The sequence below is a fragment of the Streptomyces sp. LHD-70 genome, from assembly GCF_031157275.1.
In the GTDB taxonomy this organism is placed as follows: Bacteria; Actinomycetota; Actinomycetes; order Streptomycetales; family Streptomycetaceae; genus Streptomyces.
Window position 1 is genome coordinate 402,169 of record NZ_JAVIFW010000001.1, and the last position, 225,433, is coordinate 627,601.

A 225,433-nucleotide genomic window follows, 5' to 3' on the forward strand; every position below is an offset into this window, starting at 1 on the left:
CGGGTCCAGGAGCCACTGGAACTGCAGGCCGTCCATCACCGCGACCAGGAGCGGCGCCGCCTGTGCGGGGGTGAGGCCGCTCGGCAGGCACGCGCCGTACTCGGCGCGCAGCACCGTCTCCATCGACGGGCGCACCGCCGCGTACCGCTCCGTGAAGTAGGCGCGCGCCGGGTGGCCCTCCGTGACGCTCTCGCCGAGCAGCGCCGAGAAGGTCTGCACGATGCCCGGCCGCATCGCGTTGTACTCGACCAGGGACTGCAGGAGTTCGAGGCGCCAGGAGCGCGCGGGCACCGCGTCCCACTGGTCGCGCTCCGCGAGGACGGCGACGAGCAGCGCCTCCTTGGTGGAGAAGTAGTGCAGCAGCCCCTGCTGGGTGAGGCCGACGCGCTCCGCGACCGCGCCGAGCGTCGCACCCCGGTAACCGCGCTCCGCGATGACCTCGAGGGCGGCCCGCACGATCTCCGCGCGCCGCTCCTCGCTCCTGGCTCTCGCCGCCATGCCGCCCCACCTCTCGCCGGCCCCGTACGCCTGCCTGCCGGACCGACTTGCCGGACCTGCCAGTTGGACGGTACGGCATGGAAGGTAACGCTCAGGTAACGAAACCTACTGAATTACAGGTTCCGGGTGCAGGATGAGATCCACACGTTGGTGGACGAGGAGGTAGGGCGATGGCGCAGGGTGCTCCCGGGATGCTCGTTCCGCAGGCCGAGCAGGAGCGGGAGGTGGCCGTCGAGGCGGCGCTCGCCCGGCTCGACCTCGACTCCAAGGCCCGGCTGCTCGCCGGTCAGGACATGTGGACGCTGCCCGCGCTCCCGGAGATCGGCCTGGCCTCCCTGGTGCTGTCGGACGGTCCGGTCGGCGTGCGCGGGGTGCGCTGGACCGCCGCCGACCCGTCCGTCGCGCTGCCCTCGCCCACCGCGCTCGCCGCCGCCTGGGACCCGGAGCTCGCCCGCCGCGCCGGACACGTCCTCGCCCAGGAGGCCCGCCGCAAGGGTGTGCACGTCCTCCTCGCGCCGACGGTCAACCTGCACCGCTCCCCGCGCGGCGGCCGCCACTTCGAGGCGTACTCCGAGGATCCGTACCTGACGGGCGAGATCGGCACGGGATACGTGCGCGGCCTGCAGGAGGGCGGCGTCGGTGCGACGGTCAAGCACTTCGTGGCCAACGACGCCGAGACCGACCGCTTCACCGTCAACAACACCGTCGGCCCGCGCCCGCTGCGCGAGCTCTACCTCGCCCCCTTCGAGGCCATCGTCAAGAACGCCCGCCCCTGGGGCATCATGACCGCCTACAACCAGGTCAACGGCACCACGATGACCGAACACGGCCCGCTCGTGAACGACGTCCTGCGCGGCGAGTGGGGCTTCGACGGCGCCAATGTCTCCGACTGGCTGGCCGCCCGCTCCACCCGCGCCGCCATCGAGGGCGGCCTGGACCTCGCGATGCCCGGCCCGCGCACCGTGTACGGCCCGGCGCTCGCCGCCGCCGTCCGCGCGGGCGAGGTCGCGGAGTCCACCGTCGACGGCGCCGTCCGCAACGTCCTGCGGCTCGCCGCCCGCGTCGGCGCCCTCGCCGGGGCCCCGCCCGTCGTCACCGAACCGCCCGCTCCCGTGGACGGCCAGTCCCTGGCCCGCGAGATCGCCCGCCGCGCCTTCGTCCTGGTACGCAACGAGCCACGCGGCGGGAAGGCCGCCCTTCCTCTCCCGTCCGGCCACACCGTCGCCCTGATCGGCGCTGCCGCGCGTGACGCCCGGGTGCTCGGCGGCGGCTCCGCCACCGTCTTCCCCGAGCGCGTCGTCCCGCCCCTCGACGGCCTCCGCGCGGCCCTCCCCGAAGGTGCGCTCACGTACGCCGTCGGCGCCGATCCGAACAGCCAACTCACCGCGGCGGGACCGGGGTTCAGCCTGCGTGCCGTCTGCCGCGACGCCGTCGGCGACGAGCTGGCCACGTTCGATGTGCCCGGCGGGCGGATCCAGTGGTTCGGCGCCGACCTGCCCGCGGGCGTCGCCATGGCCGACGTGCACAGCGTGGAACTCACCGGCACGTTCACCCCGCGCGTCACCGGCACCCACACCTTCGGCACCCGCGGGTTCGGCCGCTTCCGCCTCACCGTCGACGGCGAGCGGCACTCCGACGAGACCCGGCTGCTCGGCCCCGACACCGACCCCTTCGACGCGTTCTTCGGCACGCCCGCCGAGGCCGCCCGCATCGACCTCGCGGCGGGCCGGGACGTGCCGGTCAGCCTCTCCCACGAGGTCAACCGGATCCCCGGCGCCCCGGTCGAGACCATCGGCTTCACCCTCGCGCACCGCGAACCCCAGCGCGACGAGGACGAGTTGATCGCCGAGGCCGTCGCCGCCGCCCGCGCCGCCGACACCGCCGTCGTCGTGGTCGCCACCACCGAACTCGTCGAGTCCGAGGGATTCGACCGCGGCGATCTGCGCCTGCCGGGCCGCCAGGACGACCTTGTCCGCGCCGTCGCCGCGGCCAACCCCCGCACCGTGGTCGTCGTCAACTCCGGCTCCCCGGTGGAGCTCCCGTGGCGGGACGAGGTCGCCGCGATCCTCCTCGGCTGGTTCCCCGGCCAGGAGGGCGGCGCCGCCCTCGCCGACGTCCTCCTCGGCACGGCAGAACCCGGCGGCCGCCTCCCCACCACCTGGGGCGCCCTCGCCGACGCCCCGGTCACCCAAGTCACCCCCACCAACGGCGAACTCCCTTACGCAGAAGGCCTGTTCATCGGCTACCGAGCCTGGGAGCGGACCGGCGCAACCCCCTCGTACCCCTTCGGCCACGGTCTCGGCTACACCGACTGGGAGTACGCATCCCTCAAGGCGAGCCCCGACTCCGCCACGGTCCGCCTGCGCAACACCGGCACCCGCCCCGGCCGCGAGGTCGTCCAGCTCTACCTCGCCCCCACCGCCGACCAGATCGAACGTCCGACCCGCTGGCTCGCCGCTTTCGCGGGAGTCGAGGCCGGACCGGGCGAGAGCGTCGAGATCACGGTCCAACTCCCGCGCCGGGCCTACGAGATATGGGATGAGGAGCAGGGGACGTGGGCCTTGGCGGAGGGCGAGTACGAGATCCAGGCGTCCCGCTCACTCACGGACACCTGCCTGACGGCGAAGGTCGACATCAGCTGATCAATCAGCCCCTCCGGCGTTCGAGGAGCCCGCAGTGACCCGCGTGAACGCCAGCTCCGCCAGCCGAGCCTGCCCACTCTTGCCCGGATGGAAGAAGTCCCAGCGGCTCAACTGCCCCGTACCGAAGCGGTAGTCGAAGACCGCCCCGCCGTCGTACCGGCACAGCTCGTCCTTGGCGCAGACCTCCGCCAGCGCCTCGTTGTACGCCATGACCCGCTCGTACGCAGAGTCCCGGCGCTCCGTCGACCGCGAGTCGACGGCGTCCGGCTCGCCCAGCATCGTCGGGCAGATGCCCAGGCTCCACACCTTCTTGGCCATCGCGCTGCCCCGACCCTGCGACCACAGCCGCTTCAGATCGGGCAAGCTCGCCACGTACACCTGCGCCTTCGGCCGCTCCGCGCGCAACGTACGCAGCGCCTCCGCGAAGTCCGCGCGGAACTCCGCGACCGGCGTCATCGCGTCCACCGAGGCCCGGCACACATCGTTCGCGCCCACCAGTACCGTCACCAGGTCCGGGGACTCGGCGGCCGCCTGCTCCATCTGCGCGGGCAGATCGGCCATCCTGGCGCCGCTGCTCGCGAAGTTCCAACTGCGCTTCGCCGCAGCCTCCTTGCCGAGCAGCCGTACCGCGAGGGAACGCACCTCGGGGTCGGTGCCGGTCGCCCACGACGACTCCGGGCAGTCCGAGAGCACCGAACAGGCGTCGAAGGCCCGCGTGATGGAATCACCCACCGCGGCAAGGGACTTCGGCGAGGTGTCCCAGGCGGGCTCGGGACTCGGGGACGCCTTCGGGCTCGCCTTCGCGGCCTCGGGCGCGGACGCGGCGCCCCCGGAGCCGGAACAGCCGGCCAGCACGGACACACCCAGCACCGCCGCGGCAGCGAACGCGGCCCCGCGACGAAGGGGGCGGATGAAACCGAACTCCCGCATCTGCACGTCCCCGTTCCCGTCCCCTCTGCAACAGCTGTGGCGCCCTGCCGGGTGAATGCTGAACGATTCCCAGCGCTGGGACCGACGGTACGTCACACTCGGGCCGCTGCCGCACGGTAGTTTTGCCACAGTCGAACCCAGAGGCAGGCCGCTGTCTCGGTTCCGGTAAATTACATCACGTCAGATCTGTCCGAATTGGTCATCATTGGCTCCGTTCGGTCAGCATTGCTCGGCACGGGCGCGAGGCCGCTGAGGAAGGCGAACCTCGACCCACACTGGAGGTCCGGTGACGACACGTGGAGTTCTGTACGTGCACTCCGCTCCGCGCGCGCTGTGCCCGCACATCGAATGGGCAGTCGCGGGCGTACTCGGCGGGCGGGTGAACCTCGACTGGATCCGGCAGCCCGCCGCCCCCGGCACGTGGAGATCCGAGTTCTCCTGGCAGGCCGAGCCCGGCACGGCCGCCAAGCTGGCCTCCGCGCTGCGCGGTTGGCAGATGCTGCGCTTCGAGGTCACCGCGGAACCCAGCGCGAGCACGGAGGGCGAGCGGTACAGCGCCACCCCCGACCTCGGCATCTTCCACGCCGTCACCGGCATCCACGGCGACATCCTGATCCCCGAGGACCGGCTGCGCGCCGCCCTCGCCCGCTCGCAGCGCGGCGAGAGCGACCTGGAGTCCGAACTCTCCGGCCTCCTCGGCAAGCCCTGGGACGACGAGTTGGAGCCCTTCCGGTACGCGGGCGAGGGCGCGCCGGTGCGGTGGTTGCACCAGGTGGTGTGACCGACCGCGTAGCGGGTACGCCGAAGCCCCGCCCGGAACTCCCGGGCGGGGCTTCGGCGTACTTACCGAAACTCAGACGGTGCGGAACGCCAGCACGACGTTGTGGCCGCCGAACCCGAACGAGTCGTTCAGGGCAGCGATCGTGCCCTCGGGAAGAGGACGCGACTCGCCGCGGACGATGTCCGCCTCCGCCTCCGGGTCGAGGTTCTCGATGTTGATCGTCGGCGGGGCGACACGGTTCTTCAGCGCGAGGACCGTGGCCACGGTCTCCACGCCGCCCGCGCCACCGAGCAGGTGACCGGTCATCGACTTCGTCGCCGAGACGGCCACGTGGTCCAGGTCGTCGCCGAGGACCTTGCGCAGCGCGCGCAGCTCGCCGATGTCGCCCTGCGGGGTCGACGTGGCGTGCGCGTTGGCGTGCACGATCTCGGCGGGCTTCAGGCCCGTGGAGTCGAGCAGGTTCTGCACCGCCTGCGCGATACCCGTGCCGGACGGCTCGGGCTGCGTGATGTGGTGGGCGTCGGCGGAGATGCCCTGGCCGACGGCCTCGACGTAGATCTTCGCGCCGCGGGCCTTGGCGTGCTCCTCGGACTCCAGGACGACGACGCCGGAGCCCTCGCCGAGCACGAAGCCGTTGCGGTCGACGTCGTAGGGACGGGAGGCGCCCTGCGGGTCGTCGTTGCTCTTGGACATCGCCATCATGTTGCCGAACGCCACCATGGGCAGCGGGTGGATGGCGGCCTCGGTGCCACCGGCGATGACGATGTCGGCACGGCCGGTACGGATCATCTCGATGGCGTAGCCGATGGCCTCGGCGCCGGACGCGCACGCGGAGACCGGGGTGTGCACACCGGCGCGGGCGTTCAGCTCGATACCGACGTTGGCCGCCGGGGAGTTGGGCATCAGCATCGGCACGGTGTGCGGGGAGACGCGGCGTACGCCCTTCTCCTTGAGCACGTCGTACTGGTCGAGCAGCGTCGTGACGCCGCCGATACCGGAGGCGATGACCGCGCCCAGGCGGCTCGGGTCGACGCCGGACTCCTCACCGGCGGCGCCGGTGAGGCCCGCGTCCTGCCAGGCCTCGCGGGCGGCGATCAGCGCGAACTGCGCCGAGCGGTCCAGCTTGCGGGCCTGTGGGCGAGGGATGATCTCGGTCGGTTCCACGGCGATCTGTCCGGCGATCCGGACCGGAAGCTCTGCGGCCCACTCCTGCTCGAGCAGGGAGACACCGGAACGGCCCGCGAGCAGGCCCTCCCAGGTAGAAGCCGCATCGCCACCCAGCGGTGTGGTTGCGCCGATACCGGTGACGACCACGGTGCGATTGGTCGAGTTCACAGGGATTCTTTCTCCACGTAATAGGGATACAACGGCGCCACCGCCGGGTGGCGTTACCGACTGGCAGAGGGTCAGCTCTGGTGGTCGGCGATGTACTTCGCGGCGTCGCCGACCGTCTTGAGGTTCTTGACGTCGTCGTCCGGGATCTTCACGTCGAAGCGCTCTTCGGCGGCGACGACGACCTCGACCATGGACAGCGAGTCGACGTCCAGGTCATCCGTGAAGGACTTGTCCAGCTGGACGTCCTCGGTGGGGATGCCGGCGATCTCGTTCACGATCTCCGCGAGACCGGCAACGATCTCTTCCTGAGTGGCGGCCATGTGGCGCTCCTTCGTATGTATCAGATGGTTTGCGGCATCGACCGGGATCCTTCGCGCAGACGGGAAATCTTCGCGAAGGTCCGTACGGTGCCTAGGGGAGGGTAACGACCGTGGCGGCGTACACGAGACCCGCCCCGAAGCCGATGACCAGCGCGGTGTCGCCGCTCTTCGCTTCGCCGGTCGCCAGGAGCCGCTCCATCGCGAGCGGGATCGAGGCGGCCGAGGTGTTGCCGGTGGTTTCCACGTCACGGGCGACCGTGACGTGCTCCGGCAGTTTCAGAGTCTTCACCATCGAGTCGATGATCCGCATGTTCGCCTGGTGCGGAATGAAGACGTCCAGGTCGTCCGGGCTCAGGCCGGCGGCGTCGAGCGCCTCCTTGGCGACCTTCGCCATCTCGAACACGGCCCAGCGGAACACCGCTTGGCCCTCCTGCGTGATCGCAGGGAACTTGATGTTGCCGTCGCTGTCCAGGGGCAGCTTCGACACGTCGCCGAGGCGGAAGTCCGTCCACGGCACGGTCTGCTTGATCGTCTCGGACTTGTCGCCCTCCGAGCCCCAGACCGTCGGGCCGATCTCCGGCTCGTCGGACGGGCCGACGACGACCGCGCCCGCGCCGTCACCGAACAGGAAGGCCGTCGCCCGGTCGGTCAGGTCGGTCAGGTCGCTGAGCCGCTCCACGCCGATGACCAGCACGTACGTGGCGGAGCCCTCGGTCACCAGGCCCTTGGCGAGGGTCAGTCCGTAGCCGAAGCCGGCGCAGCCCGCGGAGATGTCGAACGCGGCGGCCTTCTCGGTGCCGAGCTTGTCGGCGATCTCCGTGGCCACGGCCGGGGTCTGCTTGAAGTGCGAGACGGTCGAGACGATCACGGCGCCGATCTTGTCGGCGGTGATCCCGGCGTCGGCGATCGCCTTGCCGGACGCCTCGATCGACATGGCGGCGACGGTCTCCTCGTCGCTCGCCCAGTGCCGCGTGGCGATGCCGGAGCGGGAGCGGATCCACTCGTCGGAGGAGTCGATCGTCTCGAGGATCACCTCGTTGGGCACGACCCTGGTCGGACGGTAGCCGCCGACACCGAGGATGCGCGCGTACGGTGAGCCCTTGCTTGGCTTGATCTTCGACATGCTCTCGGGGCTCCTACTCAGGCCGTCTGCGAATGTTCGGCGATCAGGGCGCGGGCCGCGTCGAGGTCGTCGGGGGTCTTCAGGGCGAGCGTCTTCACACCCGGCAGAGCGCGCTTGGCCAGGCCCGTGAGGGTGCCGCCGGGGCAGAGCTCGACGAGCGCGGTCACGCCGAGCTCCTTGAAGGTCTCCATGCACAGGTCCCAGCGGACCGGGTTGGCGACCTGGCCGACCAGGCGCGCGATCACCTCGGCGCCGGAGTCGACGGCCGCGCCGTCCTTGTTCGAGACGTACCGGACCTTCGGGTCGGCCGGGGACAGCTGCTTCGCGGCCTCGTCCAGGACGGCGACCGCGGGCCCCATGTGCTCGGTGTGGAACGCGCCGGCGACCTGCAGCGGGACCACCCGGCGGGTGCCCTCGGGCTTGTCCTCGGCGAGCGCGGCGAGCTGCTCCATGGTGCCGGCGGCGACGATCTGACCGGCGCCGTTGACGTTCGCCGGGGTCAGGCCGAGCTTCTCCAGGTGCGGCAGGACGGCGTCGGGCTCGCCGCCGAGCAGCGCCGACATGCCGGTCTGCGTGATGGCCGCGGCGTCCGCCATGGCCAGACCGCGCTTGCGGACCAGCTGCAGGGCCGCCGTGTCGTCGAGGACACCCGCGAGCGCGGCGGCGGTGATCTCGCCGACGCTGTGACCGGCGACCGCGCCCGGCGCGAGCTCATCGGCCGAGCCGAGAGCCGAGGCGGAGAGCAGCCCGGCGGCCACGAGCAGCGGCTGCGCGACCGCGGTGTCACGGATGGCGTCGGCGTCGGCCTGCGTGCCGTAGTGGGCGAGGTCGAGACCGATGGCGTCGGACCAGGCGGCGAGCCGGTCGGCGGCGCCGGGGAGTTCGAGCCAGGGAGTCAGGAAGCCGGGCGTCTGGGCGCCTTGGCCGGGAGCGACGAGTACGAGCACTCTCACACTCTCTCTTGTGGACGGCGGCAACCGCCCGTGGGGACAGGGACGAAGAACAGTCAGGGGAATTGTGGACCCCCGACAAAAGTCTAGGACTGGGGATCCCCGTCGACCAGACGCCCCAGGATCAGCGCGATCCGCAGGGTGAACGCGGACCGTACATCGGAGGGCGACCAGCCGGTGACGTCAGTCACACGTCGCAGCCGGTAGCGCACGGTGTTGGGGTGAACGAACAACATTCGCGCGGCGCCTTCGAGGCTGCTCGCCTGTTCCAGGTAGACGCTCAGGGTCTCCAGGAGTGCGGAGCCGGCCTCCTCCAGCGGTCTGTAGATCTCCTCCACCAGCTGCTCGCGCGCGGCCGGGTCTCCGGCGATCGCGCGCTCCGGCAGGAGATCGTCCGCGAGAACCGGGCGCGGGGCGTCCTGCCAGGCCGAGCAGGCCTTCAGCCCGGCGGCCGCGTTCTGTGCGGACCGGGTGGCGGCGAGCAGGTCGGGGACCACGGGCCCGGCGACGACGGGGCCCGCGGCGTACGGGCCGATCAGGGCCTTGGCGACGGCGAGCGGGTTGTCGCTGCCGCCCGCGATCACCACGAGCCGGTCGCCGAGCACCCCGGTCAGGACCTGCAGCTTGGCGTGGCGCGAGGCCCGGCGGATCGCCTCGACGGTCAGTTCGCTGTCCCCGTCCGGCGCGGTGCCGAGCACGACGCACACATGCTCCGGGGAGTTCCAGCCGAGGGCGGCGGCCCGGCTGACGGCGCCCTCGTCGGCCTCGCCGGAGAGGACCGCGTTCACGACGAGCGATTCGAGCCGGGCGTCCCAGGCGCCGCGGGCCTCGGCGGCCTGCGCGTACACCTGCGCGGTGGCGAAGGCGATCTCGCGGGCGTAGACGAGGAGCGCCTCGCGCAGGATCGACTCGTCGCCGGGCGCCGCGACCTCGTCGATCGCGGACTCCATCACCTCGATCGTCGTACGCACCATCTCGACGGTCTGGCGCAGCGTGATCGCCCGCGTCAGCTCGCGCGGGGCGGTGCCGAAGACGTCGGTGGAGATGGCCTGCGGGGCGTCGGGGTGCCGGAACCACTCGGTGAACGCGGCGATACCGGCCTGCGCGACAAGACCGATCCAGGACCGGTTCTCCGGCGGCATCGCGCGGTACCACGGCAGCGTCTCGTCCATGCGCGCGATCGCCTGTGCGGCGAGGCTCCCGGAGGACTGCTCAAGTCGCTTGAGGGTCGCGGCATGCGAGTGCGGGGCGGGCGGCTTCGGAGATTCGTCTACGGGTTCGGGCACGGGACAAGACTGCCTTATCGGGGCGGGTCGGCGGAGTGCCGGGTCTACCGTGGGGGGCGTGATGGATGTACGGCGCGCCACTGAGCGCTACCCCGGAGGCGACCCGCAGGCCGGCATCGAGTCGTGGCACGCGTTCTCCTTCGGCCCGCACTACGACCCCGACAACCTGCGCTTCGGCGCGATCATCGCCTGCAACGAGGAGCGGCTCGCGCCCGGCGCGGGCTTCGACGAGCACCCGCACAGCCACACCGAGATCGTCACGTGGGTCGTCGAGGGCGAGCTGACGCACCGGGACACGACGGGCCACGAGTCGGTGGTCCGCCCCGGCGACGTCCAGCGGCTCAGCGCGGGCGGCGGCGTCCGGCACGTGGAGCGGAACGCGGGCCCGGACCCGCTGGTCTTCGTCCAGATGTGGCTGGCCCCGCTGCGGCCCGGCGGCGACCCGTCGTACGAGGTGGTCCACGGCATAGCCGACTCCACGCCGTACGAGGTCGCCGAGGCGGGCGCGATGCTGCATGTACGGCGCCTCGGGGCGGGGGAGCGGACGGCGGTGCCGGATGCCGAGCACGCGTACGTCCATGTCACGCGCGGGGAAGTCGCCCTCGGGGACGCCGAGTTGGGGCCGGGGGACGCGGCGCGGCTGACGGGGGAGTCGGGCCTGGAGATGGTGGGGCGGTCGGGGGCGGAGGTGCTGGTGTGGGAGTTGCCCGCGCCGTGGACTCCGCCCGCGCCCTGAGCCCTGGTCCCTGCCCCCTGAGCCCTGGTCCCTGAGCTACTGCTGCTTCAGGTCGGCGAGCACCGCGTCCGTGAGCGGGGGCCAGGCGTCGATCGCCCACTGGCCGAAGGCGCGGTCGGCGAGGGCGACGCAGGCGGCGCCCGCCTCGGGGTCGATCCACAGGAACGTGCCCGACTGGCCGAAGTGGCCGAACGTACGCGGCGAGGACGAACCGCCCGTCCAGTGCGGGGACTTGGAGTCGCGGATCTCGAAGCCGAGGCCCCAGTCGTTGGGCTTCTGGTGGCCGTACCCGGGCAGGATCCCGGAGAGCCCGGGGTGCACGACGGACATCGCCTCCACGACCGTACGGGCGTCGAGCAGCCGCGGCGCCTGCACCTCGGCGGCGAACCGCACCAGGTCGTCCACCGTGGACACGCCGTCCTTGGCGGGCGAGCCGTCGAGCGTGGTGGCGGTCATGCCGAGCGGTTCGAGCACGGCCTGCCGGGCGTACTCGGCGAACGGCATGTCGGCGGCCTTCGCGATGTGGTCGCCGAGCACCTCGAAGCCGGCGTTGGAGTAGAGGCGCCGGGTGCCCGCGGGGGCCATCACCTTGTGCTCGTCGAAGGCCAGACCGCTGGTGTGCGCGAGCAGATGCCGCACCGTGGACCCCTCGGGCCCGGCGGGCTCGTCCAGCTCGATCGCCCCTTCCTCGTACGCGACGAGCGCCGCGTAGGCCGCGATCGGCTTCGTCACGGAGGCCAGCGGGAAGCGGTGCGATGTGGGGCCGTACGTGCCGACGACGGTCCCGTCCGCGCGGACGACGGCCGCTGCCGCGGTGGTGACCGGCCAGTTCTCGATCTGGGCGAGGGGCTGCATGTGCATGAGCGTACGGGGTGCTTCTTACGTCGACGGATCCGCACCCTTGACTCGGACACCCCGACCGGCCTGGCGCCCTCGTCCTCAAGCGCCGGACGGGCTGGATCACCGGCCTCCGGCCTTGTCCTCAAGCGCCGGACGGGCTGGGGTTTGAGCGGGTCAGTGCCGCAGCACCAGCTTCCGCACCACCTCCACCCGGTCCGCCACGACCAGGCAGTCGACGGTGGAGCGGCCGCCCGCGTCTGCCGTGAAGGCGACCAGTACGCCCGGCCGCTCACCGAACTGCCCGGCCGCCTCGGCCAGTTCAGTGGCCGTCGGGGAGCGGAACACCGGATCCTGGAAGGCCGTCGGGCAGCGTACGAACAGTGGGTCGTGGAAGATCAGCTCCAGGCCATGGTGGTACGTGAGGTCGCTGTCGGCGGCGAGGTGGAACCGGCCCGCGTCCCAGCCGAGCACCTCCCAGTCCCACCAGGAACCCTCCGGCAACCGGAACGCCCCCGTCACGCCCCGCCCCCCTCCGGCAGGAGCAACCGCATAGCGGGTTCCGGGATCCTGCGGAAGCCCAGGGACGCGTAGAGCTGTTCCGCCTCGGGGGACGAGGTCAGGTCGATCTTGCGGATGCCGCGTTCGCGGTACCCGTCGAGGAGGGTCTCCATGCAGGACCGGGAGTGGCCCCTGCGGCGCTGGGACGGGTCGGTGCAGACGTTGAAGACGTAGCCGATCCGGCCGTTGGGGTTCTCCGGGGAGCCGAGGCGGTGTTCGATCTTGCCGGTCGCGCAGGCGGCGAGGCGGCCGGGGAGTGCCGGGTCGTCGACGACCGTGGCCATCAGATCGCCGTCCGGATCCGCGAGGGCCGCGCGCAACCGCCGTACGGACAGCGGTCGCCAGCCCGCGTGGTCGTCGCTCGGGCGCAGCGAGTCCAGCATGATCCTGCGGAGCCTGACCAGCTCCTCCGCGTCCCGCGGGGTGGCACGGCGTGCGTCGCTCATGGGCGGAGGCTAGCGAGGACACCCGGTGCTTCTCCTCCCGGTTTCGCTTGCTTGGAGTGCGCTCCAAGGTTCTAGCGTGGGGGCATGACGGTGATGGAGAGCACTCCCCCCACCCCCGAAGACACGGTCGAGCGGTGTGCCGGCGCGGCCCCTGGGCATCCGCGGCCGGACGGACAGGACCGGTACACGATCAGCGAGGTCGCGGCCCACACCGGGCTCAGCGCGCACACCCTGCGCTGGTACGAGCGGATCGGCCTGATGCCGCACGTGGACCGCTCGCACACGGGCCAACGCCGGTTCACCAACCGGGACTTGGACTGGCTCTCCCTCGTCGGAAAGCTGCGCCTCACCGGCATGCCGGTCGCGGACATGGTCCGCTACGCCGAGCTGGTGCGGCAGGGCGAGCACACCTTCGAGGAGCGGCAGGAACTCCTGGAGCAGACACGGCGCGACGTCCTCGGGCGCATCGCCGAACTCCAGGGCACCCTCGCCGTACTCAACTACAAGATCGACTTTTACGCGGGCGCCAGGCGGGCGTCGGAGAGGGCTTGAGCCTGATGAGCACGGAGCACGGCACGGAGCACGGCACGGAGCACGGCACGGAGAAGATCCCGACCACCCGACTCGGCACCGACGGACCCGAGGTGGGCGTCCAGGGCCTCGGCTGCATGGGCATGAGCTTCGGGTACGGGCCGACGGACGGGGACGAGGCGCGGGCCACCCTGGAGCGGGCCCTGGAGCTCGGCGTCACGCTGTACGACACGGCGGACATGTACGGGTGGGGCGAGAACGAGAAGTTCATCGCGCCGTTCGTGCAGGCGCACCGGGACGAGATCGTCGTCGCCACCAAGTTCGGCATCGTCCTCGACAAGGACGACCCGGCGAAGCGCGGCGTCAACAACGACCCGGCGTACATCCGCAGTTGTGTCGAGGGCAGCCTGCGGCGCCTGGGCGTCGACGTCATCGACCTCTACTACATGCACCGGCGCGACGTGAACGTCCCGATCGAGGAGGCCGTCGGCGCGATGGCCGAGCTGGTCGCCGAGGGCAAGGTCAAGCAGCTGGGCCTCAGCGAGGTCACCGGGCCCGAGCTGCGCGCCGCGCACGCCGTGCACCCGATCGCGGCCGTGCAGTCGGAGTGGTCGGTGTTCAGCCGGGACGTGGAGGCCGGTGTGGTGCCCGCGGTGAAGGAGCTCGGCGTGACGTTCGTGCCGTACTCGCCGCTCGGCCGCGGCTTCCTGACCGGCGCGTTCACCAACGCCACGAACGAGCTCACCGAGGGCGACAACCGCCGCGCGATGCCCCGCTTCACCGGCGAGAACGCCGCCACCAACGCCGCGCTGCTCGAACCCGTGCGCAAGCTCGCCGAGTCCCGCGGCGTGAGCCTCGGCCAGGTCGCGCTCGCGTGGGTGCAGCAGCAGGCCGATGTGCACGGCCTCCCCGTGGTGCCGATCCCGGGCACCCGCAAGCGCAGCCGTATCGAGGAGAACACGGCGGCGACCCGACTCGTCCTGACCGACGGCGAGTTGGAGCTGCTCGACCCGATCGCCGGGCAGGTCGCCGGCGGCCGCTACGCCGACATGAACTTCACGTCGGCCGGCCGGGAGTAACCGCTCCCGTACGGGCCGGCCGGGCGCCGCGACGCCCACCCGGCCCGTACGGACAGGCCCCCCTCACTCCCACCCGTACGGACAGGGCGGCCCCGCACGCCCGCCTGTACGGGCAGGACCCCTCACGCCCAGCCCGTACGGACAGGCCCCTCAAGCCCAGCCGAGCGCGAACGCCGCGAACCCCACCGCGAGCAACCCGGCTGCCGCGCGCCGGAGCCCGGAGGAACGCGCGCCCGTGCCCCAGGGCCGCTCGAAGCGGTGCGCGTACCGGCCGATCGCCACCAGGAGCAGCGCGAACAGCGGCAGCCAGGCCGCCCGCGCGGCGATCCAGGCGAACGAGTCGGGCGCCGTGGTCAGGCCCGCCAGCTCGCCGAACGGCGCGCCGGTCGCGGCCGCGGCGAACATCGCCGTCTGGTGCCAGCACAGGATCGTCATCGCCGACAGGTTGATCACCACCACCGGCGCCCACAGCGCGGGCCTGCGAAGCAGCGCGCCGATCCGGTCCCGGAGCAGGATCGCCGCACCGCTCTGCGCGGCGGCGAGCGCGAGGACGAGCAGCGACGGCGGATGCGAGTTGGTGCGCGCCTCGCCGGGCACGCCCACCATCGACGCCGGGTAGTGGAAGGCCAGGAGCAGCACCGCGAACAGCGCGGTGCCGCCGACGAGCAGCAGCCACGCCCCGCGCCTGCCGAGCCTCTTCTCGCCCCAGGAGACGCCCAGTTGGTACGCGAACATCCACCCCGGCAGGATGTTCAGGACGCTCAGCCAGGACGGCGCGGCCTCCGCGTACGGCCCGTAGCGCAGGAAGTCGACGGCGGCGACGGCCGCGAGGAGCGGTGCCGCGGACCAGGCGCCGAGGCGTTCGGCGGCGCGGACGCAGAGCGGGGTGAGCGCGGTGATCACCGTGTAGACGCCCACGAACCACAGGGGCTGGATCACCAGGGTCGAGCCGGTGCGCAGCGAGTCGCCGGGCACGCCGAGCGCGGAGAGCAGCGGGATCAGCAGGGCCCACACGGCCGTCACGCCGAGCACGGGCCGCCCGAGCCGCGCCACCCGCCCCCGCAGCCAGCCCGCCGTGGACCCGCCGCGCTCGCGGGCCCGCCGGTAGGAGAGCGCCGAGGCGTACCCGCCGACCAGGAAGAAGATCCCGAGCAACTGCAGGAACCAGCTCAGCGGCGCGAGAAAGCCGAGCGCGGACAGCGGGCTGGCGTTGTGCAGCCCGCCGTCCGCGTCGAGCGTGAACCCGCCGAGCAGCCAGTGCCCGGTCGGCACGGCGAGCAGGGCCAGGGCCCGCAGCCCGTCGATGCCACGGTCGCGGTGCGCGGGCGTACGGGCCTCGATGGACGCGACCGTACGGTGCAGGGCTCGCCGCGCGGACTGCGGGGGAGCGGCCGGGCGATGCCGGGAAGGGTTCAAGTGCCGGGGCGGAGGGGCGAGTTCGGCGTAGGTCATGGCTGGTCCTTCGGGGAAGGCCGGGAGGCGGGCTGCCGGGGCAGCCGGAGGCTCAGTGGGAGGTGCCGAGGGCGATGTCGGCGAAGGCGCGCAGGGAGTCCGTGCCGGGCGCGAAGTAGCCGGTGTGGCCGTCGGCCTCGGCGGAGGGCACGGGGCGGGCGCCGAAGGCCGGGTCGGCCGGGTCGGTGCCGTGGCCGAGGCCGAGCACCTGGACGTGCGGGACGTTGTCGATCCAGTCGCCCGGGTCCTTCGCGGCCCAGACGCGGGCCTCGGTGCGCAGGTCGGCGGCGCGCTCCACGCGCATGCCGGGGGAGCCCGCCACGACCAGGTCGGAGGCGGGCGCCTGCGGCGCGGCGAGGCCGCACACCACCGAGCCGTAGCTGTGGCAGAACAGCGCCGGACGCGGGCCGCCCGCCGCGACCACGCCCTGCGCGAGCCGGGCCAGGTGCGGCGCCCCGGCCTCCGCGAGCCGGCCGGTGGCGGCATCGGGGCCGAGCCCGACGGGCGTGGTGTACCCGGCCCAGGCGATCACGGCCGTGCGGTGCCCTGTCGCGGCGTACAGGGAGCGCCCCATGCCGGTCGGGGTGCCGTACCGGTCCTTCGTACGGTCGAAGGTGTCCAGGTCGATGTCCGAGCCCGGCACGATCACGGAGACGTGCTCGGCTGCGTCCAAGTCCCCGTAGACCTCGGCCACTTGGCCCCGGCCGCGCGGGTCGAAGGCGAGGATCTGCCGTCCGGGAGCGAGGAGTTCGGCGTAGCGCTCGGCGCGGGCGCGGGCGGCGGCGCGGTCCTGCGCGGGCAGCTGCGCGTCGGCGGCGCGGTCCAGTTGCTTCGACCGTTCCTCCCGCAGCGCACGGGAGTTGGCCGCGTACCGCAGCTTCGGCGGGGCGCCGTCGAGGTTGCCCACGACCAGGGCGTGCCGTTCGGTGAGGGTCCGGCGCTGCTGCCCGGTCAGCCCGGTGAAGAAGTCGGCGATCCGGGCCGGGGACGCGGTCGCCGGGTCGGGCAGCGGGCGGCCGTGCGGGTCGGCGGTGCGGTCGGCGCGCCAGGAGCTGACGCCGGGCACCGGGCCGGTGACGGCCTGCTGCTCGGAGCCGACGGCCCAGCCGGCGCTGCCCGCCACGACCACCGCCGTGAGCGCGCCCGCGACCAGCGTCCGCAGGCCCCGCCCCTTGCGCTCCTTCGCCCGCCGCTGCTCGGCCATGGCCGTCTCCTCTGCTTCCCGTACGTCCGTCTCGCTGACGGGAGGGAAGGTAGGAAGACGGCCGGGCCCGGCACGTCACACCGGGGAGCCAACTCCTGGGTGCTACTGGGGTCTTGGGGCGTGCTACCCCAGTAGGGGGTGCACGCGGCCGGGCGGCCCTACGGGGCGTCGCCGGGCGACACGAGGCCCGACTCGTACGCGAAGATCACGGCCTGGGCGCGGTCGCGGAGGTCGAGCTTGGCGAGGACGCGGCCGATGTGGGTCTTCACGGTCTGCTCGGCGAGCACGAGCCGTTCGGCGATCTCCTGGTTGGACAGGCCGCGGGCGATCAGTTCGAGCACTTCGGTCTCGCGCGGCGTCAGCCCGTTCAGGCGCAGCGAGGGGTCCTTGGCGCGGCTCGGCTTCTGCCGGGCGAAGTCCGCGATCAGGCGCCGGGTCACGGACGGTGCGAGCAGCGCGTCCCCCGAGGCGACCACGCGGACCGCGGCGATCAGGTCGGCCGGCGGCGCGTCCTTGAGCAGGAACCCTGAGGCGCCGGCGCGCAGCGCCTCGTACACGTAGTCGTCCACGTCGAAGGTGGTCAGCATCAGGACCTTCGGCCGGTGCACCACGCCGGGCGGGGGTTCGAGGAGGGCGCGGGCCGCGGCGAGGCCGTCCATCTCCGGCATCCGCACGTCCATCAGGACCACGTCGGGATGGGCGGAGCGGCTCACCTCCACGCCCTGCCGGCCGTCGCTCGCCTCGCCCACCACGTCGATGTCGCTCTGCGCGGCGAGCAGCGCGGCGAAGCCCGCCCGCACCATGGCCTGGTCGTCGACGATGAGCACACGGATCGTCACGGGCTGTCTGTGCCTTTCGTACGCAGCGGAAGCCGGGCCGCGACGCGGAATCCGCCGTCGGGCAGCGACCCGACGTCGAGCGAGCCGCCGGTCAACCGTACGCGCTCGCGCATGCCGACCAGCCCGTGCCCGGTACCGCTGTGTTCGAGGGGCGTCATCGGCTCGGCGGCGGGGCCGTTGACGACGAGGACCAGCAGATCCTCGCCGTCCCCGCGCACCGCGACCTCCGTACGGGCGCCTGGCGCGTGCCGCACGACATTGGCCAGGGCCTCCTGCACGATCCGGTACGCGGACAGCTGCACGGCCTGCCGCACCTCACCGAGCTCGGCTTCGAGCGCCAACTCGGCGGGCACACCGGCCCGTACGGTCGCCTCGACCAGCTGCTGCAGCCGGTCGAGGCCGGGCTGCGGGGCGCGCTCGCCCGGCGCGTCCTCGCTGCGCAGCACCGCGAGCAGCCGGCGCATCTCGGCGAGCGACTCCCGGGCGCTGCCCGCGATGGTCGCGAACTCCTCCTGCGCCTCGGGCGGCAGGCCCTGGATGCGGTACGGCGCGGAGTCCGCCTGGACCGTGATCACCGACATGTGGTGGGCGACCACATCGTGCAACTCCCGTGCGATCCGCGCCCGTTCCTCAAGCAGCGTCCGCTGCGCCCGCTCGGCCTCGCTGATCGTCTCCTGCACGACGAGCCGCCGCTGCGCCTCACCGCGGGCCCGCAGCGCGTATGTGACGACGAGGATGACGCCGCTGAGCACGAACAGCAGGACGTGCACGCCGTCGCTCTTGTTCTGCGAGACCAGCTCGAAGAGGAACCCGGCGAGACCGGTGGCCAGCCAGACGGCGACCAGGGTGCGCCGCGACTCGCGAAGGCCGAGCAGCGCCATCAGGAGCAGATAGCCGACGACGACCATGGGCGTCCACGGCCAGCTGCGGCCCGGGGTGCCGTCGGCCCCGAGCAGCGCGAGCGCACCGAGCACGTCCGCGGTGCCGACGATCCACCAGGCGGGCAGCGGCCGGGTGATGGCGAGCAGCAGCGGCGCGGTCTGCGCGGTGGCGAGCGCACCGGCGAGGGCACCGCCGAGCTGGTAGTCGCCCACGAGCACGGTGATGGTGACGGGCAGCAGCGAGGCGACGACGCCGAGGACGATGACGTACGGCAGCAACCGCACCCACGCCTTGCCCGCCCGGGCGAGCGGGGCGTCGCCGGACGCGGCGGGCGTGGTGAGCGCGAGCCCGAGCTCCCGCAGCCCGTCGCGAAGGCCGTCGCGCAGGTTGTCCCGCAGCTTGTTGGGTGAGGTTTCCATGACGGCTTCAGCGTAGGCAGGCGCGGGCGCCGATGCCGTCATACCTGGGTCTTCAGGGTGGGGTGCTACTGGAGTATGAGTCCGGGGTCCAGGGGCGGATCCCCCGGAAGGGCCTCACAGCTCCGCCAGCAACTCGGCCTTCTTCGACGTGAATTCCGTATCCGTCAGCAGCCCCGCCTGGTGCAACTCCCCGAGGTGCCGGATCCGGTCCGCGATATCGGCCGGGTCACGCCGGGCCGGTGGGCGCGGGGCCTCGGCCGGAGAGGGCCCGCTACTGCGCACCGCCTCCAGGACCGCCGCCGCGAACGGCAGGGACTCGTGCACCGGCCCGTACCCGAGACCGAAGACCACCGCTGCCGGGTCCTGGTCCGCCTGCGCGGGCTGCGCAGCCGCCGGGCCGCGGTGCAGCAGCCGCAGATGGCCGTCGAACACCTCGGGGGAGCGCCACTCGACGTCCGCGAGGTCACCGACCGCGAAACTCTGGTCGCCCGCCTTCCACTTCGCCGACGAGGCGCCCGTCCAGAACCAGCGGTACGACACGGTCCTGCCGTCGAAGGACGCCTTGCCGTCGTACGCCTTGAACTGCAGGGGGCCTTCCGGCGCCGGTACGAGGAACTCGTCCGCGTCGAACGCGGGGCCGACGAGGGCGCGGAGCTCGTCCGCGTAGTACTCGGCGAGGACCTCGCGCTCGGCGGGCAGCACCAGGCGGTAGGGGTCGCTGCTGTCCTTCAACTGCCCGGCGGCGGCCGCCATCAGCGGATCCGCGCCGGGTCTCGGAACGGCATGCAGCACCACCGTCCCGCGCTTTCCCGGGGTCAGGGTCACCGCCGCCAACGCCTCGTGGGGAATGCGTCGTTCACCGAGCGCCTGGAACAGCTTCGGCGTCCTGATCCCCCGTTCGAAGCGGATGAGCACGGAGTCCGAGTCGAACTCCCAGGCGGCATGAAATCCGGCCAGTACGTCACCCATGCGGCTCATCGTATGCGCCATGGGAGCCTAAGCCCACCCGTCTCCCGAGGGCCGCGGGCCGAACAAGCCGCGGTATCCGGCCCTTTGCCGCTCGCCCCAAGCCCTCCCGCGCTCCGCCAGGTGAACGGATTTCTACGCGCGTCAGGCCGAAGCGGAACCGGAAGGCGTGTTCCGGCACTCCTCGCCGCCGCCCGCACAGCTCACCGAGCCGTACTGGCCGACGCCGATCCGGGCGAAGTTGCGGAGGCTCTCGGTGCCCGGCTGAAAGTAGCCCGTATGGCCGACGGCGCCCTCCGCGGAGACGACGCGTGCGCCGAAACCCTTCGAGACCGGGTCGGCGCCGTGGCCGAGACCGCCGACCTCCATGTGCGGGATGTCCTGGATCCAGTCGTCGGAGTCCCGCATGGCCCAGACCCGGGCGCCGGTGTGCAGACCGCCGACGCTTTCGGCGCGCATCCCGGGGCTGCCCGCCACCGCGATGTCGGTGACCCGCGACGGCAACTCGGACGCGGCGACCCCGCAGACCACCGAGCCGTAGCTGTGGCAGTACAGGGCGACCTTCGACGAGCCGGGCAGCGTACGCACCAGGGAGTTCAGGCGGACCGAGCCGTCCTCGGCGCGCTTCGCGGTGGCCGCGTCCATGCCGAGGCCGACGGGGGCCGTGTAGTCGGCCCAGGCGATGACCGCGCTGCGGGTCTCCGGGCTGCGCTCCTGCTGCTCGCGGTGGAGCGCGTTGGCCATGCCGCGCGGGGCGGTGTAGCGGCCGTGCGTCTTCTGGAACGTGAGCAGGTTGGTGTCGACGCCGGGCACGACGACCGAGACCCGCTGGGCGCGGTTCAGGTCGCCGAGCACCTCGGCGACGCGTCCCGGGCCGATCGGGTCGAAGGCGAGGATCTGCCGCTCGGGCCGCATCAGCGACTCGAAGCGGTTCATCCGGCGCCCCGCCTGGTACCGGCCGGAGTCGGAGAGCCGTTTGTCGTGCATGCGCCGCTGCTCGACCTCGCGCGCCCGGTCGATGGCGACGCGGTTGGCCGCGTACCGGAGGGACACGGGCGCCCCCGTCATGTTGCCGACGGCGAGCGGATGGCTGCGGGCGAGCCGGAGCTTCTGGGACCCGGTGAGGGTGTCGAAGAAGTGCGCTATCCGGGCGGCGGGGGCGTGCGGGTCGGGCAGCCGATGGCCGTCGATGCCGCTGTGCTTCCAGGCGGAGAGTGCCCGGTCGAGCGGGGTCGACGCGCCCTTGTCGTGACGCACGGCGCTCCAGCCGGTGGTCGCCAGCATGACGAAGACGACCGCGAGAGCGAGGAGCGCGCGCCAGACGTTCAAGGTGGGGGACGAGTCGAAGGAAGTCACTCCGGACCACCCTAGGAGAACCGCTGCTCAGACCGGGAAGGGGGTGGGACAGATCACCTTTCACCCGGGGCGATTCCGGCAAATCGGACGTAGGGGGTACGAGATGGCTACGCTCCGTACTCACTTGTGGGGTACGGCAGTTCACCCTCTGCCGATGTGTTCGTACGCTCCGTCGGACTCCGGCGTACGGCAGCGCCAGAAGCGCTCAGCCCGCGCGCCAGTCGCCCGCGAGCGCCGGCACCAGCTGGTCGAGCTGCGCGGCCGTGACCACGCGCATCGACTCGACGCTGAGGTCCTCGCCCGCGCCCCACAGCCGCCCGGTCATCCGCATCACGCCGCTGAACGCGGCCACGGCCACGCGCGGGCGCGGGTCGGCGTCCACGTCGAGGCCCTCGCGCCGGGCGATGATCCGCGCGACCTCCTCCTCCATCTCGATGGAGCGGCGCATCTGCACGGCGAGCAGCGTCGGCGTCGACTCGATCAACTGGAAGGTGCGCATGTGGAGTTCGACCGGCACGACCTGCTCGATGCTGTCGCCGATGGTGTTCCACGCGTCCAGGACGGCCGCCCGCAGCGCCCTGAGCGGCGGCTCGTGCGCGGGCCGGGCGCGCAGCTGCTCCACGAACTGCGCCTCGACCATCTCCTGTACGGCGAAGATCGCCTCCTCCTTCCCGGCGAAGTAGCGGAAGAAGGTGCGCTGCGAGACATCGACGGCGTCCACGATCTCGTCGACGGTGGTCTCGTCGTACCCCTGTGACGTGAAGAGTTCGAGGGCGGCGCGCAGCAGGGCGTCGCGGGTGCGGCGCTTCTTGCGCTCACGCAGGCCCGCGGGCGGCGCTGGGGCAGCGCTCGGCGCCGGCGTGAGCTCTGGCTGCGGCTCGGGCTTGCGCGGGGTCAATCAGAGGCCTCTTTCCGCTGGTTTATGCAGCTCACCCTACCTGTGAGCAACGTGACAGTTACCGACTTGTGAACTCGTTTGTCAACTGTCAGTCGCTGTCATTAGCCTCGAACGCATGACTAGTCAGACCACCGTCGACAAGGCGGACAAGGCGCCGGAGCAGCCTGCGGGCGCTCCCGCTCCGGCCCAGGCCAAGGGCTTGCGGGGCCACCCCTGGCTGACGCTGTTCGCCGTCGCGATCGGCGTGATGATGGTGGCCCTCGACGGCACCATCGTGGCCATTGCCAACCCGGCCATCCAGAAGGACCTGGGCGCCTCCCTCGCGGACGTCCAGTGGATCACCAACGGCTATCTGCTGGCGCTCGCCGTCGCCCTGATCACGGCGGGCAAGCTCGGTGACCGCTTCGGCCACCGCCAGACCTTCCTCATCGGCGTCGTCGGCTTCGCCGCCGCGTCCGGCGCGATCGGCCTGTCCGAGAGCGTCACGTTCGTCGTCGTCTTCCGCGTGCTGCAGGGACTCTTCGGCGCCCTGCTGATGCCGGCGGCGCTCGGCCTGCTGCGCGCCACCTTCCCGGCTGAGAAGCTCAACATGGCCATCGGCATCTGGGGCATGGTCATCGGCGCCTCCACCGCGGGCGGCCCGATCCTCGGCGGCTTCCTCGTCGAGAACGTCAGCTGGCAGTCGGTGTTCTACATCAACGTGCCGGTCGGTGTGATCGCGCTCGTCTTCGGGCTGTGGGTCCTCAAGGACCACCGCGCCGCGAACGCCCCGCGCTCCTTCGACATCCCCGGCATCGCGCTGCTGTCCGGCGCGATGTTCTTCCTGATCTGGGCGATCATCAAGGCCGGTGAGTCCTGGGGCTGGGGCGGCGCCAAGACCTGGATCTTCCTGGGCGCGGCCGTCCTGTGCTTCGTCGTCTTCGCGGTCTGGGAGACCAAGGTCAAGGAGCCGCTCGTCCCGCTCGGGATGTTCCGCTCCATACCGCTCTCCGCGGGCACTGTCCTCATGGTGCTCATGGCCTTCGCCTTCATGGGCGGCCTGTTCTTCGTGACGTTCTACCTCCAGGGCGTGCACCGCATGACCCCGGTCGAGAGCGGCCTGCACCTGCTGCCGCTGACGGCCATGATGATCGTGTCCTCGCCGATCGCGGGCGCCCTCATCACCAAGTTCGGCCCGCGCGTCCCGCTGGTCGGCGGCATGGTGCTCACCGCGGCCGCGATGTTCGGCATGACCACGCTGTCCACCGGGACCGGTACGTGGACGATGTCGCTGTGGTTCGCCCTCCTCGGCCTGGGCCTCGCCCCGGTGATGGTCGGCGCCACCGAGGTCATCGTCGGCAACGCCCCGATGGAGCTCTCCGGCGTCGCGGGCGGTCTGCAGCAGGCCGCCATGCAGGTCGGCGGCGCGCTCGGCACGGCCGTGCTCGGCGCCGTCATGTCCAGCAAGACCGCCTCCGTACTGCCCGAGAAGTGGACGGAGGCCGGGCTGCCCGGCGAGCCCGCGCCCGGCCTGGACGCGGCCGCCGAGGTCGGATACCTGCCGACCGAGGCCCTGGAGAAGGCGCACACCCCGCAGCCGGTCATCGAGCAGATCGGCGGCGTCGTGCAGGACACCTTCATGTCCGGCATGCACCTGGCCTTCCTCACGGCCGGTGTCGTCGCGGCCGTGGCCGCCGTGGTGGCCGTCTTCACCAAGCGCGGCGCCAACGCGGAGGCAGGCGGCGGAGCCGTCCACATCTGACGCCCACGTCATCCGAGGGCTCACACCCTCGCGCACCCGCGCGCGTGCGGGTACGCGCGCCGTCGCCCGCGCCGTACGCATCGGAAAGTCCCGCCGAAGAGCCCTTCGGCGGGACTTTCCCCTATCAGGGTGGCTGACCCCGAACCCCCTTCCGGCGGACGGCAGTTGCGGGCCAGAGTGCGGATCACGGATTCGTACGACACGGGGGTTCACCACCATGCGCACCACCAGCACGCTGCCCGCCCTGACCACCTCACTGCTCGCCCTGGCGCTGCTCGCGGCACCCGCGGCGAGCGCGTCCCCGCCCACCCTCGCCGACTGCGGGCCCGGCGAGCTGTGCCTGTGGAAGGACGCCGAGTTCCAGGGGAAGCGCCAGGTCCACGAGCTGGCCGGAACCGACATCGAGAGCTGCGTCGCCCTCCCCGGGGGCACCTCGGCCCAGTCCCTCGCCAACCGCACCGGCCGCCCGGTGACGGTCTACCAGTCCGCCCACTGCGCGGAGACCGGCGAGTTCCAGACCTACCCGGGCGACGGCACGTACGCGCCCCGATCGCCTTATCGCGTACGGGCGTTCAAGATCTGGGAGCACTGAGCGCACCCACCGGACAGGCCCGCCGCCCCCGACGCCAGGGCGGCGGGCCGCCCGACCTCAGCTCAGCGGGTCGCTTCGGCGCGCCGGGACCGGCGCCGCCGCCGCGGACAGCTCGGCCACCTGCGCCCGCAGCGCGGTGACCTCCTGGGTCAGGGCCTCGATGGCGGCGGTACGGCGCCGCTCCTCGGCGTCGTCCTGGTCGAAGCGGGCGATGAACCAGGCGGCGATGTTCGCGGTCACCACACCGAGCAGCGCGATACCGGACAGCATCAGGCCGACGGCGAGGACCCGGCCGAGGCCCGTCGTCGGCGAGTGGTCGCCGTAGCCGACCGTCGTCATCGTGGTGAACGACCACCACAGGGCGTCGCCCAGGGTCTTGATGTTCCCGTCCGGCGCGTCGCGCTCCACCGCGAGCACCGCGAGCGAGCCGAACATCAGCAGCCCCGCCACCGCCCCGCCCACATACGTCGTCAGCCTGATCTGCGAGGCCATCCGGGCCCGCCGTCCGACCAGCATCAGCGTCGCGACGACCCGCAGCAGCTGGAGCGGCCGCAGCAGCGGCAACAGGACCGCGCACAGGTCGAGCCAGTGCCTGCGCACGAAGCGCTTCCGGTCCTCGCTCAGGACGAGCCGCACCAGATAGTCGACGGCGAACGCGCCCCACACCGCCCACTCCACGACGGAGCAGGCCCGCCGCACCCCGGAGCCCGCGCCGGGCAGCACGATGGGCACCGCGTACGCCACGGCGAAGAGCACCGCGAGCGCGAGCAGGGGGCGCTGGGTGCCGTTCTCCCAGCGGATCTGGGGCGGCTGTTCCTTCATGGTCGTTCCTTCATGCGTGTTCCTTCATGCGCCGCATCGTAAGGAACGCACAAGGCGGCGGGACCAGCCGGTCCCGCCGCCTTGTCAGCCCTGCGTGAAAGCTATGCGTCGCCGCCCGCCGCGCCCGGGTCGGCCGCCGACACGTCGAGCAGCTGGTAGCGGTCCACCGCCTGCTTCAGGACCGAGCGGTCCACCTTGCCGTCCCTGGCGAGCTCGGTGAGCACCGCGAGGACGATCGACTGCGCGTCGATGTGGAAGTACCGGCGGGCCGCGCCCCGGGTGTCCGCGAAGCCGAAGCCGTCCGCGCCGAGCGAGGTGTACTGCCCCGGCACCCAGCGCGAGATCTGGTCCGGCACCGACCGCATCCAGTCCGAGACCGCCACGAACGGCCCCTCGGCGGACTGCAGCTTCTGCGTCACGTACGGCGTGCGCTGCTCCTCCTCCGGGTGCAGCAGGTTGTGCCGGTCCACCTCGACGGCCTCGCGCCGCAGCTCGTTCCAGGACGTCGCCGACCAGACATCGGCCTTGACGTTCCAGTCCTGCGCGAGGATCTGCTGCGCCTCGACCGCCCACGGCACCGCGACACCGGACGCCATGATCTGCGCCGGGATCGTGCCGGACTCGCCGCGCTGGTAGAGGTGGATGCCCTTGAGGATGCCGTCGACGTCCACGTCGTCCGGCTCTGCCGGGTGCTGGATCGGCTCGTTGTAGACCGTCAGGTAGTAGAAGACGTCCTCGGCCTCCGGGCCGTACATCCGGCGCAGGCCGTCCTTCACGATGTGCGCGATCTCGTACCCGAACGCCGGGTCGTACGCGACACAGCCCGGGTTGGTCGAGGCGAGCAACTGCGAGTGCCCGTCCGCGTGTTGGAGGCCCTCGCCGGTCAGCGTCGTACGTCCCGCGGTGGCGCCGAGGACGAAGCCGCGGGCCAGCTGGTCGGCCATCTGCCAGAACTGGTCGCCGGTCCGCTGGAAGCCGAACATCGAGTAGAAGACGTACACCGGGATCAGCGGCTCGCCGTGCGTCGCGTACGCCGAGCCCGCGGCGATCAGCGAGGCCGTGCAGCCCGCCTCCGAGATGCCGTCGTGCAGCATCTGACCGGTCGGCGACTCCTTGTACGCGAGCAGGAGTTCACGGTCGACCGCCTCGTACTGCTGGCCGAGCGGGTTGTAGATCTTCGCGCTCGGGAAGAACGCGTCCATGCCGAACGTGCGGTACTCGTCCGGCGCGATCAGCACGAAGCGCTTGCCGATCTCCTTGTCCCGCATGAGGTCCTTCAGGATGCGGACGAACGCCATGGTGGTGGCGATCGACTGCTGACCCGAGCCCTTCTTCGCGGCCGCGTACGTCTTGTCCTCGGGCAGCTGCAGCGGCTTCGCGCGGACGACACGGGTCGGGACGTACCCGCCCAGGCCGTGCCGCCGGTCGTGCATGTACTGGATCTCCTCGGAGTCCCGGCCCGGGTGGTAGTAGGGCGGAACGCCGTCCTCCAGCTGCTTGTCCGTGATCGGCAGGTGCAGCCGGTCCCGGAAGCCCTTGAGGTCGTCGACCGTCAGCTTCTTCATCTGGTGCGTGGCGTTGCGGCCCTCGAAGTTCGGGCCGAGCGTCCAGCCCTTGACCGTCTGCGCCAGGATCACCGTCGGCTGGCCCTTGTGCGCCTTGGCCGCCGAGAACGCCGCGAAGATCTTCTTGTGGTCGTGACCGCCACGGCCCAGGTGCAGGACCTGGTCGTCGGTCATGTTCTCGACCATGGCGCGCAGCCGGTGGTCACCGCCGAAGAAGTGGTCGCGGATGTACGCACCGGTCTCGGTCGCGTACGTCTGGAACTGTCCGTCGGGCGTGGTGTTGAGCTTGTTGACCAGGATGCCGTCCCGGTCCTGCGCGAGCAGCGGGTCCCAACTCCGGTCCCACACCAGCTTGATGACGTTCCATCCGGCGCCCCGGAACTGCGACTCCAGCTCCTGGATGATCTTCCCGTTGCCGCGCACCGGACCGTCGAGCCGCTGCAGGTTGCAGTTGACGACGAAGGTCAGGTTGTCCAGGCCCTCACGCGCGGCGATCGACAGCTGCCCGAGCGACTCCGGCTCGTCCATCTCACCGTCGCCGAGGAACGCCCACACGTGCGACTTGGAGGTGTCGGCGATGTCACGCGCCTCCATGTACCGGTTCATCCGCGCCTGGAAGATCGCGCCGAGCGGGCCGAGGCCCATCGACACGGTCGGGAACTCCCAGAAGTCCGGCATCAGCCGCGGATGCGGGTACGAGGAAAGGCCGTTGGGCGCCTTGGACTTCTCCTGCCGGAAGCCGTCCAACTGCTGCTCGCTCAGCCGGTCCAGGAGGAACGCGCGGGCGTAGATGCCCGGCGATGCGTGGCCCTGGAAGAAGATCTGGTCGCCGCCGTCGCCCTCGTCCTTGCCGCGGAAGAAGTGGTTGAAGCCCACGTCGTACAGCGAGGCGGAGGACGCGAACGTGGCGATGTGGCCGCCGACGCCGATGCCGGGGCGCTGCGCGCGCGAGACCATGACCGCCGCGTTCCAGCGGGTCGCGTTCAGGACCTTGCGCTCGATCTCCTCGTTGCCGGGGAAGAACGGCTCGTCCTTGGTGGCGATGGTGTTGACGTAGTCCGTGCTGCGCATCTCGGGTACGGCGACGCGCTTCTCACGGGCCCGCTCGATGAGCCGGAGCATCAGGTAGCGGGCGCGCTCGCGGCCGCGCTCGTCGACCGCCGCGTCAAGGGAGGCGAGCCACTCCTGAGTCTCTTCGGGATCGAAGTCCGGGACCTGGCTGGGCAGGCCGCCAATGATGATCGGGTTGCGATCGGATCCGGAAGCCACGCTGTTCCTTCGCTGTCGGTCTTGCTCGATGTCGGGAGCTGTGGGGGCTGTGGGGCTGTCTTTGCACCGTCGATTGTGGTCCCCATCGTCCACCTCGGTCGCGCAAACGTCATCTGTACCGTTAGGTAACCAGTGCGCGGTCACCAGGGCCGCGATTACCACAGGACTGGCAAAACAGGCCAGAATGGCTTGGGGTGAACAACGGATACCCGGCAAAGCGCTGACAGCGCTGCGACGGCGCCGCCAGGAACGTCACCGTTTCGGCGGTCTCGACGGCCGGGTACTTGCGCGATCCGCCCCGCACGTGTGGACTACGGCCAGTGGCCCACGTATGCGTGCGGCCGAGAACAACTTCCAAACATGATCAGGAGGCAATCCGTGAGCGCGACCGCGGACCACGCGGAGACGAGCCTGGCCGAGAGGCTGGGCTTCCAGTCCGGGCAGGTGGTCCAGGAGATCGGCTACGACGATGACGTCGACATGGAGCTCCGCGAGGCCATTGAACAGACCATCGGCGACGATGGCGAACTCGTCGACGAGGACTACGACGATGTGGCCGACGCCGTGGTGCTCTGGTTCCGCGACGACGACGGGGACCTGACGGATTCCCTGGTGGACGCCATCGCGTACATCGAGGAAGGCGGCCCGATCCTGCTGCTGACCCCGAAGACCGGACGCGACGGATATGTCGAGCCGAGCGAGATCAGCGACGCGGCCACCACCGCCGGCCTGACGGCGAGCAAGAGCGTCAGCGTGGGCAAGGACTGGTCGGGCAGCCGACTCGCCACCCCCAAGGCGGCGAAGTCCGGCAAGCGCTGAACCTTTCACGCAGCCTTCGAACCCCCGTCGGCCATCGGTCGGCGGGGGTTCACGCATGCCCTGCCGCCCTCGCTAGGGTGGCACCCACCTGAACAGCTCTACGGAGGGATCCGTCCTCATGGCACTCGCTGGCCTCGCGACCGGCACCAAGGCCCCGGACTTCGAGCTCAAGAACCAGCACGGGGAGACCGTCCGGCTCTCGGACTTCCGCGGTGAGAAGAACGTCGTCCTGCTCTTCTACCCCTTCGCCTTCACCGGCGTCTGCACCGGCGAGCTGTGCGCCCTGCGGGACGAGCTGCCGAAGTTCGTCAACGACGACGTGCAGCTGCTCGCCGTCTCCAACGACTCGCCCTTCACGCTCCGCGTCTTCGCCGAGCAGGAGGGCCTCGAGTACCCGCTGCTCTCCGACTTCTGGCCGCACGGCGAGGCCTCGCGTGCGTACGACGTCTTCGACGAGGAGAAGGGCTGCGCCGTGCGCGGCACCTTCATCATCGACAAGGAGGGCGTGATCCGCTGGAGCGTCGTCAACGCGCTGCCCGACGCACGTGACCTGAACGAGTACGTCACGGCCCTCGGCAGCCTCTGAACAACTCGACGACCTCGTGATCCCGGGACGAATAGCCTGTTGATGCGGGAACCGGTCACTAGGATCCAGTCGTTGATCCGATGCCAACGCACTACGGGGGCGCTGCCCCTGGACACCATTTGGGAGGACTCATGGGAGTCAGCCTCAGCAAGGGCGGCAACGTCTCGCTGTCCAAGGAGGCCCCCGGCCTGACCGACATCACGGTCGGCCTCGGCTGGGACATCCGTACCACCACCGGTACGGACTTCGACCTCGACGCCAGCGCCATCCTGACGCAGGAGGACGGCAAGGTCTCCAGCGACGCCAACTTCGTCTTCTTCAACAACCTCAAGAGCCCCGACGGCTCGGTCGAGCACACCGGTGACAACACCACCGGTGAGGGCGAGGGCGACGACGAGCAGATCAAGGTCAACCTCACGGGCGTCCCCGCCGAGGTCACCAAGATCGTGTTCCCGGTCTCGATCTACGACGCCGAGAACCGCCAGCAGTCCTTCGGCCAGGTCCGCAACGCGTTCATCCGCGTCGTGAACCAGGCCGGCGGAGCCGAGATCGCGCGGTACGACCTCTCCGAGGACGCCTCGACGGAGACCGCGATGGTCTTCGGCGAGCTGTACCGCCACGGCGCGGAGTGGAAGTTCCGCGCCATCGGCCAGGGTTACGCCTCGGGCCTGCGCGGCATCGCGCAGGACTTCGGCGTCAACGTCTGAGCCACGCACCGCCACGCATGACCCGTCCGGCGCCGCACTCTCCGTGCGGCGCCGGACGCGCTGGACAACCGCACCACCACCTCGGGGAGGACCACGAACATGGGCGTCACGCTCGCCAAGGGGGGCAATGTCTCCCTCTCCAAAGCCGCACCGAACCTGACGCAGGTCCTTGTCGGACTCGGCTGGGACGCACGTTCCACCACCGGCGCCCCCTTCGACCTGGACGCCAGCGCGCTGCTCTGCAAGTCCGGGCGGGTGCTTGGCGACGAATGGTTCATCTTCTACAACCAGCTCACGAGCCCCGACGGCTCCGTCGAGCACACCGGCGACAACCTCACCGGTGAGGGTGACGGCGACGACGAGTCCCTGCTCGTGGACCTCTCCAAGGTCCCCACCGAGGTGGACAAGATCGTCTTTCCCGTCTCCATCCACGACGCGGACAACAGAGGCCAGACCTTCGGACAGGTCAGCAACGCGTTCATCCGCGTCGTGAACCAGGCCGACGGTCAGGAGCTCGCGCGGTACGACCTCTCCGAGGACGCGTCCACGGAGACGGCGATGATCTTCGGCGAGGTGTACCGGTACGGCGAGGAATGGAAGTTCCGCGCCGTAGGCCAGGGGTACGCGTCAGGGCTGCGGGGCATCGCTCTAGACTTCGGGGTCAACGTTTCGTAAAGCCGCGCACGGCTCGGGGGAGTCCCCTTCTCGTCGCGGGCGCGGGGACGCCCCGTAAACAACGATTGGGTAGCCAGTGGTATTGAGAACCTTCGGCTGGTCGTTCGCGGTCACCGCGGCCGGCCTGGTCGCAGCGGTGTTCATCGGGGGGTGGCAGGCGTTCGGGATCGTGGCGATCCTGTCGATCCTCGAGATCTCGCTGTCCTTCGACAACGCGGTGGTCAACGCCGGGATCCTGAAGAAGATGAATGCCTTCTGGCAGAAAATCTTCCTCACGGTCGGCATTCTGATCGCCGTCTTCGGCATGCGCCTTGTCTTCCCCGTCGTCATCGTCGCCATCAGCGCCAAGATCGGGCCCATCGAGGCCGTCGACCTGGCGATGACGGACAAGGACATGTACCAGCAGCTGGTGACCGACGCTCACCCGTCGATCGCCGCGTTCGGTGGCATGTTCCTGCTGATGATCTTCCTCGACTTCATCTTCGAGGACCGCGACATCAAGTGGCTCGGCTGGCTGGAGCGTCCGCTCGCCAAGCTGGGCAAGGTCGACATGCTGTCGGTCTGCATCGCGCTCATCATCCTGATGGTCACCGCGATGACCTTCGCGACCCAGGCCCACCAGCACGGCGGCGCCCACGTCGACAAGTCGCAGACGGTGCTGCTCTCCGGCGTCGCCGGTCTGATCACGTACCTCGTGGTCGGCGGTCTCTCCGGCTTCTTCGAGAACAAGCTGGAGGAAGAGGAGGAGCGCGAGCACGAGGAGGAGGAGCGCGCCGCACGCGAGGGCAAGCCCAAGTCGGCCGTCGTCCTCGCCGGCAAGGCCGCGTTCTTCATGTTCCTCTACCTCGAGGTCCTGGACGCGTCCTTCTCCTTCGACGGTGTGATCGGCGCCTTCGCCGTCACCAACGACATCGTCCTGATGGCCCTCGGCCTCGGCATCGGCGCCATGTACGTCCGTTCGCTGACGGTCTACCTGGTCCGCGAGGGCACCCTCGACGACTACGTCTACCTGGAGCACGGCGCGCACTACGCGATCGGTGCCCTCGCCCTGATCCTGCTCGTCACCATCCAGCACGAGATCCCCGAGGTCATCACCGGCTCCATCGGCGTGATCCTGATCGCCTGGTCGTTCTGGTCCTCGGTGCGGCGCAACAAGCGCCTGGCCGCGGCCGGAGGCGGCGGTGGACCGAGTTCGGACGAGAAGACCGAGGTCTCCTCCGGGGTGTGATCCGCGGGTAGTTGAGGGAACGCTCTGAAGCGGGGCGGTCACGAGGGCATGACCCTCTGACCGCCCCGCTGTCACGTATGCAGGCATTTGAGAAGTTGGGGGCGGGATGTCCTTCTGGGAAGGGCTGTGGCGGGGTCGCGCATCGCAGTTCGAGTCGGGGAACGCGGCGACCAACTCCATCGAGCTCACCAAGCGCCGTCCGTCGGTGTCCCTGACCAAGCAGGGCGCGGCCACCGGCAATCTGCGCGTCAACCTGTCCTGGCGGATGCGTACTTCGGACATCGAGGGACAGTCGAAGCGGAGGGGCGGGCTGTTGCGGCAGCCGTGGAAGATGTTCCAGCCCGATGTGGTGCAGGCCCACACCCAGGGTGTGGTCAATGTGGACCTGGACCTGGGCTGCCTGTACGAGATGACCGACGGCGCCAAGGGCGTAGTACAGCCCCTCGGCAGCTTCTTCGGCGATCTGAACGCCCCGCCGTATGTGAAGCTCAGCGGGGACGACCGCTTCGGCTCGGCCTCCGGCGAGACGCTGTATGTGAATCTGGACCACCGCGAAGAGATCAAGCGGCTGCTGTTCTTCGTCTACATCTACGACCAGACCCCGGCCTTCGACCGTACGCACGCGAAGGTCACGCTCTATCCGAGCAACGGCCCGCGGATCGAGATCGAGATCGACGAGCGCGCCCCGCAGGCGCGTTCCTGCGCGGTGATCTCCGTCGAGAACGTCAAGGGCGAGCTGGTCGTGCGCCGCGAGGTGAAGTTCGTGTACGGCTTCCAGGCCGAGCTGGACCGGCTGTACGGCTGGGGCCTGCAGTGGGGCCGGGGCTACAAGGCGAAGGCGGACAAGTAGTGCGGGTCGCGGCCATCCGTATCGCGCCCGTCCGTTCCGGGACCGTCCGTGTCGCGCCCGTCCGTTTCGGGACCCGCTCGCCGGTCAGCGGGCCAGGAACTGCGGTCCCTGCGGCGGCAGTTTGAAGTGCGGGTCGGGGCCCGGGACGGCTGCGGCGGCGGGCTGCGGGTAGCCGTAACCGCCCTGCGGTGCCGAGACGGGCTGCGGGTAGCCGTACCCGGGCGGGGCCGCGGGCGGGGGCTGGCTGGGCGGCTGCGGGTAGCCGTAGCCGGGGGCCGCCGTCGGCGCGGGCGGGGCGACGGTCGGCGGGAGCGCGGTGTGCTGCGTCGCGGCCTCGGAGTCCGGCTCGGGCTGCCGCGGCTCGGGATGCTGGGCCTCGGCCCCGGACTGAGCCTCGGACTCGTCGACGGAGATCCCGAAGTCCGTGGCCAGGCCGACGAGGCCGTTCGAGTAGCCCTCGCCGAGCGCGCGGAACTTCCAGGTGTCGCCGCGGCGGTACAACTCGCCGCAGATCAGAGCGGTTTCGGCGCCCGTCTCGGGCTTCACGTCGAAGTACGCGTACGGGTCGCCCTCCGCTCCGGCCGCCGCGTCGTACAGCGAGATGCGCAGTCCGCGTACGTGCTCGAAGGGGACGCCGTCCGCCGATGCCACCACCAGGATGCGGTCGACTTCGGCGTCCATTCCGGCGAGGTCGGCCTGGACGGAATCGCTCAGTCCGTCGGCGACGCGCTTCTTGCCGAGCCGCCGGACCGTGCCGGAGGGGTGCCGGGGCTGGTTGTAGAAGACGAAGTCCTCGTCGGAGCGGACCCGGCCCTCGGGGGAGAGCAGCAGTGCCGAGACGTCGATGTCCGGGGCTCCCGACCCTGCGGGCCCCGGGGTCCAGCGCAGCACGGCGTGTACGGCCATGGCTTCGAGCGGGACGTTCGACCCCTTCAGCATCGCGTGCGTCATGCCGTCATCCTGCCTTCCCCGCCCAGGCGGGGACAACGCGGGGGGCGTCGGCGGGGCGGGGTCCGCTCGCGGGAGACATGAGGGGGTTACCTGAATTTCATGCGAGCAGGGAACCCCTGACATGCTCGTTTACGTACTATTACCGGCCACATATGGTCGGTCGGTTGTCTACAACGGGGAGTCTCATGCGTCATTTCGGGCACATTGCGCCTGAGATCCGGAATCGCTTGTTCCACAGGGAACCCGGCGAGTTCACCGCGGACTCTCCCGCCTCGCTCCTGTCGGTCGCCCTCGGCGCCACGCTGTACTCCCCGGCGACCCGCCCCCGCCTCGCCGACGACGTCGTCAAGCAGGCGCAGCACGGAGTGGCCTCGATGGTGCTGTGCCTGGAGGACTCCATCGACGACGCGGACGTCGTCGGCGCCGAGGAGAACCTCGTCGCCCAGCTGTCCGCGCTCTCCGCCCGCGAAGAGGGGGCCGCCGCCGGACAGCTGCCGCTGCTCTTCATACGCGTCCGGCACGCCGCCCAGATATCCGACCTCGTACGCCGCCTCGGCCCCGCGGTCCGCATCCTCTCCGGCTTCGTCATGCCGAAGTTCACCGAGGAGCGTGGCGTGCCCTTCCTGGAGGCGCTCACCGCCGCCGAGGCCGCCAGCGGACGCCGCCTCTTCGCCATGCCCGTCCTGGAGTCGCCCGAGCTGCTCCACCTGGAGACCCGCGCCGACACCCTCGCCGGCATCGCCCGCACCGTCGACAAGTACCGCGACCGCGTCCTCGCCCTGCGCCTCGGCGTCACCGACTTCTGCTCCGCGTACGGACTGCGCCGCCAGCCCGACATGACCGCGTACGACGTGCAGATCGTCGCCTCCGTCATCGCCGACGTCGTCAACGTCCTCGGCCGGGCCGACGGCACCGGGTTCACCGTGACCGGGCCCGTGTGGGAGTACTTCCGCGCCCAGGAGCGGATGTTCAAGCCGCAGCTGCGCAACAGCCCCTTCCTCGGCCGCGCCGAGGAGCTGCGTACCGCCCTCATCGAGCACGACATCGACGGACTGCTCCGCGAGATCGGCCTCGACCGGGCCAACGGACTGCTCGGCAAGACCTGCATCCACCCCTCGCACGTCCTGCCCGTGCACGCCCTCTCCGTGGTCAGCCACGAGGAGTTCAGTGACGCCCAGGACATCCTGCGCCCCGAGCGCGGCGGCGGCGGAGTCCTGCGCTCCGCCTACACGAACAAAATGAACGAGGTGAAGCCGCACCGCGCCTGGGCCGAGCGGACCCTCAAACGCGCCCAGGCCTTCGGAGTCGCGGGCGAGGACGTCGGCTTCGTGGAGCTGCTCACCGCGGGCCTGTCCGGCGACAACTGAACGGACAGGCCGACGACATGGGCAGAGAGCAGGGACGGACGAACGTGACGTACGCAAGCGACGAGAGGGACGCGAACAACGTGGTGTGGTCGGGCAAGTGGGTCGCTGAGCGACTCGGGGTCGAACTGGACGGCGACGAGCGGCTGCGAGGACTCCTCGGGCTCGCCCTGCGCCGCAACCCGAAACGGGCCCATCTGCTCGTCTCCCACGTCCTCGGCAAACACGTCCCGCAGTCGCCCGCCCTGGTCTGGCGCTCCGGGCACGACCTGGGCGTCCGGGTCCGCGAGCTGCTCGGCGACGACGAGGCCCGCCGCTCCGTCGTGCTCGGGTACGCGGAGACCGCCACCGGGCTCGGCCACTCCGTCGCGGACGGCCTCGCCCTCGCCCCGTATCTGCACTCCACCCGGCGGCCCGTGCCCGGCGTCGCGCGCGCGGGCGGCTTCGAGGAGTCGCACTCGCACGCCACCTCGCATCTGCTGCTCCCCGAGGACCCCGAACTCCTCGCCGGGGACGGCCCGTTGGTCCTCGTGGACGACGAGTTCTCCACCGGCAACACCGTCCTCAACACCATCCGCGCCCTGCACGAGCGCTACCCGCGCGGGCGGTACGTCATCGTCGCTCTGGTCGACATGCGCTCGGACGCCGACCGGGGCAGGCTCGACGAGTTCGCCCGCGAGATCGACGCCCGCGTCGACCTGATCGCCCTGGCCTCCGGGACCGTACGGCTTCCTGAGGGCGTGCTGGAGCGCGGGCAGGCGCTGGTCGCCGAGCACGAGCAGGCCGCGCACGAGCGGACCGCGCACGAGCAGGCCGCGCACGAGCAGGCCGCGGTGAGTGTTCCCGTCCAGCGGGACGGGCGTCGGCCGGTGCGCGTCGAGCTCGGCTGGCCCGCCGGGGTGCCCGACGGCGGGCGGCACGGATTCACCGCCGCGCACCGCGAGACCCTGGAGGCCGCCGCGCCCGGCCTCGTCGAACGGATCGCAGGGGCGCTGCCCGCTGACGCGCGCCGCGTCCTCGTCCTCGGCTTCGAGGAGCTGATGTACGCGCCGCTGCGGCTCGCGGTCGGCCTGGAGGAGCGAGTGGAGGCCGAGGTCCGCTACTCCACGACCACCCGCTCGCCCGTCCTCGCGGTGGACGACCCGGGTTACGCGATCCGCAGCCGCCTCGTCTTCCCCGCCCACGACGACCCGGCGGACGGGCCCGGCGACCGGTACGCGTACAACGTCGCGGGCGGCGGCTTCGACACCGTCGTCGCCGTCGTCGACTCCACCGCCGACACCCCCGAACTGCACGCCCCCGACGGCCTGTTGGCGCAGCTCGCCCGGCACGCCGAGCATGTCCTGCTCGCGGTCGTCCCGTCCCACGCCCCCGGCGCCGCGCGCACCGGGGACGCTCCCGAAGACACCCCCGAACACGCCTCCGAAGGCGCCTCCCAAGGGGCCTCCGAAGACGCCTCCGAACGGCAGGAAAATCCCAGCATGCTGCCCGAACCCCTGCGCGGCCCCGCCTTCTCCTCGTACGCACCGGACGAGGTCGGCTGGCTGCTCCAGGACCTGTCCGAGGTCGAGCTCGAAGCGCCGACCGAGGAGCGCGAAGAGGCCATCCAGAGCGGCGGGGCGCACTACGCCGAGTCGCTGCCGGTCGAGTACCAGCCGAACGAGCAGTACCAGCAGCTGTTCAAGGCCGCCCTGGAGACCTCCGCCGCCCGGATCGCGCGGGCCGTCGGCGTCGTCACCGAGACCGTGCTCGCCGAGCGGTCGAAGCGGCCCGTCCTGGTGTCGCTCGCGCGCGCCGGTACGCCCGTCGGCGTCCTGATGCGCCGCTGGGCACAGCACCGGCACGGCCTCGACCTGCCGCACTACGCCGTGTCGATCGTGCGCGGCCGCGGCATCGACGCCAACGCGCTGCGCTGGCTCGCCGCCCACCACGACCCGGCCGACGTCGTCTTCGTCGACGGCTGGACCGGCAAGGGCGCCATCACCCGCGAACTCGCCCAGGCCGTACGGGACTTCGAGGACGGTGGCGGAGCCAAGGGCTTCGACCCGGAGATCGCCGTGCTCGCCGATCCCGGCTCCTGCGTACGGACCTACGGCACGCGCGAGGACTTCCTCATCCCGTCCGCCTGCCTCAACTCCACGGTCTCCGGGCTGATATCGCGCACCGTGCTCCGCGCGGACCTGGTCGGCCCGGACGACTTCCACGGCGCGAAGTTCTACCGCGAACTCGCCGGAACGGACGTCTCCGGCCACTTCCTCGACACCGTCGCGGCCCGCTTCGACGAGGTCGGCTTGGCCGTGGACGCCCAGGTCAAGGAGGTGCTCTCGGCGGACCGCGCGCCGACCTGGGAGGGCTGGGCGGCCGTCGAACGGATCAGCACCGAGTACGGCATCAACGACGTGAACCTGGTCAAGCCGGGCGTCGGCGAGACCACCCGGGTGCTGCTTCGCCGGGTCCCGTGGAAGATCCTCGCCCAGCGCGGCGCGGGCGCCGACCTCGACCACGTACGCCTGCTCGCGGAGCAGCGCGGCGTCGACGTCGAGGAGGTGGACGGACTCCCGTACAGCTGCGTCGGGTTGATCCACCCCCAGTACACGCGCGGCGCGACCGGCGCCGACGGCAAGGCGGTGACGGGCAAGTGAGCACCTCCGTGAGCACCTCCATGAGCAGCTCGTCCGGCGCCACCCTCGTCGCCAGCGACCTCGACCGCACGCTGATCTACTCCGCCGCGGCCCTGCAACTGCCGATGCCCGACGCGGAGGCGCCCCGCCTGCTCTGCGTCGAGCTGTACGAGGGCAAGCCGCTGTCGTACGTCACGGAGGACGCCGCCGAGCTCCTGGCCGAGCTGTCCCGGCGCACCGTCTTCGTGCCGACGACCACCCGCACCCGCGAGCAGTACGCGCGCATCCATCTCCCGGGCCGCACCCCGCGGTTCGCGATCTGCGCCAACGGCGGGCATCTGCTCGTCGACGGCGTCTCCGACCAGGACTGGCAGCGGCAGGTCGCCGCCCGCCTGGCCGAGGAGTGCGCCTCGCTCGACGAGGTCCGCGCCCATCTGGTGCGCAGCGCCGACGAGTCCTGGCTGCTCAAGGAGCGGGTCGCCGAGGACCTGTTCGCGTATCTGGTGGTCGAGCGGACGCTGCTGCCCGAGGGCTGGGTCAAGGAGCTGTCCGCCTGGGCGGAGGAGCGCGGCTGGACCGTCTCCCTGCAAGGACGGAAGATCTACGCGGTGCCGAAGCCGCTGACCAAGAGCGCCGCCATGCGCGAGGTCGCCCGCCGCACCGGCGCCGACCTCACCCTCGCCGCGGGCGACTCGCTCCTGGACGCGGATCTGCTGCTCGCCGCCGACCGGGCCTGGCGGCCGGGTCACGGTGAGTTGGCCGATACGGGGCTCAGTGCGTCGCACCTGACCGTTCTTCCGGAGCGTGGGATCGCGGCGGGAGAGCGGATCCTGCGGGAGTTCCTCTACGCCGCCGGGCCGGGCCGGTCCGCCTGACGATCCGTACCGCCACGAAGAGCACCGCGGCAACGGCGGCGGCACCGAGGACCACCGTCGAGTACGTGGAGACGTAATCCGTCACCTGCGTCCAGTTCTCGCCGAGCAGATATCCGGCGAGGACGAACAGGGTGTTCCAGATCGCGCTGCCGAGCGCGGTGAGCCACAGGAACGTCGGCAGCGGCATGCGCTCCACGCCCGCGGGCACGGAGATCAGGCTGCGGAACACCGGGATCATCCGGCCGAAGAACACGGCCTTCGTGCCGTGCCGGGCGAACCACTGCTCGGTCCGCTCGATGTCGGACACCTTGACCAGCGGCAGCCGCGTGGCGATCGCGATCGTACGGTCCCTGCCGAGCAGCGCGCCGACGCCGTACAGCGCGAGCGCGCCGAGCACGGAACCCACGGTCGTCCACACCAGGGCGGCCACGAGGTTCATCTGTCCCGTGCTCGCCGTGAAGCCCGCGAGCGGCAGGATCACCTCGCTCGGCAGCGGCGGGAAGAGGTTCTCCAACGCCACGAGAAGTCCGGCCCCGGGCGCCCCGAGGGTGTCCATGAGGCCGGTGATCCACCCCGGCGCGGTGCTGTCGATCATGCGGCCAGCGTACGGAGGGGACCTGAAGCGGAGCTGAAGTCAGGGCGTCGTGCGGTGTGCGTCAGCCACAGCAATCGCAGCAGCCTCAGCCCCGGCCCAGCTGCCTCAGCCGCAGCAGCCTCCGCCGCAGCAGCCGCCTCCTCCGCCGGACGCGGGGGCGGGGGCGGGGGCGGGCCCGGACGCGGCCGTTCCGCCGACGGCCACCGTCGAGAGCAGCTTCACGGTGTCGTCGTGCCCGGCGGGGCAGGCGGCGGGGTCGGACGACTCGGCCATGGGACGGCTGAGCTCGAAGGTGTCACCGCAGGTCCGGCAGCGGAAGTCATAGCGAGGCATGGGGCCAGGTTAACGGGGGGTGAGTCCGGTGAACACCGGCTCGGCCCCGCCCCTGCCTGTACCGGCACAGCGAACTCCCCGCGGAGGCTCCGGCCGCGGGGAGTTCGACTGTGGCGCCGTGTGCCCGGCGCCGGGCCCGGAGGCGTCGGGGCTCGGGGGCGCCTGGGGGAGGGCCTGCTCAGGTCTTCGTGCTGTCCGGCGAGATGGGCGAGGTGGGCGAGGTGGGAGGGGTGGGCGAGGTGGGCGAAGTGCTGGGAGTCCTTGTGCCCGTGCGCAGCGCCGCACGGTCCGTCGCCCGCTCCTCACGTTCGGCCTGGCCGGGGTGGCGGGCCTTCCAGTACGGGTTGTCGTGCGGCAGCGCACTGCCCACCCGCCCGTACATGCCGAAGACCATCAGCATGATGCCGACCACGAAGCTGAACAGGACGTTCTGGATCCGGAACGCCAGGAAATTCAGGTCCGAGTCGAGGAGCGCGAGGTTCGCGAAGCCGCTGAGGATGAACGCGACGCCCACGATCATGTTGAGCGTCGAGGCGAAGTTGCCGCCGACCACCATGCCCGCGAGGAGCAGCAGCCCCACGCAGATGGACAGCACGCTCAGCGCGCCGTTGGTGCTCAGACCGGCGACTTGGTCGCCCCGGGTGTCGAAGAACCCGACCTTGTCGATCAGGCCGAGAATGCCGAACGCGAGCAGGACGAGCCCGGTGAGGCCCGCGCCGACCCGGTAGACCTTGCTCAGGCGGTGGTCGACGGGGAGGTGTTCGTTCAGCGTGATCCGCCGCCTGGTGGGGTGGAGCGTTGCGTGTGTGGCCATGTCCGCCTCCCTCGGGTGCACGGAGGCCCTCACTCCGGACGGAGGCTCCGCTCCGTTCCGGAGACCTGCGGTCGCGGGCACCGATCAGCACCCGCGTAGTACCAGGATCCGCCTACCTGGCCGCGGATGCCACATCGCGCTGAGTACGCCGGTACGTCGCGTCGACCACGCCGGTGCAGGGCGTCGAGTACGCCGGTACGTCGCGCTTCGCGCCGATCACGCCGATACGGCGCGTCGAGTACGCCCGGTAACAGGGCGCCCGGCTCACACCCCCGCGCCGCCCCGCTCCTGCCGGATCTGGGCGACCACACCGGCCACCGTGTTCCGCACCGCCTCCGTCTCCGTGAGGAAGTGCCAGTAGTCGGGGTGGCGGCCCTCCTCCAGGGCACCGACGGCGCGCTCCAGGCGGGCGACCGCGCCGTCGAGCGGGCGGGCGTGCTGGGGATCGGGCGTGCTGCGGCCGGCCATCGCGAGCCGCTGCGCGTCCCGGATCGCGAAACGGGTCCGCTCGATCTCCTGCTCCGGGTTCTTCGCCACGGCGTTCAGCTGCCGCAGCCGATCGCCCGCAGCGGAGACCGCCTCGTCCGTGGAGTTCAGCAGGGCCCGCACCGTGCTCAGCAGCGCGGTGGCGTCCGGCCAGCGCTGTTCGTCGCGCGCCTTACGGGCCTCGGCCAGCTTCAGCTCGGCCTGCTTGACCGCCTCCGCCGCCTGCTCCGGCACCGACTGCAGGTCCTGCCAGCAGGCCGCCGTGAACCGCCGCCGCAGCTCGCTCAGCACCGGCTCGACCTGCGCGGAGCGCGTGGTCAGCGCCTGCGCGCGGGTACGCAGCGACACGAGCCGCCGATCCGTCTCCGCGGCCCGCTCGGGCAGCCGCTCCGCCTCGGCGCGTACGGCCTCGGCGTCCCGCAGCACCCGGTCGGCGCGCTGCAGGGTCTCGGGCACGCCGTGCTGCCCCGCGCCCTGGTTGAGCTTGGTCAGCTCCGGGGCGAGCGCGGCGAGCCGGGCCGCCAGATCGTCGGCCCGCAGGCCCGAGCCCCGTACCGCGTCGAGTGCGGTGCTCGCCGCGAGCAGCGCCTGCCGGGCCCGCTCGACCGCCGGAGCGAGGCGGGCCAGCTGCGTCTCCGCCTTGTCGAGCAGCGCGCCGAGGCTCTGCCCGAACCGGTCGAGCTCCTGCTTGACGCGCGCCAACTCGTCCTTGGCGCCGGTCAGTTCGGCCCGCGCCCGGCTCGCGACCGAGGCATCCAGGTCGTCCCGGTCCAGATCGTGGGCGTCGACCGCCGTGATGTAGCGGTGGCTGACCTCGTCGATCCGGCGGCCGAGCGCGTCGAAGTCGGCGGCGACCCGGCCCGCGGCGGGCGAGCTGTCGACGGCCGTGATGGTCTCGATCGAGATGCGCAGATCCCGCTGGGCGGTGTCGAGTTCGTAGAACGCGGCCGCCGCCGCGTCCTTGGCGGCCTGCGCCTCCGCCCGCGCGCTCTCGCCACGGCCGCCACCGAACCAGCGCCGCGTCCCGCCCCCGGCGAACGCGGCCGGAAGCACGGCGGCGAACCCCGCGAGCAACGGCAGCGGCAGCAGGACGAGTCCGACCGCGTCGCGCAGCGCCGCCGCGCGCCGCCGTGGGCGTGTTGAGAGGCGAGGAGCGACCTGCTGCGCGTACGGCTGCGGTGGTGTCGCCGTCACTTCTCACTCCCGTGCTGTCGTCCGCCCGGCCTGGGATCCCCTCCCGGCTGAGGCCGGGCAGCCATTCTCCCACCCCAAGAAGACGAATACACGGGCCGTTCAGTTCACGCTGACGCTGCCGTCTTCGCTGTGTGCCTCCACCACATGCGTGCTCTGGTCGTCACGGTCCACGCCCACGTCCACGGAGCCGTCGTCGGACGAGGCCGCCACCTTGTACGCGCCGTCCGGCAGGTCCACCGCGACCGCGCCGTCCTGGGAGCGGGCGTCGATCCGTGCGGAGCGGATGTCCAGGGCCTCGACGGCGCCGTCGGCGCTGACCAGTTCGAGCGGCCCGGAGGAGTCCTTGACGGTCACCCGCCCGTCGTCGGACCGGATCTGCAGCGCCGTACGGAACCCTTCGGCCGTCACCCGACCGTCCTTGCTGACCACGTGCACGGCCGCATCGCGCGGCACCTCGATCCGGTGCCGGGCCGAGCAGTCGCTGACGAACCCGTCGCAGTGCACGCGGAGTTGCAGGGTGTCGCCGTCCATCCGCCAGGTGGCCTCGGGGTTCTCGCCGAGCACGGTGCTGCCGTCGAACCATCGGGTGACCCGCACCTCGTCCACGTCGGCGGCCACGACGTCGAGCGCGGAGTCGTCCGAGTCCACGGTCAAGGTCCGCCCCTGCAGCGGGAAGGACCGGCTCTCCGGCTCGTCCTCGCTCTCGGCACTCGCGCACCCGCCCACCAGGACGACGGCGGCCAGGGCCTAGTGCGACGGCCGTGCGGGGCCGCTGGGCTCGTGCGGTACGGAGCTCATGTCGGTCTCCCCCAGGGGCGCTGCGGCGCCTTCGCCGCGGTCCCTCAGACCGTACGAATCCGCGCGCCCCACCGGGATCCGGGCGGCCACCGGATCCCTGGTGGGGGTAGCCCCCGGGCGGTCCGGCCCCCGCCCGTACTGGTTTGCGGGGCAGTGCCCCCGGCAGGGTAAGGTGTCCACTCGTCCCGGGCGCGTAGCTCAGGGGTAGAGCGTCGCCCTTACAAGGCGAATGTCGGCGGTTCGAAACCGTCCGCGCCCACCGGGTACATCAGCGAAGGGTCCCGCACCGATCACGGTGCGGGACCCTTCGCCGTTCGCGTTCACGCAGTCGGAAACACCCGGCTCGCCGTTCCCGGCGGCGCGCTTCGTTGTGTGCGAGGGAGGGGCGAAATCCGGTGGAGCGGTGCGGTGTTGTCGTGGCAGGCTCGGGGCATGACGTTCTGCCGAAAGGGCCATGCCGCGTAAGCGGCCGGGGCGGGTCCGTGTCGAGCAGCGCCCTCATGCGCACACGCCGTACGTGACCCGATCGATGATCACGGGGCTCTCGCCCGCGGCGCTGGCGGAGATCGTCAGGCTGGAGCGGTCCCGGAACTATCTGTGGCCGGGGGCCGCCGAGTCCAGCCTCTTGGTCTGGGCCAGGTTCGTGCGCACCGCCCACCACCGCCTCTGGGTCGACAACGACGGTGGCTGCCGGATCTGGGAGTGCTGCGGCGATCCGTATCTGGCGCGGGACCTCCTCGAAGGTCTGATGCTTGCCATGTCCCCGCGCCGCGGGCGCGAGCTCCGCCGCGTGGTGGAGCCGTACGACGCGCGCTACTGACACGCCACCGCATGCCTGGGCGGCCAGGCCGCCACTGACGGCTGCGCCACACTCTTTTGCAACTTGTTGCACAACCATCGCCCCGTGGGTTACAACAAGCTCGACCGCACCCCACCAGGAGGCCCCGATGAGCCAGAGCACGAGCCGGCAGGCGAGCCCGACCGCGAGTCAGGGCCCGGGCTCCAGCCCGTACCCGCACCTGCTGCGGCCCCTCGACCTCGGGTTCACGACGCTGCCCAACCGCGTGATCATGGGCTCCATGCACGTCGGGCTCGAAGAGGCCGAGCGCGGCTTCGAGCGGATGGCGGCCTTCTACGCGGAGCGCGCGCGGGGCGGGGCCGGGCTCATCGTGACCGGCGGGATCGCCCCGAACGAGGCGGGCCGGCCGTGGGCGGGCGGGGCCAAGCTGACCACCGCCGATGAGGTCGCCCAGCACACGGTCGTCACCGAGGCCGTGCACGCGGCGGGCGGCCGGATCGCCATGCAGATCCTGCACTTCGGCCGGTACGCCTACCACGAGGACCTGGTCGCACCCAGCCCGATCCAGGCGCCGATCAGCCCCTTCGTACCGAACGAGCTGACGGACGACGAGGTCGAGCAGACCGTCGAGGACTTCGTGCGGGCCGCCGAGCTCGCCAAGGAGGCCGGGTACGACGGCGTCGAGATCATGGGCTCCGAGGGCTATCTCCTCAACGAGTTCATCGTCTCCGCCACCAACCACCGCACCGACCGCTGGGGCGGCTCGTACGAGAACCGGATCCGGTTCCCCCTCGAGATCGTGCGGCGCACGCGCGAGCGGGTCGGGCCGGACTTCATCCTGATCTACCGGCTCTCCATGCTGGACCTGGTGCCGGGCGGCTCGACCTTCGACGAGGTCGTCGCCCTCGCCCGGGAGATCGAGGCCGCGGGCGCCACGATCATCAACACCGGCATCGGCTGGCACGAGGCGCGCATCCCGACCATCGCGACGTCCGTGCCGCGCGGCGCCTACGCGTGGGTGACGAAGAAGGTCATGGGCGCGGTGTCCGTGCCACTGGTCACCAGCAACCGCATCAACACCCCTGAGATCGCCGAGCAGTTGCTGGCCGACGGGCACGCCGACCTGGTCTCGCTCGCCCGGCCGTTCCTCGCCGACCCGGAGTTCGTGGCCAAGGCGCGCGAGGGCCGCGCCGAGGCCATCAACACCTGCATCGGCTGCAACCAGGCCTGCCTGGACCACACCTTCAACCTGCAGATCACCTCCTGTCTGGTGAACCCGCGGGCCTGCCACGAGACCGAGCTGGTCCTCGAACCGGTCCTGGAGGTCCGCCGCCGCAAGCGCATCGGCGTCGTCGGCGCCGGGCCCGCCGGGCTCGCCTTCGCCGTGTCGGCCGCCGAGCGCGGGCACGAGGTCACACTCTTCGACGCCGCGGACCAGATCGGCGGCCAGCTCAACCTGGCCCGCAAGGTCCCCGGCAAGGAGGAGTTCGACGAGACCATCCGCTACTTCCGTACCCAGCTCGAACTGCGGGGCGTGGACGTCCGGTTGAACACCCGCGTCACCGCCGAGGAGCTGACCTCCGGTGCGTACGGCGCGACGTACGACGAGATCGTGATCGCCGCCGGCGTCAGCCCGCGCACCCCGGAGATCCCGGGCGTCGACCACCCGCGCGTCCTCAGCTATCTCGATGTGCTGCGGGACGGCGCCGAGGTGGGCGAGCGCGTCGCGATCGTCGGCGCGGGCGGCATCGGCTTCGACGTCGCGGAGTTCCTCACCGACGGCGGTGACAAGGCGAGCCTGAACCCTCAGACGTACTTCGCGCAGTGGGGCGTCGACATGGACTACCGCGACCGGGGCGGCCTTCGCGCGCCCGAGCGGCCCGCGCCGCCGCGTCAGGTGCACCTGCTGCAGCGCAAGGCGAGCAAGGTCGGCGCCGGGCTCGGCAAGACCACCGGCTGGATCCACCGCACCGAACTGCGCCACCGCGGCGTCACGATGCTCGCCGGAGTGTCCTACGAGCGGATCGACGACGCGGGCCTGCACATCGGCGTCGACGGTGCCACCCAGGTCCTCGACGTGGACACGGTGGTGCTCTGCGCCGGCCAGGAGCCGCGCCGCGAGCTGTACGACGCACTCCTTGCCGTGGGGCAGTCCGTGCACGTCATCGGGGGTGCCGACGTGGCAGCCGAGCTGGACGCGAAGCGCGCGATCAAGCAGGGCACGGAGCTGGCGGCGACGGTCTGAGGCCGCCTCTTCCGCTGGGGAGAGGGGCCGGGGCCTGCTGCGCGTACTCCTTAGGATGCGGACATGTCGCTCCCGCATGCCATCCTCACCGCCCTTCTGGAGAAGCCCTCGTCAGGCCTCGAACTGACCCGTCGTTTCGACAAGTCCATCGGCTACTTCTGGTCCGCGACGCATCAGCAGATCTACCGCGAGCTCGGCAAGCTGGAGGACGCCGGACTGATCCGCGCCCTGCCGTCACCGCAGCCGACCCGGGGGCAGCGCAAGGCGTACGAAGTGCTGCCCGCCGGGCGTGCGGAACTCACGGCCTGGGTCGGCAAGGAGGAGGACCCGAAGCCGATCCGCTCCGCCCTTCTGCTGCGGATGCGCGCCGCCGCCGTGGTCGGCCCGCAGGGCCTGGAGGTTGAGCTGAACCGCCATCTCGCCCTGCATCAGGAGCAGTTGAAGGAGTACGAGCAGATCGAGGAGCGGGACTTTCCGGCCGGGCGTGACGGTGCGGAGGACCGGCTGCGGCATCTGGTGCTGCGCGGCGGCATCGAGCTTGAGACGTTCTGGATCGGCTGGATTGCGGAAGCGCTCGCCACCGTGGGGAAACTGTCCGAGGCGTCCGAGGCGTCCGAGGCGTCCGAGGCGTCCGAGGCGTCCGAGACGCCCGGGGTGCCCGAGGCGTCCGAGCAGGGCTGAGCGCTCAGGCTCCCGCGCCCGCCGCTGCCGCCTCGCCCGGCTCGTCCCGTATGTGCTTGAGGCGCATCCGGCCGTCCACGAGCTCGGGGCCGGTGAACGCGTACCAGTACCGATGGCAGGTCACGAACACCGCCAACTCCCGCTCCCGCTGCCGGAGTTTCTCCACCTCCGCCTGCTCGTCGGCGCTCCAGCCCGGGGAGGCGGGACGCTCCACCTTGCGCCAGCCGGCTATGTCACTGAAGCCGTCGAGGGGCGTGACCGACCAGGGGAGCCGCTTGAGCAGAGCCAGGAGCTCGGCCCGGACCTGATGCAGCTCCTCCTGACCTGCGAGGAGGTCTTCGGGGAATTCAAAGGTCTCAGCCACGACCGCAATGCTACGCCTGTTCGAATTGCGGAAGCGAGGTCCGCCGCCCCAGACTCACCCGAACGTGTGTTCCCGGATCGACCCTCGTTGCTGCAGACTGTCCGTATGTGCCGAAGCATCAAGACCCTCCGCCCGCCGGCCATCCCCGAAGAGGCCACCGAGGACGAAGTGCGCGCCGCCGCCCTGCAGTACGTCCGCAAGGTCTCCGGCTTCCGTGCGCCCGCGGCCCACAACCGCGAGGTGTTCGACCGGGCCGTGGACGCGGTGGCGCTCGCGACGCAGGAACTCCTCGACGACCTGGTCGTGCGCGGCCAGAGACAGGGCATCGGCGGGTAAGGCCTCAGCGGACCGGGCCCCCGCGGTGGGCGCCTCTGGGGTGGACGCCCAGTGGCCAGAGGTTCAGTGCGTGCGCGGTCGGCGTACCAAATATGCCGCGCCCGTGCCCGCCACGAAGAGCGCGAGCAGCGAGACGCCCATGGCGAGCCAGCCGGCGCCGAGCCACTGCCCGCCGAAGTAGCCGAGCCCGACGCTGTACGCGGCCCAGGTCACCCCGGCCGCCAGGGACCAGGGCAGGAACTCGCGGATCGCACGGTGCGTGGCGCCCGCGCCGAGCGAGACCACGGAGCGGCCCGCGGGCGCGAAGCGCGCGATGACGACGAGCACGCCACCGCCCTTGGCGAGCGCGGCGCCGAGGCGTTCCTGTGCAGCCGTGAGGCGGCGTGAGCGGGAGATCGCCCGGTCGAGGCGCTCGCCGCCACGCCAGGCGACGCGGTACGCGGCGAGGTCGCCGACCACGGAGGCCAGGGCCGCGCAGGCGCCGAGCATCAGCAGGTCGGGCACCTGATGCGCCATCCGATCGGCGGCGGCGCCCGCGGCGCCGGAGCCCGCGGCCGCGGCGGTGGCGGCCGTGATCACCAGGAGCCCGCTGGGCAGCAGCGGCAGGAAGACGTCGAGGACGATGGAGGCCGCCACCACGGCATAGATCCAGGGGCTGCCGGTCAGCGACCCCACACTCTCGAGCACCCGTACTCCCCTACTCGCCTACTCCCCGGAGGGCCTGCACAGAAGCTGCGCCGCTGTGTCGCGGGGAGCGGCAGGGGCGGCCTGTCAGACAGCTGTACAGCGTACGCCTGGCACTTCGGGAGGATTCCGGCGGGTGCCTCTCCCGCCCGTCGTACGCCTCGGCGAGCGTTCACCCGCGTGCCGCTCCTGGTGCGGCACGCGGCGCCGGCTTCCCGTACGAACGAGAAGTACGGAACGAGAACGAGCGCGTGAGGGTGAGGAGCAGGGCGATGGTGGCAGGGATGGTTGCCGCGGTGAGCGCGGCGGCGGTGTTGATGACGGGGGGTGGCCCGGTTGCGGGCGATGCCGAAGTGGTGCGTGCCGAGGCGGACTTCGCGCCGCCGAGCGCGTTCATCGAGTCCGACGCGAAGACGTACGACACGAAGCTGGTGCCGGCGGGCGCGCACATCAGGGTGGTCCAGGTCGCGCGGGACGCGGGCAACCTCGTGACGCTGCAGGTCGACGGCCTGAAGGCGAACCGGGCGTACGGCGTGCACGTCCATCAGAAGCCGTGCGGCCCGCGGCCCGAGGACGCGGGCGGTCACTACCAGCACCGCAAGGACCCGGTGCAGCCCTCCACGAACCCGGCGTATGTGAATCCGCGCAACGAGGTGTGGCTGGACTTCACCACGGACGGGCGCGGCAGCGGGTACGCGGCCGCCCGGCAGGGGTGGGAGTTCCGTCCCGGGGAGGCCGCCTCGGTCGTCCTGCACCGCGAACAGGGCGGTGCAGGAGACCGGTTGGCGTGCTTCAGCGTGCCGTTCGCGCCTACGCGGGCGTGAGGTCGGCCTCGGTCCGGCCGGACTTGTCGGCCGTGGTGCTGCCGCGGCCGATCAGCCGGTCGAGACCGAAGGCGCCGGAGCCGGTGAAGACGAGCAGCAGGAAGGCCCAGCAGAACATCGCGGCGCTCTCACCGCTGTTCTCCAGCGGCCACAGTCCCATGGACTGGTGCACGGAGAAGTAGGCGTACGCCATCGAGCCGGAGGCGAGGAACGCGGCCGGGCGGGTGCCGAGGCCGATCGTCACCAGGGCGCCGCAGACCAGCTCGATCAACCCGGCGAAACCGCTGGGCCAGCTGATCGGGTCGGTCGTCTTCTCGCCGAGGACGCCGAAGAGTTTGGCGGCGCCGTGGCAGGTGAAGAGCAGGCCGGTCACGATGCGGAACAGCCCCAGGGCGTACGGCTGTGCGCTGTTGAGGCGGTCGTTCATGGGGGACTCCTTCGTTCGGTCAGGGGACGGCAACCGATCGGAGGCCACAGGTTAGGCAGACCTAATCAATACTTGCAAGTTCAACATTCGGTCGTTCGCCGCGCCCCGCCGCCGCCCCAGCCGGAGATTCCGCTTCCGCCTGGGGCCCCGCTTCCGCCTGGGGCCCCGCCTCCGCGCCCGAAGCGGTGCGCAACACCGCGCGTGCCACCGCGTCCGCATCCGAGAGGGTCACCGAGTCGACCCCCGGTCGCGCTCCCGCCGCGGTCACCCAGTGCACGCCCTCCGTGGGGACGCCCACCGCGAACCGCCGGGGATGCGGTCGGCCGCCACGGTCCACGACCCGGTACGGGCGAGGTGTCACATCGAGGCCGCCGGTCTCGTAGCCGTCGACCACATGCTGCCTGCAGCCCCCCGCCCTCAACAGCTCCGCGAGCAGCGCATCACCCGTACGCCGAAGATCCGCTTCCGGAAGGCGGGCCTCGATCAGCGTCGTGGCGCGCACCGAGGAATCGGGAACATCGGGGGAGTGCGCCACGAACCCGTCCGCCTCGGCACGCACCTCCATGCGCGGGCCGACCACCTCCAGCACGCCCGCCTCCACGAGCGCCGTCATCTCCTCGATCCGGCGGCGCGGCGGGCCGATGGACAGGAACGCGTTCAGGGGCGTGTACCAGCGGTCCAGGTGCTCGCGTCGTGACCGCCCGCCGATGCCCCGGTGGTCCACGACGAGGCGCAGCTCGTTGCGCAGATCACGCAGCACGTCGAGCGCCGCCTTGGCCGGGCCCGACACATTGCCGAGCGCGGCCTGCGCGGCGTCCTCGCGCAGATGCCCGAGCAGCCAGGCCCGAAAGTCCTCCGGCCCGCCGAACTCCACCCCGTCGTACGGGCGGGCGATCCGCTCCCAGGACCAGCGCCCGGCCGCGTCGAAACCGAACGCGTCGAGCACGTCCGCCTCCTGGTCCGAGCCGTGCGCCGAGCCGAGGAAGCGCTCGCGGAACGGCTCGGTGGGCCGGCCGGCGGCGCGCAGCCGCGCCTCGTAGTGGACCGTCTCGACCTCTTTCGCGACCAGGGGCCAGATCTCGGCCAGGAAGTCCGGCGGATCGCCGTCGGCGGCGCGTTTGCGGAAGCCCTCGATCACGGTGCCGGTGAGCACGAGCGGTTCGTGCCGGCCGTACGCGCCCTTCTCGTTGTCGCCGCGCGCCTGGTACGGGACGCCGCGCCGCGAACCCGCGTACAGCCTCGGCTCCCGGCCCGAGGGCAGATAGCTGAGGCCGCCCCGCGGTCCGGGCACGTAGCGGCCGCCACGACCGGAGGTCAACAGGGCTATGTGGTCGAAGAAGTTGAGGCCGAGCCCGCGCAGCAGTACCGGGGCGCCGGGTTCGAGCGCGGACAGGTCGAGGTCGGCCGGGTTGGCGGGCTGGACGTAGCGCAGACCGTGGCGCCGCGCGTGGTCCGCGAGCCGTCGCTGTGCCGGTCCGGGGGTGGCCGGGAGGTGGCCCTGGGCGAGGACGACGGCGTGCAGGCCGGTCAGTTCGGTGCCGTCGGAGAGGGTGAGGCGCTGGCCGCCGGGGTCGAGGGGGCCCGGCGGGGGGCCGTCGTCGTGGCGCTGTCGGGGGAGCTGCGGGGCGCCGGCCGTCGGACCGGCCGGGTCCGCCGCTTCCGTGAGCCGGACCGCGCGGGCCCGGTGGACCTCGACGCGGACCTGTTCGGGGGCCCGGCGCAGCACCTCGGCGAAGACCCACTCCAGGTAACGGCCGTACCGCGCGCGGGTCGGGTAGTCGTCAGGGCCGAGGGGCCGCCGCTCTTCCGAGGAGTCGCCGCCCGGCCGTGTGCCGTCGAGCGTCTCGGGGTGCGCGGAGGCCCACTCGTACAGGCTCGGCCCCCGGCGTATCGGTCCCTCGCAGGTCACGCTCGGGTCCGTGAAGAGGGTGACCTGGGAGGCGACGGTGTTCATCAGGAGCTCGTCGGACTGCGCGGCCCGCCACACCTGCCCCGCGCCGGGCGGAGCCGGATCCACCATGTGCACCGTGAGCCGGGCGCCCGGAGGCAGGAGTTCCGAGGCCGACGCACACAGCCGTTCCAGGACGCTGGTGCCACGCGGCCCCGCGCCGACGACGGCGACGGAGAGATGTGCAGTCGCGGACAAAGGTGCAACTCCCGGGGCGGATGGGCGAAATGTGGCTCCTGCGACCACCGCCACCCGTGTCCTGGAAGCGGATCGTCCGGCTCATCATGCCGCCGGATCCGGATCTGTCGAACCCCTGGACGAGCCAACCCCCACCGGTGTGGGCCGGATCACGCCACCCACACACCCCCTCCGCCACAGGCGCCACCAGCCCCACACACGCCCGCACACCCCGTCCCGTAAGGGCGTACCGGAGTCTCGTCACGCAGAAGGGCTCGCCCCGTCACGTACGGACAGCCGCCGGCTCACGTCGAGATGGCCGAGTCCCGCACCCTCTCCAGGCGTGCGGAGCCACCCCGCACCGGGCGGGCCCGGTCGAGGGCGAGGGTTCCCGAACGGCCGCGCAGCGTCAGCGTCATGAGGTGGTTGCCGAACCACGGGCCGTCCGTCCGGCGCCAGTCGACCTTCGCGCGGGCCGTGCGGCCGTGCCGGGCGAAGCGGCGGCCGAGGGCGCGCCCGACCCGGCTCCAGCCGAAGCGGAAGCCGAGCCGTATCGCCGGATGGATGGAGTTGTGCATCGGCGAGCAGGTCAGCTGGAGCACCCGCACGTCCGGTCGCGGCCCCTCGCCGCGCGGCCAGGTCGGCTCCGCCAGGTACGCGTGGTGGACGTCGCCGGAGAGGACGCAGACGGAGGCCGGGGCGTCGGGGCCGCTGCCCGCCTCGGCGATCAGGTCGGTCAGGGCGGCGAACGACTCGGGGAACGCCGGCCAGTGCTCCAGATCGCTGCGGCGGCGCAGGTCCTCCGCGAACCTGGCCCAGCGCGGGCCGCGTTCACCGCGCGCGAGGGCCGCGTTCCAGCCCTCCACGTCGTGCACGAGGTGCGGAAGCAGCCAGGGCAGCGAGGTGCCGATCAGCAGGTGGTCGTAGGAGCCCGGCGCGTCCAGGGCCTGGTCGCGCAGCCAGTGGGCCTCGTCCGCGTCGAGCATCGCGCGCCCCGACTCGTCCAGGACCCGCGCCGCCCGGGTGTCCACCATCAGCAGGCGCACGCGGCCGAAGTCGCGCCGGTAGCTCCAGCGAGTGCTCGCCGGGTCGGCGTCCGCGCGGGTGGCGAAGGCGCGCAGCGCGTCCGTACCGTCGGCGCTCGCGCGGACCGCCGCGTACACCGGGTCGGACGCGAGCTCGGACGGCGGGAGATTGCCCAGGTGCTGGTAGACCCAGTACGACATCAGGCCGCTGAGGATGCGCTCGTTCCACCACGGCGTGGCCCGCATCTCGGCGACCCAGGCGGCGCTGGTGTTCCAGTCGTCGATCACGTCGTGGTCGTCGAAGATCATGCAGCTGGGCACCGTGGAGAGCAGCCAGCGCACCTCCGGGTCGAGCCAGGACTCGTCGTAGAGGTGGGCGTACTCCTCGTAGTCCGCGACCTGGTCGCCCGGAGGCTCGTTCAGGTCGCGGCGTTCGGCGAGCCACTGCCGGGTCGCCTGCGAGACCATGTCCGCGTACACCTGGTCGCCGAGCAGCACCAGGACGTCGGGCCGCTGCGCCTGCGGGGCGGCGGCGAGCCGGACGGCCAGGGTGTCCAGGGCGTCCGGGCCCATCGGGTCCTTCTCGCCGGTCGGTGAGATCGCCCACCGGCAGGAGCCGAAGGAGACCCGCACCTCCTCGGCCGGTTCCGCAGGCGTGCGGATCGTGGAGGGCGGGAAGGGCGAGGCGTCGAGCGGCCAGACACGGTGGCCGTCGAGGAGCACCTCGTACGCCGTCTCCGTGCCCGGCTCCAGGCCCTCGACCGGGACCAGGGCGTAGTGGTGGCCGGCGATCCGGAACGTGTGCGTCGAGCCCTTCGCGCCGTCGGCGCAGCGCACCTCGGCCGTGCACGGCCGGTCCGACTCGACCCACACGGTCGCCGTCGACCCGTCCACATAGCGCAGCAGCGGTCCCAGGCGCAGCCCGGCCATCCGATCACTCTCCTCCGTCGTCCCCGTACGGTACGGAACGACGGAGGGGAGCGGGGAGGTTCCGACTGTTGCAGGTCAGCAACCGTTGAGGATGCCCTCCAGGGCCTGCTTCTCGGCGCTGTCCACGGTCATGTCGTAGTGGTGCTTCACGTCCACCCACATCCGGGCGTACATGCAGTTGTACGAGGACTCCGGAGGCAGCCACTCCGCCGGGTCCCGGTCGCCCTTGGACTGGTTGACGTTGTCGGTGACGGCGATCAGCTGCGGCCGGGTCAGGTCATTGGCGAAGCCCTCGCGCCGGTCCGTGGTCCAGGACGAGGCCCCGGACTTCCAGGCCTCGGAGAGCGGGACGAGGTGGTCGATGTCGACGTCGCCGGACGCCGTCCAGGTCGCCCCGTCGTACTCGGAGAACCAGCTGCCCGACGTGGCCGCGCAGCTGGAGTCCTGCTCGACGTTCTCGCCGTCGCGCTTCAGGACGACCTCGCGGGTGTTGCAGGCGCCCTCCTGGGTGCTCCAGTGCGGGAACTTCTCGCGGCTGTATCCGTCCGACGATCCCTCGGCCCGCTCGGTCAGCTGCCCCAGGTACGTCCGGGCGGTGGCCGCGTCGACCGGGGTCGGCGGGGCGGCCTGTGCGGGCGTGCCGGTCAGCAGTGCGGTGGCCGTGACGAGTCCGGCGGCCGAGGCGAGCACGGCGATCCGGCGGGGGCTGAGGAGAGGGCTGCGGTGCGCGGCGGTGCGTCGACGCGCGTAGACGCCTGACATGCGAACTCCCTTGAGGTGGGGGGATGTTGGCCGTTCCGGGCCAGGCCAGGGTGGCGCTCCGGGGTGTCCGTGGGGTGAGCGCCGAATGACAGGGTCCCGTCAATGGCGCGCACACATCAAGACTTCTGGCGGAACGTCACCGGGGCGTGGCCGTAAGGGAGTTGGGTCATAACAGGGTGTTTCGCCTGATAGCGGGTGCGGTCGATTCCGGATTCGGGGGAGGAGGGGTCCCGTAGGCTGGAGGTGCGGGCGCGGCCCGGCGTGGCGGCCGTGGGCGAGCCCTTCGTGCCCGACCAGGCCGGACCTTCGTGCCTGACCGATTGAGGACCCTTGATCAGCTTCAGCGTCACGGCGCTCGTGTTCGGCGTCGTCCTCCTCGCCGAGCTCCCCGACAAGACGGCGCTCGCCGGGCTCGTGCTCGGCACCCGCTATCGCGCCTCGTACGTCTTCGCCGGGGTCGCCGCTGCGTTCGTGGTGCACGTCGCGCTCGCCATCGCGGCCGGCAGTGTCCTCACGCTGCTGCCCCACCGGATCGTCCAGGCGCTCACCGGCGTGCTCTTCCTCGGCGGCGCGCTGATCCTCCTGATGAAGAAGGACGAGGACGAGGAGCGCATCCGGCAGCCCGAGAACCAGGGCTTCTGGAAGGTCTCACGCGCGGGATTCATGCTGATCCTGGTCGCCGAGTTCGGCGATCTCACCCAGATCATGACGGCCAACCTCGCCGCCCGCTACGACGATCCGCTCTCGGTCGGCCTGGGTGCGGTGCTCGCCCTCTGGACAGTCGCCGGAATCAGCATCCTCGGGGGGCAGGCGCTGATGAAGCGCGTACCGCTGCGGCTCGTCACCAAGGTCGCCGCGATGGCCATGCTCGCCCTCGCCGGATTCAGTCTGTACGAGGCCGTGGCGCCGTGACCTGCACTGACGCCGCTCGGGCGGGCGGGCCGGTGCCGGAATCGGGCAGGGCGGTGGCGTGCACCCGCCCCTTTTTTGTATCGTGTGGGAACAAAGTGGTTCCCGCCTGTTCTCCCTGACCGGCGGGCGGGGCCCTTTGACTCTTCTGCCGCCCCGCCCAGGAGCATGCCGATGACGGCCACGCCCACCACCGTTCTGACCGCCCGCGCGCTCCTGCTCGACATGGACGGCACGCTGGTCAACTCCGACGCCGTGGTGGAGCGCTGCTGGCGCCGCTGGTCCGAGCGGCACGGCCTCGACTTCGACGAGGTCATCAAGGTCGTCCACGGCCGCCAGGGCTACGCCTCCATGGCCGTGCTCCTGCCCGAGCGCCCCATGGCCGAGAACTACGCGGAGAACCGCGAGATGCTCGCGCAGGAGACCGCCGACGTCGAAGGCGTCGTCCCGATCGGCGGCGCCCCCGCGTTCATGGCCTCCCTCGCCGCGCTGCCGCACGCCCTGGTCACCTCGGCCGACACCGCACTCGCGAAGGCCCGCATGGGCGCCGCCGGACTCGACATGCCCCTCGTCCAGGTCACCGCCGAGTCCGTGGGCGCGAGCAAGCCGGACCCCGAGGGCTTCCTCAAGGGCGCCGCCGAACTCGGCGTCGACCCCGCCGACTGCCTCGTCTTCGAGGACTCCGAGGCCGGAATCGCCGCAGGCCGCGCGGCCGGCATGCGCGTCGTGGGCGTCGGACCGCGCGCCGCCGCGTTCGGCCCCGACGTCCACGTCCTCGACCTGCGCCAGATCGCCGTCGAGGCGGCGGGGGACGGGTCGGGGGAGCTGCGGGTCCGCGTTCACGGGGCCTGATCCGCGGCTGGTGCGGGCGGAGTCCGCTCGGCCTGCGGGATCACGGTCGGGCGACGCGTTCCGTGGTCCGCCTGCGGTTGTCAGCGGTGGGTCCCGCCTGCTGCCGTCGGCTTCGGGTTGTCAGCGGGGCGTCCCGCCTGCTGCCGTCGGCTTCGGGTTGTCAGCGGTGGGTCCCGCCTGCTGCTGTCGGCTTCGGGTTGTCAGCGGTGGGTCCCGCCCGCTGCCGTCGGCTCCCGCGTCTCCGCCTCCAGTGCCTTGCGCGTCCGAGGCCCGTACACACCCTGCGGGTCGCCCTTGATCCCCTCCGCGTACTGGTAGCGCGTCACCGCGTCCTCGACCAGTACGTCATAACTCCCGTGCGTCGGGCCCGCGTAGAAGTACCGCTGCCTGAGCCGGTCCTGCAGTTCACGCACCTCGGGGCCCTCGTCGCCCGCCCGCAGGACCGGCGCCTGCGGTGACCTCGGCGTGCCGACCGAACCCGTCGCGGAAGCGGTGGGCGGGGCCGACGTGACGGGTGCGGTCCGGGTCGGCGGCCCCGAGCGCGTCGGCCGCTCCGCCCCCGAACGCGACGCGGTGGCCGCGGCTTTCGGCGACGCGGACGGCGTGTGCGTACGCGTCGGGGCCGATGTCGTCGTACGGGACGGAGCCGAGGTGGTCGTGCGGTGGTCCGGGAGTGCTTGCCGGCGGTCGGGTTCGCCGGAGAGCAGGGCCGTTGCCGTGGCCGTCACGGCGATCACGGCGAGGGCCGCGCCTGCGGCGGTGAGCAGGGCCGTACGACGGGGGCGGCGCCGGACCTCGGTCGGGGTGTCGCCTGTCGCGCGGGGCAGGGGTGCGGTGGGGGTGCCGCCTGCCGGGCGGGGCGGAAGCGAGGTGGGGGTGGGTGTCGGGGGCGTGGGGGGTGTCGGGGGTGCCGGGAAGGCGTCCCTGCCGTTCCCCTCGCCTTCGGGGGCGTCCGGCAACGACACGTAGGGCCGCAGCCGCAGCAGGTCGAAGTCCTCGGCGGCGGCCGCCTCCGCGGTGCGGGTGTCGCGCAGCGCGTCCGCCGTGCGCCGGGTGCAGCCGCAGGCCGGGCCGCCGTCCGCAGTTCGCGGCACACCGCACTGCGGGCAGTTGAGTGCGCTCACCGTCGGGTCCCCCTCCCTAAGGCATACCGGTGGCGATTATGCAGGGCCCCGGCCCCGCAGACAGGGCGTTCCCCGGCCACTCGACGGGCCGTAACCGGCCGAACCGCCCACGATGGAGGGTGGACGGGCCCCGTACGGGGGTCCCGGCCCCGGCGGCGGCTGCGCCGTAGCGGCCCGAGGAGGCGTCGATGACGACGACGGACAAGGCCGGCGGCACCCCGGCCGCACCCGGCGCGCAGCACGGTCACGGGAGCGTGCTCGTGTCCATCGGCGCCCTGCTGCTCGGCATGCTCCTCGCCGCCCTCGACCAGACCATCGTGTCCACCGCGCTGCCGACGATCGTCAGCGAACTCGGTGGCATGAAGCACCTGTCCTGGGTCGTCACCGCGTACATGCTGGCCTCGACCGCCGCCACCCCGCTCTGGGGCAAGCTCGGCGACCAGTTCGGGCGGAAGAAGCTCTTCCAGGCCGCGATCGTGATCTTCCTGATCGGCTCCGCCCTCTGCGGCATGGCCCAGAACATGCCGCAGCTCATCGGCTTCCGCGCGCTGCAGGGTCTCGGCGGCGGCGGTCTGATGGTGCTGTCGATGGCGATCGTCGGCGACCTCGTCCCGCCGCGCGAACGCGGCAAGTACCAGGGCCTGTTCGGCGCCGTCTTCGGTGCCACGAGCGTGCTCGGACCGCTGCTCGGCGGGCTCTTCGTCGACCACCTCTCCTGGCGCTGGGTGTTCTACGTCAACCTGCCCATCGGCGTCATCGCGCTCCTCGTCATCGCCGGTGCGCTGCACATCCCGGTGCGCTCGCAGCGGCACGTCATCGACTACCTGGGCACGTTCCTGATCGCCTCCGTCGCCACCTGCCTGGTCCTCGTCGCCTCGCTCGGCGGCACCACCTGGGCCTGGGGCTCGGCGCAGATCATCGGGCTCTCGGCGCTGGCCGTGGTGCTGCTCGTGGCGTTCGTCGCGGTGGAGCGCCGGGCTGCGGAACCGGTGCTTCCGCTGAAGCTGTTCCGGATCCGCACGTTCACGCTGTCCGCGGTGATCAGCTTCGTGATCGGCTTCGCGATGTTCGGCGCGATGACGTACCTGCCGACGTTCCTGCAGGTCGTGCACGGGGTCTCGCCGACCATGTCGGGCGTCCACATGCTGCCGATGGTGCTCGGCCTGCTGCTCTCGTCCACGGTCTCCGGGCAGATCGTCAGCCGCACCGGCCGGTGGAAGGTCTTCCCGGTCCTCGGCACCGCCGTCACCACGCTCGGGCTGCTGCTCCTGCACCAGCTCACGGAGACCAGCTCCACCTGGGAGATGAGCGCCTACTTCTTCGTCTTCGGCCTCGGCCTCGGCCTGGTCATGCAGGTCCTCGTCCTGATCGTGCAGAACTCCGTCTCGTACGAGGACCTAGGCGTCGCCACCTCCGGCGCCACCTTCTTCCGCTCCATCGGCGCCTCCTTCGGCGTCGCGATCTTCGGCACGGTCTTCGCGAGCCGCCTCGACGACAAGCTCACCGCCGCTCTCACCGGCCAGAACCTGCCGCCCGGCACCGTCGCGGGCCTGGAGGCCGACCCGCGGGCCATGACCCAACTCCCGCCCGATGTCCACCCGTTGGCGCTGCAGGCCTATTCGTCGGCGATCACCGATGTCTTCCTGTACGCGGCGCCGGTCGCCCTGGTCGCGTTCGCGCTGTCCTGGCTGCTCAAGGAGGACCGGCTGCGCGGCTCGGTCACCGCCCCGGAGATCACCGAGACCCTCGCCAGCAACCCCGTCGAGCGGTCCTCGCACGACGAGGTGATGCGCGCCCTGTCGGTCCTCGGCACGCGCGAGGGCCGCAAGGAGGTCTACGAGAAAATCACCGCACGCGCGGGGTACGACCTGCTCCCGGCGGCGAGCTGGATGCTCCTTCGCATCCAGAAGTACGGGGTCGTGGAACCGGCCCGGCTCGCCGAGCGCAGCGTCGTACCGCTGCTCGTGGTGCAGGCCGCCGCACGGCAGGTGGAGGAGCGGCACCTGGCCCTGCGCGAAGGGCTCGACCTGGTCCTCACCGACTCCGGGCGCGAGGTGGCGGGCCGCCTCGCCAAGGCCCGCGAGGAGTCCCTGGCCGAGTTGCTCGGCGACTGGTGGGGCCCGGAGCGGCCCACGGACCTGGCCCAGCTCGTCGAGGAGCTGAACGCGGAACTGTGCGGCTCCGACAGCGAGCGCCCGCACGACGGGGTGATGACGGAGATCGAGAAGCAGCGGGCGGGGCGGGGCTGACCTCCGGCCGGCCGGCGTCCCGGAGGTTCGGCACGCGCGCGTGGTGCTGGTTTCGGGCACCACGCGCGCGTGGTGGTCGTTTTCGGTGGTGGGGAGGGGGAGGGGGGTGGTGGGAGTGGCGCCGGCGGCGCGGCGGGCTCAGACCTGCTTGCCGTCCTGGGATCGGAGCCGCCTGCCGTCCGGGCTCAGAGCTGCTTGCCGTACCAGATCTCGCTGTACGGGCCGGACGCGTACGCCGGGATCTCCCGGAAGCCGTGCCGGGTGTAGAGCGCGCGTGCCTCCACCAGGTCGAGGCGGGTGTCGAGCACCAGCTCACGCGCCCCGAGGTCCCGCGCGGCCTCCTCGGCGGCCGTCATCAGGGCCGTGCCCCCGCCGCTGCCGCGCAGCGCGCCGTGCACGTACACCCGCTTCAGCTCGGCCCGCCCGGAGCCGAGGAGGCGCAGCCCCGCGCTGGCCCCCGGGACCTCGCCGTACCAGCCGACGAGGAGCGTGCCCGACGGCGGCGCCAGGTCGGAGCCGCCCTCCGCCGCGACGCCGCGCTCCAGCTCGCCGGGCGGTGTGCCGCGCCCGGTCTCGCGTACGTACCAGCGGTCGCTCACCTCGGTGTAGTACGCGCGCCAGAGCGCGGCCGCGGTGGCGGAGTCGTACGGCTCGGGCCTGACGGTCCAGGAAGTCATGGCCCGATCCTTGGCCGGTGGCACGCACGCGTGCAACGGGATTCCGGGGGCGTCGGGCGGCGCCCCCGGTCGGCACCGTCGGTTCAGGCCTGCTTCGGCGGGGCCTGCTGGACGACCTCGAAGGTCCACACCGTCGAACCGGTCGCCGCGGGCTTCGGGCGCTCGCCGCCCTCCGCCCCGCCCTCGGACCCGCCGCCCTGGTGAGCGGCCTTCATCGGGCCCTCCATCCAGGCCTGGAACGCGGCCTCGTCGCGCCAGCGCGTGTACACGAGGTACTGGTCGGTGCCCTCGAGCGGCTTGAGGAGCTCGAACCACTCGAAGCCGTCGGCGCTCTCCACGGTGCCCGCGCGGGCGGCGAAGCGCTTCTCCAGGACCTCGCGCTGCTCCTGCGGCACGGTCAGGGCGTTGATCTTCACGATGCTCATGGGGCCATCCTCTCGCAGGCCGCCCGCCCCACCGCACCCGTGTGCCCCGCGTCACGTACGCGGGAGGTGGCCGCGACCTATCATGCGGCGGCGCGCCCCACCGCGTCCCGATCCGGACGAGCCTCCCGACTCCCGGGAGGACACCGCGACTTGAAGGAGCCGTACGTGCTCGAACTCACCATGGCCTCGGTCTCGGCGGCGGACGCCGGCGCGACGGCGGGCATGCTCATGGCCGACGAGGACAGCGCGCCGGGCGCCGTGCTGCGCGTGGGCCGCGACGGTGCCGTCTGCCGGCTCGTACCGCCCGAGGACTGGCTGTTCGTGTCCCGCGCGCACCTGGAATTCCGCTGCGGCCCGGACCTGACGTGGAGCGTGAGCTGGCTGAAGGGCTCGCACCCGGACCCGTCGTCGCGGGTGCGCCTCGTCACCGGCGGCGTCACGCACGACCTGCCGTACGGCGGGAGCGTGGCGCTGCCCGCGGGCGGGTCCGGCGAGGTGGTCATCGAGGACAGAACCGGGCCGCGGAGCGTGAACGTGGGATTCCACCACGAGGTCTAGCGGGCCGCGTGTCACGCAATTCCCGCCGTGGCCCGGGCCCGAGGGCGATTGTCAGTGGGGCCTCGCATACTTGGCCGCACAAGTCGTCGATGGCGAACGGGGGATGAGTCATGGCCGAGCGGATCGAGCGGACCGAGCAGATCGAGAAGGTGCTGCCGGGGGCGGAGGTGCGTCGCCTGGCCGAGCGCTGGCTGCCGCATCTGGGCCGCGGCGGGACGGACTTCGCGTGTTCGCCCACGGGCCTGTGGCTGGCCCTGGCGTCCGTCGCGGCGGGGGCGAGGGGCGGGACGGCAGCGGAGTTGCGCGCGCTGCTCGGGGTCGCCGGTGAGGAGGCGGCCGGCGCGGTGACCGAGGGCGCGCGGGCCCTGGCGGGTACGGACGCCCTGGCCGTGGCCACGGGTGTGTGGAGCAGACTGCCGGTCTACCGCGCCTACCGCGAGGCGCTGCCCGACATCGGCTTCGGGCCGATGGACCCGGGCGGGATCGACGCATGGGTGGACCGCGCGACCGGCGGGCTCGTGCCCCGGCTTCCGGTGCGGATCACCGAGGCCACGCAGCTGGTGCTCGTCAACGCCCTTGCGCTGAAGGCGCGTTGGGCCGTCCCCTTCAAGGGCTCGGCGACGCGGCCGAAGCCGTTCACCGACGTGTCGGGGGCGGAGCACGAGGTCGCGACGATGCACGGTCCGGTGCCGAGCGGCCATGCCTGGGACGTGACGTCCACGGGCGCCGACGCGCGCGTGGTGGAGCTGGCCTGCGCGGCGCCCGCTGCGGAGAGTTCAGGAGCCTCGCCGTCGGCCTCCGCCAAGGTGAGGTTCGTGCTCGGGGCGCCCGGCGCGGAGCCCGCACAGGTGCTTCCGCTGGCCTGGGCACCCGCCGAGCAGCGCCGCCGGATCGACGCGAGCACGATCCAGGTCGCCCTGCCGAAGTTGTCGCTGCGCACCACCGTCGAGGCCCTGCGGCACCTGGAGGCGCTGGGTGTACGGCAGGCGTTCCGGGACTCCGCGGACTTCTCCGGCCTCTCACCGGAGGACATCGCCGTCTCTCAAGTCGTGCAGGAGACCGTCGTCAAGATCGCCGAGCAGGGCGTGGAGGCGGCCGCGGCGACGGTTGTGGCGATGCGCCTGGGCAGTGCCTACCGCCCGCCCACGGACATCGAACACATCGCGTACGACCGGCCCTTCGGCATAGTCGTCCTCGACGGCAGCGGCACGGTCCCGCTGTTCACCGCCTGGCAGGCACAGGCCCCGGCGGCCGACGGCTGATCCGCGTGCGGGCTAAGCCCCGGTCCTGAGCGCCTGGGCCTCCGCCTCGGTCTCCACCGCGGGCGCCGAGCCCGGCAGCGGGCGGCGAGCGCTCTCCGTCATGAACCAGACGGCGACACCGCCGACGACGGCCGCGGCCATCATGTAGTAGGCGGGCATCATCACATCGCCGGTGGCGCCGATCAGCGCGGTCACGACCAGCGGGGTCGTACCGCCGAAGATCGAGACGGAGATGTTGAAGCCGATGGACAGGGAGCCGTAGCGCACCCGGGTCGGGAACAGCGCGGGCAGCGCGGACGGCATCGAGGCCGTGAAGCAGACCAGGAGCAGACCGAGCGCGCCCATGCCGAGGGCGATCGCGAGGAGCGAGCCCTGGCGGATCAGCAGCAGCGCCGGTACGGACAGGAGCAGGAAGCCCGCGCAGCCGAAGGCGATGACGGGCCGGCGGCCGACGCGGTCGGTGAGCCGGCCCGCGAACGGCTGGATCACCATCATCAGCGTCATCACGCCGAGCACGACGAGCAGTCCGTGCGTGGAGTCGTAGTTGAGCTCGCTCGTCAGATAGCTCGGCATGTACGAAAGGAGCATGTAGTCCGTGACGTTGAAGACCAGGACCAGGCCGACGCAGAGCAGCAGCGCACGCCACTGCCCGACGACCATCTCGCGCAGCTTCACCTTCGGGCGCGCTTCCTCCGCCTTGTCCAGCTCCGCGGCGAACGCGGGCGTCTCCTCGAGTCGCATCCGCAGGTACAGGCCGATGAGGCCCATCGGACCGGCGATCAGGAACGGGATGCGCCAACCCCAGGAGAGCAGGTCGTCGGTGGAGAGCAGCGCGGTCATCAGGGTCACGAGACCGGCGCCGCCGATGTAGCCGGCGAGGGTGCCGAACTCCAGCCAGCTGCCGAGGAATCCACGCTTCTTGTCGGGCGCGTACTCAGCGATGAAGGTGGAGGCGCCCGCGTACTCACCGCCCGTGGAGAAGCCCTGGACCAGGCGCGCAAGCAGCAGCAGCGCGGGAGCCCAGAGGCCGATGGACGCGTGCGAGGGGATCAGGCCGATGGCGAACGTGCCCGCCGCCATCATGATCATGGTGAGGGCGAGCACCTTCTGCCGGCCGATGCGGTCGCCGAGCGGGCCGAACACGAGCCCGCCGAGGGGCCGTACGAGAAAGGCCGCGGCGAACGCGCCGAACGTCGAAAGGAGTTGGGCCGTCGGGTTGCCGGAGGGGAAGAAGACCTTGCCGAGCGTGACGGCGATGTAGCTGTAGACGCCGAAGTCGAACCACTCCATGGCGTTGCCGAGAGCCGCAGCTTTCACGGCGCGCTTGACCATCGCGGGGTCGGTGACGGTGACCTCGGAGGGCCGCGCGGAGTCGGGCGCAGCCGGACTGAGAGTGGCAGATGACATGTGATCCGAAGATAGGGGCACTTGCCGCATTACGTACTGTGCGCGGTCCGTTGCGCGACCTGCGAAAACCCCGTCTCACCAGTGTCGCAGAGGCCTGGTAAGGGCCGTGCGGCACGTCCGTCTTGTGATCTTTGTCGCGCCCGATTTGCGCAACCAGGCCGGTTGACCTGCGTCTGTCGAGGGGCGCGGGGGGCGTTTCAGAGAGTTATCCACAGGCTCAGCGGGGCGGGTCGAGAGGCTCATAGGATCCGTACACGGACACCGAACGGGGCGGAGGCCGACAGCGTGGCGAATGCGGAGCGGGGTGGGGCAGTGGCCGCGGGCGGCGCCGGACCAGGAGTGGTCGGTGTCGCGGCGGCGGGCGGCAGGGCGGGTGCGCTGCGGGTGGTGCTGTGGTTGGTCGCGGCGGTGCTCGCGGTCCGGCAGCTCGCGGTCGTGCTGAGCAACCCGGTGGTCGCCCTGCGCGATCCGGCCGGGCGGCCGTTGGACCCGTACGCCGTCGAGCGGGCCAAACGGGACACTCTGCGCAAGCACTTCGTGGAGTGCCGCACGCTGACCGTGCGCGGCGGGCGCGTCACGCTCTACGCGCGGCCGGGGGCCACTGCCAGGGCGACACCGCACGAAGACCGGCAGCGTGGGGCGTCAACGGGCCGTCACCTGAAGCTCCTTGATGCCATTGAGCCACGCGGCCCGCAGGCGGCGCGGGTCGTCGGCCAGGCGCAGGTCGGGGAGGGCGTCCGCGAGGGCGTTGAAGATCAGGTCGATCTCCTGGATGGCCAGGGACTTGCCGAGGCAGAAGTGCGGGCCGCCACCGCCGAAGCCGAGGTGCGGGTTGGGGTCGCGGGTGATGTCGAACTGCTCGGGCCGGTCGAAGACTTCGGTGTCGTTGTTGGCGGAGGAGTAGAAGAGGCCGACGCGGTCGCCCGCCTTGACCGGTACGCCGCCGATCTCGGTGTCCTGGGTGGCGGTGCGCTGGAAGGCGGTGACGGGGGTGGCCCAGCGGACGATCTCCTCGGCGGCGGTCGAGGGCCGCTCGCGCTTGTAGAGCTCCCACTGCTCGGGGTGGGTGAGGAAGGCATGCATGCCGTGGCTGATGGCGTTACGGGTGGTCTCGTTGCCGGCGACGGCGAGAAGGAGCACGAAGAAGCCGAACTCGTCGGTCGACAGATTTCCCTCGTCCTCGGCGGCGACCAGCTGCGACACGATGTCCTTGGCGGGGCACTGCTTGCGGTCGGCGGCCATGTTCATCGCGTAGCCGATGAGCTCCATGGCGGCCTCGGCGCCGACCTCCTCGGTGATGGCGTACTCGGGGTCGTCGTACGCGATCATCTTGTTCGACCAGTCGAAGATGCGGGCCCGGTCCTCCTGGGGGACGCCGATGAGTTCGGCGATGGCCTGGAGGGGGAGCTCCACGGCGACGCGGGTGACGAAGTCGAAGGAGCCGTCGGCGGAAAGGCTCCGCCCGGCCTCGTCGGCGATGGCGCGGGCGCGCAGGCGCAGGGCGTCGGTGAGGGAGCGGACGGCGCGGGGTGTGAAGCCGCGCTGCACGATCTGGCGGACCCGGGTGTGCTCGGGCGGGTCCATGTTGAGCATGATCAGCTTCTGGACGTCGATCTGGTCGCGGTTGATGTGCTCGTTGAACCTGATGACGGCGGTGTTGGTGTTCGAGGAGAACAACTCGGGGTGCGTGGACACGTACTTGACGTCGGCGTGCCGTGTCACGGCCCAGTAGCCCTCGTCGTCGAAGCCCGTGATGCCTCGCGGTTGGGGGCACCACCACACCGGCGCGGTCTGCCGGAGCTCGGCGAACTCGGGGTGCGGGATGCGGCTCTGCAGCAGGTCGGGGTCGGTGGCGTCGAACCCGTCGGGCAGCGCGGGACAGGGCATCGGCAACTCCAGTGTCGTACGACGCGAGGTGCAACGTGTCGGCGGCGAATTTCTGACGGCCCATCAGGAGATGCCGGAAAGGTAGTAACGGGTTCTACAACTGGCAAGGCCCTCGGCGTCATCTGTTGCGTACGCGCTGTGCACGCGGTCCGTGCAAGACCCTTGCGGTGGGCGGGGGGCACTCATAAGACTGCTCACAGAACTAGAACGCGTACTAGTTCTGTCTGTCCGTGCCTGCGAGTCGCATGGCGGGGTGCCGGGATCGCCCCCGGGACGGGCGAGATGTGCGAGGAGAGGACTGGCTCATGGCCGCGGAACCCGTCATCGTCGAAGCCGTACGCACCCCGATCGGCAAGCGCGCAGGCGCGCTCGCCAACCTTCATCCGGCCTATCTGCTCGGCGAGACGTACCGCGAACTCCTCGCCCGCACCGGCATTCAGCCCGACTGCGTCGAGCAGATCGTCGGCGGTGCGGTCACGCAGGCGGGGGAGCAGTCCGCCAATCCGACGCGTACGGCGTGGCTCACCATGGGCCTGCCGTACGAGACGGCCGCGACGACGGTCAACTGTCAGTGCGGGTCGTCGCAGCAGGCCAGTCACATGGTCGCGAACATGATTTCGTCCGGGGTGATGGACGTCGGGATCAGCTGTGGCGTGGAGGCCATGTCGCGGGTGCCGTTGGGGGCGGCGTCCAAGCACGGTCCCGGAAAGCCGTTCCCCGACGAGTGGAACGTGGATCTGCCGAACCAGTTCGAGGCGGCCGAACGTATCGCCCGCAACCGGGGGTTGACCCGCGAGAACGTCGACTCGCTCGGGCTGATCTCGCAGGAGCGGGCCGCGATCGCCTGGGCCGAGGAGCGCTTCAAACGCGAGACCTTCGCCGTGCAGGTCCCGACGACGGAGGAGGAGCAGGCGGCGGGCCAGGGCATGTGGCGCCTCGTCGACCGGGACGAAGGCCTGCGGGACACGACGATGGAGGGGCTCGCCGGACTGAAGCCGGTGATGCCGACCGCCGTGCACACGGCGGGCAACGCCTCGCAGATCTCCGACGGTGCGGCGGCGATCATGTGGGCGTCGAAGCGGATGGCGCGCGCCCTGAAGCTGAAGCCGCGGGCGCGGATCGTGGCGCAGGCCCTGGTCGGCTCGGACCCCCACTTCCACCTCGACGGGCCGATCGACGCGACGCGCGCGGTGCTCGGCAAGGCGGGGATGTCGCTGAAGGACATCGACCTGGTCGAGATCAACGAGGCGTTCGCCTCAGTGGTGTTGAGCTGGGCGCAGGTCTTCGAGCAGGACCTGGAGAAGGTCAACGTCAACGGCGGCGCGATCGCTCTGGGCCACCCGGTGGGCGCGACCGGGGCCCGCATGATCACGACGGCCCTGCATGAACTGGAGCGCAGGGACAAGGAGTTCGCCCTGGTCACGATGTGCGCGGGCGGGGCGCTGGCCACGGCGACGATCTTGCAGCGGCTTTAGGCGCACCCTCGACCGCAGCACCCTCGACGGCCGCACCCCCAGGGGGCTCCGCCCCCGGCCCCCGCTCCTCAAACGCCGGAGGGGCTGGATTTGGCCGGGCTACGCAGTTTGGCCGCACCCCTGGCGGGGTGCGGCCAAAACCGGGCTACAAGCGGCCAGCGATTCAGTACCAGCCGTTCGCCTGCCAGAAGTTCCAGGCCTCGACCGGGCTGCCGTAGCGGTCGTTCATGTAGTCCAGGCCCCACTTGATCTGCGTGGCGGGGTTGGTCTTCCAGTCCGAGCCGGCGGAGGCCATCTTCGAGCCGGGCAGGGCCTGGACCAGGCCGTACGCGCCGGACGAGGAGTTGGAGGCGGAGGGGTTCCAGCCGCTCTCGTGCGAGACGATCTTGCTGAACGCGGCGTACTGGGCCTGGTCCGGAATCATCTTCTTCGCGATCTCCTTCGGGGACCCGGCGGCAGCGGGAGCCACAACGGCCGGGGCGGCCGCGGGAGCGGCGGCGTGGGCCGGGACCGAGGAGAGAGCCATGCCGGCGGCGGCGAGTGCCACGGCGGCACCGGCGATGGTCTTCTTCGGGGTGGCGATGCGGCGGAGAGCGGAGACGGTCACGGAGGGCCTTCCAACGGGGACAGGGGGGCCGCAGGCATGCCGGTGCCGTTCGGGGGAGCGGCGGGGGCAATGCACAGGCGCCGTGACCGATGCGGTCGTGGCGCCCTGCGACGTCATCCAGAGAAGCAGGGCTGTTACGTCGCCGCAATGCCCCTTTTTACTAGTTGTGGTCGCATGTGGGGCGAAAAGTCCCTAGTCCTGATATGGGAGGCATCAGTGCAGCTCAGGCCCCGTTTCAGAGGGTCCGTGGATCATGGTCCAGGCCCTACTAGGGGGCGTAGTAGAGGACCAAGGTCCTGTGCGGGGGCTCACCCTCATCGAGCGGATTCCGTTACGTACCGTGAGGACGTGTCTACGGAAGCTGTTCGCGCACTGTGACCTGGGCCTCGACGGTGGGGCCCGAAAATGTGACGGGCGCCTCGAAAGCGGCCCGGCGGGTGGCCCGGCGCAGCGCCTTCAGGACGGTCGAGCCGATGGCAAGGGTCAGGACGACCGTCATCGCCGCCCGGCCCAGGTCCCAGCCGAGTGAGGTGGCCACGCAGTAGGCGAGATAGCGGACCAGGTTCTCGTGCAGCGGGTCGCCGGGCTGGAAGGAGATGCCGGAGGCGAGGCCGGGCACGATGGTCCAGCCGTACAGATTCATCACGAAGCCGTAGCCGAAGGACGCCGCCGCCCCGTACAGCGCGAGCAGCGCCAACTCGGCGTGGCCGCGCAGGAGTCGTGGACCCGGGAGCAGGCCCGCGCCCATCGACACCCAGCCCATCGTCAGCATTTGGAACGGCATCCAGGGTCCGACGCCGCCGGTCAGGAGCGCGGACGCGAACATCGTGACCGCGCCGAGCACGAAGCCGAAGCCGGGACCGAGCACCCGCCCGGCCAGGATCATCAGGAAGAACATCGGCTCAAGACCGGCCGTGCCCGCGCCGAGCGGGCGCAGCGCGGCGCCCACGGCGGCGAGCACACCGAGCATCGCGACGGCCTTCGCGCCGAGCCCCGACTCCGCGATGGTCGCGGCGACCACCCCGACGAGCAGCGGGAGCAGTGCGGCGAAGAGCCACGGCGCGTCCTGCGCGTGCGCGGTCACGCCCGAGGTGCTGTCGGCGAGCAGCGGCCAGCCGAACGCGGCCACGCCGATCGCGCTCACCAGGAGCAGGGCGCACACGGACTTGGGGCCGAGGCGGACGGCGCGGGTCTGACGCGCGAAACCCCCGCCGGTCACCGGTCGCTCCCCAGCGCCGCCTCGACCTGCGCGACCGTCAGCCACTTCTGCGGCGCCAGGATCTTCGTGACCTGCGGGGCGAACGACGGGGACGACACGACCACGTCGGCGGTCGGGCCGTCCGCGACGACCTCGCCGTCGGCCAGGATCACCACGCGGTGGGCGAGTTCGGCCGCGAGCTCCACGTCGTGCGTGGCGAGCACGATGGCGTGCCCCGCGTCGGCGAGGCCCTGGAGGTGCTCGACCAGGCGGGCCTTGGCCGCGTAGTCGAGGCCGCGCGTCGGCTCGTCGAGGAGCAGCAGCGGGGGCCGCGCGGTCAGGACGACGGCGAGCGCGAGCGTGAGGCGCTGCCCCTCGGAGAGGTCGCGGGGGTGGATGTCGTCCGCGATGCCGGGCAGCAGCTCGCTGACCAGGGCGCGGCAGGTGCCGGGCGCGGCGCCCGCGTCGTGGTCGGCGGAGGCGCACTCGGCGGCGACGGTCTCGGCGTACAGCAGGTCGCGTGGTTCCTGCGGTACGAGGCCGACGTGGCGGATGAGGTCGCGGGGGGCGGTCCTGTGCGGGGTGGCTCCGCCGACTCGTACCGAACCCGTGGAGGGTTCGAGCATGCCTACGAGGGTGTTGAGGAGGGTGGATTTTCCGGCGCCGTTGCGGCCCATGAGGGCGAGGGTTTCGCCGGGGGCGACCTTCAGGTCCACCTTGTGGAGGGCTTCTACGCGGCCCCGCCGCACCGCGAGGTTTTCTGTTACGGCTGCGGGGGTGGCCTTGGCCGGGGTGCGTTGCCCTCGACGTTTGCTGAGCCAGGTTGGCCACCTGGAGGCCCGTTGCGAAGTGTGCCCGGCACCGGGGGTTGTGCCCACCCTCCCCCAAGCTCTCGACTCCGCTCGAGCAGGGGGGACCCCCATCGCCCCTGGCGGACCAGCTGCCCACAACGGGGCAGAACAGTCCGCGAGTTGCTCCCTCAACGCGTCCGCCCTCCGCCGCGCATCCCGCACCGTAAGCGGCAGTGGCTCCCAGCCCGCCGTACGGCCCAACCCCACCACCGGCGGGTACACCGGCGAGATCGCCATGATGTCCGCCGGGGTGCCGAGGAGCGGGGACGCGCCCGGTGCGGGCAGCAGCAGAACCTGGTCCGCGTACTGCACTACCCGTTCCAGGCGGTGTTCGGCGAGGAGGACCGTCGTACCCAGGTCGTGGACCAGGCGCTGCAGGACCGCGAGGACCTCCTCGGCCGCCGCCGGGTCGAGGGCCGAGGTCGGTTCGTCCAGGACCAGGACCTCCGGGTGCGGGGTGAGGACCGAGCCGATGGCGACCCGCTGCTGCTGGCCGCCGGAGAGCGTGGCGATGGGCCTCTCGCGCAGGTCGGCGAGGCCGAGCAGGTCCAGGGTCTCCTCGACGCGGCGCCGCATCACGTCCGGGGCGAGGCCCAACGACTCCATGCCGTACGCGAGTTCGTCCTCGACGGTGTCCGTGACGAAGTGCGAGAGCGGGTCCTGGCCCACTGTGCCCACCACGTCGGCGAGTTCGCGCGGCTTGTGCGTACGGGTGTCCCGGCCCGCGACGGTGACGCGGCCGCGCAGGGTGCCGCCCGTGAAGTGCGGGACGAGCCCGCTGACCGTGCCGAGAAGAGTCGACTTGCCGACTCCGGACGGGCCGACGAGCAGCACCAACTCGCCCTCGGGCACGGCGAGATCGATCCCGGCGACGGTCGGCGCGGCCGCGTCGTCGTACGTGACGGAGACGTCCTCGAAGCGGATCATCGGGCTTCCTTCCGAGGAGTCGGGGCGGGAACGGGGGCGGATACCGGGGGCAGCGCGGGCGCCACGAACGCCGGGAGCAGGCCGAGCAGGACGCAGGCCGCGGGCCACAGCGGCAGCGTCGGCGCGACGAGCGGGACGACACCGGGCGCGAGCGCCGCGGGATCGGTCGAGGCGAACCAGATCATCAGGGCCGCGACGGCCACGCCCGAACCGGACACGAGCCAGGCGCGCACGCCCCAGACGTCCGGCCGGTAGCGGGTGCGCACGCTGCGCCGGCCGCCGAGCCAGAGCCCGCCGAGCGCGGCCCCGACGCCGACGAGCAGCAGGGGAAGCCCGAACGAGGCGCCTTCGGCGGCTAGCAGTCCGTACGTACCCGCGCACATGCCGATCAGGCCGCCGAGCGTGAGCACGGAGGTGGTGTGCCGGACGAGGGGCGGTACGGCGGCGGTACGGCCGTAGCCGCGCGCGTCCATCGCCGCCGCGAGCGCCACCGAACGCTCCAACGCGCCCTCCAGGACCGGGAGTCCGACCTGGAGCAGCCCGCGTACGCCACGGTCGGCGCGGCCGCGCAGGCGGCGGGCGGCGCGCAGCCGCTGCAGGTCGGCGATCAGCTGCGGCGCGAACGTGAGGGCCACGACGACGGCGACACCTGCCTCGTACAGCGCGCTCGGCAGGGACTTCAGCAGCCGCGCCGGGTTGGCGAGGGCGTTCGCGGCGCCCACGCAGATCAGCAGCGTGGCCAGCTTCAGACCGTCGTACAGCGCGAAGACCAGCGCTTCGGCGGTGACCCGGCCGCCGATCCGGACGCCCTGGGCCCACTCGGGCAGATCGACGTCGGGAAGCGTGAACAGCGTGTGTGAGCCGGGGATCGGGGAGCCGAGGAAGACGGCGAAGACGAGCCGGATGCCGAGCACGAACAGGCCGAGCTTCACGAACGCGCCGTAACTGCGCGCCCAGGGAGCCTCGCTGCGCCGCGCCGCCACCACGTACCCGGCGACGCCCACGAGCAGCCCGAGCAGCAGCGGGTTGGTGGTGCGCGACGCGGCCGTGCCGAGGCCGAGCGCCCACACCCACCAGGCGCCCGGGTGCAGGGCGTTGCTGCGGTTCGCCTCGGGTGCGAGCAGGCCGCGGCGCGCGGTGGCCTTCTCCGCGAACATCCGGTACCCGGCCTCAGCCGCGGCGACGGCGGGCCTGCCACAGGGCGGCGCCGCCGAGTGCCAGTGCTGCGGCCACGCCCGCGACCACCCCGACGGACGGCCCTTCGTCCTTCGAGCCGAGGGGTGCGGCCTCCCGCTCGCCGCCGTCCGCGCCGCCCTCCGCGACCTGCTCGCCGCAGCCGGACGCCGGATACCCGGCGATGGCGCACAGCAGGGCGTCGCTGCCGTAGCGCAACGGCTCGGCGACGTCCGCGAGCGCCTCGGCGGAGGTGCCGTCCTCAGGGATCTGCGCACAGGCGGTACGCGGCTTCGGCGGGGTCTCGCCCTTCGGGGCGTCCTTCGCGGTGCCGAAGTCGAGGACGAGGGCGACGCGCTTGGCGCCGTCCTTGGCGGGGGTGTCCGCGCAGATCCGCCCGAACTCCGTGGCGCCGCGCGGCTTGGCGGCGTCCTTCGAGTCGGCGCTCACGGAGAACCGGAACCCTTCGACGTCGCCGTCGGCGGGCTTGGCGGACGACGGCCCCTGAGTCGCGTACTGCCAGGCCCCGTCCTGGTGGTACCAGAACGACCAGTACCGGTAGCCGGCGGCGTGGGCGTTGGCGGGGGCGGCGCAGAGGATCGAGACGAGCAGGACGAGTATCCAGCCCGTCCGGCGCGCGCCCTTCTTCGTCGGTCCTCTCACAGCTGGTTCTTCTTGTTACGACCACTCAGCAGGAACCCGAACCCGACACTGGCGATGAAGAAGACGCCGATGACCCACCACGGGCTGAGGCCGCTGTCGTCGTCCTTCTTCTCCTCGGCCGCCGCGTCCTCCTGCTGCGGGGCGGGGCCGGTGGCGTTGAGGGAGCGGACCAGGTCGGTCGCGCCGAAGTCCTTCGGGTTCGCGCCCGCGGCCTGCGCGGCGAAGATCAACTGGGCGTACGCGGCGGGGCCGTTGTCCTTGGCCCACTTCGCGGCGTGCTGCTGCAGCCAGTCCGTGGACTTCTCGGCCTGGTCGCCGAGGCCGGCCGCGGACAGGGCGACGACGGCGTCCGCCGTGTTGCCGTAGTCCGGCTGGTTCTCGGAGCCCGGCAGCGCGGACGTGAGGTGGTCGTTCTCGGCGAGCTGCCCGGCCAGGTACGCGGCGCCGTTCTTCGCGGCCTGCGCCACGTCCTTCGGGGCGGCGCACTTCGCGGGCTCGGCCGCCTCGGCCGCGGGCTTCACCACGAGCCCCTTGTCGAGGGAGCCGAGTACGCCCGCCGCGGTGGCGTCGGCGTTGGGGGCGAGCTTGCCGGTCTTCATGTCGGCGAGGCCGAACGCGCCGTCCTCGCCCTTGCCGCAGGGGAGCGCGAGCTTCGGCAGGGCGTCGTGCGCGGACTTGCCCTTCTGCGACGTGACCTCGGCCGGCTTCTCCCCGGCGGCGACGAGGGCGCCTACGACGATGCCGGTGGAGTTGGCGTCGCTGGGCAGGCCGGGGTTGTAGCCCCAGCCGCCGTCCTGGTTCTGCACGGACTTCAGCCAGCCGACGGCCTTCTTCACGGTGGCGTCCTGGCCGCCGAGCGCGCTGAGCGCCTGTACGGCGGCGGCCGTGGAGTTGGAGTCGACTTGCGTCTTCGCGTCGCACGCCTCGCCCGGGTCGGCCCGGAACGCCGCGAAGCCGCCGCTGTCGCACTGCTGGCCGGTCAGCCAGTCCACCGCCTTCCGCGCGGGCTTCACGCCGACGGAGTCCTGCGCGAGCAGCGCGTACGACTGCCGGAAGACGCCGTCGAACTTCGGGTCCTTGTCGCCGTACAGGCCGGACGGCAGCGCCGCCGAGGAGCTGGGCGAGGGCGTCTCCGCTGCGTGGGCGGCGGGCACGGCGGCCGTGAGGAGCACTGCGGTGGCAGCGGCGGCGGCCGCGCTGCGGCGAACGTTCATGATCGGGGCGGGTGCCTCTCCTGCGGGGAGCAGGGGCGCGGGCCCGCGCGGGGGACCGAGCTCCGGCTCCGGATACCTCGACGGTGCGACGGGGAGCGCACGCCTGTGCGGGGCGTTCCGGCTCGCCGAAGCGGGCTCGTGCTTGTGCTCGCGCTCGGCTCACGGCTGCGGGTCAGCGCCGTTTTCCACCGGCTTCCCCCCGTACGGGCGTGTGATTACCCGGCCACTGTACCGGGCGGTCACCCAGGGCGGCCGGGCCGCTCTCTTCTCCCCACCCCGCCCCTTCCCGAACTGGGGCTCCGCCCCAGACCCCTCCCCAAGCTCTCGGCTTCGCTCGAACAGGGGGGACCCCCATCTCAAACGCCGGAGGGGCTGGTTTTTAGGGGCGCGGGGCTGTGACACTTGCGGCTCCGCCGCGGGGCGCGATCGGCCACGACGGCGCGGCAGCCGAACGACGACGCCGACGGCAGTCTTTCGGGAAGGGGCGGGGCGGGGAGAAAAGAACCCCGGCCCCCAGAGACCCTCACACGGCCCGATACGAAACCGGCTCGCTCCCCGGCACAACCTCCGCGAGCCCCAGTTTCACGAGCCGGCGCAGGTGGGCCTCCGCCTCGGAGACGGCGATGTTGCGGGAGCCGTGCGGGATCTGGGCCCAGGGGCGGTTCCACTCCATGCGCTCGGCGATCTGCCAGGGCGTGAGCGGGGCGGAGAGGAGTTCGCGCAGGTCGCGCAGGCGGGCCTCGTGGTGGCCGAGGAGTTCCTCGACGCGGGCCCGGGAGTCGGTGAACGCGTACTGGTGCGCGGGCAGCACCTCCGCGACGCCGAGTCGGCCGATCCGCTCCAGGGAGTCCAGGTAGTCGCCGAGCGGATCGATCACTGTGGCACCGGCGTCGTCCGGGTCCTCGTACAGGCCGATGTGCGGGGTGATGCCGGGCAGCAGGTGGTCGCCGGAGAAGAGTCTGCCGCGGCCGGGCTGCCCGGTGGGGTGCTCCTCGTCGAGGTGCAGGCAGACGTGGCCCGGGGTGTGGCCAGGCGTCCAGATCGCGCGCAGGCGGCGGCCCGCGAGGTCGAGGAGTTCGCCGGGGACGATCTCCCGGTCGGGCAGGGCGGCGTTCAGCCCCGGCAGGGTGCGCAGGCGGCCGGAGGAGCGGGCCGCGCGCAGCGGTGCGAGGTGCTCGTCGGGCGCCCCGGCGGCGGCGAGCTTCCCGGCGAGGTAGTCGAGCCAGCGGGCGGGCTCCTGCGCGCGGGTGCGGCGTACGACATGGGCGTCGGCGGCGTGCATGGCGATCCACGCGCCGGAGACCTCGCGCACGCGCCCGGAGAGACCGTGGTGGTCGGGGTGGTGATGCGTGACGAGTACGCCGTGCAGATCCTCGACCGCCGTTCCGCACGCCACGAGCCCCGCGGCCAGGGCGTCCCAGGAGTCCGGGTCGTCCCAGCCGGTGTCGACGAGGACGGGCCCGCGGTCGGTGTCGAGGAGATGGACGAGCGTGTGGCCGAGCGGGTTGTCCGGGATGGGCACCTTGATGCTCCACACCCCGCCGCCGTGCTCGATCACCGTCGGTTCCGTCGTCATCAGGACATCCCCCTGCGGTTGGGCGCACACCAGGTACACGTCCTGGCCCGACGGCCACTATAACTAGAACCAGTTCCAATGGTTGCTCAACGCACCCCATTTGCAAGGGGGTTCGCGAGGGCGTGCCCCGCGTGCGTCCGGGCCGTGGACTCCTAGAAGTAGAACTGGTATCAGTTCTGAAAGCGCGTCAGATACGGTACGTCCCCCGGGAGGAAACCGGCCATGACCGAGCTCGTGGAGCATCAGAAGCTGTTCATCGGCGGGGAGTGGGCGGACCCCCTCGGCAGGGACGTCATCGAGGTGATCTCCCCGCACACCGAGGAAGTCGTCGGACGGGTGCCGCACGCCGCGCCCGCCGACGTGGACCGGGCCGTCGCCGCCGCCCGCCGCGCCTTCGACGACGGACCCTGGCCCAGGATGACGCTCGACGAGCGGATCGAGGTCGTCACCCGGATCAAGGACGCCTTCGCGGTCCGGCACGAGGAGATCGCCCGCGTCATCAGCGGCCAGAACGGCACCCCATACACGTCCAGCGTCATGGTGCAGGCCCTCGCCGCGATGATGGTCTGGGACTCCGCCATCACCACCGCCCGCGACTTCACCTACGAGGAGAAGCGCGACGGCGTGCTCGGCAAGCTGCTCGTCCGGCGCGAGCCCGTGGGGGTCGTGGCGGCCGTGGTGCCGTGGAACGTCCCGCAGTTCACCGCCGCCGCCAAGCTCGCGCCCGCGCTGCTCGCCGGCTGCCCGGTGGTCCTCAAGGTCTCGCCCGAGACCCCGCTCGACGGCTACCTGCTCGCCGAGATCGCCGCCGAGGCCGGGCTGCCCGAGGGGGTGCTCTCGGTCATACCCGCAGACCGCGAGGTCAGCGAGTACCTCGTCGGGCACCCCGGCGTCGACAAGGTCTCGTTCACCGGCTCGGTCGCCGCGGGCAAGCGCGTGATGGAGGTCTGCGCCCGTCACCTCACCCGCGTCACACTGGAGTTGGGCGGAAAGTCAGCCGCGATCGTGCTGCCCGACGCCGATGCGAGCACCGCCGTGCAGGGCATCGCGCCCTTCGCCTGGATGATCAACGGCCAGGCCTGCGTGGCCCAGACCCGGATCCTCGTACCGCGCTCCCGCTACGACGAGTTCGCCGAGGCCTTCGCCGCGGCCGCCTCGGGTCTGAAGGTCGGCGACCCGCTCGACCCGGCCACCGAACTCGGCCCGCTCGTCGCGAAGCGCCAGCAGCAGCGCTCCCTCGACTACATCCGCATCGGCCAGGAAGAGGGCGCCAAGGTCCTCGCGGGCGGCGGCCGTCCGGCGGGCCTGGACAAGGGCTGGTACGTCGAGCCCACCCTGTTCGGCGAGGTCGACAACTCCATGCGGATCGCCCGCGAGGAGATCTTCGGCCCGGTGATCTGCCTGCTCCCGTACGACGACGAGGCCGAGGCCGTGAAGATCGCCAACGACTCCGACTACGGGCTGAGCGGCAGCGTCTGGACCGCCGACGTCGAGCGCGGCATCGACATCGCCCGGCGGGTCCGCACCGGCACGTACAGCGTCAACACCTTCAGCCTCGACATGCTCGGCCCCTTCGGCGGCTACAAGAACTCCGGCCTGGGGCGGGAGTTCGGGCCCGAGGGGTACGGGGAGTACTTCGAGCACAAGATGATCCACCTGCCGTCCGGCTATGAAGGGTGAGGTGTCCCGATGGGTGACCGCTGGCAGGTCGAGGTGGACCGGAGCCTGTGCATCGGCTCCGGGATGTGCGTGAACGCTGCCGCGGAGGGCTTCCGCCTTGACTCCGCGCGGCAGTCCCATCCCGTCCATACGGAGACGGACGCCGATGAGGACGTGCTCGCGGCGGCGGAGGGGTGTCCGGTGGAGGCGATCTCCCTCACTGTCCTGGGGACGGGGGAGCCGGTGTTTCCGCCGGAGGAGTAGCCGTACGAGGAAGGGGCGGGGCTACGGTGCGCCCCGCTCCTTGGGTGTCGTCAGGTCGATCAGCCTGCACACCGTCTCGATGTCGATCTTCACCTGGGCGATCGAGGCCCGCCCCGACAACCAGGTGATCAGGGCCGAGTGCCAGGTGTGCTCGATGACCCGGACCGCGGACAGCTGCTGCGGGGTCGGCTCGGCGTCCAGGCCCATCGCGTCCAGGATGATCGCCGTGGTGAGCCGGGAGACCGTGTCGACCTCGGGGGAGACCGAGCGGTCCGCGAAGGTCAGGGCGCGGACCATCGCGTCGGCCAGATGCGGCTCGCGCTGCAGGGCGCGGAAGGCCCGCATCAGCGTCTCGGCGACCCGCTCGGCCGCGTCGTCCCCGGCGGGCGGGCGCTTGCGGAGCGTCGTATGCATGTGCTGGAGCTGGTCCTGCATGGTCGCGACGAGCAGGTGCACCTTGGACGGGAAGTAGCGGTAGAGCGTGCCGAGGGCGACGCCGGCGGCCTCGGCGACCTCGCGCATCTGCACCGCGTCGAACCCGCCCCTGCTGGCCAGTTGCGCGCTGGCGTGCAGGATGCGGCGTCGCCGGGCTTCCTGACGCTCGGTCAGGGGAGGGGATGCCGCGCCGGAGTCCTTCACTTCCACTTCCGCAGTCATATGTCCCGTTCCGTGATGCCGATCCAGCGAGCCTGGGATCCGGGCCCGCGAGGAGCACAGCATGGCAGGGGCTCCGTCGTGGCGCGAATCACCTGATCCAGGCCTTCCGGTGTCGTTACCTGCCGGTAAATTCGAAGCTCTCAAGCGATCAAGTCTGAAACTTGTTCTAGGTTAGCGTCCCGACGTAGTGTCGCGGGAGCCGCAGGGAGAAGGGGGCCGCGCGTGACCGCTGAGGCCATGGAGACAGGCCCCGGAACGGGCTGTGCGGTGGGGTCCCTCACGGGCTCCGGCACGATCGCGAAGCCGGGCGGCGACCGCCCGCTGCGGATCGCGATGCTCACCTACAAAGGGAACCCGTTCTGCGGCGGCCAGGGTGTGTACGTACGCCACCTCTCCCGCGAGCTCGCCCGCCTCGGCCACCACGTCGAGGTCATCGGCGCGCAGCCCTACCCCGTGCTCGACGAGGGCGTCCCGCTGACCGAGCTGCCCAGCCTCGACCTGTACCGCAGCCCCGACCCGTTCCGTACGCCGAAGCGCGCGGAGTTCCGGGACTGGGTGGACGCGGTCGAGTTCGCCACGATGCGCACCGGCGGCTTCCCCGAGCCGCTCACGTTCTCGCTGCGCGCCCGCCGCCATCTCGCCGCCCGCCGCGGGGAGTTCGACGTCGTGCACGACAACCAGACGCTCGGATACGGGCTCCTCGGCGGCCCGGACGCGATCGGCGCGCCGCTCGTGACGACCATCCACCACCCCATCACCGTCGACCGGCAGCTGGAGATCGACGCCGCAGCCGACTGGAAGGGCCGCCTCTCCAAGCGCCGCTGGTACGGCTTCACGCGCATGCAGAAGCGCGTCGCCCGCCGGCTGCCCTCCGTGCTCACCGTCTCCGGCACCTCCCGCCAGGAGATCGTCGACCACCTCGGCGTACGCGCGGACCGCATCCACGTCGTGCACATCGGGGCCGACACCGACCTCTTCTCGCCCGATCCGGCGGTGGCGGAGGTGCCGGGGCGGATCGTGACGACGTCCAGTGCCGACGTACCGCTCAAGGGCCTGATCCATCTCGTCGAGGCGCTCGCCAAGGTGCGCGCCGAGCACCCCGGCGCGCATCTCGTCGTCGTCGGCAAGCGCGCCGAGGACGGGCCGGTCGCCGCGGCCATCGAGCGGTACGGCCTGGAGGGCGCCGTCGAGTTCGTGAAGGGCATCTCCGACCGGGAGCTGGTCGACCTGATGCGCAGCGCGCAGGTCGCGTGCGTGCCGTCGCTGTACGAGGGGTTCTCGCTGCCTGCCGCGGAGGCCATGGCGACGGGGACTCCGCTGGTCGCGACCACGGGCGGCGCCATCCCCGAAGTCGCCGGCGAGGACGGTCGTACGTGCCTGGCCGTGCCGCCCGGGGACGCGGGGGCGCTGGCCGCTGGGCTGTGCCGGGTTCTTGGCGACCGGGAGCTTCGGGTGCGGCTCGGCGCCGCGGGCCGGGAGCGGGTGCTGTCCCGGTTCACCTGGGCGCGGGCTGCGGAGGGGACGGCTGAGCGGTACCGGGCGGCGATGGAGGCTGCGCCGCGTGTGGGGGTTGCGCGATGAGCTCGCCCCGCCCCGCCCCTTCCCGAAAGTCCTGCGGACGGCCTCGGGGCTCCGCCCCGGACCCCGTATCGCCCTTCGGGCTCGTCCTCAATCTCCCCCAGCTACCGCTGGGCGGTACCCCCAGGACAGGCTCAATTTTCAACCCCAAAGGCAGGCCCACTTGCTGACCGTCGACTTCACCCGCTTCCCGCTCGCCGCGGGCGACCGTGTCCTCGATCTGGGGTGCGGTGCCGGGCGGCACGCCTTCGAGTGCTACCGGCGCGGAGCGCACGTCGTGGCGCTGGATCAGAACGCGGAGGAGATCCGCGAGGTCGCCAAGTGGTTCGCCGCCATGAAGGAGGCCGGGGAGGCCCCCGCGGGCGCGACCGCCACCGCCATGGAGGGCGACGCGCTCCAACTCCCCTTCCCCGACGAGTCGTTCGACGTCGTCATCATCAGTGAAGTGATGGAGCACATCCCCGACGACAAGGGCGTGCTCGCCGAGATGGTGCGGGTGCTGAAGCCCGGCGGGCGGATCGCCGTGACCGTGCCGCGGTACGGCCCGGAGAAGGTCTGCTGGACGCTCTCCGACGCCTACCACGAGGTCGAGGGCGGCCACATCCGCATCTACAAGGCGGAGGAGCTGCTCGGCCGGATGAAGGAAGCCGGGCTCAAGCCGTACGGCACGCACCACGCACACGCGCTGCACTCCCCGTACTGGTGGCTGAAGTGCGCCTTCGGCGTGGACAACGACAAGGCGCTGCCGGTGCGCGCGTACCACAAGCTCCTGGTCTGGGACATCATGAAGAAGCCGCTCGCGACCCGCGTCGCCGAGCAGGCCCTCAACCCCCTGATCGGCAAGAGCTTCGTGGCCTACGCCACCAAGCCGCACCTGCCCGCGGCGGCCGTGGCGGACGCTTCGTGACGACACCCCGCACCGACCACCTCGTCCTGCCCGGGGTGCTCACCGCCGACCAGGCCGCGCAGACGGTCCGCGGCATCCGCGCCGGGCAGCGCGACGACGGCGCCATACCCTGGTTCCGCGGCCACCACCTCGACCCCTGGGACCACATCGAGGCCGCCATGGCCCTCGACACGGCCGGCGAACACGAGGCCGCGGCCCGCGCGTACGACTGGCTGGCCCGGCATCAGAACCCGGACGGCTCCTGGTACGCGGCGTACGCCGACGGGGACGCGGACCGGCCCACCGACCGGAGCGTGGAGTCCAACTTCTGCGCGTACGTCGCCGTCGGCGTCTGGCACCACCACCTGGCCACCGGCGACGACGCGTTCCTCGACCGGATGTGGCCGACGGTCGTCTCGGCGGTCGAGTGCGTCCTCACCCTGCAGCAGCCCGGCGGCGAGATCGGCTGGAAGCGCGAGGAGGACGGCACCGTCGTCACGGACGCGCTGCTCACCGGCTGCTCCTCCGTCCACCAGGCGCTGCGCTGCGCCCTCGCCATCGCCGAGGCGCGCGAAGAGCCGCAGCCCGACTGGGAGTTGGCGGCCGGTGCGCTCGGCCACGCCATCCGTCGGCACCCCGAGCGCTTCCTCGACAAGGACCGCTACTCCATGGACTGGTACTACCCGGTCCTCGGCGGAGCGCTCACCGGCACCGCGGCGAAGGCCCGGATCGAGGAGAGCTGGGACCGCTTCGTGGTGCCGGACCTCGGGGTCCGCTGCGTCGTGCCCAACCCGTGGGTCACCGGCGGCGAGAGCGCCGAACTCGCCCTCGCCCTCTGGGTGATGGGGGAGTCCGACCGCGCCCTGGACATCCTCAAGTCCATCGGCCACCTGCGGGACGAGAGCACCGGCCTGTACTGGACGGGGTACGTCTTCGACGACGCGGCGATCTGGCCCGAGGAGCAGACGGCCTGGACGGCGGGCGCGCTGCTGCTCGCGGTGGCGGCGCTCGGGGGACACGAGGCGACGTGCGCGGTCTTCGGTACGGACCGCCTGCCGGCGGGGCTTGAGCCGGACTGCTGCTGACAGGGGCTGATATTCAGCCCCTGTCGGGGCACGTCAGAGCCTGCGGATCCGGTCCGCCGCGATGTGGCCGACCAGGAGGTACACGACAGCGGCCAGGCCGTAGCCCGCGACCACCCGGGCCCAGGCGGCGTCGAAGGTGAACAGGTCGTGGGACCAGCCGGCGAGCCAGCGAGCGGACTCGCGTACGACCTGGACCAGGTCGTTGTCCGGGTTGGCGGACAGCAGATACATCAGGATCCACAGGGCGAGGATGGCGGCCAGCACGTCCGCGACGATTGCCACGGCGGTACTGGCTTTTCCTGTGCCGTTCCGGTGCGTGGTCATGACACATCCCTGACCGGAAACCGCCTCCGTAAACCCGTGCGGCGCCCGGCAGGCCGCCGCTCACCCCCCCGTTCGGGCTCGCCCGAGTGGCGCAGCGCAGGGGGCCGGGTGAGCTTGAGGGAGGTCCACTTCATCGGCTCCCCTCCGGAGGTTCCGCCGTGTCAAGCACCACCCGTCCCGTACCGATATCCCGCCTGAAGCACCTGCTCCTCGCCCTGACCCTGTGCTGTGCGCTCGTCGTGGGCGGCACCGCCTGCGGGGCCTCCGGCAAGGGTGCTTCGGACGTCAAGGCCGCGGCGGTCGCCGCACCGACCCCGAAGCCGACCACCACGGCCGAGAAGCAGAAGTTCGCGAAGACCCGGTTCGTGGCCAACGCGGGCCTCGCCGCGGGCGCCACCTACCAGTGGATCGTGAAGCCCGCCCGCGACGGCAAGTTCAAGAAGGGCGCGAAGGGCCGGAAGTTCACGCTGATCAAGGCGGGACTCGCGGGCGCGTTCGCGTACAACCGGCTCAAGGCGGCCGTGAAGAACGCCAAGGGCGACCCGCTCCTCTCCAAGGCCGTGGCCCCGCTCGCCGCGGGCATCGAGTCCCTCAAGGACCTGCCGGCCAAGCTCCGCAAGGGCAAGGGCGCGGACGACGCGGCCGGGGTCTTCGACGACGTCATCAACTCCGTGAAGGACGCGGGCAAGGACGCGGGCGCACCGGTGAAGGACAAGGTGCCGAAGATGTCCCAACTGACCGGCGACTGAAGGGCGACTGACGGGCGTTCGGTCCCTGGCCTGCACTCGGCCGCAGCCGCCCGCGCGCCTCAGCCGTTGAGCTCCGCGAGCACCCGCAGCGTCCGGCGGTCCGGCGCGAGGACCAGCAGGTCCGTCACCGGGCCCTTGCGCCACAACTCAAGGCGTTCCGCGATCCGTTCGCGCGGGCCCACCAGCGAGATCTCGTCGGCGAACGCATCCGGCACGGCGAGCACGGCCTCCTCGCGGCGGCCCTCGGCGAACAGGTCCTGGATCTGCCGCGCCTCGGCCTCGTACCCCATACGAGCCATCAGGTCGGCGTGGAAGTTCTTCGCCGCGTGGCCCATCCCGCCGATGTAGAAGCCGAGCATCGCCTTGACCGGGAGCAGCCCTTCCGCGACGTCCTCGCACACCTTGGCCCGCGCCATGGGGGCGATCCGGAACCCGTCCCGTACGCCGTCCAAGGACGCCTCGTACACATCCGTCCGCAGCGGCGACCAGTACAGCGGCAGCCAGCCGTCGGCGATCCGTACCGTCTGCGCGATGTTCTTCGGGCCCTCCGCGCCGAGGAAGACCGGCAGGTCGGCCCGGAGCGGGTGGGTGATCGGCTTGAGCGGCTTGCCGATCCCGGTGCCGTCGTCGCCGTCGTACGGGAGCGGATGGAAGCGCCCGTCGAGCGTCACCGGGCCCTCGCGGCGCAGGACTTGGCGGATGACGTCCACGTACTCGCGGGTCGCCGTGAGCGGGCTGCGCGGGAACGGTCGCCCGTACCACCCCTCCACCACCTGCGGCCCCGACAGCCCGAGGCCGAGGGCCATGCGGCCGCCGGAGAGGTGGTCGAGGGTGAGGGCGTGCATCGCGGTGGCGGTCGGCGTGCGGGCCGCCATCTGCGCGACGGCCGTGCCGAGTTCGATGGTCGAGGTGTGCGCGGCGATCCAGGTCAGCGCGGTGAACGCGTCCGAGCCCCAGGCCTCCGCCGTCCACACGGAGGAGTAGCCGAGCCGCTCGGCCTCCCGCGCCAGCGCGATGTGCTCCGCGTCGGGGCCGCGCCCCCAGTAGCCGAGTGCGAGCCCGAGCCGCATCTGCCCTCCCGTGCACGGTTCTTGACGTTTTTGACGGTACGTCAGTTCCGGTGTGGTGGGGCGACTGTACGGGCGTCGCCGCGACATGGCAACGGCCCCCGTTCCGCGTACGAACGTACGGAACGGGGGCCGTGAAGCCGCGGTGTCGGCGTGGGGTCAGCCGCGCTGGATGCCCGTGGTGTCCTGCAGCACGCCGCGACGGCCGTCCTGCGTCTGGGCCACCAGGCCGGGGCCGCGCTGCTCGACCGCGAGGTACCAGGTGCCCGGCGCCAGCTCGGCGATCGGAGTGGGGTTGCCGTCCTCGGCGTACAGCGGGCGCTGCACGGGCACCGCGAACCAGAACGGGGCGAAGTCACCCTGCGCCTGCGCCTGAGCCGGCGCCTGGGTCTGGGCGGCCTGGCCCTGGCCCTGGCTGTGGTCCTGCGGGGCGGCCTGCTGCTGACCCGGGACCTGCTGGCCGCCGTAGGGCTGCTGCTGGCCGGGGTAGGGCTGGCCCTGCTGGGCGCCCGGGTAGCCGTACCCGCCCGGCTGCGGCTGGCCGCCGTACATCGGCTGCGGCTTCGGGGCACCCATGAGGTCGGCGCTCAGGGCCGGGACGAGCGGGGTGGCGACGGCGCCGCCCGCGAGGGCGAGCGAGGCGATGAGGCCGAGGATCAGGGCCGGACCGGCACCCGAGGCGTCGAGGATCGTCCAGAAGAACTGCCAGGCGACCGCGACGGTCAGCACGATGCCGATGTGGCCGAGCTCGATGCCGGCGACCTTGCGCGGCTGCGGCAGCGCGCGGTTCACGACGATCAGGGCCGCGCCGATGATCCCCACCATGTAGAGACCGATGGCGTTGCCGAGGAACTCCCACGGGGTGACGGAGTAGCCGGAGTCGCCGCTGGTGGAGTTGAGGAAAGAGGCGATGAACAGCAACACCGCTGCTCCGATCACCACTGCGTCGCCTCGAGTGAGAGAGCGGAAGTTCACTTCAGGTCCTTCGTAAATGGTCGAGTCGTCAGGCGTCGCTGTCGCCGGTACGCGGGGTGCGAAGCGTGGGGGGGTTGGATGACCCCCCATCGTACGGATGACAATATCGCCCGGCGGGCCGGGGTGTCTGGTCGGTATAAAGACCGCCACCTGACCGTGATCCGCCCCGTGATCTGCCCAGTTCACGCGCTCCGCACCGCCCCTTTCACGCATTCCAGGAGGCCTCTTGTGACCGTCCCCGCACCCGCTGTCCCTCCGGCGCCGAAGCCCGAGGTCATGGACGCTTTCGAGGCCGCGAAAGGTTTCATGCCCCTCGACGAGGGTCTCGCGCTGTACGCGGCCGCCGTGCGGGCCGGTGCGCTGGGGCTGCCGCTGCTCGAGGTCGGCACGTACTGCGGGCGCTCCACCGTGCTGCTCGCGGACGCGGCCCGCGCCTGCGGTGTGACAGCTGTCACCGTCGACCACCACCGCGGAAGTGAGGAGCAGCAGCCCGGCTGGGACTACCACGACCCGGAGGTGGTCGACCCGGAGCTCGGCCTCATGGACACGCTGCCCACCTTCCGGCGCACCCTGCACCGGGCGGGCCTCGAGGAGCACGTGATCGCGGTCGTGGGGCGTTCGCCGCAGGTGGCGGCGGTCTGGGGCGGCAAGGTCGGCTTCGTCTTCATCGACGGCGGCCACACCGACGAGCACGCGAGCGCGGACTACGAGGGCTGGGCGCCGCACCTCGCCGAGGGCGGGCTCCTCCTCATCCACGACGTGTTCCCGGACCCGGTGGACGAGTTCACGGGCCAGGCCCCGTACCGCGTCTACCTGCGGGCACTCGACTCCGGCGCGTTCACGGAGGTCTCGGCGCACGGTTCGCTGCGCGTGCTGCGGCGGACGGGGGCCGGGGCCTGAGGGGGTTCCCTCGCCCCGCGGGGGTCCCGGTTAGGCTCGCGGACGTGTCGTACGACGATCCGGACAACCCTTCGCCCGCCTTCGCGACCGCCGCACACCGCCCCCGGCGCCGCGTCGGCCTTGTCGCCGTTGCCGCGCTGGTCCCTGTGGGACTTGTGGGCTTCCTGCTGTGGCAGGGCGGGAGCGGCTCGGGCGGCTCGGGGCCCGCGGGGGCGGCGCCGGGTGCGTCCGAGGGCAGCGGGAAGAATCCGGCGCCGTCCGTGCAGCCGGAGCGGTCCGCGTCGCCCTCGAAGTCCCGGCCCGCCGACGCCGGTGAACTGACCGGCAAGACGGTCGTCATCGACCCGGGACACAACCCGAACAACCGCGATCACACGGCCGACATCGCCCGCTCCGTGGACATCGGTACGAACAAGAAGGAATGCGACACCACGGGCACGGCCACCAACGACGGCTACAGCGAGGCCGAGTTCACGCTCGACCTGGCCCGCAAGGTCCGCACGCTCCTGGAGAAGCAGGGCGCGACCGTGAAATTCACCCAGGACGGTGACCGCTCCTTCGGCCCCTGTGTGGACGAACGCGCCCAGATCGGCAACAAGGCGGACGCCGACGCCGTGATCTCCCTGCACGCGGACGGCTCGGGCGAGGGCAACCGCGGCTTCCACGTGATCATGCCGGGCAAGGTCGACGCGGGCGCCGCGGACACCGGCAAGATCGTCGGCCCCTCCCGCGACCTGGGCGAACGCCTCGCGGGCAGCTTCGTACGCGCCACCGGAAGCGCCCCCTCCAACTACATCGGCGGCGGCACAGGCCTCGACACCCGCACCGACCTCGGCGGTCTCAACCTCTCCAAGGTCCCGAAGGTCTTCCTGGAGTGCGGGAATATGCGGGACTCGCGGGATGAGGCGTTGCTTACGAGCGCCGCGTGGCGGCAGAAGGCGGCGAAGGGGATCTCGGAGGGGATCGCGGGGTTCCTCGCTACCTAGCGGTCGTGCAGCACCTGCGGTCTGGTGACCGGAACGACGGTGAGCAGATCGTCGAGACCCTTGAAGTCGTCGGGGTTGGTGGTGAAGAGCGGTAGCTGCTCTGCAACGGCGATGGCAGCGATCATGAGGTCGGCGACCCGCCGCCGGGGTTTGCGGCCGGAGCTGATCACGGCCGCGCAAATCCTTCCGAAAGCGCGGGCAGCCTCGGTGTCGAAAGGGATGGGGTCGAACTCGTTCTCGGCGCGCTGCAGGACGTCCATCCGGCGGGCGCGCTCGGCGTGCTCGTCGTAGTCGTCCTGTTCCGTGTTGCTGCGGACCTCGTGCGGCCCTGCCGAGAGCTCTGCCAAGGTGATGGCCGTGATGGCTACCTCGGCGGGCAGTTCGTTCGGGTCCAGCCACTTGCGCAGGATCAGGATGTTGGTGTCGAGGAGTCCCTGGTGGTGCTCAACGGGCATAACGGTCGCCCAGCTCCTGCTCGGCAGTTGCCTCCTGGTCGGCGCGGAACGCGTCCACCGAGATGTCGGGAGCGGTGCGTGACATGGCCGCGAATTCGCCACGCGGGACGAACCTCCTGCGTCGGCGCAGCGGAACCAGCTCACCGATCTGGTGCCCGTCCCGCGTGACGGTGAACGTCTGGCCGTGCTGTACGGCGTCCATGATCTCTCTGGACCTGGTGCGCAGATCGCGCTGGGTGATCTCCGGCTGTGCGGTCATGGAATCAACAGTAGCTCCCGAGTGCTACGTGGTGCTACCGCTTGCCACGGGCCTGTCAGCGTACGGCGCACACGTCATCGGTCGTCGTCGTTCTTCGTCTCGCACTCGAACCACACCGTCTTGCCCGGTGGGCCGGTAGGTGCCGGGGTAGTGCCCCAGTGGTCTGATACCGCGTCGACGAGGAGTAGGCCGCGACCGCCTTCGCTCAGGCCCTCCGGGGTCCGCGCGTGGAGCGGGTTCGGGCTGCGGTCCGTTACCTCGACTCGCAGCACGCGCGCGTGGCGCAGGATTTGGACTGTGCAGTGCGGGTCTTCCGGTACGTGGCGGAGCACGTTCGTCACCAGTTCCGTCAGGGCCAGTTCCGCCGCGTCGCAGACGTCGGTCATCCGCCAGGACTTGAGCAGCATGCGCAGGATGCGGCGGAAGTGGCCGACTGAGTGTTCACCGAGCGTCATGCTCAGCCGGTAGCAGTACTCAATTTCCGTCGCCTCGCGGCCAGTTGATGGATTCACGACGCCATCGTGCGGTGCGCTGATTACGCTCGGCTACCAGCTGAACCGAACCTCGCACAGCGTGAACTTGGGGGTGGCCGTCCGCATGGCCAACATCCGCAACCTCGACCCCGGCGCCTCCCCGCTGGACTACTACGGCTCCGAACTCCGCCGCCTGAGAGAGGAAGCGGGCCTTAAACAGGGGGAGTTGGGCGGCATCGTCTTCTGTACGGGGTCCCTCATCGGCCAGATCGAGACCGCGCACAAGGTTCCTACGAGAGAGCTCTCCGAGCGGTTGGACGCGGCGCTGGGGACTGATGGGCACTTCGGCCGACTGGTCGGGCTTGTGCTGCGGAGTCAGTTGCCCAGTTGGTTCCAGGCGTACGCGGAGATGGAGGCGCGAGCCTCGTATATCTCCACGTACCAGGCTCAGTTGGTGTACGGGCTGTTGCAGACGGAGGGGTACGCGCGGGCCGTCCTCGGCGTACGGTCCGACGGTGACCTCGATGCCAACGTGGCGGCTCGGCTTGAACGCCAGCGCGTGCTGGAGCGGGAGGAGCCGCCGCTGGTCTGGGTCGTACTGAGCGAGGCCGTCCTGCGTCAGGAGATGGGTGGTCGGGACGTCATGCGAACCCAACTGGACCGCCTGTTGGATCTGCAGGGGCGGGATTGGGTGAAGATTCAGGTCCTGCCGTTCGAAGCGGGTGCTCACGTCGGACTGGATGGCACCTTCAACTTGCTGCGCTTCGACAATGATCCGGACGTCGTCTACACCGAGGACTTCGTGCAGGGGCACATGACGGCCAACCCGCAAGCCGTCAGGGAAGGTTCACTCCGTTACGATCATCTGCAGGCCGCTGCGCTCTCCGTGGAGGACTCGGCGGCCCTGATCGCCCGCGTAATGGAGGAGCGTTATGCATGCCAACCAGGAGCTGACGGGCGCGACGTGGCGTAAGTCCTCGTACAGCGGAACGACCGGCGGCGACTGCGTCGAGATCGCCGAACTCCCCACCCGCATCGCCGTCCGCGACTCCAAGAACCCCGACGGCGGCGCCTTCACCGTCAGTCCCGACGCCTTCGCCGCCTTCGTCGCGGATGCGAAGCGAGGTGCGGGAGTCCGGTGAACGGGCTGTGAAAGATGGGGAGTTGGGGGATTGCTGCGGTGTGCGGGCGTGATTGGGTCCAGTGGTACGACTTCCCACCAGACACGAAGGACACTCCTCACCATGAGCGACACCTCGCGCATCGAGACCGCTGAGATAGCCGACGCCGACCTCGACAGCATTGCTGGCGGCCTGTCCGTCGGTGGCAGCGTGGAGGGCCTGAAGGCCAACTTTGCCCAGGGCCCCAACGGTCTGCCCGTGCTGACCGACGGCTCCATCGACTCCGTCTCGGTCACCGTCAAGGACATCCCGCTGGGTCTGGGGTCGGCCACCGCCTGAGTCTCGCGCTTCGCGCGCATTCATCGGCCCCCCGAGCCAAGCGCGGCTCCGGGGGCCGATGTCGTTCCCGTGCCCCGAACGTGTTTCTGACCTTCCGTCAGAATGGAACGTGTTCTACTGTGCCCCGCATGGGCATCGGAAGCACGGGAAGTGCAGGAAGCATCGGAGTCAGCGAAGAACAGCGGGAGTTGGCCGAAGCGGTGCGCGGCTGGGTGGCCCGCTCCGTACCGCCCGAGGAGACGCGCAAACTGCTCGACGCCCCGAGCGGCACCGCCGGGCGGCCCGCCTACTGGGCCGGGCTCGCCGAGCAGGGGCTGCTCGCGCCGCATCTGCCCGAGGAGTACGGGGGAGGGGGCGGCGATCTCGTCGACCTCGCCGTCGTACTCGAAGAGGCGGCGAAGGCCGCGCTTCCCGGGCCGTACCTTGCCAACGCCCTGGCCCTCACCGCCCTGCATCGGGCCGCCGGACAGGGTGAGTTGGTACGGCAGCTCGCCGCCGGAGAGCGGATCGGTGCCGCCGCACTGGGTGCCGGAACGCTCACCGCCGTGGCCGAAGGCGACGGGTACGTGCTCGACGGCACCGCCCCGCCCGTGCTCTCCGGCGGCGAGGCCGACCTGCTGCTGCTCGCCGCCGAGTCCGCCACCGGCACCGTATGGATGGCGGTGGACGCGGCCGATGTCTCCGTGCGCGGGCACGAGAGCGCCGACCCGACCCGGCCCACCGCCCAAGTCGTCGCCACGCACACCCAGGTGCCCGCCACGCGTGTCCTGAACCGCCTCGACACCGCCCTCGTACGCGACCTCGCCGCCACCCTGTACGCCGCCGACGCCTGCGGAACCGCCGACCGGGCCCTGCGGATCGCCGCCGAACACGCCCAGGTGCGCGAGCAGTTCGGGCGGCCGATCGGGCAGTTCCAAGGGGTGAAGCACCTGTGTGCCGACATGCTCGTACGGGTCGAGCAGGCGCGTGCCCTCGCCTGGGACGCGGCCAGGGCGGCGGAAACCGACACCCCCGACGTACGCGGGCTCGTCGCGTCGCTCGCCGCCGCGACCGCCCTCGACGCCGCCCACTCCTGCGCCAAGGACTGCATCCAGATCCTCGGCGGCATCGGGTTCACCTGGGAGCACGATGCCCATCTGTTCCTCCGCCGGGCGCTCGTCGCGCGGCAGTTGCTCGGCGGCGGGGACACGCACCGCGCGCGTGCCGTGCGCCTCGCCGAGACCGGGGCCCGCAGGGAGCTGCGCCTGGATCTTCCCGCCGAGGCCGATGCGTATCGGCGTGACGCGCGCGAGACGGTCGAGGGGGCGCGCGGCCTCGACCCCGCCTCCGCCCGCCGCGCCCTCGCGCCCACCGGGTACGCCGCCCCGCACCTTCCGCCCCCGTACGGACTCGGGGCCGGACCCGTCCAACAGCTCGCTGTTCAGGAGGAGTTGAAGGCGGCCGGAGTGAAGGTGAGTGATCTGGGCATCGCCACCTGGGTCGTGCCGTCGCTCATCGCGTACGGGACCGAGGAACAGCAGGAGCGGCACCTCGCGCCGACCCTGCGCGGGGACGTGCTCTGGTGCCAGTTGTTCAGTGAGCCGGAGGCGGGCTCGGACCTGGCGGCCCTGCGCACCCGGGCCGAGCGGCTCGACGACGGGCGGTGGCGGGTCAACGGGCAGAAGGTGTGGACGAGCGCCGCGCAGTGGGCGGACTTCGGGATCCTGCTCGCCCGCACCGACCCGGACGCGCCCAAGCACAAGGGGCTCACTTATTTCCTTGTCGACATGAAGAACACGCCGGGCATCGATGTACGTCCCCTCAAGGAGATCACCGGCGACTCCCTCTTCAACGAGGTCTACTTCGATGACGTGGTGCTTCCCGCCGACGCCGTCGTGGGCGAGGTGAACGACGGCTGGCGGGTCGCCCGCAACACCCTCGGCAACGAACGCGTCCACATGGCCGACCAGTTGACGTTCGACACCGGCCTCGAAGCGCTCATCGCCCGCGCCGCCGACCTCGACGGCGCCTGCCGCGCCCGGATCGGCGCGCTGGCCGCCGAGGCGCACGCCCTGGCCTGTATCGGACTTCGTACGACCATGCGCCAGGTCGCCGGGGCCGAACCCGGGGCCGGGGCGTCCATCAGGAAACTCGTGCAGACCCCGCACCAGCAGAAGGTCGCCGAGCTGGCGCTCGAACTGCTCGGCCCGGCCGGGGCGGTGCGCGAGGGCGCGGGCGAGCGGGCCGTGCACGGGTTCCTGATGTCCCGCTGCCTGACCATCGCGGGCGGCACCACGCAGGTGCAGCTGAACGTCGTCGCGGAACGGCTCCTCGGGCTGCCCCGTGATCCCGAGCCGCGTCCCCTCATCTGACCGCACTTCCCGGAAGGCTCCGCTGTGAAGACGTACATCGTCGGTGTCGGCATGACCAAGTTCGAGAAGCCCGAGACGCGCGACTGGCAGTACTGGGACATGGCCAAGGAGGCCGGGACCAAGGCCCTTGAGGACGCCGGGATTTCGTACGGGAAGGTCGAGCAGGTGCCCGTCGGGTACTGCTTCCAGGCGTCGACGGCCGGACAGCGCGCCGCGTACGAACTCGGGCTGAGCGGTGTGCCGGTCTACAACGTCAACAACAACTGCGCGACCGCCTCGACCGCCCTGATGATGGCCCGGCAGTTCGTCGCGGGCGGGATGAACGACTGCGTGCTCGCGCTCGGCTTCGAGAAGATGGCGCGCGGGGCGCTCGGCGGTGGCTCGGATGGGGGCGACTTCAAGACGTCCCCAGTGGCCCGGCACTACGGGATCATGGCCGCCAAGCACGGCTTCGAGATGTCCCCGCCCACCGCCCAGATCTTCGGCGACGCGGCCCGCGAGCACATGGAGTTGTACGGGACCACGGAGGCGCAGCTCGCGGCGGTCGGCGCCAAGAACCACCGGCACTCGGCGCACAATCCGTACGCGCAGTTCCAGGACGTGTACACGGTCGAGGAGATCCTCGCCGCCAAGACCATCCACCGGCCGCTCACCAAACTGCAGTGCTCGCCCACGTCGGACGGCGCGGCGGCGGCCGTCGTGGTCTCCGAGCGGTTCGTCGAGCAGCACGGGCTCGGTGACCGCGCCGTGGAGATCGTCGCCCAGGCCATGACCACCGACACCGCGGCCTCCTTCGACTCCGGCTCGTGCATCGACGTCGTCGGCAAGCCCATGTCGAGGGCGGCGGCGGAGCAGGTGTACGAGGCGTCCGGGCTCGGCATCGACGACGTCGACGTGATCGAGCTGCACGACTGCTTCTCCATCAACGAACTCCTCACGTACGAGGCGCTCGGGCTGTGCGAGGACGGGGAGTCGGGGAAGCTGGTGGAGTCGGGGGCGACGACGTACGGGGGGAAGTGGGTCGTCAACCCGTCCGGGGGGTTGATCTCCAAGGGGCATCCCCTGGGGGCGACGGGGCTTGCGCAGGCCGCGGAGCTGACGTGGCAGTTGCGGGGGGCGGCGGGGTCCCGTCAGGTTCCCGATGCGCGGGTCGGGTTGGCGCACAACATCGGGTTGGGCGGGGCGGCCGTGGTGACGATGCTGCGGGGCTTCAACTAGGCGGAAAAGGCGGGCCGTTGATTGTCAGTGGTGCTCGTTAGGGTTTCGCTCATGACTGAGACCGCTGACACTTCTTCCTGGTACACGCCTGCTGACGCGGAGGTCGACTACGTCGGGGAGTACCGCCTGACCGTCGTACGCCATGCGGCAACCACCCCGGCCGCTTCCGCCGGGGCCGAGCTGTCCGCGCACGACCCCGTCGCGGCCCGCCGATTCGCCGAGTCCTTCGGCACCATAGAGACGGTCGTCGACGACCTGGGCACGGCCGCGGCGACCGAGGGCCTGTTCGCCGAGACCCGCGCGGACCTGGAGTTGGTGCGGGTCGGCTGCTGGGGCGACGTCATCGAGATCACCGACCCCGGCCTGGTCCACCGCGACGGCAGCCATCCGGTGGAAGCAGAGGCGGAAGCCCTGGCCGAGCGCTACCCCGACGCGGTCGTCATCGCGTGGTGCGTCATCGACTACAACATGCCGCTCGGCGCCTGGAAGATCATCCACCCGGACGGAACCCGGCTGTTCGCGGCCGACGGGGCCAAGGAGGGCGACTGGGAGCTCGATGGCTCTGTTGCCGCCGTGACCACCGCCTTCGGAATCACCGCGCAGGACATTGCCGACGCGGACCTCGAACTGGGCGAGGAGGGCATGGGTCCCAACTGGGACGGGCTCTGCACCCTCGCCCTGAGCAAGGTCAGCCCGCTGTACCGAGAGGGCGAGGAGGGCCGGGAGGGCCGGGAATTGTCCGTGTTCCGTGTCGCCCACACCGAGGACGCCATCGACGACATGGAGGAGATATGGCTCGGGAACTGACCGAAGGGCTCGGAGGGTGCCGGGGACCTGACGAGGCCTAGGCCCTGTCTTCAAACTCCCGCCTACCCCGAGACGCCCGGCACGCCGAGAGCACGCACCGAACGCCGCGGGGCCTCCCTCCGGGAGACGACGGGAGTTTGAAGACAGGCCCTAGTCCCCGCGACCGAGGTCGGGTCCGACCATGCCCCGATGCCACCGGGGTGCCCGCCCTGAGAGCATGGCCGTCATGGTCCAGAGCCCCACCGACATCCACATAGCCCAGCCCACCCGCAAGACCGCCCCCCTGTGGGCGGTCATGCTCGCCGCCTGCGCGGGCCAGTTCCTCGTCGTGCTCGACGTGTCCGTGGTCAACACCGCGCTGCCGTCGATGCGCGCCGACCTCGGGATGAGCGCGATCGGCCTGCAGTGGGTCGTCAACGCCTACTCGATCGCCTTCGCCGGGTTCATGCTGCTCGGCGGGCGGGCCGGGGACCTCTTCGGGCGGAAGCGGATGTTCCTCGTCGGGCTCGGACTCTTCACCGCCGCCTCGCTCGCCGGCGGCCTCGCGCAGGCCGACTGGCAGCTCCTCGCCGCCCGCGCCGTCCAGGGCCTGGGCGCGGCCGTCCTCGCCCCGTCGACCCTGACGATCCTCACGTCGGCGGTGCCCGAGGGGCCCGCGCGGGTGCGGGCGATCGGCACCTGGTCCGCGGTCGGGGCGGGCGGCGGCGCGGCCGGCGGGCTCGTCGGCGGAGTCCTCACCGACCTGCTGTCCTGGCGCTGGGTGCTCCTCATCAACGTGCCGATCGGCGCCCTCGTCATCGTCGCCGGTGCGGTCTGGCTCAGCGAAAGCCGCTCCGGCCAGGCCCGCCGCCTCGACCTGCCGGGCGCGGTCCTCGTCACGGCGGGCCTCGCCACCCTCGCGTACGGCATCGTCCAGACCGAGGTCGAGGGCTGGACGGCGCCCGCCACGCTCGCCCCGCTGGGCGCCGGGCTCGCGCTGCTCCTGCTGTTCCTGCTCGTGGAGGCGCGGACGCGGGTGCCGCTCATGCCGCTGAAGCTGTTCAAGGTGCGGTCGGTGTCGGCGGCCAACGCGTCGATGTTCATCTGCGGCGGCGCCATGTTCGCCATGTGGTTCTTCATGACGCTGTACGCGCAGAACGTCCTCGACTACTCGCCCCTGAAGGCCGGGCTCGCGCTCATCCCGTCCTCGCTCACCGTCGTCGTCGGCTCCAAGCTCGCCCCGCGACTGATGCCGCGGCTCGGCGCGCGGAACGTGTCGATGCTCGGCATCCTGATCGCCGCGGCCGGCTTCGGCTGGCAGTCGACGATGACCGCGGACGGCACGTACATCACGTCGATCATGCTGCCCGGCATCGTGATGATGCTCGGCGCGGGCCTCGCCTCCACGCCGCTCGCCTCCCTCGCCACGTCCGGCGCCGCCCCCGGCGACGCGGGTCTCGTCTCCGGCCTCATCAACACCTCCCGCACCATGGGCGGTTCGCTCGGCCTGAGCGTGCTCTCCACGGTCGCCGCCTCCCACGCGGCCGGCTCGGGCAGCCTGGCGCCGGTCAGCCCCGAGGCGCTGACGGAGGGGTACGCGGCGGCGTTCCGCACCAGTGCGTTCTTCCTGCTCGCCGGGGTCGTCGTGATGCTGCTCTGGATGCCGCGCGGGACGGCCGAGCGGCGCACCACCTCAGCCTGACGCGGGCTTCTCGCGGCGCGCGGCAGCGGCCAGGGCCGGGTCGACGACCGTCTCGCCGCGCAGCACCCGCCTGATCGCCTCCGCCAGCTCCCCGACCGGCCCGTCCTTCACGAGCACGCCCGCCACGCCCGCGTCGAGGGCGCGGCGCAGCAGACCGGGGCGCCCGTACGTCGTGAGGACGAGGACCGCGCAGTCCGGGCACTCCGCGCGCAGCCCCGCCGCCACGTCCAGGCCGTCGCGCCCCGGCAGTTCGACGTCGAGCAGCGCCACGTCCGGCCGTACGGTCAGGGCCTCGGCCACCACCCGGTCGCCCGCGCCGACCTGCGCGACCACTGCGAGGTCCGGCTCCATGCCGAGCAGCAGGGCCAGCGCGCCGCGGCTCATGCTCGGATCCTCGGCGAGCAGGACGCGCACGCTCTTGCTGGGGCGGCGGTCCGGAGGCATTTCATTCATACGCCCAGATTAGGGCGGTTTGTCGCAATGGGCGCTCTGTGGTTGCGGGCAGGCCCCGTTCATCTGACATTCCGTCAGTTGGGAGTCTTCACAAGCACGGAGGGCTGCGTTATACATGGTGACCATCGGCCTAGAACGCGTTCTAGAACCGCGGTTCGGGCCGGTCGAGAACGGCCTCGGTGCGGCCGACGGTGCGGACGGTCGCGCCGAGGTCTTCGCCCGTACGCACACACCCGTGGCGCACCCGCGACGCGAACGACAAGGAGCCGTGTCCCCATGCCCATTGATGCCGCCAAGGCCGTAGCCGCCGAGCCCCGCAGCACCGACATCGCCTGGGACCACAAGGACATCCAGCTCTACCACCTGGGCCTCGGCGCGGGCCGCCCCGCCACCGACCCCGACGAACTGCGCTACACCCTGGAGTCGAAGCTGCACGTGCTGCCCAGCTTCGCCACCGTCGCGGGCGGGGGCATGGCCGTGGCGGGCGGCCTGTCCGCGCCCGGCGTCGACGTGAACCTCGCCCACGTCCTGCACGGCGGCCAGACCGTCACCCTGCACCGCCCGATCCCCGTGTCCGGCAAGGCGGTTCAGACCTCGACGATCCCCGCGGTGTACGACAAGGGCAAGGCCGCCGTCATCGTGATGCGCTCCGACGTGGCCGACGCCGACGGCCCGCTGTGGACCTGCGACACCCAGATCTTCGTACGCGGCGAGGGCGGCTTCGGCGGCGACCGCGGACCCTCCGCCCGCCTCGAACTCCCGGGCCGCGCGCCCGACCGCGTCGAGGAGCGCACCATCCGCGAGGACCAGGCCCTCCTCTACCGCCTCTCCGGCGACTGGAACCCGCTGCACGCCGACCCGGAGTTCGCGAAGCTCGCCGGGTTCGACCAGCCGATCCTGCACGGGCTCTGCACGTACGGCATGACCCTCAAGGCCGTCGTCGACACGGTGCTCGGCGGGGATGTCTCGCGGGTGCGCTCGTACACGACGCGGTTCGCCGGGGTCGTGTTCCCGGGGGAGACGCTGCGGCTGCGGATGTGGGAGGACGCGGGCCGTGTGCAGGTGGCGGTGAGCGCGGTGGAGCGGGACGACGCCCCGGTGCTCGCCGACACGGTGGTCGAGCACAACTGACGTACGAGCCCACCTGACGTACGAGCCCACCTGAGGTACGAGCCAACCTGACGTACGAGCCCACCTGACGTACGAGCCCAACTGACGTACCAGCAAGCCCAGTCGGCGTACGAGAGGAGCCGCGCCATGCGCGCAGCCGTGCTGCACGAGATAGGCCAGGAGAAGCTGGAGGTCCTCGACGACGTCGAGGCGGTGGGCTTCGGGCCCGGCAAGGTGAGGATCAGGGTGCGGGCCACCGGCCTGTGCCACTCGGACCTCTCCGCGATGAGCGGCGTGCTGCCGCAGCCCGGACCGTTCGTGCCCGGACACGAGGGCGCAGGCGAGATCCTCGACGTCGGCGACGGCGTCACGCACGTCAAGACCGGCGACCGCGTCCTGGTGTGCTGGCTGCCCGCCTGCGGTGCGTGTCCCGCGTGCAGGCGCGGCCAGACCCACCTGTGCCTCGCCGGGTTCATGAACGCCGGCACGCCCAACTTCAAGCGCCCCGCGGGGAGCCCGGCCGACGTCTTCGGCTTCGCCGGGACCGGCACGTTCGCCGAAGAGGTCGTCGTGGACGCCAAGTGCGCCGTGCCGATCCCGGACGACGTGCCCTTCGACATCGCCGCCCTCATCGGCTGCGGCGTCACCACCGGGCTCGGCGCCGCCGTCAACACCGCGGACGTGGCGGCCGGTTCGTCGGTCGCCGTGATCGGCTGTGGCGGCGTCGGCATCTCCGCGATCCAGGGCGCGCGGCTCAAGGGCGCCGCGCAGATCGTCGCCGTCGACCCGGTGGAGTCGCGGCGCGAGGCGGCGCTCAGGTTCGGCGCCACGGAGGCGGTCGCCCCGGACGCCCTTGACGACGCCAGCCAGCGCATCACCGCGGGCGAGGGTTTCGACTACGTCTTCGAGGTCGTCGGCAAGTCCGCCACCGCCCGCACCGCGTACGAGAGGACCCGGCGCGGCGGCACGCTCTGCGTGGTCGGCGCGGGCGCCCTCGACGACTTCCTGCAGGTCAATATGTTCGAGCTGTTCTTCGACGAGAAGAGGATCCTGCCGTCCATGTACGGCGGTGGCGACGTCCTCACCTCGTACCAGCGGGCCATCGCACTCTGGCGGGCCGGGCGGATCGACCTGGAGGGCCTGATCACGCACCGCGTGCCGCTCGCCTCGATCAACGACGCGCTCGACCAGATGCGCAGCGGTGAGTCCCTGCGTACCTGCATCGAGATCTGACCCCAACTCAGCACAGGCGAAGGGACATTGATGTCACAGCCACTTGCCGGTCTGTCGGCGATCGTCACCGGCGCGGGCCGCGGGCTCGGCCGGGCGGAGGCCCTGGAGCTGGCCCGGCTCGGCGCGAGCGTCGTCGTCAACGACTTGGGGCAGCCGGGGCAGTGGGGGTCCCCCCTGCTCGAGCGCAGCCGAGAGCTTGGGGGAGGTTCGGGGGAGGCCTCGGCCGCGCCCGCGGAGGAGGTCGCCGCCGAGATCCGCGCCGCGGGCGGGCAGGCGGTCGCGCACCTCGGCGACGTCGCGGACCATCAGCAGGCCCGTGCGCTCGTGCAGTTGGCGGTCGACACGTACGGAAAGCTCGACATCCTCGTCAACAACGCGGGCATCCTGCGCGACCGGATGATCTTCTCCATGGGCGAGGACGAGTGGGACTCGGTCATCCGCGTCCACCTCAAGGGGCACTTCAACACCACCCACTTCGCCTCGGTGCACTGGCGCGCCCGTTCCAAGGAGGCGGGCGGCCCGGTCTACGGCCGGATCGTCAACACCTCCTCCGAGGCCTTCCTCGCGGGCTCGGCCGGTCAGCCCAACTACGCGGCGGCCAAGGGCGGAATCGTCGGCCTCACCACGTCCTCGGCGCTCGCGCTCGGCAAGTACGGCGTGACGGCCAACGCGATCTGCCCCCGCGCCCGCACCCGCATGACCGAGGACGTCTTCGCCGGGTTCAACGAGCCCTCCGGCGGCGAACTCGACCCGCTGGCCCCGGAGCATGTCGCTCCGCTGGTCGGGTACTTGGCGGGGCCTGCGGCTGGGAAGGTCAACGGGCAGCTGCTCGTCGTGCACGGCGGCATGGTCGCCGTCGTCGAACGCCCGCGCGTGGCGGCGAAGTTCGACACGGCGAAGGAGGTCTTCTCGTACGAGGAGCTGGATGAGGTGCTGTCCCCGTACTACGCGGACCGGCCGTCCGGCGAGACGTTCGCGGCTTCGGAGGTGCTCGCTCTCAAACGGGGGTGATTTTTTCCCCTACCCGCCCCAAAAGGAGCCCCTCCGGCGATTGAGGAGCGGGGTCTGGGGCGGAGCCCCAGTTCGGGAAGGTGCGGGGAGGGGAAAAGAACGCGCCCCCCGAGGCCCGCGCGGGCTTCGAGGGGCGCGTCGTAAGAGACTGCTCACGCCGCTTGCGAGCGGCGTTCGTCGGACGGTTTGCGGTGTCGGCCGCGCGGCGCCGGAGTGTTCTCCGGAACGTCCTGTACGGAGACCGGGCCCCGGTGCCTGCCGTGCCCGCGCTGCTCGCGCGCGGCGTCCGAAGCCTGCGGCTCCGTGGGCACGTTGCTGTTCTCGGTCATGGGAAAAACGTCACCCCGTAAGAAGATCGTCAAAGGACAGCCGGGCGAGTCTAACTGTCCTGTACGCGGCAATCACGCCGGGTGAGTAACGGCTTGTGGCACGCCTTCGTAACAGTTCGGAAGCCGTGCCCGGCACGCCGTGCGAACCCTTTGCGTTCCGGCTTTTCGGCGGTGCCGTTCACGCCTCCACGTGCTGGATGCGCCGCGCCATCCGCCGCATCAGCAGGGCCTGTTGGAGGGGCGCCTGCTGCAACGGGACCGGGCGGGGAGCGGGCGCGGGCTCGGGCGCGGGAGCCGGTTCGGGCGGGGCCGGGGGCGGCGCCATGACCCGGGCCACGCCACAGGGCACGGCCTCCGTCGCGTACGGGAGCCGGAGTTCACCGTCGGCCGTCCACAACCCGGCGCCGGTCAGCCAGCCCTGGGGCGCGGCCAAGTGCTGGACTCGGCGCTCGACGGGCCGCCAGAGCCCGATCCACGTACCCGCCGCACCGTCGATCCGCAGCGCCACGGCACAGTGCTCGGGCATCAGGGCCTGCCCCGGCTGGATCGCGAACGGCGTCACCGCGCAGTCCGGCAGCCGCAGGCACTCCGGGAACCGGACCGGCAGCGTCGAGCCGAGCACGCCCCAGCCGAGCCGGTCGTGGCCGGGGGCGTCGGAGCGGACCAGGATCAGCCCGCTGGCCGCGTCGGCGAGCAGCAGCCGGTCGTTGCTCTCCTCGGTGATCTGCAGCAGCGGCGTCACCTCGCCGCCACGCTCCAGGTCCACGGCGACCGTCTTCGTCCGGCCGTCGAGCTCCTGGTCGAGGGCGAGCATCCGGCCGGTGCGGTCCAGCCACACCCCGCCCGCGCACCGCCCCGGCACCTCGGCGACCAGCTCGGGCCCGAAGGCGCCGCCCGCGACCAGCCAGACCGCGGTGGCCTGCGGTCCGACGGCCAGGGCGTACGCGCGGGATCCGCTCGGCGAGGGCGGCAGGAGCCTCAACTGCGCGGATTCCAGGGCGCCCAGGACGTGTTCGCCGGTTCCGGGTCCCGTCGGGTAGAGCAGCGAGAACGACTGCCGCTCCCCGGCGGTGCGGTGCACGAGGACCCGGCCGTCCGCCATCGGCAGCACTTCGGTGCCGTACTCCTCCGGCTGGTCGAGGGGGAGCGGGACGGCGTAGGGCTCGGGGCCGTCGAGGGTCCAGCGCTCGGGGCACCAGACGGCGCCGCTGTCGCCGTGCGGGGCGAGGCGGGCGGCGTACGCACCGGTCGCGCTGATGGTGCAGGAGGGCGTGGCCGGGGGGTGCGGGGGGCGGGGCGGGGGGTCCTGGGGCGAGGGGGTTTGCAGGACCGTTTCGGCAGGGGCTTCGGCCGCTGATGCGTCGGCGTCGGCATCGGCGTTGGCGTCGGCTTCCGCCGCGGCTGCCGCGCTGGTGTCGTCCTCGTCCGCCGGGTCCTGTGAGGCGGTGCTCTGCGTGGGCTCCTCCGTGAACGGAATCCCCGTGACCGGGTCCTCGGTGCTGGCGCTGGTCTCGTCGTGCTCGCCGTTCTCGCCGCTGCCGCCGGGGGCTTGCGCGCCGGTCGCGGTCTTCGTGGCACAGGCCGTCGTGGTCATGAGCTGTCACCTCCGGCCCAGAAAGCTAGTTTTCGTACGCGCTGCCGTGGCACGAGCAGCCCACCGCTTCACACCAAAGGGTGGCCATGTCCTGATTCGCCTGAGAAAGCCGAGGGGGTTGTGCTGAACCGGAGGTGGCTTAAAGTAAGGCCAACCTAAGTACCCCTGGAGTTTCGATGTCCCTACGCCGCCGCGGCACCGCAGCCGTCGCCCTCGCCGTCGCCGCCTCGCTCTCCCTGGCCTCCTGTTCCGGCGGGGACGCCGGTTCCGGTGCCGACGGAGGCAGCGGCAAGAAGAACGGCGGCGGCAGCAAGTCCGTGGCCCAGGGCGGCGAGGACTTCGCCGAGGCCGCCGAGGCGACCGCGAAGATGGGCACCGAGGCGAAGCCCGGCGCGTTCCCGCGCACCATCGAGCACGCCATGGGCAGCACCGAGCTGAAGGCCAAGCCGAAGCGGGTCGTCGTCCTGGACGTCGGCGAGCTGGACAACGTCGTCTCGCTCGGCGTGCAGCCCGTCGGGTACGCGCCGACCGAGGGCGACGACGGCATCCCCGGCTACCTCGCGAAGGACGCGGGCAAGCCGAAGAGCGTCGGCACCATCAACGCCCTCAACCTGGAGGCGATCGCCGCGCTCAAGCCCGACCTGATCCTCGGCAGCGAGCTGCGCGCCGCGAAGATGTACCCGCAGCTCTCCAAGATCGCCCCGACCGTGTTCTCCATCCGCCCGGGCTTCACCTGGAAGGAGAACTACCTCCTCAACGCCGCCGCCCTCGACGAGCAGGCCGAGGCGAAGGACAAGCTGTCCGCGTACGAGAAGAAGGCCGAGCAGCTCGGCGCCGCCATCGACGAGGGCGGCGAGAAGCCCTCCGTCACGATGCTGCGCTACCTGCCGGGCATGATCCGCCTCTACGCGAAGGCCTCGTTCATCGGCACGATCCTCGACGACGTCGGCGTCGAGCGCCCGAAGAACCAGCAGGTCAACGACCTCGCCGCCGAGATCAGCCCGGAGAAGATCGACGAGGCCGACGCCGACTGGATCTTCACCGGCGTCTACGGCGACGCCAAGAAGACCGACCGCTCCCAGGCCGAGGCCAACCCGCTCTGGAAGAAGCTCGGCGCGGTCGAGCAGGGCCGGGCGAAGAACGTCCCGGACGAGACCTGGTACCTGGGCCTCGGCGTGACGGCCGCGGACGAGGTCCTGGACGACCTGGACGGGTACCTGGCCCGCTGACTCCGAGAGCCGCGCTTTCCGCCCCGAGCGCGGTGCGGACCGTTGTCCACAGGCGCTGATCGGCAGGGGCACGGGGAAGGTAGCCTTTTCCCCGTGCCCCGTCTCTCCGAAGTAACCGCCGCCCTGGACGCCCTGTGGCCCCCCGAGCGGGCCGAGCAGTGGGACGCCGTCGGCACCGTCTGCGGGGACCCGCAGGCCGAGGTCACGCGCGTGCTCTTCGCCGTCGACCCGGTGCAGGAGATCGTCGACGAAGCGGTCCGCCTGGACGCCGACCTCCTGGTCACCCACCACCCGCTCTACCTGCGCGGTACGACGACGGTCGCCCGCTCGCACTTCAAGGGCCGGGCCGTGCACGACCTGATCAAGAACGACGTGGCACTGCACGTCGCGCACACCAACGCCGACACCGCCGACCCGGGAGTCTCCGACGCCCTCGCCGGCGCCCTCGACCTCCGCGTCGTCCGCCCGCTCGTCCCCGACGCCACCGACCCTTCGGGCCGCCGCGGCCTCGGCCGGATCTGCGAGCTCGACCACCCGCTCACCGCGCGGGAGTTCGCGGACCGCGCGGCCAAGCGGCTGCCCGGCACCGCGCAGGGCATCCGCGCGGCGGGCGACCCGGACGCCGTGATCCGTACGGTCGCGGTGAGCGGCGGCTCCGGCGACAGCCTCTTCGACGCGGTCCGCGCGGCCGGCGTGGACGGCTTCCTCACCGCCGACCTGCGCCACCACCCCGCCTCCGAGGCCACCCAGCAGACACCGCTCGCGCTGTTCGACGCCGCCCACTGGGCCACCGAGTGGCCCTGGTGCGAGCAGGCCGCCGCCCAGCTCGACGAGATCTCCGACCGCAACGGATGGGGCCTGCGGGTCCACGTCTCGCGTACGGTCACCGACCCCTGGACCGCCCACGCGGCGTCGTCCGTCTCCGCACCCACCGACTCAACTGGAGCCCCCAACTGAACGCCGCGCCCGCCGACCAGATCCGCCTCCTCGACGTCCAGGCGCTCGACGTACGCCTGCAGCAGCTCGCGCACAAGCGCAAGGCGCTGCCCGAGCACGCCGAGATCGAGTCGCTCACCAAGGACCTCACGCAGGTCAAGGACCTGCTGGTCGCCGCGCAGACCGAGGAGAGCGACTGCGCCCGCGAGCAGACCAAGGCCGAGCAGGACGTGGACCAGGTGCGCCAGCGCGCCGTCCGTGACCAGCAGCGCCTGGACTCCGGCGCGGTCAGCAGCCCCAAGGACCTGGAGAACCTGCAGCGCGAGATCACCTCGCTCGCCAAGCGCCAGGGCGACCTCGAGGACGTCGTCCTGGAGGTCATGGAGCGCCGCGAGTCCGCGCAGGAGCGGGTCGGCGAGCTGACCGAGCGCGCCGAGTCCGTCCAGGCGAAGCTCGACGACGCCACGGCCCGCCGCGACGCCGCCTTCAAGGAGATCGACGGCGAGGCCGCCACGGTCACCAAAGAGCGCGAGGTCGTCTCCGGTTCGGTCCCGGCCGACCTGCTGAAGCTCTACGACAAGCTGCGCGAGAAGGAGGGCGGCGTCGGCGCGGCCCGCCTCTTCCAGCGCCGCTGCGAGGGCTGCCGCCTGGAGCTCAACATCACCGAGCTGAACGAGGTCCGTGCCGCCGCCCCGGACGCGGTCGTGCGCTGCGAGAACTGCCGCCGCATCCTGGTCCGTACGTCGGAGTCCGGGCTGTAGTCCATGCGCTTTGTGGTCGAGGCCGACGGCGGGTCCCGGGGCAACCCGGGCCCCGCGGGCTACGGCGCGGTCGTCCTGGACGCGGCCACCGGTGAAGTCCTCGCGGAGCGGGCCGAGTTCATCGGGGTGGCGACGAACAACGTCGCGGAGTACAAGGGCCTGGTGGCCGGTCTGAAGGCCGCCCGCGAACTCGACCCGGAGGCCTCGGTCGCGGTCCGGATGGACTCCAAGCTGGTCGTCGAGCAGATGTCGGGCCGCTGGAAGATCAAGCACCCGGCCATGCGCCCGCTCGCCGCCGAGGCCCGCGGAATCTTCCCGCCGGGGACGGTCACGTACGAGTGGATCCCGCGCGCGGAGAACAAGCACGCGGACCGGCTCGCCAACGAGGCGATGGACGCGGGCAAGCGCGGGGAACAGTGGAGTGCGGCCGACTCCACGGCCGAGCTGGACGCGCAGGACGCCCGCGCGGCACGCAACGCGGCAGCGGCCCCTGTCAGCGAGGGCCCGCCCGGCGACGCGTCGGCGGGAGCAGCCAAGGCGCGGGCGGCGCTTGCCGGTTCGCGTTCTGCGGCAGCCGCTGTCGCGCCTCAGGCCCCGCCGGTCGCGCTGTCCGCACCCGACCTCGGCCCGCCCGCCACGCTCGTGCTCCTTCGGCACGGCGAGACCGCGTTGACGCCCGAGAAGCGGTTCTCCGGAAGCGGCGGCGGTGACCCGGTGCTCTCGGCCGCCGGACGCGAGCAGGCCGAGCGGACCGCCGCCGCGCTGGCCGCGCGCGGCACGATCCAGGAGATCGTCAGCTCACCGCTGCGCCGCTGCCGTGAGACCGCGGAGACGGTCGCGGCCCGCCTCGGCCTGGCCGTGACGGTCGAACAGGGCCTCAGGGAAACGGACTTCGGGGCCTGGGAGGGCCTGACGTTCGCCGAGGCACGCGAGCGCTACCCGGACGAGCTCGACGCCTGGCTCTCCTCGCAGGACGCGGCTCCGCCGGGCGGCGAGTCCTTCGCCGAGGTCACGGCGCGGGTCGAGGAGGCGCGGGACCGCCTGGTCGCGCGGTACGCGGGGCGTACGGTCCTCCTTGTCACGCACGTCACTCCGGTCAAGACGCTGGTGCGGCTCGCGCTCGGGGCGCCGCCCGAGGCGCTGTTCCGGATGGAGCTCTCGGCGGCCTCGCTCTCGGCCATCGCGTACTACGCGGACGGGAACGCCTCGCTGCGGCTCCTCAACGAGACGTCCCACCTGCGCTACTGATCGGGCGGTCAGGCTGCGTTCCTGCCGCAGTACGGTCAGGCCGCCTGTCCTGCCGCAGTACGGTCAGGCCGCGTGTCCTGCCGCAGTGCGGTCAGACCTTCCGTACCGCCGCTGCCTCGCGGGCGAGACCCTCGATACGCGACCAGTCCTTCGCGGCGACCGCGTCACCGGGAAGCATCCAACTGCCGCCCACGCAGCCGACGTTCTTCAGCGCGAGGTACGAGGGTGCCAAGGCGGGCGTGATGCCGCCGGTCGGGCAGAAGCGGGCCTGGGGGAGCGGGCCCGCGAGGGACTTGAGGTAGGCGGTGCCGCCGGCGGCCTCGGCCGGGAAGAACTTCATCTCGGCGACGCCGCGTTCGAGCAGCGCCACGACCTCCGACGTCGTCGAGACGCCGGGCAGGAACGGCACGCCGGACGCCTTCATCGCGTCGAGCAGCGCGTCCGTCCAGCCGGGGCTGACCAGGAACTGCGCGCCCGCGGCCACCGAGTCCCGGACGTTCTCGGGGGAGATCACGGTGCCCGCGCCGACCACCGCGTCCGGCACCTCGGCCGCGATCGCGCGGATGGCGTCGAGGGCGGCGGGGGTCCGCAGCGTCACCTCGATCGCGGGCAGGCCGCCCGCCACCAGGGCCCGGGCGAGCGGCACCGCGTCCGCGGCGTCCTCCACGACGACGACGGGGACGACGGGGGCGAGGTCAAGGACAGAGCGCGAAGTCATGGCACCATCCTGCCCGGCGTATGCAGCATGCGCAAAGCCCATTGCGCATGCTGCAACAGCGTCGCGTACGGCTCAGTGGATCTCCGTCACGACCACATCGATCTGCCAGGCCTTCCCCGCCTTCGCGGGCGCCTCCGTCTCCACCGCGTACCCGAGCCCGCGCAGCGTCTCGACGAGCTCCGCCGGTGTCGCGGGCGCCGCGCCCGCCTGCAGCAGATCGCGCACGATGCGGCCCTTGGTCGCCTTGTTGAAGTGGCTCACCACGGAGCGCTTCTCCACGCCGTCGACCAGCTGCGAGTGCAGCACCCGCACCGTCGCGGTCCGGCCCGCCAGCTCGCCCTTCGGCTTCCAGGCGGACGCGTACGCGGACGAGCGCAGGTCGAGCACGAGCCCCTGCCGGGCGGCCTCCGGAAGCACCTCGGCCATGACCCCGCGCCAGTACGCGTTCAGGGCGCCGAGCCCCGGCAGCTTCACGCCCATCGAGCAGCGGTACGACGGGATCCTGTCGGTGACCCGGACCGCGCCCCAGAGCCCCGAGAACACGAGCAGCGACTTCGCGGCCCGCCGCTTCGCCGCCGCGTCCAGGGAGGCGAGGCCGAGCGCGTCGTACAGGACGCCGGTGTAGATCTCCCCGGCCGGACGCGCCCCGGCCGTGCGCAGCTCCGCGTTCTTCGCGACCTCGCCGCGCAGCCCCTCGCTCAGACCGAGCACCTCGCGCGCCTTCTCCTCGTCGGCCGCGCACAGCTCCACCAGCTCGTCGAGCACCGTCCGCCGCGCCTCGTTCAGGCCCGGCAGGGACAGCCCCTCGGCCTTCAGCGGCGCACCCCTCCCGGAGGCGGCCTTTCCCTCGGACGGAGGCAAGAGCACGAGCACGACGGGTTCTCCTTCTGCGGCGGTACGAGGCGGGGGTGCGGCCCCCGAGGCGCGGGGGTGTGGCCCCCGAGGCAGCGTAACGGCCGGAGGCGACCGGCCAGGACCGCGTCCAGGGCGAGGGGCCGGGAAAGCCCAGAACGGGAGGAAACGTACGGAACGAAATACGCTCACCCCATGCCCCGCCGCCACCTGCACGTGCCCCCCACCGCGGAGGCGACCCCGCTGCGCGCCGCCCTGCGCGAGCTGCGCGCGAGCCTCGACGTGCCGCAGGAGTTCCCGCCCGAGGTCATCGCCGAGGCGGAGGCCGCCGCACGCGAGCCCCGGCTGCCCGAGGCCGACGCCACGGACCTCCCGTTCTTCACGATCGACCCGCCCACGTCGACCGACCTCGACCAGGCCATGCACCTCTCCCGCAGGGACGGCGGCGGCTACCGCGTGCGGTACGCCATCGCCGACGTGGCCGCCTTCGTCACCCCCGGCGGCGCCCTCGACCGCGAGGCGCACACCCGCGCGGTCACCCTGTACTTCCCCGACGAGAAGGTGCCCCTGCACCCGCCGCTGCTGTCCGAGGGCGCCGCCAGCCTGCTCCCCGACCAGGACGTGCCCGCCCTGCTCTGGACCATCGACCTGGACGCGGACGGGCACCGCACCGCCGTCGACGTGCACCGCGCCCTCGTCCGCAGCCGCGCCAAGCTCGACTACGAGGGCGTCCAGAAGGCCATCGACACCGGCACCGCCGAGGAACCCCTCGCCCTCCTCCGCGACATCGGGCTGCTGCGCGAGCAGCGCGAGGTGGCGCGCGGCGGGATCTCCCTGAACGTCCCCGAGCAGGAGATCGTCGAACGCGACAACCACTACGCCCTCGCCTACCGCGCGCCCCGCCCCGCCGACGCCTGGAACGCCCAGATCTCCCTGCTCACCGGCATCGCCGCCGCCGACCTGATGATCGAGCACGGCACCGGCATCCTGCGCACCCTCCCGGCCGCCCCCGACGGCGCGGTGGGCCGCCTGCGCCGCGCGGCGAAGGCCCTGCACGTGGACTGGCCGCACCACGTCCCGTACGCCGATCTCCTCCGCGCCCTCGACCCGCGCGAGCCCAACCACGCGGCGTTCCTGCAGGAGTGCACGACGCTCCTGCGCGGCGCCGGCTACACCGAGTTCACCGGCGGCGAGCTGCCCGAGCCGCGCGTCCACTCCGCCGTGGCCGCCGCGTACACGCACTGCACGGCCCCACTGCGGCGACTGGTCGACCGGTACGCCGGGGAGATCTGCCTCGCCGCCGTCGCGAACGAGCAGCCCCCGCAGTGGGTGCTCGACGCCCTGCCCGAGCTGCCGAAGGAGATGGCCGACGGCACCCGGCGGGCCAACACCGTGGAGCGCGAGTGCATCGACATCGTCGAGGCCGCGCTGCTCCGGGACCGGGTCGGCGAGACCTTCGACGCGATCGTGATCGACGTCAAGGAACAGGAACCGGCCGTCGGCACCGTGCACTTGGAGGACCCGGCGGTCGTCGCCCGTATCGAGGGCGGCACCACCGACCTCCCCCTCGGCGAACGCCTCCGCGTCCGCCTCACGCAGGCCGACCCGGGTGCGGCGAAGGTGCAGTTCGCTCCGGCGTGACGCCTGTCCGCGGGGCCGTCCTCAGGGCCGCGACGAGTCCCTGCGGATCGTCCGCGTGGAACCGCACCGCCGTCGTCACCTCCACCCGCCGCCCCAGCGGCCGTACGAACGCCACGGGCGCCGCGAGCTCCACGGTCACCGTCGTCTGCGAGCCGACCAGGAGGTCGAGGCTGCCGTCCGGGTGCTCCTGGATCCGCTTGCCGGTGGGGTAGCGCCGCTCCACCCGGGCGCGCGCGACCGCCGCGGCCGGGATGCGCAGGTCGAGCAGATGCCCGTACCGGATGCGCAGCGAACCGTCCGCGCCCACCACATGGGGGCGGACCACACAGGCGGCGTGCAGGGCGAGCACCTGGAGCACGGTGTAGACGTCGAGGAACAGCACGGCCGCGTGCACCGCGGGCCACGGGATCAGCACCGCGAGCGCGACCGTCTCAAGGACCGCCACGAACAGCAGCCCGAACAGCATCGCCGTCTGCGGCCCCGTGTACGACACCGGCCGCGCCCCCTCGCCAACCCCGTGCCGCCGCCGCACCACCCACAGCAACAGGCTGTGCATCCCGTGCAGTTCGAGCACGGTCAGCCGTCGCACGACGCGTACGGCCTGCGCCGTGTTCATGGCCGCCCACCCCCTCCCGCACGCCGCGCGCGCTCCGCGAGCCCCGCGATCATGCGCCGTACGACCTCCGCCTGCGCCGCCGGGAAGTCCGCGAGGAACGCCTCCCCGAAGCCGCCGCCGAGCGACTGCCCGGCGTCCTCCTGAGGGATCAACCGCAGCACGGCCTCAGGCATCGCGGCCACGAGTTCGTCGCCGAGCGGCGCGATCCGCGGATCGTCTGCCGCGGCCTCCGCCAGCTCGTCCAACCGCCCGTACAGCTCCTCCACCCGGCCCACGAACTCCGGGTCGTCGGCCAGTGGCCGCAGCGCCGCGACCAGCTCGCCGCTGCCCTCGGGCCCGCCGAGCGAGTCGAACAGGGCCAGGTGCTCTCGGTCCTTCGCGGCGATCGCCGAGTCGGTCGGCCCGAGCGCGGCGAACAGCCGGGCGAGGTCCGGCGAGACGGGCCCCTCCGGCGGCAGCTCCCCGGCCCGCGCCTGCTCAAGAAGTGCGGCGAGCCGCTCCCGCCGCTCCCGGATCGCATCCTCCTGCCGCGCCAGATCCCCGTCCAACTCCTCCAGAACCTCTACGAGTTCACGCCCGGCGTCGTCCGCGAGCACGTCCTTGACCTCGGCGAGCCCGAGCCCGAGCTCGGTGAGCCGCCGGATCCGGGCGAGCTCCACGGCATGCCGCAGCCCGTACTCCCGATACCCGTTGGCCCGCCGCTCCGGCTCCGGCAGCAGCCCCTGCTGGTGATAGTGGCGCACGGCCCGCGTGGTGACCCCGGCGAGCGCGGCGATCTCTCCGATCCGCATGAGGCCAGTAGAAACGTTGACGCTGCGACAAGGTCAAGCGGTGGCGGGTCGCGCGGACCGCACGGGCTGTGTGGACTGCACGGGCTGTGCGGGGAGGGCGGGGAGGGCGGGCGGTGAGTCGGCCTTTACGCCGGGCTCTGGCGCCCGGGGACGGCCGACGGATCAGCTTTCGCGGGTGGCCCGTGCTGACAGCCCTCGGCGCAGGCACTCGGTGAGGCGGGCCGCGATGCGCCCTTCGGGGTCACGACGGGGGTTGAAGATCGTGACGTCCAGGCCGACGGCTCGCTCGTCGGCCAGCGCCGTCCGCAGCACGTCCTCCAGTTCCGGCCAGGTCAGTCCGCCGGGGATGCGGTAGTCGACGGCAGGCATGATCGCGTCGTCCAGTACGTCGACATCGAGGTGGACCCAGTACCCGGCACTCGGGCCGTCGGTGAGCCGGTCGACCGCGTGGCGTGCCGCCGCCGCGGCGCCGGCCGCACGCACATCGTCGATGCCGATGGCGTGCAGCTGTGGCGGCAGCGGCTGCATCCCGTCCTTGGCGGACTCCGCGGAATCCCGGAATCCGAAGGCGACGGCATCCTCGTCCCGGAGCAGGGGCCCACGGCCTTCGAGGTCGGTGAGCAGCCGGGGGCCGCGGCCCGTCGCCAGCGCGAGTTCCATCGAGGCCGCCTCGCCGGCCGGATCCGCCGACGGCTGGTAGAAGTCGGTGTGCCCGTCGAGGAACAGCAGGCCGTAGCGTCCTCGGCGGCGCAGGGCGAGGAGGTTGCCGAGCAGGATGCTGCAGTCGCCGCCGAGGACCAGGGGAAAGTGGCCGGTGCCGAGGACGCCGCCGACCGCGTCGGCCAGTCGCACGGAGTACTGCGCGATGCCGACGGGGTTGAGGATCCCCGTGTCGGGGTCCCGCCTCGCGTCGTACGCGGGCGGTTCGACCCGGCCGGCGCGAACCACTCCGGGGTGGTCGGCCAGACCGGCGTCGAGCAGAGCCGTCGGCAGATCCTGCACGCCGGACGGCCACAGCCCGAGCACGGACGGTGCTTCGATGATCGCGATGTCCTGCACGACTCACTCCTTCGTCCACCCAGGAACGGCTCGGACGTTGTCGCCTCCGAAACGGCTCCATACTGTCGCAGAACAGACACCTCGCCGAGTCGTCCCGGCGTCGGGGAGCGGTCGAACAGCACGTGATCCGGACGGCACGCCTGCGGGTAGCATGTTCCGCACGGCGGACGAGCCGGCCGGGCGGTCGCGGCGGGGGTTTTCGGACTCCCTCCGAGGAACGTCCGGGCTCCACAGGGCAGGGTGGTGGCTAACGGCCACCCGGGGTGACCCGCGGGACAGTGCCACAGAAAACAAACCGCCCGGCGCTTCGGTGCCGGGTAAGGGTGAAACGGTGGTGTAAGAGACCACCAGCGCCTGAGGTGACTCAGGCGGCTAGGTAAACCCCACCCGGAGCAAGGTCAAGAGGAGTGCCGCAAGGCGCTCTGCGCGGATGATCGAGGGCTGCCCGCCCGAGTCCGCGGGTAGACCGCACGAGGCCGACGGCAACGCCGGCCCCAGATGGATGACCGCCTCCCCCCGGGCCGCAAGGCCCTGGGGAGACAGAACCCGGCGTACAGGCCGACTCGTCCGCCCCTTCCGCCCGTGACCTGCGCCCTCGGGGGAGCAGGTCGCTGGGCGCTCTCCTCCTGCCAGTTCCGTGGCCAATTGCCGGGCGGCGGCGGAGGCCCGGAGATTCCGAGGCCCCTGCGGGCGCAGGCATAGAGCGCATCCCGGGCCTGACTCATCTGCTGCAGCGCGCGTGCCCACCCGGCTGGATCACTCTTGAGGCCGCGCGCGTACAACTCCATGTTCCAGACGGCCTCGTGCCATGCGCGGGCCGAGCCGATGGCATCCGCATCCCCGACGAGCAGCATCGACTCCCACTCGGCTGCGCGCTTCTATCCGGATCTGCCCCTTCAGGGTGTTCGCGTGGGCCGCGTACATGTGAAATCGCTGCTCGTCCCAACGCTCGGCCCTGGCTCGACGCCAACGACTCCCCTCTGTGAGGGCAGGGCCTCGGGGAAGATCGCCACGGTCCGGAGGCGGCGGGGGCCGCCGCGACCGCCACCTAGTCCTACAGCGACAGCAACCCGGCCCCGCAGCCGGACGGCCACAGCAGCGGCACCAGCGACACCGCCGACACCGGCGACCAGACCGTCTCCGGCTCCGAGGAACTGCTCGCCGCCGCGGTCTGACCGCCGACCCGCAGAGGTTCCCTCCGCCACTGGGTGGAGGTGAGCGCCACGCACTTGGCCTTACGGCAGTCGACGGTCCGCGGATTCAGATCAACGGGGGGCGGCCCAGACGCGTCAGGCGCCAGACCGTGCGCCACCGCATGGGTCGCCGCTCACCGCACGGAGTCCGTGCGCCCTCCAGGAACCCGCCCGCCCACGCGCGCAGCCCGCCGCGCGACCGCGTGCGGGCGAGGGTGAGCAGGGTCCACGTACCGAGGTACGCCGGGATCAGCGGAAGGGGAAGGCGGCGGCGGGCCAGCCAGACGCGGTTGCGGGCGGTCATACGGAAGTAGACGGCGTGCCGGGCGGGGGACGTCTTCGGGTGCTGGAGCAGCAGGGCCGGTTCGTAGAGGATCTTCCAGCCCGCGTCGAGGGCCCGCCAGGCGAGGTCGGTCTCCTCGTGCGTGAAGAAGAAGTCCGCGGGCCAGTCGCCGGTCTGCGCGAGCATCCGCATCGAGAAGGCGTGGCCGCCGCCCAGGAAGGACGTCACGAGCCCGCGCCGCATCGGGTCCTTCGCGCGCAGCCGCGGTACGTGCCGGCGCTGGGTCTCGCCGTGTTCGTCGGCGATGCGGAAGCCGACGATGCCGAGCCGTGGGTCGCTCGCGAAGAGGTCGCGTACGACACGGAAGGCGCCGTGGTCCACGAGCAGTCCGTCGTCGTCCAGCTCGATGACCACGTCGACGTCGCCGAACTCGCGCAGCTTGCGCAGGGCGACGTTGCGCCCGCCGGGGCAGCCGAGGTTGTCGTCGAGTTCGATGATCGTCGACTTGCCCGGCAGGCCCGGGAATTCGGGCAGCGGCGAGCCGTTGCCGACGATCACGATCCGCTCGGGCGGCACGTCCTGCGCGGCGACAGAGGCAAGCAGCGCGGCGACCTCGCGGGGACGGTTGCCCATGGTCACGACGGCGACGCCGAGGCGGGGCTTGGGTGTTGGCATGGCGGCTCCGGAGTGACGGGTGGGCGGCGGGCGGTGGTTCGGTCGCGCGATGCTAGCCGTTCGCCCTCATGCGGCCCTGCGTCCATCTCGGGGCCGCTCAGTCCGCGTCCAGATCCACCCGCACCGTCAACAGCCGCGTCCCCAGTACCCGTACCGCCGCGCTGTTGATCACCGGCAGGGAGCGGAGGCGGGTGCGGGGGTCGTCGTCGGGGACGAGGTGGGCTGTGCCGGGGTGCCAGGTGCCCTTGATGCGGACGCGGACCCTGGGGTCGGCGTGGATGTTGCGTACGTACTGCGAGCGTTCGCCGTGCTCCGAGACCAGCCAGAACGTGTCGCCGACGCGGCGGCCGTCGAGGGGCGTGTGGCGGGGGAGGCCCGAGGTGCGGCCCGTGGTCTCCAGGAGGGTCTGGGTCGGGAGGCGGCGCGTGAGGGGGTTGACGACGCGGCGCTGAAGGGCTGTGACCGCCCGGAACTTGAACTCGGCCAGTAGGTCGGAGGGTCGCTCGAAGCGTGCCATGCCGCTCAGGGTCTCACCGCGCGCCGCCCCCACCCCCCGGCCGGGTGACGCGCCGCGACCGGACCAAGGTCCGCTGCCCGCGCGGCCGATTGGTGTACGTCTCGGGCTGCCCCCAAAACCCGCCGGTTGCCCGGAACCAGTCCGAACCAGTCCGAACCAGTCCGAACCAGTCCGAACCGGCACGACACCAGCCGAACACCAGCGGAAACCAGCGAAGGAGACTTCATGAACGACGATCTGCCGGTCGAACTGCTCGCGGACCCCGCCGTACGCGCCTTCGTCGCGGCGGTCAACACTCAGGACAGGGATGCCTTCCAGAATGCGCTCACGCCCGACGCGACCATGTCGGACGACGGTACGGAGCGGAATCTCGCCGAATGGACCGAGCGGGAGATCTTCTCCTCCAACGGCAGCATGGCCGTCGAGTCGCAGTCGGACGACGGGCGCACCCTCGTCGTCCGCTACCGCAACGACACCTGGGGCGAGATGCGGACCCGCTGGCAGTTCACCGTCGAGGGCGGGAAGGTCGCGCGGTTCGATACGGGGCAGGCATGAGCCCGCTCCTCACCAGCCCTTTTCTCTTTACTAGTTGACGAGTCGTCAGTTCTGTGGGTTCCTCTCCCTGTGGCTTATATAGCCGCGCCGATATAACTTCCGGCCCCCGGCGCCCGGGGAGGGACCCATGGCTCGCCGTACGCAGGAACAGCGCAAGTCCGAGACCCGGTCCCGGCTGATCGACGCCGCCGCCGAGCTCTTCGCCGCGAAGGGGTTCCACGCCGTGTCCGCCGAGGCCGTCGCCGACGCGGCCGGGCGTACCACGGGCGCCCTGTACAGCCACTTCGGCGGCAAGGAAGGGCTGTTGCTCGCCCTCCTGGAGGTGTGGAAGGACCGCACTGCCGCCCACCTCGCGCCCGGTCTCGCCGCCGACCCCGATCCGCAGGCGCACGCCGCCGCGATGTGGCGCAGCATCACCCGCCCCGCCGGGGACCGCGGCGACTCCTGGCTGCTGCTCGAACTGGAGCTGTGGCTGCACGGGGCGCGCGACGCCCAGGCCGGTTCCCCGCTCGCCCGCCGGTACGCGGAAATCCGCCGCGAGCTCGGCGAGGGCCTCGCCGACTGGGCCGCGGCCACCGGGACCGTCCTGCCCCGCCCGCCCGAGGAGACCGGCGCCCTCGTCCTCGGTGTCCTCCTGGGCTGCGCCCTGCAACACCGGCTCGACCCGGCGGCCGTACCCGAACGGCTCGTCGTGGAGGCCGTTTCGGGTGTCCTCGGCGCCCACTCCGTACGGCCCGAAGGGCCCGAAGGGCCCGAGAACAAGTGAACCCCACCGAGCGGAACACTCCGAAGGGAACCTCATGACCTCCCTCGACATGCCCCCCAGCGACATGCCCCCCATCGACCTCCTCGAAGACACCTGGGCCGAAGGCGTGCCGCACGAGCAGTTCGCGTGGCTGCGGCGCGAGGACCCTGTGCACTGGCACGGGATACCCGGCGACACCGGCTTCTTCGCGATCACCCGGCACGAGGACGTCGTCGCGCTCAGCCGGGACCCGGAGCTCTGGTCCGTCGAGCGGGGTTCGTTCTTCGTACGGGACCAGGCGCCCGAGGCGCTGGAGAGCCTCGCGCTCACCCTCGTCGGGATGGACCCGCCCAAGCACAGCCGCTACCGGCGGCTCGTCAACGCCGCGTTCGCGCCGCGCATGATCCGCAAGCTGACCGAGGACATCGAGCGCCGGGCCGGGATCCTCGCCGACCGGGTCACGGAGCTGAGCGAACAGGGCGGCGGCGAGGTCGAGTTCGTGGCCGAGCTGGCCGCGCGGCTGCCACTGCAGGTGATCTGCGAGATGGTCGGCATCCCGGCCGCCGACGAGGACAAGATCTTCGACTGGTCCAACCGGATGGTCGGCTTCCAGGACCCGGACTTCCGTACCACCGAGGAGGACGGGCAGATCGCGGCGGCCGAGATCTACGGGTACTGCGACGAGCTGGCCGCCGCCCGCCTGAAGGAGCCGCGCGACGATGTGATCAGTGCTCTCGTGCACGGCGAGGTCGACGGGGAGCGGCTCTCGGCGCACGAGATCGACATGTTCTTCGTGACGCTGTGCGTGGCCGGCAACGAGACCACCCGCAACCTCCTCGCCGGCACCCTGCTCACCCTCGTCGAGCACCCGAAGGCGCGGGCCGAGCTGGTCGCGGGCATCGACGACGAGGCGCTGTGGGCCACGGCCACCGAGGAGTTCCTGCGCTGGAACGGCTCGATCCACAACTTCCGGCGCACCGCGAACCGCGACACCGAGCTGCGCGGCGTGCCGATCAGGGAGGGCCGGAAAGTCGTCCTCTACTACACCTCCGCCAACCGCGACGAGACCGTCTTCACCGACCCGGACGTGCTCGACCTGCGCCGCACCCCCAACGACCACCTGGCGTTCGGCGGCGGCGGTCCGCACTACTGCCTGGGCTCGGGCCTCGCGCGGACCGAGATCAAGTCGCTCGTACGAGCCCTGCTCCGCCGCTTCCCGCACGTCGAGCTGACGGGTGAGCCGCGGCGGATGCGCTCGGACTTCATCAACGGGATCAAGCACCTGCCGGTGCGGTTCAGTTAGTACCTGGGGGTCTACTCCGCGATACGGACCGCCGTGCCCGCCACGTGCACGCGCGGGTCGCCCTGGCGGAGCGTCACCGTGAGCGTGCCGGGGCGGCCCATGTCCTCGCCCTGCCGGATGACGAACTCCGACTCCTCGCCGACCAGGCCGAGCTCACGGGCGTACGCGCCGAAGGCGGCGGCCGCCGCGCCCGTCGCCGGGTCCTCGACCACGCCGCCGACCGGGAACGGGTCGCGGGCGTGGAACAGGCCGTCGGACTCCCGCCACACCAGCTGCAGCGTGGTGAGGTTCAGCCGGTGCATGAGGGCTTCGAGGCGGGCGAAGTCGTAGTCCAGGTCGGCGAGGCGGGCGCGGGTCGCGGCGGCGAGGACCAGGTGGTCGTTGCCCGCGAAGGCGATGCGCGGCGGCAGGGCCGGGTCGAGGTCGGACTCGGCCCAGCGCAGCGCGGCGAGCGCCTCGTCGAGATCGGCGCGCTCGACGTCCTTCACCTTCGGCTCGACACTGGTGAGGGTGGCGCGCAGCTCGCCGTCCACGTCGGCCACGGTGACCGGGACGGTGCCGGCCGGGGTCGCGAACACGTAGTCACCGGGGCCGCCGCCGTGCTGGGCGAGCGCGACGGCCGTGGCGACCGTGGCGTGCCCGCAGAAGTTGACCTCGTCCTTCGGGCTGAAGAAGCGCAGCGTGTACGCACGGCCGCCCGCCGGGGACAGCTCGGCGGGCGGTGCGGTCAGGAACGCCGTCTCGCTGTAGCCGAGTTCGGCGGCGATCGCCAGCTGCCGTGCGTCGTCCAGACCGCTCGCGTCGAGCACGACACCGGCCGGGTTGCCCCCGGCGGGGTCGGCGGAGAAGGCGGTGTAGCGAAGGATGTCCGGGTGGGCCGTGGAGGCTTCGGGTGCCGTGGATGCGCTCATGCCACAGCTCAACCGGGCGCGGGGCGCGGGCATTCCCGCACCCCGTACCCGGCGGTCGTACGGGAAGGGCTCAACCCCGCCCGATGAACGGCATGTTGGTGGCCATGACCGTGGCGAACTGGACGTTCGCCTCCAGCGGGAGCTCCGCCATGTGCCGGACCGTGCGGGCCACGTCGGCGACGTCCATGGCGGGCTCGGCGGCCAGTTGCCCGTTGGCCTGAAGGATGCCGCGCTGCATCTGCTCGGTCATGTCGGTCGCCGCGTTGCCGATGTCGATCTGGCTCGTGGCGATGCGGTACGGGCGCCCGTCCAGGGACAGCGACTTCGTCAGGCCCGTCATGGCGTGCTTCGTGGCGGTGTACGCGATGGAGTGCGGGCGCGGCACCTGGGCGGAGATCGACCCGTTGTTGATGATCCGCCCGCCTTGCGGTGACTGGCCCTTCATCTGCCGGAACGCGGCCTGGGCGCACAGGAACGCGCCGTTGAGGTTGGTGTCGACGACGTGCCGCCACGCCTCGTAGGGCAGCTCGTCGAGGGGGACGCCGCCGGGGCCGAACGTGCCGGCGTTGTTGAAGAGCAGGTCGAGCCGGCCGAACCGGTCCCGCGTGGCGGCGAACAGGGCCGCCACGTCCTCCTGCACCGCGACGTCGGTGCGTACACAGAGCACGTCGTCGCTCTTCGTGAGCGCCGCCGTCTCCTCCAGGGCCTCGGTGCGCCGCCCGGCGAGCGTCAGGGACCAGCCGCCGCGCGCCAGTTCGAGGGCGACGGCCCGGCCGATGCCGGAGCCCGCGCCCGTCACGATCGCGATCTTCGTTTGCGCCTCGTTCATGGCCCCGCAGCGTACGGGACGCATGGCAACGCACCGCTCATCCGTCCGCCATGCGACTGTTGTGTACGCGACAGGCCCCGGTCGTCGCGCCCCCATCGAATGCCTCTGACAACCACCGTCAGGGGAGGGGCCGATGACAGTCGCAGCTCACGAGGCAGCCCGGAATGCAGCCCGCCAGACCGAGGAACTCCGCGCCGCCGCACGGCACTTGGGGCGCCGCCGATTCCTCACCGTGACCGGCGCCGCCGCCGCGCTGGCCTTCGCCACCAACCTGCCCGGCGCAGGCGCGGCCCACGCCGCAGAACTGGACGCACGGCGCATAGCTGACGATCCGTTCACCATGGGCGTGGCCTCCGGCGACCCGCAGCCCGGCAACGTCGTGCTGTGGACCCGGCTCGCCCCCCAGCCCTTCGAGGCCGACGGCGGCCTGCCCGCCCAGCGCGTCACCGTGCAGTGGGAAATCGCCCACGACGCCCGTTTCACCCGGATCGTCAGACGCGGCTCCACCACCGCGCACCCCGAGTTCGGCCACTCCGTGCACGTAGAGGTCGACGGCCTGGACGCCGGCCGCGTCTACCACTACCGCTTCCGCACCGGCAGCTGGATCAGCCCGGTCGGCCGCACCCGCACCGCCCCGGCCCGCGCCGCCGGTGTCTCCGCCCTGAAGCTCGCCGCCGTCTCCTGCCAGGCGTACCACGACGGGTACTTCACCGCGTACGAGCACCTGGCGCAGGACGACGTCGACGTGGTCCTGCACCTGGGCGACTACCTCTACGAGTACGCCGTGAACTCCGTCGGCGGCGCCCGCAACTACACCGACCGCGTGCTGCCCGCGCACTTCAACCGGGAGACCGTCACGCTCGACGACTACCGGATGCGCTACGGCCTCTACAAGTCCGACCCCGACCTGAAGGCCGCGCACGCCGCGCACCCCTTCCTCGTCACCTGGGACGACCACGAGACCGAGAACAACTACGCCGACGGCATCCCGGAGAACGGCGTACCGCCGCAGGAGTTCCTCGTCCGCCGGGCCGCCGCGTACCGCGCGTACTGGGAGAACCAGCCGCTGCGCCGCCCGCAGCAGCCCTCCGGGCCCGACATGCAGCTCTACCGGCGCCTGCACTGGGGCCGGCTCGCCCAGTTCGACATCCTCGACACCCGCCAGTACCGCTCCGACCAGGCGTACGGCGACAAGGCGCACCCGGCGGGGCCCGAGACCGACGACCCGAAGCGCAGCATCACCGGCGCCACGCAGGAGCGCTGGCTGCTCGACGGCTGGCGGCGGTCGCGGGCGCTGTGGAACCTGATGCCGCAGCAAGTCGTCGTGTCCCAGCGGGCGTTCGACCTCACCGACACGCCCAAGCTGTCCATGGACGCCTGGGACGGCTACCGCGCCTCGCGGGCCCGCGTCCTGGACGGCGCCCGCGCGGCCGGGATCGACAACCTGATGGTGCTCACCGGCGACGTGCACCGCGGCTACGCCTTCGACATCAAGCAGGACTTCGACGACCCGGACTCCAAGACCGTCGGCACGGAGATCGTCGCGACCTCCATCGCCAGCGGCAAGGACGGCGCCGAGAAGCCCGACACCTGGGACACGTACATGAAGGCCAACCCGCACCTGAAGTTCTTCAACGGCAGGCGCGGCTACGTGACGGTGGCCCTCGGCACGGAGTCGGCGCGGGCCGACTTCAAGACGGTCTCCGCGGTGACGACGCCGGGCGCGCCGATCTCCACGGCGGCGTCGTTCGTGACGGAGGCGGGGAACCCGGGCCTGAAGCCCGCGTAACCGCTGTGGTGCGCGGGCGGGCGACCGCCTTTCCGCGCGAGCGGCCAACCACCGTTGCGCGCAGGCGAGTTCACTCCCCGGGATAGCGGACGCCGATGCGCTCCCGTACGGCATCGAGCGTCCGCATCACGGCGAGGGTGCCGTCGAGGGGCACAAGGGGAGACTCCCGCTCGCCCGCGCGCAGGCAGCGCATCACCTCGGTCGCCTCGTGCCGGAGGGAGTCCCGACGGCCCTCGCCGGTGAACTCCTCGGGCTCGCGGCCCGGCCGGTGCAGCACGAAGCGGTCCGGGAAGAAGAAGCCGTCCGGGATGTCGATCCGGCCGCGGGAGCCGGTGACGGACGCGCTGACCGGGGTCGCCGCGTCGATGGAGCAGTGCAGCACGGCATGCGCACCGCTCTCGTACGACAGCAGCATTCCCGTACGGAGATCGATGCTCTCCTCCGAGAGCACCGCTCTCGCCGTGACCTCCGCGGGCTCCCCGAGCAGCAGGTGCGCGAACGACACCGGGTACACCCCGAGGTCGAGCAGCGCGCCCCCGCCCTGCTTCGGGTCCCGTAGGCGGTGGGACGGAGGCAGTGTCCCATTCCTCGCCTCCGGCAAGAGGTGGCCCGCCAGCCCGAAGTCGGCCTGGACCGTGCGCACTTCACCGATCGCCCCGTCCGCGACCAGCTCCCGCAGGCGCCGGATCAGCGGATGGCAGTACATCCACATGGCCTCCATCAGGAAGCTCCCGCGCGCCCGTGCGAGGGCCACCAGCTCCTCGGCCTCCCGGGAGTTCAGCGCGAACGCCTTCTCGCACAGCACCGCACGCCCCGCCTCCAGGCAGAGCCCGGCGGCCTCCCGGTGCGCGGAGTGCGGCGTCGCCACGTACACCACGTCGACGTCCTCGTCCGCCGCGAGCGACGCCCAGTCCCCGTACGCCCGGGGAATCCCGAACCGGTCCGCGAACGCCCGCGCGCCGTCGCTCGTACGCGAGGCGACCGCCACCACCTCGGCGTCCGACGGCATGTCGAGCAGCTCCGCCGTGAACCGCTCGGCGATCCAGCCGGTCGCGAGCACCCCCCACCGCACACGCCCCATCCGGTGCCCCCCTGTCCTGTCCGCTGTCCCGTCCGCCGCCCGTCCGCCGCCGTCCGCAGCCCGGCACAGACTGGCGCCGAACTGGTCTCGACCACGCCGACCGAGCTGAGAGCATAGGGAGCCGTGGCAGCGATGGGGAGGGGTTGAGGTACGTGACGGCTGTGGACCGACGTTCCGCAGGGCGCAAGGACCCGGCACCGGAAGCGGTGCGCGACGGCGACAAGGCGGCGGCACGGCGCACCGGACTCCTCACGACCTTCCTGCTCGGCGGACTCACCGCCGTACCGCCGCTCTCCATGGACATGTACCTGCCGGCGCTCCCGGAGGTCACCCGCGCGCTGACCGCCCCGGCCGCCACCGTGCAGCTCACCCTCACCGCCTGCCTCGCCGGCATGGCGCTCGGGCAGCTCGTGGTCGGGCCGATGAGCGACCGCTGGGGGCGGCGCCGCCCGCTCCTCGTCGGCCTGCTCATCTACATCGTGGCCACCGCGATCTGCGCCGCCGCGCCGGGCGTCGAACTCCTCGTCGCCTTCCGCCTGTTGCAGGGCCTCGCCGGGGCCGCGGGCATAGTGATAGCCCGCGCCGTCGTGCGCGACCTGTACGACGGCGTGGACATGGCCCGGTTCTTCTCCACCCTGATGCTGATCTCCGGGGTCGCCCCGATCGTCGCGCCGCTCGTCGGCGGACAGGTGCTCCGCTTCACCGACTGGCGCGGCATCTTCGTCGTCCTGACCGTCATCGGCATCGCGCTCACCGCCCTCGTCTGGCGCCGCCTCCCCGAGACCCTCGCCCCGGAACGCCGCCAGTCCGGCGGGGTCGGCGACGCCCTGCGGACCATGGGCGGGCTGCTCGGCGACCGGGTCTTCGCCGGGTACACCTTCGCCGGCGGCTTCGCCTTCGCCGCCTTGTTCGCCTACATCGCGGCGTCCCCCTTCGTAGTGCAGGAGATCTACGGCGCGTCCCCGCAGACCTTCTCCCTCCTCTTCGGGGTCAACTCGGTCGGCCTGATCATCGTCGGCCAGATCAACGGCAAGATCCTCGTCGGCCGCGTACGGCTCGACCGGGTCCTCGGCGTCGGCCTCGTCCTGATCACGCTCGCCGCGGCCGCGCTGCTCCTGATGACGACGGGAGTCTTCGGGGACGCCCAGGACATCGGGCTCGTACCGATCGCCGCCGGCCTCTTCGTCCTGATGTCCGCGATGGGCATCACCCTGCCGAACGCCAACGCCCTCGCCCTGATGCGCACCCCGCACGCCGCGGGCTCCGCCTCCGCGCTGCTCGGCACGTCCTCGTTCCTCGTCGGCGCCGTGGCCTCGCCGCTCGTCGGCATCGCGGGCGAGCACACCGCCGTACCGATGGCCGTGGTCCAGCTGGCCTGCGCGCTGATCGCGGCCGCGTTCTTCGTGGGGCTGTGCAGGCCCTGGCGGCGGCCGGCGGAGGCGCAGCCGACCGGTCCCGCGACCGGTCCCGCGACCGGTCCGGTCACGGATGCGGTCGCCGGTCCGGTGACGGATGCGGTTGCGGGTACGGGGCCGGGTTCGGTCGCGGGTACGGGTTCGGTTGCGGGTTCGGGGCCGGGTACGGGACAGGGTTCGGTCGCCGGTGCGGGCTCGGGTTCGGTCGCCGGTACGGGACAGGGTCCGGTCGCCGGTACGGGAACGGACCCGGGCACCGGCCGCACGGAGGGGGCGGAGCACTGACACCGCAACGGCTGCGCACCGGCCCGCCCGAGCGGGCCGGACTCGACCCGGAGCACCTGCGGCTCCTCGCCGACGACGTGCGCGCCCTGCCCGGCACCTGGTGCGCGGGCGCCGTCGTGGTCGCCGGGCGCGGGCCCGTGCTCGCCGTCGAGGAGGCCGCCGGATACGCCGTCCGGTACGCCGCCGGGGGCGAGGAACTGCCCGCGCACCGCCGCGTCCCCATGACCCTCGGCACGCCCTTCGACCTGGCCTCGCTCACCAAGCTGTTCACCGCCGTCGCCGCCGTCCAGCAGATCGAACGCGGCACTCTCGGCATCGACGCCCGGATCGCCGCGTACGTCCCCGAACTCACCGCCGCCGCCGACCACGGCATCACCGTGCGCCAGCTGCTCACCCACACCTCGGGCCTGCGCCCCGAACTCCCGCTGTACGCCTGCCCGGACCGGCCCGCGATGCTCGCCGCGCTGCGGACAGAGGAACCGGTCGGCGAGCCGGGAGGGGAGTACCTCTACTCCGACCTCAACATGCTGCTGCTCCAGCAGGTCCTGGAGCGCCTCACCGGCCGCCGCCTCGACCGGCTGATCCGCGACGGCATCACCCGCCCCCTCGGCATGCGCGCGACCGGCTTCGGCCCCTGCCCGTTCGCCGCGGCCACCGAGGACCAGCGCACGCCCCGCGCGAAGCTCGACCGGGGCATGGTCAGGGGAGTGGTGCACGACGAGAACGCGTACGCCCTCGGCGGGGTGGCCGGGCATGCGGGCCTCTTCTCCACGGCGCACGACCTCGCGGTGTTCTGCCGCACCCTGCTCGGCGGCGGCGCGTACGGGCCCGCCCGCGTCCTCGGCCCCGACTTCGTCGACCTGCTCCTTCGCCCACCGGGGCTCGGCTTCCTCGTCGACAAGCCCTGGTTCATGGGCGAGCTGGCGGGGCGCGGCGCGGCGGGCCACACGGGCTTCACGGGCACGTCCCTGGTCCTCGACCGGGCTTCGGACACGTTCTTGGTGCTGCTGGCGAACGCGGTGCACCCGTTTCGTACGGCTCCGGACAGTGCGCCTCGGGCGCGGGCGGCTACGCGGTTGGCGCGGGCGGTGGCGGGGGCGGAGGCCTGACTCTTCCCCTACCCGCCCCTTCCCGAAGTCTTGCCGGACGGGCCTCCTCAATCGCCGGAGGGGCTCAAAATTGAGCCCCTCCGGCGATTGAGGAGCGGGGTCCGGGGCGGAGCCCCGAAGCTCCGCAGGATTTCGGGAAGGGGCGGGGAGGGGAAAGAACCGCCGTCCGGGCGAACCGGGGGCCGGGGCGGGAGACCCGTGGGGTGCTGGGGATCCCGGGTACGATTCCCCAGGTGAACGACCTCGCCCCCGCCGAAGCGCTCCGCCCCGCGCTGAGCGGACTGCTCAACGGACTGCCCCCCAAGCAGGCCGCGCAAGCCGTGGACCGCCTGATCGCCAACTACCGCGGCCGCACCCCGACCGACACCCCCGTGCTGCGCGACCGCTCGGACGTCGCGGCCTACGCGGCGTACCGGATGCCCGCCACCTTCGAGGCCGTACGCTCCGCCCTCGACGCCTTCGCGGCCGCAGCCCCCGAGGGCTGGTCGCCGGGCAGCCATGTCGACATCGGCGGCGGTACGGGCGCCGCGACCTGGGCGGTCAGCGCGACCTGGCCGCAGGAGCGCCCGGTCACGGTCCTCGACTGGGCGGAGCCCGCGCTCGCCCTGGGGCGTGAACTGGCCGAGTCCAACCCCCTGTTGAGCGCCGCGCGCTGGCAGCGCGCTCGTATCGGAGCAGCGCTCAGCATCGAGAGCACTGACCTCGTCACGATCTCGTACGTACTCGGCGAGCTGACCGACGACGACCGCGGCTCGGTCGTCGACGCCGCCGCGGCCGCCGGCCAGACCGTCGTGATCATCGAACCCGGCACCCCCGACGGCTACGCCCGCGTCATCGAGGCCAGGGACCGCCTGATCGCCGCGGGCCTGCGCATCGCCGCCCCCTGCCCGCACAGCGCGGCCTGCCCCATCGAACCCGGCAAGGACTGGTGCCACTTCGCGTCCCGCGTCAGCCGCTCCTCCCTGCACCGGCAGGTCAAGGGCGGCTCCCTGGCGTACGAGGACGAGAAGTTCAGCTACGTCGCCGCCACCCGCCTCCCGGCCACCCCGGCCCCGGCCCGCATCGTCCGCCGCCCGCAGATCCGCAAGGGGCAGGTGCTGCTCGACCTGTGCGTCCGGGACGAGGCCCTGACCCGTACGACGGTGACGAAGCGGCACGGGGCGCGCTACAAGGAGGCCAGGAACGCGGAGTGGGGCGACGCCTGGAGTTGAGCCGAGGTCAGAGGGCCGCGTGCAGCGGCACCGTGATCTGCTTGATCCAGGCCGACCGGCCGAAGTCGCGGGCCCGCACGACCACCTTGTCGCGGTACACCTCGACCTGCAGCCCCTGGTTGAACGCGCCCGGGACGGTGACCTCGCCGCCGGTGCCGTTGTCGGTCCTCCAGCCACGTGAACTGCTCGTCAGAACTCGTGGTTGCCGATCGCCCAGGCCGCTCTGGGCAGCGTGTGTGCGGCGAACGCCTTGGTGACCTCCGCGTACTCGAAGTCGTAGCCGCGCGGCGTGATGTCACCGGCGACGGCGATGCCCGAGCTGTCCGGGTTGGACGGATCAGGGACGGATCAGGGACGGATCAGGGACGGATGAGGGACGGATGAGGGACGGAAGAGCGACCGACGAGCGGGCGGGGCGGCGGCCTTGCCAGGAGTCTCCCGGCTGCCACCGCCCCGCCCAGGGTCTGGTTCCGTCTGGTTCAGACCCGTTAGTGATACGTGACCTTAGTGATACGTGACCTTCCGGACGTCGCCGTGGCGGCCGCATGGCTGCCGGATGAACGCCTTCCGCATCGCCCGGAGCGGGGCCGCGCCAGAGGCCCGGCCCCGCGCGATCAACGGCAACGCAGCTCCTGCGTACAGCACTTGACGCTCCCGCCGCCCTTGAGCAGCTCGCCCAGGTCCATCCCGATCGGCTCGAAGCCGCGTTCCCTGAGCGGCCCGAAGAGGCCCACCGCCGCCTGCGGAAGCAGCACGTGCAGGCCGTCCGAGACCGCGTTCAGGCCGAGCGCCGCGGCGTCCGGCTCCTCGGCGATCAGCGCGTCGGGGAAGAGGCGGCGCAGGACGGCCCGGCTGCCGGGTGAGAACGCGCCCGGGTAGTACATGATCGCGTCGCCGGAGTCCGCCGCGTCGTCGAGCACGGCGAGGGCGGTGTCGAGGTGGTAGTAGCGCGGGTCGACCAGGTCGAGCCCGATCACCGGCCGCCCGAAGAACTCCTGGGCCTCGCCGTGCGAGAGCGGGCTCGCCCGGAACCCGCGCCCGGCGAGCACGTACGAGGAGGTGACGGCGAAGTCGCCCTCGCCCTCGTTGATGTGCGCGGGCTCGTACACGTCGGCCTCGGCGAAGCCGTGCGTACGGAACCAGTCGAGGTGCGCGGCGGCCTCGGAGGCGCGCTCTGCGTGGGCGAAGCGGGCGCCGAGCACGCGGCCGTCGATCACGGTCGCGCCGTTCGCGGCGAAGACCATGTCGGGGAGTTCGGGGCGGGGGGTGAGCTGCTCGACGGTGTGGCCGAGCGAGCGGTAGCGCTCCCTCAGGTCCTCCCACTGCGCGACGGCCAGGGGTACGTCGACGGGCTTCGTGGGGTCCATCCACGGATTGATGGAGTACGTGACCTTGAAGTGCGCTGGTGGGCACATCAGGTAGCGCCGGGGTGTGGCGTGACGAGGCAATGAGGGCTCCTCACGGTGGGCTGAGCGGCCGGGTGTCGGCCACTCGGATTGCTGCCCATGGTCCGCCGTGAAGAGCCCTCCTGCGCGGTGGCGAACGGGTTGTTCTCCGTACGTGCCGCGCGAGTTCACACCGCTACCGCTCATGAAGCCGTGCCGTCGCCGCGCCCTTCCTGCAGCTTGCGCAGCAACTCCCGTTTCTGCGCCTGTGCGTCGAGCCCGCCGCCGATCCGCCCGTCCCGGCCGCCGCCGCGCAGCGCCTTGCGGGACAGCTTGGTGCGGTGCCCGCCGACGCCCAGCATGTTTCCTGCTCCACCTCGGGTCATGTCGTACTCCCGTCCCTGTCGAAGCGATCGAGGCGAGACGTATCGTCTCGCGGTGAGCTCCAGGGTGTGCGAGACGGTCCGTCTTGTCAAGCCTTTTCGAGACGATACGTATCGGCTCACCGCGCTGCTACATTCGAGCCATGGCGACCAAGACAGCCCCCGATTCATCGCGGCGCAGCGAGCGCTCCCGCCGCGCCATCTACGACGCGGCCCTCGCCCTGATCAGCGAGGCCGGATACGCGAAGACGACCATCGAAGGCATCGCCGCCCGCGCCGGCGTCGGCAAGCAGACGATCTACCGCTGGTGGTCGTCCAAGGCGGAGGTCCTGCTCGAAGCCTTCGTCGACCTCGGCGAGCGGAACATGGCCGCCGCCGCGGAGGCCGCCGGAGTGGACCCCGACGAGGCCCGCGCCATCCCCGACACCGGCGACCTCGCGGCCGACCTGAAGGACGTGCTGCGCGCCACCGTCGACGAGCTCAAGGACCCGCAGTTCGAGATCCCGTACCGCGCGCTCGCCGCCGAGGGCATCATCAACCGCGACCTCAGCGCCCGCGTCGTCGAGCAGCTCCTCGAACCCGGCCTCCAGCTCTACGTCGCCCGGCTGCGCGCCGCCCAGAAGACCGGCGAACTGCGCGCCGACCTCGACCCGCGGATCGCCCTCGAACTCTTCATCTCGCCGATCGCGCAACGCTGGCTGCAGGGCACCGGCGAACTGACGCACACGTACGCGGACACGCTCGTCGAGTACTCCCTGGGCGGCCTCGCCCCCCGCTGAACGGCAGCCGCCGGATCACTCCTCGCTGAGCGGCCGCGCCCGGACGGGCCCCGTGACCGGTGTGCGGGCGAGGAGCCCCGGCGCGTTGGTGATCACGCCGTCGCAGCCGAGGCGCAGCACGCGGTCCCGCTGCTTCACCGAGTTCACGGTGTGCGCCCACACATGCGGGATGCCCGAGTTGACCGCCCGTACCAGATCCCGGTCGCGCGCCTTGTAGTCCACGTCGAGCACGTCGACGAACGTGCGCCACTCGCGCGGCTTGTCGGTCCTCATCTGCCGTGCGCTGCGCCAGAGTTGGGTGCTCAGGCCGAGCTCGTGCGCGCGCTCGGCCACCGACGGCCAGTGCGAGTTGACCAGGACGGAGCGGGTCAGGCCGCGCCGGTGCAGCATCCGCGCGAGCGGGGCGAGCCCGGCCTTGTCCTTGACCTCCAGGAGCAGCACCACCCGCCCGCCGAACCGGTCGAGCACCTCGGCCACCGTCGGCGGGCGCTCGGGCCGCCAGGCACCGCGCAGCGAACGGCCCGGCGTCAGCCGTACGTCGCGCCACTGCTTCGCCGTGAGGGAGTGGACCGGGCCCTTCCGGTCGGTCGTACGGTCCAGGGTGGGGTCGTGCATCGCTACCAGCGTGCCGTCGCGCAGCATCCTGGTGTCCACGTCGAGCACCTGGGCCGTGCCCCGCTCGAACGCCGCCACCAGGCCGGACATGCTGTTCTCGGGCACTTCGAGGGCGCCGCCGCGATGCGCGGTGTACGTGACGCGGGGCAGCGAGGCGACGGTGAGCGGGCCGCCGTTGCTCCACTCCAGGGGGGTGGTCGTACCGCCGGGGGTGACACCGGTCAGTTGCCCCGCCAGGGCAAGGGCGGTGATGACGGCGGGTGCAGCCAGGGTGACCATGACGCCCAAGGTAGGCAGATATGTCCGGACTCGCCCGTCATCGACACCCAAGCCCGCGCATCGCCCCCGGTACCCCGGATGAGGAGTGCGGCCACCCGAGGCGCAGGATGGTGGCACCATGGACGGACGGGACGAAGCAAGGTGAGGGGATAGATGGGCGCGGAGTTCGGCCGTCGCACCGGCGGACAGAGCAGGTTTTCACAGTGGCTGCGCGCCCGCCGCCCCAAGGACGCGGGGGACGAGGGGAGCCGCGAGGCCCTGCTTCTCGCCGCCGCCGCGGCAGGCCTGCCGCTCGCCCCGGCGGCCCACCCCGCCGGGTACCGCTGCTCCTGCGACCGCATCGGCTGCCCCACCCCCGCCCGGCACCCGATCTCCTTCGCCTGGCAGACGCAGTCGACCACCGACCGCGGCCAGATCCAGCGCTGGGCCGAGCACCAGCCGGAGGCCAACTTCATCACGGCGACCGGCATGGTCCACGACGTCCTTGACGTCCCCCTGGAAGCCGGGCGCAGCGCCCTGGAGCGGCTGCTCGCGGCGGGCGTGGAGGTCGGCCCCGTCGCCGAGTCCGGCGGGAACCGGATGATGTTCTTCACCGCGACCCGCGGCACCCCGGAGGACGAGGACGAGTGGTGGCCGTGCGAGCTGGACTGCCACCCCGAGACGACGGACGAACACCCCGGCCTGCGCTGGCACTGCCGCGGTTCGTACGTCCTGGTACCGCCCGCGCGACTGCCCGGTGAGCTCGACGTCCACTGGGTGCGAGGCCCCGAGCATCCGCTGCCCGAGCCGCTGACCCTCCTCGAAGCGCTCACCGACGCGATCGCGCAGCACGCGGGCGCGGAGCCGGAGAGCGCGGCCTGGCCGCTGCGCGGCTGAGCGGCTTCCAGCCTTCGAGTCGTCGAACCTTCGAACGCAAAAGGCGGGCCCGGGGAACGTCTCCCCGGGCCCGCCTACCGCTTGCTCACGCGCCCTTCGCGCCCGTCCCGCTCACTCGCCCTTCGCGCCCGTCAGCCCCTGGACCCGGTTCAGCACCTGGACCTGTGAGGTGGAGGCGCCCTTCGGCGGTACGACGGCGGTCTGGCCGGCCGCGTACTCCAGGGTCACCGCGCTCTTGGCGTCGCCCGTCATCAGCGCGCGCACGTCCGGGCCGATGCGCAGGTTCAGGCCCTCGGCCGCGGTGCGCTTCTCGAAGTGGCGCGTGGAGAAGAACACCAGCGCCCCGCCGTCCTTGGTGCGCAGCCCGACCGGGGCGTACGTACCGGAGTTCTGCGGCTCGTCGATGTACTGCGTGGCCAGGCCGAGGCTATCGGCCGCCTTCTCGCGCTGCGTGCGCCAGGTGGAGGTGTACGGGCCCGACTGGAAGGTCTCGCCGCCCTCCTTCAGGTAGGAGGCGAACTCCTCGCTCAGGTTCTTCGGGGCGACGGCGAGCTTCTTGTCGTCCACGTCGACCGGCTCGGCGAAGCCGTCCTTGTCCTTCTTGAACTCCGGCATCTTCCCGGGCGGTACGAACGCCAGGTACGAGGCCTCCCACGGCTCGGCGAGGCCGCCGCGGGTGAAGACCATCACCCAGCGGAACGAGCCGTTCTTGTCCTTGTTGCTGTCGGTGTCCGCGACGAACCAGCGCGGCCAGCCCGCCTGTTTGGGAATGGTGAACTTCGCGTCGTCGAGCTTCAGGGGCGCGGACGCAGGCTGCTCGTCGCCGTCCTTCTTCCGCTCCGCGCGCGCCTTCAGGCCCGCCTGGTTGATCGCGCCGAACGGCCCGGTGACCGATTTCGCGTCCTTGGCCGGGTCGGCCGCGGCCTCCGCGGCGTTGTACGCCTTCGTGAAGTCCTTCAGGGCACGGGCGGCCTCCGCCTTCGTCGCCGCGGGGAGGATCTCCCGCTCCCCGTGCACCGTCACGCACCCGCTCGCCGTCACGGCCAGCACCGTCACCGCCGCTGCTGCCGCGGCCGGCCGACTCACCCTGCGCAGCCTGCTCATCGCTTGCCTTCTGCTCATTCGCTCTCGCCCCACTGACGGTCGGAACCCTACCGGGGCCGCGGACGCGGTAAGAGCCCGGACCGGAGAGCGAGCCCACACCGTGACCTGGAGCTCGTCAATCGGCGGTTGCGTCCGCCGGGTTCGCTTCGTCGGCCGCTTTCGGCCGTGGTGGGTTGCTCGCGGCCGCGGGCGGTGAGGTGCCCACGGGCGCGCAGGAGTTCGGAGAGCAGATGCTTCAATGCCCGGGTGACTTCGGCGACGGCCCGGCCCGGCCCCCTTGATCTCGATGTGCTCCGCGTCTTCTGCGGCCCCGACGGGCGGTACGGCAACGCCCTCGGGGTCGTCCGCGACGGCACCGCCGTGCGCGGCGAGGCGGCCCGCCAGGAGCTGGCGCGCCGCCTCGGCTTCAGCGAGACCGTGTTCGTCGACGACGACGAGCGCGGCGTCGTCGACATCTACACCCCCACCGTGCGCCTGCCCTTCGCCGGACACCCCTGCGTCGGCGCGGCCTGGCTTCTCGACCTGCCCGAACTCCACACGCCCGCCGGGGTGGTGACGGCGCGTCAGGACGGCGAGTTCAGCTGGATCACGGCCCGCCCGGAGTGGGCCCCGGGCCGCACCCTGCGCCAGCACGGCTCGGCCCTGGAGGTGGACACCCTCGCGGTGCCGCCGCCCGGGGACTGGGTGTACGCCTGGGCGTGGGAGGACGAGGCGGCCGGGCGGGTCCGCGCGCGGGCGTTCCCCGGGCGCGGTGACGGCATCGACGAGGACGAGGCGACGGGGGCTGCGGCGTTGCTGCTCACCGCACGGCTCGGCCGCGCCCTCAACATCCGCCAGGGCGCGGGCAGTCAGATCCTCACGGCCCCGAACCCGGACGGGGCGGTCGAGGTGGGGGGACGGGTGCTGCTGGTCGGCGCGTGATTTTTCCCCTACCCGCCCCTTCCCGAAGTCCTCGGCGGGGCGTGCCCCTGGGGAGCCTCACGCGCTGAGCGGGAACTCGGCCCCCAAGGCCCGGAACACGCCAGTGTTCAACGCGAACGCGCGCTTGCACTCGTCCACGATCCGCATCTTCTCCAGGTCGTCCACCGGCACCCCGTCGAGCAGTTCGCGGTAGGTGCGCTTGAACGCGGCCGGGTTGGAGATGCCCTCGAAGACGTAGAACCGCACGCCGTCTCCCTTGCGCGCGAAGCCCCAGGTCCGCTCCGCCTTGTCGCGGATGATCTGGCCGCCGGAGAGGTCGCCGAGATAGCGCGTGTAGTGGTGGGCGACGAAGCCGCCGGGCCAGTCGCGGGCGCACTCGGTGACCCGGTCCACGTACGCCTGGGTCGCGGGCAGGGGCCGCAGCCCCTCACGCCAGTCCCCGGAGTCGCCGTGCAGATGCGTCAGGTCCCGCTCCAGCTCCGCCGTGCGCATCAGCTCGGGGCGGAGGAACGGGCCCGCCACCGGGTCGTCGCGCAGGGCCTCGGCTCCGGCCTCCATCGCGCGGTACACGAACCAGAGCTGCTCGGTGTAGCGCGTGTACGCCTCCACGCCGAGTTTTCCGCCGAGCAGATCGCTCATGAACGTCGAATTCTCGGCCTCGGTGTGCGCCTCGTGGGACGCGGTGCGGATGAGCGTCGAGAACGGCGTGGACGCGGTGGACATGGGGGCGGACCTCCGGTGCCGAAGGGGCTGGGAACCTGCGATGATCCTGCTACTTAGGCATGCCTAAGTCAACTGGTTCCCGACGACCTGTCGGTAAAGGAGTTCCCGACGTGCTGTCGGTAAAACGTCTGTGCGAGAAAAAGTGCGTCAGGGCAGCGTGAGGATGTCCGCGCCCGTGTCCGTCACCACGAGCGTGTGCTCGAACTGCGCGGTCCGCTTCCGGTCCTTGGTGACCACCGTCCAGCCGTCGTCCCACATGTCGTACTCGTGCGTGCCGAGCGTCAGCATCGGCTCGATCGTGAACGTCATGCCGGGCTGGATCACCGTCGTGGCGTGCGGGCTGTCGTAGTGCGGGACGATCAGGCCGGAGTGGAAGGACGAGTTGATGCCGTGCCCCGTGAAGTCACGCACGACGCCGTAGCCGAAGCGCTTGGCGTACGACTCGATGACGCGGCCGATGATGTTGATCTGGCGGCCCGGCCTGACCGCCTTGATGGCCCGCGCGGTCGCCTCCCGGGTCCGCTCCACCAGGAGCTTCGACTCCTCGTCCACGTCACCGCAGAGGTACGTGGCGTTGTTGTCGCCGTGCACGCCGCCGATGTACGCCGTGACGTCCAGGTTCACGATGTCGCCGTCGCGCAGCACCGTGGAGTCCGGGATGCCGTGGCAGATGACCTCGTTGACCGAGGCGCACAGCGACTTCGGGAAGCCGCGGTAGCCGAGCGTGGACGGGTACGCGCCGTGGTCGCACATGAACGCGTGCGCCACCTCGTCCAGCTTGTCCGTGGTGACACCCGGCTCGATGTACTTCGCTGCCTCGGCCATGGCCTGCGCGGCGATACGGCCCGCGATCCGCATCAGCTCGACGGTCTCCGGGGTCTGCACCTCCGGGCCTGAGTACGGCGTCGGCGCGGGCTTGCCCACGTACTCGGGACGCCGGATGTTGCCGGGGACGGAACGGATGGGAGAGAGCTCCCCTGGTACGAGCAGCGACTGGCCAGACATGCCAGTGAGTGTATCCAGCGGACTTGGGGCACGATGGCGGCGGAACCAACCTCGGAGCGGCTCGGAAGAGACTCGGACAGAGAGGGGTCCGCGATGGCCCTGTTCAAGAAGCGCACGGTCGGCAAGCCGGGGGAGTGGTACTACTGCCTCGAACACCAGAAGGTCGAGGAGGGGCCCGACTGTCCGGGCAAGGACCGCTTCGGCCCGTACGCCTCCCGCGTCGAGGCGGAGAGCGCGATGCAGACCGCGCAGGAACGGAACCTGGAGTGGGAGACCGACCCGAGGTGGCACGACCGCAAGGGCGGCGCCGAGGAATCCGGCTGACCGGTCACCAGCGCGCGGGCGGCGGCTCCGTCAGCTGATCCGCGAGGCGGGACAGCCGGTCCCGGAAGCTGCGGCGTCCCCGCGGGGCCGGTGCGGGCAGGGAGTTCTCGCCGGCCGCCGCGCTCACCAGGTGCTGCACCGTGTCCAGGTCGAGCTCCGGCTCTTCGGGCACGGTGAGCGCCTCGTGGGCGAGCCGGTGCAGATCGCGGTCGCCGGACTCCAGGGCGAGCACCGTCGCCCCGGCCCTGCGGGCGTCGTGGATGCGCTCCAGGAGCCCGCCGCAGGGGTCGTCCGGCGCGACCACGAGGAGCGTCTCGCCGCGCCGCGCCGCCTCGATCCGGCCGAGGCCCACCGACAGATGCGCCGGATCCCCGGGCCTGACCCGGTGCCGCACCAGCGTCGGCCGCAGCTCCGGCGTTCCCGACCAGGCCGCCTCGTCCACCAGGTGGGCGGCCAGATGCCAGGGCTCGTACGCCGAGGTCCCCACGAGCAGGAGACCGCCGCCGTGCGGCACCACCGAACCGCGCAGGGTCAGCGCGAAGCGGCGGGTGGCGCCCGGCCATTCCGTCCCGGCGAGCACTTCGCGCAGCAGCGCGACCCGTACGGCATCCATGGCCCCGCATGCTGCCTCCCGCGCCCGGCGCCTGTCCGGAAGTTGCCCCAACTCGGCGGCGCCGCGCCTGCGGTGGGGGCCGCGGGTTCGCACACGAGCGCGGATTCCGTACGCCAGCGCCCCCTACCGGCAAGTATCGTCGCCGTATGACTTCCCACGATGCTGCTCAAGAGGCCCCGTCCCAGGGGCAGGACAAGGCGCCGGGCAAGGCTCCCGCGAAGGATCCCTGGGACCTTCCCGATGTGTCCGGACTCGTCGTCGGCGTGCTCGGCGGGACCGGCGACCAGGGGCGTGGCCTCGCCTACCGGCTCGCGCGGGCCGGCCAGAAGGTCGTCATCGGCTCCCGCGCCGCCGAGCGCGCCCGGGCCGCCGCCGACGAGCTCGGCCTCGGTGTCGAGGGCGCCGACAACGCCGAGTGCGCCCGCCGCTCCGACATCGTGATCGTCGCCGTGCCGTGGGACGGGCACGCCAAGACGCTCGAATCGCTGCGCGAGGAGCTCGCCGGCAAGCTCGTCGTGGACTGCGTCAACCCGCTGGGCTTCGACAAGAAGGGCGCGTACGCCCTGAAGCCCGAGGAGGGCAGCGCCGCCGAGCAGGCCGCCGCGCTCCTGCCCGACTCCCGCGTGACCGCCGCCTTCCACCACCTGTCGGCCGTGCTGCTCCAGGACGAGTCCATCGAGGAGATCGACACCGACGTGATGGTGCTGGGCGAGGTCCGCGCCGACACCGACCTCGTGCAGGCCCTCGCCGCCCGCATCCCCGGCATGCGGGGCGTCTTCGCCGGGCGGCTTCGCAACGCCCACCAGGTGGAGTCGCTTGTCGCCAACCTGATCTCCGTGAACCGGCGGTACAAGGCGCACGCGGGCCTGCGCGTCACCGACGTGTAGGCGCGCCGCGGGCATGGGGGACACTGGACGGCGTACGAACCGCAGTATCCGGACAGGAGCCGAACCCCATGCCCCGCCTCGCTCTGTACGCCCTCGTCGTCTGCGTCCTCGCCGTGGCCGCGGCCGTGGTCTCCTTCGTCCAGGGCAGCTGGCTCGGCATCGTCTGGGTGCTGATCGCCGGGCTCTCGTCCAACATGACCTGGTACTACCTGCGCAAGGGCAAGGCCGAGAAGGCCGCCGTCAGCCACTGACGCAGACCGGGCTTTCGGCCTGCCAGAAGCGGTAGAGGTTCTGCCCGCAGTACGACTCCAGCTCCTCGATGCCGAGGCCGCGCAGCAGGCCGTGGATCGCGTCGAAGAACGCGATGTTGACCTCCGGGATCCACAGCACCGCGAAGATCGCGAGCAGCCCGAACGGCGCGAACGGCTCCACCTGGCGGCGGATCCCGCGCGACAGCCAGGGCTCGATCACCCCGTACCCGTCCAGGCCCGGCACCGGCAGGAAGTTCAGCAGCGCCGCCGTCACCTGCAGCAGCGCCAGGAACGCCAGCGCGTACTGGAACGCCGGCGGTACGCCCGCCAGCGCGTCCAGCCAGAACGGCGCCGTGCACACCACCGCGAAGGCGACGTTGGTCAGCGGGCCCACCGCCGAGATCAGGCTGTGCCGCCAGCGGCCCCGGATCCGGCTCCGCTCGATGAACACGGCACCGCCGGGCAGCCCGATCCCGCCCATGATCACGAACACCAGGGGCAGCACGATGCTCAGGAGCGCGTGCGTGTACTTCAACGGGTTCAGCGTCAGATAGCCCTTCGCGCCCACCGAGATGTCCCCGCTGTGCAGGGCGGTGCGGGCGTGCGCGTACTCGTGCAGGCAGAGCGAGACGACCCAGGCGCCGGTGACGAACAGGAACACCGCCAGGCCGGTGTTGGCCGCGAACCCCGTCCAGGTCGCCCACCCGGCCGCGGCCGTGACGGCGGCGATCCCGAGGAAGACGGGGCTGATGCGGTGGGAGTTCATACGGGGGTCTCCTCGGGAATTGTTTCGGCGAGGTCGGCTCGGCGAGCGTGATCGCCCTCCGGGCTCGTCCTCCCCTGCCGGACGGGCTCAACGGGCTCATCGGGCTCAATTGTGCGGCCGAGTCCGGCAGGTTCAGCCGAGCGGGGAGAATGGCCCGGTGCGCTACTCCATCCTCGGCACCACTCAGGCAGTCCGCGCCGACGGCGCCGCCGTCGCGGTCGGCGGGCCGCGGCTGCGCGCCCTGCTCACCGTGCTCGCGCTGCGCGCCGGGCGGACCGTGCCGGTCGCACAGCTCGTCGCCGAGGTGTGGGACGGCGACGAGCCCGCCGATGCCACCGCCGCGCTGCAGGCCCTCGTCGGACGGCTGCGCCGGTCGCTCGGGCACGCGGCCGTGGAGTCCGTCGACGGTGGCGGCTACCGCCTCGCCGCCGCCCCGGACGACGTGGACGCGCACCGCTTCGAACGCCTCGCGGGGGAGGGCGCCCGCGCACTCGCCGACGGCGACCCGGTCAAGGCGGCCGCCCTGCTCGACGAGGCCCTCGACCTGTGGCGCGGCCCCGCCCTCGCCGACCTGCCCGACCGCACCGCCGACGCCGCCCGCCTCGACGCCCGGCACCTGGACGCCCGGCGGGCCCGCCTCGCCGCCGCCCTCGGCCTCGGCCGCGCCGAGCAGACCCTGCCCGAACTGACCGCCCTGTGCGCCGAGCACCCCCTCGACGAGCCGCTGCAGGCCCTGCGGCTGCGCGCGCTGCGCGACGCGGGCCGGGCGGCCGAGGCGCTCGCGGCGTACGAAGAGGTGCGCGCCGAGCTGGCCGAGCAGCTCGGCGCGGACCCCGGGGCCGAACTGCGCGCGCTGCACGGGGAGTTGCTCGCGGGATCGCCGGACCCGGCCCCTGCGGACCGCCACCCCGGCCCCCGGCGACCCGGCCCGGCCGCCACCCCCGGCAACCTCCGTACCCGCCTCACCAGCTTCGTCGGGCGCGAGGCGGACATCGAGGCGTTGCGGGGCGACCTCGGGCGGGCGCGGCTCGTCACGCTGCTCGGGCCCGGCGGGGCGGGCAAGACCCGGCTCTCGCAGGAGGCGGCGGAGACACTGCCCGTGCCGGACGGCGTGTGGCTGGCCGAACTCGCTCCTGTCGCAGCAGCCGCCGCCACCACCGACGCCGCCGCCGTGCCCGAGGCCGTGCTCACCGCGCTCGGCGGCCGCCGCACCGTCCTCTACGGCATGGGCGCAGAAGAGCTGCGGGCCGCCACCGACCAGGCCGGCGGCGACCCTCTCGTACGGCTCGCGGAGCACTGTGCGCCGCGCCGGATGCTGCTGCTGCTCGACAACTGCGAGCACGTCGTGGAGTCGGCCGCGCGTACCGTCGAGTACCTCCTGGCGCACTGCCCGCAGCTCACCGTGCTGGCCACCAGCCGCGAACCCCTCGGCGTGCCGGGCGAGTTGGTGCGCCCCCTGGAGCCGCTGCCCGAGCCGGTCGCGCTGCGGCTGCTCGCCGACCGCGGCGCCGCCGCCCTGCCCGGCTTCCGGATCGAGGACGACCCGGAGGCCTGCGCGGAGATCTGCCGGCGGCTCGACGGGCTGCCGCTCGCCGTCGAACTCGCCGCCGCCCGGCTACGTTCGCTCACCCCGCGCCAGATCGCCGACCGCCTCGACGACCGCTTCCGCCTCCTCACCTCCGGCAGCCGTACGGTCCTGCCCCGGCAGCAGACCCTGCGGGCCGTCGTCGACTGGTCCTGGGAGCTGCTCGACGCCCGCGAGCGGGCCGTGCTCCAGCGGCTCTCGGTGTTCGCGGGCGGCTGCGAACTCGACGCGGCGGAGGCGGTGTGCGGGGGTGCGCCCACCGGGCCCGGGCCGTCCCCGGGCGACATCACCGCTGAGCCCGCCTGCGCGCTCGACCTGCATGTGGACCGGCGCGACGTCACCGACCTGATGGGCTCGCTCGTCGACAAGTCCCTGGTGGTGGCGGCCCCTTCGGACACGGGCACGATGCGCTACCGGCTCCTGGAGACCGTCGCCGAGTACGCGGGCGCCCACCTCGACGCGGCCGGCGACCGCCCCGCCGCCGAGCACGCCCACCTCGTCCACTACCGCGAACTCGCCCGCCGGGCCGACCCCGAGCTGCGCACCGCCCGGCAGAAGCAGACCATCGCCCGCATCGAGAGCGAGTACGAGAACCTGCGCACCGCGCTGCGCCGGGCGACGGACGCGGGCGACGAGCAGGAGGCGCTCTGCCTCGTCCTGTCGCTGTGCTGGTACTGGCAGATGCGCGATCTGCGCAGCGAGTCCCGGCACTGGTCGACCGTCGTGTCCGCGCTCAGCCCCGACCCGTTCGCCGAACCCGTCGAGCAGGCGCCGCCGCTCACCGAGCGGTGCACGGCCAAGCCCCCGCCGATGGTGCCCGAGCAGGTGCAGGAGGCGCGGCGCGGGGCGCGCCTGATGCAGCTCGCGTCCATGGACCACCGCTCCGACGGCTGGAACCGGCCGGAGAACGAGCAGCGCCTGCAGGGCATCGTCGCCGCCTACCGGCCGGGCCTGCCGCAGACCTGCTGGAGCCCCGGCGCGTTCTGGGTGTTCGCCGTGCTCCTCGTCGGCCGACCCGAGAACCTGCGGGAGCTGCTCGACCGGAACGTGGAGACCTGCCGCGCGCAGGGCTACCGCTGGGAGCTGGCCTGGACGCTCCAGCTGCGCGCCAACGTCCTCGCCAACCGCAGCGCCTGGGGCGGGGACGCGGAGCGCGACGCGACCGAGGCCCTGGCCCTGTTCACCGAGCTCGGTGACTCCTGGGGCGCCGCCGAGGCGCTGTCGGCGCGCGGCGAGGCCTGGGAGCGGCGGGGGGAACTCGCCCACGCGGAAGGGGACTTCGCGGCCGCGATCGAGCACGCGGAGGCCATCGGGGCGGCCGCGCAGGTCTCGGTGCTCCAGGTGCGGCTCGCCGGGATCATGCTGGAGACCGGGCGGCCCGAGCAGGGGGAGGCGATGCTCTGGCAGATCCTGGAGGGGGCCGGTGACACCTTCTCGGAGGCCGTGCCCGCCGCCCGTATCCACCTCACGGGCCGGCTGGGCGCGAGCGGCCGCGGGGGAGAGGCGCGCGAGCAGCTCGACCTGCTGTGGGAGCAGTACTTCTCCGGCCCCGCCGTGATGTTCAAGGGCGTCCTGCACGGCATCTACGGCTGGCTGGACATCCTCGACGGCCGCCACGAGGAGGCGTACGAGCACGCCACCGCGGCCTTCCGCTGGTCCCAGGACCCGGTCGCCGCGATGATCGCCCCGCATATGGCCTCCGTCCAACTCGCCCTGTGTGCCTGGGCGTTGGCGGGCCGCGCGGAGCCGGAGGCGGCGTACGTCGGGGCCCGGCTGCTCGGCGCCTCCGACGCCCTGCTGCCGTCCGGCCACCGCCCCGCCCGGCAGGAACGCCTCCAACGGGACACCGCCGAGCAGGCCGTACGGGACATCCTCGGCGACGAGGCGTACGAGCGCGGACATGCGGAGGGCGGCGACCTCACCCTGGAGGAGGCCGCCGCCCTGCTCTGATCCGGGTTTTCACGGGGCGCGATCCGGGTGAATGCCCGGATCAGCCGCACCCCTCCCCGGCCCGTACGCCGAACTCCCCTTCCACGTACGGGCCTTGGCCGTATCCCTCTGGGTCAGGCCTTGTTCGTGAACTTGCGGATCGCGATCGGTGCCATGACGACCGTGAGGCCGACGGACCAGGCGAGCGTCACCCACAGGCCGTGGGCGATCGGGCCGCCCACCATCAGGCCGCGGGCCGCGTCCGCGAGGCCCGACAGCGGGTTGTACCTCGTGAACGCCTCCAGCCAGCCCGGCATCGACGCGGTGGGCGCGAAGATCGACGAGCCGAACTGCAGCGGCATCATCACCAGGAAGCCCATGGCCTGCACCGACTGGGCGCTCTTCATGGTCACACCGAGGGTCAGGAAGATCCACATCACGCCGAAGCCGAACAGCGCGGACAGGCCGACCGCGGCGAACAGGCCGCTCCAGCTCACCACGTCGAAGCCGACCAGGACGGCCACGATCATCAGGACCGTGGTGGCGATCAGCATCCGCAGGAGTTCCACGGAGATCTTCGCGATCAGCACCGAGGCACGGCCGATGGGCAGGGACCGGAAGCGGTCCATGATGCCCTTCTGGAAGTCCTCGTTGAAGCCGGTGCCGACGGCCTGCGCGATGGTCATGCTCATCATCGCGAGCATGCCCGGGATCACGTACTGCACGTACGCGTCCTGGCCGCCGCCGAGCGCCTGGCCGATGGACCCGCCGAAGACGTACACGAACAGCAGCGTGAAGACGATCGGCATCAGCAGGGCGTCGAACATCGACTCCGGGTTGTTCCTGATCCACAGCAGGTTGCGGCGGATCAGCGCCCCGGTGTGCCGGGCGTGGGCGCGCAGCCCGATGCGGTCGTCGGCCTCGCCCTTCAGAGGCGCGGGCGGGATGTCGACGGGCGCGGTGGTCGCGGTCGTCATGCGGCGACCTCCTCTCGGATCGGGGCGGCGTCGGCGTCCTGCGGGGCACTGGCCTTCTGGCCGGTGATGGACAGGAACACCTCGTCCAGGCTGGGCAGTTCGGTGGCGATGTCGCCGAGGGCGTACCCCCGCGCGGCGAGCGCGCCGACGATCGCGGTGAGCTGCTCGTCGCTCTGGATGGGTACGAGAACCGTGCCGTTCTCGGCGTCCACGGTGGCCGTGGCGAGCCCGGTCAGGCCGGAGGCGTCGAGGTCGGCGGCCATGGCGCGCAGCTCGGCCGGATCGGCGGGCCGGACGCGCAGGGTGCGGCCGCCGATCTTCGCCTTCAGCTCGGCGATCCCGCCGTTGGCGATGATCTTGCCGCGGTCGATCACGGTCAGCTCGGAGGCCAGCTGCTCGGCCTCCTCCATGTACTGGGTGGTGAGCAGCACGGTGACGCCCTCGCCGACCATGCGCTTCACCTCGTCCCAGACCTCGTTGCGGGTGCGCGGGTCGAGACCGGTGGTCGGCTCGTCCAGGTACAGGACGGCGGGCTGCCCGATCATCGAGGCGGCGAGGTCGAGGCGGCGGCGCATACCGCCGGAGTACGTGGCGGCCGGGCGCTTGGCGGCCTCCGTGAGCGAGAACCGCTCCAGGAGTTCACCGGCGCGGCGCTTGGCCTCGGACCGGGAGAGGTCGAGGAGGCGGCCGATCATGTACAGGTTCTCGAAGCCGGACAGCTTCTCGTCGACCGAGGCGTACTGCCCGGTCAGGCCGATCTTGCGGCGCAGCTGGCGGGGCTGGCGCAGCACGTCGTACCCGGCGACGGTGGCCGAGCCGGAGTCCGGGGTGATCAGGGTGGAGAGGCAGCGGACGAGCGTGGTCTTGCCCGCGCCGTTGGGGCCGAGGACGCCGAGGACGGTGCCTTCGCGGACGTCCAGGTCCACGCCGTCCAGGGCCTTGGTCGCGCCGTAGTGCTTGACCAGTCCCCGCACCTCTACGGCGTGCCCACCGTTGCTGGGGTTCTTGTCGGATCGCGTCATGTGGACCACGGTCCGGTACGCGACCTACAGATCACCGACAGGCCGCCGACAGCGCTCCGACACGGGGGCCAGCCCCCGGACCCCCGCTCCTCAATCGCCGGAGGGGCTCAATTTGAGCCCCTCCGGCGATTGAGGAAACCTCTAGTGGAACGCGTGTTCCGGTGCCGGGAACTCGCCGCCCACCACATCGGCCGCGAACGCCTTCGCCGCGTCCCCCATCACCGAGCGCAGCGCAGCGTACTGCTTCACGAAGCGCGGCATCTTGCCCGAGGTCAGGCCCATCATGTCCGTCCACACCAGGACCTGGGCGTCGCAGCCCGCGCCCGCGCCGATGCCGATCGTCGGGATGTGCAGCGAGCGCGACACCTCCGCCGCCAGCTCCTCCGGGACCAGCTCCAGGACGACCCCGAACGCGCCCGCGTCCTGCGCGGCCTTGGCGTCCCTGAGCAGCCGGTGGGCGTCCTCGTCGGCGCGGCCCTGGACGCGGTAGCCCATGGTGTTCACGGACTGCGGGGTCAGGCCCAGGTGCGACATGACCGGGATGCCGGCAGAGACGAGCAGTTCGGTCTGGGCGAGCGAGCGCTCCCCGCCCTCCAGCTTCACCGCGCCCACACCGGCCTCCTTCACCAGGCGCGTCGCCGAGCGCAGCGCCTGCACCGGGCCCTCCTGGTACGAGCCGAACGGCAGGTCACCGATGACCAGGGCGCGCTTGGTGCCCCGTACGACGGCGGCGCTGAGCATCGCGACCTCGTCGAGGGTGACGGGCACGGTGGTCTCGTACCCGAGGTGGCAGTTGCCCATCGAGTCGCCGACGAGCAGGACGGGGATGCCCGCCTCGTCGAAGACGGACGCGGTCATCGCGTCGTACGCGGTGAGCATCGGCCACTTCTCGCCGCGCTCCTTGGCGCCGGCGAGGTCGCGGACGGTGACGCGGCGGGAGGTCACACCGCCGTACAGCGAGGTACCGGAAGTCTTGCTGCTCTTGGCCGCCTGCTCCTGGGCAGGCGTGTGGGCAGCCGAAATCTGCGTCATGACGACGGCTCCTTCAAGTCATCTCGTGGCGCCCTGACGGCGTCCCCGGATCACCGCCATGGTGGCACTCCCGCCCCGACCACGCCAGAGCAGAGCCGCGGGACGTGACGTACTACGCCGGTACGCGGCGGCCGGGACCCGGAAATCCCTAGGGTGTGCGGCATGCCGACCCCCGCCGGAGCCGGGACGCCCCGGATACCCGAAGCCGTGCACCGCCGCCGCTGGGCGGTCCTCGGCGTCCTGATGCTCAGCCTGCTGATCGTCGTCATCGACAACTCGATCCTGAACGTGGCGATCAAGGTCATCGCGAGCCCCGGGCCCACCGGGCTCGGCGCCACCCAGAGCGAGCTGGAGTGGGCGATCAACGCGTACACCCTGGTCTTCGCGGGCCTGCTCTTCACCGCCGGGCTGCTCGGGGACCGGCTCGGCCGCAAGCGGGTGCTCGTCGGCGGCATGCTGCTTTTCGGGCTCGGCTCGGTGCTCGCCGCGTTCTCCTCGACGCCGGAGCAACTCATCGCGTTCCGCGCGGTGATGGGCCTCGGCGGCGCCGCGGTGATGCCCGCGACGATGGCGGTCCTGATGAACGTCTTCGAGCCCGACGAGCAGCCCAAGGCCATCGGCATCTGGGCGGGCAGCGTCGGCATGGCCATCGCCATCGGCCCGATCACCGGCGGACTGCTGCTCGACCACTTCTGGTGGGGCTCCGTCTTCCTGGTCAACGTGCCCGTCGTGGCCCTCGCCCTGCTCGGCACGCTGCTGCTCGTACCGGAATCCCGGGACCCGCGGCCCGGCCGCCTCGACCCGCTGGGCGTCGGCCTCTCCATCGCGGGCCTGATGCTGCTCGTCTACGGCATCATCCGCGGCGGCGAGCTCGCCGACTTCGGCGACCCCTCGGTGCTCGCGACGACCGGCGCCGGGCTCGCGCTGCTCACCGCGTTCGTGCTGCACGAGAAGCGCGTCGCCCACCCGGCCGTCGACGTCTCGCACTTCCGCAAGCCCGCCTTCTCGGCCGCGATCGCCGCCGTCACCCTGGTCTTCTTCGCGCTGATGGGCGTGACCTTCTTCTCGGCCTTCTACCTGCAGAGCGTGCGCGGTCACAGCCCGCTGGAGGCGGGCCTGCTGATCCTGCCGCTCGCCGTCGCCCAGATGCTGTTCGCGCCCCGCGCGCGCCTCTTCGTGACCCGCTTCGGTGTACGGGCGACCTGCACCGGGGGGCTGCTCCTGGTCGCCGCCGGACTGTCCGGGTTCGGCCTGTTCGACGCGAGTACGCCGCTCTGGGTCCTGGAGGTCGTGTTCTTCCTTCAGGGCAGCGGCATGGCCCTGATCATGCCGCCGGTCACCGTCGCCATCATGCAGACCCTGCCGCGGGAGAAGGCCGGCTCGGGCTCGGCGCTCAACAGCACGTTCCGGCAGGTCGGCGGCGCGCTCGGGATCGCCGTACTCGGCTCGCTGCTCTCGGCGGTCTACCGCGGCGACATCGAGAAGCACCTCGGGGCGGTCCCGGCCGACGTACGCGCCGCCGCGGGCGAGTCCATCGAGGCCACGCTCGCGGTCGCCGAACGCCTCGGTCCCGCGGGCCGCGCCCTGGTCGACCCGGCCCACGCGGCCTACCTGCACGCGATGCACGTCGCCGCCTGGTGCTCGGCGGGGGCGGTGCTCCTGGGGGCCGTGGTGGCGCTGCTGTTCCTGCCGGGGCGGGGCGCGCAACCCGCGCGCGCGGAGCGGGAGTCGGAGACCGGGGCCGAGCCCGTGGTCACCTCCTGAACGTGCGTGTTTCGTCACAGCTACCGCTCCGCTCCGCCCCGGCGGAACTCCGCACGGCCCGCCGTCGTCCTCGACCACGTACGGCCGTCGTACGGCGGCGGAGCGAGGCCATCGCGATCCCCTAGGGTCTGGGGGCGGACGATGTGCACGGCAGGCAGTGAGGCGACGGTATGGCGCAGGCGTACATGGCGGAGACGGGGAACCGAGGCTCGCGGGCCGAGCGTTCCGGATCCCGGCCTCGGCGGCTGCGCGACGGCTGGCGCCGGGACCAGGGAGGCTGGCGGCGCGGCCTCGTGCTTGCCTTCTTCGCGGTGCTGCTCGCCCTGGTCATGGTGGTGCACGCGCACATCCCCAATGACGTCGGCAACCTCGGCAGCCTGATCGAGACGTTTCTGCCGTGGCTCGGCCTCGGCGTTCCGCTTCTGCTGATCCTCGCGTTCGTGCGGAAGTCGGCCACCGCCCTGGTCGCGGTCGTGCTGCCCGCCGCGGTGTGGGTGAACCTCTTCGGCAGCCTGGTTTTCGACAAGTCCGGCACCGGCGGCGACCTCACCGTCGTCACGCACAACGTCAACGCCGAGAACCCCGACCCCGAGGGCACCGCCCGCAAGGTCGCCGCGTCCGGCGCGGACGTGGTGGCCCTGGAGGAGCTGACCCAGGAGGCGCTGCCCGCGTACGAGCGCGCCCTGGCGGAGACGTACCGCTACCACTCCGTCGAGGGCACCGTCGGCCTGTGGAGCAAGCACCCGATGACCGACAGCCGGCCCGTGGACATCAAGATGGGCTGGACCCGCGCGCTCCGCGCCACCGTGAACACGCCGCAGGGCGACGTCGCGGTGTACGTCGCCCACCTGCCCTCGGTGCGGGTCAAGGCGGACGCGGGCTTCACGGCGGGGCAGCGGGACAACAGCGCGGAGGCCCTCGGCGTCGCGATCCGGGACGAGCCGGTCGAGAAGGTCGTGCTGCTCGGCGACCTCAACGGCACGATGAACGACCGCGCGCTCTCCCCGGTCACCTCGCAGCTGCGCTCCACGCAGGGCGCGGCGGGCGACGGCTTCGGCTTCAGCTGGCCCGCCGGGTTCCCGATGGCACGGATCGACCAGATCATGGTGCGCGACGTGGAGCCGGAGGCGTCCTGGTCGCTGCCGGCCACGGGCAGCGACCATCTGCCGCTGGCGGCGCGCGTCAGCCTGGGCTGAGCGTCATCCCGCGTTAACGGGGCCCTCATCCCGCGGAATACAACACCTGAGAGACTTTGTTCCGTACGAGAACTTATGCACGTCTCCCCCTGCCAGTCGTAAAGGGTCTCTCATGCCTGTGGCGCTGCTAGCGCTCGCCGTCTCCGCCTTCGGCATCGGCACCACCGAGTTCGTGATGATGGGCCTGCTGCCCAATGTCGCGGACGACCTCGGCACCTCCGTGCCCACCGCCGGGTACCTCGTCTCCGCGTACGCGATCGGTGTCGTCGTCGGCGCCCCGCTGCTCACCGCCTTCGGCTCCCGCGTTCCGCGCAAGAAGATGCTCGTGCTGCTCATGGCGGTCTTCACGATCGGCAACCTGGCCTCCGCGCTCGCCCCCAGCTTCGGCCTGCTCGCCGCGGGCCGGGTCCTCGCGGGGCTTCCGCACGGCGCGTTCTTCGGCGTCGGCGCGGTCGTCGCCGCGCGGCTCGTACGGGAGGGGCGCGAGGCCCGCGCCGTGGCGACGATGTTCCTCGGCCTGACCGTCGCCAACATCGTCGGCGTCCCCGCCGCCACGCTGCTCGGCCAGCACCTCGGCTGGCGGGCGACGTTCCTGGTCGTCGCCGTGATCGGCCTGCTCGCCATGGCCGCCCTCGCGAAGCTCGTCCCGTACGTGCCGATGGACGCGGGCCAGAACCTGCGGCAGGAGCTGCGCGCGCTCGGTGACCGGCAGGTGCTGCTCGGGCTGCTCACCGCGGTGTTCGGCTTCGCGGGCGTGTTCGCGGTCTACTCCTACCTGGCCTCGATGACCACCGAGGTCATGAGGATGTCGGACTCCTCGGTGACGCTCGTCCTCGCCCTGTTCGGCATCGGCATGACGCTCGGCGCGCTTGTCGCGGGACCGCTCACCGACCGGGCCCTGCGGCCCACGCTGTACGGATCGCTCGGCGCCCTCGCCCTGGTGCTGCTCGCCTTCGACTACACCGTGCACGTGCGGTGGGCGGCGCTCGTGACCGTCGTCGTGCTCGGGGCGGTCGGGTTCATGACGACGACGCCGCTGCAGATGCTGGTGATGCGCAAGGCCGCGCACGCCCCGACGCTGGCCTCGGCGTCCAACCACTCGGCGTTCAACCTCGCCAATGCGGGCGGGGCTTGGGCGGGCGGGGCCGCCATTGCTGCGGGGTGGGGGTGGATGTCGCCGACCCTGGTCGGGGCTGGGCTGGCGGTGGTGGGGCTTGCGATCGCCGTGCTTGCGGGGCTGTTGGATCGGGGTACGGGGCCGTCTCGGGTTGTTGCCGGGGGTGGGGGCGTGCCGGTGCGGGATCAGGAGCAGGTGGGCTGAGGCTTTATCGCCGGAGGGCTCAGAATTGAGCCCCTCCGGCGTTTGAGGAGCGGGGGGCCGGGGGCGGAGCCCCCTGGGGTCAGCCCAGTTCCCGCCAGCGACTGGTGATCGGAAGACGACGGTCCTTGCCGAACCCCTTCGCCGAGATCTTCGTACCCGGCGGGTACTGCCGCCGCTTGTACTCCGCACCGTCGACCAGGCGCAGCACCTTCGCGACGACCTCTTCCTCGTACCCGGCGGAGACGATCTCGTCGGCACCCTTGTCCCGGTCCACGTACAACGCCAGGATCCCGTCGAGCACCGGGTAGTCCGGCAGCGAGTCCGTGTCCACCTGGTCCGGGCGGAGTTCGGCGCTCGGGGGCTTGGTGATGGAGTTCTCCGGGATGGGCGGGGTCTGGCCGCGCTCCTCGGCGGCCCGGTTGCGCCACTCGGCCAGGCGGAAGATCGCCGTCTTGTAGACGTCCTTGATCGGGCCGTACGCCCCCACCGAGTCGCCGTACAGCGTCGAATACCCCACCGCCAGCTCGGACTTGTTGCCCGGCGCGAGGACGATGTGGCCCTCCTGGTTGGAGACCGCCATCAGCATCGTGCCGCGCAGCCGCGACTGCAGGTTCTCCTCGGCGAGACCGGTCAGCCCGAGCGAGCCCATGTACGCGTCGAACATCGGCTCGATGGGCACCGTACGGAAGTTGAGGCCGGTGCGCCGGGCCAGTTCGGCGGCGTCGCCCTTGGAGTGGTCCGAGCTGTACTTCGAGGGCATCGAGATGCCGTACACGTTCTGCGCGCCCAGCGCGTCGCAGGCGATCGCGGCCACCAGCGCCGAGTCGATACCGCCGGAGAGGCCGATGAGCACGGACCGGAAGCCGTTCTTCGCGGCGTACGCGCGCAGGCCCACGACGAGCGCCGAGTAGACCTCCTCGTCGTCGTCGAGCCGCTCCGCGTACCCGCCCGCGAGCTCCGCCTCGTACGCCGGGACCGGCTCCTCGGAGAGGACGACGTGGTCGATCCGCAGACCGTCGTCCACCACGCCTTGCGGGACGGACCCCGCCGCCGGCAGGTCCAGGTCCAGGACCACGCTGCCCTCCGCGAACTGCGGGGCGCGCGCGACGACTTCGCCGCTCGCGTCGACCACGATCGAGTCGCCGTCGAAGACCAGCTCGTCCTGCCCGCCGATCATCGCGAGGTACGCCGTGGTGCACCCGGCCTCCTGGGCGCGCTTGCGCACCAGTTCAAGGCGAGTGTCGTCCTTGTCCTGCTCGTACGGCGAGGCGTTGATGGAGACCAGGAGGCCCGCGCCCGCCGAGCGGGTGGCCGGGACGCGGCCGCCGTCCTGCCAGAGGTCCTCGCAGATCGCCAGCGCGACGTCCACGCCGTGCACCCGGATCACCGGCATCGTGTCGCCGGGGACGAAGTAGCGGAACTCGTCGAAGACGCCGTAGTTCGGCAGGTGGTGCTTGGCGAAGGTCAGCACGACCTCGCCGCGGTGCAGCACGGCGGCGGCGTTCTGCGGGGCGCCCGCGGGCTGGCCGTACTTGGGCTGCGCGGTCTCCGAGCGGTCCAGATAGCCGACGATCACCGGCAGTTCGCCGTGCCCCTCGTCGGCCAGGCGCGCGGCCAGGGCGCGCAGCGCCTGCCGGGACGCCTCGACGAAGGACGGGCGCAGGGCCAGGTCCTCGACGGGGTAGCCGGTGAGGACCATCTCCGGGAACGCCACGAGGTGGGCGCCCTGTTCGGCGGAGTGCCGGGTCCAGTGCACGATCGCGTCGGCGTTCTGGGCGAGGTCGCCGACGGTCGAGTCGATCTGATTCAAGGCGAGGCGTAGTTGAGGCACGCGGCCCAGTGTAATCGTCAGAGCGACGCGATGTCGTGGGGGAGCGGTGTGGGGCGCCCCACGCCCGCTCGTGCGGGGCGCCCCACGCCCGCTTCTGTGGGGCGCCCGTTCAGGGTGCTACTTCGCGGGGCCGGTCCAGATGGCGTCCTCGTACTCCAGGACCTCGGGGCCGACCTCCAGCTGGACTTCCTTCGTGGCGTCCGCCGGCAGGGAGAAGGCGAAGCTGCCCTGGGCCTGCTTGCCCGCGAGGACCTTGCCGTTGAACGGCTTGGTGGCGTTGCTGCCGTCGAAGACCATCTCGACGTCGGCGCCCTTCGCGTCCCGCAGCGTCGGCAGGGCGGTGGTGACGTCCATCGTCTTCTTGCCGCCGTTGACGATCGTGATGGTGAACTGCACCGCCACGTTGCCCGCCTTGTGCCCGGCCGCGAACTCGTCGGGGCTGTACGCCTTCGGCTTGCTCACCGTGACCTTCACGCCGTCGTCGTACGTGTGGGTCGCGCCGAACTTCAGCGGCTCGGCCGAGTCGGACGCCGGGTCGCCGGTGTCCACGTCGCCCGACGAGTCGTCGCCGGAGCCCGTGCCGGGGTCGGCCGAGGCGGCCCTGTCGACTTCCTTCTGGATCTCGTCGGACACGCTCTGCACGGCCATCACGACGACCACCAGCCACACGATCGACACGATGAGCGCGATGCCGCCGAGGATCGCTCCGCTCAGCGCCACACCCTTGTTGGTGGCCAGGCCCTTGCGCGCCTTGGAGTGGCCCACCAGGCCGAATATCAGGGCCAGGACGCCGAGGACGATGCCGCCCCAGACGGTGAAGAACAGCACCGCGCCGATGATGCCGAGCACGAGGGCGGTGATGCCGAGACCGTTCTGCGGCTGAGGCGGGACCGGGAACGGCGGCGGAGCCATCGGCTGGCCACCGGGCGGCGGCCCGAAGGGGGACGGGGTGCTGTTGTTGGGCGCGGTCATGTGCTGTCCTCGTGAAGGAGCGGTGAAACAGAGCCCACGACTGGGCCCTGCGCAGGAAGGACTCCCGGACCGCGGCCAAGGTTGTACGGGCCTGTACGGAGTCTTACGGAATGGGACATGACGCCGTACGGGAGCGCCGCACGCACCTGCCGCACGCACCTGCCGCACGGACCTGCCGCACGGGGCTCCCGGCCTGGGCCGTCTCCTTCGGATCAGGTACGTGAAGTCGGCGCCGGGCTTGATGTCCTGCTGGGTGAGGCCGGGCACGCCGCCCATGTCGTTGCGCAGCGCGAGGCCGACCTCGCTCACGCACCCGGGTGAGTCACCACCCCCCGCGCCCTACCCCCACCGGGTATCCCGTACCCGATCGGGTTCCGGCAACCGGGACCGTAAGCTGCATCCCACTATGTCCAGTCATGAACGACTTCGCCCCCCACGGGACGCTCGCATCGTCGCCGCCCTGCTCGCCCTCGGCGCCGTCGCGTACACCACCTGGGTCGTCGAGGCCGTCCTCGCCACCGGACTCGATCCGCTACGGACCTACGTCAGCGAACTCGCCGCCGAGAGCCAGCCACTCGGCGGCCTCTTCCGCGCCGCCGACCTCACCACCGGACTCCTCGTCTGCGCAGGCGCGGCCTGGGCCCTGTTGCGGCTGCGCCCGAACTCCCGGTGGTTCCGGGTCGGCTGGGCCGGGCTGCTGCTGTTCGGCGCGGCCACGGCGGTCGACTCGCGGCTCCCGCTGAGCTGCACCCCGACCACCGACCCGGACTGTGCGGCGCGCGAGGCCGCCGGTCTGGTGCCCGCCACCCACACCGCCCACACCATCAGCAGCTCCCTCGCCGTGACGGGCGCGCTCGTCGGCATGGTCGTCCTCACCGCGGCCGCCCGCCGCCACCGCGCCTGGCCGGCCCTCGCCCGTCTCGGACCCTGGCTCGTCGGACTCGAACTGGCCGTCACCGTCTGGACGTTGAGTGCCATCGCCGCCTTCCAGTCGGGCCACGGCAGCTGGCTCCTCGGCCTCGGGCAGCGCGCCCAGGTCCTGCTCATCGCGGGCTGGCTGGCGCTCCTCGCGTACGGGCTCACCCGCAGGGTCGGGGCGCCCAAGGTCCCGGTGAGGTCATGAGCGCCGACCTCCGCGAGGCGTTCCTCCGCATCGAGGGCGTCCCGCACCACGTCCTGGTCGAAGGCACCGGCCCCGTCTGCGTGCTCTCGGCCGGTCTTGGCATGGCCTGGTACGACTGGGACGCCGTGACCGCGCTGCTCACCCCGTACCGGACCGTCGTCCGCTTCGACCGCCCCGGGCTCGGGCTCAGCGGGCCCGGACGCGCCGCGCCCACGCTCGCCGCCGAGGCCGACCGCATCCCGCACGTCCTCGACGCCTGCCGACTCCCGGGTCCCGCCACCCTCGTCGGGCACTCCCTCGCCGGGTTCCACTGCGAGGCCGCCGCGCGCCGCCACCCGGACCGGGTCGCGCGGCTCGTGCTCGTCGACTCCAGCGTGGAGGAGTACGCCAGGCCCCGCCCCGCGCCCTCCCTGCGCGTCGGTGCCGCGCGCGCGTGCGGGGCGCTCCTCGGCGCGGCCGGTGTGCCGTACGCGCTCGGGCCCGCGCTGCGCCGCGCTTCGGTGTTCCTCGCCCGGACCGGCGGCGGCGACCCCGCCCCGTACGAGCTGGTGCGGCGCACCTACGGGACGAGCCGCTCGCTGCGCGCGCTGCTCGCCGAGCATGCGACGTACGCCGATGTCGCGGCTCAACTCGCGGCGCTGCGGCGGGAGTCGGGGCTGTCGGCCGGTCTGCCGGTGACCGTGCTCACCGCGGGTACGGACCGGCGCTGGTTGGCGCGGCAACGACGCCTCGCCGAGCTCCTCGACGCCGACCATCGCGTCTCACCGGAGGCGGGCCACTTGCTGATGCTGGACCGGCCGCACCATGTGGCGGGGGCGGTGCTGGGGGACTGACCTCAATCTCCCCCAGCTACCGCTGGGAGGTGCCCCCAGAGGGGCTCAAATTTGGGCCCCTCCGGCGATTGAGGAGCGGGGTCCGGGGCGGAGCCCCGAAGCGCCGCAGGCTTTCGGGAAGGGGCGGGTAGGGGAAGAAGCCCCCCAGCAACCTCAACTCCCCTTCGCGCCCCGCGCCTTGAGCAGATCCGCCATCAGCCGCAGCTCGGACTCCTGGGCCTCGACCATCCCCTTCGCCAGGTCCCGCTCCACCCCCGGACGGCACCGGTCGACACAGCCCTCGGCCATGTGCACCCCGCCCTTGTGGTGCGCGGTCATCAGCTGCAGGAACAGCACCTCGGCCCGCTCGCCCTCCGCCTTCCCCAGGCGGGCGAGTTCGGCCCGGGTCGCCATGCCGGGCATCAACGGCGCGTCGTCCCCGCCCGAACCATGGCCGTCGTGCCCGCCCATGCCCATCCACGCCATCGGCGGCTGCGACGACACCTTCGGCAACTCCCACAGGTCCAGCCAGCCGAGCATCATGCCGCGCTGGTTGGCCTGCGTGTTGGCGATGTCGTACGCGAGCCTGCGGACCTCCTCGTCGTCCGTGCGGTCCCGTACGACGAAGGACATCTCCACCGCCTGCTGGTGGTGCACCGCCATGTCCCGGGCGAAACCCGCGTCCGCCGAATCCGCGGCCGGACGCTCCTGCGCGGACGGCGCGGACGGCCCGGACTGCAGCGCGGGGTCGTGGACCGTGCCGTTCGCCAGGGCGGCGGTCACCCCGCCGCCCGCCGCGGCGAGCACCACCGCGGCGCACACTGCCGCCCACCCCGCACGCCTCACTGCGCGATCCCGCCCTGGCAGGCCGCGCCCGGCTCCGGGGTCTGCTTGCCCTGCACGTACTTGGCGAAGAACGTCTCCACCCGCGGGTCCTTCGCACTGTCCACGGTCAGCTGCTTGCCCCAGGCGCTCAGCATCAGCGCGCCCTTCTGCTCGTTCACGGGGCTCATCAGGGAGTACGGCGTCGCCTTCACCTTCGCCTCAAGCACCTTCAGGTCGGCCGGCTTCGCCTTCGTCCCGTACGTCACCCATACGGCGCCATGTTCGAGGGAGTGCACGGCGTGCTTGTCCGGGATCGGCTTCTCGTAGACGTCGCCGTTGCAGTTCATCCAGACCTGGTCGTGGTCACCGCCGACCGGAGGCGTCATCGGATAGCTCACGGGCTTCGTGACGTGGTCGCGGCCCAGCTTCTTCGCTTCCCAGGACCGCTCGCCGTCGATGTTCTTCCCGGCGGCCTCCTCGCGGAGCTTCTCCTGCCGCTTCTGCTCGGCCGCGACCTGGGCCTCTTCCTTCTTCTTCTCGTCCTGCTCCCGGATGAACAGATACGAGCCGAACCCCACCAGGCCCGCGACGACAGCCGTGCTCGCCACGATCGCGATCGTCCGGTTGCGGCGCTCCCGCGCCCGCTCGGCCCGGCGCATCGCCTCTATCCGGGCCCTGCGGTCCTGCGAACTCCCCTGCCTGGACGTATTGCTTGAACCCATGAAGGCAACCTCTGCGTTCTTCTGCGAAAAGGTACGGATGACGGGTACGGCGGCCCGCCGATCGTAGTGGCCACCGGGATGTCGCACGCCACAAGGGGCCCGTAATCTGGCGGAAACCCCTGGCCTCGATACTGAAGCCCCTACCGTGCCGGGGCGGTGGTGCACAGACCGTCTGAACTGCAAGGATGTAGCTATGGACAAGCAGCAGGAATTCGTGCTCCGCACCCTCGAGGAGCGCGACATCCGCTTCGTACGCCTGTGGTTCACGGACGTCCTGGGCTTCCTGAAGTCCGTCGCGGTGGCCCCGGCCGAGCTCGAGCAGGCCTTCGACGAGGGCATCGGTTTCGACGGCTCCGCGATCGAGGGCTTCGCCCGGGTCTACGAATCGGACATGATCGCCAAGCCCGACCCGTCGACGTTCCAGATCCTCCCGTGGCGCGCGGAGGCCCCCGGCACGGCCCGGATGTTCTGCGACATCCTGATGCCCGACGGCTCCCCGTCCTACGCGGACCCGCGGTACGTCCTGAAGCGCATCCTCGCCAAGACCTCGGACCTGGGCTTCACCTTCTACACCCACCCCGAGATCGAGTTCTTCCTGCTCAAGGACAAGCCGGTGGACGGCTCCCGGCCCACCCCCGCCGACTCCTCGGGCTACTTCGACCACACCCCGCAGAACGTCGGCATGGACTTCCGCCGCCAGGCCATCACCATGCTCGAATCCATGGGCATCTCGGTCGAGTTCAGCCACCACGAGGGCGCCCCGGGCCAGCAGGAGATCGACCTGCGGTACGCGGACGCGCTCTCCACGGCCGACAACATCATGACGTTCCGCCTGGTCATGAAGCAGGTCGCCCTGGAGCAGGGCGTGCAGGCCACGTTCATGCCGAAACCGTTCTCCGAGCACCCGGGCAGCGGCATGCACACCCACCTGTCCCTGTTCGAGGGCGACAGGAACGCCTTCTACGAATCCGGCGCCGAGTACCAGCTCTCGAAGGTCGGCCGCTCCTTCATCGCGGGCCTCCTGCGCCACGCCGCCGAGATCTCCGCGGTCACCAACCAGTGGGTCAACTCGTACAAGCGCATCTGGGGCGGTTCCGAGCGCACCGCGGGCGCGGGCGGCGAGGCCCCCTCGTACATCTGCTGGGGCCACAACAACCGCTCGGCGCTGATCCGCGTGCCCATGTACAAGCCGGGCAAGACCGGTTCGGCCCGCGTCGAGGTCCGCTCCCTCGACTCCGGCGCCAACCCGTACCTCGCCTACGCGGTCCTCCTCGCCGCCGGCCTCAAGGGCATCGAGGAGGGGTACGAACTCCCGCCCGGCGCCGACGACGACGTCTGGGCCCTGCGCGACGCCGAACGCCGCGCCCTCGGCATCGAGCCCCTGCCGCAGAACCTCGGCGAGGCGATCGCCCTGATGGAGCGCTCGGAACTGGTCGCGGAGACGCTCGGCGAGCACGTCTACGACTTTTTCCTCAGGAACAAGAAGCAGGAGTGGGAGGAGTACCGCAGCGAGGTCACGGCCTTCGAGCTGCGGAAGAACCTTCCGGTTCTGTAAGGGAGTTGAGCGGTACGGCGAAAGGGCCCGGGGTGTCGCTCCCCGGGCCCTTCGCCGTACCCCGCTCAGATCACCGACCGCAGCGGCTTCTCCGCCCGGACCCGGTACTCCTGGATGCCCCAGCCGTTGCCGTCCGGGTCCCTGAAGTGCATGAACGTGCCGCCGTCCTGCTCGCCGTAGGTCACCGGCTCCGTGACGTCCAGGCCGCGGCCCGTCAGTTCCTTGTGGGCCTGCGCGATGTCGGCGACGCACAGCTGCATGCCCTGGTACGAGCCGGGCGCGGGCGGCGGTGTGACGTTCAGGCCCTCCAGGTTGTCGCTGATCGCGACGGAGCAGCCCGAGCCGGGCGGGGTCAGCTGGACGACGCGCACGCCCGGCATCACCTCGCCGTCGAAGTCCACGGTGAAGCCGACCTTGTCGCGGTAGAACTCCTTCGCGCGGTCCACGTCAGAGACGGGAAGTGTGATCACTTCGAGTGTGTAGTCCATATCGGAAACCATGCTCCTTATCAGACGGCGCGGCTACTCTGAACGTATGACCACTCGGGAAGAACTGCACGCGCTGCTCGACCGCGTCCCGGACGACGATCTGCCCGTTCTCGCCGAGCGCCTGCGCGAGCTCGGGCTGTTGCGGACGGCTGCCACCGGTCCGAAGTCGCTCGGTATGGGGAACTCCGGGCACACGGACACCTCCGAGCGGGCGGACGAAATTCTGCGCGAATCGGGCTTCGGCGAGTGATCGTCATGGACACGGGCCCCTTGGTGGCCCTCACGGATCGTACTGACGCCCACCACGCTGCGTGCCGCGACTGGTACGCCGACGTGAATCCGCGCAACCTTGCCGTGCCTGCTCCGGTGATCGCCGAAGCGTGCTACTTGATCGCGCTCCGCTGCGGAGCCGAGGTGGAGGCGACTTTCCTAGAGGATCTCGCCCACGGTTGGTACGGCACGTCACCGCAATCATGCCGGAGGAACTGCTCAGGGCCTCCGAACTGGTGCGGCGGTACGCGGACTTCCCACTCGGCGGCACGGATGCCTGCGTCATGGCCGTCGCCGAGAGGCTGAGGACCGTGCGGGTGTGCACTGTGGACCGACGCCACTTCACCACCGTACGTCCGCTCCATGCCCCGGCCTTCGAGCTGTACCCGCTCAAGCTGTAGCACTGCTGCCCCTGCGGCTAGGCTCGGCCCGTACGACGTGATCACACGGGAGGCCGAACATGACCACGCCGGGGCGGAGAAGCAGTACGTTCACGCGGCTGCTGCGGCACGGGTTCAACGACGCCTCCACGGCCGCGCGGCTCCTCGACAGCCCGGAGCTCGCCTCCGTCCGCAACGACCCGGTGCTGCTCGACGCCCTCGGCGCCACCGCCGACCCGGATCTCGCGCTGCTCGGGCTCGTCCGGCTCGTCGAGGCGCAGGACCCCGGCGGCCCCGAGGCCCCCGACGAGCGGCACCTGCTGCTCGACACCCTGCTGTCCGCGAAGCCGCTGCGCGACCGGCTGCTCGGCGTGCTCGGCGCCTCCGAGGCCCTCGGCGACCACCTGGCCCGCCACCCCCGGGACTGGCAGGCCCTCGTGACGTACGAGGCGAGCGATCTGCACCCGGGAGTCGAGGAGTTCGAGCACGGCCTCGCCGACGCCGTCGACCCCGTGACGCTGCGCGTGGCCTACCGGCGCTGTCTGCTCGCCATCGCCGCGCGTGACGTGTGCGGCACCACCGACGTCGCCCAGACCGCCGCCGAGCTCGCCGACCTGGCCACCGCGACCCTGCGGGCCGCCCTCGCCATCGCCCGCGGTGCGGCGCCCGAGGACGACGCGCTCTGCTCGCTCGCCGTGATCGCGATGGGGAAGTGCGGCGGGCACGAGCTGAACTACGTGTCCGACGTGGACGTCATCTTCGTCGCGGAGCCCGCCAATGGCGCCGACGAGTCCAAGGCCATGCAGGCCGCGACCCGGCTCGCCTCGCACATGATGCGGATCTGCTCCGAGACGACCGTCGAGGGCACCATCTGGCCCGTCGACGCCAACCTGCGGCCCGAGGGGCGCAACGGCCCGCTCGTCCGCACCCTCTCCTCGCACCTCGCCTACTACCAACGCTGGGCCAAGACCTGGGAGTTCCAGGCCCTCCTCAAGGCCCGCCCGGTCGCCGGCGACCCCGAGTTGGGCGAGGCGTACGTGGAGACGCTGGCCCCGCTGGTCTGGCAGGCCGCCGAGCGCGACAACTTCGTGCCCGACGTGCAGAAGATGCGCCGCCGGGTCGTGGACAACATCCCCGCCGCCGAGATCGAGCGCGAGCTGAAGCTCGGGCCCGGCGGCCTGCGGGACGTCGAATTCGCCGTCCAGCTCCTGCAGTTGGTGCACGGCAGGGCCGATGCCTCGCTGCGCAGCGGTTCCACCCTCGACGCCCTCGCGGCCCTCGCGGCAGGCGGGTACGTGGGCCGGGCCGACGCCGCCCAGCTGGACGCCGCGTACCGCTTCCTGCGCGCCATGGAGCACCGCATCCAGCTGTACCGGCTGCGCCGTACCCATCTCGTGCCCGAGGACGAGCGGGACCTGCGCCGCCTCGGCCGCTCCCTCGGCCTGCGCACCGAACCCGTCACCGAGCTGGGCCGGGCCTGGCGGCGGCACGCGGCCGTGGTCCGCAGGCTGCACGAGAAGATCTTCTACCGGCCGCTCCTCGACGCCGTCGCCCAGCTCGCCCCCGGCGAGACCCGGCTCTCCGCGGACGCGGCCCGCGAACGCCTCGTCGCCCTCGGGTACGCCGACCCGGCCGCCGCCCTGCGCCACCTGGAGGCGCTGGCCTCGGGTGTGACGCGGAAGGCCGCCATCCAGCGCACCCTGCTCCCCGTGCTGCTCGGCTGGTTCGCGGACTCCGCCGACCCGGACGCGGGCCTGCTCGGCTTCCGCAAGGTCTCCGACGCCCTCGGCAAGACCCCCTGGTACCTGCGGCTCCTGCGCGACGAGGGCGCCGCCGCCGAGAACCTCGCCCGCGTCCTGTCCGCCGGCCGGCTCGCCCCCGACCTGCTGCTGCGCGCCCCGGAGGCGGTCGCCCTGCTCGGCGACTCCCGGGGCCTCGAGCCGCGCGGCCGGGACCACCTGGAGCAGGAGATCCTCGCCGCCGTGCGCCGGGCCGACGGCGCCGAGCAGGCCGTCGCGGCGGCCCGCGGGGTACGCCGCCGCGAGCTGTTCCGTACGGCCGCGGGCGACCTGATCGGCTCGTACGGGACGGAGGACAGCCCGGCCGAGGCTGACCCCGGTGCGTTGGTGGACCGGGTCGGGAGCGCGGTCTCCGACCTCACCGCCGCCACCCTCGCCGGGGCACTCCGTGCCGTGGTCCGGGCGGGCTGGGGGGACGAACTGCCCACCCGGTTCACCGTCATCGGCATGGGCCGCTTCGGCGGGCACGAGCTGGGCTACGGCTCCGACGCCGACGTGCTCTTCGTGCACGAGCCGCGCGAGGGCGTCGACGACCAGGAGGCGGCCAAGGCCGCGAACCAGGTGGTCGCCGAGATGCGCCGGCTCCTCCAGCTGCCCACGTCCGACCCGCCGCTGCTCATCGACGCGGACCTGCGCCCGGAGGGCAAGAGCGGCCCGCTGGTGCGCACCCTCAAGTCGTACGCCGCGTACTACCACCGCTGGTCGCACGTCTGGGAGAGCCAGGCGCTGCTGCGCGCCGAGCCCGTCGCGGGCGACGCGGACCTGGGGCGCCGCTTCATCGAGCTGGTCGACCCGCTGCGCTACCCGCAGGAGGGCCTCGGCGACGACGCGGTGCGAGAGATCCGCCGCCTCAAGGCCCGTATGGAGGCCGAGCGGATGCCGCGCGGCGCCGACCCGACGCTGCACGCCAAGCTGGGCCGCGGCGGGCTCTCCGACGTCGAGTGGGCGGTGCAGCTCCTCCAGCTCCAGGAGGGCTGGGCCGAGCCGGGCCTGCGGACGACCAGGACCCGTGAGGCGCTGGCCGCGGCGCGTGCCGCCGAGCTGATCTCCACGGAGGACGCGGAGGTCCTCGACGAGGCCTGGGTGCTCGCCACCCGCGTACGGAACGCGGTGATGCTGGTGCGCGGCCGGGCCGGCGACACGTTCCCGTCGGACGGCCGCGAACTGGCCGCGGTGGGCCGCTATCTCGGGTACGAGGCGGGCACGGTCGGCGAGATGATCGACGATTACCGGCGGATTACCCGGCGGGCCCGGCACGTGGTGGAGGAGCTGTTCTACGGGGCTGCCGGGTAGGCCGACCTCAGGGGCGTCGTCGACTCGGGCACCGTCATCGCCCTGCGGGCTCGTCCTCAAGCGCCGGACGGGCTGATTCTGCCGCGGCGGCTTCGCTGGTTCCCTGCGGGCCGGTGGGGGCTGGTCGCGCAGTTCCCCGCGCCCCTTGGGGGCGCCCCCTGACTGCGGCCATCCGGCGCGGCAGGCGGTGCGGGGCCCTGCCGTACCAGACGCGGGTGAGCGCGAGGGCCGCCATGAGGCAGAGGAGGCCGCCGATCGCGTCGAGCCAGAAGTGGTTGGCCGTCGCGATGATCACCACGAGCGTCGCCAGCGGGTACAGCACGGCAAGGACCTTGACCCACGGCACCCGGGCGAGCGTGAACAGGGCGAGGCCGCACCACAGCGACCAGCCGATGTGCATCGACGGCATCGCCGCGTACTGGTTCGTCATGTGCTTCAGGTCGCCGGAGGCCATCGAGCCCCAGGTCTCGTGGACGAGGACCGTGTCGACGAAGCCGCCGCCCTCGAAGAGCCGCGGCGGGGCCAGCGGGAAGAAGTAGAAGCCGACCAGGGCGAGACCGGTGGTCACGAAGAGGACGGTGCGCATCGCCGCGTACCGGCCGGGGTGGCGGCGGTACAGCCACACCAGTACCGCGATCGTCACGATGAAGTGCAGCGTCGCGTAGTAGTAGTTCATGCCGACGACGAGCCATGTCACCGAGTTCACGGCCTGGTTGACGCCCCGCTCGAAGGCGAGGCCGATGGCCTGCTCGGCCTGCCAGATCCAGTCGGCGTTCTGCATCGCCGCGGCCTGCTGCTCGGGCACGGCGTTGCGCACCAGGGAGTACAGCCAGTAACTCACCGCGATGAGGGCCAGCTCGTACCAGATACGGGGGCGCCGGGGGGTGCGCAGTCGGCGCACGAAGGCCCCTGCCGGACGGGTTCCCTCCGCTTCGAGGGGTGAGGTTCCGGCCGCCGTCCGACCTTCCCGTGTACTCACATTCGTCTCACCCATGGACAGAAAGTCTGCCAGAAATTCACCTTTGCCCGATCATCCCTCGGGTGGGTCCGGGGTGCATTTTCTACGCCCCAGGAACGATGCGTGAAAGGCCTCAGACCGAGGAATCTCGGCTTCAACCCTTAGGGGAAGAAGCCTTGCGCGCAGAAGCAGTTGAACCGCGTACGACCAGTTCGGGCATGAACACGAACTCGCTGCGCGGGGCCGGGGTGCCCGCGATCTCCTCGAGCAGCGTGTTCACCGCGGCCTGGCCCATCGCCGGGACGGGTTTGCGCACCGTGGTCAGCGGCGGGTCGGTGAACGCGATCAGCGGGGAGTCGTCGAAGCCGACCACCGAGATGTCGTCCGGCACCTCGAGGCCGCGCCGGCGTGCCGCGCGGATGGCACCGAGGGCCATCATGTCGCTCGCGCACACCACCGCCGTGCAGCCCCGGTCAAGGAGCGCCGCGGCCGCCGCCTGCCCGCCCTCCAAGGTGAACAGCGAGTGCTGGACGAGCCGCTCGTGCACCGCGTCCTCATCGAGGCCCAGCTGCTCCCGTACGGCCCGTACGAACCCCTCGATCTTCCGCTGCACCGGCACGAACCGCTTCGGGCCGAGGGCCAGGCCGATGTCCGTGTGCCCGAGGGAGACGAGGTGGGTCACGGCCAGGCGCATCGCGGCCCGGTCGTCGGGAGAGATGAACGGGGCCCGCACCTTCTCCGCGAAGCCGTCGACCAGGACGAACGGCACGCCCTGGGCACGCAGCTGCTCGTAGCGGTCCATGTCGGCGCTGGTGTCGGCGTGCAGCCCGGAGACGAAGATGATGCCGGAGACACCGCGGTCCACGAGCATCTCCGTCAGCTCGTCCTCCGTGGACCCGCCGGGGGTCTGGGTGGCGAGCACCGGCGTGTACCCCTGCCGGGTCAGGGCCTGGCCGATGACCTGTGCGAGGGCCGGGAAGATCGGATTCTCCAGCTCCGGCGTGATCAGCCCGACCAGACCCGCGCTCCGGCTGCGCAGCCGCACCGGGCGCTCGTAGCCGAGGACGTCGAGAGCGGCAAGCACGGACTGGCGGGTGGTCGCGGCTACGCCCGGCTTCCCGTTCAGCACCCTGCTGACCGTGGCCTCGCTGACCCCCGCCTGGGCTGCGATGTCGGCAAGCCTCGCGGTCATGGGACGCGACTGTACCGGGCGCATCCGGCAGTGCCTATCGGGCAAGGAGTCCCTGGCGGGCTCCTACGGTCAACTCCCGTGCCCCGCAGAGGGCATGGTGACGTGCCCCGTAAGGGGCGCGGGGCTGTCACATTTGCGGCTCCGCCGCGGGGCGCGAGCAACCACCGACGGCCCGCACCCGGCGACGAAACAGAACAGGGCAGACGGGTTGCCGTCACACCGAACCCGGCAACGGCGCCAGCGCGACCAGCCGGTCGACCAGGTCCGCGAAAGGCCCGTCCGACGGCTCGGCGGCGAGGATGCCGCGAAGGACGGACGCCATCTCCTCGTCGTACGCCGCACTGACCGCAGCCAGCGCAGCGAAGTCGTGGACCAGCTGGAGTTCGAGCTCGGCGCGCGGCACCCGGCGGCCGTCCAGCCACAGCAGTGCCGTGGACTCCGCGAGCGACACCCAGGAGCGCACGACGAGTTGGAGGCGGGCGGACGGCGCGGTGATGCCGAGGTGCGCGAGGATCTGCTCGTACGCGGCCTGCCGGACCGAGTCGATCAGGGCGTTGGTGGTCGACGAACCGACCGCGGGGCCGCCGCGCATCAGGGCCGAGAAGCCCGGGCCGTGCTCGTCGACGAAGTCGAAGAAGCGGCCCATCACCCGCAACAGGCGGGCGCCGAGGGGGCCTTCGCGCGGCTCCTCGAAACGCTCGGCGAGGTCTTCCGCGGCCTTGCGCAGCGCCGCTTCGTACAGGCTGCGCTTGCCCGGGAAGTAGTGGTACACCAGCGGGCGGGAAATTCCCGCCGCACCGGCTATCTCGTCGATGGAGACCTCGTCGGGGGAGCGGTGGCTGAACAGTTCGAGCGCCACGGCGATCAACTGCTCCCGCCGCTCCTCGACTCCCATCCTGCGGCGCACCCCGGTCGTCATACGAACACCCTAATGGGCGGTGCCACGTTCGACGCCAGGGGTCGACCGTGCGGATCACAGGTCCAGGACCAGCCTCCCGCCGCGCGCGCGGGACACGCAGATCAGCATCGAGTCGCGCCGCTCCTCGTCCGTGAGCAGCTCGTCGCGGTGCTCGACCTCGCCCGCCACGACCCTCAGTCGGCAGGTGCCGCAGAAGCCCTGCTCGCAGGAGTACGCGACGTTCGGCAGCTGCTCGCGGACTGCGGCGAGGACCGTCTCGTCGGCCGGGACGGCCACCGTGGTGCCGCTGCGCCGCAGTTCGACCTCGAAGGCCGTGTTGCCCTCGGTGGCCGCGGCGGGCGTGAACCGTTCCAGGTGCAGGGTGCTGCCGTGCGGGAGCGCCGCCGCCACCGCGTCCATCAGGCCCTCGGGCCCGCAGCAGTACACGGCCGCGGCCTGCGGCGCCCCGTCGAAGAGCGCGGCCGCGTCGGGCCGGCCGGACTCGTCCTCGGCGATCACCGTCACCCGGCCCCGGCGGCTGCGGCCGAGCCGCTCCACCTCGTCCAGGAACGGCATCGAGGCGCGGGAGCGGCCCGCGTACACCAACTGCCACTGCGCGCCGGACAGTTCGGCCGCGCGCAGCATCGGCAGGACCGGGGTGATGCCGATGCCGCCGGCCACGAAGACGTACGCGTGCGCGGGCTCCAGCGGGAAGCGGTTGCGCGGGCCGCGCACCTCGATCTCGGTGCCCTCGGCCAGCTTCTCGTGCACCTCGCGCGAGCCGCCGCGGCCGTCCTCGATCAGCCGGGTCGCCACGGTGTACGCGGTGCGGTCCGCGGGGTCGCCGCAGAGCGAGTACTGCCGGACCGCCCCGGACGGCAGCACCAGGTCCAGGTGGGCGCCCGGCTCCCAGGCAGGCAGCGGGCCCGATCCCGAGTCGCGCGGCGCAAGGCGCAGCCGGACCACGCCGTCGGCGACCTCGGTGCGGGCCGCGACCCGCAGACGCTGGGCGCGCCCGCGCGGCCGGCCCGAGATCGGGGTCTGAAGGGCGGGCATCGGCCACAGGGGTGCGGTCCCCATACGGCTGCGCACGGCCCGCCGTACGAGCAGCGCGGCGCCCGCGACGGCGGCGACGGTGCGGATCCTGGGCATCTCAGGCGGCACCCTTCTCGCGGGCCTCGGCGGCGACGGCGGCGGGCGACGACGCCAGGTAGGCGACCGCCTGCGCCGTGGAACCCTCGTGCGAGGGGTGGTAGGCGCGGTTCAGATACCGGGGGATGGAGCGGACCATCGCGCCGGTCGTCGGCAGCACGCCCTGCCGGCCCTTGGCGAAGAACTCCTTGAACGTGGCGCGGCCGTCGACCAGCGTCGGGTCGTTCTCCATGAAGAACCGCGCCCCGCGCTGCCACAGGAAGACGAGCGCGGCGAACGCGACTCCCCAGGTCCGCACCCGGCGCGCGTACGAGCCGTCCACGTGCATGAACAGGTCGAACGCCACCGAGCGGTGCTCGACCTCCTCCGCGCCGTGCCAGCGCAGCAGGTCCAGCATCGTCGGGTCGGCGCCGCGCCGGTCCAGCTCGTCGGCGTTCAGGACCCAGTCGCCGAGGAACGCGGTGTAGTGCTCGATCGCCGCGATCGTCGCGATCCGCTCCATCAGCCACCACTTGCGGGCCTTGCCGGGCGGCAGCGTGCGGTCGCCGAGCAGCTTCTCGAAGAACCAGTCGATCTGCGCGGTGTACGGGGTCGGGTCCAGGCCCTGCTCACGCAGGTGCGGCAGGACCTCGTCGTGAGCCTGGGAGTGCATGGCCTCCTGCCCGATGAACCCGATCACGTCGGCGCGCAGCTGCTCGTCCTCGATGTACGGCAGGACCTGCTTGTAGACGTGCACGAACCAGCGCTCGCCCGCGGGCAGCAGGAGGTGCAGGACGTTGATGGTGTGCGTCGTGAACGGGTCGCCGGGCAGCCAGTGGAGCGGCGTCTCCTCCCAGGCGAAGGAGACCTTGCGTGCCTTCAGCGCCGTCCACTCGGAGGCGATGGGCTGCGGCGCCCGGTCGAACCGGGCCTGCGGCGTATTAGACATGGCGTCAATGTACTGACGAGTACGGGCGAGGTGTACCCCTTGTGCGGCCCTTTTCTGACGACTCTCCGGCGCTTGAGGAGCCCGCCGCCCCTCAGCCCTCCGCTTCCGTACGGCTGTCAGCGCAGCGCCGACACCTCCGTACCGTCCGCGAGGCGCCCCCTCAGCTGCGCCCGCGCGCCCTTGCGGGCCGGTGCCGCGAGGGTGTTGCCGCGGGCCGAGCCCTGCGCGCCGCCCGTCACCCGCACCGACGCCACGTCCTTGCTGCCCGCCGCCAGTACGTGCCAATGGCCCGCCCGCGACTTCCACAGCACCCCGGCGAGCACCCGCGGCTCGCGCGCCCCGCAGGCCGGTGAGTCCTGCGCCCGCGCCGCGATCGCCCCGGTGTCCTTGCCCGGCGCCTGGAACTGCGCGAGCACCCTGCTGCCCGCTCCCCGCCAGGTCTCCGCCCGCGTGCACACCCAGGTCGCCGTGCCGTTCCCCTCGGGCAGCCGCTGTGCCGCGTACGCCCAGGAGTTCACCGACCGCACCCCGTTCGAGCGGACCGCCCCGAGCAGACAGGCCGTACGCGCCCAACTCGCCCGCGCCGCCTGCCCGTCCACCTCGCCCGGGGACTGAGGGCGCCCGGACGTGAGGTGGGCCGGGGTGAGCTCGCCGAGGTCGGTCACGAGCCGGGTGCCACCTGCTCCTGGACCGTCCTCGCGCAGTTCGAGCGCGGCGACCTCCGTGCAGTCCGTCGACGGCGCCACGGCGGCCAGGGGCGCCGTCACGCCGTCCGCCGACCGGTCCAACTCCCGTGCGGGCGCGCCCGGTTCGCGCAGGTCGCGGACGGCGACGGTACGCACCCACGGCGCCGTCAGATACCGCACCTCACCCTTGCCCCGGCCCACGACCACCGCCCCCGACGTGGCCTGCGCGGCGCCGTCGACCCGCGCGAAGTCGAGGGCCGCGCCACCGCCCGCCCCGGACCGCGGCTCGGCGTACCGCACCAGGCGCAGGCCGTCGTGCAGGACCACCACGCGGGCCCGGCCCACCTCGCCCGCGTACAGCAGTTGCGCCGGTCCCGGCGGGGCGCCCGAGGCGGTGCCGGGGGTCGCCGAGACCTGCACGGACGGGCCCGGGCGCGCCCACACGGCGAGCGCCCGGCCGAGCAGCTCGCGGTCGCCGGTGAGGGAGCCGCGGGCCGGCCACACGGAGAAGTCGGTGCGCGCCGAGCGCCGCCACTCGCCCGCCCCGACGCGCGTCAACTCCTCCGGGTCCAGGGCCGCTTCGGCCGCCGGGTTGCGTGCGTACGCGGGGGCCGCGGGGGTGCCGGGCGCCAGGCCGTCGCCCGGCAGGGCGAGGAGCGTGCCGCAGACCAGGGCGGCCGCCGTGGCGGCGAGCGCGGCGCGGCCGTGCTGCCTGCGCCGCATCAGGTCCGGCGGCCTGGCCTGGAGGGAGCACGGGTCGAACTCGGGGGAGTCGAGCAGCTCGTACGAGGCGGCCACACCGTCCGCCTCCGCGAGCGCCGCATGCGGGTCCTCGACCCCGGCGCCCTCCAGGATCCTGCGCACTTCGGCGTCCGGCAGCCGCTCCAGGCCGCGCAGCACGAACGCGGCGCGCGCCGGGCCGCCGAGCGCGGAGAGCCGCTGGTCGAGGGCGAGTTCATCGGCGCCGCCGGAGCGCGGGAACAGCCGCAGGCCCCACACCTGCGGCAGCAGCGGCGGCAGTTGCGCGCGCCGCGGCCAGGCCCGCCGCCGCAGCGGAAGCCCCGCCTCCAGGGCGCTCCGCAGCACCCGCAGGCGCACATAGCCGTACCCGGGGTCGCCGCCCGGCCTGCCCGCCCCGCGCTGCGCCGGGACCATGGCGCGTTCCACGGTCGTACGGGCGCGGGGCAGGGCGCGCTGGGTGAGCCAGTGCGCGGTCAGCACCCGCCGGTTGCGCCCGAGCGACGGCGGCAGGACGAGGTAGCCGAGCCGCACGAGTCGCGGATAGTGCTCGACGAGCGCGGCCTCGGCCTGCTCCACGTCGACGACGGGAGCGGGCCCGGGGGACGGGGGCGGGGAGGTGCGCGTGGCGGCGTCCGAAGAACTCACGTTCAGCAGAACGAGCGAATCGTCGGATGGTCACTCGAACAGGCCTCAGAGGAGGGAGAGTTGACTGCTCCGCGCCTCCGCGCCTCCGCCGTACGCCCTGGCCTCACCCCAGCGCGAACCCGCTGAACTCCACCGTCCCCCGGGCCCCGCTGCCCCCGTGCGCGGCCGACATGAAGAAGCCGACGTCCTGGCTCGCCGCCGCACCCCCGACCGGCACCTCGGCGACCGTCCGCCAGCTCGCCCCGTCGTCCGTCGAGCACTCCCCGCGGAACGTGTCCCCGGTCCGGCTCAGACGGAGCAGTACCGGGGCCTTGATTCCGGTGATCCGCTTGTACGTGTCCAGGGTGCCGTCGCCGTTCGTGTCGTAGGAGAGCACCACCCCGTTCGCGGGCGTCACCGACAGGTTCACGAAACCCGGGGAGCCGGGCGTGGAAAGGGAGTTGCGGGCGATCACACCCGCCCGCGCCCACGGACCCGTAGCGGCCTGCGCGTCCACCCGCACCGTCACCGCGACCCCGTCCAGCAGGGCGCCCTCGCGGTACGCGGCGCCGAACTCGCTGGTGCCCTTCCACAGGTCCTGGCCGCCGCCGTTGACCGCGAACCGCTCGCCGACCTGCCCGAACACGGCCGCGCTGTTGGTGTACGTCCGCCACGCCTCGTCCAGGGGACCGGCCACATACAGGCTGTCCTCGACGACCGTCGTGACCCGGTCCTCGTCCTTCGGGCCGTACCGCACGGACAGTTCGTACGGCAGCGGCTTCAGCGGCGAGGTCAGCGGCTCGTCCGGGGCCTTCGCGCGCCAGGTCACCGCGCCCTCGCCGGCCGGGGGCACCGACCTCAGCGACGTGCCGTCCTCCGGTTCGGCGTCCAGGCCGTTGAGGGTGAAGTCCACCCGGCCGGTGGCGCGCAGCCCGTTGACGTTGGTGAAAACCGCCCGCACGCGCGCGTGGCCACCGGGCGGGAACGCGGACGGCTCGGCGGAGACGGCGACCTTGCCCTGATAGGGGGCCCGGGCCAGGACGTCGTACGCCTGCTTCGCCGTGCGGTACGCGTCGTTCGGCGGGCGCAGCGGATACACCTTCCGCTCCCGCGTCCAGGGCTCCTCGATCGCGTACCAGTCGAACGCCTTCGGCTCCCGCCCCGCCGCGAGCGCGTCCTCCAGCTCGTCCAGGTACGCCGTCCACTGCGGCAGGTGGAAGTCGCCGATCAGGCCGTGCCAGTCCCGGTTGGCGTAGTTGGCGAGGCGCCCGCCGTCGGCGGTGGCCCGGTCCGCCCAGGTGGTGATCAACACCCGTGCCGTGCGCTCCAGTTCCGCCGCTTCGGCGGGTGTCGACGCCATCCGCTTCGCGTCCTCCAGCCACGGCCCGAGCAGGAACGCCCGGTGCGCTCCCGTGACCTCCTCGCTCAGCCGCATCAGCCTCAGCCACAGACGCGCGAGGGTTCGGAACGTCTCCCGGTCCTTCCTCCCGTACGCCGCCCGCAGCTGCGGCAGCAACTGCCAGGACCGGTTGGCGAGCGCCTGCCGGGCCAGATCCGTGAGGTCGTAGCGGTACGCGTCCGAGCGGCGCAGCGAGTCCCGCACCCCGAGCAGCGCCGCGAAGGCCCGGTCGAAGCCGCCGGGCGGGAACGCGGGGGTGTGCGTCGCGTAGTACGTACCGGAGTTGGCGCTCAGGCTCGGGCGCGCCGCGAAGATCGAGTCGTGCGGCCGGCCGTCCTTGCTGGTGATCCGGTACGCGGTCTCGCGCAGCGCCGCCATCGCCGCGCGGGCCTGCCCGTCCTGCCCGCCGTAGCGCAGATCGGCGTACGCACGGAACCACTCGGCGCGGTCCACGGCCTCCTCGCGCCAGGCCAGCTCCGTGAACAGTTCGAGCGCCGCCGGGTCGCGTTCGGCGGCCTCCGGCATGTACGCGGTGCCCGCGAGCGTCGAGCCCGGTCTGTCCCGCCAGACCGTGAACCGCTCCGTCCACATATGGGTCTTCGCGCCGATGGTGGTGCGGCCGCCGAAGTTGGGGATCGTGCCGAACGCGTACGGCGCGCCGCCCCAGTCCTTCTCCCGGTCGGTGACCGTCTCCAGGTCGGACAGGCCGTCCACGACCAGGAGCTGCTTCTTGTCCAGGGCGTCGATCACGTCGCGCCGCGGGTTGGCCTGCCAGCCGAGGATCGTCCACAGCGCCCGGGGGCGTGCGGTGTGCAGCGCCCGCTCCACGGCGCGCGCCGCCTCCGGCACCGGCACGTCGCCCGGGTCGCCGCCCTCGTGCAGCAGGTCCATCTTGAACAGGTCGATCTCGCCGAACAGTTCGGCCTGGTGCCGATAGAACGCGGCCGCGACCTCGGCGAACGGCTCGGTGCGCGGATCGAGCCAGTCCGGCCGCCGCAGTCCGTTCCAGTCGCCCTGCGGGACGGTACGGGCGCCCGGGTTGCGCTCGGCGAAGCCGTCCGGGACCGTCCCGAAGTAGCCGGGCATGACCGGCTTCATGCCGAGCGCGCGCAGCCGGTCCGCGATCCTCCGGCCCAACTCGACGCGCCGCTCGATCAGTTCAGGGCTGAGCGGACCGCCGTACGCGCTCATGTTCTGCAGCAGCCACCACGGCTGGTGCGAGGGCGCGGGCAGCCAGGTGCGGGCCTCGGTGTCGGAGTAGCCGAAGTCCTGCAGGAGGCGGTGGTAGACGCCCTCCTGACCTGCGGTGACGAGCACTTCGTTGCAGCCGTGCAGCGCCAGCACGTCGATCATGCGCTCCCAGCGGGGCCAGTCCGCGTACGGGGCGGTGTAGCCGTCGTGGGTGTCGTTGAAGACGAAGCGGTGCGGCACCGTCGCTCTGCGGTGGAGCGGCCGGTCCGGCCCCGGGAGCCGCTCGGGCAGCTCCAGTTGGCTGCCCGACCAGGAGATATGGGCGCCGCACACATACTTCAGATACCAGTGCACGCCGGTGAGCAGCGCCAGCGGCCCGGTGCCCGCGACGGCGATCCGGCCGGTGGACCCACTGACCCTGAACCCCTCGCCGGAGTCGCGGAGTTGGTCGAGCCGGAACTGGTCCGCGTGCTCGGGCAGCAGCCGGTTGAGCGCGGCGCGCACGGGATCCGTATCGAGGGCGGGGCCCTGCGTGGGCCGACCCGATGCGTGGCTCGGGATGGCGTGGGCCGGGACGGTCGTGCCGAGGACGGTGCCGAGGCCGACGGCTCCGGCCGTCCCGATGACTCTGCGGCGGGACGGGTCAGTCATGTGGTGCCCCCCTCTGTCGTCTGCTGCGGCGCACGCTAACCGGACGGTCGACGGTGCTCAACGGTGCTTGCGGAGCTGGCGCGTTCGTGTCGGCCCAAGGGATGGGAGAGGCGCATGAAGCGTGTCCTGCTGGTGGTCGTCGCCGTGCTCGTTGTCGCGGGATGTGGGTCCGGCGCCGACGAGGCCGGGGTGGTCGTGACCGGCACGTCTGGCCTGGAGCCGCTCGCGGCGGCAGCAGGGTGCAAGCCGGTCGTACGTGCGGAAAGCCGCGATCTCCGCCAGGCCAACTGCCGTAGTGGCAAAGCCCGTTACGTGCTCGCGGCCTTCCGCACCGACCGTGGCCAGAGCGAGTGGCTGGACGCCGCGAACGACTACGGCGGCAGCTATCTCGTCGGACGCCGGTGGATCGCGGTCGGCGAGCGGAGTGTGCTCGTGGAGCTGCGCGGCCGGCTCGGCGGGACCGTGGTGACGTCCTCGCACCACTCGGGGAACAGCGGTGGTGGGGGGAGGGAGGAGGAACACCATGCGGGCCACGGCACGAACTGACCGCGCAGCGGTACGGGGGGGTACCGGGGGGTGGGGTGGTGCTGTTTGTGTGTGGGGGAAGCCGGTGGGTGGAGGGTTGGCTCACGTACAGCGGTCGCCGCTGTTGATGCAGCGCACCATCCGGTCCATGAGCTCTTCGTCGAAGACGTTGATGAAGTCGCCGTGGTCGGTGATCGGTTTGTGCAGTTGCTCGGGGGAGGAGTCGACGGCGAAGTTCCGCTCCGGCGCCACGTCGTACACGATGCGCTGCACGAGCTGCGGCACGGCCTGGAACCCTTGCGGGCAGCGGCCCTGCTCGTCGGTGAAGGCCACGTGGGTGCGGTGGTTGGCGCTGTCGGTGTTCTGGCCGTCCCAGCAGCTCTGGAAGCGGAACGACCGGACGACGTCGCTGCCGTCGGGGCACAGCGGGTACTTGTCCGCCAGCTGACGGTCCTCGAATCCGGTGCAGCTCCAGGACGCGTTGGCGTTGGCGTCGCCGTTGGTGAAGGCCTTGGCGTCGCCGGTGATCACCCGCAGGAACCTGGGCATCGCGGTGACCTCGCCGACCGGGCTGCCCTCGAACTTCAGGCTCACCTCGACCGGCGTCTGGATCTCCCCGACGTTCTGGTCGTTGCCGCCGCCGTCGGCCCCCGCGTCCTCCTCGTCCTGACCGTTCTGCACCCGCAGCACCGGCCAGTAGTACGTGGAGCGGTCGCCCTGGTCGCGGCAGCTGGTGTCGCCGTTCGCGAGGTCCTCGTCACCGGCGAAGGCGTCGTTGGCCTGGTTGCCGACGTAGTCGTGCATGTGGTGCGCGCCGTTGCTCACGCCGGGGGCCGCGATGACGTTGTCCGGGTTGCGGTTGCCGTTCTCGTTCGTGCCGCAGTCCGTCGTGAACGTGCCGCGGGATGCGCCTTGTTGCTCGCGCGGGAGGTTGACGTTCGGCTCGACCGTACGGATGTCGACGAAGTCGTCGTCCACGGGGCCGTTCCCGGCTTGCCCGCCCTGGCCGCCTTGGCCGCCCTGGTCGCCCTGCCCGCCTTGGTCCTGGCCGTCCTGGTCTTGATCATCCGGGTCTTGACTGTCCTGGTTCTGGCCGTCTTCCCCTGGTTCTTGTCCTCCGTCTCCTTCCTGCCCCTCCGGTCGGCCGTCCTCGTCGGCGGCGCGGAGGGTGCACGGGGCCAGGCTGTCGAGGTTCTCCGGTGCGCGGGCGCCGTTCTCCTCGATCGCGGCCACGATGCCGCCGATGGACTCGCGGCGCTGCTGCTCCAGCGGGCCCAACAGCTCGGCGGGATCCTCACCGGCCTGCTGGCGCTCGGCGAGCTGCGCGTACGCCTCGGTGATCTGGCTGTCCAGGCCGGCCAGTCGGTTGTCGACCTCCTGGCGTGCGGTCTGCGGCACCTCCCTCAGTTCGTCGCCCACGTCGGGGCAGTCGATGGTGGTCATGGCGGCGGGCTGCCCGGCCCCGGCGTCGCGTTGCTCGCTGCTGCCGCTCTCGCCGGCTGAGGCGTAGACATTCACCACAGCAAGGCCGCCGCCGCCGAGTATCAGGGCCGTGGCGGCGGCGATCGCCCGGCCTGCCAGCGTCGATCGTTTTCGTGATGTGCGTCCCATGCGTTGACGTACGCAACAGGAGCCCCCCGTGTTCAACTCCCGGTTCAACTCCCGGTTCAACTCACGCCGGAACGCGTCGCTCTACCCGAGTCCCAGCACCTTCTGCTCCACCTCCGGCGCGAGTCCGAGCGGAGGGCGGTCGGGGCGCTGGGGCGCGGTGCCGCCGATGGACCGCAGCCACTCCCAGGTGTCCCGCACGGTCTCCGTCGCCGGTCTGCACCGCAGGCCCGCCGCCAGCACCTTCGACACGTCGGCGCCGTGCAGAGCGTCGTGCATGTCGGTCTGCGGCGGCACCCAGATCGGCAGCTGAGCCCAGGGCTCGATGCCCGCCTCGGCGATCACCTCCGGTGCGGTCCAGCGCAGCTCGGCGTCGCTCCCCGTGACCTGCACGCAGGCGTCGAGCAGCTCCCCGGTCGTGGTGTGGCCGGGAGGCGCGAGGACGTTGTACGGACCGCTCAGCTCCGCCGCGGCCGCGTCCAGGGTCCACTCGGCGAGGTCCCGTACGTCGATGAACTGGAGCGGCAGCTCACGCGGACCGGGTGCGAGGACCGGCCCGCCGCGCGCGATCCGGCCCAGCCACCAGGGCAGTCGGCCCACGTTCTCGTACGGCCCGATGATGAGTCCGGCCCGCACGAGCAGGGAGCGGTCCGCGCCGAAGGACTCCAGGACGGCCAGCTCGCCGCCGCGCTTGTCCTGGGCGTACGTCGTCTGCTCCGCGTCCGCCGCGCCGTCGTTCAGGGGCGCGCTCTCGTCGAAGCCGGCCGGGGGCGCCCAGACGTAGACCGAGCCGCTCGACACGTACACGTATCTCCCGGCCCGCTCGGCGAGCAGCCGTGCGCTGTCCCGCACGACGCGGGGCGCCGCCGACCAGGTGTCGACCACCAGGTCCCACGCGCCGTCCGCCAGCGCCGCCAGGCCGTCGGGTGCCGTGCGGTCGCCGTGCAGGGCGTGGACACCGGCCGGGGGTGCGTGCCGGCCGCGGTGCAGCACCGTCACGTCCCAGCCGCGGGCGAGCGCCGACTCGGCCACGGCCCGGCCCACGAATTCGGTGCCGCCGAGGATCAGAAGTTTCATGCCCGAGAGCTTGCCCGCCGACGGGCCGCGGCGGAACACCGCTCTGCTGTCAGAAGATTCGGCGAAGTCCCCGGCGGAACCGGGAACGATCCGGGGCGCCTGCACATTGCGCGCGGTGGCGGTGTTTTCAGCCACCTACCTGGGTGGCACTATGTGCGCCGATGACGGATGCCCGGTCGCCCTTGCGCGCCTTTCGGGCCGCGATCTTCGCGGCGGTGGGCGTCTCGTTGGCCGCTGTGGGGCATTCATCCATGTCTGCTCATGACATTCCCTTCAATGGCCTCTTTGCGGCGTTCGTCCTCACCGTGATCGTGGCTTGGACTGTCGGGCACCGCCGCCGAGGCATCCCGTCCATCGCGACCGGACTGCTCGCGATGCAGGCCGGACTGCACCTGACGTTCGCCGGTTCCCAAGGCCACGGTTCCCAGGCCTACGCGAGCCATGGATCCGGCCTGCACGCGAGCACCGGAACGGGCCCCCACGCGGGCCACGGATCCGCCACCTATATGAGTGCCGGAACGCACCTGGGCCACGACGCCCCCATGAGCGGATCCGGAGCCGGTGCACACGGCGCCGCCACGGACCACAGCTCCCTCGGCATGCTCGCCGTCCATGTGCTCGCCGCGCTCGTCTGTGCCCTGTGGCTGGCGCGCGGCGAGGCGGCGTTCCTCCAACTCCTCGCCGCCGTCGACTCCCTGGCCTTCGCGCCCCTGCGGCTGCTGCTCACGGCGGTACGGCTGCCGCTGCCGCCCCGCATCACCCGGCGGCCCCGCCCCCGCCCGGCCGCACGCGCGCGTGCGGCCGTTCTCGCGTACGCCGTCACCCGGCGCGGCCCACCCGCCACGGCGCCTCTTCTCCGTCACGCGCCCCTGGCGTCCTGAGTCACGCTCTCGTACGACCGTCCGACGCCACGGGTGTGCTTCCCCCTGCCGTCGTACGCGTACCGAAGGACGCCATGGCCATCGAAGACCGGCCCAAGCCGGATGAGACAGACCAGCCACAACAGCCCGATCCTGCCGACCTCAGCGGCGACCAGTCCCCACCCCGCAACACCCCCTGGGCCGCCCTCCGACCGCTCCTCCTGAGGCTGCACTTCTACGCCGGAGTGCTCATCGCCCCGTTCCTGCTCGTCGCCGCCGTGAGCGGACTGCTGTACTCGCTCTCCTTCCAGGCGGAGAAGATCGTGTACGCGCACGAACTGGAGGTCCCCGTAGGCGACAAGGCCCTGCCGCTGAGCGAGCAGGTCGACGCCGCGCGTGCGGCGCATCCCGAGGGCACCGTCACCGCGGTCTGGCCCGCGCCCGCCGAGGACCGCAGCACGCGCGTGCTGCTGTCCACGCCCGACGTGCCCGAGGACCGCTCCCTCGCGGTCTTCGTGAATCCCTACGACGCCGAGATCCGCGGCGAGCTCGAAAGCTACGGCAGCTCCGGCGCGCTGCCGCTGCGCACCTGGATCGACATGCTGCACCGCCAGCTGCACCTCGGTGAGTTCGGCCGCAACTACAGCGAGCTGGCGGCCAGTTGGCTGTGGGTCGTCGCGCTCGGCGGGCTCGCCCTCTGGTTCGGCCGCCGTCGCGCCCGCCGCCGCGACCTCGTCGTACCCGCGAAGGGCCAGGCCAAGGGCCGTCCCCGCACGCTGTCCTGGCACGGCGCCGTCGGGCTGTGGGCGGTGCTCGGGCTCGTGGCGCTCTCCGCCACCGGTCTGACCTGGTCGAAGTACACCGGCGCCAACATCGACGAGCTCAAGGCCCAGCTGGGCGGCGCCACCCCCGTCGTCGACGCGACCCTCGCCGGAGGCACATCCACCGGCGGCGGCCACGAGGGCCACGGCTCCGGCTCCGGGCACGGCCACGGCGGCCACGGCGGCGCGGACATCGGGGTCGACCGGGCCCTGGAGATCGCCCGCGGCCAGGGCGTCGACGGCCAGATCTCGGTGATCCTGCCGGTCGACGGCCAGGGCTACGTGGTCAAGGAGACCGACGCCGAGTTCCCGGTCCACCTCGACTCGGTCGCCGTCGACCCGGCCGACGGGCGGGTCATGGACGAGGTGGCCTTCGCCGACTACCCGGTGCTCGCCAAGCTGACCCGGTTCGGCATCGACGCGCACATGGGCGTCTTCCTGGGCCTGCCCAACCAGTTGGCGCTCGCGGCCCTGATGGTCGCCACCGCCCTGCTGATCGTCTGGGGCTACCGCATGTGGTGGCTGCGCCGGCCGACCAAGGGCCGCGCCCTGAGCTTCGGCCGGCCGATGCCGCGCGGTGCCTGGCGCAAGGTGCCGCTGCCGCTGCTCGTACCGCTCGCCGCGGCGACGGCCGTGATCGGCTGGTTCGTCCCGCTGCTCGGGATCAGCCTGCTCGCGTTCCTCGTCCTCGACGCGGTGCTCGGCCGCGTGGCACGCGCCCGCGCGACGACGTCGAGCGACTGACGAGGCGACGGTGACGTCGAGCGACTGACGCAGGACGTACGAGGAGGGCCGCTCCGTACACCGCGTACGGGGCGGCCCTCTGCCGCTGCGAAAGGCGTCAACGCCCGCCGGGAGGCGTGTACTTGTACCCCACCCGTCGCACCGTCTGGATGACCTGCCGGTGCTCGGCGCCCAGTTTGCGGCGCAGGCGGGCGACGTGGACGTCGACCGTCCGGCCGTCACCGACGTGCCCGTACCCCCACACCGTGGTGACCAGCTGGTCGCGGGAGTGGACCCGGTGCGGGTGGGCGACCAGGTGGGCGAGGAGCTCGAACTCCAGGTACGTCAGGTCGAGTCGGTGCCCGTCGACCTCGGCGGTGCGCTGCACGGAGTCGATGCGCATCAGCGGCCCGGCGCCGTCGACGGACACGGGGGCCGCGAGCCTCGGCTGCTGCTCGATGGCGCCCGCCTGCTGGTCGGCGGGGACCAGGACCAGGTACCCGATCATCGGCGGATGCCCCGGCAGGGCCGGCACGGCGTGCTGCGGTGCGGGCAGCCAAGTGGCGCCGGGCGGCAGGAACTCGGCGACGTCGACCATCTCGTCGCGGCCGATGGCCCGCAGGTGGTGACGCTTGAGGGGAGGGGTGGATGAGGCGCTCTGGGGGTTCGTCATGAGGGGTCAGCTCGATTCGCGCGAGAGGCGTCCGGGGGGAACGTACTCAGTCGTGCGCCGACCAAAAGCCGTACTACAGAAGGAGTGAACGGCGTTAGCGGGTCGGCGCGTTCAGCGCGCGGCAACAGACACGGTCGAAGTCGTGGTGCTGCCGGGAGGGCCAGAACGGCTCGAGGTCGTGACGACCCGGCGTGGAGTTCTGGAGGCTGACCATGCCCCCATTGAAACAGATGCCCGACAACGCGGTCAGCGCCTGCCCAGCAGCTGGACGGGAACACGAGGAAGCGCCCGCCGGACCTCGACGGGCGCTTCCTCACGTACGACGGGAGCCGTTTGGTGGAGGCTCAGACCTGGCCGGCCTTCTCCAGCGCGCTGCAGCAGGTGTCGACGATCAGCCGCGTCACGACGTACGGGTCGACGTTCGCGTTCGGGCGGCGGTCCTCGATGTAGCCCTTGCCGTCCTGCTCGACCTGCCACGGGATGCGGACCGAGGCGCCGCGGTCCGAGACGCCGTAGCTGTACTCGTTCCACGGGGCGGTCTCGTGCAGACCGGTCAGGCGGTCGTCGATGCCCGCGCCGTAGTTCTTGACGTGGTCCATCGGCTTGGAGCCCTCACCGAGGGACTCGCAGGCGGTGATGATCGCGGCGTAGCCCTCGCGCATGGCCTTCGTGGAAAAGTTGGTGTGCGCGCCGGCGCCGTTCCAGTCGCCCTTGACCGGCTTCGGGTCGAGGGTCGCGGAGATGTCGAAGTCCTCGGCGGTGCGGTACAGCAGCCAACGGGCCACCCACAGCTGGTCGGAGACCTCCAGCGGGGCGAGCGGGCCGACCTGGAACTCCCACTGGCCGGGCATGACCTCGGCGTTGATGCCGGAGATGCCGAGACCGGCCTTGAGGCAGTTCTCCAGGTGTGCCTCGACCACGTCGCGGCCGAAGATCTCGTCCGAGCCGACACCGCAGTAGTAGCCGCCCTGCGCCGCCGGGAAGCCGCCCTCGGGGAAGCCGAGGGGACGCGCGCCCTTGAAGAACGTGTACTCCTGCTCGATGCCGAAGATCGACTCCTGGCCCGCGAACTTCTCGTCGACCTCGCGGAGCGCGGCACGGGTGTTGGAGACGTGCGGCGTCATGTCCGTGTTCAGGACCTCACAGAGCACCAGGATGTCGTCGCCGCCGCGGATCGGGTCCGGGCAGGTGAAGACCGGCTTCAGGACGCGGTCGGAGGCGTGGCCCTCGGCCTGGTTGGTGCTGGAACCGTCGAAGCCCCAGATCGGCAGCTCGGCCAGGCTCGCCGACGAACCGGTCATGATCTTCGTCTTGGAGCGCAGCTTCGCGGTCGGCTGGGTGCCGTCGATCCAGATGTATTCGGCCTTGAAGGTCACGGGGGCGCCATCCTTTGCGGGCTGTGCGTGCGATGCGGGTGAATCGCGGATGCGGGTGGGGTCGCGGCGGTGCTGTCGCGCTGTACCCGCAGCCTGCCAAGGAGCGATTTCCCGACCGTTGCCCGTCTGTGAACCCCGTGTAACGCGGCTCGCCGCTCGCGTGACACGTCCGCGCCCGGCTCCGGTGGTCAGGTGCGTCGTATCCGCGATTGACTGGCCGCATGGCGACACCACCGATGACCCCTGAGGCTCCCGCGGCGCCGCTGCGCGTCGGCCTCTTCGGTACGGGGCCCTGGGCCGCGCGTGTGCACGGCCCGGCGCTCGCCGCGCACCCCGACGTGGAGCTCATCGGGGTGTGGGGGCGCAGGCCCGAGGCGGCCGGTGAGCTGGCGACGGAGCTCGCCACCCGGGCGTACACGGAGGCGGACGCCCTGATCGCCGACGTCGACGTGGCCGCGTTCGCGCTGCCGCCCGACGTGCAGGCGGACATCGCCGCACGCGCGGCGCGGGCCGGGCGGCATCTGCTGCTCGACAAGCCGGTCGCGACCGATGTGGCCGTCGCGCGGGACCTCGCCGACGCGGCCGCCTCCGTCGCCTCCGTCGTCTTCTTCACGTTGCGCTTCTCGGCGGCGAGCGGCCCGTGGCTCGCCGAACAGGCCGCGGTGGACGGCTGGTTCACGGGCCGGGCCGAGTGGCTCGGCAGCATCTTCGCGCCGGACGCGACGTCCCCGTACCCAGCTTCGCCCTGGCGGCAGGAGAAGGGCGCGCTGTGGGACGTGGGGCCGCACGCCCTGTCGCTCCTTGTGCCCGCGCTCGGCGACGTGACCGCGGTGACGGCCGCGCGCGGCCCCCTCGACACCACGCATCTGCTGCTGCGGCACCACTCCGGCGCCTCCTCGGTCGCCACGCTGAGCCTGACGGCGCCGGAGAAGGCGGGTGGTGTGACGGTCGAGCTGCGCGGCGCGTCCGGCGTCGCCACCCTGCCCGAGGTGTGGGGCGAGGGACCGGTCGACGCGTACGCGCGCGCCGTCGACGCCCTCCTGACCGCCGCCCGCACGGGCGTCCCGCACGCCTGTGACGTGCGGTTCGGGCTGCGCGTGACGGAGATCCTCGCGGTGGCGGAGAGCTCGCTGAGCTGACGCTCGGCCCAGACGGCCCAGACGGCCCAGACGGCCCAGACGGCCCAGACGGCCCAGACGGCCCAGACGGCCCAGACGGCCCAGACGGCCCAGGCGACTCAGACGGCCCAGATGGCTCATACGGCCCAAGACGGACCAGGCGGCCCGGCGGCCTGACGGGGGAGCGGTCAGCGGCTGAGCGCGTCCCGTACCGCCTCGTCCGTGCGGGCCACCACGGCGGTGCCGTCGTCCGCCGTGATGATCGGGCGCTGGATCAGCTTCGGGTGCGCGGCGAGCGCGGCGATCCAGCGGTCGCGGGCGGCGGCCTCGCGCGGCCACTCCTCGCGGTCCTTGAGGTTCAGCTCCTTCGCGGCCGCTTCCTGGGTGCGGGTGATGTCCCAGGGTTCGAGCCCGAGCCGGTCGAGTACCGCGCGGATCTCGTCCTCGCTGGGCACGTCCTCCAGGTAGCGGCGCACCGTGTACGACGCGCCTTCCTCGTCGAGCAGCTGCACCGCGCTGCGGCACTTCGAGCAGGCCGGGTTGATCCAGATCTCCATGCCGCAAGCGTAAGCCCGCACTCCGCTACGAGGGGTCCCGGCGGGGCTCAACGCCCTTGTGGCCAGGGGCGATTGTCAGTGGTGGGTCGTAGAATAGAAGCAGTGTTCGAGACGGGTTGGGCACTGCCGTGGAAGCGGTGTGTCCCACCCCCGACCACCCAGGAGGATGTTCATGGCCGCAGTCCTGTCCGCTGTCCCGAAGCCCTTGCCGATCGACCTTCCGTACATGCCGCTGCTGAAGCAGCCGCTCCCCGCGGGCCGCCCGCGCGAGTTCTACATCATGCACAACCGCCGCCTGAAGGCCATGCGTCTGGCCATCGCCCTGCTCGACTCGGGCGTGCTCCGCGCGGAGCAGGCGAACAACCGCAAGATACGCAGCACGGCCGAACTCGTCGGTGTGCACCCGCCGTCGGACATCACCTGCCACATGGTCCGCGCGCTGATGCGTTACAGCCGCTGACGTCAAGGCAGTCAAGCCAGTCAAGCCAGTCAAGGCAGTCACGGCTGTCGCGGGACCGCGAGGTTCGCGGTCCCGCACCCGTGGGCGCCGAGGGTTCACGCCGACCGCCCTCTTGAACTGCCCACGACAGTGCGGCAAATATGTCCAGACCAATGCTGTCGAGCGGAAGGCCGCAGCGTGCGACGCACCCGGCTCCTCGTCCCCGCAACCCTGGCCGCAGTCCTCGGCGCCACGCTGACCGGCTGCGCCACCGACACCAGGGCCGCGGAGCCGGACCTCGTCGCGCCGCGCGGCCTCACCGCCCAGGCGTCCAGCGCCACTTCGGTCCACGTCATGTGGAACAAGGCGGCGGCGGGAGACGTCACGGCGTACGAGATCTACCGAGGCAAGACCCGCGTCAGGACCGTCCCCGCCGACCGCTTGATGGTCGACATCACGGGCCTGAAACCCGCCGCCACCTACAAGTTCACCGTCCGCGCCAAGGGCGACGACGGCGCAGCCTCACCCCTGAGCCGCCCCGTCACCGTCACCACCCGCGCACACACCACCACCGACCACGAACCGCCCACCGCCCCCACCCACTTGCGCGCCCGCGCCTCCGGCCCCCGTGCGGCCACCCTGTCCTGGCGCGCGGCGACCGACAACGAGGAGGTCACCTCGTACGACATCTACCAGCGCGGCTCGAAGATCCACAGCGTCAACGGAGACTCGACCGCCGCCCTGGTCACGGGACTTCGCCCCGGCACCGACTACACCTTCACGGTCAAGGCCAGGGACGCCGCCGACAACAGCTCCCGCGCCGGCGACGCCGCGGGCCTCACCACGGCCGAGGCACCCGACGGCGCCGAGGACACGTCGAAGGACACCGCACCCACCGGATTCCGTGTCACCACACACGCCGACGACGGCGCCCACCACCTCGACCTGTCCTGGACCCCGCCCGACACCGGGGGAGACGTCAGCGAGTACCAGATCCACCTCAACGGCAGACCCGCCACGACCCTGATGTGGGGCGCCGAGGCACCCGAAGGCCGGGCGGAGCACAGCTTCTTCATCAGCCGCGAGGCCGGCCAGACGTACCGCGTGAAGCTGCGCGCCAAGCTGCCCGACGGCAACTGGGGCGCGTTCTCCGAGGAGCGCACGGTGACCACGGGCGCGGGCCAGTAGCCTCGGCGTGCCAGGTCGGCCGGGTGTGCCGCGCCCCGTCTCTGAACGGGTCTGCCGCGCCCCGTCTCTGAAAGGGAACTCCTCGTGACCGTAGCCCTGTTCACCCTCGGCGGGACCATCGCGATGGCGGGCGCCACGGCGGACGAGCGCGGCGGCACTGTCGTCACCCGCCTCACCGGCGCCGACCTGACCGCGGCCGTCCCCGGACTCGACATCCCGCTCGACGTCCACGACACCCAGGCCGTCCCCAGCGCCAATCTCACCTTCCGGCACCTCCTCGACCTCGTCGAGCAGGCCTCGAAGGCGCTGCGCGGGGGCGCCCGCGGCGTCGTCGTCACCCAGGGCACCGACACCCTGGAGGAGAGCGCCTTCCTCATCGACCTGGTGTGGCCGCACCCCGAGCCGTTCGTCCTCACCGGCGCCATGCGCAACCCCACCCTCGCGGGCCCCGACGGACCGGCCAACCTGCTCGCCGCAGCCCGCGTCGCCGCCGCGGACGACGCCCGCGAGCTGGGCGCGCTCGTCGTCCTGGGTGATGAGATCCACGCCGCCCGAGCGGTCCGCAAGACGCACGCCACCAGCACGGCCGCGTTCACGTCCCCCGACACCGGCCCCGTCGGCCACGTCATCGAGGGCACGCCCCGCATCCTGACCCGCCCGCCCCGCCGCACCCCAATCACCGTCGGCACGGCCGAACCCGCCCGCGTCGCCCTGCACACCGTCACCCTCGACGACGACGGCCACGCGCTCACCCGCCTCGGCGAGGACGTCAAGGGCCTGGTCGTCGCGGGCTTCGGCGTGGGGCACGTCCCGGCCGGCCTCGCGCCCGTCCTCGGTGACCTCGCCACCCGCATCCCGGTCGTCCTCGCCTCCCGCACCGGCGCCGGATCCGTGCTCCGGCACACCTACGGCGCCCCCGGCTCCGAGACCGACCTCCAGCGACGCGGCCTCATCAACGCCGGACTCCTCGACCCGTACAAGGCGCGGGTGTTGCTGCGGCTCCTGCTGATGACGGCGGACGTGACGCCGAAGGACATCGCGGAGACGTTCTCGCGGTACGCCTGAGCCGACGCCTCCCGGCGACTCCTCCCGGCGACTCCTCCTGGCCGAAAACATCCGCCGGAAATGCCCGAGTCGAGCCCTGGTCCCGTATGTCCGAAGCACCCCGAGGCGTGGCGTGACAAGAGTCGCACTGACCCAGAGACCAGCCGATTCCCCTTGCCCTGTACGGCCCTTGAACCCGGGGATTACTCATGGGTAGCGCGTAATTTCGCCCGAATTTCCGGCCCACGTGCGGAGATCGTGCGGAGATTCAGTGCGTGCTAGGTTCCCGTCCGACCGGGGGGTCGACCGCTCGAAGCGAGAGGGAAACCGTGGGTCACATGCACCACATGGACGGTGGCTGGATCACGCCAGTCCTGTCGTACGTCATGGCCGTCGTGGGGGCAGCGCTCGGACTGCGCTGCACCGTACGGGCCCTGGCCGCCGGGGGGCGGGCCAAGAGGAACTGGCTGATCACCGCGTCCGCCGCGATCGGCGCGGGCATCTGGACGATGCACTTCATCGCGATGCTCGGCTACAAGGTCGAGGGCACACCGATCCGTTACGACATCCCGCTCACCCTGCTGAGCCTCGCCGTGGCCATCGCCGTCGTCGGCGCGGGCGTCTTCATCGCCGGATACGGCGGGTCCCGCGCCCGCTCCGTCCTCCTCGGCGGCCTCGGCACCGGACTCGGCGTCGCCGCGATGCACTACATCGGCATGGCCGCCGTGGAACTCAACGGCAGCCTCACGTACGCCCCGACGCTCGTCGCGGCGTCCGTCGTCATCGCCGTCGTCGCCGCGTCCGCCGCCCTGTGGGCCGCGCTCGCCGTACGCGGACCGGTGATCGCGGCAGTCGCCGCCCTCGTCATGGGTCTGGCCGTGAGCAGCATGCACTACACCGGCATGGCCGCGGTCTCCGTCTCCGTACGTGCGAGCACCGAGCCTCTCACCGGCGCCAGCGCGCCCGCGTTCATCCTGCCGCTCGCCGTTGTGCTCGGCTCGTTCCTCTTCCTGACCTGCGCCTTCGTCGCGCTGTCGCCGACCGCGCGGGAGAGCGCCGAGAACGCGGCCGCGGCCCGTCCGCTGCACGAGGTGGAGCTCCCGGCGACCTGAGCGCCGGCGTTCCCTCCCTTCCCTCCCTTCCCTTCCGCACTTTTCCTCAGGGCGTGCCGTCCCCTCGCCCGCTCAACTCCCGCACCACCGCGTGCCGCCGAGGAGCCACTCCGTCATGCCCGTACGCCAACCGCTGCCCGAACGGCTGCGCCGCACATCCCCCGGGGCCGAGACCGCCGGGGCCGAGTCCGCCGGGGCCGAGTTTCTCCGAGGCGAGTCCCCCAGAGGCGAGTCCCTCAGGGGCAAGTCCTTCCGAGCCAAGTCCTTCCGAGCTAAATCCTTCCGAGCCAAATCCATCAGAGCCAAGGTCGTCACCCTGCTGACGGTTCCGGTGGTCTCCCTGATGGCGCTCTGGGGTCACGCCGCGGTCACCACCGCGACCCAGGTCTCGGACGCCGAGCAGCTGAAGCAGGTCAACTCGGCCCTCGTACAGCCCATCTCGGACTTCACCCGCGCCGTCCAGGACGAGCGAGCCGCCGCCCTCGTCAAGCACACGGCCCGCGACGCCACCGCCCCCGACGCCACCGCCCGCGACGCCACCGCCCGCGACGCCACCGCCCGCGACGCCTACGACGCGGCCAAGTCCCGTACGGACAAGGCCGCGGCGGCGCTGCGCGCGGGCGTCCACTCCAGCAGCACCGACATCGCGGGCATCGACGCCACCCTGCCCGACCGCATCCAGCGGCTGCTCGACAGCGCCGAGACGGTCACCGGACGGCAGGCGGACACCGGTCCCGCCGCGCTCGCCCGCTACAGCACCGCCGTCGACCACGGCTTCGCCGTCCGCTCCGCGCTCGCCCGCGCCGACCGCACCGGCGCCGCCGCCGACACCCGCGCCGTCCTCGAACTGGCCCGCGCCCGCGAGGCGTTGAGCCGCCAGCACGCGGTGTACGGGGCCGCGCAGGCCGACGGCACCATGACCGCGGCGCAGTACCGCACCTTCGTCGGCGACGTCGCCCTCCAGCGCGACCTCACCCGGAGCGCCGCCGCCGACCTCGCGCCCCGCGACGCCGCCGCCTACCGCAAGGTCCTCGACTCCACCTCCGCCACCGACCTGCACACCGCCCAGGACGCCGTCCTCGACGCCGGTGCCGCCGACGCCGCAGGCGCCGTACCCGCCGAGCGCTGGCGGTCCGCCGCCGGGGACACGCTCGCCGGACTCGACCGCGCCGAGCGCGCCACCACCGCCCCGGCGGCCTCCGCGGAGCCGTACTCCCTTGCCACCCTGGGCAGTTCGGGCCTCGCCGTGATCCTCGGTCTGCTCGGCGTGGTGCTCGCCCTGATCCTCTCCGTACGCATCGGGCGCGGCCTCGTCGCCGACCTCACCGGACTCCGCAACCGCGCCCTCGAACTGGCCGCCACCCGCCTGCCCGCCGCGATGCGCCGCATCCACAACGGCGAGGACGTCGACCTCGACGCCGAGGCGCCGCTCGCGCGCACGCCCGTCCGGGACGAGGTCGGCCAGGTCGGCGCGGCGCTCACCACCGTGCAGCGCGCCGCCCTGCGCGCCGTCGCGGGCCGCGCCGCCGTCCTCACCGGGGTCTCCGGCGTGTACGTCAGCCTGGCCCGGCGCAGCCAGGTCCTGCTCCACCGCCAGCTGGAACTCCTCGACACGATGGAGCGCCGCACCGAGAACCCCACCGACCTCGAAGACCTGTTCCGCCTCGACCACTTGACGACCCGCATGCGCCGGCACGCGGAGTCCCTCCTCATCCTCTCCGGTTCGGCCCCCGGCCGCGCCTGGCGTAACCCGGTCCCGCTGATCGACGCCGTACGCGCGGGCATCGCCGAGACCGCCGACATCGACCGGGTCCAGCTGCACGACATCCCGGACCTGCGGCTCGCGGGCTCCGCGGTGGCCGACCTGGTCCACCTCGTCGCCGAACTCGCCGAGAACGCCGCCCAGTTCTCGCCCCCGCACACGCCTGTGGTGGTACGCGGCGAGGAGGTCGGGGCCGGCGCGGTCCTGGAGATCGAGGACCGCGGCCTCGGCATGGGCGACGAGGCCCTGGCGGCGGCCAACGAGAAGATCCATGCCCCCGACATCGACCTCCTCGACTCCCGCCAGCTGGGCCTCTTCGTGGTCAACCGCCTCGCCGACCGCCAGCGCGTGGACGTCACGCTGCGGCGCTCGGTCTACGGCGGCATCACGGCGGTCGTCTTCGTACCGAAGGAACTCCTGGAGGCCCCCCACCCGGGCCTGCGCCCGCTGCCGGAACAGCAGCCCGAGCCGCTGCCCGCGCGCACGGAGCGACAGGCGGCGCCGAACGCCCTCCCGGCGCCGAACGCCCTCCCGGCCCGGCGAGCGAAGCCCCGCCCGGAGCCCGACGAGGCGCCGCAACCCGACCAGACGCCGCAACCCGAACCGGCCTCGGTCCCTGCCGCACCCCCGCCCCCGCCCCCGCAGCCGACCCCAACTCCCCCCGAAGACGGCCTCCCCCGCCGCGTACGCCAGGCGAACATGGCGCCCGAACTGCGGGAAGCGGACACCGCGCCGGAACCCGTACGGGAGCTGCCGGGCCGCCGCTCCCCGGAGGCGGCGCGGGCCACCATGGCCTCCCTGCGCTCGGGCCGCCACCGCGCCCGCACCGCCCGCGACGCCGCCGTACCGCAGGCACCGCACACTCCGGGCGCCACCGCCCCCCACGGCACCCCCGCCGACGACGAAGGACAAGGACCCCGATGACCCCGACGTACACCGTCACCAACCTGGGCGACGGAGACCGCTCCGGCGGCGAGGGCCGCGGCGGCGTCGACTGGCTCCTCGACGACCTGGTGGACCGGGTCGCCGAGGTCCGCCACGCGGTGATGCTCTCCAGCGACGGCCTGTGCGTGGGCGCCTCCACCGGCATGGGCCGCGACGAGTCGGAACGCTTCTCGGCGATCGCGTCCGGCTTCCACTCCCTGGCCAAGGGCGCGGGCCGGCACTTCGACGCGGGCGGCGTCGTCCAGACGATGGTCGAACTGCAGGGCGGCTTCCTGTTCGTGGTCGCCGCCGGGGACGGCTCCTGCCTCGCCGTCTTCACGGACGGCCACGCGGACATCGGCCTGGTGGCGTACGAGATGGCCCTCCTGGTCGACCGCGTACGCGAGCACCTCGGCGTCCCCACCCGCGCGGACGGCGAGACCCCATGACGGACGCACACCCCGGCAACCACCCGGACGCGGACGCACACCCCGGCAACCACCCGGGCGCGGACGCCCACCCCGGCCGCCCGGACGCCTGGACCGACCGCTACGACGACGAGGCCGGCCCCCTGGTCCGCCTCTACGCGATGACGGCGGGCCGGGCCCGTACCGCGAACGGCGCGGAGCGGGTCGACCTGATGGCGATCGTCCGCGCCCGCCCCGAAGCAGCGCACCCACCCGGCCCGCTCCCGCCCGAGCAGCGCGACCTCCTCGCGCTCTGCGCCCGCGGCCCGCGCCCCGTCGCGGACCTCGCCTCGGACTCGGGCCTGCCCCTCGGCGTCGTACGCGTCCTGCTCGGCGACCTCGCCGCGGCCGGCCTGATCGCCATCACCCCGCCCGAAGCCGCCCCGCACACCGGCGCCCGCCCTGACGCCCATCTCCTGCGAGAAGTGATCCATGGCCTACGAGCACTCTGACCGCGCCGACTTCACCGCCCTGAAGCTCCTGATCGCCGGCGGCTTCGGCGTCGGGAAGACCACGCTGGTGGAGTCGGTGAGCGAGATCCGCCCGCTCCGCACGGAGGAACAGCTGACGGAGGCCTCCCGTCCGGTCGACGACCTGCAGGGCGTGGCCACCAAGACCACGACGACGGTCGCGATGGACTTCGGCCGCATCACCCTCCGCGACGACCTCGCGCTCTACCTCTTCGGCACCCCGGGCCAGGACCGCTTCTGGTTCGTCTGGGACGAGCTGGCCACCGGCTGCCTCGGCGCGGTCGTCCTCGCCGACACCCGCCGCCTGGCGGACTCCTTCCCCGCGGTCGACTACTTCGAGAGCCGCGGCATCCCCTTCATCGTCGCCGTCAACTGCTTCGACGGCCTGCGCACCCACACCCCCGAAGCCATCGCGGGAGCCCTCGACCTCTCCGCCGAAACGCCCGTAATCCTCTGCGACGTACGCGACCGGGAATCGGGCAAGGACGTCCTGATCTCCCTGGTGGAGCACGTCCTGAGCCATGTACCGGGCTGATACAGCTGATATCGCTGATACCGCGGACTTGAGGCCGGTGTTCGATGCGGCCGATGTGCGCCACACCGCAACGCGCGAGGGCCGCCACCCCGAATCGGGATGGCGGCCCTCAGTGGCGCAGGCGCGGCTTAGAGGTCGAAGTACAGCTCGAACTCGTGCGGGTGCGGGCGCAGCTGGATCGGGGCGATCTCGTTCGTGCGCTTGTAGTCGATCCACGTCTCGATCAGGTCGGACGTGAAGACGCCGCCCTGCTGCAGGTACTCGTTGTCCGCCTCCAGGGCGTCGAGGACCGCGGGGAGCGAGGTCGGGACCTGCTGGACGTTGGCGTGCTCCTCGGGAGCGAGCTCGTACAGGTCCTTGTCGATCGGCTCGGCCGGCTCGATCTTGTTCTTGACGCCGTCCAGGCCGGCGAGCAGCAGCGCCGAGAAGGCCAGGTACGGGTTGGAGGACGGGTCCGGCGCACGGAACTCGACGCGCTTGGCCTTCGGGTTCGAGCCGGTGATCGGGATACGCATGGCCGCGGAGCGGTTGCGCTGCGAGTACACCATGTTGACCGGGGCCTCGAAGCCGGGCACCAGGCGGTGGTACGAGTTCACCGTCGGGTTGGTGAACGCGAGCAGCGACGGGGCGTGCTTGAGGATGCCGCCGATGTAGTAGCGGGCGGTGTCCGAGAGGCCCGCGTAGCCCTGCTCGTCGTAGAAGAGCGGGTTGCCGCCGGACCACAGCGACTGGTGGACGTGCATGCCCGAGCCGTTGTCACCGAAGATCGGCTTCGGCATGAAGGTCGCGGTCTTGCCGTTGCGCCAGGCGACGTTCTTCACGATGTACTTGAAGAGCATCAGGTCGTCGGCCGCGGCGAGCAGCGTGTTGAACTTGTAGTTGATCTCGGCCTGGCCGGCCGTGCCCACCTCGTGGTGCTGGCGCTCGACCTGCAGGCCGGAGTTCTCCAGCTCCAGGGAGATCTCCGAGCGCAGGTCGGCGAAGTGGTCGACCGGCGGGGCGGGGAAGTAGCCGCCCTTGTAACGGACCTTGTAGCCGCGGTTGTTCTCCTCCGCACCGGTGTTCCAGGCGCCGGCCTCGGAGTCGATGTGGTAGAAGCCCTGGTTCGCGGAGGTCTCGAAGCGGACCGAGTCGAACACGTAGAACTCGGCCTCGGGGCCGAAGTACGCGGTGTCGGCGATACCGGTCGACGCGAGGTACGCCTCGGCCTTCTTCGCGATGTTGCGCGGGTCACGGCTGTACTGCTCGCCCGTGATCGGGTCGTGGATGAAGAAGTTGATGTTCAGCGTCTTGTCGCGGCGGAAGGGGTCCACGCGAGCCGTCGAAAGGTCGGCGCGCAGCGCCATGTCCGACTCGTGGATGGCCTGGAAGCCGCGGATCGACGAGCCGTCGAAGGCCAGCTCCTCGGACGGGTCGAACGCCGTCGCCGGGATCGTGAAGTGCTGCATCACGCCCGGGAGGTCGCAGAACCTGACGTCGACCATCTTGACGTCATTGTCCTTGATGAACTTCTTGGCATCGTCGGCGTTCTGGAACATCCGGCTCCTCCTACTCCCGGTCCGGGGTGGAGCCGGGGATGTCTCGCTTGAGTGCGGCCAGTGCGGTGGCACACGCTGGTCCTGACCATAAGGACGGGGGATTTCTCAAGCATGACCCATTTGTTTCGTCGAAGTTAACCGAACGACGAGCCGCGCGCTCATCCACGACCCGGCCTCCGGGGTGCGAAAGGGGGCGCAGTACCGTGGACGGGTGGACAACAGACAGGCAATCGGATCGTGGCTCTCCGGCCCCCGCCAGGCGGCCGAGGACATGGGCGCCGACTTCGGTTACCGGGGCCAGCAGCTGGGTCTGCCCGAGGAGGGCCCCGGCGCCATCGCCCCGCTCGGCCGCCGCTTCGGAGCGGTCGTCGTCGACTGGGCCGGGTGCATGCTCATCGCATACGGCCTCTTCGCTCAGGGCAACCAGCAGACGATGGGCAATTGGGCCCTCGGCATCTTCCTCGTCCTGAGCGTGCTCACCGTCGGCACGGTCGGCTCCACCCCGGGCAAGCGCCTGTTCGGCCTGCGCGTGGTCGCCGAGAACGGCGGCCGCCTGGGCCTCGGCCGCGTACTGCTCCGCAGCCTGCTCCTGTGCCTCGCCATCCCGGCCCTGATCTGGGACCGCGACGGCCGCGGCCTCCACGACCGCCTGGCCAAGGCGATCCAGGTCCGCATCTGAATCCAGCCCGTCCGGCGCTCGCGTTCCGGCCCGGCGGGGGCCAATTCAGCCCGTCCGGCGCTTGAGGACGAGCCCGAAGGGCGATCAAGGGCAAGCGAGCCGACCGCACGAAAACATCCGCATACGCCGATGGGGCGCCGGGAACCGATCAAGTTCCCAGCGCCCCATCGACGTACAGGCAAAACCCCGCAAGCCAAAGCGGCCAGCGTCACCGCATCTTGGGCCCACCCTTGGGCATCCGCATCCCCTTCGGCATCGGGCCCTTGGGCAGCGGCATGTTGCTCATCATGTCGCCCAGCGCCTTGAGGCGGTCGTTGGTCTGTGTGACCTGCGGACCGGCGAGCACGCGCGGGAGCTTCAGCATCGTCGTGCGGAGCTTCTTCAGCGGGACCTGGCCCTCGCCGTTGCCGACGATGAAGTCGTGCACCGGTACGTCGACGACGATCCGGGCCATCTTCTTCTTCTCCGCCGCAAGCAGCCCCTTCAGCCGGTTCGGGTTGCCCTCGCCGATCAGCACGATGCCGGCCTTGCCGACCGCGCGGTGCACCACGTCCTGGCTGCGGTTCATCGCCACCGCCGGGGTCGTGGTCCAGCCGCGGCCGACATTGTCGAGCACCGCGGCCGCCGCACCGGGCTGCCCCTCCATCTGCCCGAACGCCGCCTTCTCGGCCCTGCGGCCGAAGACGATCGCCATCGCCAGGAAGGCGAGCAGCACGCCGAGGATGCCCAGATAAACCGGGTATCCGATCAGGAGGCCGATTCCGAGAAGGACACCGAAGGTGACGATTCCCACTGCGGCTAGAACGAGACCGATCTTGGAGTCGGCCCGCCGGGTCATCTTGTAAGTGAGAGCGATCTGCTTGAGCCGCCCTGGGTTCGCAGCGCTCGCTGCGTCGTCCTTCCTCGCCATAACTGGAAGTTTACGTGCCCTTCGAACGGACTACGACGTGCGGGCCGTACTGGCCGCCTCGAGCACCCGCTGGGCCTCGACCCGGTCCTTGGCTCGGCGCCGGTCCTCCACGACCGAGGACCACGCGTTACGGCGGGCGGTGCGCTGGCCGCTGCCCATCAGCAGCGACTCGACGGCGCGCAGAGCGTCGGTGACGGAAGGGATGGCGGTGGCGCGTACGGGCGCGGCCTGCATGGCGGGTCCCTCTCTGGAAGACCGGACGGAGCGGGAAGTGCGCGGGGGGTACGTGGCGTAGTGCCAGCGTCACAGATTGGTGTTACCAGCGCATGGCGGGCCGGTCAAACACCTATGAAGCCTTGATGCGGAGCCCGGAAAACTAGACGCGGTCCGTACGGCGCCCCCACCTGCGGGGACCGTACGGACCGCGTCGTCGCAGCCGATACCGGCCAGTAATCACTTGTGCGGGAGTTCACACGGCCTGAGGGGCCGCGGCTCACCCGTCGCTCACACCGCCTGCGAGGCGGCGTACTCACCACGCTTCTCGACGGCCATCTTGAACAGCCGGCCCGCGCGGTACGAGGAGCGGACCAGCGGCCCGGACATCACACCGGAGAAGCCGATCTCCTCGGCCTCCTCCTTCAGCTCCACGAACTCCTGGGGCTTGACCCAGCGCTCCACGGGGTGGTGGCGCACGGTCGGGCGGAGGTACTGCGTGATCGTGATGAGCTCGCAGCCCGCGTCGTGCAGCTGCTGGAGCGCCTCGCTGATCTCCTCGCGGGTCTCGCCCATGCCGAGGATCAGGTTCGACTTCGTGACCAGGCCGTCGTTGCGGGCCTCGGTGATGACCTTGAGCGAGCGCTCGAAGCGGAAGCCGGGGCGGATCCGCTTGAAGATCCGCGGCACCGTCTCCACGTTGTGCGCGAGCACCTCGGGGCGGGACGAGAAGACCTCGGCCAGCTGGTCGGGCTCGGCGTTGAAGTCGGGGATGAGCAGCTCGACCTTCGTCTGCCCGGCCTCGCGCTCCGCCGTCATCGCGTGGATCTGGCGCACCGTCTCCGCGTACAGCCAGGCGCCGCCGTCCTCCAGGTCGTCGCGGGCGACGCCGGTGATGGTGGCGTAGTTCAGGTCCATCTTCACGACGGACTCACCGACGCGACGCGGCTCGTCGACGTCGAGGGCCTGCGGCTTGCCCGTGTCGATCTGGCAGAAGTCACAGCGCCGCGTGCACTGGTCACCGCCGATGAGGAACGTGGCCTCGCGGTCCTCCCAGCACTCAAAGATGTTCGGACAGCCCGCTTCCTGGCACACGGTGTGCAGGCCCTCGCTCTTGACGAGGTTGTGCAGGTCCTTGTACTCGGGGCCCATCTTCGCCCGGGTCTTGATCCACTCGGGCTTGCGCTCGATGGGGGTCTGGCTGTTGCGGACCTCCAGGCGCAGCATCTTGCGTCCGTCGGGTGCGACTGCGGACACGACCGGCTCCCTACAGCTTCGATTCTTCGGCGTACACCAGGGTACGCCCGTTGTTCGTACGCTCTTCAGTGCGGCCAACCTGTGGACGGTGGCCTGCATTCCCTGCGGCGTTTCCTCCGCTCAGACGGCCGGCTGGGGCTCCGGCTCCGGTGCCTGCCCGGGTTCCTTCTCGCGGACGACCTCGCGCGGCTTGAGCTCCGCGTTCGCCAGTACGTCCCGCAGGTGCTTCTCGACGACCGGCAGGACCTCGTCGATGGTGAGGTCGCGGCCCAGCTCGTTCGCGAGCGAGGCGACGCCCGCGTCGCGGATCCCGCACGGCACGATCTTGTCGAACTCGGTGTTGTCCGGGTTCACGTTCAGCGCGAAGCCGTGCATCGTGACGCCCTTGGCGACGCGGATGCCGATCGCGGCGAGCTTGCGGTCCTCCCGGCGCTGGCCCGCGTTGGACGGCGCGTACTCCGGGCCGTTCATCCGCGGGTCGAACTCATCGTCCTGCAGCCTCGGATCGAAGTCGAGGGAGAGCCCGCCGAGGCGCTGCTCCACCGGATCGCCGAGCACCCACACACCGCTGCGCCCCTCGACCCGGCTGGTCTCCACGCCGAACTCGGCGCACGCGCGGATCAGCGCCTCCTCCAGGCGGCGCACATGCGCGACGACGTCCACCGGGCGCGGCAGCTTCAGGATCGGGTAGCCGACGAGCTGGCCGGGACCGTGCCAGGTGATCTTGCCGCCGCGGTCCACGTCGACGACCGGGGTGCCGTCGAGCGGCCGCTCGCTGTCGGCCGTACGGCGGCCCGCGGTGTAGACGGAGGGGTGCTCCAGGAGCAGACAGGTGTCGGGCACCTCGTCGGCGAAGCGGGCGGCGTGCACCCGGCGCTGCTCCTCCCAGGCCTCCACGTAGTCGACCTTGTCCGGGCCGAAGCCCAGACGTACGAATCGCAGCTCACTCACGGCAAGCGCCTCCCTGAAAACTTTCACCGTGCACGTTTCGCGCCCCGAGCCACTGTACGACCCGGCGCGCAACCCGTTCGAGTCGCCCGTGGCGGCCGAAACCCGTCACATCCTCGCCCAATCCTCACACGATCGGATGAATGCGAGGCCGAGGCTGCGATGAGGGCGCCGACGGCCGCTAAATTCGCGCCGTTCCATGAGGGCTGCACCCCGGCCCGGAAGGCAGGAGACCGCAGAGCCGATGACGGATCGACCCCCGCAGCGCACGCCCAACCGCCAACTAGCCGCGCTGATCGCCGAGGCCGGCTTCTCCAACGCGGGGCTCGCCCGCAGGGTCGATCAACTGGGCCTGGAGCACGGACTCGACCTGCGCTACGACAAGACCTCCGTGACGCGCTGGCTGCGCGGCCAGCAGCCCCGCGGCACGACGCCCGCCCTGATCGCCGAGGTCTTCACCCGCAGACTCGGCCGCCGCCTCTCCGCCCAGGACCTCGGGCTCGACGCCTGCGCCCCGGTCTACGCGGGCCTGGAGTTCGCCGGCTCGCCCGAGGAGGCCGTCGACATCGTCAGCGGCCTGTGGCGCAAGGACTCCGGCAGCCACGCCGAGCTGCAGAAGATCGCCTTCACCCCGGCCGGTCTCGTCGTGCCCAGCAGGGACTGGCTGATCGGCCGCGCCGACGAGCGGGTCGGCCGGGGGGAGCCGGCGAACGGCGCCCGGGTCCCCGTCCAGGGCCGCGCCTCCGTGCCCCGGCAGCGCTCCCAGACCGAGCGCGGCCCGGGCCAGAAGGTGACCGGCGGCGACATCGCGGCGCTCCGCTCCGTCGGCGAACTGTTCCGCGCCCTCGACCACGCCTACGGCGGCGGCCACGCCCGCCAGGCCCTCGTGCGGTACCTGGAGCACGAGGCCGAGCCGATGCTGCGCGGGGTGTACGGCGAGCAGACCGGGCGCCGGCTCTTCGCGGCGGCCGCCGACCTGACCCGGCTCGCGGGCTGGACCTCGTACGACATCGCGGCGCACGGACTCGCGCAGCGGTACTTCGTCCAGGCGCTGCGGCTCGCACAGGCCGCGGGGGACCGGGCGTACGGCAGCTATGTGCTGGTCACGATGAGCCGGCAGGCGGTCTATCTCGGGCACGGGCGGGAGGCGGTGCAGCTCGCCCGGGTCGCGCAGCAGGGCGTGGGCGCGGCGGCGCCGCCCGTGGTGCAGGCGCTGCTGCACGCCGTGGAGGCACGCGGACACGGCGTCCTCGGCGAGGTCCGCGCCTGCACGGGTGCTCTCGTACGGGCCGAACGCGCCCTCGAAGCCGCCCGGCCCGGCGACGAAGTGCCGCACTGGGCACGGTTCTTCGACGAGGCGCAGCTCGCCGACGAGTTCGGGCACTGCCACCGCGACCTGCAGCAGTACCGGGCGGCCGCGCAGCACGCGGAGCGCTCCCTGCATCTGCGCGCGCCCGCGTTCGCCCGCTCGCGCCTCTTCAGCCGGGTCGTCCTGGCCACCGCCCGCCTGGGCCTCGGCGAGCTGGACCAGGCCTGCGCGCTCGGCGCGGAGGCGGCCCAGCAGGCCTCGGAGATGCGGTCGGCTCGCGCCCTTGAGTACGTACGGGACTTCGAGCGGAGGCTCGAGCCTTATCGCGACGCGATGCCGGTGCGGGGGTACCGGGACCGGGTGGCGGCGATCGGCTGAGCCCGACAGGAGGGAAAGCCGCCCGCAGGGCGACTACGCCGCGACCCGCACCGCCTCCGCCCGCGGCGCAACCCCCAGATCCCGCAGCACCGCCCGCGCCGCCCGCCGCCCCGAGTGCAGCGCACCCTGCACCGTGCTGGTGTCCCGGTGGTCGCCGCACACGTACAGGCCCGCGAGGATCCGGACCTGGCGGCGCGGGTCGTGCGGGACGGGCATCGCGGGGACGGCCTCCGGGTCGTGGTGGACGGCGAGGAGGTCCCAGTGGGCCGTGGACGTGCCGTAGAGCCGGGCGAGTTGGGACCGCACCTCGCGCTCGGCCGGGGGCGGCCCGAGGACCACGGACGTGATCAGGGCGCGGCCCGCGGGGGCCCGGGACGGGTCGACCTCGCTCATCACCGCCGTGTGCGCGACGGGACCCGAGCGGTCGGCGTCCAGGAGCAACGCGGGCTCGGCGAGCGGCGGTTCGGGGGCGCTGTGGTGGAACACGGTCACCGCGTGGAACGACGGCATCCGCAGGCCGGGCAACAGCTCGGCGGCCTGCCGCGCCCCGGTCGCCAACAGCACGGAACGGCACGGCAGTTCACCGTGGTCGGCGGTGCGTACGGAGGTGGTGGCGACCTCCACCGCCTTCACCCCGGTGTGCACCGTGCCCGGCGGCAGCGCGGCCGCGAGCAGGGCCGGCAGGGTGTCGGCGCCGCCCGCGGGCACACCGAGCCGGCCCCGGGCGAAGCCGCGCAGCGCGAGGTCGGCGCAGCGGCTGGACGTCTCCAGGTCCGGGTCGCAGAGCAGCGCGGCGAGCAGCGGGCGCAGAAAGCCGTCGACGGTACGGGTGGGCAGTCCGCGCGTCGACAGGGCCTGGGCGGTGGACAGTTCGGGCCGGGTGAGCAGGCGGTCCACGGGGGTGGCGGCGAGCCGGGTCAGGGCGGCGCCGAGCCGGGCGTGGTCGAGCGGTCCGCTCAGGGCGGGGCGGGCGCGCTGCGGGCGGAGCGCGGGGAGCGGCGCCCGTGGCGTACCGGCCAGCGCACGCGCGGCGCTGAGTGCGCCCCGTGCGCCCCTCGCGCTCCGGCGGCCGCTGAGTGCGGCGCTCAGGGCGCTCCCGGCCTCCCAGGTGCGGTGGAGGCGGCCACCGCTGTGGACCAGGACGCCCGGCGCGAACGTACGCAGCGCGAGGGTGTCCAGGGCCGGGATGCGGCGCAGTTCGGGATCGGCTGTGGAGAGCAGACGGCCGATCCGGTCGAGCCGGAATCCATCGATCCGTTCCGTGCTCATCCGGCCGCCGACAGCGGGGGCCGCCTCCAGGACGGCGGTGCTCACCCCGGCTTCGGTCAGCTGGAGGGCGGCGGAGAGCCCGGCGAGCCCGGCTCCCACGATGACGACGTCCGCCTGTTCCGCGGGCTCATGCACGTGCCCCTCCCCGAGGTTGCGGCTGCTGGGGTCGTGATGCCCCAACTCGACCCAGGAATACCCGAGTTCGGCACGAGGTTAGGAGGGGTTTCGGTCAGGTGCAGTCGCGCATGCACCGAGCACGGTCGCACGAGGTCGCATTCGATCGCGTACACCTCATTCAGGCGTACGCCGGGGGCGCATCGGGGCGTGGCCGGTTTCGCGCCGACGACTGAGACTTGCGGCTGGCCCGGCGGTGGTTCAGCGCAGGGCTGCCCGTACCGCGTCGTCGATCGTCGGGAAGGCGAAGCGGAAGCCCGACTCCAAGAGCCGGGTGGGCAGGACGCGTTGGCTGCCGAGCACCTCCGAGGCCATCTCGCCGAGGACCAGGCGCAGCGCGGGCGTGGGCGCCGGGAAGAGGGTCGGCCGGTGCAGGGCGCGGCCCATCGCGGCCGTCACCTCGCGGTTGGTCACCGGGTGCGGCGACGTCACGTTGACCGGCCCGGACAGCGAGTCCGTGTCGAGGAGATGGCGCAGCGCGGCCACCTCGTCGTGCCGGGCGATGAAGCTCCAGTACTGCCCGCCGTCGCCGAGCCTGCCGCCGAGGCCCGCCTTGAACAGCGGGAACATCCGCCCCCAGGCGCCGCCCTCACGCGCGACCACCAGGCCGGTGCGGGAGAACACGGTGCGCACCCCGGCGTCCACCGCCGGGCCCGCCGCCTCCTCCCACTCCACGCACACGGACGACAGGAATCCGTCGCCCGCCGGGGCGGTCTCGTCCACCGCGCGGTCGCCGGTGTCGCCGTAGTAGCCGACCGCGCTGCCGTTCAGGAAGACCCGGGGCGGGGTGTCCAGGGAGGCCACGGCCTCGGCGAGGGCGGCGGTGCCGAGCACGCGGCTGTCCCGCAACTCCCGCTTGTACGCGTCCGTCCAGCGGTGGTCGCCGATGCCGGCCCCGGCCAGGTTGACCACCGCGTCACAGCCGGCGAGCGCCGCCGCGCGGATGCGGCTGCGCTTCGGGTCCCACTCGACCTCGTCGGCGGTCTCGGCGGGCCGGCGGACCAGGCGCAGCACCTGGTGTCCGTCCGCGACGAGCGAGCGCGCGAGGGCCGAACCGATGAGGCCGGATGCGCCCGCGATGACGATGCGCTGTGTGGCGTCCATGGGGCCCATCCTGCCCACAGAGGACGGGAGTCGGCACCTATGGCCGGGCCGTTTCTCCGCCGCCCGGCCGGACTGTCAGTGCCCGGTTCTACGCTGGCGGGCATGCCGCTCGACGACGCCCGCATCCGCCCCGCCCAGCCGTCCGACGAGAGTGCGCTCGCCGCGCTCGACCGGGAGGCCTGGTCGCGGCTGCACGCCGTGACGCCGAGGCCCGAGCCGGACGGGTCGTTCTTCGACGAACGGCACACCCCGGACGACTTCCTCGTGGGCGTGGTCGACGACGCGATAGCGGGTTACGTCCGCCTGGTGCCGTCCACCCCGCTCGCCGTCAACGCCCATGTGCGGCAGATACAGGGCCTGGCCGTCGCCGACCGTGCGCGCGGCCGGGGCCTCGGTCGCGCGCTGATCAGAGCGGCCTGCGCGCTGGCGCGCGAGCAGGGGGCGCACCGCATCACGCTCCGCGTGCTCGGCCACAACACCCCGGCCCGCGCGCTCTACGAGACGGAGGGCTTCGTCGTGGAGGGCGTGCTGCCGGGGGAGTTCCTGATGGACGGGGAGTACGTGGACGACGTACTCATGGGGCGCTCCCTCTGACCCCTCCGAGGCGCGAGCCCTGCCCCCTCGGAGGCGCGGGCCCTGACCTCTTCGAGGCGCGGCCCGTCAGCCGGGCATGAGCTCCCGCAGGCAGCGCAGGGCGAGCTCCGCGGGTGCGCCCGGGTGTCGTACGTCCGCGTCCTCCCGCTCCGCCCAGGTCTCGAGCGCGATCCGGATCGCTGCCGTCGCCGCGGCCGCCGCGAGGCGGACCCGCAGCGGTTCCGCGTCCGGGCCGAGCAGGGCGGCGAGCACCGGCCTGAGCTGTTCCTCGGACTCCTGGTTCACGCGGTACCAGACCGCCCGCAGCGCCGGGTCCTCGGCCGCGGCGCGGAGCAGTCCGCGGGTCTGGCGCAGCCCGTCGACCGCGGCGTCGTCGGTGGGCGTGAGGGCGTCCGCGACGGCCGCGTGCAGGGCCTCGGGCAGCGGGGTGCCGGGTTCCGTCGCCGCGAGGCGGGCGCGCCACTGCTCACCGCCGACGGCGAGCAGCGGGCCCACGGCGTCCTGCTTGTTGCGGAAGTACCGGTAGAAGGTGCGCAGTCCGACACCGGCGCGGCCCGCGATCGCCTCGGTCGTCGTGGCGTCCGGGCCGAGTTCGGTGAACAGCTCGGCCGCGGCGTGCGCGATCTCCAGCTGCGTGGCGGCCTTGCGGCGCTCGGTCAAAGAGGTGCTCACGCCGGAAGCGTACGCCTCCTGCCCTGCCCCTAATGCCTCTGTGGCATGCATCGCCATGATGGCAAAACGTGCCATGTGGGCGTACTCTGCGAGGGGGAAGAAGGAACCGCCGGAAGAACACAGCAGGGAGCAGGTCATGCAGAACCTCGATCGCTACGCGGGCCGCCGCGTCCTCGTCACCGGCGCGGGATCCGGGATAGGCCAGGCCACCGTCGTCCGCATGCTCGCCGAGGGCGGGCGCGTGGTGGCCGCCGACATCAGCGAGGACGGCCTGAAGGACACCGTCGCGCAGGCCGGCGCGGACGCGGAGCGGCTCACCACCCTGGTCCTGAACATCGCCGACGAGGCCGCGGTCCGCGCCGGTGTCGCCTCCGCCGTGGAGACGCTCGGCGGACTGGACGCCCTGGTCAACGCGGCCGGCATCCTGCGCTCCTCGCACACCCACGAGACGACCCTGGACGCCTTCAACCAGGTCATCGCCGTCAACCTCACCGGCACGTTCCTGGTGATCCGCGAGGCGATCCCGGCGCTGCTCCGCGGCGAGGGCCCGGCGGTGGTCAACTTCAGCTCGACCTCGGCGATGTTCGCCCACCCGTACATGGCGGCGTACGCGGCCAGCAAGGGCGGCATCCAGTCGATGACCCACGCCCTCGCGAGCGAGTACGGGAAGCAGGGCATCCGCTTCACCGCCGTACAGCCCGGATCCATCTCCTCCGGAATGACCGACGGCTCGGGCGCCAGCCGCCGGAGCATCGGCCCCGGCCTGCCCGACGACGCCGACATGAGCCTCTTCGTGAAGCTCGCCCCCGCGCTCGGCGAGGGCTTCGCCGGGCCGGAGACGGTCGCCTCCGTCGTCGCGATGCTCGCCTCGGACGACGGCCGGTTCATCACCGGTACGGAGATCCGCATCGACGGCGGCACGCACTTCTGAGTCCGATGAGTCCGATGAGTCCTTCGGTCAGCGGGCGCCCGCCGGTCACCCTGACCGACCGGCCCGAGGTGCGCCCGAGCGGGCCGCGCCGCAGGGTGGCCGTATGAGCCCCCAACGTCCCGGAACCCCCGGAACGGGAGCGTGACCGGCGCGGCCGACCGCCGCCGGCACGTCGAGGCGCGCGGCGGCGGGCAGGCAACCTGGCTGCGCCCCGGCGCCGGCCCGCCGCGCTGGGCCCGCTGGGCGCCGCCGCTCCTGCTCGCCGTGCTCGGCACGGTGCAGATCCTCACCCCGCCCGAGATCGAGCTGGGCCTGCTGCTGGCCGCCACGCCGCCGCTCGCCGCCCTCGCGTACGGGCCGGTCGCCACGGGCTGCATGGGCGCCGTGGCCGTGGCCGTCGCCGCCCTGCCCAACGCGGGGCCCGACCAGCCGGTCCACAGCGACCTCCTCATGATCGCGTTCGTCGCGGTGCTCAGCGTCGGCATCTCCTGGGTACGGCGCCGCCGCGACGCCCAGCTGGTCAGCGTGGGCTCCGTCGCCGAGGCCGCCCAGCTCGCCGTCATGCCCCCGCTGACCGAACGCGTCGGCCGGGTGCGCTGTGCGGGCCTGTACCGGGCGGCCGAGCGCGGCACCCTGGTCGGCGGCGACCTCTACGACGTACGCGAAGGACCCTGGGGCGTAAGGGCGTTGGTCGGGGACGTGCAGGGGCACGGGCTCGCCGCCGTCGGCACCGTGGCCGCGCTGCTCGGGGCGTTCCGGGAGGCCGTGCTCGACGAGCCGCACCTCGAAGGCCTCGCCGCCAAGCTGGACCGGCGGCTCGTCACGGACAACGCCCGCGCCGAGCACGCCGAGCTGTTCGCCACCGCGCTGCTCGTCGCGTTCGTGCCGGGCTCGCCGACCGTACGCCTCCTGTCCTGCGGACACCCGCCGCCCCTGCTGCTGCGGGCCGGGTCGGCCGAGGAGCTGGCGCCGGAGCCCGGCACTCCGCTCGGCCTCGGCCTGACCGCGTACGCCCCGCCGGACCAGCTGCTCCTCGACCTCGCACCGGGCGACCAGCTCCTCGCCCACACCGACGGCCTCTCCGAGGCGAGGGACGCGCAGGGCGAGCTGTACGTGCCGGTGGCCCGGTTCGCCGCGCTGCCCCTGGAGGAGCGGGAGGGGGAGCCGGCGGTGCTCGTGGGCGCGCTGTGGCGGGATCTGCGCGGCTTCGCGGGGGAGGTCAAGGACGATGTGGCGCTGCTTGTCCTGGCGCCGACGGAAGCGGAGCCCGATCCCGGGGCCTGACCCCCGGCCCTGACCCCCGGCCCTGACCCCCGGCCCTGACCCCCGGCCCTGAGCCCGGGCCCTGACTCCGGGCCCTGAGCCCGGCCTGAGCCTGGGGGCTGGTCAGGGGGCGGTCAGTCCTGCGGCCCGAACCGGTCCCACAGCTTCGGGTAGTAGCGGGCGAGCGCCGTGTCGTCCTCGAAGTCGACGGGCGCGCCCTGCGGTTCGGCGGGCGCGGGCGGAATGCCCAGGTCGGCGGCGACCGTGCCGGTCAGCTGCTCGTACGCCTCGTCGGCCGCGTACCCCAACTCCTCGGCGTCGCCGTCGATCTCCTCGTCGAAGTCGTCCAGGAGGTCGGCGAGCGCGTCCGGGTCGTGCAGGGCGCCCTCGAAGACCTCCCGGCCCTGGCCGATCAGCCAGCAGCGGAAGAAGTCGAAGGCGTCGTCGCTGGCCCCGTCGAGCAGGACGGCGGCCGCGCCCCACAGGTCCCAGCGGTAGGCGCGGTTGTAGCGGGCCTCGTAGTGGCGGGCGAAGTCCAGGACGGCGTCCGGGTCGAGCCGCACCAGGCGTTCCACGAGCAGGTCGGCGTGGTCCTCCGGGTCGCCGTCGGCGGCCGCGCGGGTGCTGTCGATGAGCTCCCAGAACTCCGTCTCGTCCATCACGGGACCAGCATCGTGCCTGGGCGGGGCCGACGCACCCGGAGTGCGGCTCTTGTTACTGGTACGACCGCGCGCCGCCGCCTTCCAGACAGAAGATGTCCGGATTCGCTGCCAGGCTCTCCGTATGACCGACAGAAGGACATCCGCAGACGGCACCGAAACCTCCACGACCCGCACGACCCGCACGACCCCCGCAACCACGCCTGGCCCCCTGCACGGAAAGATCGCCCTGGTCGCGGGCGCGACCCGGGGTGCGGGCCGGGCCATGGCCGTGGAGCTCGGGCGGGCCGGGGCCACCGTGTACGCGACGGGCCGCACCACCCGCGAGCACACCAGCGAGGTCGGCCGCGACGACGAGACCATCGAGGGCACCGCGGACCTCGTCACCGAGGCGGGCACGGAGTCCGGCGGCCGCGGCGTCGCCGTACCCACCGACCATCTCGACCCCGAGCAGGTCCGCGCGCTCGTCGACCGGATCGACCGGGAGCAGGGCCGGCTCGACATCCTGGTCAACGACATCTGGGGCGGCGACGTCCACGTCGAGTGGGGCCGCAAGATGTGGGAGCACGACCTCGACAAGGGCCTGCGCGTGCTGCGCCTGGGCGTCGAATCCCACATCGTCACCAGCAGCTGCGCCCTGCCGCTGCTGATCAGGAACCCCGGCGGCCTGGTCGTCGAGGTCACCGACGGCACCGAGGAGTACAACCGCCGCTACCGCGAGCCGTTCTACTACGACCTCGCCAAGTCGGCCCCGCTGCGGATGGCCCGCGGCCTCGCCGAGGAGCTGAAGGAGTACGGCTGCACGGCGGTCGCCCTGACGCCGGGCTGGCTGCGCTCCGAGGCGATGCTCGACACGTACTTCAAGGTCACCGAGGAGAACTGGCGCGAGGGCTGCAAGCAGAACCCGCACTTCGCGATCTCCGAGACCCCGACCTACATCGGCCGCACCCTCGCCGCCCTCGCCGCCGACCCGGACCTCGCCCGGTTCAACGGCAAGTCCCTGTCCAGCGGCGGCCTCGCGCAGGAGTACGGCGTGACCGACGTGGACGGCTCGGCGCCGGACGCCTGGCGCTACCTGACGGAGGTCGACCAGACGGCCCCCGAGGCGGACGTCACCGGTTACCGGTAGAGATCCCCGAGCCGGGCTGTCGTCTCCGTGAACCGGCCGCGCAGCGCGGCCGGTTCGAGCACCTCGCACTCGGCGCCGAGCACGATCAGCTGGCTGTACGCGACGTCGTCGTTCTCCACCGGCAGCACGATCCGCACCCACCCCTGCTCGTCGGCGGGACCGGCCGCCTCCAGGGCCTCGCGGGCGGCGGCCGGGTCGGTGACGTACGGCAGTCTGCGCACGCCCGCGGGGGAGAGGCGCAGGACGGCCGCGGAGCGGAGGATCGCGCGCGCGAACTGCTCCGCCCGCTCCTCCCAGAACCGGGGCAGCTCGAACTCCTCGTCCCGTACGAAGCGTTCCTCGCCGGGCGTGACGGAGGTGAAGCGGTCGATCCGGTACACCCGGTAGGCCCTGTGCTCCGGGACGCGGGCGCACAGATACCAGACACCCGCCTTCAGGATCAGCCCGTACGGCTCCAACTCCCGCTCCACCTCGGTGTCCTGGCGGCGGTAGCGGGCGGTGACGAGGCGGTCGTCCCATACCGCGTCGGCCACGACCGGCAGCAGCTGGGGCGGATCGGCCTCCCGGAACCAGGCCGGGGCGTCCAGGTGGAACCGCTGCGAGGCGCTGCGCGAGGCGTCCCGGAGGCTGGGCAGCAGCGCCGCCGAGACCTTCAGACGGGCGGCGGAGGCGGCGTCCTCCAAGCCCATCTCGCGCAGGGCGCCCGGCACGCCGGACAGGAACAGCGCCTCCGCCTCGCTGCGGGCGAGTCCCGTGAGGCGGGTGCGGTACCCCCCGATCAGCCGGTACCCGCCGAGCCGCCCTCGGTCGGCGTACACGGGGACGCCGGCTTCGGAGAGTGCCTGGGCGTCTCGGGTCACGGTCCGCTCGGAGACTTCCAGTTCCTGGGCGAGTTCAGCCGCGGTCATGGACGGACGGTTCTGCAGCAGGAGCACCATCTTGATGAGGAGGGCGGCACGCATGCGCTGATTCTTTCCCCACCCCGCCCCTTCCCGAAAGCCTGCGGCGCTTCGGGGGGTCCGGCAGGCCACGCGGCGCCAGCCGCATATCGACACAGCCGGGAAGGGGCGGGGTGGGGAGAAAGCAGGCGGCCCCCGCCACGACGAACGTGACGGGGGCCGACCCACAAGACAGGGCTCAGAGCCCGTACTTCTCCCGAGCCTCCTTGACCGCGGCAGCGGACACCTCACCGCGGCGAGCCAGCTGCGCAAGAGCAGCAACCACGATCGACTCCGCGTCGACGCCGAAGTGGCGACGGGCCGCGTCCCGGGTGTCGGAGAGGCCGAAGCCGTCCGCGCCGAGGGACGTGTAGTCCTGCTCGACCCACTGCGCGATCTGGTCCGGCACCTGCCGCATGTAGTCGCTGACGGCGAGCACCGGCGAGGTGACACCCTCCAGCGCCTTGCGGACGTACGGCACCCGCTCCTCGCCGCGCAGCAGCGCCGCATCCGACTCCAGCGCGTCGCGCCGCAGCTCCGTCCAGGAGGTCGCGGACCACACGTCGGCGCCCACGCCCCACTCCTCGGACAGCAGCTTCTGCGCCTTGAGGGCCCAGTGGATCGCCGTACCGGAGGAGAGCAGCTGGGTGCGCGGGGCGTCCGAGGAGACGGAGAGGCCCGCGGACTCGGCGGTGTTGAAGCGGTACAGGCCCTTCACGATGCCCTCGTCGACGCCCTCGGGCTTCGCGGGCTGCGGCATCGGCTCGTTGTAGACCGTGAGGTAGTAGAAGACGTCGGAGTCCTCGCCGGGCGCGGCCTCCCCGTACATCCTCCGCAGACCGTCCTTGACGATGGCCGCGACCTCGTAAGCGAACGCCGGGTCGTACGACAGCGCCGCCGGGTTGGTCGCCGCGATCATCGGCGAGTGGCCGTCGGCGTGCTGGAGACCCTCACCCGTCAGCGTCGTACGACCGGCCGTGGCGCCGATCAGGAAGCCCTTGCCGAGCTGGTCGCCGAGCTGCCACATCTGGTCGGCCGTGCGCTGCCAGCCGAACATCGAGTAGAAGATGTAGAAGGGGATCATCGTCTCGCCGTGCGTGGCGTACGCCGACGCCGCGGCGATGAAGTCGGCCATCGAGCCGGCCTCGGTGATGCCCTCGTTGAGGATCTGGCCGTCCTTGGCCTCGCGGTAGTACATGAGCTGGTCGCGGTCGACCGGCTCGTACGTCTGGCCCTTCGGCGAGTAGATGCCGAGCGACGGGAACAGCGACTCCATACCGAAGGTGCGGGCCTCGTCCGGGACGATCGGCACCCAGCGCTTGCCGGAGGTCTTGTCCCGCATCAGGTCCTTGGCGAGGCGCACGAATGCCATCGTCGTCGCCATCGACTGCGAGCCGGAGCCCTTGTCGAAGGCGGCGAAGGTCTTCGCGGCGGCCTCGGGCAGCGCGGGCAGCGGCTGCGTACGGCGGGCCGGGGCCGGACCGCCGAGGGCGGCGCGGCGCTCCTGGAGGTAGCGGACCTCGGGGGAGTCGGCGCCCGGGTGGCCGTAAGGCACCTGGCCGTCGACGAAGTCGCTGTCCTTGATGGGGAGTTCGAGAAGGTCACGCATGTTCTTGAACTCGTCCGTCGTGAGCTTCTTCATCTGGTGGTTCGCGTTCTTCGACGCGAAGCCCTCACCGAGGGTGAAGCCCTTGACGGTCTGCGCGAGGATCACGGTCGGCGCGCCCTTGTGGGCGAGCGCGGCCTTGTACGCGGCGTACACCTTGCGCGGCTCGTGGCCACCGCGCGACAGCTGGAAGCACTCGATGATCTTGTCGTCGCTGAGCGACTTGCCGAGCTGGACCAGCGCCGGGTCGCCCGCGAAGAAGTGGTCGCGGATGTAGGCGGCGTCCCGCGTCTGGTACGTCTGGATCTGCGCGTCCGGGACCTCACGGATGCGGCGGACCAGGGCGCCGTTGGTGTCGAGCTGGAACAGCTCGTCCCAGGCGTTGCCCCACAGCGACTTCACGACGTTCCAGCCGGCGCCGCGGAACTGGGCCTCCAGCTCCTGCACGATCTTGAAGTTGGCGCGGACCGGGCCGTCGAGGCGCTGCAGGTTGCAGTTGATGACGAAGGTCAGGTTGTCCAGACCCTCGCGGCTCGCGAGTGCGAGGGCCGCCGTCGACTCGGGCTCGTCCATCTCGCCGTCACCGAGGAACGCCCACACGTGGGAGTTGGAGACGTCCTTGATGCCGCGGTTGGTGAGGTACCGGTTGAACCGGGCCTGGTAGATCGCCGACAGCGGGCCGAGGCCCATGGAGACCGTCGGGAACTCCCACAGCCAGGGGAGGCGGCGCGGGTGCGGGTAGGAGGGCAGGCCGTTGCCGCCGGACTCCTGCCGGAAGTGGTCGAGCTGCTGCTCGGAGAGGCGGCCGTCCAGGAAGGCGCGGGCGTAGATGCCGGGCGACGCGTGACCCTGGATGTAGAGCTGGTCGCCGGAGCCGTCCTGCTCCTTGCCGCGGAAGAAGTGGTTGAAGCCCGTCTCGTAGAGCCAGGCCGCGGAGGCGAAGGTGGCGATGTGGCCGCCGACGCCGTGCTTGGAGCCGCGGGTCACCATGGCGGCCGCGTTCCAGCGGTTCCACGCGGTGATCCGGCGCTCCATCTCCTCGTCGCCGTCGATGGCCGGCTCGGCGGAGGTGGGGATGCTGTTGACGTAATCCGTCTCCAGGAGCCGGGGGAGGGCGAGGCCCGCGTCCTCGGCGTGCTGGAGGGTACGGCGCAGCAGGTACTCCGCGCGATGCGTACCGGCGTGCTCACTCACGGCGTCCACGGAGGCCGCCCACTCGGCGGTCTCCTCGGGGTCGCGGTCCGGCAGCTGGTCCAGCTGGCTCGGAAGCTTGCCTACGGGGTCGGTCATGATCGACGCCTTCCGGACAGGTTCTCCCGCGACATCGCGGGGGAGGCGGTGGAGATGGCCCTATCTGGCAGGACAGGGCGGCGGGCTGGGTGCAGCCCGACGTCGACTGTAAGCCGCTGATCGATGATCGATCAAAGGTTGAGGGGGAGATTTTTCTCTAGGCAGAGAAGTCGGCACCCGGTGCCTCTGCTTTGGGCACAGGGTGCCGCCTAAATCGGGCTTTTCCGGGCGCTATTTTGGGCGCGCTGTACGGCAGGTGAGCAAATTCAGCCCGTCTGGGGGCACCTCCCGGCCGGAGGCTGGGGGAGTTTGAGGACGAGCCCGAAGGGCGATAGACGGCGCGGTGGTCCACGGCAAGGAACGGTCAAGCCCTGGGAGCGCACCCCAAGACGTGCTCCTTGACCAGCGCCCCGATCTGCGGATCCCGGCGCCGGAACGCCGCAACGAGAGCCTCGTGCTCCTCCGCGTACGACTGCTGGACCGTGCCGAGCCAGCGGATCGACAGGGCCGTGAACACCTCGATGCCCAGGCCCTCCCAGGTGTGAAGCAGCACGGAGTTTCCCGCGGCGCGCACCAGTTCGCGGTGGAAGCCGACGGTGTGCCGCACCTGGGCCGTGCCGTCGGCGTTCCGGTCGGCCTCGTAGAGCGGCGTCACGTGCGCCTCCAGGGCCGAGCAGTCCTCGGCGAGGCGGTCGGCGGCCAGCTCGGCGGCGATCTGCTCGAGACCGGCCCGTACCGGATAGCTCTCCTCCAGGTCGGCCGCGGTCAGGTTCCGCACGCGGACGCCCTTGTTCGGCGCCGACTCGATCAGGCGGAGCGACTCCAGCTCGCGCAGCGCCTCCCGCACCGGGGTCTGGCTGACCTCCAACTCGACCGCGATCCGGCGCTCCACGATGCGCTCGCCCGGCTTCCAGCGGCCGCTGACGATCCCCTCCACGATGTGCTCGCGGATCTGGTCGCGCAGCGAGTGGACGACGGGCGCGGACATGGCCGTCCCGGGGCTCGAACTCATGGGTGGTGGCTCCTCAGGCAGGTGCGATGGGACGACGATACGGCGTTCACCACGACCTTGGGATGTGCGGGGGGTGCGGGATCCGTCACGCGTGGCTGCTACGGGGCCGCTCCCGCGCGGGCGGCGGAACGGGTGCGCACACGGCGGCGCCCCCGCCCGGAGAGCTCCGGACGGGGGCGCTGACGTACTACGGGAACCCGCAGGTCAGAGGCCGAGCTCGACCTCGAACTCGCCCGCCTCCAGGATCTGCTTGACCGCGGTCAGGTAGCGGGCGGCGTCGGCGCCGTCCACCAGACGGTGGTCGTAGGAGAGCGTCACGTACGTCATGTCACGGACGGCGATGGTCTCGCCGAGGTCCGGGTGGTTGATGACGACGGGGCGCTTCACCGTGGCACCGATGCCCAGGATGGCGACCTGGTTCGGCGGGACGATGACCGTGTCGAAGAGCGCACCGCGCGAACCCGTGTTGGAGATCGTGAAGGTGGCGCCCGACAGGTCGTCCGGGGCGATCTTGTTGGTGCGGACCTTGTTGGCCAGCTCCGCGGTCTTCTTGGAGATGCCCGCGATGTTGAGGTCACCCGCACCCTTGATGACCGGGGTCATCAGGCCCTTCTCCGAGTCGACGGCGATGCCGACGTTCTCGGAGTCGAAGTAGGTGATGGTGCCCTCGTCGTAGTTCAGGCGGGCGTTGATGACCGGGTGGGCCTTCAGCGCCTGGACGGCGGCCTTGACGAAGAACGGCATCGGGGAGAGCTTGACGCCCTCGCGGGCGGCGAAGCCGTCCTTGGCCTTGTTGCGCAGCTTCATCAGCTTGGTGATGTCGACCTCGATGACCGAGGACAGCTGCGCCTGCTCCTGCAGGGCCTTGTGCATGTTGTCCGCGATGGCCTTGCGGATGCGCGGCAGCTTGACCGTCTGGCCGCGGAGGGGGGAGACCTCCAGGGCCGGGGTCTTCGGCGCGGCAGCGGCAGCCGGGGCGGCCGGAGCCGGAGCGGCGGCCTTGGCGGCCTCCGCGGCGGCGATGACGTCCTGCTTGCGGATACGACCGCCGACGCCCGTGCCCTTGACGGCCGACAGGTCCACGCCGTTCTCCGACGCGAGCTTGCGGACCAGCGGGGTGACGTACGCGCCGTCGTCCACCTGAGCCACGGCCTGCGCGGCCGGGGCGGGAGCGGCGGGCGCGGCCGGAGCCGGGGCGGCCGGAGCAGCCTGGGCGGCGGGCGCGGCCGGAGCGGCGGCGGCCGGAGCCGGGGCGGCGGGAGCCGGGGCCGGAGCGGCCGGAGCCGCGGGGGCGGCCGGGGCCGGGGCGGGCTCGGCAGGCGCGGCGGGGGCGGCCGGGGCAGCGGCAGGAGCCGCACCCGCGGCGCCGATGACGGCGAGCTTGGCGCCGACCTCGGCGGTCTCGTCCTCACCGACCACGATCTCGAGCAGGACACCGGCGGCAGGCGACGGGATCTCGGTGTCGACCTTGTCGGTCGAGACCTCGAGCAGCGGCTCGTCCTCCGCGACCTCCTCGCCGACCTCCTTCAGCCAGCGGGTGACGGTGCCCTCGGTGACGGACTCGCCCAGGGCGGGCAGCGTCACGTCGGTGCCCTCGGCACCACCCGCGGGGGCGGCGGCGGGGGCCTCAGCAGCAGGCGCGGGAGCCGCGGGGGCCTCCTGCGCGGGGGCGGGCTCGGCGGCGGGCGCCTCGGCGGCGGGGGCCTCGGCGGCGGCCGGGGCAGCAGCCGGGGCGCCGGAGCCGTCGTCGATGATGGCCAGCTCGGCGCCGACCTCCACGGTCTCGTCCTCGGCGACCTTGATGGACGCGAGGACACCGGAGGCGGGGGCCGGGATCTCGGTGTCGACCTTGTCGGTCGAGACCTCGAGCAGCGGCTCGTCGGCCTCGACGTGCTCGCCCTCGGCCTTCAGCCAACGGGTGACGGTGCCTTCGGACACGCTCTCGCCGAGCGCCGGCAGGGTTACGGAAACCGACATGGTTTCGGTTGCTCCTAACGAACTACGTACGGATAAGGGGGCGCGATCCCTGCGGGAGAGCGATTAGTCGTGGGAGTGCAGCGGCTTGCCGGCCAGAGCCAGGTGAGCTTCGCCGAGCGCCTCGTTCTGCGTCGGGTGCGCGTGGAGGAGCTGCGCGACCTCGGCGGGCAGCGCTTCCCAGTTGTAGATGAGCTGCGCCTCACCGACCTGCTCGCCCATGCGGTCACCGACCATGTGGACACCGACCACAGCGCCGTCCTTGACCTGGACGAGCTTGATCTCGCCCGCGGTCTTCAGGATCTTGCTCTTGCCGTTGCCCGCCAGGTTGTACTTCAGAGCGACGACCTTGTCCGCACCGTAGACCTCCTTGGCCTTGGCCTCGGAGAGGCCCACCGAGGCGACCTCGGGGTGGCAGTACGTCACCTTCGGCACGCCGTCGTAGTCGATCGGGACGGTCTTGAGACCGGCCAGACGCTCCGCCACCAGGATGCCCTCGGCGAAGCCGACGTGCGCGAGCTGGAGCGTCGGGACCAGGTCACCGACGGCCGAGACGGTCGGCACGTTGGTCTGCATGTACTCGTCGACCAGGACGAAGCCGCGGTCCATCGCGACGCCCTGCTCCTCGTAGCCCAGGCCCTGCGAGACCGGGCCGCGGCCGATGGCGACCAGGAGGACCTCGGCCTCGAAGGTCTTGCCGTCGGCCAGGGTCACGCGGACGCCGTCCTGCGTGTACTCGGCCTTCTCGAAGAACGTGCCGAGGTTGAACTTGATGCCGCGCTTGCGGAACGCGCGCTCAAGAAGCTTGGAGCTGTTCTCGTCCTCGACGGGGACGAGGTGCTTGAGGCCCTCGACGATCGTGATCTCGGCGCCGAAGGACTTCCACGCAGAGGCGAACTCGACGCCGATGACGCCGCCGCCGAGCACGATCGCGGACTTCGGGACCCGGTCCAGGGTCAGCGCGTGGTCCGAGGAGATGATGCGGTCGCCGTCGATCTCCAGGCCGGGCAGCGACTTCGGCACGGAGCCGGTCGCAAGGAGCACGTGGCGGCCCTGGACACGCTGGCCGTTCACGTCGACGGAGGTCGGGGAGGAGAGCTTGCCCTCGCCCTCGATGTACGTCACCTTGCGAGAGGCGATCAGCCCCTGCAGGCCCTTGTACAGGCCGGTGATGACCTCGTCCTTGTACTTCTGGACGGCGGGCATGTCGATGCCCTCGAAGGTGGCCTTCACGCCGAACTGCTCGGACTCGCGGGCCTGGTCGGCGATCTCGCCGGCGTGCAGCAGGGCCTTCGTCGGGATGCAGCCGACGTGCAGGCAGGTGCCGCCGACCTTGTTCTTCTCGATCAGGGCGACGTCAAGGCCCAGCTGCGCTCCGCGCAGGGCCGCGGCGTAACCGCCGCTACCGCCGCCGAGGATCACTAGGTCGAAAACGGTGCTGGCGTCGTTCGCCACGTCACGTCCTCCATGCATGTGCGCCGTACGCCGGTCTGCGATGACCGCGCGGCGGCTGGTGTTCGGCCGCTTGTTCCTTCGGCCCTGTGGTGGGGGCCCTGTCCTGCCGAGAACCCATCTTCGCACTTGTCGACGGGTGGCGGGACGCCGGGCCGCTGACTGAGACGGGGACCTCACCGTCTCCGACGGTTGTTGCTGCGTATGAACCTGCGGATTCCGTACGAGTTCGTCGCGAGCGAAATCCGGCTGTGCAGCCGGTCATGCGTACGGCCCCGGGGTCTGAACTCCGGGGCCGTACAGGGAATTCCCGTCAGCCCAGGTCGCCGGCGGCGGTGCGCTCGGCGAGCCGGACCAGCGTGCGTACCGCGGAACCCGTACCGCCCTTGGGCGTGTATCCGTACGGCGCGGACTCGTTGTAGGCCGGGCCCGCGATGTCCAGGTGGGCCCAGCTGATGCCCTCGCCCACGAACTCCTGCAGGAACAGGCCGGCCACGAGGCCGCCGCCCATCCGCTCGCCCATGTTGGCGATGTCGGCGGTCGGGGACTCCATGCCCTTCTGCAGGTGCTTCGGCAGCGGCATCGGCCAGGACGCCTCGCCGACCTCCTCGGCGATCTCGTGGATCGACGTACGGAGAGCGTCGTCGTTGGCCATGATCCCGAAGGTGCGGCTGCCGAGGGCCATCATCATCGCGCCGGTCAGCGTGGCCACGTCGACGATCGCGTCGGGCTTCGCCTCGGAGGCCTTCCACAGCGCGTCGGCCAGGACGAGCCGGCCCTCGGCGTCGGTGTTGAGGACCTCGACGGTCTTGCCGCTGTACATCCGCAGCACGTCGCCGGGGCGGGTGGCGGTGCCGGACGGCATGTTCTCGGCGAGGGCCAGCCAGCCGGTGACGTTGACCTCCAGGCCGAGGCGGGCGGCGGAGACGACCGCGGCGAACACGGCGGCGGCGCCGCTCATGTCGCACTTCATCGTCTCGTTGTGCCCGGCCGGCTTCAGCGAGATGCCGCCGGAGTCGTACGTGATGCCCTTGCCGACGAAGGCCAGCGACTTCTTCGCCTTCGGGTGCGTGTACGCGAGCTTCACCAGCCGCGGCGGGGCGTCCGAGCCGGCGCCGACGCCGAGGATGCCGCCGTACCCGCCCTTGGCGAGCGCCTTCTCGTCGAGCACCTGCACCTTGATGCCGTGCTCCTTGGCCGCGGCCGAGGCGACGGCGGCGAAGGCCTCCGGGGTGAGGTCGTTCGGCGGGGTGTTGATCAGGTCGCGGGAGCGGTTGACCTCCTCGGCGACCGCGACCGCGCGCTCCAGGGCGGCCTTGACGGCCTTGTCGCGCGGCTTGTCCACGGCGATGGCGGCCTCGCCGAGCGGGCCCTTGCCGTTCTTGCCGTCCTCGCCGTTCTCCTTGTACGCGTCGAAGACGTACCCGCCGAGCGCGGCGCCCTCGGCGATCGCGGAGACGGCCTCGTCGTTCTCGGCGGGCAGGGCGAACACGGCCTTCTTCGTGCCGGCCAGGGCGCGGGCGGCGACGCCGGCGGCGCGGCGCAGCGCGTCCTCGTCGTACGCCTCGTCCTTCTCCGGGAGGCCGCCGAGCCCGACCGCGAGCACGACCGGAGCCTTCAGGCCGTCTGCTGCGGGCAGCTTCGTGGTCTCACCCTCGCCGCCCGAAGCTCCGAGCGTCTCGAGGACAGCGGCGAGCTTGCCGCCGAACGCCTCGTCCACGACGGCGGCGCCCGGTGCGACGACCGGTCCCTTCGCGCCCTTCGCGACACCGACGACGATCACGTCGGCGCGCTGCCCGGCAGCGGCGGCGGGCTTCAGAGTCAGAGCAGTCACGGTGGTGAATTCTCGCTTCCGTTGAGTTGTGGCCGATGGGATCGGGTCGACCGGGCCCAGCCGCATCGTAGGCCGTGCCTCAGGAGCGCCCGGAGTGAGCCTACGCTCGCCGCTCCCGCCGCCGCCGGGGAGTGGCCCGCCCGACCTGCGGATAACCTGCCGCGGTGAACTCAGTGGGTGGCGGCGGCAGCGGCAAGGGCATACGGGACGACCTGGAGCACGGACTCCGGTTCGCCTTCGGCACGTTGACGGTCCTGCCGGTGCGGCTGACCCGCTGGGACCGGGGCGCCGCCCGCGCGGGCATGCTGTGCGCGCCGCTCGCCGGGCTCGTCGTCGGCCTCTGCGCCGCCGCCCTCGGCTCGGCGCTGCTGCTGCTCGGTACGGGACCGCTGCTCGCCGCGGTCGCCACGGTCGCGGTGCCCGCGGCGCTCACCCGCGGACTGCATCTCGACGGCCTCGCCGACACCGCCGACGGCCTCGGCAGCAACAAGCCCGCCGAGGCCGCGCTCGCCATCATGAAGCGCTCCGACATCGGCCCGTTCGGCGTGGTCACGCTGCTCTTCGCGCTGCTCGCCCAGGTGGCGGCGGTCTCACGGGCGTACGAGTCGGGGTGGGCCGAGGGTGCGGTCGCCGCTGTTGTCTCCGCCGTGGCCGCCCGCCTCGCGCTCACCCTCGCCTCGCGTACCGGGGTCCCGGCCGCCCGGCCCGAGGGGCTCGGCGCCGCCGTCGCGGGCACGGTCACGGCCCGCTCCGCGCTGCTCGTCCTCGCCGTCGTGACACTGCTCGCGGCGGGGTGCGGTGCGCTGTGGGGTGAGGCCACCATCAGCGCTGCGGTGCGCTGCGGGGGTGCGGTCCTGGTGGCGGTGGGGGCGGCGGAGCTGCTGCTGCGGCGCTGTGTGCGCAGGTTCGGCGGGGTGACCGGGGACGTCTTCGGCGCGCTCGCGGAAACGGCGGCGACGGCGGCGCTCGTCGTGCTCGTCCTCGGGGGGTAGCGGCCGAGCCGGGGTGCCCGTACCGCGTTAAGTTGCGCAGAACGGGCAATTCGGGAGCGGTGGATGAGCGACTGGTGGTACCGGAACATCGTCGAGCCGGGGAAGCTGCCGCTGCTGCTCGCGCTGCTCTCGTTCGTGTTCGCGTTCCTGGTCACCCGGGTCATCACGCGCATGATCCGGGCCGGCCGCGGCCCCTTCGGCAACGTCAAGACCGGTGACCTGCACATCCACCATGTGGTCCCGGGCATCGTCCTGACCGTCATCGGCGGCTTCGGCGCGGTCGCGGCCGGGCGGCACAGCTTCGCCTCGCTGGTCTCCGCGGTGATCTTCGGCCTCGGTGCGGGCCTGGTCCTCGACGAGTTCGCGCTGATCCTGCATCTGGACGACGTGTACTGGAGCGAGGCCGGCCGCAAGAGCGTCGAGATCGTCGTGCTCACCGCGGCCCTCGTGGCCCTCGTCCTCGGCGGGTTCCTGCCCTTCGGGGTGAACGAACTGACGCCCGAGGAACGGCACAACCGCGCGCTCGTCGTGATGAACACCGCCCTGAACTTCTTCTTCGCCCTGGTCGCCCTCGGCAAGGGCAAGCCGCGCGTCGCGCTGATCGGCACGGTCGTACCGTTCGTCGCCCTCTTCGGCGCGGTCCGGCTCGCGCGGCCCACCTCGCCCTGGGCGAAGCTCTTCTACCGCAACCGGCCGCGCGCCCGCGCCCGCGCGGGCCTGCGCGCCTTCCGCCACGACCGCCGCTGGGACGGGCCGCGGCGCAGGTTTCAGGACCTCATCGGCGGCCGCCCCGACCCGGACCCCGGGCCGGGACCGTCCGACGGCGGCCCGGATTCCCTGTCCGGTGGTCCGGATTCCCGGTCCGGCGGTACGGATTCCCGGTCCGGCGGTCCGGATTCCCGGTCCGGCGGTACGGAGGAACGCCGCCCGCCCGAGGACGGTTGACGCAGTTCCGCGACCCCGCACACGACGATCACGAGCGCGATCGCGGCCAGGTGCTCCCGCCCCGCCAGGTTGTCCTTCACCACCACCTCGACCACCATCAGCGCCACCACCAGACCCGCCGTGAAGCAGGCCCGGTAACGCCAGCACACGTACACCGCGAGCCCCACCACCGCCGCCGACGGGCCGGTGTCCACCACCTGCGCGTCGGACGCCGGGAGGCCGAGCGGGTGGCCGGGGCCGAGGGCGACGCCCACGCGCGCGTAGAGCGTTCCGGCAAGCGTGGCCGCGTACCCGACGACGAGCGTGCGCACCCGGCCGACGCAGATCTCCGCGATCCCGAACACCAGCAGGATCTGCGCCAGCGCACCCCACACCGGCAGGTCGAGCGCGGGCACGAACAGCGACTGGGGAGTGCGGAGCAGAGCGAGCCAGAGCGGATCCTCGGCCCGTACGGCACCGATGTTCTGGACGAACCGGTAGCCCCAGTCCTGGTTCTGGACGTACTGCAGGAGCGAGGTCAGGCAGACCGCGCCGAGCGCCAGGGGGACCGCGCGCCACTTCCGGGCGGCGAGCGCGGTCCGCACGGCGGCGAGGAGGGCTCCCCACTCCGCCCTGGCGAGCTCGGCCGGTCTGCGCATCGTCATGACTCCAGGTGTCTGCGTCTCATCGTGGGGACGCGAACCGTCCGCGCCGCAGCCGCTCGGGCAGGCCGGGAGCTTCCAGGAAGCCCTCGGCGCGGGCGGCGGCGAGCGAGATGCGCGGCAGGTCGCCGCTCCTCTCGAAGAGCACGAACCGCGGTTCCCAGTCGGGCCGGTACTTGGCGTTGGCGCGGTAGAGCGACTCGATCTGCCACCAGCGGGAGCAGAAGCCGAGCAGCGAGCGCCACAGTCGGAGCACCGGGCCCGCGCCGAGACGCGAGCCACGTTCGAAGACCGACCGGAACATCGCGAAGTTCAGTGAGACGCGAGTGATCCCGATCTCCCCGGCGCGCTGCAGGAGTTCGATGACCATGAACTCCATCAGGCCGTTCCCGGTGTCCCGGTCCCGCCGCATCAGGTCGAGCGAGAGCCCCTTCGGGCCCCACGGCACGAACGACAGGAGCGCCCTCGACTCGCCCTGCTCATCGGTGCATTCGAGCATCACGCAGTCCCCGTCGGCCGGGTCGCCGAGCCGCCCGAGCGCCATCGAGAAGCCGCGCTCGGTCGCACCGTCCCGCCAGTCGTCGGCGCGCTGCAGGAGCCGGGCCAGCTCGGGCGCGGGGATGTCCCGGTGGCGGCGTACGCGTACCTCGTACCCGGAGCGCCGGACCCGGTTGTGGGCCTGTCGTACGGTGCGCATCGCGCGGCCGGAGAGGGTGAAGTCGGCGGTTGTGACGACCGCTTCGTCGCCCAGCTCCAGGGCGTCCAGGCCGTGCCGGGCGTAGATCGTGCCCGCCTCCTCGCTCGCGCCCATCACGGCCGGGGTCCAGGCGTGCGCGTGGGCCTCGGCGAGCCAGGGTTCGATGGCGCCGGGCCAGGCCTCGGGGTCGCCGATCGGGTCGCCGGAGGCCAGGGACACGCCGCCGACGACGCGGTAGACGACGGCGGCCTTGCCGGTCGGCGACCACATCGCGCTCTTCTCCCGGCGCAGCGCGAAGTAGCCGAGCGAGTCGCGTTCCCCGTGCCGGTCGAGCAGTGCGCGCAGCCGGGCCTCGTCGGACGGGGTGAGCGGGTCGACGGCGCGGCGTGAGCGGAACGCGGCGTACAGGACGGCGAGAAGGAGCAGGAAACTGATCCCGTTCACGGCGACGTCGACCCACCCCGGGGTGGCCACGCCGGGCAGGCGCGCGTCGTCGGCGGCGAGCGAGACCAGCCGGAGCGCGCCGTACCGCCAGCGGTCCCCGAACGTCGAACTCGCCGCGTCCGGCGCCCGGTTGGTGAGCGTGACCAGGAGCGCGGCGAGCAGCGAGCAGACCAGGAGGCCACCGGCGGCGACGGCGGCGGCGAGCCTCGGGTTGGCCCGGTCGCCCTTCGCGTAGAACGCGCGCCGCCCGGTCAGCAGGGCCGCGACGAAGCCGGCGGTCAGGGCGAGGGAGATCCAGTTCTGGGCGTGCGCGCGGATCTCGGGGAACAGCATCGCGAAGCCGAAGAGCAGCAGGAAGGGGACGCTGAGCACCAGGTTGAGGATCCACGCGGCCCGCTTGCGGCGGCGCATCGTGACGGCGAGGAAGAACGTCACGAGCGCCGAGCCGAACCCCGCGGTCAGCAGATACGGGGTGAACAGATCCGCGGTGTTGTGCCGCCGCAGATCCTGGCCGAGGGAGACCCAGACGGCGCTGAGCAGGTTCAGGAAGGTGACGCCCCGCAGGTACCAGACGGTGAACTCGGCGGCGCGTACGGCTGCTCCGCCGGCCGGCCGGGTCGCCGCGCGGTCCGGATCGGCACCGGTGCGGGGCGCTTCCGCGCGCGGCGCGCGATCCGGAGGGGGCTCTTCTACGGGTGCTTCGAGCGCCTCTGCCGTTCCCATGAACGGTGATCATATGGCGCAGAGTGGGCGAATTCGGGCGGGCGGGCCGCCCGAATTGCCCCGTGAGCGGACTACGGGCGGGACTCCCGCCCCTGGCCCCCCAACTCCGGCTCCGCACCGGCCTGTTCGGCCTCGACGCCGGGGTCGGCCTCGGGTTCGGGATGGGCCTCGACCTTGGCCTCGGGTCCGGGATCGGCCTCGACCTCGGCCTTGGGTTCGGGCTCGTCCTCCAGCTCCGGCTTGACCTCCGGCTCCGGCTTGGCCTCCGGCTCCAGCTTGATCTCCGGCAGCTCCGCCGCGAGCGCCGCGGCCGCCTGGACCAGCGGGAGGGCCAGCATCGCGCCGGTGCCCTCGCCGGCCGTGACGCCCTGGTCGAGCAGCGGGTCGACGGCGAGGCGGTCGAGGGCCTTCGCCTGGGCGGGCTCGCCGCTGCGGTGCCCCGCGAGCCACCAGTCGGGCGCCCGGAACGCGACCCGCTGTGCGACGAGCGCGCACGCCGCCGAGACGACCCCGTCGAGGATCACCGGCGTACGGCGTACCGCGCTCTGCAGCAGGAACCCCGTGATCGCCGCGAGGTCGGCCCCGCCGACGGTACGCAGCAGCTCCAGCTGGTCGCCCAGGACCGGCCGGGCCCGGCGCAGCGCGTCGCGGACGGCGGCGCACTTGCGCATCCAGGCCAGGTCGTCGATGGGCTGGCCGCCGCGCCCGGTGACCACCGAGGCGTCCGTGCCGCACAGCGCCGCGACGAGGGTGGCCGCCGCCGTCGTACCGCCCACGCTGAGGTCGCCGAGGACCACCAGGTCCGTTCCGGAGTCGGCCTCCTCGTCGGCGATCGCCATACCCGCGCGGAACGCCTGCTCGGCCTCCGCCGCGGTGAGCGCGTCCTCGACGTCGATCCGGCCGCTGCCGCGCCGCACCCGGTGCCGTACGACCTCGGCGGGCAGCTCGTCCGGGTCGCAGTCCAGGGCGACGTCCACGACGCGGACCGGTACGCCGCTGCGGCGGGCGAGCACCGCGACCGGGCTCTCACCGTCGAGCACGGCGCGCGCCAGGCGGTGGGCGCCGCCCGCGGGGCGCGCGGAGACGCCGAGCCCGGCCACGCCGTGGTCGCCCGCGAACAGCACCGCGCGCGGCCGTTCGATCGCCTTCACCGGCACCGTCGACTGCGCGGCCGCCAGCCACTCGCCCAGCTCGTCGAGCCGCCCGAGCGCACCTGGCGGCACGGCGAGCCGCTCCCTGCGCTCTTCGGCGTCGCGGCGCACCCCGCCGTCGGGGCGCTCGATCAGATCGGAGAAGTCATCGAGATTCAGCGAGCTCATTCGCCGAACAGTACCGGGATCCTTTCGAACACGAGGAGCACCGGGGGCGCAGGCTCCACGGGCCCGTACGAACCCGCCCCCGCCGCGCGCCCGTCAGCCGCGCAGCGTCACCGCCTGGCCCGCCACCACCAGGAGCACGCACTCGCACTCCGCCGCGAACGCCGCGTTCAGGCGGCCGAGTTCGTCGCGGAAGCGGCGGCCCGCCGCGGTCGCGGGGACCACACCCGAGCCGACCTCGTTGGAGACCGCGACCACCGTCCTGCGCGTCGCCCGCACCGCCTCCGTCAGCTGCGCCACCCGCTCCCGCAGGGCCCGCTCGCCGCCCGCCGCCCACTTGTCGTCGTCCCACGCGCCGACCCGGTCCATCGCGTCGGTCAGCCACAGCGACAGGCAGTCGACGAGCAGCGGCGGCCCGTCCGCGTCGAGCAGCGGCACCAGCTCGCAGGTCTCCTCCGTACGCCAGCTGCCCGGCCGGCGCTCCCGGTGCAGGCCGACCCGCGCCGCCCACTCCGCATCGCCCTCGCGGCTCCCGCCCGTCGCGACGTACACCACCTCAGGGAAGGACTCCAGGCGCCGCTCCGCCTCTACGGACTTGCCGGAACGGGCCCCGCCGAGCACGAGCGTGCGCCGCGGCAGGTCCGGTACGGCGTGGAACTCGCCGACCACCACCGTCGTACCGTCCGGCACGGCCCGCGCCCCGGCCGCGGCGAGCCGGCGGCGCAGCTCGGCGCCGGGCGGCACGTCGTGGTCGAGGTGCACGGCGAGCACGTCCGTCGTGGCGGTCACCGCACCGGCCGCGCGCAGCCGCGCCAGCGCGTCGGGCCGCCCGACGACATCGGCCACGACCATGTCGTACGGCGCCGGATGGTTCAGGCCCGCGGGCGCGCAGCCCGGCGGCAGGTAGAGCAGCCGCTCCCCGCCGGGACCGATCACCTCGTACCCGGTGCCCGGCGCGTCCATCGCGAGCGCCCGCACCCGGTGCCCGTCGAGCAGCGCCAGCTCACGCCCCTCCGGCACCCGGCCAGCAGCGGGCAGCCCCGCCGGGTGTTCGAGCGCCGGGCCCTCCTGGGGGTGCGAGAGCAGCACCTGGCGCACGCCGCTGAGCGAGCGGCCCGCGCGGGCGGCCGCGAACGCCGCTCCCGGCGTGAGGTCGAGCAGCAGCACGCCGTCCACGAGGAGCGCGGTCGCGGCGCGCACATGGTCTCCGAGGGCGCTCGCGCAGGCGGCGCAGGGGCAGTCGGGGCGGGGCAGCCCGTCGGGGGCGCCGGTGCCGAGCAGAGTCAGTTCCACGGGGACGATCCTGCCGCGTCGGAGACGGTCTTGCGCGCCCGGATAGGCTGCAGCCAGAAGTCGGATCTTGGACCAGCACCTGGGAGGCTGACATGGCGGCGTGGACGTGGCGGTTCGAGAGGTCCGACGGCACCGAGGTGGAACCGTCGGTCCAGCCCGAGGAGTTCACGACGCAGGGCGACGCGGAGTCCTGGATCGGCGAGGTCTGGAAGGACCTCGCGGACGGCGGCGCCGACCAGGTGCGGCTCTTCGAGGACAGCACGGAGATCTACGGGCCGATGAGCCTGCACGCGGAGGAAGCGGCGGCGCAGGACTGAGTGAGCGGGCTCCGTGGGGTGCGCCCCACGGAGCTTCCCTCGGCACGCACTCGGCGGCTCAGCCAAGATCCTTGCTGCGGACGTAGCGCAGCCCGCAATGGTCGTCGTCGTACGGCTCGCCCTCGCCCGATATCAGGCTGAGGGGCAGCTGCATCGGGAGCCAGGTCAGGCCAAGGAGCCAGCGCCGGACGGTCTGCCAGAAGCGCGGACGTCCACAGTCCTCGGAGCGCACCACACGCGTGGTGAAGAGGAACTTGCCGACGGTCGCGCGGAAGATCAGCGCCCCGAACACGTGGTGCACGAAGGAGATCCCGAGGACGAGCCCCACCGCGTACCCCCAGAAGGTCCCGACGCTCTCGCCCTCGGTCAGCAGCTCCGCGAGCTTGAGACCGCCGAAGAGCGCGATCAAGCCGTCGACCAGGGCGGCGAACAACCGCCGGAAGTCCCCGACCGCCTCCGGCACGGACGGCGTCGGCTGGAGCGGATGTGCCTGCCCATAAGGATGCGCGGGCTGCTGCTGGTGCTGCTGATACGGATGCTGGGCGTACTGCTGCTGATACGGGCCCGGCTGCTGATGCGGGCCCGGCTGCTGAGCCGCGTACGGATGGGGCGGCTGCTGCGGCGCGTAGGGCTGGTTCGGCTGCTGTGGAGCGTGGGGCTGGTTCGGCGGGGCGGCGTACGGGTGGTTCGGCTGCTGCTGGTTGGTCACGGTCCCCATCCTGCACCACCCCACTGACACACGAACCCCCCTACTGCTCACAGCAGAAGGGGAGTTGGGCGTTCCGAAGAGAGGCGGGTCCGTGGGCGTTCAGCCCCGCACCCCGAACAGGTGCGTCAGCGCCGCCACCGCTCGGTAGGGATCGGTGCGCCCGGCGCGTTCCTCCGCCGCGAGCAGCGCCGCGAGTTCCGCTTCCGGCGGCAGCTCGGCGTCGTCGGGGGCCGTGTCCGTGAAGACGCGTACGCCGTACCAGGCGTGCAGCGGTGCGCCGATGCCCGCGAGCGTCGACGTCAGGGCGGCACGGCGGTCCGCGCGCACCTCGAGGCCGATGCGGTTGGTGTACGCCGTGGTGTCGAACGCGGTGAGTGCCGTCGGCCAGTCGCCGGACAGGCCGGGCCGCATCGCGAGCGCGTCCGCGTTCCGCACGAGCAGCGAGAGCAGCCCGCCCGGCGCCAGCATCCGGGCCAGACCGGCGAGCATCCCGTCCGGCTCGGCCACGTACATCAGGACACCGTGGCAGAGCACCACGTCGAAGGAGCCGGGCAGGAAGTGCACCCCGGTGTCACGGCCGTCGCCCTCGATCAGGCGGACCCGCGCGCGGATGCCCTCCGGCTCACCGGCGAGCGCCTCGCGGGCGGCGGCCAGCATCCGGGCGTCCGACTCGATGCCGGTGACCCGGTGCCCGGCACGCGCGAGCCGCAGCGCCTGCGTGCCCTGGCCGAGGCCGACGTCCAGGACGCGCAGCCGCTGCCCGACGGGAAAGCGGGCAGCGATCTGCTCGTCGAGCTGGCGCGCGACCAGCTCCTGTCGTACGACATTCCGCAGCCCGCCGAGGCCCTTCAGCCAGCCGGCCGCGCCCCCGGCGAAACCGAGTCCGCTCAGGGCCGCTCTCCGCGCTTGACCTGCGGCTTGGGCAGCCGCAGTCGGCGCATCTGGAGCGTGCGCATCAGGGCGTACGCGACGGCGCCGCGCTTCGGCTCGTCCGGGAAGCGCTCGCGGAGCTGCTTCTTCAGGCGGATCGCGGTGAAGACCGAGTCGACGACGATCAGCAGGATCACGAACAGCCAGAGCAGCAGCGCGATGTTCTGCAGCTGCGGATTCCGCAGCATGCTCAGGACGAGGATGATCACCGCCATCGGCAGGAAGTACTCGGCGATGCAGAACCGCGAGTCGACGAAGTCGCGCGCGAACCTGCGCACCTTGCCCTTGTCACGCACCGGCAGATAGCGCTCGTCGCCACTGGCGAGCGCCTCGCGCTGGCGCGCCATGTCCGCACGGCGGGCCTCGCGCTGTCGCTTCGACGCCTCCTTGCGGTTCGTCGGCGTACTCGCCACGCTGCGGCGCTGCGACTGGGCCTGGCTGCGCTTGGGGGTGGGGCGACCCTTGGGTGCCTGCGGGTCGCGGGGCTGCGTGGAGTCGGCTACCGGCGCCTTGGCGCTCGGGGCCTTCTCATCCTTGGAACGGCTACGGAACACAAAACCCAAGGGTACGGGGTAGCCGGTGTGGACCACAGCCCGGTGGGGAACGATCCGGCAACGGCGGACGTCCTGAAAGACAACGGCAACGGGATGGAACGGGACCTTCCAGGACTTTGCCGCACTGATCATCTCGTCCGGGATCGTCTACTCCCTACGCCGGAGCGGCGGGCTCGTCACTCGTCCTTGGGGAGGAGTCGATCGACGCTCGAACAGTGCGGTAATGGAGGCAGGGCCCGTAGGCTGGGTTCTGTCGCAGTGCTGGAGCTGGAACGGCCGGTCGGATCTGTCAGAAGGGGGCGCGCGAAGCCCATGAGCGGTGTCATGAAGCGTATGGGGATGCTCTTCCGCGCGAAGGCGAACAAGGCCCTTGACCGGGCCGAGGACCCGCGCGAGACCCTCGATTACTCGTACCAGAAGCAGCTGGAGCTGCTGCAGAAGGTGCGCCGCGGCGTCGCGGACGTGGCGACGTCCCGCAAGCGCCTCGAGCTGCAGCTGAATCAGCTCCAGTCGCAGTCGTCCAAGCTGGAGGACCAGGGCCGCAAGGCGCTCGCGCTCGGCCGTGAGGACCTGGCGCGCGAGGCGCTGTCCCGCCGTGCCGCCCTCCAGCAGCAGGTCACGGACCTGGAGACACAGCACCAGACCCTGCAGGGCGAGGAGGAGAAGCTCACGCTCGCCGCCCAGCGCCTGCAGGCCAAGGTCGACGCCTTCCGTACGAAGAAGGAGACGATCAAGGCGACGTACACGGCGGCCCAGGCCCAGACCCGGATCGGGGAGGCCTTCTCCGGCATCTCCGAGGAGATGGGCGACGTCGGCATGGCGATCCAGCGGGCCGAGGACAAGACGGCCCAGCTGCAGGCCCGCGCCGGCGCCATCGACGAGCTGCTCGCCTCGGGCGCCCTCGACGACCAGTCCGGCTCGACGAAGGACGACATCCAGGCCGAGCTCGACCGCCTCTCCGGCGGCACCGACGTGGAGCTGGAGCTGCAGCGCATGAAGGCCGAGCTGGCCGGGGGCACCGGCCCTTCCCAGCAGGCCATCGAGGGCGGCGACGACCAGGCCCAGGGCCGGCCGCAGCAGGACACGCCCCGCTTCGACAAGCAGTAGGCAGCACCGGGCCGCGTACGGAACCCTGACTCTGAGGAGAGCGTCATGATCGTACGGATCATGGGGGAGGGGCAGGTGGAGCTGGCGGACAGCCACTTCACCGAACTGAACAAGCTGGACGACGAGTTGCTCGCGGAGATGGAGCGCGGCGACAGTCCCGGCTTCCGCACCACCCTGAACGCGCTCCTGGACAAGGTCCGCGAGCTCGGCACCCCGCTGCCCGACGACTCCCTTGAGCCCTCGGAACTGATCCTTCCGGCGCCGGACGCGACGCTGGAAGAGGTCAGGGAGATGCTCAGGGACGACGGCTTGATCCCGGGCTGACGCCCGGCCCCCACGGCCTGGTTCCGGCCGGCCCGCCGTCGTGGCTGGTCGCGCGGTTCCCCGTGCCCCTGTCGGGGCACGGCACCGGTACCGTTTCCAGGCGTGAGCACCCTCGTACGCGCCAGGGACTGGCAGAAGGCCCACCCGCTGGCCTTCGACGCCAGCCTCGCCCTGGCCGTACTCGCCTGCATGCTGCTCGGATCATTCGTGGAACCGCACGGTCCGCGCGGGCCGTACTTCGGGCGGAGCCCCGACGGGCCGAGCGTCGCCCTGATGCTCGCCGGCTCCGTCGCGCTGATCTTCCGGCGCCGCAGCCCGTGGCTGGTGCTCGCCGCCACGGTCGCCGTGTCCCTCGTCGAGGTGATCACCGGGGAGCCGCGGGCGCCCGTCGCGATGTGTGCCGTGATCGCCCTGTTCACCGTCGCCGCACGCACCGACCGGCCCACCACCTGGCGGGTCGGCCTGCTCACCATGACCCTGCTGACCGGCACCGCGATGCTCACCGGGCCTTTGCCCTGGTACGCGCAGGAAAACCTCGGCGTCTTCGCCTGGACCGGTATGGCCGCGGCCGCCGGGGACGCCGTGCGCAGCCGCCGGGCCTTCGTCGACGCCATCCGCGAGCGGGCCGAACGCGCCGAGCGGACCCGCGAGGAGGAGGCCCGCCGCCGGGTCGCCGAGGAGCGGCTGCGGATCGCCCGCGACCTGCACGATGTGGTCGCCCACCACATCGCCCTCGTCAACGTCCAGGCGGGCGTCGCCGCACACGTCATGGACAAGCGGCCCGACCAGGCCAAGGAGGCGCTCGGGCACGTACGCGAGGCCAGCCGCTCCGCGCTCGACGAACTCCGCGCCACCGTGGGCCTGTTGCGGCAGACCGGCGACCCCGAGGCGCCCACCGAACCCGCGCCGGGCCTGGCCCGGCTCGGCGACCTCGTCGACGGCTTCCGTAACGCCGGGATCCCCGTCGAGGTGGCCTGCGCCGACGAGAACACCCCGCTGCCCGCCGCCGTGGACCTGGCCGCGTACCGCGTCATCCAGGAAGCCCTGACCAACGTGCACAAGCACGCGGGCGCCGACGCCAAGGCCGAGCTGAGCGTGATCCGGGTCGGCGGCAACGTGGAGATCACCGTCATCGACGACGGACCGGGCGTGGACGAACCCGCCGAGGGCGGCGGCGGCCACGGGCTGCTCGGCATGCGCGAACGGGTCTCCGCACTGGGCGGCGCCCTCACGGCAGGACCCCGCTACGGCGGCGGCTTCCGCGTCCATGCGATCCTGCCCGTTGCCGACCGTCCGGCCACCGACCGTCCGGCCACCGACCGCACGGCCACCGACCGTCCGGCCACCGACCGTCCGGCTGCCGACCGCACGGCCACCGACCGTCCGGCCACCACGGGGGAGACCGCATGACCGCCATCAGGGTGCTGCTCGCCGACGACCAGGCCCTGTTGCGCAGCGCCTTCAGGGTCCTCGTCGACTCGGAGCCGGACATGCAGGTCGTCGGCGAGGCCTCCGACGGCGCCGAGGCCGTCGCACTCGCCCGCTCCGCACGTGCCGACGTCGTCCTCATGGACATCCGCATGCCTGGTACGGACGGCCTCGCCGCGACCCGCAGCATCAGCGCCGACCCGGATCTCGCCGGGGTCCGCGTCGTCATGCTGACCACCTTCGAGGTCGACGAGTACGTGGTGCAGTCGCTGCGCGCCGGTGCCTCCGGCTTCCTCGGCAAGGGCTCCGAGCCCGACGAGCTGCTCAACGCCATCCGCGTCGCCGCCGCCGGGGAGGCGCTGCTCTCGCCCGCCGCGACCAAGGGCCTGATCGCCAAGTTCCTTGCCCAGGGCGGCAGTTCGGACGACGGCGACGGGACCGGCCGGGCTCACGCGGAACGCCTGCGGGCCCTCACCGGGCGCGAGCGGGAGGTCCTCGTGCAGGTCGCGGGCGGCCTCTCCAACGACGAGATCGCCGAGCGCCTGACCGTCAGCCCGCTCACCGTGAAGACCCATGTGAACCGCGCCATGGCCAAGCTGGGCGCCCGCGACCGGGCACAACTCGTCGTCATCGCGTACGAATCGGGCCTGGTACGTCCGAGGGTGGACTGAGCCCCGAACGGTCGTACTGCGCTCGCAGTATGTGCCGGATAAGGAAGGGGACCTGGGAGCGAGGAATACCGCTCCCGGCATGACCGAGGGTTGAAGGGTCGGGCGCAGGCTGCGCCCTCTCCTGCCGCGCAAGCCACAGAAGAGAGACCCTCACCCATGTCCTGGCTGTCAAGATTCAGCCTCGCCCAACGGGCCCTGATCGGGCTGATCTCGATCGTCGCGATCGTGTTCGGCGCGATCGCCGTCCCGCAGCTCAAGCAGCAGCTGCTCCCGTCCATCGAACTCCCGATGGTCTCCGTCATCGCCCCGTACCAGGGCGCGTCCCCCGACGTGGTCGAGAAGCAGGTCGTCGAGCCGCTCGAGTCGTCCATCGAGGCGGTCGACGGCATCACCGGCATCACCGCCACCGCCAGCGAGGGCAACGCCCTGGTCATGGCCCAGTTCGACTACGGCGACAGCGACTCCAAGCAGCTCGTCGCCGACGTCCAGCAGGCCGTGAACCGGGCCCGCGCCCAGCTCCCCCAGGACGTCGACCCGCAGGTCGTCGCCGGCTCCACGGACGACATGCCCACCGTCGTCCTGGCCGCGTCCGCCGACGGCACCGACCAGCAGGCGCTCGCCGACCAGCTGGAGCGCAGCGTCGTCCCCGTGCTCAAGGACATCGACGGCGTCGGCCAGGTCTCGGTCGACGGCGTGCGCGACGTGCAGGTGGCGGTCACCCCGGACGAGGCGAAGCTGGCGCGGGCGGGCCTCACGCCGGGCGCGCTCGTGCAGGCGCTGCAGCAGGGCGGGGCGTCGGTCCCGGCCGGTTCCTTCGACGAGGCGGGCAAGAACCGCACCGTCCAGGTCGGCGGCGGCTTCACCTCGCTGCAGCAGGTCGAGGACCTGATGGTCGCGCCGGAGGCGGCACCCGGCGCCTCCCAGGGGCAGCCGAGGAAGCCCGTACGCCTCGGCTCCGTCGCGGAGGTCGAGCAGCAGGAGGCCGCGGCCACCTCGCTGACCCGTACGAACGGCGAGCCCAGCCTCGCCGTCGTCGTCACCATGGACCAGGACGGCTCCGCCGTCGCCATCTCGGACGCCGTCAAGGCCGAACTCCCGGACCTGCGGGGGGACTTGGGTTCCGGCGCCGACCTGACCGTGGTCTCCGACCAGGGCCCGGCGGTCTCGAAGTCGATCTCCAGCCTGACCACCGAGG

General features: G+C 72.0%; 213 protein-coding genes, 1 tRNA gene, 1 other RNA gene, 1 pseudogene and 1 riboswitch (2 of these 217 running past the window's edge). Of the genes and pseudogenes, 101 read left to right on the forward strand and 115 right to left on the reverse strand.

From position 1 onward, the window contains the following. Positions 1–498, reverse strand: partial view of a TetR/AcrR family transcriptional regulator gene (locus RCO28_RS01750; RefSeq protein WP_308939096.1) — the 5' portion only. It extends 96 nt beyond the left edge of the window; the window shows 498 of its 594 coding nt (coding positions 1–498); the start codon lies at positions 496–498; its stop codon lies beyond the left edge, outside the window. A 170-nt stretch (positions 499–668) separates the two neighbouring features. Between RCO28_RS01750 and RCO28_RS01755 the strand changes: the two genes are divergently transcribed. Beyond that, positions 669–3,140 carry a glycoside hydrolase family 3 C-terminal domain-containing protein gene (locus RCO28_RS01755; protein ID WP_308939097.1) on the forward strand — a complete coding sequence of 824 codons (2,472 nt, stop codon included), beginning with the start codon at positions 669–671 and terminating at the stop codon, positions 3,138–3,140. Here the strand turns inward: RCO28_RS01755 and RCO28_RS01760 are convergent, their stop codons facing one another. After that, a complete protein-coding gene (locus tag RCO28_RS01760; protein ID WP_308939098.1) occupies positions 3,141–4,070 on the reverse strand; it encodes an SGNH/GDSL hydrolase family protein in 930 nt (309 codons plus the stop codon). A gap of 286 nt (positions 4,071–4,356) precedes the next feature. Here RCO28_RS01760 and RCO28_RS01765 point away from each other — a divergent pair, with 286 nt between their 5' ends. Then, positions 4,357–4,851 (forward strand): DUF3145 domain-containing protein, encoded by a 495-nt coding sequence (locus RCO28_RS01765; protein ID WP_308939099.1) that lies wholly within the window; start codon positions 4,357–4,359, stop codon positions 4,849–4,851. 72 nt (positions 4,852–4,923) lie between these two features. Here RCO28_RS01765 and fabF read toward each other — a convergent pair whose 3' ends face one another. From fabF to RCO28_RS01790, 5 genes are all read right to left on the reverse strand, one after another. Then, the gene (fabF, locus tag RCO28_RS01770; protein WP_308939100.1) at positions 4,924–6,186 is read right to left on the reverse strand and encodes a beta-ketoacyl-ACP synthase II; all 1,263 of its coding nucleotides are present in this window, start codon (positions 6,184–6,186) and stop codon (positions 4,924–4,926) included. A gap of 71 nt (positions 6,187–6,257) precedes the next feature. After that, entirely contained in the window at positions 6,258–6,506 is a 249-nt protein-coding gene (locus RCO28_RS01775) for an acyl carrier protein (RefSeq protein ID WP_282535726.1), read from the reverse strand. Positions 6,507–6,597: 91 nt separating this feature from the next. Further along, a complete protein-coding gene (locus RCO28_RS01780; protein ID WP_308939101.1) occupies positions 6,598–7,629 on the reverse strand; it encodes a ketoacyl-ACP synthase III in 1,032 nt (343 codons plus the stop codon). Positions 7,630–7,646: 17 nt separating this feature from the next. Further along, positions 7,647–8,576, reverse strand: coding sequence for an ACP S-malonyltransferase (locus RCO28_RS01785; protein ID WP_308939102.1), 930 nt, complete (start codon positions 8,574–8,576; stop codon positions 7,647–7,649). Positions 8,577–8,665: 89 nt separating this feature from the next. Then, positions 8,666–9,865, reverse strand: a complete 1,200-nt coding sequence (locus RCO28_RS01790) for a helix-turn-helix domain-containing protein (RefSeq protein ID WP_308939103.1) — start codon at positions 9,863–9,865, stop codon at positions 8,666–8,668. 61 nt (positions 9,866–9,926) lie between these two features. On the opposite strand from RCO28_RS01790, the gene RCO28_RS01795 reads away from it, so the two are divergent. Beyond that, a complete protein-coding gene (locus RCO28_RS01795; protein ID WP_308939663.1) occupies positions 9,927–10,601 on the forward strand; it encodes a pirin family protein in 675 nt (224 codons plus the stop codon). A 36-nt stretch (positions 10,602–10,637) separates the two neighbouring features. Here the strand turns inward: RCO28_RS01795 and RCO28_RS01800 are convergent, their stop codons facing one another. The 3 genes from RCO28_RS01800 to RCO28_RS01810 all read right to left on the reverse strand — a co-directional run bounded on the left by RCO28_RS01800 (position 10,638) and on the right by RCO28_RS01810 (position 12,445). Then, positions 10,638–11,456: a serine hydrolase domain-containing protein gene (locus tag RCO28_RS01800; protein WP_308939104.1), complete on the reverse strand. Its 819-nt coding sequence runs from the start codon at positions 11,454–11,456 to the stop codon at positions 10,638–10,640. A 159-nt stretch (positions 11,457–11,615) separates the two neighbouring features. Further along, positions 11,616–11,960, reverse strand: coding sequence for a hypothetical protein (locus RCO28_RS01805; protein ID WP_308939105.1), 345 nt, complete (start codon positions 11,958–11,960; stop codon positions 11,616–11,618). After that, a complete protein-coding gene (locus RCO28_RS01810) occupies positions 11,957–12,445 on the reverse strand; it encodes a GNAT family N-acetyltransferase (RefSeq protein ID WP_308939106.1) in 489 nt (162 codons plus the stop codon). Before RCO28_RS01810 ends, RCO28_RS01805 begins: the two co-directional genes overlap by 4 nt. A gap of 84 nt (positions 12,446–12,529) precedes the next feature. On the opposite strand from RCO28_RS01810, the gene RCO28_RS01815 reads away from it, so the two are divergent. Next, entirely contained in the window at positions 12,530–12,997 is a 468-nt protein-coding gene (locus RCO28_RS01815; protein WP_308939107.1) for a MerR family transcriptional regulator, read from the forward strand. 5 nt (positions 12,998–13,002) lie between these two features. Beyond that, positions 13,003–14,055 (forward strand): aldo/keto reductase, encoded by a 1,053-nt coding sequence (locus RCO28_RS01820; protein WP_308939108.1) that lies wholly within the window; start codon positions 13,003–13,005, stop codon positions 14,053–14,055. A 150-nt stretch (positions 14,056–14,205) separates the two neighbouring features. On the opposite strand, the gene RCO28_RS01825 is transcribed toward RCO28_RS01820, so the two are convergent. The 7 genes from RCO28_RS01825 to RCO28_RS01855 form a co-directional block, all read right to left on the reverse strand. After that, entirely contained in the window at positions 14,206–15,507 is a 1,302-nt protein-coding gene (locus RCO28_RS01825; protein WP_308939109.1) for an acyltransferase, read from the reverse strand. Positions 15,508–15,559: 52 nt separating this feature from the next. Further along, positions 15,560–16,711: an alpha/beta hydrolase gene (locus RCO28_RS01830; RefSeq protein ID WP_308939110.1), complete on the reverse strand. Its 1,152-nt coding sequence runs from the start codon at positions 16,709–16,711 to the stop codon at positions 15,560–15,562. A 158-nt stretch (positions 16,712–16,869) separates the two neighbouring features. Beyond that, positions 16,870–17,550 (reverse strand): response regulator transcription factor, encoded by a 681-nt coding sequence (locus RCO28_RS01835; protein ID WP_308939111.1) that lies wholly within the window; start codon positions 17,548–17,550, stop codon positions 16,870–16,872. Continuing rightward, a complete protein-coding gene (locus tag RCO28_RS01840) occupies positions 17,547–18,851 on the reverse strand; it encodes a sensor histidine kinase (protein WP_308939112.1) in 1,305 nt (434 codons plus the stop codon). The genes RCO28_RS01835 and RCO28_RS01840 overlap by 4 nt, the downstream gene beginning before the upstream one ends. A gap of 114 nt (positions 18,852–18,965) precedes the next feature. After that, positions 18,966–19,820 carry a DUF4429 domain-containing protein gene (locus RCO28_RS01845; RefSeq protein ID WP_308939113.1) on the reverse strand — a complete coding sequence of 285 codons (855 nt, stop codon included), beginning with the start codon at positions 19,818–19,820 and terminating at the stop codon, positions 18,966–18,968. 141 nt (positions 19,821–19,961) lie between these two features. After that, the gene (locus RCO28_RS01850; protein WP_308939114.1) at positions 19,962–21,173 is read right to left on the reverse strand and encodes an alpha/beta hydrolase; all 1,212 of its coding nucleotides are present in this window, start codon (positions 21,171–21,173) and stop codon (positions 19,962–19,964) included. Positions 21,174–21,378: 205 nt separating this feature from the next. Next, a complete protein-coding gene (locus RCO28_RS01855) occupies positions 21,379–21,996 on the reverse strand; it encodes a TetR family transcriptional regulator (protein WP_308939664.1) in 618 nt (205 codons plus the stop codon). Between the two features lie 190 nt (positions 21,997–22,186). On the opposite strand from RCO28_RS01855, the gene RCO28_RS01860 reads away from it, so the two are divergent. Next, positions 22,187–23,812 (forward strand): MFS transporter, encoded by a 1,626-nt coding sequence (locus RCO28_RS01860; protein WP_308939115.1) that lies wholly within the window; start codon positions 22,187–22,189, stop codon positions 23,810–23,812. Positions 23,813–24,029: 217 nt separating this feature from the next. Continuing rightward, a complete protein-coding gene (locus RCO28_RS01865) occupies positions 24,030–24,404 on the forward strand; it encodes a peptidase inhibitor family I36 protein (RefSeq protein ID WP_308939116.1) in 375 nt (124 codons plus the stop codon). 57 nt (positions 24,405–24,461) lie between these two features. On the opposite strand, the gene RCO28_RS01870 is transcribed toward RCO28_RS01865, so the two are convergent. Together RCO28_RS01870 and aceE (RCO28_RS01875) are read right to left on the reverse strand one after the other, a co-directional pair. Beyond that, on the reverse strand, positions 24,462–25,226 hold the full coding sequence (locus RCO28_RS01870; RefSeq protein ID WP_308939117.1) for an ion channel: 765 nt from the start codon (positions 25,224–25,226) through the stop codon (positions 24,462–24,464). Between the two features lie 101 nt (positions 25,227–25,327). Next, positions 25,328–28,060, reverse strand: a complete 2,733-nt coding sequence (gene aceE, locus RCO28_RS01875; protein WP_308939118.1) for a pyruvate dehydrogenase (acetyl-transferring), homodimeric type — start codon at positions 28,058–28,060, stop codon at positions 25,328–25,330. 378 nt (positions 28,061–28,438) lie between these two features. Here aceE (RCO28_RS01875) and RCO28_RS01880 point away from each other — a divergent pair, with 378 nt between their 5' ends. The 6 genes from RCO28_RS01880 (at position 28,439) to RCO28_RS01905 (ending at position 32,925) form a co-directional block, all read left to right on the forward strand. Beyond that, positions 28,439–28,879 carry a DUF3052 domain-containing protein gene (locus RCO28_RS01880; RefSeq protein WP_308939119.1) on the forward strand — a complete coding sequence of 147 codons (441 nt, stop codon included), beginning with the start codon at positions 28,439–28,441 and terminating at the stop codon, positions 28,877–28,879. A 118-nt stretch (positions 28,880–28,997) separates the two neighbouring features. Next, complete coding sequence (locus RCO28_RS01885; RefSeq protein WP_308939120.1) at positions 28,998–29,465, forward strand: peroxiredoxin; 468 nt, start codon at positions 28,998–29,000, stop codon at positions 29,463–29,465. 131 nt (positions 29,466–29,596) lie between these two features. Then, a complete protein-coding gene (locus tag RCO28_RS01890) occupies positions 29,597–30,172 on the forward strand; it encodes a TerD family protein (protein WP_308939121.1) in 576 nt (191 codons plus the stop codon). 99 nt (positions 30,173–30,271) lie between these two features. Beyond that, complete coding sequence (locus tag RCO28_RS01895) at positions 30,272–30,847, forward strand: TerD family protein (protein WP_308939122.1); 576 nt, start codon at positions 30,272–30,274, stop codon at positions 30,845–30,847. A 76-nt stretch (positions 30,848–30,923) separates the two neighbouring features. Next, the gene (locus tag RCO28_RS01900) at positions 30,924–32,075 is read left to right on the forward strand and encodes a DUF475 domain-containing protein (protein ID WP_308939123.1); all 1,152 of its coding nucleotides are present in this window, start codon (positions 30,924–30,926) and stop codon (positions 32,073–32,075) included. A 106-nt stretch (positions 32,076–32,181) separates the two neighbouring features. Next, positions 32,182–32,925 carry a Tellurium resistance gene (locus RCO28_RS01905; protein WP_308939124.1) on the forward strand — a complete coding sequence of 248 codons (744 nt, stop codon included), beginning with the start codon at positions 32,182–32,184 and terminating at the stop codon, positions 32,923–32,925. Between the two features lie 84 nt (positions 32,926–33,009). On the opposite strand, the gene RCO28_RS01910 is transcribed toward RCO28_RS01905, so the two are convergent. Then, entirely contained in the window at positions 33,010–33,876 is an 867-nt protein-coding gene (locus RCO28_RS01910; RefSeq protein ID WP_308939125.1) for a TerD family protein, read from the reverse strand. A gap of 185 nt (positions 33,877–34,061) precedes the next feature. On the opposite strand from RCO28_RS01910, the gene RCO28_RS01915 reads away from it, so the two are divergent. From RCO28_RS01915 to RCO28_RS01925, 3 genes are read left to right on the forward strand one after another with little or no spacing between them, the layout of a single operon-like run. Then, entirely contained in the window at positions 34,062–35,243 is a 1,182-nt protein-coding gene (locus tag RCO28_RS01915; protein ID WP_308939126.1) for an HpcH/HpaI aldolase/citrate lyase family protein, read from the forward strand. Positions 35,244–35,287: 44 nt separating this feature from the next. Further along, positions 35,288–37,882, forward strand: coding sequence for a phosphoribosyltransferase (locus tag RCO28_RS01920; protein WP_308939127.1), 2,595 nt, complete (start codon positions 35,288–35,290; stop codon positions 37,880–37,882). A gap of 20 nt (positions 37,883–37,902) precedes the next feature. Next, on the forward strand, positions 37,903–38,736 hold the full coding sequence (locus RCO28_RS01925; protein ID WP_308939665.1) for an HAD family hydrolase: 834 nt from the start codon (positions 37,903–37,905) through the stop codon (positions 38,734–38,736). Here RCO28_RS01925 and RCO28_RS01930 read toward each other — a convergent pair. The 5 genes from RCO28_RS01930 to RCO28_RS01950 form a co-directional block, all read right to left on the reverse strand. Next, the gene (locus tag RCO28_RS01930) at positions 38,633–39,331 is read right to left on the reverse strand and encodes a DedA family protein (protein WP_308939128.1); all 699 of its coding nucleotides are present in this window, start codon (positions 39,329–39,331) and stop codon (positions 38,633–38,635) included. The two genes, RCO28_RS01925 and RCO28_RS01930, sit on opposite strands and share 104 nt — an antisense overlap. Positions 39,332–39,436: 105 nt before the next feature. Beyond that, positions 39,437–39,664 (reverse strand): zinc ribbon domain-containing protein, encoded by a 228-nt coding sequence (locus RCO28_RS01935; RefSeq protein ID WP_308939129.1) that lies wholly within the window; start codon positions 39,662–39,664, stop codon positions 39,437–39,439. A 178-nt stretch (positions 39,665–39,842) separates the two neighbouring features. After that, positions 39,843–40,478: a DUF4383 domain-containing protein gene (locus tag RCO28_RS01940; RefSeq protein ID WP_308939130.1), complete on the reverse strand. Its 636-nt coding sequence runs from the start codon at positions 40,476–40,478 to the stop codon at positions 39,843–39,845. Positions 40,479–40,742: 264 nt separating this feature from the next. Then, a complete protein-coding gene (locus tag RCO28_RS01945; RefSeq protein WP_308939131.1) occupies positions 40,743–42,158 on the reverse strand; it encodes a hypothetical protein in 1,416 nt (471 codons plus the stop codon). 99 nt (positions 42,159–42,257) lie between these two features. Then, positions 42,258–42,806: a DUF4097 family beta strand repeat-containing protein gene (locus tag RCO28_RS01950; protein WP_308939666.1), complete on the reverse strand. Its 549-nt coding sequence runs from the start codon at positions 42,804–42,806 to the stop codon at positions 42,258–42,260. A gap of 337 nt (positions 42,807–43,143) precedes the next feature. On the opposite strand from RCO28_RS01950, the gene RCO28_RS01955 reads away from it, so the two are divergent. From RCO28_RS01955 to RCO28_RS01970, 4 genes are all read left to right on the forward strand, one after another. Beyond that, a tRNA-Val gene (locus tag RCO28_RS01955) sits at positions 43,144–43,215 on the forward strand. A gap of 258 nt (positions 43,216–43,473) precedes the next feature. Further along, positions 43,474–43,776 (forward strand): hypothetical protein, encoded by a 303-nt coding sequence (locus RCO28_RS01960; RefSeq protein WP_308939132.1) that lies wholly within the window; start codon positions 43,474–43,476, stop codon positions 43,774–43,776. A gap of 127 nt (positions 43,777–43,903) precedes the next feature. Continuing rightward, a complete protein-coding gene (locus RCO28_RS01965; protein ID WP_308939133.1) occupies positions 43,904–46,000 on the forward strand; it encodes an NADPH-dependent 2,4-dienoyl-CoA reductase in 2,097 nt (698 codons plus the stop codon). Positions 46,001–46,063: 63 nt separating this feature from the next. Next, entirely contained in the window at positions 46,064–46,681 is a 618-nt protein-coding gene (locus tag RCO28_RS01970; RefSeq protein ID WP_308939134.1) for a PadR family transcriptional regulator, read from the forward strand. Between the two features lie 4 nt (positions 46,682–46,685). Here RCO28_RS01970 and RCO28_RS01975 read toward each other — a convergent pair whose 3' ends face one another. Further along, on the reverse strand, positions 46,686–47,045 hold the full coding sequence (locus tag RCO28_RS01975) for a hypothetical protein (RefSeq protein ID WP_308939135.1): 360 nt from the start codon (positions 47,043–47,045) through the stop codon (positions 46,686–46,688). Positions 47,046–47,150: 105 nt separating this feature from the next. Between RCO28_RS01975 and RCO28_RS01980 the strand changes: the two genes are divergently transcribed. Beyond that, positions 47,151–47,381, forward strand: a complete 231-nt coding sequence (locus RCO28_RS01980) for a DUF2277 domain-containing protein (RefSeq protein ID WP_308939136.1) — start codon at positions 47,151–47,153, stop codon at positions 47,379–47,381. Between the two features lie 63 nt (positions 47,382–47,444). On the opposite strand, the gene RCO28_RS01985 is transcribed toward RCO28_RS01980, so the two are convergent. Further along, positions 47,445–48,068, reverse strand: a complete 624-nt coding sequence (locus RCO28_RS01985) for a VTT domain-containing protein (protein WP_308939137.1) — start codon at positions 48,066–48,068, stop codon at positions 47,445–47,447. Between the two features lie 269 nt (positions 48,069–48,337). Here RCO28_RS01985 and RCO28_RS01990 point away from each other — a divergent pair, with 269 nt between their 5' ends. Continuing rightward, positions 48,338–48,889 carry a superoxide dismutase family protein gene (locus RCO28_RS01990; protein ID WP_308939138.1) on the forward strand — a complete coding sequence of 184 codons (552 nt, stop codon included), beginning with the start codon at positions 48,338–48,340 and terminating at the stop codon, positions 48,887–48,889. Here the strand turns inward: RCO28_RS01990 and RCO28_RS01995 are convergent. The 4 genes from RCO28_RS01995 to RCO28_RS02010 form a co-directional block, all read right to left on the reverse strand. Then, positions 48,876–49,316 carry a DoxX family protein gene (locus RCO28_RS01995; RefSeq protein WP_308939139.1) on the reverse strand — a complete coding sequence of 147 codons (441 nt, stop codon included), beginning with the start codon at positions 49,314–49,316 and terminating at the stop codon, positions 48,876–48,878. The genes RCO28_RS01990 and RCO28_RS01995 overlap by 14 nt on opposite strands. A 61-nt stretch (positions 49,317–49,377) precedes the next feature. Next, a complete protein-coding gene (locus RCO28_RS02000) occupies positions 49,378–51,462 on the reverse strand; it encodes an FAD/NAD(P)-binding protein (protein ID WP_308939140.1) in 2,085 nt (694 codons plus the stop codon). A 284-nt stretch (positions 51,463–51,746) separates the two neighbouring features. Beyond that, a complete protein-coding gene (locus RCO28_RS02005) occupies positions 51,747–53,396 on the reverse strand; it encodes an alkaline phosphatase D family protein (protein WP_308939141.1) in 1,650 nt (549 codons plus the stop codon). Positions 53,397–53,471: 75 nt separating this feature from the next. Continuing rightward, on the reverse strand, positions 53,472–54,158 hold the full coding sequence (locus tag RCO28_RS02010) for an HNH endonuclease family protein (protein ID WP_308939142.1): 687 nt from the start codon (positions 54,156–54,158) through the stop codon (positions 53,472–53,474). Between the two features lie 330 nt (positions 54,159–54,488). On the opposite strand from RCO28_RS02010, the gene RCO28_RS02015 reads away from it, so the two are divergent. Both RCO28_RS02015 and RCO28_RS02020 read left to right on the forward strand, forming a co-directional pair. After that, positions 54,489–55,070 carry a TMEM165/GDT1 family protein gene (locus tag RCO28_RS02015; RefSeq protein WP_308939143.1) on the forward strand — a complete coding sequence of 194 codons (582 nt, stop codon included), beginning with the start codon at positions 54,489–54,491 and terminating at the stop codon, positions 55,068–55,070. 171 nt (positions 55,071–55,241) lie between these two features. Continuing rightward, the gene (locus tag RCO28_RS02020) at positions 55,242–55,919 is read left to right on the forward strand and encodes an HAD-IA family hydrolase (RefSeq protein ID WP_308939144.1); all 678 of its coding nucleotides are present in this window, start codon (positions 55,242–55,244) and stop codon (positions 55,917–55,919) included. A gap of 200 nt (positions 55,920–56,119) precedes the next feature. Here RCO28_RS02020 and RCO28_RS02025 read toward each other — a convergent pair whose 3' ends face one another. After that, positions 56,120–57,043 (reverse strand): peptidoglycan-binding protein, encoded by a 924-nt coding sequence (locus tag RCO28_RS02025; protein ID WP_308939145.1) that lies wholly within the window; start codon positions 57,041–57,043, stop codon positions 56,120–56,122. A gap of 188 nt (positions 57,044–57,231) precedes the next feature. On the opposite strand from RCO28_RS02025, the gene RCO28_RS02030 reads away from it, so the two are divergent. Further along, a complete protein-coding gene (locus RCO28_RS02030) occupies positions 57,232–59,292 on the forward strand; it encodes an MDR family MFS transporter (protein ID WP_308939146.1) in 2,061 nt (686 codons plus the stop codon). A 185-nt stretch (positions 59,293–59,477) separates the two neighbouring features. Here RCO28_RS02030 and RCO28_RS02035 read toward each other — a convergent pair whose 3' ends face one another. Then, the gene (locus RCO28_RS02035; protein ID WP_308939147.1) at positions 59,478–59,969 is read right to left on the reverse strand and encodes a GNAT family N-acetyltransferase; all 492 of its coding nucleotides are present in this window, start codon (positions 59,967–59,969) and stop codon (positions 59,478–59,480) included. A gap of 83 nt (positions 59,970–60,052) precedes the next feature. Then, a complete protein-coding gene (locus RCO28_RS02040) occupies positions 60,053–60,394 on the reverse strand; it encodes an antibiotic biosynthesis monooxygenase (protein ID WP_282535796.1) in 342 nt (113 codons plus the stop codon). 165 nt (positions 60,395–60,559) lie between these two features. On the opposite strand from RCO28_RS02040, the gene RCO28_RS02045 reads away from it, so the two are divergent. Both RCO28_RS02045 and RCO28_RS02050 read left to right on the forward strand, forming a co-directional pair. After that, complete coding sequence (locus RCO28_RS02045; protein ID WP_282535797.1) at positions 60,560–60,952, forward strand: hypothetical protein; 393 nt, start codon at positions 60,560–60,562, stop codon at positions 60,950–60,952. A gap of 110 nt (positions 60,953–61,062) precedes the next feature. Further along, a complete protein-coding gene (locus RCO28_RS02050; protein WP_308939148.1) occupies positions 61,063–62,214 on the forward strand; it encodes a serpin family protein in 1,152 nt (383 codons plus the stop codon). Positions 62,215–62,226: 12 nt separating this feature from the next. Here the strand turns inward: RCO28_RS02050 and proP are convergent, their stop codons facing one another. After that, the gene (gene proP, locus RCO28_RS02055; protein ID WP_308939149.1) at positions 62,227–63,621 is read right to left on the reverse strand and encodes a glycine betaine/L-proline transporter ProP; all 1,395 of its coding nucleotides are present in this window, start codon (positions 63,619–63,621) and stop codon (positions 62,227–62,229) included. 642 nt (positions 63,622–64,263) lie between these two features. After that, positions 64,264–65,508, reverse strand: coding sequence for a cytochrome P450 (locus RCO28_RS02060; protein ID WP_308939150.1), 1,245 nt, complete (start codon positions 65,506–65,508; stop codon positions 64,264–64,266). Between the two features lie 305 nt (positions 65,509–65,813). On the opposite strand from RCO28_RS02060, the gene RCO28_RS02065 reads away from it, so the two are divergent. Continuing rightward, a complete protein-coding gene (locus tag RCO28_RS02065; protein ID WP_308939151.1) occupies positions 65,814–66,983 on the forward strand; it encodes a steroid 3-ketoacyl-CoA thiolase in 1,170 nt (389 codons plus the stop codon). Between the two features lie 163 nt (positions 66,984–67,146). On the opposite strand, the gene RCO28_RS02070 is transcribed toward RCO28_RS02065, so the two are convergent. The 7 genes from RCO28_RS02070 to RCO28_RS02100 all read right to left on the reverse strand — a co-directional run bounded on the left by RCO28_RS02070 (position 67,147) and on the right by RCO28_RS02100 (position 75,192). Continuing rightward, the gene (locus RCO28_RS02070; protein WP_308939152.1) at positions 67,147–67,590 is read right to left on the reverse strand and encodes a transglycosylase SLT domain-containing protein; all 444 of its coding nucleotides are present in this window, start codon (positions 67,588–67,590) and stop codon (positions 67,147–67,149) included. Positions 67,591–67,942: 352 nt separating this feature from the next. Continuing rightward, positions 67,943–68,809 (reverse strand): ECF transporter S component, encoded by an 867-nt coding sequence (locus RCO28_RS02075; protein WP_308939153.1) that lies wholly within the window; start codon positions 68,807–68,809, stop codon positions 67,943–67,945. Further along, positions 68,806–70,566 carry an ATP-binding cassette domain-containing protein gene (locus RCO28_RS02080; RefSeq protein ID WP_308939154.1) on the reverse strand — a complete coding sequence of 587 codons (1,761 nt, stop codon included), beginning with the start codon at positions 70,564–70,566 and terminating at the stop codon, positions 68,806–68,808. Before RCO28_RS02080 ends, RCO28_RS02075 begins: the two co-directional genes overlap by 4 nt. Then, on the reverse strand, positions 70,563–71,723 hold the full coding sequence (locus RCO28_RS02085; RefSeq protein WP_308939155.1) for a CbiQ family ECF transporter T component: 1,161 nt from the start codon (positions 71,721–71,723) through the stop codon (positions 70,563–70,565). Before RCO28_RS02085 ends, RCO28_RS02080 begins: the two co-directional genes overlap by 4 nt. A 13-nt stretch (positions 71,724–71,736) precedes the next feature. Continuing rightward, positions 71,737–72,402, reverse strand: a complete 666-nt coding sequence (locus RCO28_RS02090; RefSeq protein ID WP_374991076.1) for an SCO2322 family protein — start codon at positions 72,400–72,402, stop codon at positions 71,737–71,739. Then, positions 72,399–73,616 carry a terpene cyclase/mutase family protein gene (locus tag RCO28_RS02095; protein ID WP_308939156.1) on the reverse strand — a complete coding sequence of 406 codons (1,218 nt, stop codon included), beginning with the start codon at positions 73,614–73,616 and terminating at the stop codon, positions 72,399–72,401. The genes RCO28_RS02090 and RCO28_RS02095 overlap by 4 nt, the downstream gene beginning before the upstream one ends. Positions 73,617–73,726: 110 nt before the next feature. Further along, a riboswitch (cobalamin riboswitch) is annotated at positions 73,727–73,815 on the reverse strand. A 324-nt stretch (positions 73,816–74,139) separates the two neighbouring features. Further along, positions 74,140–75,192 carry an MBL fold metallo-hydrolase gene (locus RCO28_RS02100; protein WP_308939157.1) on the reverse strand — a complete coding sequence of 351 codons (1,053 nt, stop codon included), beginning with the start codon at positions 75,190–75,192 and terminating at the stop codon, positions 74,140–74,142. Positions 75,193–75,414: 222 nt separating this feature from the next. On the opposite strand from RCO28_RS02100, the gene RCO28_RS02105 reads away from it, so the two are divergent. After that, positions 75,415–76,872, forward strand: coding sequence for an aldehyde dehydrogenase (locus tag RCO28_RS02105; RefSeq protein ID WP_308939158.1), 1,458 nt, complete (start codon positions 75,415–75,417; stop codon positions 76,870–76,872). Between the two features lie 9 nt (positions 76,873–76,881). Next, the gene (locus RCO28_RS02110; protein WP_308939159.1) at positions 76,882–77,115 is read left to right on the forward strand and encodes a ferredoxin; all 234 of its coding nucleotides are present in this window, start codon (positions 76,882–76,884) and stop codon (positions 77,113–77,115) included. A gap of 21 nt (positions 77,116–77,136) precedes the next feature. Here the strand turns inward: RCO28_RS02110 and RCO28_RS02115 are convergent, their stop codons facing one another. Next, the gene (locus RCO28_RS02115; RefSeq protein WP_308939160.1) at positions 77,137–77,772 is read right to left on the reverse strand and encodes a TetR family transcriptional regulator; all 636 of its coding nucleotides are present in this window, start codon (positions 77,770–77,772) and stop codon (positions 77,137–77,139) included. Between the two features lie 222 nt (positions 77,773–77,994). On the opposite strand from RCO28_RS02115, the gene RCO28_RS02120 reads away from it, so the two are divergent. The 3 genes from RCO28_RS02120 to RCO28_RS02130 all read left to right on the forward strand — a co-directional run bounded on the left by RCO28_RS02120 (position 77,995) and on the right by RCO28_RS02130 (position 81,321). Beyond that, complete coding sequence (locus RCO28_RS02120) at positions 77,995–79,353, forward strand: glycosyltransferase family 4 protein (protein ID WP_374991077.1); 1,359 nt, start codon at positions 77,995–77,997, stop codon at positions 79,351–79,353. A gap of 160 nt (positions 79,354–79,513) precedes the next feature. Beyond that, positions 79,514–80,257 (forward strand): methyltransferase domain-containing protein, encoded by a 744-nt coding sequence (locus RCO28_RS02125; RefSeq protein ID WP_308939161.1) that lies wholly within the window; start codon positions 79,514–79,516, stop codon positions 80,255–80,257. Beyond that, complete coding sequence (locus RCO28_RS02130; protein WP_308939162.1) at positions 80,254–81,321, forward strand: terpene cyclase/mutase family protein; 1,068 nt, start codon at positions 80,254–80,256, stop codon at positions 81,319–81,321. Before RCO28_RS02125 ends, RCO28_RS02130 begins: the two co-directional genes overlap by 4 nt. Positions 81,322–81,354: 33 nt before the next feature. Here the strand turns inward: RCO28_RS02130 and RCO28_RS02135 are convergent, their stop codons facing one another. Beyond that, positions 81,355–81,645 carry a hypothetical protein gene (locus tag RCO28_RS02135; protein ID WP_308939163.1) on the reverse strand — a complete coding sequence of 97 codons (291 nt, stop codon included), beginning with the start codon at positions 81,643–81,645 and terminating at the stop codon, positions 81,355–81,357. 158 nt (positions 81,646–81,803) lie between these two features. Between RCO28_RS02135 and RCO28_RS02140 the strand changes: the two genes are divergently transcribed. Further along, positions 81,804–82,394 (forward strand): hypothetical protein, encoded by a 591-nt coding sequence (locus tag RCO28_RS02140; protein WP_308939164.1) that lies wholly within the window; start codon positions 81,804–81,806, stop codon positions 82,392–82,394. A 59-nt stretch (positions 82,395–82,453) separates the two neighbouring features. On the opposite strand, the gene RCO28_RS02145 is transcribed toward RCO28_RS02140, so the two are convergent. Continuing rightward, positions 82,454–83,464, reverse strand: a complete 1,011-nt coding sequence (locus RCO28_RS02145) for an LLM class F420-dependent oxidoreductase (protein ID WP_308939165.1) — start codon at positions 83,462–83,464, stop codon at positions 82,454–82,456. 156 nt (positions 83,465–83,620) lie between these two features. After that, positions 83,621–84,436, reverse strand: a complete 816-nt coding sequence (locus tag RCO28_RS02150) for a hypothetical protein (RefSeq protein ID WP_308939166.1) — start codon at positions 84,434–84,436, stop codon at positions 83,621–83,623. Positions 84,437–84,712: 276 nt separating this feature from the next. Between RCO28_RS02150 and RCO28_RS02155 the strand changes: the two genes are divergently transcribed. Together RCO28_RS02155 and RCO28_RS02160 are read left to right on the forward strand one after the other, a co-directional pair. After that, complete coding sequence (locus tag RCO28_RS02155) at positions 84,713–85,336, forward strand: class I SAM-dependent methyltransferase (protein WP_308939669.1); 624 nt, start codon at positions 84,713–84,715, stop codon at positions 85,334–85,336. Between the two features lie 44 nt (positions 85,337–85,380). Beyond that, on the forward strand, positions 85,381–86,322 hold the full coding sequence (locus RCO28_RS02160) for an N-acetylmuramoyl-L-alanine amidase (protein WP_308939167.1): 942 nt from the start codon (positions 85,381–85,383) through the stop codon (positions 86,320–86,322). On the opposite strand, the gene RCO28_RS02165 is transcribed toward RCO28_RS02160, so the two are convergent. The 3 genes from RCO28_RS02165 to RCO28_RS02175 form a co-directional block, all read right to left on the reverse strand. After that, positions 86,319–86,777: a type II toxin-antitoxin system VapC family toxin gene (locus RCO28_RS02165; RefSeq protein WP_308939168.1), complete on the reverse strand. Its 459-nt coding sequence runs from the start codon at positions 86,775–86,777 to the stop codon at positions 86,319–86,321. The two genes, RCO28_RS02160 and RCO28_RS02165, sit on opposite strands and share 4 nt — an antisense overlap. Continuing rightward, positions 86,767–87,036, reverse strand: coding sequence for a prevent-host-death protein (locus RCO28_RS02170; protein ID WP_308939169.1), 270 nt, complete (start codon positions 87,034–87,036; stop codon positions 86,767–86,769). Before RCO28_RS02170 ends, RCO28_RS02165 begins: the two co-directional genes overlap by 11 nt. 74 nt (positions 87,037–87,110) lie before the next feature. Further along, the gene (locus RCO28_RS02175; RefSeq protein ID WP_308939170.1) at positions 87,111–87,548 is read right to left on the reverse strand and encodes an ATP-binding protein; all 438 of its coding nucleotides are present in this window, start codon (positions 87,546–87,548) and stop codon (positions 87,111–87,113) included. A gap of 85 nt (positions 87,549–87,633) precedes the next feature. On the opposite strand from RCO28_RS02175, the gene RCO28_RS02180 reads away from it, so the two are divergent. The 7 genes from RCO28_RS02180 to RCO28_RS02210 all read left to right on the forward strand — a co-directional run bounded on the left by RCO28_RS02180 (position 87,634) and on the right by RCO28_RS02210 (position 95,026). Next, positions 87,634–88,482: a helix-turn-helix transcriptional regulator gene (locus RCO28_RS02180; RefSeq protein ID WP_308939171.1), complete on the forward strand. Its 849-nt coding sequence runs from the start codon at positions 87,634–87,636 to the stop codon at positions 88,480–88,482. Beyond that, complete coding sequence (locus RCO28_RS02185) at positions 88,442–88,651, forward strand: DUF397 domain-containing protein (RefSeq protein ID WP_308939172.1); 210 nt, start codon at positions 88,442–88,444, stop codon at positions 88,649–88,651. Before RCO28_RS02180 ends, RCO28_RS02185 begins: the two co-directional genes overlap by 41 nt. 102 nt (positions 88,652–88,753) lie before the next feature. Then, positions 88,754–88,969 carry a hypothetical protein gene (locus tag RCO28_RS02190; RefSeq protein WP_308939173.1) on the forward strand — a complete coding sequence of 72 codons (216 nt, stop codon included), beginning with the start codon at positions 88,754–88,756 and terminating at the stop codon, positions 88,967–88,969. Positions 88,970–89,097: 128 nt separating this feature from the next. Beyond that, positions 89,098–91,320 (forward strand): acyl-CoA dehydrogenase, encoded by a 2,223-nt coding sequence (locus RCO28_RS02195; protein WP_308939174.1) that lies wholly within the window; start codon positions 89,098–89,100, stop codon positions 91,318–91,320. Positions 91,321–91,344: 24 nt separating this feature from the next. Continuing rightward, entirely contained in the window at positions 91,345–92,538 is a 1,194-nt protein-coding gene (locus tag RCO28_RS02200) for a lipid-transfer protein (RefSeq protein ID WP_308939175.1), read from the forward strand. Between the two features lie 51 nt (positions 92,539–92,589). Next, positions 92,590–93,345, forward strand: a complete 756-nt coding sequence (locus tag RCO28_RS02205) for a DUF6333 family protein (protein WP_308939176.1) — start codon at positions 92,590–92,592, stop codon at positions 93,343–93,345. Between the two features lie 226 nt (positions 93,346–93,571). Continuing rightward, positions 93,572–95,026, forward strand: coding sequence for an MFS transporter (locus RCO28_RS02210; protein WP_308939177.1), 1,455 nt, complete (start codon positions 93,572–93,574; stop codon positions 95,024–95,026). Between the two features lie 3 nt (positions 95,027–95,029). Here the strand turns inward: RCO28_RS02210 and RCO28_RS02215 are convergent. Next, positions 95,030–95,479, reverse strand: a pseudogene (locus tag RCO28_RS02215) (response regulator); the annotation flags it as partial. Between the two features lie 276 nt (positions 95,480–95,755). Between RCO28_RS02215 and RCO28_RS02220 the strand changes: the two are divergent. The 3 genes from RCO28_RS02220 (at position 95,756) to RCO28_RS02230 (ending at position 98,833) form a co-directional block, all read left to right on the forward strand. Continuing rightward, positions 95,756–96,610 carry a MaoC/PaaZ C-terminal domain-containing protein gene (locus tag RCO28_RS02220; protein WP_308939178.1) on the forward strand — a complete coding sequence of 285 codons (855 nt, stop codon included), beginning with the start codon at positions 95,756–95,758 and terminating at the stop codon, positions 96,608–96,610. Positions 96,611–96,736: 126 nt separating this feature from the next. Beyond that, positions 96,737–97,822, forward strand: coding sequence for a Zn-dependent alcohol dehydrogenase (locus RCO28_RS02225; RefSeq protein WP_308939179.1), 1,086 nt, complete (start codon positions 96,737–96,739; stop codon positions 97,820–97,822). A gap of 30 nt (positions 97,823–97,852) precedes the next feature. Then, entirely contained in the window at positions 97,853–98,833 is a 981-nt protein-coding gene (locus RCO28_RS02230; RefSeq protein WP_308939180.1) for a 3-oxoacyl-ACP reductase, read from the forward strand. A gap of 152 nt (positions 98,834–98,985) precedes the next feature. On the opposite strand, the gene RCO28_RS02235 is transcribed toward RCO28_RS02230, so the two are convergent. After that, complete coding sequence (locus RCO28_RS02235; RefSeq protein ID WP_308939181.1) at positions 98,986–99,162, reverse strand: hypothetical protein; 177 nt, start codon at positions 99,160–99,162, stop codon at positions 98,986–98,988. A 178-nt stretch (positions 99,163–99,340) separates the two neighbouring features. Beyond that, positions 99,341–100,756, reverse strand: a complete 1,416-nt coding sequence (locus RCO28_RS02240) for a hypothetical protein (RefSeq protein WP_308939182.1) — start codon at positions 100,754–100,756, stop codon at positions 99,341–99,343. Positions 100,757–100,932: 176 nt separating this feature from the next. Here RCO28_RS02240 and RCO28_RS02245 point away from each other — a divergent pair, with 176 nt between their 5' ends. The 4 genes from RCO28_RS02245 to RCO28_RS02260 all read left to right on the forward strand — a co-directional run bounded on the left by RCO28_RS02245 (position 100,933) and on the right by RCO28_RS02260 (position 104,930). Further along, positions 100,933–101,985 (forward strand): iron-siderophore ABC transporter substrate-binding protein, encoded by a 1,053-nt coding sequence (locus RCO28_RS02245; protein WP_308939183.1) that lies wholly within the window; start codon positions 100,933–100,935, stop codon positions 101,983–101,985. Positions 101,986–102,078: 93 nt separating this feature from the next. Continuing rightward, positions 102,079–102,942: a Nif3-like dinuclear metal center hexameric protein gene (locus RCO28_RS02250; RefSeq protein WP_308939184.1), complete on the forward strand. Its 864-nt coding sequence runs from the start codon at positions 102,079–102,081 to the stop codon at positions 102,940–102,942. Next, positions 102,939–103,682, forward strand: coding sequence for a C4-type zinc ribbon domain-containing protein (locus RCO28_RS02255; RefSeq protein ID WP_308939670.1), 744 nt, complete (start codon positions 102,939–102,941; stop codon positions 103,680–103,682). The genes RCO28_RS02250 and RCO28_RS02255 overlap by 4 nt, the downstream gene beginning before the upstream one ends. A gap of 3 nt (positions 103,683–103,685) precedes the next feature. Then, positions 103,686–104,930 (forward strand): bifunctional RNase H/acid phosphatase, encoded by a 1,245-nt coding sequence (locus RCO28_RS02260; protein WP_308939185.1) that lies wholly within the window; start codon positions 103,686–103,688, stop codon positions 104,928–104,930. A 91-nt stretch (positions 104,931–105,021) separates the two neighbouring features. Here the strand turns inward: RCO28_RS02260 and eda are convergent, their stop codons facing one another. Together eda and yaaA are read right to left on the reverse strand one after the other, a co-directional pair. Beyond that, positions 105,022–105,648 (reverse strand): bifunctional 4-hydroxy-2-oxoglutarate aldolase/2-dehydro-3-deoxy-phosphogluconate aldolase, encoded by a 627-nt coding sequence (gene eda / locus RCO28_RS02265; RefSeq protein ID WP_308939186.1) that lies wholly within the window; start codon positions 105,646–105,648, stop codon positions 105,022–105,024. Between the two features lie 72 nt (positions 105,649–105,720). Beyond that, positions 105,721–106,521: a peroxide stress protein YaaA gene (gene yaaA, locus RCO28_RS02270; RefSeq protein ID WP_308939187.1), complete on the reverse strand. Its 801-nt coding sequence runs from the start codon at positions 106,519–106,521 to the stop codon at positions 105,721–105,723. 174 nt (positions 106,522–106,695) lie between these two features. Between yaaA and RCO28_RS02275 the strand changes: the two genes are divergently transcribed. After that, positions 106,696–108,141, forward strand: coding sequence for an RNB domain-containing ribonuclease (locus tag RCO28_RS02275; protein WP_308939188.1), 1,446 nt, complete (start codon positions 106,696–106,698; stop codon positions 108,139–108,141). Here RCO28_RS02275 and RCO28_RS02280 read toward each other — a convergent pair. The 3 genes from RCO28_RS02280 to RCO28_RS02290 all read right to left on the reverse strand — a co-directional run bounded on the left by RCO28_RS02280 (position 108,092) and on the right by RCO28_RS02290 (position 110,607). Continuing rightward, positions 108,092–108,757: a hypothetical protein gene (locus RCO28_RS02280; protein ID WP_308939189.1), complete on the reverse strand. Its 666-nt coding sequence runs from the start codon at positions 108,755–108,757 to the stop codon at positions 108,092–108,094. The genes RCO28_RS02275 and RCO28_RS02280 overlap by 50 nt on opposite strands. Beyond that, entirely contained in the window at positions 108,754–109,548 is a 795-nt protein-coding gene (locus RCO28_RS02285) for a MerR family transcriptional regulator (protein WP_308939190.1), read from the reverse strand. Before RCO28_RS02285 ends, RCO28_RS02280 begins: the two co-directional genes overlap by 4 nt. Positions 109,549–109,710: 162 nt before the next feature. Next, positions 109,711–110,607 carry an arginase family protein gene (locus tag RCO28_RS02290; protein WP_308939191.1) on the reverse strand — a complete coding sequence of 299 codons (897 nt, stop codon included), beginning with the start codon at positions 110,605–110,607 and terminating at the stop codon, positions 109,711–109,713. Between the two features lie 168 nt (positions 110,608–110,775). Here RCO28_RS02290 and rnpB point away from each other — a divergent pair. After that, positions 110,776–111,177, forward strand: an RNA gene (gene rnpB / locus RCO28_RS02295) — RNase P RNA component class A. Positions 111,178–111,661: 484 nt separating this feature from the next. On the opposite strand, the gene RCO28_RS02300 is transcribed toward rnpB, so the two are convergent. From RCO28_RS02300 to RCO28_RS02310, 3 genes are all read right to left on the reverse strand, one after another. Continuing rightward, on the reverse strand, positions 111,662–111,832 hold the full coding sequence (locus RCO28_RS02300) for a hypothetical protein (protein ID WP_308939192.1): 171 nt from the start codon (positions 111,830–111,832) through the stop codon (positions 111,662–111,664). Positions 111,833–111,867: 35 nt separating this feature from the next. Continuing rightward, positions 111,868–112,758 carry a glycosyltransferase gene (locus RCO28_RS02305; protein ID WP_308939193.1) on the reverse strand — a complete coding sequence of 297 codons (891 nt, stop codon included), beginning with the start codon at positions 112,756–112,758 and terminating at the stop codon, positions 111,868–111,870. 97 nt (positions 112,759–112,855) lie between these two features. Beyond that, positions 112,856–113,275, reverse strand: coding sequence for a nitroreductase/quinone reductase family protein (locus tag RCO28_RS02310; protein WP_308939194.1), 420 nt, complete (start codon positions 113,273–113,275; stop codon positions 112,856–112,858). 225 nt (positions 113,276–113,500) lie between these two features. Between RCO28_RS02310 and RCO28_RS02315 the strand changes: the two genes are divergently transcribed. From RCO28_RS02315 to RCO28_RS02325, 3 genes are all read left to right on the forward strand, one after another. Further along, positions 113,501–113,830: a nuclear transport factor 2 family protein gene (locus tag RCO28_RS02315; protein WP_308939195.1), complete on the forward strand. Its 330-nt coding sequence runs from the start codon at positions 113,501–113,503 to the stop codon at positions 113,828–113,830. A gap of 127 nt (positions 113,831–113,957) precedes the next feature. Beyond that, positions 113,958–114,596: a TetR/AcrR family transcriptional regulator gene (locus tag RCO28_RS02320; RefSeq protein ID WP_308939196.1), complete on the forward strand. Its 639-nt coding sequence runs from the start codon at positions 113,958–113,960 to the stop codon at positions 114,594–114,596. A gap of 34 nt (positions 114,597–114,630) precedes the next feature. Further along, the gene (locus RCO28_RS02325; RefSeq protein ID WP_308939197.1) at positions 114,631–115,878 is read left to right on the forward strand and encodes a cytochrome P450; all 1,248 of its coding nucleotides are present in this window, start codon (positions 114,631–114,633) and stop codon (positions 115,876–115,878) included. Between the two features lie 11 nt (positions 115,879–115,889). On the opposite strand, the gene RCO28_RS02330 is transcribed toward RCO28_RS02325, so the two are convergent. Together RCO28_RS02330 and RCO28_RS02335 are read right to left on the reverse strand one after the other, a co-directional pair. Continuing rightward, positions 115,890–116,789, reverse strand: coding sequence for a PhzF family phenazine biosynthesis isomerase (locus RCO28_RS02330; RefSeq protein WP_308939198.1), 900 nt, complete (start codon positions 116,787–116,789; stop codon positions 115,890–115,892). 70 nt (positions 116,790–116,859) lie between these two features. Beyond that, complete coding sequence (locus RCO28_RS02335; protein ID WP_308939199.1) at positions 116,860–117,618, reverse strand: SDR family oxidoreductase; 759 nt, start codon at positions 117,616–117,618, stop codon at positions 116,860–116,862. 133 nt (positions 117,619–117,751) lie between these two features. Between RCO28_RS02335 and RCO28_RS02340 the strand changes: the two genes are divergently transcribed. After that, the gene (locus RCO28_RS02340; protein ID WP_308939200.1) at positions 117,752–119,407 is read left to right on the forward strand and encodes an alkaline phosphatase D family protein; all 1,656 of its coding nucleotides are present in this window, start codon (positions 117,752–117,754) and stop codon (positions 119,405–119,407) included. 70 nt (positions 119,408–119,477) lie between these two features. On the opposite strand, the gene RCO28_RS02345 is transcribed toward RCO28_RS02340, so the two are convergent. Then, positions 119,478–120,488: a Gfo/Idh/MocA family oxidoreductase gene (locus tag RCO28_RS02345; protein ID WP_308939201.1), complete on the reverse strand. Its 1,011-nt coding sequence runs from the start codon at positions 120,486–120,488 to the stop codon at positions 119,478–119,480. 206 nt (positions 120,489–120,694) lie between these two features. On the opposite strand from RCO28_RS02345, the gene RCO28_RS02350 reads away from it, so the two are divergent. The 3 genes from RCO28_RS02350 to RCO28_RS02360 all read left to right on the forward strand — a co-directional run bounded on the left by RCO28_RS02350 (position 120,695) and on the right by RCO28_RS02360 (position 124,508). Then, positions 120,695–122,188 (forward strand): multidrug effflux MFS transporter, encoded by a 1,494-nt coding sequence (locus tag RCO28_RS02350; RefSeq protein WP_308939671.1) that lies wholly within the window; start codon positions 120,695–120,697, stop codon positions 122,186–122,188. Beyond that, the gene (locus tag RCO28_RS02355; RefSeq protein ID WP_308939672.1) at positions 122,185–123,297 is read left to right on the forward strand and encodes a serine hydrolase domain-containing protein; all 1,113 of its coding nucleotides are present in this window, start codon (positions 122,185–122,187) and stop codon (positions 123,295–123,297) included. The genes RCO28_RS02350 and RCO28_RS02355 overlap by 4 nt, the downstream gene beginning before the upstream one ends. 233 nt (positions 123,298–123,530) lie before the next feature. Then, positions 123,531–124,508 (forward strand): small ribosomal subunit Rsm22 family protein, encoded by a 978-nt coding sequence (locus RCO28_RS02360; RefSeq protein ID WP_308939202.1) that lies wholly within the window; start codon positions 123,531–123,533, stop codon positions 124,506–124,508. A gap of 7 nt (positions 124,509–124,515) precedes the next feature. Here the strand turns inward: RCO28_RS02360 and RCO28_RS02365 are convergent, their stop codons facing one another. The 3 genes from RCO28_RS02365 to RCO28_RS02375 form a co-directional block, all read right to left on the reverse strand. Next, the gene (locus RCO28_RS02365) at positions 124,516–124,725 is read right to left on the reverse strand and encodes a DUF4073 domain-containing protein (protein ID WP_308939673.1); all 210 of its coding nucleotides are present in this window, start codon (positions 124,723–124,725) and stop codon (positions 124,516–124,518) included. Between the two features lie 397 nt (positions 124,726–125,122). Next, positions 125,123–125,956 (reverse strand): dimethylargininase, encoded by an 834-nt coding sequence (gene ddaH / locus RCO28_RS02370; RefSeq protein ID WP_308939203.1) that lies wholly within the window; start codon positions 125,954–125,956, stop codon positions 125,123–125,125. A gap of 140 nt (positions 125,957–126,096) precedes the next feature. Continuing rightward, complete coding sequence (locus tag RCO28_RS02375; RefSeq protein ID WP_308939204.1) at positions 126,097–126,279, reverse strand: DUF6243 family protein; 183 nt, start codon at positions 126,277–126,279, stop codon at positions 126,097–126,099. Between the two features lie 140 nt (positions 126,280–126,419). Here RCO28_RS02375 and RCO28_RS02380 point away from each other — a divergent pair, with 140 nt between their 5' ends. Beyond that, positions 126,420–127,055, forward strand: a complete 636-nt coding sequence (locus RCO28_RS02380) for a TetR/AcrR family transcriptional regulator (RefSeq protein WP_308939205.1) — start codon at positions 126,420–126,422, stop codon at positions 127,053–127,055. A 15-nt stretch (positions 127,056–127,070) separates the two neighbouring features. Here RCO28_RS02380 and RCO28_RS02385 read toward each other — a convergent pair whose 3' ends face one another. After that, positions 127,071–127,949, reverse strand: coding sequence for a glycerophosphodiester phosphodiesterase family protein (locus RCO28_RS02385; protein ID WP_308939206.1), 879 nt, complete (start codon positions 127,947–127,949; stop codon positions 127,071–127,073). A gap of 153 nt (positions 127,950–128,102) precedes the next feature. Here RCO28_RS02385 and RCO28_RS02390 point away from each other — a divergent pair, with 153 nt between their 5' ends. After that, positions 128,103–128,825, forward strand: coding sequence for a bifunctional DNA primase/polymerase (locus RCO28_RS02390; protein WP_308939207.1), 723 nt, complete (start codon positions 128,103–128,105; stop codon positions 128,823–128,825). A 111-nt stretch (positions 128,826–128,936) separates the two neighbouring features. Here the strand turns inward: RCO28_RS02390 and RCO28_RS02395 are convergent, their stop codons facing one another. Beyond that, positions 128,937–129,911 carry a hypothetical protein gene (locus tag RCO28_RS02395; RefSeq protein ID WP_308939208.1) on the reverse strand — a complete coding sequence of 325 codons (975 nt, stop codon included), beginning with the start codon at positions 129,909–129,911 and terminating at the stop codon, positions 128,937–128,939. Positions 129,912–130,175: 264 nt separating this feature from the next. Between RCO28_RS02395 and RCO28_RS02400 the strand changes: the two genes are divergently transcribed. Further along, positions 130,176–130,850, forward strand: a complete 675-nt coding sequence (locus RCO28_RS02400; protein WP_308939209.1) for a PhzF family phenazine biosynthesis protein — start codon at positions 130,176–130,178, stop codon at positions 130,848–130,850. A gap of 57 nt (positions 130,851–130,907) precedes the next feature. Here RCO28_RS02400 and RCO28_RS02405 read toward each other — a convergent pair whose 3' ends face one another. Together RCO28_RS02405 and map are read right to left on the reverse strand one after the other, a co-directional pair. Beyond that, positions 130,908–131,573 carry a biliverdin-producing heme oxygenase gene (locus RCO28_RS02405; RefSeq protein WP_308939210.1) on the reverse strand — a complete coding sequence of 222 codons (666 nt, stop codon included), beginning with the start codon at positions 131,571–131,573 and terminating at the stop codon, positions 130,908–130,910. A 147-nt stretch (positions 131,574–131,720) separates the two neighbouring features. Then, entirely contained in the window at positions 131,721–132,578 is an 858-nt protein-coding gene (gene map, locus RCO28_RS02410; protein ID WP_308939211.1) for a type I methionyl aminopeptidase, read from the reverse strand. Positions 132,579–132,671: 93 nt separating this feature from the next. Here map and RCO28_RS02415 point away from each other — a divergent pair, with 93 nt between their 5' ends. Continuing rightward, positions 132,672–132,902: a hypothetical protein gene (locus tag RCO28_RS02415; RefSeq protein ID WP_308939212.1), complete on the forward strand. Its 231-nt coding sequence runs from the start codon at positions 132,672–132,674 to the stop codon at positions 132,900–132,902. A gap of 4 nt (positions 132,903–132,906) precedes the next feature. On the opposite strand, the gene RCO28_RS02420 is transcribed toward RCO28_RS02415, so the two are convergent. After that, on the reverse strand, positions 132,907–133,515 hold the full coding sequence (locus RCO28_RS02420; RefSeq protein ID WP_308939213.1) for a hypothetical protein: 609 nt from the start codon (positions 133,513–133,515) through the stop codon (positions 132,907–132,909). 146 nt (positions 133,516–133,661) lie between these two features. Between RCO28_RS02420 and npdG the strand changes: the two genes are divergently transcribed. Together npdG and RCO28_RS02430 are read left to right on the forward strand one after the other, a co-directional pair. Beyond that, entirely contained in the window at positions 133,662–134,402 is a 741-nt protein-coding gene (npdG, locus tag RCO28_RS02425) for an NADPH-dependent F420 reductase (RefSeq protein WP_308939214.1), read from the forward strand. A gap of 68 nt (positions 134,403–134,470) precedes the next feature. Further along, complete coding sequence (locus tag RCO28_RS02430; RefSeq protein WP_308939215.1) at positions 134,471–134,653, forward strand: hypothetical protein; 183 nt, start codon at positions 134,471–134,473, stop codon at positions 134,651–134,653. Here the strand turns inward: RCO28_RS02430 and RCO28_RS02435 are convergent. Beyond that, entirely contained in the window at positions 134,643–135,419 is a 777-nt protein-coding gene (locus RCO28_RS02435; RefSeq protein WP_308939216.1) for a site-2 protease family protein, read from the reverse strand. The two genes, RCO28_RS02430 and RCO28_RS02435, sit on opposite strands and share 11 nt — an antisense overlap. A 157-nt stretch (positions 135,420–135,576) precedes the next feature. Between RCO28_RS02435 and RCO28_RS02440 the strand changes: the two genes are divergently transcribed. Next, on the forward strand, positions 135,577–138,954 hold the full coding sequence (locus RCO28_RS02440; protein WP_308939217.1) for a BTAD domain-containing putative transcriptional regulator: 3,378 nt from the start codon (positions 135,577–135,579) through the stop codon (positions 138,952–138,954). 113 nt (positions 138,955–139,067) lie between these two features. On the opposite strand, the gene RCO28_RS02445 is transcribed toward RCO28_RS02440, so the two are convergent. The 3 genes from RCO28_RS02445 to panB all read right to left on the reverse strand — a co-directional run bounded on the left by RCO28_RS02445 (position 139,068) and on the right by panB (position 141,964). Continuing rightward, the gene (locus RCO28_RS02445; protein WP_308939218.1) at positions 139,068–139,910 is read right to left on the reverse strand and encodes an ABC transporter permease; all 843 of its coding nucleotides are present in this window, start codon (positions 139,908–139,910) and stop codon (positions 139,068–139,070) included. Further along, on the reverse strand, positions 139,907–140,932 hold the full coding sequence (locus tag RCO28_RS02450; RefSeq protein WP_308939219.1) for an ATP-binding cassette domain-containing protein: 1,026 nt from the start codon (positions 140,930–140,932) through the stop codon (positions 139,907–139,909). The genes RCO28_RS02445 and RCO28_RS02450 overlap by 4 nt, the downstream gene beginning before the upstream one ends. A gap of 141 nt (positions 140,933–141,073) precedes the next feature. Next, positions 141,074–141,964: a 3-methyl-2-oxobutanoate hydroxymethyltransferase gene (panB, locus tag RCO28_RS02455; RefSeq protein ID WP_308939220.1), complete on the reverse strand. Its 891-nt coding sequence runs from the start codon at positions 141,962–141,964 to the stop codon at positions 141,074–141,076. A 162-nt stretch (positions 141,965–142,126) separates the two neighbouring features. Here panB and RCO28_RS02460 point away from each other — a divergent pair, with 162 nt between their 5' ends. The 3 genes from RCO28_RS02460 to RCO28_RS02470 all read left to right on the forward strand — a co-directional run bounded on the left by RCO28_RS02460 (position 142,127) and on the right by RCO28_RS02470 (position 146,245). After that, complete coding sequence (locus tag RCO28_RS02460) at positions 142,127–143,728, forward strand: MFS transporter (RefSeq protein WP_308939221.1); 1,602 nt, start codon at positions 142,127–142,129, stop codon at positions 143,726–143,728. Positions 143,729–143,898: 170 nt separating this feature from the next. Continuing rightward, positions 143,899–144,924: an endonuclease/exonuclease/phosphatase family protein gene (locus RCO28_RS02465; protein ID WP_308939222.1), complete on the forward strand. Its 1,026-nt coding sequence runs from the start codon at positions 143,899–143,901 to the stop codon at positions 144,922–144,924. A gap of 112 nt (positions 144,925–145,036) precedes the next feature. Then, positions 145,037–146,245, forward strand: coding sequence for an MFS transporter (locus RCO28_RS02470; protein ID WP_308939223.1), 1,209 nt, complete (start codon positions 145,037–145,039; stop codon positions 146,243–146,245). Between the two features lie 79 nt (positions 146,246–146,324). On the opposite strand, the gene RCO28_RS02475 is transcribed toward RCO28_RS02470, so the two are convergent. Further along, positions 146,325–148,076, reverse strand: coding sequence for an NAD+ synthase (locus tag RCO28_RS02475; protein WP_308939224.1), 1,752 nt, complete (start codon positions 148,074–148,076; stop codon positions 146,325–146,327). 117 nt (positions 148,077–148,193) lie between these two features. Further along, the gene (locus tag RCO28_RS02480) at positions 148,194–149,048 is read right to left on the reverse strand and encodes a DUF4190 domain-containing protein (RefSeq protein ID WP_308939225.1); all 855 of its coding nucleotides are present in this window, start codon (positions 149,046–149,048) and stop codon (positions 148,194–148,196) included. 406 nt (positions 149,049–149,454) lie between these two features. Between RCO28_RS02480 and RCO28_RS02485 the strand changes: the two genes are divergently transcribed. Next, a complete protein-coding gene (locus RCO28_RS02485) occupies positions 149,455–150,171 on the forward strand; it encodes a DUF998 domain-containing protein (protein ID WP_308939226.1) in 717 nt (238 codons plus the stop codon). Next, entirely contained in the window at positions 150,168–151,004 is an 837-nt protein-coding gene (locus tag RCO28_RS02490) for an alpha/beta hydrolase (protein WP_308939227.1), read from the forward strand. Before RCO28_RS02485 ends, RCO28_RS02490 begins: the two co-directional genes overlap by 4 nt. A gap of 153 nt (positions 151,005–151,157) precedes the next feature. On the opposite strand, the gene RCO28_RS02495 is transcribed toward RCO28_RS02490, so the two are convergent. Together RCO28_RS02495 and RCO28_RS02500 are read right to left on the reverse strand one after the other, a co-directional pair. After that, positions 151,158–151,829, reverse strand: a complete 672-nt coding sequence (locus RCO28_RS02495; protein WP_308939228.1) for a DUF305 domain-containing protein — start codon at positions 151,827–151,829, stop codon at positions 151,158–151,160. Further along, entirely contained in the window at positions 151,826–152,530 is a 705-nt protein-coding gene (locus tag RCO28_RS02500) for a DUF3105 domain-containing protein (protein ID WP_308939229.1), read from the reverse strand. The genes RCO28_RS02495 and RCO28_RS02500 overlap by 4 nt, the downstream gene beginning before the upstream one ends. Before the next feature lie 193 nt (positions 152,531–152,723). Between RCO28_RS02500 and glnA (RCO28_RS02505) the strand changes: the two genes are divergently transcribed. After that, positions 152,724–154,085, forward strand: coding sequence for a type I glutamate--ammonia ligase (gene glnA / locus RCO28_RS02505; RefSeq protein ID WP_308939230.1), 1,362 nt, complete (start codon positions 152,724–152,726; stop codon positions 154,083–154,085). Between the two features lie 65 nt (positions 154,086–154,150). Here the strand turns inward: glnA (RCO28_RS02505) and RCO28_RS02510 are convergent, their stop codons facing one another. After that, positions 154,151–154,573 carry a VOC family protein gene (locus RCO28_RS02510; RefSeq protein ID WP_308939231.1) on the reverse strand — a complete coding sequence of 141 codons (423 nt, stop codon included), beginning with the start codon at positions 154,571–154,573 and terminating at the stop codon, positions 154,151–154,153. A gap of 46 nt (positions 154,574–154,619) precedes the next feature. On the opposite strand from RCO28_RS02510, the gene RCO28_RS02515 reads away from it, so the two are divergent. The 3 genes from RCO28_RS02515 (at position 154,620) to RCO28_RS02525 (ending at position 158,315) form a co-directional block, all read left to right on the forward strand. Continuing rightward, entirely contained in the window at positions 154,620–154,823 is a 204-nt protein-coding gene (locus tag RCO28_RS02515; protein WP_308939232.1) for a hypothetical protein, read from the forward strand. 223 nt (positions 154,824–155,046) lie between these two features. Then, the gene (locus RCO28_RS02520; protein WP_308939233.1) at positions 155,047–155,244 is read left to right on the forward strand and encodes a hypothetical protein; all 198 of its coding nucleotides are present in this window, start codon (positions 155,047–155,049) and stop codon (positions 155,242–155,244) included. Between the two features lie 59 nt (positions 155,245–155,303). Continuing rightward, positions 155,304–158,315, forward strand: coding sequence for a bifunctional [glutamine synthetase] adenylyltransferase/[glutamine synthetase]-adenylyl-L-tyrosine phosphorylase (locus RCO28_RS02525; RefSeq protein ID WP_308939234.1), 3,012 nt, complete (start codon positions 155,304–155,306; stop codon positions 158,313–158,315). A 34-nt stretch (positions 158,316–158,349) separates the two neighbouring features. Here RCO28_RS02525 and RCO28_RS02530 read toward each other — a convergent pair whose 3' ends face one another. From RCO28_RS02530 to RCO28_RS02560, 7 genes are all read right to left on the reverse strand, one after another. Beyond that, on the reverse strand, positions 158,350–159,309 hold the full coding sequence (locus tag RCO28_RS02530; RefSeq protein ID WP_308939235.1) for a phosphatase PAP2 family protein: 960 nt from the start codon (positions 159,307–159,309) through the stop codon (positions 158,350–158,352). 118 nt (positions 159,310–159,427) lie between these two features. Continuing rightward, complete coding sequence (locus RCO28_RS02535) at positions 159,428–160,465, reverse strand: LacI family DNA-binding transcriptional regulator (protein ID WP_308939236.1); 1,038 nt, start codon at positions 160,463–160,465, stop codon at positions 159,428–159,430. 214 nt (positions 160,466–160,679) lie between these two features. Beyond that, positions 160,680–161,384 (reverse strand): TetR/AcrR family transcriptional regulator, encoded by a 705-nt coding sequence (locus tag RCO28_RS02540; RefSeq protein ID WP_308939237.1) that lies wholly within the window; start codon positions 161,382–161,384, stop codon positions 160,680–160,682. A 54-nt stretch (positions 161,385–161,438) separates the two neighbouring features. Continuing rightward, positions 161,439–162,515 carry a PDR/VanB family oxidoreductase gene (locus RCO28_RS02545; RefSeq protein ID WP_308939238.1) on the reverse strand — a complete coding sequence of 359 codons (1,077 nt, stop codon included), beginning with the start codon at positions 162,513–162,515 and terminating at the stop codon, positions 161,439–161,441. A gap of 1 nt (position 162,516) precedes the next feature. Continuing rightward, the gene (locus RCO28_RS02550) at positions 162,517–163,443 is read right to left on the reverse strand and encodes a metal-dependent hydrolase (protein WP_308939239.1); all 927 of its coding nucleotides are present in this window, start codon (positions 163,441–163,443) and stop codon (positions 162,517–162,519) included. A gap of 116 nt (positions 163,444–163,559) precedes the next feature. Then, positions 163,560–165,515: a hypothetical protein gene (locus tag RCO28_RS02555; RefSeq protein ID WP_308939240.1), complete on the reverse strand. Its 1,956-nt coding sequence runs from the start codon at positions 165,513–165,515 to the stop codon at positions 163,560–163,562. Between the two features lie 103 nt (positions 165,516–165,618). Beyond that, positions 165,619–168,735 (reverse strand): alpha-N-acetylglucosaminidase, encoded by a 3,117-nt coding sequence (locus RCO28_RS02560; RefSeq protein ID WP_308939241.1) that lies wholly within the window; start codon positions 168,733–168,735, stop codon positions 165,619–165,621. Between the two features lie 114 nt (positions 168,736–168,849). Here RCO28_RS02560 and RCO28_RS02565 point away from each other — a divergent pair, with 114 nt between their 5' ends. After that, entirely contained in the window at positions 168,850–169,281 is a 432-nt protein-coding gene (locus RCO28_RS02565) for a hypothetical protein (protein ID WP_308939242.1), read from the forward strand. A gap of 81 nt (positions 169,282–169,362) precedes the next feature. On the opposite strand, the gene RCO28_RS02570 is transcribed toward RCO28_RS02565, so the two are convergent. The 3 genes from RCO28_RS02570 to RCO28_RS02580 all read right to left on the reverse strand — a co-directional run bounded on the left by RCO28_RS02570 (position 169,363) and on the right by RCO28_RS02580 (position 172,198). Next, a complete protein-coding gene (locus tag RCO28_RS02570; RefSeq protein ID WP_308939243.1) occupies positions 169,363–170,871 on the reverse strand; it encodes a DUF1996 domain-containing protein in 1,509 nt (502 codons plus the stop codon). An 81-nt stretch (positions 170,872–170,952) separates the two neighbouring features. Then, the gene (locus tag RCO28_RS02575) at positions 170,953–171,945 is read right to left on the reverse strand and encodes an NAD-dependent epimerase/dehydratase family protein (protein WP_308939674.1); all 993 of its coding nucleotides are present in this window, start codon (positions 171,943–171,945) and stop codon (positions 170,953–170,955) included. Positions 171,946–172,072: 127 nt separating this feature from the next. Then, entirely contained in the window at positions 172,073–172,198 is a 126-nt protein-coding gene (locus tag RCO28_RS02580) for a hypothetical protein (protein ID WP_308939244.1), read from the reverse strand. Between RCO28_RS02580 and RCO28_RS02585 the strand changes: the two genes are divergently transcribed. Next, entirely contained in the window at positions 172,197–172,826 is a 630-nt protein-coding gene (locus RCO28_RS02585) for a hypothetical protein (RefSeq protein WP_308939245.1), read from the forward strand. The two genes, RCO28_RS02580 and RCO28_RS02585, sit on opposite strands and share 2 nt — an antisense overlap. A 74-nt stretch (positions 172,827–172,900) precedes the next feature. Continuing rightward, the gene (locus RCO28_RS02590) at positions 172,901–174,370 is read left to right on the forward strand and encodes a PepSY domain-containing protein (RefSeq protein ID WP_308939246.1); all 1,470 of its coding nucleotides are present in this window, start codon (positions 172,901–172,903) and stop codon (positions 174,368–174,370) included. A 97-nt stretch (positions 174,371–174,467) separates the two neighbouring features. Here the strand turns inward: RCO28_RS02590 and RCO28_RS02595 are convergent, their stop codons facing one another. Together RCO28_RS02595 and glnII are read right to left on the reverse strand one after the other, a co-directional pair. Continuing rightward, positions 174,468–175,022 carry a winged helix-turn-helix domain-containing protein gene (locus RCO28_RS02595; RefSeq protein ID WP_308939247.1) on the reverse strand — a complete coding sequence of 185 codons (555 nt, stop codon included), beginning with the start codon at positions 175,020–175,022 and terminating at the stop codon, positions 174,468–174,470. A 344-nt stretch (positions 175,023–175,366) separates the two neighbouring features. Continuing rightward, positions 175,367–176,398 (reverse strand): glutamine synthetase, encoded by a 1,032-nt coding sequence (gene glnII / locus RCO28_RS02600; protein ID WP_308939248.1) that lies wholly within the window; start codon positions 176,396–176,398, stop codon positions 175,367–175,369. 221 nt (positions 176,399–176,619) lie between these two features. Between glnII and RCO28_RS02605 the strand changes: the two genes are divergently transcribed. Beyond that, entirely contained in the window at positions 176,620–177,537 is a 918-nt protein-coding gene (locus RCO28_RS02605) for a Gfo/Idh/MocA family oxidoreductase (protein WP_308939249.1), read from the forward strand. A gap of 167 nt (positions 177,538–177,704) precedes the next feature. Here the strand turns inward: RCO28_RS02605 and RCO28_RS02610 are convergent, their stop codons facing one another. After that, the gene (locus tag RCO28_RS02610) at positions 177,705–178,073 is read right to left on the reverse strand and encodes an arsenate reductase family protein (RefSeq protein ID WP_308939250.1); all 369 of its coding nucleotides are present in this window, start codon (positions 178,071–178,073) and stop codon (positions 177,705–177,707) included. Between the two features lie 166 nt (positions 178,074–178,239). Here RCO28_RS02610 and RCO28_RS02615 point away from each other — a divergent pair, with 166 nt between their 5' ends. From RCO28_RS02615 to RCO28_RS02650, 8 genes are all read left to right on the forward strand, one after another. Further along, positions 178,240–178,533 carry a hypothetical protein gene (locus RCO28_RS02615; protein ID WP_374991078.1) on the forward strand — a complete coding sequence of 98 codons (294 nt, stop codon included), beginning with the start codon at positions 178,240–178,242 and terminating at the stop codon, positions 178,531–178,533. A gap of 177 nt (positions 178,534–178,710) precedes the next feature. Further along, positions 178,711–179,700 (forward strand): fibronectin type III domain-containing protein, encoded by a 990-nt coding sequence (locus tag RCO28_RS02620; protein ID WP_308939251.1) that lies wholly within the window; start codon positions 178,711–178,713, stop codon positions 179,698–179,700. A gap of 84 nt (positions 179,701–179,784) precedes the next feature. Continuing rightward, positions 179,785–180,765 (forward strand): asparaginase, encoded by a 981-nt coding sequence (locus RCO28_RS02625; RefSeq protein ID WP_308939252.1) that lies wholly within the window; start codon positions 179,785–179,787, stop codon positions 180,763–180,765. 308 nt (positions 180,766–181,073) lie between these two features. After that, entirely contained in the window at positions 181,074–181,856 is a 783-nt protein-coding gene (locus tag RCO28_RS02630; RefSeq protein ID WP_308939253.1) for an MHYT domain-containing protein, read from the forward strand. 115 nt (positions 181,857–181,971) lie between these two features. Beyond that, positions 181,972–184,542, forward strand: a complete 2,571-nt coding sequence (locus RCO28_RS02635) for a nitrate- and nitrite sensing domain-containing protein (RefSeq protein ID WP_308939254.1) — start codon at positions 181,972–181,974, stop codon at positions 184,540–184,542. Beyond that, positions 184,539–184,991: a roadblock/LC7 domain-containing protein gene (locus RCO28_RS02640; RefSeq protein ID WP_282539111.1), complete on the forward strand. Its 453-nt coding sequence runs from the start codon at positions 184,539–184,541 to the stop codon at positions 184,989–184,991. The genes RCO28_RS02635 and RCO28_RS02640 overlap by 4 nt, the downstream gene beginning before the upstream one ends. Next, on the forward strand, positions 184,988–185,461 hold the full coding sequence (locus tag RCO28_RS02645; RefSeq protein WP_308939255.1) for a DUF742 domain-containing protein: 474 nt from the start codon (positions 184,988–184,990) through the stop codon (positions 185,459–185,461). The genes RCO28_RS02640 and RCO28_RS02645 overlap by 4 nt, the downstream gene beginning before the upstream one ends. Then, positions 185,442–186,014 (forward strand): ATP/GTP-binding protein, encoded by a 573-nt coding sequence (locus tag RCO28_RS02650; RefSeq protein WP_308939256.1) that lies wholly within the window; start codon positions 185,442–185,444, stop codon positions 186,012–186,014. The genes RCO28_RS02645 and RCO28_RS02650 overlap by 20 nt, the downstream gene beginning before the upstream one ends. Before the next feature lie 128 nt (positions 186,015–186,142). Here RCO28_RS02650 and glnA (RCO28_RS02655) read toward each other — a convergent pair whose 3' ends face one another. Then, positions 186,143–187,552, reverse strand: coding sequence for a type I glutamate--ammonia ligase (gene glnA, locus RCO28_RS02655; protein ID WP_308939257.1), 1,410 nt, complete (start codon positions 187,550–187,552; stop codon positions 186,143–186,145). Between the two features lie 211 nt (positions 187,553–187,763). On the opposite strand from glnA (RCO28_RS02655), the gene RCO28_RS02660 reads away from it, so the two are divergent. After that, positions 187,764–188,231, forward strand: a complete 468-nt coding sequence (locus RCO28_RS02660; protein ID WP_308939258.1) for an RDD family protein — start codon at positions 187,764–187,766, stop codon at positions 188,229–188,231. Between the two features lie 208 nt (positions 188,232–188,439). On the opposite strand, the gene RCO28_RS02665 is transcribed toward RCO28_RS02660, so the two are convergent. The 4 genes from RCO28_RS02665 to lipB all read right to left on the reverse strand — a co-directional run bounded on the left by RCO28_RS02665 (position 188,440) and on the right by lipB (position 191,562). Further along, positions 188,440–189,141 (reverse strand): DUF4191 domain-containing protein, encoded by a 702-nt coding sequence (locus RCO28_RS02665; RefSeq protein ID WP_308939259.1) that lies wholly within the window; start codon positions 189,139–189,141, stop codon positions 188,440–188,442. A 30-nt stretch (positions 189,142–189,171) separates the two neighbouring features. Then, entirely contained in the window at positions 189,172–189,375 is a 204-nt protein-coding gene (locus RCO28_RS02670) for a hypothetical protein (protein ID WP_282539106.1), read from the reverse strand. Positions 189,376–189,645: 270 nt separating this feature from the next. Beyond that, positions 189,646–190,611 carry a lipoyl synthase gene (lipA, locus tag RCO28_RS02675; RefSeq protein WP_308939260.1) on the reverse strand — a complete coding sequence of 322 codons (966 nt, stop codon included), beginning with the start codon at positions 190,609–190,611 and terminating at the stop codon, positions 189,646–189,648. A gap of 120 nt (positions 190,612–190,731) precedes the next feature. Beyond that, positions 190,732–191,562 (reverse strand): lipoyl(octanoyl) transferase LipB, encoded by an 831-nt coding sequence (gene lipB / locus RCO28_RS02680; protein WP_308939261.1) that lies wholly within the window; start codon positions 191,560–191,562, stop codon positions 190,732–190,734. A 241-nt stretch (positions 191,563–191,803) separates the two neighbouring features. On the opposite strand from lipB, the gene RCO28_RS02685 reads away from it, so the two are divergent. Next, entirely contained in the window at positions 191,804–193,246 is a 1,443-nt protein-coding gene (locus tag RCO28_RS02685; protein ID WP_308939262.1) for a regulator, read from the forward strand. A 33-nt stretch (positions 193,247–193,279) separates the two neighbouring features. Here the strand turns inward: RCO28_RS02685 and RCO28_RS02690 are convergent, their stop codons facing one another. Together RCO28_RS02690 and RCO28_RS02695 are read right to left on the reverse strand one after the other, a co-directional pair. After that, a complete protein-coding gene (locus RCO28_RS02690) occupies positions 193,280–194,650 on the reverse strand; it encodes an FAD-dependent oxidoreductase (RefSeq protein WP_308939263.1) in 1,371 nt (456 codons plus the stop codon). A gap of 240 nt (positions 194,651–194,890) precedes the next feature. Beyond that, complete coding sequence (locus tag RCO28_RS02695; protein ID WP_308939264.1) at positions 194,891–195,793, reverse strand: TIGR01777 family oxidoreductase; 903 nt, start codon at positions 195,791–195,793, stop codon at positions 194,891–194,893. Positions 195,794–195,895: 102 nt separating this feature from the next. Between RCO28_RS02695 and RCO28_RS02700 the strand changes: the two genes are divergently transcribed. After that, positions 195,896–196,387: a GNAT family N-acetyltransferase gene (locus RCO28_RS02700; protein WP_308939265.1), complete on the forward strand. Its 492-nt coding sequence runs from the start codon at positions 195,896–195,898 to the stop codon at positions 196,385–196,387. 66 nt (positions 196,388–196,453) lie between these two features. On the opposite strand, the gene RCO28_RS02705 is transcribed toward RCO28_RS02700, so the two are convergent. Beyond that, the gene (locus RCO28_RS02705; protein ID WP_308939675.1) at positions 196,454–197,110 is read right to left on the reverse strand and encodes a TetR family transcriptional regulator; all 657 of its coding nucleotides are present in this window, start codon (positions 197,108–197,110) and stop codon (positions 196,454–196,456) included. 85 nt (positions 197,111–197,195) lie between these two features. Between RCO28_RS02705 and RCO28_RS02710 the strand changes: the two genes are divergently transcribed. Together RCO28_RS02710 and RCO28_RS02715 are read left to right on the forward strand one after the other, a co-directional pair. Beyond that, a complete protein-coding gene (locus RCO28_RS02710; RefSeq protein WP_308939266.1) occupies positions 197,196–197,990 on the forward strand; it encodes an SDR family NAD(P)-dependent oxidoreductase in 795 nt (264 codons plus the stop codon). A gap of 141 nt (positions 197,991–198,131) precedes the next feature. Beyond that, positions 198,132–199,274, forward strand: coding sequence for a PP2C family protein-serine/threonine phosphatase (locus RCO28_RS02715; protein ID WP_308939267.1), 1,143 nt, complete (start codon positions 198,132–198,134; stop codon positions 199,272–199,274). A gap of 113 nt (positions 199,275–199,387) precedes the next feature. Here the strand turns inward: RCO28_RS02715 and RCO28_RS02720 are convergent, their stop codons facing one another. Beyond that, positions 199,388–199,912, reverse strand: a complete 525-nt coding sequence (locus tag RCO28_RS02720; protein WP_308939676.1) for a DUF4240 domain-containing protein — start codon at positions 199,910–199,912, stop codon at positions 199,388–199,390. Positions 199,913–200,036: 124 nt separating this feature from the next. On the opposite strand from RCO28_RS02720, the gene RCO28_RS02725 reads away from it, so the two are divergent. Continuing rightward, entirely contained in the window at positions 200,037–201,041 is a 1,005-nt protein-coding gene (locus RCO28_RS02725; protein WP_308939268.1) for an SDR family oxidoreductase, read from the forward strand. On the opposite strand, the gene RCO28_RS02730 is transcribed toward RCO28_RS02725, so the two are convergent. The 6 genes from RCO28_RS02730 to RCO28_RS02755 all read right to left on the reverse strand — a co-directional run bounded on the left by RCO28_RS02730 (position 201,032) and on the right by RCO28_RS02755 (position 211,147). Continuing rightward, positions 201,032–202,003, reverse strand: a complete 972-nt coding sequence (locus RCO28_RS02730; RefSeq protein WP_308939269.1) for a WYL domain-containing protein — start codon at positions 202,001–202,003, stop codon at positions 201,032–201,034. The two genes, RCO28_RS02725 and RCO28_RS02730, sit on opposite strands and share 10 nt — an antisense overlap. 175 nt (positions 202,004–202,178) lie before the next feature. Beyond that, positions 202,179–204,875, reverse strand: a complete 2,697-nt coding sequence (aceE, locus tag RCO28_RS02735) for a pyruvate dehydrogenase (acetyl-transferring), homodimeric type (RefSeq protein ID WP_308939270.1) — start codon at positions 204,873–204,875, stop codon at positions 202,179–202,181. 364 nt (positions 204,876–205,239) lie between these two features. Next, positions 205,240–205,863, reverse strand: coding sequence for a GntR family transcriptional regulator (locus tag RCO28_RS02740; protein ID WP_282539139.1), 624 nt, complete (start codon positions 205,861–205,863; stop codon positions 205,240–205,242). A gap of 228 nt (positions 205,864–206,091) precedes the next feature. Next, the gene (sucB, locus tag RCO28_RS02745) at positions 206,092–207,864 is read right to left on the reverse strand and encodes a 2-oxoglutarate dehydrogenase, E2 component, dihydrolipoamide succinyltransferase (RefSeq protein WP_308939271.1); all 1,773 of its coding nucleotides are present in this window, start codon (positions 207,862–207,864) and stop codon (positions 206,092–206,094) included. A 63-nt stretch (positions 207,865–207,927) separates the two neighbouring features. Next, the gene (lpdA, locus tag RCO28_RS02750; protein ID WP_308939272.1) at positions 207,928–209,316 is read right to left on the reverse strand and encodes a dihydrolipoyl dehydrogenase; all 1,389 of its coding nucleotides are present in this window, start codon (positions 209,314–209,316) and stop codon (positions 207,928–207,930) included. A gap of 310 nt (positions 209,317–209,626) precedes the next feature. Beyond that, positions 209,627–211,147, reverse strand: coding sequence for a leucyl aminopeptidase (locus RCO28_RS02755; protein WP_308939273.1), 1,521 nt, complete (start codon positions 211,145–211,147; stop codon positions 209,627–209,629). A 173-nt stretch (positions 211,148–211,320) separates the two neighbouring features. Here RCO28_RS02755 and RCO28_RS02760 point away from each other — a divergent pair, with 173 nt between their 5' ends. After that, complete coding sequence (locus RCO28_RS02760; protein ID WP_308939677.1) at positions 211,321–212,139, forward strand: adenosylcobinamide-GDP ribazoletransferase; 819 nt, start codon at positions 211,321–211,323, stop codon at positions 212,137–212,139. Positions 212,140–212,202: 63 nt separating this feature from the next. Then, the gene (locus tag RCO28_RS39290; protein ID WP_374991079.1) at positions 212,203–213,084 is read left to right on the forward strand and encodes a hypothetical protein; all 882 of its coding nucleotides are present in this window, start codon (positions 212,203–212,205) and stop codon (positions 213,082–213,084) included. A 663-nt stretch (positions 213,085–213,747) separates the two neighbouring features. Here the strand turns inward: RCO28_RS39290 and RCO28_RS02770 are convergent. The 3 genes from RCO28_RS02770 to RCO28_RS02780 form a co-directional block, all read right to left on the reverse strand. Continuing rightward, a complete protein-coding gene (locus RCO28_RS02770) occupies positions 213,748–215,589 on the reverse strand; it encodes a phosphatidylglycerol lysyltransferase domain-containing protein (protein ID WP_308939275.1) in 1,842 nt (613 codons plus the stop codon). Between the two features lie 71 nt (positions 215,590–215,660). After that, entirely contained in the window at positions 215,661–216,908 is a 1,248-nt protein-coding gene (gene cobT, locus RCO28_RS02775) for a nicotinate-nucleotide--dimethylbenzimidazole phosphoribosyltransferase (protein ID WP_308939276.1), read from the reverse strand. A 93-nt stretch (positions 216,909–217,001) separates the two neighbouring features. After that, the gene (locus tag RCO28_RS02780; RefSeq protein ID WP_308939277.1) at positions 217,002–218,198 is read right to left on the reverse strand and encodes a bifunctional adenosylcobinamide kinase/adenosylcobinamide-phosphate guanylyltransferase; all 1,197 of its coding nucleotides are present in this window, start codon (positions 218,196–218,198) and stop codon (positions 217,002–217,004) included. Positions 218,199–218,290: 92 nt separating this feature from the next. Here RCO28_RS02780 and RCO28_RS02785 point away from each other — a divergent pair, with 92 nt between their 5' ends. After that, on the forward strand, positions 218,291–218,515 hold the full coding sequence (locus RCO28_RS02785) for a hypothetical protein (RefSeq protein ID WP_308939278.1): 225 nt from the start codon (positions 218,291–218,293) through the stop codon (positions 218,513–218,515). Positions 218,516–218,573: 58 nt separating this feature from the next. Here RCO28_RS02785 and RCO28_RS02790 read toward each other — a convergent pair whose 3' ends face one another. From RCO28_RS02790 to RCO28_RS02800, 3 genes are all read right to left on the reverse strand, one after another. Further along, complete coding sequence (locus RCO28_RS02790) at positions 218,574–219,224, reverse strand: RDD family protein (RefSeq protein WP_308939279.1); 651 nt, start codon at positions 219,222–219,224, stop codon at positions 218,574–218,576. A gap of 99 nt (positions 219,225–219,323) precedes the next feature. Then, positions 219,324–220,034, reverse strand: coding sequence for a methyltransferase domain-containing protein (locus RCO28_RS02795; RefSeq protein WP_308939679.1), 711 nt, complete (start codon positions 220,032–220,034; stop codon positions 219,324–219,326). A 77-nt stretch (positions 220,035–220,111) separates the two neighbouring features. Next, complete coding sequence (locus RCO28_RS02800) at positions 220,112–220,708, reverse strand: DUF3043 domain-containing protein (protein WP_308939280.1); 597 nt, start codon at positions 220,706–220,708, stop codon at positions 220,112–220,114. Positions 220,709–221,020: 312 nt separating this feature from the next. Here RCO28_RS02800 and RCO28_RS02805 point away from each other — a divergent pair, with 312 nt between their 5' ends. The 5 genes from RCO28_RS02805 to RCO28_RS02825 all read left to right on the forward strand — a co-directional run. Beyond that, positions 221,021–221,815, forward strand: coding sequence for a PspA/IM30 family protein (locus tag RCO28_RS02805; protein ID WP_308939281.1), 795 nt, complete (start codon positions 221,021–221,023; stop codon positions 221,813–221,815). Between the two features lie 45 nt (positions 221,816–221,860). Beyond that, positions 221,861–222,139, forward strand: coding sequence for a hypothetical protein (locus RCO28_RS02810; RefSeq protein ID WP_308939282.1), 279 nt, complete (start codon positions 221,861–221,863; stop codon positions 222,137–222,139). A gap of 102 nt (positions 222,140–222,241) precedes the next feature. Continuing rightward, positions 222,242–223,549 (forward strand): histidine kinase, encoded by a 1,308-nt coding sequence (locus RCO28_RS02815; protein ID WP_308939283.1) that lies wholly within the window; start codon positions 222,242–222,244, stop codon positions 223,547–223,549. Further along, complete coding sequence (locus RCO28_RS02820) at positions 223,546–224,238, forward strand: response regulator transcription factor (protein WP_308939284.1); 693 nt, start codon at positions 223,546–223,548, stop codon at positions 224,236–224,238. The genes RCO28_RS02815 and RCO28_RS02820 overlap by 4 nt, the downstream gene beginning before the upstream one ends. A 156-nt stretch (positions 224,239–224,394) precedes the next feature. After that, a protein-coding gene (locus RCO28_RS02825) for an efflux RND transporter permease subunit (RefSeq protein ID WP_308939285.1) crosses the window boundary here: on the forward strand, positions 224,395–225,433 show its start. The gene runs 2,141 nt beyond the window's last position; only the first 1,039 of its 3,180 coding nucleotides appear in the window; its start codon is at positions 224,395–224,397; its stop codon lies beyond the right edge, outside the window.

Bases quoted from the DNA above. Each gene is read 5' to 3' on its own strand.
- RCO28_RS01825 (WP_308939109.1), bottom strand. From the start codon at position 15,507: ATGACCTACGCCGAACTCGCCCCTCCGCCCCGGCACTTGAACCCTTCC.
- RCO28_RS01795 (WP_308939663.1), top strand. From the start codon at position 9,927: ATGGATGTACGGCGCGCCACTGAGCGCTACCCCGGAGGCGACCCGCAG.
- RCO28_RS02035 (WP_308939147.1), bottom strand. From the start codon at position 59,969: ATGACTTCCTGGACCGTCAGGCCCGAGCCGTACGACTCCGCCACCGCG.
- RCO28_RS02145 (WP_308939165.1), bottom strand. From the start codon at position 83,464: ATGCGGCTCGGGCTCGCACTCGGCTACTGGGGGCGCGGCCCCGACGCG.
- RCO28_RS02770 (WP_308939275.1), bottom strand. From the start codon at position 215,589: ATGGGAACGGCAGAGGCGCTCGAAGCACCCGTAGAAGAGCCCCCTCCG.
- RCO28_RS02285 (WP_308939190.1), bottom strand. From the start codon at position 109,548: ATGCGGATCGGAGAGATCGCCGCGCTCGCCGGGGTCACCACGCGGGCC.
- RCO28_RS02010 (WP_308939142.1), bottom strand. From the start codon at position 54,158: ATGTCAGGCGTCTACGCGCGTCGACGCACCGCCGCGCACCGCAGCCCT.
- RCO28_RS02040 (WP_282535796.1), bottom strand. From the start codon at position 60,394: ATGAGCATCGTGAAGATCAACGCCCTGACCGTGCCGCAGGAGCAGCGC.
- RCO28_RS02030 (WP_308939146.1), top strand. From the start codon at position 57,232: ATGACGACGACGGACAAGGCCGGCGGCACCCCGGCCGCACCCGGCGCG.
- RCO28_RS01965 (WP_308939133.1), top strand. From the start codon at position 43,904: ATGAGCCAGAGCACGAGCCGGCAGGCGAGCCCGACCGCGAGTCAGGGC.
- RCO28_RS02345 (WP_308939201.1), bottom strand. From the start codon at position 120,488: ATGGGGCGTGTGCGGTGGGGGGTGCTCGCGACCGGCTGGATCGCCGAG.
- RCO28_RS01845 (WP_308939113.1), bottom strand. From the start codon at position 19,820: ATGGGTGACGTACTGGCCGGATTTCATGCCGCCTGGGAGTTCGACTCG.
- RCO28_RS02225 (WP_308939179.1), top strand. From the start codon at position 96,737: ATGCGCGCAGCCGTGCTGCACGAGATAGGCCAGGAGAAGCTGGAGGTC.
- RCO28_RS01820 (WP_308939108.1), top strand. From the start codon at position 13,003: ATGAGCACGGAGCACGGCACGGAGCACGGCACGGAGCACGGCACGGAG.
- RCO28_RS02730 (WP_308939269.1), bottom strand. From the start codon at position 202,003: ATGCGTGCCGCCCTCCTCATCAAGATGGTGCTCCTGCTGCAGAACCGT.
- RCO28_RS02430 (WP_308939215.1), top strand. From the start codon at position 134,471: ATGCCCCGCCTCGCTCTGTACGCCCTCGTCGTCTGCGTCCTCGCCGTG.
- RCO28_RS02810 (WP_308939282.1), top strand. From the start codon at position 221,861: ATGATCGTACGGATCATGGGGGAGGGGCAGGTGGAGCTGGCGGACAGC.
- RCO28_RS02580 (WP_308939244.1), bottom strand. From the start codon at position 172,198: ATGGATGAATGCCCCACAGCGGCCAACGAGACGCCCACCGCCGCGAAG.
- RCO28_RS02245 (WP_308939183.1), top strand. From the start codon at position 100,933: ATGTCCCTACGCCGCCGCGGCACCGCAGCCGTCGCCCTCGCCGTCGCC.
- RCO28_RS02325 (WP_308939197.1), top strand. From the start codon at position 114,631: ATGACCTCCCTCGACATGCCCCCCAGCGACATGCCCCCCATCGACCTC.
- RCO28_RS02335 (WP_308939199.1), bottom strand. From the start codon at position 117,618: ATGAACGAGGCGCAAACGAAGATCGCGATCGTGACGGGCGCGGGCTCC.
- RCO28_RS02065 (WP_308939151.1), top strand. From the start codon at position 65,814: ATGGCCGCGGAACCCGTCATCGTCGAAGCCGTACGCACCCCGATCGGC.
- RCO28_RS02590 (WP_308939246.1), top strand. From the start codon at position 172,901: ATGGCCATCGAAGACCGGCCCAAGCCGGATGAGACAGACCAGCCACAA.
- RCO28_RS02330 (WP_308939198.1), bottom strand. From the start codon at position 116,789: ATGAGCGCATCCACGGCACCCGAAGCCTCCACGGCCCACCCGGACATC.
- RCO28_RS02785 (WP_308939278.1), top strand. From the start codon at position 218,291: ATGGCGGCGTGGACGTGGCGGTTCGAGAGGTCCGACGGCACCGAGGTG.
- RCO28_RS02445 (WP_308939218.1), bottom strand. From the start codon at position 139,910: ATGACGACCGCGACCACCGCGCCCGTCGACATCCCGCCCGCGCCTCTG.
- RCO28_RS01990 (WP_308939138.1), top strand. From the start codon at position 48,338: ATGGTGGCAGGGATGGTTGCCGCGGTGAGCGCGGCGGCGGTGTTGATG.
- RCO28_RS02155 (WP_308939669.1), top strand. From the start codon at position 84,713: ATGGACGCTTTCGAGGCCGCGAAAGGTTTCATGCCCCTCGACGAGGGT.
- RCO28_RS02710 (WP_308939266.1), top strand. From the start codon at position 197,196: ATGCAGAACCTCGATCGCTACGCGGGCCGCCGCGTCCTCGTCACCGGC.
- RCO28_RS01925 (WP_308939665.1), top strand. From the start codon at position 37,903: ATGAGCAGCTCGTCCGGCGCCACCCTCGTCGCCAGCGACCTCGACCGC.
- RCO28_RS01760 (WP_308939098.1), bottom strand. From the start codon at position 4,070: ATGCGGGAGTTCGGTTTCATCCGCCCCCTTCGTCGCGGGGCCGCGTTC.
- RCO28_RS02405 (WP_308939210.1), bottom strand. From the start codon at position 131,573: ATGTCCACCGCGTCCACGCCGTTCTCGACGCTCATCCGCACCGCGTCC.
- eda (WP_308939186.1), bottom strand. From the start codon at position 105,648: ATGACTTCGCGCTCTGTCCTTGACCTCGCCCCCGTCGTCCCCGTCGTC.
- RCO28_RS02720 (WP_308939676.1), bottom strand. From the start codon at position 199,912: ATGGACGAGACGGAGTTCTGGGAGCTCATCGACAGCACCCGCGCGGCC.
- RCO28_RS02640 (WP_282539111.1), top strand. From the start codon at position 184,539: ATGACCCCGACGTACACCGTCACCAACCTGGGCGACGGAGACCGCTCC.
- RCO28_RS02220 (WP_308939178.1), top strand. From the start codon at position 95,756: ATGCCCATTGATGCCGCCAAGGCCGTAGCCGCCGAGCCCCGCAGCACC.
- RCO28_RS02560 (WP_308939241.1), bottom strand. From the start codon at position 168,735: ATGACTGACCCGTCCCGCCGCAGAGTCATCGGGACGGCCGGAGCCGTC.
- RCO28_RS01980 (WP_308939136.1), top strand. From the start codon at position 47,151: ATGTGCCGAAGCATCAAGACCCTCCGCCCGCCGGCCATCCCCGAAGAG.
- RCO28_RS02105 (WP_308939158.1), top strand. From the start codon at position 75,415: ATGACCGAGCTCGTGGAGCATCAGAAGCTGTTCATCGGCGGGGAGTGG.
- RCO28_RS02185 (WP_308939172.1), top strand. From the start codon at position 88,442: ATGCATGCCAACCAGGAGCTGACGGGCGCGACGTGGCGTAAGTCCTCG.
- RCO28_RS02230 (WP_308939180.1), top strand. From the start codon at position 97,853: ATGTCACAGCCACTTGCCGGTCTGTCGGCGATCGTCACCGGCGCGGGC.
- RCO28_RS01810 (WP_308939106.1), bottom strand. From the start codon at position 12,445: ATGAGCGACGCACGCCGTGCCACCCCGCGGGACGCGGAGGAGCTGGTC.
- RCO28_RS02085 (WP_308939155.1), bottom strand. From the start codon at position 71,723: ATGTTCGCGGAGAAGGCCACCGCGCGCCGCGGCCTGCTCGCACCCGAG.
- RCO28_RS02415 (WP_308939212.1), top strand. From the start codon at position 132,672: ATGGCCCTGTTCAAGAAGCGCACGGTCGGCAAGCCGGGGGAGTGGTAC.
- RCO28_RS02515 (WP_308939232.1), top strand. From the start codon at position 154,620: ATGACCACTCGGGAAGAACTGCACGCGCTGCTCGACCGCGTCCCGGAC.
- RCO28_RS02485 (WP_308939226.1), top strand. From the start codon at position 149,455: ATGTCCAGTCATGAACGACTTCGCCCCCCACGGGACGCTCGCATCGTC.
- RCO28_RS02375 (WP_308939204.1), bottom strand. From the start codon at position 126,279: ATGACCCGAGGTGGAGCAGGAAACATGCTGGGCGTCGGCGGGCACCGC.
- RCO28_RS02195 (WP_308939174.1), top strand. From the start codon at position 89,098: ATGGGCATCGGAAGCACGGGAAGTGCAGGAAGCATCGGAGTCAGCGAA.
- RCO28_RS02110 (WP_308939159.1), top strand. From the start codon at position 76,882: ATGGGTGACCGCTGGCAGGTCGAGGTGGACCGGAGCCTGTGCATCGGC.
- RCO28_RS02280 (WP_308939189.1), bottom strand. From the start codon at position 108,757: ATGAACACGGCGCAGGCCGTACGCGTCGTGCGACGGCTGACCGTGCTC.
- RCO28_RS01755 (WP_308939097.1), top strand. From the start codon at position 669: ATGGCGCAGGGTGCTCCCGGGATGCTCGTTCCGCAGGCCGAGCAGGAG.
- RCO28_RS02480 (WP_308939225.1), bottom strand. From the start codon at position 149,048: ATGACCGCGCCCAACAACAGCACCCCGTCCCCCTTCGGGCCGCCGCCC.
- RCO28_RS02135 (WP_308939163.1), bottom strand. From the start codon at position 81,645: ATGACCACGCACCGGAACGGCACAGGAAAAGCCAGTACCGCCGTGGCA.
- RCO28_RS02725 (WP_308939268.1), top strand. From the start codon at position 200,037: ATGACCGACAGAAGGACATCCGCAGACGGCACCGAAACCTCCACGACC.
- RCO28_RS01995 (WP_308939139.1), bottom strand. From the start codon at position 49,316: ATGAACGACCGCCTCAACAGCGCACAGCCGTACGCCCTGGGGCTGTTC.
- RCO28_RS02005 (WP_308939141.1), bottom strand. From the start codon at position 53,396: ATGGCCGGGCTGCGCCTGGGACCGCTGCTGCGCTATGTGGACGGGTCG.
- RCO28_RS02540 (WP_308939237.1), bottom strand. From the start codon at position 161,384: ATGACGACCGGGGTGCGCCGCAGGATGGGAGTCGAGGAGCGGCGGGAG.
- RCO28_RS01940 (WP_308939130.1), bottom strand. From the start codon at position 40,478: ATGGCCACACACGCAACGCTCCACCCCACCAGGCGGCGGATCACGCTG.
- RCO28_RS02565 (WP_308939242.1), top strand. From the start codon at position 168,850: ATGAAGCGTGTCCTGCTGGTGGTCGTCGCCGTGCTCGTTGTCGCGGGA.
- RCO28_RS02530 (WP_308939235.1), bottom strand. From the start codon at position 159,309: ATGGGTGAGACGAATGTGAGTACACGGGAAGGTCGGACGGCGGCCGGA.
- glnA (WP_308939257.1), bottom strand. From the start codon at position 187,552: ATGTTCCAGAACGCCGACGATGCCAAGAAGTTCATCAAGGACAATGAC.
- RCO28_RS02275 (WP_308939188.1), top strand. From the start codon at position 106,696: ATGCCCCGCCGCCACCTGCACGTGCCCCCCACCGCGGAGGCGACCCCG.
- RCO28_RS02465 (WP_308939222.1), top strand. From the start codon at position 143,899: ATGGCGCAGGCGTACATGGCGGAGACGGGGAACCGAGGCTCGCGGGCC.
- RCO28_RS02490 (WP_308939227.1), top strand. From the start codon at position 150,168: ATGAGCGCCGACCTCCGCGAGGCGTTCCTCCGCATCGAGGGCGTCCCG.
- RCO28_RS01895 (WP_308939122.1), top strand. From the start codon at position 30,272: ATGGGCGTCACGCTCGCCAAGGGGGGCAATGTCTCCCTCTCCAAAGCC.
- RCO28_RS01890 (WP_308939121.1), top strand. From the start codon at position 29,597: ATGGGAGTCAGCCTCAGCAAGGGCGGCAACGTCTCGCTGTCCAAGGAG.
- RCO28_RS02570 (WP_308939243.1), bottom strand. From the start codon at position 170,871: ATGGGACGCACATCACGAAAACGATCGACGCTGGCAGGCCGGGCGATC.
- RCO28_RS02315 (WP_308939195.1), top strand. From the start codon at position 113,501: ATGAACGACGATCTGCCGGTCGAACTGCTCGCGGACCCCGCCGTACGC.
- RCO28_RS02550 (WP_308939239.1), bottom strand. From the start codon at position 163,443: ATGTCTAATACGCCGCAGGCCCGGTTCGACCGGGCGCCGCAGCCCATC.
- RCO28_RS02525 (WP_308939234.1), top strand. From the start codon at position 155,304: ATGACCACGCCGGGGCGGAGAAGCAGTACGTTCACGCGGCTGCTGCGG.
- RCO28_RS01865 (WP_308939116.1), top strand. From the start codon at position 24,030: ATGCGCACCACCAGCACGCTGCCCGCCCTGACCACCTCACTGCTCGCC.
- RCO28_RS02670 (WP_282539106.1), bottom strand. From the start codon at position 189,375: ATGCAGGCCGCGCCCGTACGCGCCACCGCCATCCCTTCCGTCACCGAC.
- map (WP_308939211.1), bottom strand. From the start codon at position 132,578: ATGTCTGGCCAGTCGCTGCTCGTACCAGGGGAGCTCTCTCCCATCCGT.
- RCO28_RS02500 (WP_308939229.1), bottom strand. From the start codon at position 152,530: ATGGGTTCAAGCAATACGTCCAGGCAGGGGAGTTCGCAGGACCGCAGG.
- RCO28_RS02545 (WP_308939238.1), bottom strand. From the start codon at position 162,515: ATGCCCAGGATCCGCACCGTCGCCGCCGTCGCGGGCGCCGCGCTGCTC.
- RCO28_RS02435 (WP_308939216.1), bottom strand. From the start codon at position 135,419: ATGAACTCCCACCGCATCAGCCCCGTCTTCCTCGGGATCGCCGCCGTC.
- RCO28_RS02115 (WP_308939160.1), bottom strand. From the start codon at position 77,772: ATGACTGCGGAAGTGGAAGTGAAGGACTCCGGCGCGGCATCCCCTCCC.
- RCO28_RS02575 (WP_308939674.1), bottom strand. From the start codon at position 171,945: ATGAAACTTCTGATCCTCGGCGGCACCGAATTCGTGGGCCGGGCCGTG.
- RCO28_RS02380 (WP_308939205.1), top strand. From the start codon at position 126,420: ATGGCGACCAAGACAGCCCCCGATTCATCGCGGCGCAGCGAGCGCTCC.
- RCO28_RS02705 (WP_308939675.1), bottom strand. From the start codon at position 197,110: ATGCATGCCACAGAGGCATTAGGGGCAGGGCAGGAGGCGTACGCTTCC.
- RCO28_RS02585 (WP_308939245.1), top strand. From the start codon at position 172,197: ATGTCTGCTCATGACATTCCCTTCAATGGCCTCTTTGCGGCGTTCGTC.
- RCO28_RS02420 (WP_308939213.1), bottom strand. From the start codon at position 133,515: ATGGATGCCGTACGGGTCGCGCTGCTGCGCGAAGTGCTCGCCGGGACG.
- RCO28_RS02210 (WP_308939177.1), top strand. From the start codon at position 93,572: ATGGTCCAGAGCCCCACCGACATCCACATAGCCCAGCCCACCCGCAAG.
- RCO28_RS01935 (WP_308939129.1), bottom strand. From the start codon at position 39,664: ATGCCTCGCTATGACTTCCGCTGCCGGACCTGCGGTGACACCTTCGAG.
- RCO28_RS02060 (WP_308939150.1), bottom strand. From the start codon at position 65,508: ATGCCCTGTCCCGCGCTGCCCGACGGGTTCGACGCCACCGACCCCGAC.
- RCO28_RS02205 (WP_308939176.1), top strand. From the start codon at position 92,590: ATGACTGAGACCGCTGACACTTCTTCCTGGTACACGCCTGCTGACGCG.
- RCO28_RS01885 (WP_308939120.1), top strand. From the start codon at position 28,998: ATGGCACTCGCTGGCCTCGCGACCGGCACCAAGGCCCCGGACTTCGAG.
- RCO28_RS02100 (WP_308939157.1), bottom strand. From the start codon at position 75,192: ATGACGACGGAACCGACGGTGATCGAGCACGGCGGCGGGGTGTGGAGC.
- RCO28_RS02610 (WP_308939250.1), bottom strand. From the start codon at position 178,073: ATGGAGATCTGGATCAACCCGGCCTGCTCGAAGTGCCGCAGCGCGGTG.
- RCO28_RS02615 (WP_374991078.1), top strand. From the start codon at position 178,240: ATGTTCATGGCCGCAGTCCTGTCCGCTGTCCCGAAGCCCTTGCCGATC.
- RCO28_RS02450 (WP_308939219.1), bottom strand. From the start codon at position 140,932: ATGACGCGATCCGACAAGAACCCCAGCAACGGTGGGCACGCCGTAGAG.
- RCO28_RS02165 (WP_308939168.1), bottom strand. From the start codon at position 86,777: ATGCCCGTTGAGCACCACCAGGGACTCCTCGACACCAACATCCTGATC.
- aceE (WP_308939270.1), bottom strand. From the start codon at position 204,875: ATGACCGACCCCGTAGGCAAGCTTCCGAGCCAGCTGGACCAGCTGCCG.
- RCO28_RS02305 (WP_308939193.1), bottom strand. From the start codon at position 112,758: ATGCCAACACCCAAGCCCCGCCTCGGCGTCGCCGTCGTGACCATGGGC.
- cobT (WP_308939276.1), bottom strand. From the start codon at position 216,908: ATGAGCTCGCTGAATCTCGATGACTTCTCCGATCTGATCGAGCGCCCC.
- RCO28_RS01815 (WP_308939107.1), top strand. From the start codon at position 12,530: ATGACGGTGATGGAGAGCACTCCCCCCACCCCCGAAGACACGGTCGAG.
- RCO28_RS01840 (WP_308939112.1), bottom strand. From the start codon at position 18,851: ATGGAAACCTCACCCAACAAGCTGCGGGACAACCTGCGCGACGGCCTT.
- RCO28_RS02385 (WP_308939206.1), bottom strand. From the start codon at position 127,949: ATGGTCACCCTGGCTGCACCCGCCGTCATCACCGCCCTTGCCCTGGCG.
- RCO28_RS01780 (WP_308939101.1), bottom strand. From the start codon at position 7,629: ATGTCGAAGATCAAGCCAAGCAAGGGCTCACCGTACGCGCGCATCCTC.
- RCO28_RS02180 (WP_308939171.1), top strand. From the start codon at position 87,634: ATGGCCAACATCCGCAACCTCGACCCCGGCGCCTCCCCGCTGGACTAC.
- RCO28_RS02240 (WP_308939182.1), bottom strand. From the start codon at position 100,756: ATGACCACGACGGCCTGTGCCACGAAGACCGCGACCGGCGCGCAAGCC.
- RCO28_RS02020 (WP_308939144.1), top strand. From the start codon at position 55,242: ATGACGGCCACGCCCACCACCGTTCTGACCGCCCGCGCGCTCCTGCTC.
- RCO28_RS02170 (WP_308939169.1), bottom strand. From the start codon at position 87,036: ATGACCGCACAGCCGGAGATCACCCAGCGCGATCTGCGCACCAGGTCC.
- RCO28_RS01915 (WP_308939126.1), top strand. From the start codon at position 34,062: ATGCGTCATTTCGGGCACATTGCGCCTGAGATCCGGAATCGCTTGTTC.
- RCO28_RS02595 (WP_308939247.1), bottom strand. From the start codon at position 175,022: ATGACGAACCCCCAGAGCGCCTCATCCACCCCTCCCCTCAAGCGTCAC.
- RCO28_RS02685 (WP_308939262.1), top strand. From the start codon at position 191,804: ATGACGGATCGACCCCCGCAGCGCACGCCCAACCGCCAACTAGCCGCG.
- RCO28_RS02635 (WP_308939254.1), top strand. From the start codon at position 181,972: ATGCCCGTACGCCAACCGCTGCCCGAACGGCTGCGCCGCACATCCCCC.
- proP (WP_308939149.1), bottom strand. From the start codon at position 63,621: ATGTCATCTGCCACTCTCAGTCCGGCTGCGCCCGACTCCGCGCGGCCC.
- RCO28_RS02645 (WP_308939255.1), top strand. From the start codon at position 184,988: ATGACGGACGCACACCCCGGCAACCACCCGGACGCGGACGCACACCCC.
- RCO28_RS01830 (WP_308939110.1), bottom strand. From the start codon at position 16,711: ATGGCCGAGCAGCGGCGGGCGAAGGAGCGCAAGGGGCGGGGCCTGCGG.
- RCO28_RS02080 (WP_308939154.1), bottom strand. From the start codon at position 70,566: ATGATCCGCTTCGAGGACGTCTCCGTCACGTACGACGACGCGGCCGCG.
- RCO28_RS01905 (WP_308939124.1), top strand. From the start codon at position 32,182: ATGTCCTTCTGGGAAGGGCTGTGGCGGGGTCGCGCATCGCAGTTCGAG.
- RCO28_RS02260 (WP_308939185.1), top strand. From the start codon at position 103,686: ATGCGCTTTGTGGTCGAGGCCGACGGCGGGTCCCGGGGCAACCCGGGC.
- glnA (WP_308939230.1), top strand. From the start codon at position 152,724: ATGGACAAGCAGCAGGAATTCGTGCTCCGCACCCTCGAGGAGCGCGAC.
- RCO28_RS02820 (WP_308939284.1), top strand. From the start codon at position 223,546: ATGACCGCCATCAGGGTGCTGCTCGCCGACGACCAGGCCCTGTTGCGC.
- RCO28_RS02605 (WP_308939249.1), top strand. From the start codon at position 176,620: ATGGCGACACCACCGATGACCCCTGAGGCTCCCGCGGCGCCGCTGCGC.
- RCO28_RS02050 (WP_308939148.1), top strand. From the start codon at position 61,063: ATGGCCGAGCGGATCGAGCGGACCGAGCAGATCGAGAAGGTGCTGCCG.
- RCO28_RS02470 (WP_308939223.1), top strand. From the start codon at position 145,037: ATGCCTGTGGCGCTGCTAGCGCTCGCCGTCTCCGCCTTCGGCATCGGC.
- RCO28_RS02320 (WP_308939196.1), top strand. From the start codon at position 113,958: ATGGCTCGCCGTACGCAGGAACAGCGCAAGTCCGAGACCCGGTCCCGG.
- RCO28_RS01870 (WP_308939117.1), bottom strand. From the start codon at position 25,226: ATGAAGGAACAGCCGCCCCAGATCCGCTGGGAGAACGGCACCCAGCGC.
- RCO28_RS02665 (WP_308939259.1), bottom strand. From the start codon at position 189,141: ATGGCGAGGAAGGACGACGCAGCGAGCGCTGCGAACCCAGGGCGGCTC.
- RCO28_RS02510 (WP_308939231.1), bottom strand. From the start codon at position 154,573: ATGGACTACACACTCGAAGTGATCACACTTCCCGTCTCTGACGTGGAC.
- RCO28_RS02235 (WP_308939181.1), bottom strand. From the start codon at position 99,162: ATGACCGAGAACAGCAACGTGCCCACGGAGCCGCAGGCTTCGGACGCC.
- RCO28_RS02695 (WP_308939264.1), bottom strand. From the start codon at position 195,793: ATGGACGCCACACAGCGCATCGTCATCGCGGGCGCATCCGGCCTCATC.
- sucB (WP_308939271.1), bottom strand. From the start codon at position 207,864: ATGTCGGTTTCCGTAACCCTGCCGGCGCTCGGCGAGAGCGTGTCCGAA.
- RCO28_RS01910 (WP_308939125.1), bottom strand. From the start codon at position 33,876: ATGACGCACGCGATGCTGAAGGGGTCGAACGTCCCGCTCGAAGCCATG.
- RCO28_RS02190 (WP_308939173.1), top strand. From the start codon at position 88,754: ATGAGCGACACCTCGCGCATCGAGACCGCTGAGATAGCCGACGCCGAC.
- RCO28_RS02390 (WP_308939207.1), top strand. From the start codon at position 128,103: ATGGGCGCGGAGTTCGGCCGTCGCACCGGCGGACAGAGCAGGTTTTCA.
- RCO28_RS01970 (WP_308939134.1), top strand. From the start codon at position 46,064: ATGTCGCTCCCGCATGCCATCCTCACCGCCCTTCTGGAGAAGCCCTCG.
- RCO28_RS02460 (WP_308939221.1), top strand. From the start codon at position 142,127: ATGCCGACCCCCGCCGGAGCCGGGACGCCCCGGATACCCGAAGCCGTG.
- RCO28_RS01860 (WP_308939115.1), top strand. From the start codon at position 22,187: ATGACTAGTCAGACCACCGTCGACAAGGCGGACAAGGCGCCGGAGCAG.
- RCO28_RS02520 (WP_308939233.1), top strand. From the start codon at position 155,047: ATGCCGGAGGAACTGCTCAGGGCCTCCGAACTGGTGCGGCGGTACGCG.
- RCO28_RS01930 (WP_308939128.1), bottom strand. From the start codon at position 39,331: ATGATCGACAGCACCGCGCCGGGGTGGATCACCGGCCTCATGGACACC.
- RCO28_RS02805 (WP_308939281.1), top strand. From the start codon at position 221,021: ATGAGCGGTGTCATGAAGCGTATGGGGATGCTCTTCCGCGCGAAGGCG.
- RCO28_RS02535 (WP_308939236.1), bottom strand. From the start codon at position 160,465: ATGACCGCGAGGCTTGCCGACATCGCAGCCCAGGCGGGGGTCAGCGAG.
- RCO28_RS02650 (WP_308939256.1), top strand. From the start codon at position 185,442: ATGGCCTACGAGCACTCTGACCGCGCCGACTTCACCGCCCTGAAGCTC.
- RCO28_RS02310 (WP_308939194.1), bottom strand. From the start codon at position 113,275: ATGGCACGCTTCGAGCGACCCTCCGACCTACTGGCCGAGTTCAAGTTC.
- RCO28_RS01800 (WP_308939104.1), bottom strand. From the start codon at position 11,456: ATGCAGCCCCTCGCCCAGATCGAGAACTGGCCGGTCACCACCGCGGCA.
- RCO28_RS02340 (WP_308939200.1), top strand. From the start codon at position 117,752: ATGACAGTCGCAGCTCACGAGGCAGCCCGGAATGCAGCCCGCCAGACC.
- RCO28_RS02700 (WP_308939265.1), top strand. From the start codon at position 195,896: ATGCCGCTCGACGACGCCCGCATCCGCCCCGCCCAGCCGTCCGACGAG.
- RCO28_RS39290 (WP_374991079.1), top strand. From the start codon at position 212,203: ATGAGCGACTGGTGGTACCGGAACATCGTCGAGCCGGGGAAGCTGCCG.
- RCO28_RS02095 (WP_308939156.1), bottom strand. From the start codon at position 73,616: ATGAACGTTCGCCGCAGCGCGGCCGCCGCCGCTGCCACCGCAGTGCTC.
- npdG (WP_308939214.1), top strand. From the start codon at position 133,662: ATGACTTCCCACGATGCTGCTCAAGAGGCCCCGTCCCAGGGGCAGGAC.
- RCO28_RS01775 (WP_282535726.1), bottom strand. From the start codon at position 6,506: ATGGCCGCCACTCAGGAAGAGATCGTTGCCGGTCTCGCGGAGATCGTG.
- RCO28_RS02740 (WP_282539139.1), bottom strand. From the start codon at position 205,863: ATGTCCGCGCCCGTCGTCCACTCGCTGCGCGACCAGATCCGCGAGCAC.
- panB (WP_308939220.1), bottom strand. From the start codon at position 141,964: ATGACGCAGATTTCGGCTGCCCACACGCCTGCCCAGGAGCAGGCGGCC.